Source organism: Bradyrhizobium sp. T-1, assembly GCF_053592855.1.
This window is the reverse complement of sequence record NZ_CM132115.1, coordinates 7,331,514-7,554,849: the sequence shown is the minus strand read 5'-3', so window position 1 is coordinate 7,554,849 and position 223,336 is coordinate 7,331,514. Positions and strand designations below refer to the sequence as shown.

Here is a 223,336-nt window from a genome sequence, read left to right as displayed (position 1 = left end):
GACGACCGCGCGCTGCTGATCTACACGTCCGGCACCACCGGCCTGCCGAAGGCCGCCAGCATCAGCCATCGCCGCATTCTCAACTGGGGGCTCTGGTTCGCGGGCCTCACCGGCGCGATGCCACAGGATCGGCTCTACGATTGCCTGCCGCTGTTTCACTCGGTCGGCGGCATTGTCGCGCCCTGCAGCATGCTCGCCGCCGGCGGTTCGGTGGTGATCGCCGAGAAGTTTTCGGCGTCGAACTTCTGGCCCGACATCGTGCGGCACGACTGCACGCTGTTCCAGTATATCGGCGAGCTCTGTCGCTATCTGCTCAAGGCGCCGCCGTCGGAATACGAAAATCGCCACCGGCTGCGGCTTGCCTGCGGCAACGGCCTGCGCGGCGACATCTGGGAGGATTTCCAGGGCCGCTTCGCTATTCCCCGCGTTCTCGAATTCTACGCCGCGACCGAAGGTAATTTCTCGCTGTTCAACGTCGAGGGACAGCCAGGCGCAATCGGGCGTATCCCGCCGCTGCTTGCACATCGCTTTCCTGCGGGGCTCGTCAGGCTCGATCCGGGTAGCGGCGCGCCGCTGCGTAACGACGAGGGCTTTTGCATCTCCTGCGCCCGCGGAGAAGCTGGAGAGGCCATCGGCCGCATCGGCAGGGCAGATGAGGGCGGTGGCCGCTTCGAGGGCTATACCGAAGCCGGCGAGACCGAAAAGAAGATCCTGCGCGACGTCTTTGCCAAGGGCGATGCCTGGTTCCGCACCGGCGATCTGATGCGGCTCGACGACAGGGGCTTCTTTCATTTCGTTGATCGCATCGGCGACACTTTCCGCTGGAAGGGAGAGAACGTCGCGACATCAGAGGTCAACGACGCCGTGCGCGATTTCACCGGTGTGGTCGATGCGACCACCTATGGTGTCAGCATTCCCGGCACTGATGGCCGCGCCGGCATGAGCGCGATCGTCGTGAACGAGGGATTTGATATCGCCGCACTGTCTGCGCACCTCGCGCAGCGGCTGCCGGTCTATGCCCGCCCCGTCTTCGTCCGGATCTCGCGCGAGCTCGATGCGACCGAGACTTTCAAGCAGAAGAAGGGCGAGCTCGCCCGCGAAGGTTTTGACCCGGGCGCGGTGGCGGATCCGATGTTCATGCGCGATCCGGACTCCGGCGCCTATGTCGCACTCGATCCCGGGACGTATGCGCAGATCTTGGACGGCACGATCAGGCTGTAGCCGTGGCAAAATCAAGAGATAGGTCCAATTTTATCTGAATTGTCGAAGAGGCCATTTACTTCTGTCGGGTAAACAAGCGGCCATGGGAGGCGGTCTTCATGAGCCGCCGCAAGAAAATACGATCGATTAACTAAGCAAGAGGCGAGCAAGCCATGTCGGTAAGGTCTAAGGTCATCGAAGCGATCCAGCAGATCGCCAAGGAGCAGAACGTCAAGCTTCCCGCACTCTCGGACGATCTGTCGCTGCACGAGACGGGCTTCGACTCGCTCGCCTTCGCGATCCTGGTCGCGCGTCTCGAGGACGAAACCGGCGTCGATCCCTTCACCATTTCCGAGGACGCTGCGTTCCCCGCCACCGTAGGCGATTTCGTGCGGGCCTACGAAAATGTCCCCGCGTGAGATTTTTGCGCTCCGTGACTATCTCGGCGCGGAGCTAAAGGGCCGTACGCTGTCGGACGCGCACCATGTGGTGTCGCTGACTGATATCCTGTCGCGGACCGTGCTGGGTGGCCGCTTGCGCGAGCTGTCCGGCCGCGCCGTCTTGCTGAGGCTGTCAGACCAGCTCAGGTCTGGCATTGCCATGATCGAGCTCGACGGCATCGCACGTCGCATGCTGTTGTGCCCGCCGGATCTCGATCCCGCGCATCTGGACGCGCTGATCGCGGATGCCGGGATCGATGCCGTCGTCACCGACGAGCCCGATCGCTGGGCCGCGACCGGCGTGTCGCTGGTGGTCACAGCACAATTGCCGCTTCAAGCCACGCGACCCCCGCAGACCGAGCGCGCGACCGAATGGCTGATGCTCACTTCGGGCACATCGGGCGTGCCGAAGATCGTCGGTCATACGCTGGAGGCGCTCACCGGCGCGATCGTTGCCGAAGGCCCCGCCAAGGGGCCCGTGCCGGTCTGGGCCACGTTCTATGACATCCGCCGCTATGGCGGCCTGCAGATTTTCCTCCGCGCGATCCTCTCGGGTGGCTCGATGGTATTGTCGGACCCGCACGAGGCGCTTGCCGACCACATCGCCCGGCTAAATGCACGCGGCGTCTCCCACATCTCAGGCACGCCCTCGCACTGGCGCAAGCTTTTGATGAGCGGTTCGGCGGCGCAATTCGCCCCACGCTATGTTCGCCTCTCCGGCGAGATCGCCGACCAAGCGGTGCTCGACGGCCTCAAGGCCGCATTCCCGAATTCTTCCGTCGGCCATGCCTATGCTTCGACTGAGGCCGGCGTCGGCTTCGCCGTCAATGACGGGCTCGAAGGCTTTCCGGCCAACTATCTCGGCAACCGCAACGGCGTCGAGATGAAGGTCGTCGACGGCTCGCTGCGCATCCGCTCGACGCGAACGGCGCATGCCTATATCGGCCGCAACGCGGCCGCACTCACCGACGGCGACGGGTTCGTCGACAGCGGCGATATCGTGGAATTGCGCGGTGACCGTTACTATTTCGTCGGCCGCCGTGGCGGCATCATCAATATCGGTGGGCTCAAGGTTCATCCCGAAGAGATCGAAGCGGCGATCAACCGGCATCCCGACGTGCGGATGTCGCGGGCAAAATCGCGGCGCAGCCCGATCACGGGCGGCATCGTCGTCGCCGACGTGGTCCTCGCCGATGGCACCGACCAGGCGCGAGCGAAGGAAATCCGCGACCAGATCCTGGATCAGTGCCGCGCGCAGCTCGCCTCGCATAAGGTGCCTGCGGTGATCCGCTTCGTCGAGGCGCTCGAGGTCACCCCGGCCGGCAAACTGGCGCGCACCGATGCATAATGTCCTGGTTACCGGCGGCAGCCGCGGCATCGGTCTTGCGATCGGCAAGCGCTTGGTTGACGCCGGCTACAACGTGATTGCAGCGGCGCGGAGCGAGAGCGACGAGCTCAAGGCCGCGATTGCCGCTTCCGGGGGACGCCTGCATTTCCGCGCCTGCGATCTCGCCGTGATCGACGCGATCCCGGCTTTCGCAAAGCTTGTGCGGAACGAGTTCGGCCCGACCTATGGCCTCGTCAACAATGCGGGCCTTGGTACCGAGGGCCTGCTCGCCACCATGCACAATTCCGAGATCGAGGCGCTGGTGCAGCTCAACGTGCTGTCGCCGATCATCCTCACCAAATATGTCGCCCGCCAGATGATGGCGGATGGCGCCGGCCGCATCATCAGCATCTCGTCGATCATCGCGACGACGGGCTATAACGGGCTCTCGGTCTATGGCGCGACCAAGGCCGCCGCCACCGGCTTTACCCGCTCGCTCGCGCGCGAGGTCGGCAAGCTCGGCATCACCGTGAACGCGATCGCGCCCGGCTTCATCGACACCGAGCTGACGCATAACCTCTCCGAGGATGGCCGCAAGCGCATCGCCGGCCGCAGCGCACTGCGCCGCCTGCCGGAGACCGACGACGTCGCGCGCATGGTGGAGTATCTGCTGGGCGATGGCGGCCGTAACGTGACCGGCACCGTGTTCACGATCGATGCAGGCAATACGGCTTAAGGCGGAACTCCGCCGTCGCAATCGGATTGATCCGGCACAATGACATCGAGCCGGATTTGGTCGTAAGATGTCTCGTAATCGATTGGGTTACGTCAATCGAACTGCCCTAAAAGCCAGGGAGCAGTCTATGGCCCCTCCTCATATGACCGTTGCGGGTCACGGCCGGACACCTGCGGAGCCATCGCCGGCGAAATCGGACGATGTCCGTTGCCCGCCGATGTCGCATCAAAACTCCGGCAGCCACGGCCACGAAATGTATCCGCAGCAATTCGTGCGGCTGATCGGCTGTCATGATGCGCCGGCACCCGGTTTGCGCAAGCGCCAGGATGAGAAGCTGCACTAGCGCGCAGGCGCCTACGTCTGGGGTTTCGGCAGATCAATCCGCTCGTGCGAGAATTCCGGCGGCCCCTCGGTCAAGCGGCGGATGCGGCGTTCGCGTTCGTCGGCGGGCAGGGCGGGATCGAGCAGTCCCTCGAGCTCGTGCACGGCGATTTCTTCGATCCTGGCGGCATCCGATGCGACCGCGACGTGTGGTGACGTCGGCGTCGCCGGGGCGATCTTGAGACCCAGCTCGACCAGCTTGCAGATCGCACCCGCACGCGACAAATGCTGCGCCTCGGCCCAGGCATCCACGGCCGCAGTCAGCCCTTCCGGCATCTTGACGGCACTGATGATGTCGAGGTCGGTACGTCGACGTACCGGAGGTGTGGAATCCTTGCTGCCGAAGTCAGACACCTCGATTGTCCCGTGCAAGCCTCTGAGAAGATTTAACCCTAAGCGCGATTGCCGGCCGGCTGTTTGATGCCGATCAAGAACGACGTGCGGCATTGCGGCGCGGCGGGACCTTGTTGTCCGGCATCATTTCGGCCAATGATCGGGCCTCGAAAAGGAGGCGCCCGGCGAACCCGGATCGATCCTGCCACGTATCTCGTTCGGTCGCGCTTCCCAACCATCCGGCATCAGGCGATGATCCCAGGCAAGTCCTTTTACAGCAGCATCCCTGTCTTCCGCGGCTTCACCAGCCTGATGGAGCCGAAGCTCTATTCCCCGCTGCCGGAGGACTGGAGCATCGGCGTCGCCGACATCGTCGATTCCACCAAGGCGATCGCGGCGCAGCGCTACAAGGCGGTCAACATGGCTGGCGCTGCCGTGATCGCGGCCGTGACCAACGCGCTGGGAGGGCGCGAATTTCCCTTCGTGTTCGGCGGCGACGGTGCAAGTTTTGCGATCGCGCCTGGCGATCTCGACGCTGCGCGCGAGGCGCTGGCCGCAACCGCGACCTGGGTGCGGGAGGATCTCGATCTGAAGATGCGTGTTGCGCTGGTGCCTGTGAGCGCCATCCGCGCGCAGGGCCTGGACGTGCGCGTCGCTCGCTTCGGTCCGTCGGCCAATCTGTCCTATGCGATGTTCTCCGGCGGAGGGCTCGCCTGGGCCGACGCCGCGATGAAGCGCGGTGAGTTCGCCGTCACCGAGGCGCCGCGGGGCACGCAGCCCGATCTCTCGGGCCTGTCCTGCCGCTTCGAGGTGATTCCGGCCTCGCGCGGACTGATCCTGTCGGTGCTGGTGATGCCGGCGGCGGGCGCCGATCCGCTGGCGTTCCGCAAGGTGATCGAGGACATCATCCATCTCGTCGAGCGCAGTCCGGAGTCCGGCCGTCCCGTGCCGCCGCAGGGGCCGCCGCTGAAATGGCCGCCGCAAGGCCTGGACTACGAGGCCCGGGCGATCCGTGGCGGGTCGCTATTCAAGCGCCGCGCCAGCCTGCTCGCCTTTACGTTTTTCGCTTATGTCCTGATGCGCTTCGACATCAAGGTCGGCGGCTTCCTGCCAAAGGTCTACAAGCGCCAGGTGGTCGAGAATTCCGACTTTCGCAAATATGACGACGGCCTGCGCATGATCCTCGACTGCACGCCGGAGCTCGAGCGTGCGCTGAGCGATCGTCTCGCGACGGCGGCCCGCGAGGGCATCGTGCGCTACGGCCTTTATCAGCAGGACGCGGCGATGATGACCTGCTTCACGCCCTCGGCGCTGCGCAGCGACCACGTGCACTTCATCGACGGCGCGCGCGGCGGTTACGCCTCGGCGGCGACGGCCTTGAAGGCGATGGCGGCGGCCGCGAGCTAATTAGCGTCCTGCCCGCGACCAGGTCTCGCCGCCGCAGAGCGCGCCGACGCAGCCTTCGACCCTCAAGGTCTCTGCGCCCGTGAGGGAGACGCTGCTCGCATAGGTGCTGCCGTCGTCGGCATTGTAGATCTGGCCCGACCATTTGTTCGGGCCCGAAGGCTGCATGCCGGAGAACAGCGGCAGTCCGATCATCGGACGCTTGGCGAGTGCGGGATTGGGATTTTTGCTGTCGGTCGCGGGCTGACCGGTCGCGGTGTCGTGCGGCTCGCGCAGCCAGACGATGACACCGCAAATACCGCCGCCGCATTTGCTGATCTTCACGCGCGCATCGCCCGCCTGGGTCAGCCAGGTCCCGCTCGCATCGGCACTTTGCGCATGCGCGACGGTCGCGCCGAGGAGAGCAACCAGGAGGACGGAGAGCATGGCGAATCGGTCGAACATGGAGAGAGCCCCGAAAATGGAGGCGCCTCCATAGCAGCCCAGCAGGATAGTGCAACGCTGGATGGAATCACATTGCTGCGTTCATTTGCCCCGGAGAACGTCTCACCAAGGCAGGCCGCAAAGGTCGATGGTGCCGAGCGTCGGCGCGCGCACGATGTCGAACACGTAGGGCGCCGTGCAATCGAAGCGGACGCGCCCCTCCGGCTGCTCGCAATAGACCTCGCCCTTGAAGGACTGCCATTTGCGGGCCTCGTAGAACGCGACATTGTGCGGCTCGCAGAACAGGAGCGCAAAGCGGACCGCCTCGTTGGCGCGCATGGTATGCACGGCTGCGTCGATCGCCATGGTGGCATAGCCGCGGCCGCGGCGATCCTCGCGCGTACAGACGCCGCCGATGCCGCCGACATGCGCCTTCTGTCCATTCCAGGTGATGGTGCGGAAATAGATGCCGGCATGGCAGACGAGGCCGTCCTCAGGCGTCTCGATGAGTACGCGGAGATCGGGATTCGCCCATTTGATATGGCCCCAGGGCAGCTTCTCTACCACATCGCTCGGATAGACTGCCTTGAAAAGCGGTTGTGCGATCGGCCATGAGGCGTCGCCGTTCAAAATGTCGATCTCGATGCTCATGGCTCTGCCTTGCGGTCCCCGGCTGCGTGGTGCATTCGTTCTGTCATAAGCGCTTCAAAGGCAATGATATTTTGCAGCACCCTTGGGTCAACATCCACTGGCCTGCGGCGAAGTTGTGCAATCAATCCACGCGATCGCATCGCGCCTTTTCGCAAATTGGCGGTATTTAACGGCGCAGGAACCTTCTATAAGGGGTGACCGTTAGAACGTTCCCCACCAGTTGCGGACAAGAACCCATGACATTCACGCTGCCCCCTCTCCCTTACGCCTATGACGCCCTCGGCCAGTTCATGTCGAAGGAAACGCTCGAATTCCACCACGACAAGCATCATCAGGCCTACGTCACCAACGGCAACAACGCGCTCAAGGGCACCGAATGGGAAGGCAAATCCCTTGAGGAGATCGTCAAGGGCTCGTTCGGCAAGAATCCCGCGGTGTTCAACAACGCCGGCCAGCACTACAACCACATCCACTTCTGGAGCTGGATGAAGCCCAATGGCGGCGGTACCAAGCTGCCGGGCAAGCTCGAGAAGAAGATCAACGAGGACCTCGGCGGCTTCGAGAAGTTCAAGACCGACTTCCAGGCGGCCGGCGTCGGCCAGTTCGGCTCCGGCTGGTGCTGGCTCCAGGTCAAGAACGGCAAGCTCGAGATCTCCAAGACCCCGAACGGCGAGAACCCGCTGGTGCACGGAGCCACGCCGATCCTCGGCTGCGACGTCTGGGAGCACTCCTACTACATCGATTATCGCAACCGCCGCCCCGACTATCTCAAGGCTTTCGTCGAGAACCTCGTGAACTGGGAATACGTCGAGTCCCTGTTCGACAAGGCGTAAGGCGCTGTCGTCATCCCGGGGCGATGCGCAGCATCGAACCCGGGATCTCGAGATTCTCAGGTGCGCAACGGCGCACCAGAGTTCGGCTTCGCCGCCCCGGAATGACGGAAGTAAAAAAGGCGGCCGCTCACGCGGCCGCCTTTTGCTGGTGCGAACCAGCCCTGCGTGGCGCGGGCACGGGTCTGTCATCACATCGTTTGCATCACCTCGGGCGCGCCCTTAATCAGGACGGGCATCCCCCTCGAGCCTCCACACCCATTGTCAGAACCTTCCCCGAACAGTCCGGCGCCTGCCGAGGACGCGGAGTCCGAGCCGCGGCCGGGGCGCGTTCGCAAGCCGATCGGCTGGTCGACGATCATCATCGCAGTGCTGGTGGCCGTGAGCGCAGGACTGGTCTGGCGGCGTGACGGCGCCGATGGCGTTCTCGACATCCTCACCCACGACCTCTCGCTGTTTGGAGGCATCCTGCCGCGTGTGCTGGCGGGATGCCTGCTCGGCGCCTTCATCTCGGAGATCCTGCCGCATGAAAAAGTCTCGCGCTCGCTCGGCCCGAAATCCGGCCTGATGGGCCTTCTGATCGGCACCGCCTTTGGTGCGATCCTGCCTGGTGGTCCCTTCACCGCCTATCCGGTGGCAAGCGCGCTGCTCGCGGTCGGCGCCGATTTCGGCGCCACCATCGCCATGGTCGTGAGCTGGACCCTGATCGGTTACGGCCGCGCAGTCGCCTGGGAAATCCCGATCATGGGCACCGACTTCACGCTGTGGCGGATTGTGATCTCGCTGCCGCTGCCGGTGCTTGCCGGCGCGCTCGGTCGCTTCTTCTATGTCCGGCTCTACCCGAAGCGCGACAGCGACGAGGATGCCGCATGAGCGCGGCGCTCCTGATCGACATCCTGTTGTGGGGCTCGGTGTTCGGCGTCGGCCTGATTGCCTTCCGCCGTGGTCCCCCGGTGTTCAAGGCCTCGCTGCGCGAAGGCTCGATGGACTTCATCAACATCGTGCCGCGGATCGCACTCGGCGTGATCGGCTCCGGCTATATCGCAGCCATCATTCCGCAGGAGGTGATCACCGGCTGGCTAGGGCCCGACAGCGGCTGGCTCGGGGTGGCGACAGCCGTGGTCGCCGGCGCGGCCACCCCCGGCGGTCCCGTGATCGGCTTTTCGATCGGCACGGTCGCCCTGAAATCCGGCGGCGGGGTACCCCAGGTGGTCGCCTATGTCGTCGCCTGGGCCCTGTTTGCCTTCCAGCGGGTGATTCTGTGGGAAATCCCGTTCATGCCGGCCCGCTTCGTCTGGTTCCGCTGCGCCGTCTCGGTGCCGTTCCCGTTCGTGGCCGCCGCCATCGCGATGCTGATCGGCAGGCCCTGACCGAGGCGTGGACGCTTGGGACGTCATTCCGGGGCGATGCAAGGCATCGACCTATGGTGCGCAATTGCGCACCGGAGAATCTCGAGATTCCGTGTTCGCTACTCTGTAGCGCCCCGGAATGACGCCGCTGGGTCGTGGACAGACGTAATGTTATAATATAACGTCTCTGGCATGGTTCCCGCCGCGTCCCACGCCCACCACCACGACCATGCTCATGGCCATTCCGAAGGTCACTCCCACGACCATGGGCATGCGCACGGGCACGACCACACCCACGCCCATGTCCACGACGCGGCCTCGCCGCATCCGGCCCAGGACGCGCCCTGGTCGATCCTGCGCATGACCATGGCCGGCCGTCTTGCGGCCGCCATGGCCGTCTGCGCCGTGCTCTGGGGCATCGTATGGTTGGCGATGAGATGACCATGGCACAGCTCGCATTCCGCAACGTCACACTCGGCTATGACCGTCATCCGGCCGTGCACCATCTCAACGGCGAGGTCGCGTCGGGCGCGCTGGTCGCCTTGATCGGCCCCAACGGCGCCGGCAAGTCGACGCTGCTGCGCGGCATTGTCGGCATCCTCAAGCCGCTCGACGGCAGCATCCATCTCGGCGGGTTAGACGCCCGCGACATCGCCTATCTGCCACAGAGCGCGGACATCGACCGCACCTTCCCGATCTCGGTATTCGATTTCGTCGGCACCGGGCTGTGGCGCGGGACTGGCCTGTTCGGCGGCATCGGCAGGGCCGCGCGCGAAAAGATACTGCGCGCGATCGCCTCCGTCGGGCTCAACGGCTTCGAGAACCGCCCGATCGGAACGCTCTCGGGCGGGCAGATGCAGCGCGTTCTCTTCGCCCGCGTGCTGCTCCAGGATGCGCGCCTGATCGTGCTCGACGAACCCTTCAACGCCATCGATAGCAAGACCACGGCCGATCTGCTCGCGCTGGTGAAGCACTGGCACGCCGAGGGCCGCACCGTGCTGGCCGCGCTGCACGACATGGAGATGGTGCGCGCGCACTTCAGCGAGACATTGATTTTGGCGCGGGGCCCCGTGGCGTGGGGACCGACGGTGGAGGTGCTGACGCCGGAGAACCTGATGGTCGCGATGCGGATGTGCGAGGCTTTTGACGACAGTGCCACGGCCTGCGCCGAGGATGGACGCCGGCGGGCGGCATGATATCCGATGATCTATGATGCGCTGATCGGCCCGTTCACCGAATTCGAGTTCATGCGGCGGGCGCTTGCCGCCGTGATCGCGCTGTCGCTGGCGGGCGCGCCAATAGGTGTGTTCCTGATGCTGCGGCGGATGAGTCTCGTCGGTGATGCCATGGCGCACGCGATCCTGCCCGGCGCGGCCATCGGCTTTCTGCTGTCCGGCCTCAATCTGTTCGCGATGACGGCCGGCGGACTGATTGCAGGCTTTGCGGTGGCGATTCTCGCCGGCGTGGTCGCGCGCTCGACCGGGCTGAAAGAGGACGCCTCGCTCGCGACCTTCTATCTGGCCTCGCTGGCGCTGGGCGTGACCATCGTCTCGATCAAGGGCACCAACATCGACCTGTTGCATGTGCTGTTCGGCAACATTCTCGCGATGGATGACCAGACGCTGCTGGTCGTCGCCTTCAACGCCACGGTGACGCTGCTGGTGCTCGCTGTGATCTATCGGCCTCTGGTGATCGAGAGCGTTGATCCCTTGTTCTTGCGCACCGTCAGCCGCGCCGGCGGGCCTGCGCATCTCGCCTTCCTCGCTCTCGTCGTCATCAACCTCGTCAACGGCTTTCAGGCACTCGGCACGCTCCTGGCCGTCGGCCTGATGATTCTGCCGGCGGGCATTGCGCGGTTCTGGTCGCGCGATCTCACGGTGATGATCTGCATCGCCGTGATCGCCGCGGCTGTCTCCGGTTATGCCGGCCTCGTGCTGTCGTTCCAGACCCGCGTGCCCTCGGGCCCTGCGATTATTCTTGTGGCGACGGTGTTCTACATCGTCTCCATCCTGTTCGGCCGCGTCGGCGGCATCGTCAGGCAGATGTTTCCCGGCCGGCATCTGGAAGCATGACGATGCGCTTCCTGCTGCTCCTCGCTTTGCTGCTGATCGCCTCGCCCCTGCAGGCCGCGGACCGGCTCAATGTCATCGCGAGCTTCTCGATCCTCGGCGACTTCGTTCGTACGGTCGGCGGCGACCGCATCAATCTGACAATACTGGTCGGTCCTGACAGCGACGTCCACGTCTACACGCCGGCGCCGGCCGATGCGAAGCGGGTCGCGGAGGCGAGGCTTGTCATCGTCAACGGGCTCGGGCTGGAGGGCTGGCTGCCGCGTCTCGTGCAGTCCGCAGGCAGCAAGGCGCAGGTGGTCACGGCGAGCGCCGGCATCGCGCCGCTAAAACTCGGCTCGGCGGCCGATCCCCACGCCTGGCAGTCCGTGCCCAATGCCAAGGTCTACGTGACCGACATCGTCAACGCGCTGGCCACCGCTGACCCGGATGATGCCGAGTTCTTTCACACCCAGGCCAAGGCCTATCTGGAAAAGCTCGAAGTCCTCGACCGCGAGGTCCGGGACGCCGTGGCCAAAATTCCGCCGGAACGGCGCAAGGTGATCTCGACCCATGACGCCTTCGGCTATTTCGCCGCCGAATACGGTGTCCAGTTCGTCGCCCCCCTGGGCGTCTCCACCGAAACCGAGCCCAGCGCGCGGGACATCGCCGCCATCATCGGCCAGATCAAGACCCAGAAAATCCCGGCGGTATTTCTGGAAAATATCAACGACGACCGCCTGATCCGCCGGATCGCGGCCGAGACCGGCGCCAAGGTCGGCGGGACCTTGATTTCGGACGGTTTGACCGGCGAAAAGGGGGCCGCACCCACTTACATTGACATGGTCAGGCACAATATAAAGGCCCTGACCAGCGCGCTTGACCATTAGGGCAGGGGGCCACCCCGCCGCCTCGCGTCGCGCGGAAAAGCCCGATCCGGAGTTGTTATGTCTGAAGCGACCGCCTCCAAAATCCCCGTGACCGTCCTGACCGGCTATCTCGGTGCCGGCAAGACCACGCTGCTCAACCGCATCCTGTCGGAGAACCACGGCAAGAAATACGCCGTCATCGTCAACGAGTTTGGCGAGATCGGCATCGACAACGACCTCATCATCGGCGCCGATGAGGAAGTGTTCGAAATGAACAACGGCTGCATTTGCTGCACCGTGCGCGGCGACCTCGTCCGCATCATGGACGGCTTGATGAAGCGCAAGGGCAAGTTCGACGCCATTATCGTCGAGACCACCGGCCTTGCCGATCCGGCGCCGGTCGCCCAGACCTTCTTCGTCGACGAGGACGTGCAGAAGAACGCCCGCCTCGATGCGGTGGTCACGGTGGCCGACGCCAAATGGCTGTCCGACCGGCTCAAGGACGCGCCCGAGGCCAAGAACCAGATCGCGTTCGCCGACGTCATCGTGCTGAACAAGACCGATCTCGTCACCAAGCCCGAGCTTGCCGAGGTTGAGGCCCGCATTCGTGGTATCAACCCCTACGCGAAACTCCACCGCACCGAGCGCTGCTCGGTGGCGCTGGCGGATGTGCTCGACCGCGGCGCGTTCGATCTCGATCGTATCCTCGACATCGAGCCCGACTTCCTGGAGGCCGACGATCATGACCACGACCATGATCATCACCATCATCACGACCACGACCATCATCACCATGATCACAGTCATGGCCTGAAGCACTATCACGACGAGGACATGCAGTCGCTGTCGCTCAAGACCGACAAGCCGCTCGATCCGAACGTGTTCATGCCCTGGCTGCAGAACCTGGTGCAGGTCGAGGGCGGCAAGATCCTGCGCTCCAAAGGCATCCTCGCCTTCCACGACGACGACGACCGCTACGTCTTCCAGGGCGTCCACATGATGCTGGAGGGCAACCATCAGCGGAAGTGGAAGGAGGGCGAGCCGCGCGAGAGCCGCCTCGTCTTCATCGGCCGTGAATTGCCGGAAAAGGCCATTCGCGAAGGTTTCGAGAGCTGCATCGTCTCGTGATGAAAGAGTTCACGCCGGCCCCCGATTCCGCCTCGATCGTCTCCGTCACCGACAAGGTCAAGCCGGTTACGCTCGGCATGGGCGTGACCTCGGTGCATTTCCTTGGCCCCCGCGCCGCCTTCGTCGGCGGCGAGGAGAATGTCGCGTTCGTCGACGCCAAGGGCGAGATCACCACGGTTGCCGTGCACAGCGGCGGCATTCTCTCGACGGCAAGTGACGGCAAGCGCCTTGTCATGGGCGGCGACGACGGCAAGGTCGTCTCGCTCGACGCCAAGGGCGAGGTGACGCTGCTCGCGACCGACCCGAAGCGGCGCTGGATCGACGCGGTGGCGCTGCACGCCGACGGCGCCTTCGCCTGGTCGGCCGGCAAGACGGCGACCGTCAAGAGCGGCAAGAACGACGAAAAGTCGCTCGAGGTGCCCTCGACTGTCGGTGGTCTTGCTTTCGCGCCGAAGGGACTTCGGCTTGCGATCGCGCATTACAACGGCGCGACGCTGTGGTTTCCGAACATGGAAGGATCGGCCGAATTCCTGCCCTGGGCCGGCTCACATCTCGGCGTCACCTTCAGCCCCGATAACAAGTTTCTGGTCACCTCGATGCACGAGGCGGCGCTGCACGGCTGGCGGCTCGCCGACAACAGGCACATGCGCATGACCGGCTATCCCGGCCGCGTCCGCTCGATGTCCTGGAGCGCGGGCGGCAAGGGGCTCGCGACCTCGGGCGCCGACACCGTCATCATCTGGCCGTTCGGCAGCAAGGACGGCCCGATGGGCAAGGAGCCCGCGATGCTCGCGCCGCTGCAGGCCCGCGTGTCTGTCGTCGCCTGCCATCCGAAGAACGACATCCTCGCCGCCGGCTACAGCGACGGCACCGTGCTGATGGTGAGGATGGAGGACGGCGCGGAGATTCTGGTCCGCCGCAATGGTACGCCCCCCGTCGCGGCGCTTGCCTGGAATGCCAAGGGCTCGCTGCTGGCGTTCGCTGACGAAAATGGGGACGGTGGACTTCTGGAGCTTTAATCCGTCATCATTCCGGCCGTATAGGGAATCATGCGATTCCTGACGACTTTCCAGCTTGCTGATTTTGCCGACACGCTGGTCAGCCTGACCACAGCCTTCGTGCTGGGCACGCTGATCGGCGCCGAGCGGCAGTATCGCCAGCGTACAGCCGGCCTGCGTACCAATGTGCTGGTCGCGGTTGGCGCCGCCGCCTTTGTCGATCTCGCCATGCATCTGGACGGCGCGGACGGTGCCGTGCGGGTGATCGCCTATGTCGTCTCCGGCATCGGCTTCCTCGGTGCCGGCGTCATCATGAAGCAAGGCATGGACGTGCGCGGGCTCAACACTGCGGCGACGCTGTGGGCCTCGGCCGCGGTCGGCTCCTGCGCCGGCGCCGACATGGTCGCGCAGGCCGCCGCGCTGACCGTGTTTGTCATCGCCGGCAACACCATGCTGCGTCCGCTGGTCAATGCCATCAACCGCATCCCTCTGAACGAGAAGGCGATCGAAGCGACCTACTACTTCAAGCTCGCGGTTGCGGCCGATGCGCTACCCGACATGCGCGACCGCCTGGTCGACAAGCTCGAGGTCGCGAAATATCCGGTGGCCGATGTCGATGTCGTCGAGATCGGTGACGACATTCTGGAGATCGTGGCAAAGCTGGTCGCAACCGCGGTCGATCCGAACGAGCTGAACGCGTTGGCGACCGATCTCCAGCACTTGCCCGGCGTGCGCCACGCCACCTGGGAAGTCAGCACGACGGAATAGACGCGGCCTTTTGGCGCGACTGAGCGGTTCCCGCTTCGCCGGGTGCGGAACCGCCGTCGCAGAAATTCGTTGATCCCGCGGACAAAGGCGGTGATCGACATGCCCGGCCCAAACGACAAGCGAAATCTGAAGCTCGACCTGACGATTGCCTGTTCGCTGTTCGCGGCAGGCGTTGTGGTGTCAGCGATGTCACTGGCGCAAATCCGCGCCCAGAACTGGGTGGAGCTGGCACAGGCAACACAGCCTTTGCAGGGCACGCCGTCCAACGATCGGGACAAGACGCCCGCCGAGGCCAAACCCGGCGGTGAGCGCCCGACCACGCCGGCGCCCGAACCCGCGCGCCCCGATCCGCAGACGCAGGGCGCGGCAGGTGCGGCCAAGCCGGCGCTGCCACCGGCCCCGGCCGAAAAGGTCGCGCCGCCAATCAAGGACAAGTAGCCGCGACGGCCAGCGTATTCTGACACGTATGTGACAACTGATGCCGACTTAACGATCTCGCCTCGGCGCGCGGCTCGCTCCATAATCCGTCGAACCAACGACAGATGGGGCTCCCATGAAGATCGAGGACGTTCGCCGTACCGCATATTCGATGCCGCTCACCAACCCGTCATTCCCGCCGGGGCCATACCGCTTCTTCGACCGCGAATATTTCATCATCACCTACCGGACCGATCCCGAAGCCCTCGCCGCCATCGTGCCCGAGCCACTCGAGGTAGCGGAGCCGGTGGTGAAATACGAATTCATCCGCATGCCCGACTCGACCGGCTTCGGCGACTACACCGAGACCGGGCAGGTGATCCCGGTCCGGTTCAAGGGCGAGCTGGGCGCCTACACCCACGCGATGTATCTCGACGACGAGGGGCCGATCGCCGGCGGCCGCGAGCTGTGGGGCTTTCCGAAGAAGCTGGCGCGGCCGAAGATCGAGGTCGAGAGCGATGTGTTGGTCGGCTCGCTGCATTATGGTTCGGTGCTCTGTGCCTCCGCGACCATGGGCTACAAGCACCGCAAGGTCGACCATGACGTGGTGCTGCAGTCGATGGCGGCGCCGAACTTTATCCTGAAGATCATCCCACACGTCGACGGCTCAACGCGGATTTGCGAGCTGGTGCGCTTCCATCTCGAGGACATCACGCTGAAGGAAGCCTGGACAGGCCCCGCCGCGCTCGGCCTGTTCCCTCACGCGCTCTGCGATGTCGCCCGGCTGCCGGTGCGCGAGGTGGTCTCGGCGCTGCACTTCAAAGCCGATTTGACGCTGGGACTCGGCAGCGTGGCGTTCGACTACATGGCGAAGTGACGTGAGTGGGCGGGGCGCGGCATGACGCGCCCCGGCCCGCTATTAATGCACCGCGTCGTTCGGCAAGAGCGCCGCAAACGCCTGATCGAGTGCGGTATCGGCCTTTGCGAGCTTGTCGCGCTGGGCGGCAAGCCAGAGCTTGTCGGCATCGAGGCGCTGCTGGGCCACCTTGAGCATACGTGCAGTCTCCTCCGGCTGCGGACCGCCGACGCCCTTGGTGTGCGCCACGATCCATTCCGGTGACATCACCTCCCTGAATTCGGCCTCGCTCATCGGGAAGGGTCTCGCCGGCATGTTGAATTTGGCAAGCGTCTTGGCGAAGAGGTCGGTCACTTCGCTGAAGGGTATGGTCTTGGGCGTGAGGTCTAGCGGCCGCGCATAGCTGACCATCTGTGATGCAAAGCCATGCCCGACGCGGAACGGGATCTGGTGCGCCTGCAACAGCAGCTCGGCGAGGTTCATTGTCGAAGTCCAGTCGCTCTCCAGCTCTTCCTTGGCGCGGACCTTGTTGACCACGATTGCATCGAACACCCGGTCGGTCGCGGCGACCATCTTGATGGCACGCGGGAACAGGCCGATATCCTCGGACTGGGCCTTGGAATCGACCATGCCCGACATGACGTTGTGGGCGCTGATCGACACTGCCCCCGACAGCCCCACCACATCTGAAGCTGCGATCCTCGCCTGCATGATCAGACCCGGATTGCGCTTCTGTGGCATCGAGCTGCTGGTGTAGGTCGAGCCCTCCTGCAGCAAAAGCCACGGTCGCACCTCGGCGTATTGCGTATGCAGATCCTGCATCATCACCCCGATGCGGATGGCGGCCGAATTGGCGATCGCGGTGGCCTCGAGCTGGTTGTCGAATGGGATCACCTGGTTGGCGTCCATCGAATTCTCGACGACGCCGTCAAAGCCGAGCAGCTGGGCGAGGCGCGTGCGGTTCAGCGGCCAGATCGAGCCGGACATGACGCCGACGCCCATCGGGCTGAGGTTGAGCCGGCGATAGGCCTCGCTGACGCGCTGCTGGTCGCGCTCGAACGATTCCTCATAGGCCAGCAGGTAATGACCATAGGTGATCGGCACCGCCTGCACACCGTTGGTGTAGCCGGGCATCAATGCATCGAGATTGTCAGCCGCCTTGGCGAGCAGCTTGGCACGCAAGCCGAGCAATGCTTCGGCAAAATCCAGCGTCTGGTTCCGCAGTTTGGCAGCGCGATAGGTCGCGTACATGTCCTGACGGCTGCGCCCGGCGTGGATGACGGAGGCCTCCTCGCCGACCTTGTCGGTCATGATCTTCTCGATCTGAAGGACGTCGCTCGGGCGCTTGCCATCGGGCTCACGCGCCTGGCGGATCGTGTAGTCCACGCCCCCGGCGATCAGCTGGCCGGTGTTTTTCGGGAAGATGCCTTCCTCCACCAGCATCACGGTGGAGGCCTTGTTGATCTTGTTGAGCCAGTAGAACTGGTCCTCGGCTGCGTCCGATTTGCTGGTCGAGGGTTGCGCGCCGCTGGGGGCGTTGGCGCCGATCTTGGCGGCGCTTTCGTTGCATTCCTGCGTGGTCTTGCAGGGCAACTGACCGGTATCCGCGGCCAATGCGTGGGACGCGATCAGGAGGCTGACGCCTCCCGCGATGCAGGCGATATTCTTCATGCGGACCTCCCGGTTGCCGTGCGACCGGGCGGTTGGTTAGCATCCGGGCTGGCGGAAGGCTATTAGCCTCCCGTTCATCGCGGCCCGGACAGGTGCGCCTGTCAGCGCACCAGGATGTTCTTGAACTGCCAGGGATCGCTGGTGTCGATGTCTTCCGGGAACAGTCCCGGACGATCCGTCAGCGGCGTCCAGTCGGTGTAGAACCCCTTCACCGGGCCCAGATACGGCAGCTGGATTTCCAGCAGGCGATCGAAATCCAGTTCGTCGGCTTCGACGATGCCTTCGTTCGGATTCTCCAGCGCCCACACCATGCCGCCGAGCACGGCGGAGGTTACCTGCAGGCCGGTGGCGTTCTGATAGGGCGCGAGCGCCCGGGTCTCTTCGATCGAGAGCTGCGAGCCGTACCAATAGGCATTGTTGTCGTGCCCGAACAGCAGCACGCCGAGCTCGTCGATGCCGTCGATGATCTCGTTCTCGTCCAGGATGTGGTGCTTCTCCTGCATCTTCGCGGCGCGGCCGAACATTTCGTGCAGCGACAGCACGGCGTCGTCGGCTGGGTGATAGGCGTAGTGGCAGGTCGGCCGGTAGATCGCCTTGCCTGACACGTCACGCACCGTGAAGTAATCGGAGATCGAGATCGACTCGTTGTGGGTGACGAGGAAGCCATATTGCGCGCCGCGGGTCGGGCACCAGGTGCGCACGCGCGTGTTGGCGCCGGGCTGCATCAGATAGATGGCCGCGCCGCAGCCGGCTTCGTGGGTCCGCGCATTCTCCGGCATCCACTTTTCGTGGGTGCCCCAGCCGAGCTCGGAGGGCTGCACGCCTTCCGACAGGAAACCTTCCACCGACCAGGTGTTGACGAAGACGTCCGGCTCCTTCGGCGTCTTGGAGCGCTGGGTGTCGCGTTCGGCGATGTGGATGCCCTTGATGCCGGCCTGCCGCATCAGATCCGCCCATTCGGCCTTGGTCTTCGGCTTGGGCGCATTGAGCTTCAGATCGGCGGCAACGTTGAGCAGCGCCTGCTTGACGAAGAAGGAGACCATGCCGGGATTGGCGCCGCAGCAGGAGACGGCCGTGGTCGAGCCCGCGGGACGCGCCTTCTTGGCGGCCAGCGTCACTTCGCGCAGCGCGTAATTGGAGCGGGCTTCCGGGCCCTTCGACGCATCGAAATAGAAGCCGAGCCAGGGCTCGTTGACGGTGTCGATATAGAGCGCGCCGAGCTCGTTGCAGAGCTCCATGATGTCGGTGGAGCCGGTGTCGACCGAGAGATTGACGCAAAAGCCCTGGCCGCCGCCTTCGGTGAGCAGCGGGGTCAGCAGTTCGCGATAATTGTCCTTGGTCACGGCCTTCTGGATGAAGCGCACATTGTGCTTCTCGCAATGCGCCTTGCGGCCCTCGTCCTTGGGATCGATCACGGTGACCCGTGACTTGTCGTAATCGAGATGCCGCTCGATCAGCGGCAGGGTGCCTTTGCCGATGGAGCCGAAGCCGACCATGACGATGGGGCCGGTGATCTTCGCGTAGACCTGCGAGGGGGGGCTCATGGGATGGTTTCTCCGGAACGTGCTGGCGGACAATTGGTGAGGGTTGGATCAGGCGCTGCGGCGCTTGGCGGTGGCTTCGATCTCGACCTTCATCTCGGGCTTGTAGAGCGCCGAGACGACGAGGAGCGTGGCGGCCGGGCGGATCTCGCCGAGGACTTCGCCGCAGATGGCGAAATGCGCGTCCGCGTCCTTGATGTCGGTGAGGTAGTAGGTCACGCGGACGATGTCGGCCATCTCGAAGCCGGCCTCCTTCAGGGCGGCTTCGATGGTCTTGAAGCAGTTGCGTGACTGGCTCGTGACATCCGATGGCATCGTCATCGTGGTGTAGTCGTAGCCGGTGGTTCCCGCGACGAAGGCGAACTCGCCGTCAATCACGGCGCGGCTGTAGCCGGCGGTCTTCTCGAAGGGGGAGCCGGTGGAAATCAGGCGACGGGACATGGGTTCGGCCTCGGCTGAATGGGGGGATTTCGTGGCGTTAAACGGCGTTTCCGGGGCTCACGCAACCCCAAAGGAACGGGCTTAGCGCAGCGCGGCCGGGCGTTGCCGCGTGGCGCGGCTTGGCCGCCGCCATCAAGGCTATCCCTTAGGCCGCGCGCGCCTCGGGGCCGCGAACTGCCCTCCGTTTGGACAGCGCAGCCCCGGTCGGGACGATCATTCCCTCGACGCCATCGAGCGCGCCGTTGGTGAACTCGATCGCCAGCAGGCGGTCGCGCTCGAACGGGCCGGGCAGGGCGAGCGCACCGGTCTTTTCGGCCGAGAAGCCGAAGCGGGCATAGTAGGGCGCATCGCCGAGCAGGATGACGGCGGCATGCCCGCGCGCCCGGGCGGCGGCCAACGCTTGATTCATCAGCGCGGCGCCGATCCCGAGTTCGCGGCAGGCAGGGTCGACCGCCAGCGGTCCGAGGACCAGGGCGGGCCTGCCTCCGGCGCTGACGTGCCACAACCGCACGGTTCCCACGAGCTTGCCCTCGCGCATCGCCGACAAGGCTAGGCCTGTGGCGGGCGCACGTCCGTCGCGCAGGCGCTGGCAGGTGCGGCCGTGGCGGGTCTCGCCAAAGCAGGCATCGAGCAGCGCTTCACGCATCGTGACGTCGGCAGCACGTTCCGCACGGATCGCGAACGGAGCGGCTTCCGAAGAGAGGGCAATTTGTGGCTTCCGAGGAGCAGTCATGGCGCGTCAGTCCCCGCGTGAGTCCGCGCACGAAGGCACGCGGGTTCAAGCGTCGTCAGAATGGCAATGTCGGGTGAGGAGCCGGCAAGCCGGCTCCCGGGTTCGTCAGGCCTCAGAACGAGAGGCGGATCAGATGTGGTAGGTACGCAGCGGCGGGATGCCGTTGAACGCCACCGCCGAGTAGGTCGACGTATAGGCCCCGGTGCCTTCGATCAGCAGCTTGTCGCCGATCTCGAGCGTGACGGGAAGCGGATACGGGGTCTTCTCGTACAGCACATCGGCGCTGTCGCAGGTCGGACCTGCGAGCACGCATGGGGTCATGTCCGCGCCGTCATGCGGGGTGCGGATGGCGTAGCGGATCGACTCGTCCATCGTCTCGGCGAGACCGCCGAACTTACCGATGTCCAGGTACACCCAGCGCACCTCGTCCTCGTCGCTCTTCTTCGAGATCAGCACGACCTCGGATTCGATGATGCCGGCGTTACCCACCATGCCGCGACCCGGCTCGATGATGGTCTCCGGAATCTGGTTGCCGAAGTGCTTGCGCAGCGCGCGGAAGATCGAACGGCCGTAGGTGACAACCGGCGGCACGTCCTTCAGGTACTTGGTCGGGAAGCCGCCGCCCATGTTGACCATGGTCAGGTTGATGCCGCGCTCGGCGCAGTCGCGGAACACCTGCGAGGCCATCGCCAGCGCGCGGTCCCACGCCTTCACCTTGCGCTGCTGCGAGCCGACATGGAAGGAGATGCCGCACGGCTCCAGGCCCAGGCGCTTGGCGGCGTCGAGCACCTCGACGGCCATTTCCGGGTCGCAGCCGAACTTGCGCGACAGCGGCCACTCGGCGCCGGCGCAGTCATAGAGGATGCGGCAGAACACCTTCGCGCCGGGAGCGGCACGGGCGATCTTCTCGACCTCGGGGACGCAGTCGACTGCGAACAGGCGAATGCCGAGCGCGAAGGCGCGCGCGATGTCGCGCTCCTTCTTGATCGTGTTGCCGAAGGAGATGCGATCGGGCGTCGCACCGGCGGCCAGCGCCATCTCGATCTCGGCGACGGTCGCGGTGTCGAAGCAGGAGCCCATGGAAGCCAGCAGTGCCAGCACTTCCGGTGCCGGGTTCGCCTTGACGGCGTAGAACACGCGGCTGTCGGGCAGCGCCTTGGCGAAGGTCTGGTAATTGTCGCGCACGACCTCGAGGTCGACGACGAGGCACGGCTCGGTGTCGAGACCTTCCTTGCGGCGGTTGCGCAGGAATTCCTGGATACGTTCGGTCATGGCACTCTCCAACGGTCCCAGCGACGGGATCCGCATCAACGTGACGTCGGATAAGAGCGCTTCGGCCACATCGCGCGATGGAGGCGCGTCGAGGCCAAGAGACTCAAACCAGACTGTGCTGCCGTGGATTGGTTGGGAGAGTTTCCCGCCCGCTCACCTGGCAATGAAGGACAAGCCTTTTCAGTAGCCCGCGCCGGCGGTGGAATGCCGGTAGAGACCAAAAAAGCCCGATCCGTCGTTGCTTTAAGTCGCGTCCCCCGTTGAGAGCGGGGTGCGCCGGTTCGCCTCCGGCTGCCAGTCACGGTTGCAAAGAGCGAAGTCACCTTCGACAAGGCATCTCTTTGAGAGAGATGCTGGACGCTCCGGGTTTGCTTTCAGTCGCTCGACCTTTGGGTCTTTGACTTCCGCACTTCCGAAGAGCCCCTCGGCTTCTTCACCCCTTGGCGGCTGTCCGGCCTCTTGTCCGGATACCTACCGACTGACACACGACCACAGGCACGTGCGAAATTGGGCAAGAGCGCACATAAGCGTTTTGACTCTGCTTCGCAAGAATTTTTTTAGGCTGCGAACAGAATTGCCTAACGTCTGCTTGCGCAGTGTTGCGCGAGCGACGCGGAAGATGAACAGGCGTTAAGTTTTTCAGCCAGGGTGCACGCGTCTCTGGCGCGCGAAGCGTCAGCCGCGCTTGAAGAACGGCTCGACGCGCTGAGCGGCGCGGATGAAGGCGGTCATCACCAGCACGCCGAGTGCGAACAGCACGGCCTGCAAGATGTGCGCGCCCTGATCGCCCAGCCCGAACAGAATTGCGAGCGCCCAGCCGCCGGCAAACGCCGCGCCGAACACTTCGGCGCCGATCAGGATGGCGGCGCTGACGACGGTGATGACGCTCGGCCAGACGATCTGACGGGAGGACGAGGAGGGCGCGTTCATGGGCATCTGGGTCCGGTGTTTCGAGGGTCGCAATCTCCCCGAAAAGGCGGGCGGGAGCAAGGCCAAATGGCCCAAAAAAGCCCCATCGCGTGCTATAGCTGACCCCAACAAATCGGCTCAAAAATCGGGACTTGTGATGTCAGAAACCCGCCAAACTACGGACTCCGAGATCAACCCGCTGCTGAAGGCCTGGGTGACGCCATTTGCGACCCCGCCCTTCAACGAGATCACGCCGGAGCACTTCCTGCCGGCCTTCGAACAGGCCTTCGCCGATCATTCCGCGGAGATCGCCGCGATCACCAACGATCCGGCCGCGCCCGACTTCGCCAACACGATCACGGCGCTGGAGCGGTCCGGCAAGCTTTTGAACAAGGTTGCTGCGGTCTTCTACGATCTGGTCTCGGCGCATTCCAACCCGGCGATCCTGGACATCGACAAGGAGGTCTCCTTGCGGATGGCGCGGCACTGGAATCCGATCATGATGAACGCCGTGCTGTTTGGTCGCATCGCCCAGCTGCACGAGAACCGTGCCAATCTCGGCCTGGACCCGGAGCAGCTCCGCCTCCTGGAGCGCACCTACACCCGCTTCCACCGCGCCGGCGCCGGCCTGTCCGACGAGGCCAAGACGCGCATGGCCGAGATCAACGAGAAGCTGGCCCAGCTCGCGACCGGGTTCAGCCACCATCTGCTCGGCGACGAGCAGGACTGGTTCATGGAGCTCGGCGAGGCTGACACCCAGGGTCTGCCGGAGAGTTTTGTGGCCGCCGCCAAGGCTGCAGCAGAAGACCGCGGCATGGCGGGCAAGGCGATCGTGACGCTGTCGCGCTCCTCGACCGAGCCGTTCCTGAAGAGCTCGGCTCGGCGCGACCTGCGCGAGAAGGTCTACAAGGCCTTCACGGCGCGCGGCGACAACGGCAATTCCAACGACAACAACACGACCATTGGCGAGATCCTGAAGCTGCGCGAGGAAAGCGCCAAGCTCCTGGGCTACCCGACTTTCGCCGCCTACCGGCTCGAAGACTCCATGGCCAAGACGCCGGATGCGGTGCGCGGCCTGCTCGAGCGGGTCTGGAAGCCGGCTCGCGCCCGAGCGCTTGCCGATCGCGACGAGATGCAGGCGCTGATCACGGAGGAGGGCGGCAATTTCAAGCTCGCGCCCTGGGACTGGCGCTACTATGCCGAAAAGCTCCGCCTCCAGCGCGCCAATTTCGACGACGCCGCGATCAAGCCCTATCTGACGCTCGACCACATGATCGCCGCCGCCTTCGACTGCGCCACGCGGCTGTTTGGCATCACCTTCGCCGAGCGCAAGGATGTGCCGGTCTGGCACCCCGACGTCCGGGTCTGGGAGGTGAAGGGCCCCGACGGCAAGCACAAGGCACTGTTCTACGGCGATTACTACGCCCGGCCGTCAAAACGTTCCGGCGCCTGGATGACCTCGCTGCGCGACCAGCAGAAGCTCGACGGCGAGATCGCGCCCCTCGTCATCAATGTCTGCAACTTTGCCAAGGGCACCGGAGCCGAGCCTTCGCTGCTTTCGCCGGACGATGCCCGCACCCTGTTCCACGAGTTTGGCCACGGCCTGCACGGCATGCTCTCCAATGTGACCTACCCGTCGCTGTCGGGCACCTCCGTGTTCACCGATTTCGTCGAGCTGCCCTCGCAGCTCTACGAGCATTGGCAGGAGCGGCCCGAGGTGCTCCAGCAGTTCGCCCGTCATTATCAGACCGGCGAGCCGCTGCCGGACGATCTGCTCAAGCGCTTCCTCGCCGCACGCAAGTTCAACCAGGGCTTTGCCACCGTCGAATTCGTCTCCTCGGCGCTGGTCGACCTCGAATTCCACTCGCAGCCGGCAGCCGCCGCGCAGGATGTTCGGGCTTTCGAGAAACGCGAGTTGGAGAAGATCGGCATGCCCGAGGAAATCTCGATGCGTCACCGGCCGACCCAGTTCGGTCACATCTTCTCCGGCGACCATTATGCGGCCGGCTATTACAGCTACATGTGGTCGGAGGTGATGGACGCCGACGCCTTCGGCGCCTTCGAGGAGGCCGGCAATATCTTCGATCCAGCGGTCGCCAAGCGCCTCCACGACGACATCTATTCAAGCGGCGGGTCAGTCGATCCGGAAGCCGCCTACGAGGCCTTCCGCGGCCGGCCGCCCGAGCCCGACGCGCTGCTCCGCCGCCGCGGCCTGCTCGGCGACGCCAAGGCGGCCTGACCGGCATGCGCGCGCTGCTGGGAATGCTGCTTGCCGCCGGCCTGCTGCTTGCAGCGGGTCCGGCGAGCGCGCATCCGCATGTCTGGATCACGGCGACCAGCGAATTGCTTTACGCCGAGGATGGCTCGATCACCGGCGTGCGCCACGCCTGGACCTTTGACGACATGTTCTCGGCCTATGCGGTGCAGGGGCTCGAGAGCAAGACCAAGGGCGCCTACACGCGCGAGGAGCTGGTGCCGCTGGCGCAAACCAATGTCGAGTCGCTGAAGGAATACGCCTACTTCACCTTCGCGAAGGCCGACGGCAAGAAGGAGCGCTTCAACGAGCCGGTCGACTACTTCCTCGACTACAAGGATACGGTGCTGACCCTGCACTTCACGCTGCCGCTGAAGAACCCGGTCAAGCCCAAGCAATTGGTGCTCGAAGTGTTCGACCGCTCCTTCTTCATCGACTTCCAGATGGCCAAGGACAATCCGGTCAAGCTGGTCGGCGCGCCCTCCGCCTGCCAGATGAAGCTCGATCGTCCCAGTGACGGCACCGCGACCGCGCAGAAGCTCAATGAGCAGACCTTCACGGATGGCCCGAACGCCAACTTCGGCATGATGTTCGCCAACAAGATCACGGTGGATTGCCCTTGATCTGTCGTCTTCAGTCACCGCTCGCCCGCGGGCTGCTCGCCTGCGCCGCAATCGTCGTCGTGCTGGGCGCGGCCGATGCCGCGCTCCACGATCTTCTCGCGCAAAACCCGTTCGGCGCACCACGCCCGGCGCAGGCAGCGGAGCCCGAAGCCAGCGGTCTCATCGGCTGGCTCTTGGCAAAACAGTCGGAATTCTATCGCCAGATGTCGTCGACCATCCGCGCCGCGAAGTCCGACGGCTCGGCGGTGTGGACGCTGCTCTTCATCTCGTTCGCCTACGGCATCTTCCACGCCGCCGGCCCCGGCCACGGCAAGGCGGTGATCGCCTCCTATCTCGTCGCCAACCGCGAGACCGCGCGGCGCGGCATCGCGCTGTCGTTCGCCTCCGCGCTGATGCAGTCGCTGGTGGCGATCCTGATCGTCGGCATCTCGGCCTGGATCCTGAACGCCACCGCCAAGACCATGTGCAAGGCGGAAGGTGCGATCGAGATCGCGAGCTATGCCCTGATCGCGCTGTTTGGCCTGCGGCTGGTCTGGGTCAAGGGCCGCACCTTCATCCGCGCGCTGCAGACGACGCAGCCGGTGCCGGCCATGGCGGGCGTGTCGCACGACCATCATGATCATCTCGATCATCACCACCATCATGATGCGCATGACCCTCATCACCACGATCACGCCCATCACCATCACGGGCATGACCATGTCCACGACGAGCATTGCGGCCATTCCCATGGTCCTGCCCCGAGCGAGCTCGCCGGCCCGGGCGGCTGGCGGCGAGGTTTCGCCGCGATCCTGACCGTCGGCATCCGTCCCTGCTCGGGCGCCATCCTGGTGCTGGTGTTCGCGCTCGCCCAGGGCCTGTTCTGGGCCGGCATTGCCGCGACCTTCCTGATGGGGCTTGGCACCGCGATCACCGTCGCGGCCATCGCCGTGATTGCGGTCTCGGCCAAGGACATCGCCGGCCGTCTGAGCGGCGCCCGCGACGGCGGCGGCGCGCTCTTTATGCGCGGCATCGAGTTCGGTGCCGCCGCTCTCGTGCTGCTGTTCGGGGCGGGCCTGTTGCTTGGCTACATCGCGGCCGAGCGGACGACGTGTTTTTGAGCCGCTACGGCATCTCTCGATAAGCGCCTCACACCGGCAGCAGCCGCTTCAACATCGGCAGGAAGAAGATCCCGAGATTGATCGCAAAACCGATGCTCCAGAGGATGGAGCGCAGCGTCGGGCGGTTGCCGAGATAGGTCAGTACATAGGCGATCCGTACGATCAGGAACAGCACCGCAAGCTCGTCGATCAGGCGCTGCGGCGAGTCACGGAATTCGGCGAGCAGGACGGCGAAAGCGAAGAACGGAAAGGTCTCGATCCCGTTCTGGTGCGCGCCGAGCGCGCGCTGGGCGATGGCGTCCTCATAGAAGGCGGGATCGCGCGGTCGCGAATTGTCGAAGCCGCGAAACCGGATCCATTTGATCGAGACGATCGTCAAGAGATAGAGCAGCAGCGCTCCGAGAACGCACCATTCCGCGAGCGTCATCATCCCTCCCCCGCTTGGGGGGACCCTAGCGAAACCGGGCTCATCTTGACAAGTTCGGAGCAACGCGCGACGCAACTGACCATGACGACCCCTGCTCCCCTCAAGACCGCAAAACCGGCCGTGCCGTCAGCCCAGCTGCGCGTCGGCGTGCTTCTGGTCAATCTCGGCACGCCCGACACGGCCGATGCTCCGGGCGTGCGGGTCTACCTCAAGGAATTCCTGTCGGACGCCCGCGTCATCGAGGACCAGGGCCTGATCTGGAAAGCCGTGCTGAACGGCATCATCCTGCGCAGCCGTCCCCGCACCAAGGCGCTGGACTACCAGAAGATCTGGAACAACGAGCGGAACGAGTCGCCGCTGAAGACGATCACGCGGTCGCAAGCCGAGAAGCTCGCCGCAGTGCTGTCCGACCGCGATCATGTCGTGGTGGACTGGGCGATGCGCTACGGCAATCCCTCGATCAAGGCCGGCATCGATGCGCTGATCGCGAAGGGCTGCGAGCGCATCCTCGCTGTGCCCCTCTATCCGCAATATTCCGCCTCGACCTCGGCCACCGTCTGCGACGAGGTGTTCCGCGTGCTGGCACGCCTGCGCAATCAGCCGACGCTGCGGGTGACGCCGCCATATTACGAGGACGAGGCCTATATCGAGGCACTCGCCGTCTCGATCGAGACGCATCTGGCGACGCTCTCCTTCAAGCCCGAGCTGATCGTCGCCTCCTTCCACGGCATGCCGAAATCCTATGTCGAGAAGGGCGATCCCTATCAAAGCCACTGCGTCGCTACGACCGAAGCGCTGCGCCGCCGGCTTGGCATGGACGACACCAAGCTGCTGCTGACCTTTCAGTCGCGCTTCGGCAATGACGAGTGGCTGCAGCCCTACACCGACAAGACGATGGAGCGCCTTGCCAGGGAAGGCGTGCGTCGCATCGCGGTGGTGACGCCGGGCTTCTCCGCCGACTGCCTGGAGACGCTGGAGGAGATCGCGCAGGAGAATGCCGAGATCTTCAAGCACAATGGCGGCGAGCAGTTTTCCGCGATCCCCTGCCTCAATGACAGCGATCCCGGCATGGATGTGATCCGCACCCTGGTGCTGCGCGAGCTCCAGGGCTGGATCTGATGGTGTCTCACATGAACCGCCGCGAATGCCTGGCGCTTCTTGGGACGATCGCCGCGGTGCCGGCCGAGGTGCTGGCGCAGCAGCCGAATGTGACGCGCCGGGTCGGCGTGCTCTCGGTCATCGCTTCCGACGAGGTGATCGGCCAGGCCCGCCTCGCCGAGGCGCTCGCCGCTCATGGCTGGAAGGAGCAGGACAATCTCAATATCGACTGGCGTAGCGGCGCCGGCGATCGGGCGCGCATCGCGCAGCTTGCCGATGCGCTGATCGCACGCAAACCCGACATCCTGCTTGCGCTCGGCACGCCCTCGGTGGAGGAGTTGCGCCGGCGCACCACGACAATCCCGATCGTGTTCGCCGTGGTCACCGATCCCGTCAGCCAGGGTTTTGTCCAAAACCTTGCCCATCCGGGCGGCAACATCACCGGCTTCACCGATTACGACGGTCCGCTGGCTGGCAAATGGCTGGAGATGCTGACGCAGGTCACGCCAAAAGTCTCCCGCGTCTTTGTCGTCTACAATCCTGCGACCGCGCCGTTTGCGCCGCTGATGCTGCGCACGCTCGAGGGTGCCGCGCAGACGCTGCTTGTGACGGTCGAGCCCGCGCCGGTGCACGATGTCGCTTCGATCGCCGCGCTGGCCTCGCGCAAGGAGGGCGGTTTCCTGGTGCTGCCCGACTTTTTCACCATGGCCAATCGCGCGGATCTGTTGGCGGCGATCGCGGAAACGCGCCTGCCGTCGGTATTCTGGAGCCGCGCCTTCGTCGATGAAGGCGGGCTGATGTCCTACAGCACGGACAGCGCCGAGCAGCTTCGGCGTGCCGCCGCCTATGTCGATCGCATCCTCAAGGGCGCGCAGGCGGCCGATCTGCCGGTCCAGAATCCCACCAAGTTCGAGTTGGCCATCAACCTGAAAACGGCCAAGGCGATTGGCGTCGCTCCATCCCCGGGCCTGCTCGCAATCGCGAACGACGTCATCGAGTAGCGTCGCAATATCTTAACCTTTGCCGCTAGGTCTGCGCCTTCACGCTTTCAAGGGCTTTTCGCAAATACATAATCGCGGCCGTTCCCGTTCGTCGCGTCTCGTGCAGAATGGCGTGGATGACGACGTGAAAAGCGACCGCTGAACCGGTAGGGTCCTGGTCCCGACCAATGGCAGCGCGGGAAGGGGCTTTTCCCGCCTTGGAGGAAATATGAGCGGTTTCGATATTTTCGCGATTGTGCTGGTGTTGCTCGTCATCGTCACACTGATCGCCGGCGTGAAGACGGTGCCGCAGGGCTATGACTGGACCATCGAGCGGTTCGGCAAGTACACCCAGACGCTGAGCCCCGGGCTCAATCTGATCGTGCCCTATTTCGATCGCGTCGGGCGCAAGATCAACATGATGGAGCAGGTGATCGACATCCCCGAGCAGGAGGTGATCACCAAGGACAACGCCACCGTGACGGTGGACGGCGTCGCCTTCTACCAGGTGTTCGACGCCGCGAAGGCGAGCTACGAGGTCTCGAACCTCACCCAGGCCATCACCGTCCTGACCATGACCAACATCCGCTCGGTGATGGGGGCGATGGATCTCGACCAGGTGCTGTCGCATCGCGACGAGATCAACGAGCGCCTCTTGCGCGTCGTCGACGCCGCGGTGTCGCCGTGGGGTCTCAAGGTCAATCGCATCGAGATCAAGGACATCGTGCCGCCCGCCGATCTCGTCGAAGCCATGGGCCGCCAGATGAAGGCCGAGCGCGTCAAGCGCGCCGACATTTTGGCCGCCGAAGGCCAGCGTCAGTCCGAGATCCTGCGCGCCGAGGGCGCCAAGCAGGGCCAGATCCTCCAGGCCGAGGGCCGCAAGGAAGCCGCATTTCGCGATGCCGAAGCGCGTGAGCGGTCGGCCGAGGCGGAGGCCAAGGCGACGCAAATGGTCAGTGAGGCCATAGCCAAGGGCGACGTCGCTGCACTGAATTACTTTATCGCCGACAAATATATCAAGGCGTTCGGCCAGTTCGCGGACGCGCCAAACCAGAAGATCATCATGCTGCCGATGGAGGCGACGAGCATGCTCGGTTCGCTCGCCGGCATCGGCGAGATCGCGAAGGCGACGTTCGGTGAAAGCGCGGCGTCCGCGTCCGCTGCTGCACGCCGCACCGGCTCGGTGCCGCCGGCCGGTGGCACAACACCGCCGGCAGTCCCGCCGCGGCAGGGGTAAGGAACGGCGCATGATCTTCCGCTAAGATCATGCGCAAATATTTGGAGGTCGTATCATGACCGACATGTTCGTCTCGCTCGGCACCTGGAACTGGCTGATCTTCGGCTTCATCCTGATGGCGCTGGAGGTGATCGCGCCGGGTGTATTTCTGTTCTGGCTCGGGCTGGCCGCGTTGCTGGTCGGTCTGATCTCGTTCGCCGTTGTTATCTCTTGGCAGATCCAGCTCGTGATGTTTGCAGTGTTCGCTGCCGCCGCCGTGCCTGTGTGGCGCCGCCTCGCCCGGCCGAAGCCGGATGCCAGCGCCAGCCCCTTCCTCAACAAGCGGAGCGAGGCGCTGCTGGGCCACGAGTTCACGCTGGAGAAGCCGATCATCGACGGCAACGGCACCATGCGCATCGGGGACACGGTATGGCGCGTGGCCGGCCCGGACACACCGGCCGGCACGCGGGTGAAGGTGGTCCAGGTGGACGGTGCGAATTTGACGGTGGCGGCGGCGTAAGGACTCTTCGCCTCTCCCCGCTTGCGGGGAGAGGCCGGATTGCATCGCAGATGCAATCCGGGTGAGGGGGGACTCTCCGCGAATCCGTCTTTTACCGTCTGCGCGGAGACTCCCCCTCACCCCGCAAGCGGAGAGAGGGGGAAGAGACGTTCCACCTCTCCGCAAACCGGTGCAGCGGCATGAATGTCTCGCACAGCTCCCGCCCCAGCGTCGTCAGCCCATAGCCGCCACCATCTCCGAGCTCCACGAACCGCGCCTCGCGCAGCTCGCTCAGCCGCGCCTGCAACACGGTTGGTGAAGCCTCGTCGCAGGCCGCGCGCAGCGCGCGCGAAGTGAGGGGCTCATCGCGCAGCTCCCATAATATTCGCAGGCTCCAGCGCCGGCCCAGGAGGTCGAGCAGCACCATGATCGGCCGGCCGGTGCGCGAGCCGCGCGCGCGGCGTTCTCCTGATGCTGCTCGTCTTGCCATCGCGACCCTCTTGCGTGTTGCTACGAATAATGTAGCATCGTGCTACAATAATTGTAGCAAGGACGACGCTCATGTCATCCCCGACGCCGCGTATTGCCCCGCTCGCGCCGCCTTATCCCCCGGAGATCCAGGCGCAGTTCGACCGCATCATGCGCGGAGCGCCGCCGCTGGTGCTGTTCCGGGTGATGGCGGGCCACGCCCGCGCCTGGGACAAGTTTCGCGCCGGCGGGCTTCTTGATCCGGGTCCGCTCTCCCTGCGCCAGCGCGAGATCGTCATCGATCGTACCTGTGCGCTGAATGGTTGCGAATATGAATGGGGCGTCCATGTCGCGGTTTTCGCCGGTCCTGCGAGGCTCACCGAGGACGAGGTCCACGCCACTGTCGCGGGCGATGCGACGTCACCCTGCTGGTCGCCGGCCGAGCAGGCCCTGATCGCGGCGGCGGACGGATTGCATCACCGCGCGACGTTAAGTGATGAAGAGTTTGCCGCGCTATCGGCGCATTACGACGTGGCGCAGATTCTGGAGGTCATGCTGCTGTGCGGCTTTTACCGCACGGTGTCGTACCTTGCGAACGGGCTGAGACTGCCGCTGGAGGAGAAGGCGGCGCGGTTTCCGGGGTAAGCGTGAACCCGGAATCTCGAAACTCTCAGGTGCGCAATTGCGCACCATAGTTCGATGCTTCGCATCGCCCCGGAACGACCGCACTCGAAACTAAGCCACGCCCGCCCGCAGCAGATCGTGCAGATGCACGATGCCGACCACCTTGCCCGCCTCGGTTACGACCAGCGTCGTGATCTTGCGCGTGTTCAACACCTCGATCATCTCGGTCGCGAGCATCGAGGGCGGCACCGTCTTGGGCTGCGTGGTCATGACGTCGTCGACCGAGGCCGTCAAAAGATCGGGCCGCATGTGGCGGCGCAAATCGCCGTCGGTGATGATGCCGACGGCCTCGTTCGCGGCGTTGACGATGCAGACGCAGCCGAGCCCCTTGGCCGACATCTCCATCACCGCGTCCGACATCTTGGTGCCTTCAGGCTTGACCGGGATCTCCGCGCCGGTGCGCATGTAGTCGCGGACGAATTTCAGCATTGCCCCCAGCTTGCCGCCGGGATGGAAATGCGCGAACTCCAGCGCGGTGAAGCCGCGGCCTTCGAGCAGCGCAATCGCAATGGCATCGCCGATCGCGACCTGCATCATCGTCGACGTCGTCGGTGCCAGATTGTGAGGGCAGGCCTCGCGGGCCTTCGGCAGCTCGATCACGACGTCGGCGGCCTGGCCGAGCGAGGACGCCGCGTTCGACGTCACCGCGATCATCGGGATCGCAAACCGCGCGGAATAGTTCACCAGCGTCTTCATCTCCGGCTGCTCACCGGACCAGGACAGCGCCATGATGACGTCGTCGGTGGTGATCATGCCGAGGTCGCCATGGGCGGCTTCCGCGGTGTGGACGAAGAAGGCGGGCGTGCCCGTCGAGGCCAGGGTCGCGGCGATCTTGCGCGCCATGTGGCCGGACTTGCCGAGCCCGGTGACGATGACGCGGCCCTTGGCGTTGCGGATCAGATCGATCGCCTTGGCGAACGCCTCGCCCAGTGGGCCGCGCAGGGCGGCCGCGAGCGCGTTGATGCCGCCGCTCTCGGTTTCCAGCGTGCGGAGCGCGGATTCGACGCTTGTGGATGTGGGGCCGGATGATTGGGTCATCAGCGGTTTCGAGCTCGGCATGTTTTGGTCCAGGGAGGAGGGGCATTGGCCCGTTGCCGGCCTGCTTAGCACGCCCCAGCCTCTGAGGCGACGCGAGCTCCAAAACCCTCAACGGGTCATTAACCATAATTGTTTTAACTCCATTAACGATGGTTCCCGCGAGCGAGCGGGAGGTCATCGCGAATGTGGTTGATTTCGTTGGAGTTATTCCATCGTGGGGTCGCCTCCAGGTAGGGGCCGGAGCAGTCGCGCGTACGCCTTCCGCGCCGCTTTGCCATGCCTGCTGCTGACCGCGCTGGAAACTGGCCCAGCGGCCGCCCAGAGCCTCACACCCGACCTGTTCAATCCCAGCCGCGGCGGCTTCGCCGCGCCCGACACGCTGCCGACGCGCCGCACGGCCGGCGTGCCGCAGGCCCCCTCGGATGCGGTCCCGCAGCCGCCGGACCCCAACGACGACCCGCGCAGGAAGAGCGATGCGCCCGCGACGACGCGCGTCGGCCAGGTGCCGACCTACGGCCTGCCCGCGGCCAACGGCGCGAGCGGCTCCGGCTACGATTCGCTCAACCGGAAGCGCCAGCAGCCAAAGCTCTATCCGGGCCAGCCCAAGCCGAAGCGCGCCGCCGGCCCGGGCTCTCCGGTGCCGCCTGCAGCGCCAGTGTCCACTCTCGGCCCGCCGCGCATTGCACCGCCGCCATCGGAGACCGCGCACAAGACGCCGGTATCGCCGGCGATGGCCGGCAACGTGCCCGGTCAGCCGCTGCGCCGCCGTCTTAAGGCCGACGACGATGCGTTCGGCGCGGTCGGCGATTACGCCGGCAGCTTTCTGATCAAGGGCGGGCTCGAGCTCTCCGCCGGCTACGACACCAACCCGGCGCGCCTGAACAAGCCGGTCGGCTCGCCGGTCTACGTGGTTGCGCCTGATCTGCTCGTGATGTCCGACTGGGAGCGCCACGCGCTGGTCGCTGACTTGCGCGGCTCGTTCTCGGGCTACACCAACAACATGCCCGCGACGATCGACGGCTTCCCCTCGCCGTCGCCGGTCGAGATCAACCGTCCCGATTTCACCGGTCATGTCGACGGCCGCTTCGACGTCGACCGCGACCTCAAGCTGACCTCGCAACTGCGCCTGCGGCTCGCCACCGACAATCCCGGCAGCCCGAATGTGCAGGCCGGTCTGCAGAAATATCCCGTCTACGCCACCTATGGCGGCACCTTCGGCTTCGACCAGACTTTCAACCGCTTCCAGGTCGCGGCGGGCGCGACGGTGGATCGCACTGCCTATACCGATTCCAAGCTGACTGACGGCTCGACCTTCAGCAACGACGACCGCGACTTCAACCAGTATGGCGGCGTCGGACGTTTCTCCTATGAGCTCAAGCCGGGCCTGAAGCCGTTCGTCGAGATCGAGGGCGACAACCGCGTCCACGACCAGGCCGCCGATCGCAACGGCTATCTGCGCGATTCATCCGGCGGTTACGCCAAGGTCGGCTCGTCCTTCGAGTTCTCGCGCATCCTCACCGGCGAAGTCTCGGTCGGCTATTCCGCGCGCAACTATGTCGATCCGCGGTTGAGCCAGCTTTCGGGCTTCCTGACCTCGGGCTCGCTGATCTGGAACGCGAGCGGGCTGACGACGGTGAAGTTCAACACCGACACGCAGATCGCGGAAACCACGATTCCCGGCTCTTCCGGCGTGCTGGTGCACACCTACGCCGCCGAAGTCGACCACGACTTCCGCCGCTGGCTCACCGCGATCGGTAAATTCACCTACGGCACCTACGACTACCAGGGCCAGAATCGCAACGACAAGACCTACTCGCTCGAAGGCAATCTGATCTACAAGCTCAACCGCAACGTCTGGATCAAGGGCACGCTGCGCCACGACATCCTGGATTCGAACGTCGCGGGAGCGAGCTCACAGGGGACGGTGGTGATGCTGGGGGTGAGGTTGCAGAATTAGCGGCGGCGCGTCGCTGGGTGGTACAGCGCTGCCAAGTCCTCAGGTGTCGTCCTGGCGAAAGCCAGGACCCATTATCACCGGCATTGATTTGGCGAAGACTAGCAGTTCTGTACCGCAACCGATCGCCATCGATAGATTCCGCGGTATGGGCCCTGGCTTTCGCCAGGACGACAGCGGAATGATTGTCTAGCTCTGCGCTATCGCAGAGCGAGCCGCAGCTTACCGCGGCAGATCCGTCTTCCCCATCAGGAACGTATCGATCGACCTTGCACACAGCCGGCCTTCGCGGATGGCCCACACCACCAGCGACTGGCCGCGGCGCATGTCACCGGCGGAGAACACGTTCGGGCGCGAGGTCTGGTAGTCGAGCGTGTTGGCCTTGACGTTGCCGCGCGGGTCGAGGTCGACCGCGAGCTGCTTGAGCAAGCCCTCGTGCACAGGATGGACGAAGCCCATGGCGAGCAGGATCAGCTCGGCGTCGAGCTCGAATTCGGTGCCGGGAAGCGGCTTGAACTTGTCGTCGACGCGCACGCAGTGCAGCTTCTTGACCTTGCCGTTCTCGCCCGAAAACTTCTGCGTCAGCACGGCGAATTCGCGGACCGCGCCTTCGGCCTGGCTCGAGGAGGTGCGCATCTTCAGCGGCCAGTTTGGCCAGGTCAGGCCCTTGTTCTCGCGCTCGGGCGGGGCGGGCATGATCTCGAGCTGGGTCACCGACAGCGCGCCCTGGCGCAGCGAGGTGCCGATGCAGTCGCTTCCGGTGTCGCCGCCGCCGATGACGACGACATGCTTGCCGCCGGCCAAAATCTCGGTGACGCCATTCAGCGGCTCGCTGGAGACGCGACGGTTCTGCTGCGGCAGGAAGTCCATGGCGTAGTGGATGCCGTCGAACTCGCGGCCGGGGATCGGCAAATCGCGCGGGGCTTCCGCGCCACCGGTCAGCGCGATCGCGTCGTACTGGTTGAGCATCTCGCGCGGATCGACATTGCCGTCGGCGCCGACATGGCTGTTGTAGTGGAAGGTGACGCCTTCGCCTTCCATCTGCTTGACGCGGCGGTCGATGACGCCCTTCTCCATCTTGAAGTCGGGAATGCCATAGCGAAGCAGTCCGCCGGCCTTGGCGTACTTCTCGAACAGATGCACGTCATGTCCGGCGCGCGCGAGCTGCTGCGCGCAGGCCATGCCGGCCGGGCCGGAGCCGATCACGGCGACCTTCTTGCCGGTCTTCACAGTGGCCACTTCAGGCTTCAGCCAGCCATTGTCCCAGGCCCGGTCGACGATTGCGCATTCGATGGTCTTGATGGTGACCGGGTTGTCGTCGATGTTGAGTGTGCAGGACGCTTCACATGGCGCAGGACAAATGCGGCCGGTGAACTCCGGGAAATTGTTGGTCGAGTGCAGGTTGCGCGAGGCTTCTTCCCAATTGCCCTGATAGACGAGGTCGTTGAAATCGGGGATCTGGTTGTTGACCGGGCAGCCGGGCGTACCCGGCGCGACCGAGCCGGTGCCGTGGCAATAAGGAATGCCGCAATTCATGCAGCGCGCGGCTTGGTCGCGCGTTTCCTTCTCGGTCAAGGGAACGACGAACTCGTTGTAATGCTTCACGCGCTCGGCGACCGGGGTGTACTTGCGGTCATGCCGTTCGATTTCGAGAAAACCCGTGATCTTGCCCATTAAACCCGAAGTCCCTGCCGCTTAGGTTTCTTTTCCGTCGTTCCGGGATGTGCGCGCCGCGCGCAGACCCGGAACCTGGAGGTTGTTTTGCGAGATTCCGGGTTCGCGCCTCGCGCGCCCCGGAATGACGCGTTGTGAGAATTACGCCCCGATCGCGATTTTCGGCTCGGCGTCCGCGTTGGCGGCCAGTTCGCGCAGCGCGCGCCGGTACTCGACCGGCATCACCTTGCGGAATTTGGGCAGCCATTCCTTCCAGTTGGCCAGGATGTCGGCGGCGCGCTTGGAGCCGGTCGCCTTCGCATGGCGCGTGATCAGGACGTGCAGCCGCTCGACGTCGGAATCGAGCAGGTCCTTGAACACGTCGACCCGGCCATGCGCCTCGAGGTCACCGGAGTGGTGATAGGTGCCGGCGTTGATCAGCTCTTCCGACAGCACCGGCTCGAGCTCGACCATCGCCATGTTGCACAGCTTGTCGAAGCCGCCGGTTTCGTCGAGCACGTAGGCGATGCCGCCGGACATGCCGGCAGCGAAGTTGCGCCCGGTCTTGCCGAGCACGACCACGATGCCGCCGGTCATGTATTCGCAGCAATGATCGCCCGCGCCTTCGACGACGGCGACCGCGCCCGAGTTACGCACGGCGAAACGCTCGCCGGCGACGCCGCGGAAGTAGCACTCACCCTGAATGGCGCCGTACATCACGGTGTTGCCGACGATGATGCTCTCTTCCGGCACGATGCCGCTGTTGGCCGGCGGCTTGACGATGATCTTGCCGCCCGAGAGACCCTTGCCGACATAGTCGTTGGCTTCACCCTCGAGCTCGAAGGTGACGCCGTTGGCGAGCCACGCGCCGAAGGCCTGGCCGGCAGTACCCCTGAGGCCGACATGGATGGTGTCGTGCGGCAGGCCGGCATGACCGTAGATCTTGGCGACCGCGCCCGACAGCATCGCACCCGCGGAGCGGTTGGTGCTGTTGATCTTGGCCTCGATCTTCACCGGCGCGCCGCGGTCGAGTGCAGGTTGCGCCTTCTCGATCAGCGAGCGGTCGAGCACGGCTTCCAGATGATGGTTCTGGCGCTCGGAGTGATAGATCTTCTGACCCTTCTCTTCCTTCTGCTTGACGAACAGCTTTGAGAAATCGAGGCCCTTGGCCTTCCAGTGCGCCACCAGCTTGGTCTGGTCGAGCAGCTGCACCTGGCCAACCATCTCGTTGAAGGTGCGGAAGCCGAGCGAGGCCATGATCTCGCGGACTTCCTCCGCGACGAAGAAGAAATAGTTGATCACGTGCTCGGGCTGGCCGGTGAAGCGCTTGCGCAGGACGGGATCCTGGGTGGCGACGCCGACCGGGCAGGTGTTGAGATGGCACTTGCGCATCATGATGCAGCCGGCCGCAATCAGCGGCGCGGTCGCAAAGCCGAACTCGTCGGCCCCTAACAGCGCGCCGATCACGACGTCACGGCCTGTGCGGAAGCCGCCGTCGACCTGGACCACGATGCGGCTGCGCAGCCGCTCGCGCACCAGCGTCTGGTGGGTTTCGGCGAGGCCGATCTCCCAGGGCGAGCCGGCATGCTTGATCGAGGTCAGCGGCGAAGCGCCGGTGCCGCCCTCGAAGCCTGCGATGGTGACGTGGTCGGCGCGCGCCTTGGCGACGCCCGCGGCGACCGTGCCGACGCCGATCTCGGACACCAGCTTGACCGAGACGTCGCCCGTTGGGTTGACGTTCTTGAGGTCGTAGATCAGCTGCGCCAGATCCTCGATCGAATAGATGTCGTGGTGCGGCGGCGGTGAGATCAGGCCGACGCCCGGCGTCGAATGCCGGACCTTGGCGATGGTCGCATCGACCTTGTGGCCGGGCAGCTGGCCGCCTTCGCCGGGCTTGGCACCTTGCGCCATCTTGATCTGCATCATGTCGGAGTTGACGAGATACTCCGTGGTGACGCCGAAACGGCCCGAGGCGACCTGCTTGATCGCCGAACGCATGGAATCGCCGTTCGGCATCGGCTTGAAGCGGTCGGCTTCCTCGCCGCCTTCGCCGGTATTCGACTTGCCGCCGATCCGGTTCATCGCGATCGCGAGCGTGGTGTGCGCCTCGCGCGAGATCGAGCCGAAGCTCATCGCGCCCGTGGCGAAACGCTTGACGATGTCCTTGGCCGACTCGACCTGGTCGAGCGGGATCGGCTTGCGCTTCTCTTCTTCCGCGTTCTTGATCCGGAACAGGCCGCGCAGCGTCAGAAGGCGCTCCGACTGCTCGTTGAGGATTTTTGCGAAGGCGCGATAGCGTTCCAGCGAATTGCCGCGTGCAGCATGCTGGAGAAGCCCGACCGATTCCGCGGTCCAGGCATGGTCCTCGCCGCGGCTGCGATAGGCATATTCGCCGCCGACGTCGAGCGCGGTCTTGTAGACCTGCGCCTCGCCGAATGCGTCGGCGTGACGGCGCACGGCTTCTTCCGCGATCTCGGCAAGTCCGACACCCTCGACGCGGGTGTGCGTCCCGGCAAAGAATTTTGCGACGAAGTCCGCCTTGAGGCCGACCGCGTCAAAGATCTGCGCGCCGCAATAGGACTGGTAGGTCGAGATGCCCATCTTGGACATCACCTTCAGCAGGCCCTTGCCGATCGACTTGATGTAGCGCTTGACGATCTCGTAGTCGTCGAGCGAGCCGGGCAGGCGGTCCTTCATCGCGATGATGGTTTCGAACGCGAGGTAAGGATTGATCGCCTCGGCGCCGTAGCCCGCGAGGCAGGCGAAGTGATGCACTTCGCGCGGCTCGCCGGATTCGACGACCAGGCCGACCGAGGTGCGCAAGCCGGTGCGGATCAGGTGATGATGCACGGACGCGCAGGCCAGCAGCGACGGAATCGGCACGCGGTCGGTGCCGACCATGCGGTCGGACAGGATGATGATGTTGACGCCTTCGCGCACCGCGCTCTCGGCGCGGGCGCAGAGCTCATCCAGCACCTGGTCCATGCCGGCCGCGCCGAGACCGGCGTGGAAGGTGGTGTCCAGCGTGCGCGACTTGAAGTGCGATTCAGCGACGTCCGAGATCGAGCGGATCTTTTCGAGATCCGCGTCGGTCAGGATCGGCTGGCGCGCTTCCAGGCGCTTGGTGGTGGCGAGGCCCTGAAGATCGAACAGGTTCGGCCGGGGTCCGATGATGGAGACGAGGCTCATCACCAGCTCCTCGCGGATCGGATCGATCGGCGGGTTGGTGACCTGCGCAAAGTTCTGCTTGAAGTAGGTGAACAGCGGCTTGGCCTTGTCCGACAGCGCCGAGATCGGCGTGTCGTTGCCCATCGAGCCCGCGGCTTCCTCGCCGGTGGCCGCCATCGGCGTCATCAGGATGGTGATGTCTTCCTGGCTGTAGCCGAACGCCTGCTGGCGATCTAAAAGAGACAGGTTCGAGCGCACGCCGGTGGTCGGCACCTTCGGCAGCTCTTCCAGCACGATCTGGGTCCGCTCCAGCCACTCCTTGTAGGGATGGCTCTTGGCGAGCTCGGCCTTGATCTCGTCGTCCGGGATCAGGCGGCCCTGCTCGAGGTCGACCAGCAGCATCTTGCCGGGCTGCAGGCGCCACTTGGTGATGATCTGGTCCTCGGGGATCGTCAGCACGCCCATTTCGGACGCCATCACGATGCGGTCGTCCTTGGTGACGAGATAGCGCGCCGGCCGCAATCCGTTGCGGTCGAGCGTGGCGCCGATCTGGCGGCCGTCGGTGAAGGCGATCGCGGCGGGGCCGTCCCACGGCTCCATCAGCGCGGCATGATATTCGTAGAAGGCGCGGCGCTTCTCATCCATCAAGGGATTGCCGGCCCACGCCTCCGGAATCATCATCATGACGGCGTGCGGCAGCGAGTAGCCGCCCTGCACCAGGAATTCGAGCGCGTTGTCGAAGCACGCGGTGTCCGACTGGCCTTCGTAGGAGATCGGCCACAGCCGGCTGATGTCCTTGCCGTAGAGCTCCGAGCTCACCGAAGCCTGGCGCGCAGCCATCCAGTTGGTGTTGCCGCGCAGCGTGTTGATCTCGCCGTTATGCGCGATCATGCGATAGGGATGCGCCAGCGACCACGCCGGGAAGGTGTTGGTCGAGAAGCGCTGGTGAACGAGCGCGAGCGCGCTCTCGAAGTCCTTCTCGTGCAGATCGGGATAGTACTTGCCGAGCTGGTCGGCGAGGAACATGCCCTTGTAGATCACGGTGCGGCAGGACATCGAGCAGGGGTAATAGCCCGCGAGCCCGCGGTCGCGGCGCTGGTAGATCGCCTGCGAGATCGACTTGCGCAGGATGTAGAGCCGGCGCTCGAATTCGTCCTCGGTCTTGGCGACGCCGTTGCGGCCGATGAACACCTGCATGCAGGCGGGTTCGGTCGGCTTCACGGTGACGCCGAGCGAGGAATTGTCGGTCGGCACGTCGCGCCAGCCGAGCAGGGTCAGGCCCTCGTCCTTGACCTGGTCGGCGATGATGCTCTTGATGACGTTGCGCCAAGCGGTGTCGCGCGGCATGAACAGCGCGCCGATGGCGTATTCGCCGGGCGCGGGCAGCTCGAACTTGTTCTCCTTGGCCTTGCGGCTGAAGAAGGCGTGCGGGATCTGCACCAGGATGCCGGCGCCGTCACCGGCGCGCGGGTCGGCGCCGACGGCGCCGCGATGTTCGAGGTTGCAGAGGATGCTCAGCGCGTCCGAGACGATCTCGTGCGACTTCTTGCCCTTGATATTAGCGATGAAGCCGACGCCGCAGGAATCCTTTTCCAGGCTCGGATCGTAGAGACCTTCGGCTTTGGGGCGGGAATTGTGTTCCTGAATCGGATCGGTCGTTTTCGAGGCGACCGTCGCCGACAGCTCTTCTGCCACGATGTTTCCGCGCTCGAATTGCGACCCGTTCATTGTTCCAATCCTCTCCATGCGGCGAGCTGCCTCACCGCCATCTTCGGCGCACCTTGGGCGTTCCGCGGCACCCGCCTCTGGGTCACCGCTCGTCCGCTGCGAGCCGCATTTTCTTAAATTCAGGCCAAGGCGCTCTTCGTCCCCGAGAACGGCTTTGCCTGTTGCCTTATGATGCTCGAAAGCACCGACTTTCGTTGCAATCCCTATGCCGGGACCGCAAGCAAAATTGAGACAGTCTTCCTGTCCTAACAATCACCTTGCCAAATTTTTGTCTATCACACAAGCGCGCGGAAGTCCCGATTCCCGATATGTCAATCAATCGCTTTCCGAAAGTTGCGCGGCCCCGGTTTTGAAGCAAACGCGCCGCGATCCGGCCCAAGCGGCGCCGAAATCCCGGATGAAGCTCCGGATCAGCCCTTCGAAAGGCGCGCCACGCCGCAAGAAGCGAAAGAGCGCGAGCATCGGAGGGCCTGACAGGAGCGTGTCGACCATGAAGTTTTTCACAGGATGTGTGGCTGCCACCACGCTGGTGCTGGCTGCAACTGCTGTCCAGGCGCAAGTTCCACCGAGCGGTATCGGGGGCGGGGCCATGATCTCGGTCTCGGATTTCGATGGGCCGTACGGGCCGGGCGAAGCTGGGCCGTCTCCGCCGCCGCGTTACGGTTACGGCTATGGTTATGAGGAGCGCGGCCCGGCGCCGGCGTTGCTGCCGCCCACCGAGGTCTACGCGGTGCTCCGCGAAAACGGCTTCTCGCCACTCGGCATCCCGCGCCTGCGCGGCGCTGTCTATACCATCGCGGTGATCGACCGCCGCGGCGATGATGGCCGGCTCGTGATCGACGCCCGCGACGGCCGGATCATCCGCTTCATGCCGGCCGCAGATGCCTATGGCATGGCGCCCGCCTATGAGGAGCCTGCGGTGGTGCCTTACCGGCCCCAAAGCGCGCTGCCGCCGCCGACCATGGTCCGTGGCGGCCCGCCGCGTCCGCCCGCGCCGATCCCGCATGTTGCCAGCCGCACCGTGCCGCTGCCCAAGGCCGCCCCGCCGCGCGCCGAGACCCCGGTGGCGGCCAAGCCCGCAGATCAGACGGCGCAGCAGGCCCAGCCCGCGCAGCAGACCGCCGCCGTGCAGGCCAAGCCCGTCGAAGCCGCGCCGCAAGCCGCCGCTCCGACCGTCGGCCAGGCCAAGCCGGCCGCAACGATCCTGCCGACGCAGGACATGCCGGCCGCGCAGGGGCTGGATTAGAGCAAGACAAAAGCGCCCGAAGACGCGGGCGCTTTTGCCTCACAGCATCTGTGCTTCAGCTCCGCGGATAGCCCGCAGCGTCCAGGATCAAATTTGCGACGTCCTTCGGATGCGACACCAGCGAGAGGTGGCCGGCGTCGAGCTCGATCGTGGTTGCGTTCATCCGCTTGGCGAGGAAACGTTCGAGATCGGGATTGATGGTGCCGTCGTTCTTCGACACCGCATACCAGCTCGGCTTGGAGTGCCAGGCAGCTTCAGTTGTGCGGCCGGCGAAGATCGAGGCGGCCGTCGGCCATTGCACGGCGTAGAGCTCCTTCGCCCGCTCCGGCGCGACGCCGTTGGCGAAATATTTCAGGAACGCGTCTTCCGAAAGCTTCGTATAGCCGTCGCGCTCGACGATGCCGGCGCGCGCGGGGCCCGCCGGAAACTGCTTCGACAGCGCGACGAAATCCTCGTTGGCATCGGGCGCGCGTGCGGCGATGTAGACAAGACCGGTGACCTTCGGATCGGTGCCGACCTGGCTGATCACGGTGCCGCCCCAGGAATGCGCGACCAGCACCGTCGGACCGTCCTGCTCGGCCAGCGCGCGTTTGGTCGCCTCGACGGAGTCCGCAAGCGACGAAAGCGGATTCTGCACGGCCGTCACGTGAAGGCCTGCGGCCTGGAGGATCGGGATCACCTCCGACCAGCTCGAGCCGTCGGCCCAGGCGCCGTGCACCAGCACGACGTTCTTGGCCTTCACGGACTGCGGGGTCTGTGCATGGGCCAGGCTGATGGGAGCCGCCAGCAGGCTCGCGGCGACGAAAAGGCTGCGCCAGAAAGTCATGATCGTTCTCCGTCTTGTTTTGGATGCGATGTCCAAAGGACGGAGCGGGACGCCGTGGCGTTACACGGCTCACCGTTCTGTGATGCGGTGCAAAAAGGGCAGCCAAACAAACGGTGCCGTCCAGGCGAAGGCCGGGACCCATAGCCACCGGGCGATGTTTGGCGAAGACTTGGAGTTTGGTACTCCCGCCGTGCATGCTCGATAGATCACGCGGTATGGCCTTCGCCGGGACGACGATGCGGAGAGAGCCGCGCAAAAACGAAAAAACGCCCCGGGGCACCGGGGCGTTTTCGCAACCTGAAAGCGGCGTGCGCGCTTAAGCGGCGACCGAGCTCTCGATCACCTGCGCCTTCGTTGGGCCAGCGTTGATCGCGATCTGGCGCGGCTTCTTGGCTTCGGGAATCTCGCGTACGAGGTCGACATGGAGCAGGCCGTTCTCGAGCGAGGCGTCCTTCACCTGCACGAAGTCGGCAAGCTGGAAGGCGCGTTCGAAGGCGCGGGCGGCGATGCCGCGATAGAGCACTTCGGACTTCGAGTTCTCGCCTGCGACTTTCTCGCCCTTGATCGTCAGCGTGTTTTCCTTCGCGACGATGGAGAGCTCATCCTTGGCGAAGCCGGAGACCGCGACGGTGATGCGGTAGGCGTTCTCGCCGGTGCGCTCGATGTTGTAGGGGGGATAACCGGGGCTGCCGTCAGAGCCTGCCTGGTCGAGCAAGTTGAAGAGGCGATCGAAGCCGACGGTGGAACGATAGAACGGGGTGAGATCGTAGGTACGCATGGTCAAGTCCTCCATTGAGCGACTGTTCAGGTAACCCGCCCGCCAATCGGGCCGGGCTTTCGTCTGTGTGCAGCCTGATGTTCCGGTTCCGAAACACTGGTAGCGGCCTGCACTCAGATGATATGGGTGGGTCCAGACGGCGTTCAAGAGGGCGGCAATGGCGCCTTTTCGGCGCTCCCGCCCCTTGATTTGCAGCACTTGCTTCACAGCACTTGGCGCCCAAGCACTTCCCATCATGACGCTGGTCTCGATTCCCTCCAACCCCGTACCCGAAGACGTCGTCAGCGGCTTCATCAAGACGCCAGACGGGGTCGAACTGCGCTTCGCGCGCTGGGCGCCGCCGGCCAACCGCAAGGGCACCGTCTGCGTCTTCACCGGACGCAGTGAGCAGATCGAGAAATATTTCGAGACCGTGCGCGATTTGCGCGATCGCGGCTTTGCGGTGGCGATGATCGACTGGCGCGGGCAGGGCCATTCCTCGCGCCGCCTGCGCGATCCGCGCAAGGGCTATGTGCGCAATTTCTCCGATTACGAGATCGACGTGGAGGCGTTCGTGCAGCAGGTGGTGCTGCCGGATTGTCCGCCGCCGTACTTCGCGCTGGCCCATTCCATGGGCGGAGCGGTGCTCCTGCGCCTCGCACATGCGCAGAAACGCTGGTTCGACCGCATGGTGCTGTCGGCGCCGATGATCGACCTGCCTGGTCGCGCCACCTCGTTTCCGGTGCGGGCGCTGTTGAAGGCGATGCGCCTGCTGGGGCGGGGCGGCGGTTACGTTCCCGGCGGCAGCGACCAACTCACCGGGCTGTCTCCCTTCATCAACAATCCCCTGACCAGCGATCCCGTGCGCTATGCGCGCAACGTTGCAATTCTGGAGGAGGACCCGACGCTTGGCCTGGCGTCGCCGACGGTGGCCTGGGCCGATACCGCATTCCGCGCGATGCGAACCTTCAAGGGCCTGAGCTATCCCTCCGAGATCCGTCAGCCGATCCTGATGCTGGCGGCCTCCAACGACACCGTGGTCTCGACCGCGGCGATCGAGGAATTCGCCTACCATCTGCGCGCCGGCTCCCATCTCGTGATCGCCGGCTCGAAGCACGAGATTCTGCAGGAGCAGGACCGCTACCGCTCCCAGTTCTGGGCGGCCTTCGACGCCTTCGTGCCGGGGACGCCGCTGTTCAAGTGAGGCGGCTCGGACGCGTTCCGCGCCACTGACCGTTCCACAAACTCCGGGCTTGTCCCGGGCATGACGATGACGAGGTGCTACAGCGTCTTCAGGTACTCGATCAAATCGTAGCGCTCTTGCTCCTTGAGCACGCGGCCGATGGTGCCGTCCTTGCCGGGGCCTGGCGTGCCGTCGAACGAGTGGCCCGCATTGCTGTTGCCGTACATCTCGGTGCCATCGGGTGCTCGCGTCGAAAAGCGCGACTGCCCGGTCTTGCAGCTCTCGCCGTCGGCGACCGCGAAGCCGACCTGCTTCGGATCGTAGTCGCGACCGCCGCCCATGCAGAACGATTTAGGCCGCTCGGCCGCAGGGCTCAGCATCCAATAAAGCGAAGGCACCGATCCATTGTGGAGATAAGGCGCGGTGGCCCAGACGCCGTTGAGCGGACGCGCGCGATACCAGGGGCCCTTCTCCTGCTTGTCGGGCGGCTGCGGACCCGGATCGGGGCAGTTCTTGCGCTTACCCCACCAGGCCTGCTGAACCTTCGGATCGATCTTGGCATCGTCCATCGCCTTGCGGCTGACGATGTCGACGAGCACCATCAGGCCAAGCGAGTACGGCATGTCGGTCGACGAAATATCCGGCAGATTGCAGTTCCACCAGGCATTGAGTTTCTGCGTGGGATCGAGCTTGAGAAAGCCCGGCACCTGAACCGTCCGCGTTGCCAGCACGCTGGCCTGGGCGGGGTCGGTCCCCATGCCCTTGGCGCTTTTCTGTACCTCGTTCAGGAATTTGTCGTCGCCGATGGTTTCCCACCGCGACGCCCAGACGCTCTGCTCCGGGAATTCCGCGTCGAAGACGGGATCGTTGACCGGACCGAGATGGCATTCGACGCAGATCTCCGCATAGAGCTTGCGGCCGCTTTTGACGCGGTCGCCATCGATCTTCCACGCATCATCGCCGAAGATGTCCGACGGCCATTTCGGCGAGGTCAGTCCGGAGAGCTGCTTCTTGGGATAGGGCGCCGACCCCTTCAGCAGATCCTCGATCCAGTTCAGATTCTTGATGTCCATCGACGATCGGAACAGCGTGTCCCTTGGCGTCGTGTCGGACAGATTGAGCAGCGCGGTCACGCCAAGCGCTTCGCCGGCGTTGCGGATCAGCGGTTGTTCGATCGACGCGTCATATTGCGCGAACTTGAGCCAGGGCACGGTCCAGATCGGCGGGAAGCTGACCGGTGCGTCCTTGGCGTGCAGATTCTTCTCGAAGCCGCTGAGGCCGCTCAGCGTCATGTCCTGGGAGAAGACCTGGTTGCCGATGCGGTTGAGCGCGTCGAGGCGGCCATAACCCTCCTCGGTGTCCTGCTGCTGCTCGTCCCGCTTCGTCTTCTCGTTGAACCTCGTCTTGCCCGCGATGGTCTTGTCGTAGGTCTTCTCCCAGTCGGCCAGGAATGTGCCGATCGCACTCAGTTTCTGCTTCAGCGCATCGCGGTCGGCGTCGCTGGCGGAAGGGCCGAGCACACGGTCGGCGAAGCGCGTGAAGCGGCCCGGCACGAGGAGCGTGTAGGCGATCGAGAGGCCGGTGGTGACCTCGAGCTTCCTGAGGTCGGTCATCGCCGGGCCGCCGTCAAAGCGAATGTCGATGCCCTTGTAGTGGATCTGCCCGGTGTGGCAGGCGGCGCAGGTCAGGCCGATCCGGTCCTCGCCGACCTTGCCGGTCGCGGGATCGGGCACGCCGGTCATGCGCGCAAAGCCGACGGGCAGGCCGTCGACGTTGTCGGCCTGCGCTCCCCAATTGACCGGCGGGTCCCAAAGCCGCGCCGGCACCGGCTTTGTCTTGTCGTAGACGTTGGCATAGCCGTAGCGGCGCAGCGTGGCGTCGTCGGTGTTGATCGTCTGCGGGCTCGGGATGAAGCCGAAGCGCTGCAGATGGTCGCTGTCATGCAGCATTCCGGGCCTTGCGAAGAAGTGAAGCCGCGGCTGCTCGAGCGCCATGAACCAGCTATAGGGCACCGGGAAAGTCGCGGTGCCCTGGCTGGCGTGATGAAACCAGTGCCGGTCCTCCAGCGCCCAGTTTTGCTCGAGCCAGTACGCAGCCCGTGGTTCGACGAGCTTCGGCAACGGCGGGGCGACGAACTGGCCGATGACGTGGGGCAGCATCGGCTGAAATTGATCGGGAAAGCGCAGCGCCACGATGCCAAAGACGAGCAGCGCGGCGACCAGTCCGCCGGCGGCGCGCAAGACAAGCGAGGGCGGGGTGACCGGCTGGCTGACGACCCGCTGGCTGATCCTGTCCGGGAATTTGCGCTCGTTGAACAATGTCCTCACCTCGGCCACGCTGAGATAACGGTCGTCGCCCTGGCCCTTGCCCATGATCCTGAGCAGGACCGGCCACTCGAACTTCATCAGGATCGGGTAGTACCAGCGCGCCTGATTGCAGGCGCGCTTGAGATTGTCGTTCATGAAGGTCTGGATCTGCGAGGCGTTGAGGCCGACCTCCGTGCCGCCGTTGGGATCTGCATAGGTGGCGCCGAAACCGGCGAGCCGCGTGATCTCGTCCTCGTCGACCTTGCCGTCGACGCCGAGGATGCGCGAGCCGGCGCCGAGCTTGTCGAGCGGGCCGCCGCGCAAGCGATTGAGCTGCGCGCCCCAGAAGATGCTTTGCAGGATGTGACAGGCGCCGTTGGCGATCAGCGCGACGCCGCGGACCTGGATGCGGGCCGAAGTCTTCTTCAGTCCGGTCTCGCCGCTTGCATTTGCGATGGTCTGCGACAGCGTTCGAAGCGGGACGGTGCCGCCATCCACAAGACCTTCGCCGACGAGGCCGCGCAGGAAGGGACAGGGATTGTTCGGCGAGACTTCGATTGAGGGATCGAGCGGCTTCTTGCGGGAGGCATCCATCGGCAAAATCCCAAAGCAAACGAATCGTGAAATGCGGCCGCGCCGATCAAGCGCGGAAAGTCCTAACGAACACACAGCGGACGCGGCGCAGCTATACTACTTCAGCGTGTGAACGAAATGTGGCTGAATCCACTCAGCTGTCAATAAAGCCGGGCGTGAGATCGCGGCGCGTGCCCGGGCCGGCCTTCAGGATTAGCCCTCAGGATTCGGCGGCGCGTCTGATGTCGCTCTGGACCAGAGTGAGCTTGCTGGCCGGCACGCCCGCCTTCAGGAGCCCGTCGCGGTAATGCGCGATGTCCTCGGGCCGTTTCCAGTGAAAATTCCGCAAATGGCGGTCGACATTCAGGGTCGGGTAATTGCTCATCAGCACGCCCGTCGCCTCGGCCGCCTCGCCGGTCCGGCCCAATTGCGCCAACGCCGCGGCGCGGATCGCCAGCGCCTGCATGTGGTTCGGGTTGATGTAGAGCTGCTCGCGAGCCCAGGACAGCGTCGCGTCATACTGGCGGACGAGGTAGTGGCTGAAGGCGTTCAGCGCGGCCCATTGATAGCGCGGGTCGCTGTTGTCGCGTTGGGCGGCCATCGAGAACAGCTCGATCGCCTGCTTGTGCTCGCCGATGACGAAATGGCAGATGCCGAGCACGCCGCGTGCGCCCATGTCGTAGGGATTGAGGGCGACCGCGCGCTTGGCGGCGTCCATCGCCGCCTCGTCATGGCCTTCCATCGCGTGCGCCCAGGACAGGATCGAGAACGCAAAGGACGAGCGTGGGTCGAGCCGGACGCTCGTTTCGGCAAGCGCCATCGCTTCGGCCCACATCTCGCGCGTGCCTTTGACCCAGCCGAACTGGATGCTCTGGATCTGGATCGTGGCGAGATAGGCGTGTGCTATCGACAGTTTGGGATCGAGCGCGATCGCCTCCCGGAACAGGTCGACGGCCGTGCTCAAATCCTCCTTGGTCTGCCGGTAATAATGCGACAGGCCTTTCAGGAAGCGGTCCCAGGCGGTGATGTCGTTGGTTGGGCGCGCGGGCGCGGAGGCCTCGGCCCGGACGATCTCGGTGGCGATCGCGGCGGACAAATTGGTCGTGATCTCGTCCTGCATCGCGAAGAGATCGCCGATGTCGCGGTCGTAGCGGCCGGTCCAGAGCTGCTCGCCGGTTTCCGGCGCGATCAGCTCGGCGGTGACGCGGATCTTGGCGCCAGAGCGCCGCACCGAACCCTGGATCAGGTAGGTGGCGTCGATCTCGCGTGCGATCACGCGGGTGCTGATCGTCTTGCCCTTGAAGGCGAAGGTCGAGTTGCGGCTCAGCACGCGGTAGAAGGATTGCAGCGACAGTGCGTGGATCAGATCCTCGGTCAGGCCGTCGGAGAAATATTCGTCCTGGGCGTCGCTGAGATTGGCAAAGGGCAGCACGCCGACAATCGCGGTGCGGTAGGCTTGCGACAGCGCCGATCCTTCTTTCAGCTCGGGCGCGAGCGCGGGCGCGCCCTCGGGCGTCCAGGTCCAGACCCCGATCGGATCCTTGATGTTCTTGAAGCGATGGTTGCCGCCGTCCACCAGCGGCACGGTGAGATGCTTGCTTGCTTCCTTATAAGCCTTGGCCGAGATCGCGAATCCGCCGGGGCTCGCCACCGATTCCAGGCGGACGGCAATGTTCACGTCGTCGCCGAACACTTCGTCCTCGTCGGCGATGACGTCACCCATGTGGATGCCGAGCCGGAACTGCATGGCGCGGTCGGCGGGCAGATGGTGGTTGCGCTCCGCCATCAGCACCTGCATCGCGATCGCGGCTTCGGCGGCGCCGACGATGGAGGGAAATTCCAGCAGGAAGCCGTCGCCGGTGTTTTTGACGACACGGCCGCCATGATTGAGGATGATGGGATGAATCGCGCTGCGATGGGCCTTGAAGACGGCATGGGTGCCGGCCTCGTCAGTGCCCATCATGCGCGAATAGCCGGCGACATCGGCGCAGACGATGGCGGCCAGACGTCTTTCCATATCCTCGGAGCTCCAAGGGAGAGGGGCCAGCGACCGCGTGGCAGCCGCTTCGAATCCCGCATCTCAAAAACCGTGCCTTTATAGAGCAGATGATGCCGAACGAAAGTATGATCCGCATTGCAAATTTGACGCAAATACTCGGCATTCCCGGCGGTGGACGGCCGGGTGCGAACCGACTAAGGCCAGTCCCCTGAAATCGCCCGGCCGGGCGGCGGGAGCCTTTCTCATGCTGGGCATTCACGAAATCTGGCTTTTTATCCTGTCGGGCGTGCTGCTCAACATCACGCCTGGGCCGGATACGGTCTATGTGATCGGGCGCAGCATGCAGATGGGCTGGCGCGGCGGGGCGGCAGCGGCGTTCGGGATCAGTTGCGGCTGTTTTTTCCACGTCGCGGGCGCAGCGATCGGCCTTTCGGCGCTTTTGATGGCCTCATCCACCGCATTCTCGATCCTGAAGCTGGTCGGCGCGGCCTATCTCGTCCTGACCGGCTTTCAAATGCTGTGGTCGCGGCCGGCGCTGGTGGCGGTCAGGGACGAGGCCGAGCGGAGCTCGCTGCGGCGGGTCTTCCTCCAGGGCGTCTTCACCAACGCGCTCAATCCCAAGGTCGCGCTGTTCTTCCTGGCTTTCCTGCCTCAATTCGTCGCAGCCGATTCCGCGCACAAGCCGCTGGCGTTCCTGACGCTCGGCCTGATCTTCATCTGCACGGGTACGCTATGGTGCCTGGTGCTGGCAGCGTTCGCGGCCAAGGCCGCTCACCGGCTACGGCAGTCCGAGGGTGTGATCGCCTGGGTCAACCGCGCGCTCGGCGGCCTCTTCATCTATCTCGGCATCCGCGTGGCCATGCTGGAGACGCGGTAACTCATTCGAACGAAGGATCTCACGTCAGGCGAGTTCCTTCAGCAGCGCGCTGCCGGCCAGATAGACGCCGAGCAAAATCATCGCGACCAGGAACCAGCGGCGGAACGCTTCCGCCGGCATCCGCGCCCGCACCGACTGCCCAATGAACATGCCGGCAAAGGCCATGGCCATGGCCACCGCGCCCGGCACGGCATTGGCCGGAGTCAGCAGGCCGCCCGCGGTGAGGTTGAAGGCGAGCGCCAGCGTTGCGGTGGTGAAGAACACGCCGAGCGCTTGCACCAATTCGTCCTTCTCCATGCCGATGGCCTGCATGAACGGCATCGACGGGATGACCTGCACACCGGTCGAGGCCGAGATCACGCCGGTGATCAAGCCGACCACGCCGCCGACCCATTTCTCGTTCTGCGGCGCGACGTGGAACTTGAATTTGCTGAGGCCGATGATGGCGTAGACCACCAGCAGGATGCCGAGCACCACGGTGCCGTAGCGCGCATAGGGGCCCGTCAGGGCGCCGGCATTGAGCCAGCATCCGATCACGGTGCCGATCATCAGCGGCCACAGCCGCCGAAGGATGTCGCGCAAATACGAGCCGACAAAGGTCTGCCAGATGTTGGTGACGATGGCGGGCACGATCACGATGGCGATCGCGCGGCTGGGCGCCATGTTCACCGCGAGCAGGCCCATGGACACGGTCGGCAGGCCGAGCCCGACGACGCCCTTGACGAAGCCGGCGGCCAAAAACACGGCGGCGATGAGAATGAGAAGCGGGTCGATCATGCCCTGCACATTGACCGAAGCCGTACGAAGGCACAATCTGGAGGTTACGGAGGCAGCCTTCGTTCATGGCGAAGGCTGAATTTGGAGAAGCAACAGTGCGTTTCGATCTTGTCGATCTCCAGCTTTTCATCGCGGTCGCCGACCAGCGCAGCATTACCCGCGGTGCGGAGCGGTCGCATCTGGCGCTGGCCTCCGCCAGCGCGCGCATCAAGGGGCTCGAGGACGCGCTCGGCGTCGCGCTGCTCAAGCGCGGACGCCGCGGCGTGGAATTGACTGCGGCCGGCGAGAGCCTGCTCGATCACGCGCGGATCGTGATCCACCAGATCGATGCCATGCGCGGCGATCTTGCCGGCTTTGCCAGCGGTGTACGCGCCAGCGTGCACTTCCTCGCCAACACGTCGGGCCTGTCGGAACATCTGCCGAAGGCGCTCGCCGGCTTCCTGCGCGAGCACCGCGACATCGCCATCGACATCGAGGAGCGCGAGAGCACCGACATCGCGGCCGCGATCACCGCGGGCGCCGCCGATCTCGGCTTCGCCGCCGAGCACGCTTTGCCTGACCACATCGAGCGTTTCGTGTTCAGCGAGGACCGCCTGACGCTGGTGACCTCCCGGCGCGGCCCGTTCGCCGGCCGCCGCCAGATCGACTTTCAGGAGGCGAATGCGTGCGAATTCGTCGGCCTGACCAGCGCCACCGCGCTTCAGATGCATATTTCAAAGCACGCCGCGCGGCTCGGCATGCGCCCGCATTTCCGCGCGCGCTTACGCGACTTCGACGCGATCTGCCAGATGGTCGCTGCGGATGTCGGCGTCGCCCTGGTGCCGGAATCCGCCGCCCGCCGCTGCGCCAAGCTGATGCCCCTCGCCATGGTCCGCCTGCGCGACGGCTGGGCGAACCGCAGGCTGGTGATCTGCGCGCGCAGCTTCAAGGCATTGCCGCGGCCGGCGAAGATGCTGGTGGAGCATTTGCGGGCGGCGGCGGTGTGAGGACCAAAGCGATGTGCTTCCACACGGGTGGTCGGCTCCCTCCCTCGCTTGCGGGGGGAGGGTTGGGGAGAGGGTATCGCCGCGAGAAAGACCCCCAAGAGGAGAGAACCCTCACCCGGCGCTTCGCGCCGACCTCTCCCGCGAGCGGGCGAGGTGTAGAGCCAGCTACTTCGCCGTCTCCACGCCCGCGTCCTTGATCACCTTCGCCCATTTCGCGGTTTCGTCCGCGATGAAGGCGCGAAAATGCTCGGGCTCATCGCCGATCAGCGTTGCGCCCTGCTGGGCGAGCTTTTCCTTCACCGCGGGATCCGCCATCGCCTTGGTTGCCAGGTCGTGCAGCGCCGTGACGATCTCCTTCGGCGTGCCCTTGGGCGCAACCATGCCGTACCAGTTCTCGATGCGCAGATCCGGAAAGCCCGCTTCCTTCGTGGTCGGCACGTCGGGCGCGGTCGGGGTGCGTTCCATTGATCCGACCGCGATCGGCCTCAAGACATTGGCCTTGACCAGCGGCAGCAGCACCGGAAGATCGAGGAATGTCATCTGCACCTGTTGGCCCAGCAGATCGTTCACCGCAGGCGCGGCGCCGCGATAGGGCACGTGCACGATGTCGATCTTGGCCGTCAGCTTGAACAATTCGCCGGCCAGATGCGGCAGGCTCCCGGGGCCGGACGAGGCGAAGTTGAGCTTTCCGGGCTGGGCCTTGGCGAGCGCGATCAATTCGCCGATGTCCTTTGCCGGCACGTCGGTGGCAACAACGAGCATTTCCGGGACGGTCGCGACCAGCGTCACCGGCGTGAGGTCGTTGAGCGTGTCGTAGGCAACCTTCTCCATGCTCGGGCTGATCGCGAGCGCACCGGCAGAGGAGATGGCGATGGTGTAGCCATCGGGCGCGCTCTTGGCGACCGCGTCGGTGCCGAGCACGCCGCCCTGGCCGCCGCGATTGTCGATCAGCACCGGCTGGCCTGCCAGTTCCGACATGCGCTGGCCGATCACGCGGGCGATGATGTCGTTGGGGCCGCCGGCCGGGAACGGCACGATCAGCTTGATCGGTTTTGCCGGAAAATTCTGTGCGGACGCCACTGACGGCAGCAGCAAAAACAATACAAGGAGAAGCCTGCGTGAGATGGTCATGCAAGCCTCCCGCTCGCGTTCGTTATTGGTTGAGAAGCTTCAGTGCCTCTTCGTGAACTCTGGCGTCGCCGGCTGCCACGATGCGGCCGCCACCCTGGGCCGGCTTGCCCTCCCAGGTGGTGACGACGCCGCCGGCGCCGGTCACGATCGGGATCAGGGCTGCGATGTCGTAAGGTTTCAGCTCGGTCTCGACCACGAGGTCGACGTGGCCGGCCGCCAGCATGCAATAGGAATAGCAATCGCCGCCATAGCGCGACAGGCGCGCACCCTGTTCGATCCGGCCGAAAATGGCGCGGTCACGCTCGTTCATCAGCAAGGGCGAGGTGGTGTAGGTGGTCGCCTCCGACAGCGAGGCGCAGCGGCGGACCTGGAGCCGGCGCTCGCCGGAGGGGCCCTTGTAGTTGGCCGAGCCGTTGTCGCCGGAGAAGCGCTCGCCGATGAAGGGCTGGTGCATCATGCCGTAGACCGGCGCGCCCTTGTGCAAAAGTGCAATCAGCGTGCCCCAGATCGGAAAGCCCCCGATGAACGACTTCGTGCCGTCGATGGGGTCGAGCACCCAGACATAATCGGCATCTTCCCGCTCATTGCCGAACTCCTCGCCGACGATGCCGTGCTGGGGGAAGCTGGCCTTGATCAGCCGCCGCATCACGGCTTCCGCCGCGCGGTCGGCTTCCGTGACGGGATCGAAATCCTTGGTCTTGCTCTTGTCGTCGATCGACAACGAGGTGCGGAAGAACGGCAGGATGGTTTCGCCGGAGGCGGTGGCAAGCCGTCCGATGAAGGCTGAGAAGTCGATCACCGTCACGGCGCATCCTCAAAACGAAAGTCGGGCTGAAGCTCTCATCTCTGCCTAGCTCAATTCGCCTCTCGCGTGCAGCGCTGTCTTGATTTGCACCCTGGTATTTTGGATGCGGACAGCGGCAGCCTCCGGCGAGCCATATGCTGATCAAATATCGATCACGGTGTTGAGAACTTAGTTCCGGAGATGCCTTGTTCGTATGCAAGCAGCTATCAACCCATTGAATTTCCTTATTAAAGAAACTGAATCTGGATTTCGCTGGAAGCAAATGAGCCATGTCTTTTTGCATGGGAAACGGCTCAAAAGCCCTTGCGCTTTGTGCGGCGCGGCCGCATATTGTTGCGGTGCGGTAGCGCTTGGCGTTACCGCTGCCCTCCTTGGGCGTTTCCTCCCTAGACTTGGGCCGCTTGCGTCATTCGCGAGCGGCCCTTTTTTCTTTGGGCTGTCTTGTTTCTTTGGGCTGTCTCTGGTTTCAGTTTCAGGCGCGTGTCGACGGGAAACGAAAACGCGCCCGCCAGCTGAACGCGGCCTGATCGTCTGAAGCAGACTTCGTCTATTCCGCCGCAGCCTGGAACGGGCCGAGATCGCCGAACGGGATCGTGGTCGCCAGTACGTCGGCGAGAATGCCGAAGTCACTCGCCACTTGCTCGAAGCGTGGGCCGCGCTCGCGCCGCCGTTCGTCCATGTAGATCGCTCGGTTGAGCTCGAGCTGCACGGCGTGCAGGCCGCTTGCGGGGTTGCCGTAATGCTCGGTGATGAAGCCGCCGGCATAGGGCTTGTTGCGGCCGATCGAATAGCCGAGCCCGGTCATGGTTTCCTCGACACGGTCGGGCAGCAGCGGCGTGCAGCTGGTGCCGTAGCGGTCACCGATCACGACGTCGGGACGGCGCGGCTCGTCTCTGCTGACGCCGACCGACGGCATCGAATGGCAGTCGACCAGCACCACGGTGCCGAACATCTGGTGCACCTTGTTGATCAGCCGGCGCAGCGCGCGATGATAGGGCTTGTACAGCGTCTCGATCCGCGCCAGCGCGTCGTCGACCAGGATGCGGTCGCGATAGATCTCCTGGCCGTCGCCGACCACGCGCGGAATGGTGCCTAATCCGCCCGCAACCCGCATCGAGCGGGTGTTGGCAAAGCTCGGCAGGCGTCCGGTGAACATCCGGGGGTCGAGCTCATAGGGCTCGCGATTGACGTCGACATAGGAGCGGGGAAAATTCACCCGCACCGTGGGAAAGCCACGCGCGCTGAGATGGCCGATCAGCTCGTCCATGAAGGAATCTTCTGACCGCCGCAGTTGCGGCAGGTCGATCCGCGATGCTGCAAGGAAGTCATCCGGATAGGTCGAGCCGGAATGGGGCGAGTTGAAGATAACAGGCGCGCGCCACTCGGCGGGCTCCACGATCTCGAAGGCTGGCGACGTGTCGCCGTCAAACCGGGTCATCTTCTCAGGCTTCGTCCCTTCACGCCGCTTTGGCGCCGCACGGTCCGGCATGGGTCCCGGATCGAATGATTCGGCCGGTCGAGCGGCTCTTATGTGTCGTCATTGTCCGGAATCGCAACCATTCTGCCAAGCGAAAAAGCGTGATCCGCGCTGGAACATGTCTTAACCGTGTGGGCAGGGAGACGGGGACGCGCGATCGCGGCTCGATTGATTCGCAGCCCGTTCCGGTTCACAACACCCCGGCAGCGCGAGCCCCAGGGGTTAAGATTTTCACCCCAAATTTACCCTCTGTCGGGCTTAGTGGTCGCTGCCTATCCTCTGGGGATTCGACGTTCCTGCCATGCCAAAGATTCTGCTCGCCGAAGACGACAACGACATGCGCCGTTTCCTGGTCAAGGCGCTGGAAAACGCCGGTTTTCAGGTCTCGTCTCATGACAACGGCATGGCCGCCTATCAGCGGTTGCGGGAAGAGCCGTTCGAGATGCTGCTGACCGACATCGTGATGCCGGAGATGGACGGTATCGAGCTCGCCCGCCGGGCCTCGGAACTCGATCCCGACATCAAGATCATGTTCATCACCGGCTTCGCCGCGGTCGCCCTGAACTCGGATTCGGACGCCCCCAAGAACGCCAAGGTGCTGTCCAAGCCCGTTCACCTGCGCGAATTGGTGAGCGAAGTGAACAAGATGCTCGCGGCCTAAATTGGCCCCGTTCCGTCCTTGCACCGGCTCCCACGAGCCGTTATAGGGACCCCACCCGACGTAAGTGGACTATTAGGGCACGTAGCTCAGCGGGAGAGCACTACCTTGACATGGTAGGGGTCACAGGTTCGATCCCTGTCGTGCCCACCATCCTTCGCTCGCGATAGCGAGAGAAGGATGCCGCGCCGAAGCCCAAAGCGCGTAGGCGGGCTGCCGCCGCGAGCTTCGGCCAGGCAAGCCACAAGACGTCCATATCGATACGTCAATATCGATACGAAGCGTGTCCGGCGTAGCTCGCAGAGCGGAGACGGACTGGAGCGTCTTGCTCCCGCCCTCGGAACACGCCCACACGCTCCGGCATTGTTCCGTCATGCCCAAGACTTCGCCCAAGACTTCCCTCAAGTCTTCGTCCAAGACCTCGCCAAAATCCCTTAAGCGCGGCGATCACGTCAGCTGGAATTCCGAGGCCGGCCGCGTGCGCGGTCATATCCTGCGCGTCCACACCAAAGACGTCGACTACAAGGGCTACGTTCACCACGCGACGGCGGACGATCCGCAATACGAGATCAGAAGCGACAAGACCGAGCACGTCGCCCTGCACAAGGGGCGCGCGCTTCGGCTGCTGCGCTCCTGAGGTCGCGCCGGCGCAAGCCCGCTCACGTCAACGGCAACAAATGCTCCGGAATCGGCACCGGCGCGGCCGGCACCAGCGAGGCGACGGAAACATGCGGCCAGGTCAGGCCGTTGAAATCCAGCATCACCTTCTGTGAATATTGAATCTGCGTGGTCGCCACCCGCACGCGGCCACCGGCAAAAGCCTTGCCCGGCACGAACGGAAGCGTGGCGACGAAGCTCGGCACCAGCGGAACCGTGCCCTTCTGCGCCGGCTGGAGGATGATCGGCGGTTCGCCCGCCGCAATGCGCGGCACGTCGATGTCGTAGATGACCGTCTCGATCCAGAACACGGCATCCATCTGGAATGCGTTGGCGTTGGCGCCATTGCCGCCCGGCTGTGGCACCGGCACGCCCTGGAGGAACGCGATGTTCGCGGTGCCGCCTGCGAAGTTCGGCGCCTGCGGATGCGGTCCGGCCGTCGGGACGGCGGGCAAGGGACCGCCAGACAGCGGTGAGCCGGGCCTGGTCGAGGTCTCGATGATGACGGTCTGGCTGATGGTCTGATGCGCGATCTGGTTGCGCAGCACGGTGTTCGGATCGGTGATCATGGCCTGGGTGAGCTTGCCCGAGGCGATCAGCGCGGTGAGGTCCTGCGGCAGCCGGCGTGTGGTCTTGTTGGCGGCGGTCTGATTCTGGAATGTGAACTTGTTGGCCGGATTGCCGCCGAAGAACGGCGTGATGTCGATCGCCGCGATGGTCGGCTTGCCGGCGACGGCCGGCAGCGCGGTGCCTTGCGCGGTGATCGTCGTGCCGTGCGGGATCGAGGCCATGCGCGCGACGGTGAACGGTTCGTGCGGATTGGTGGAGGCGGGCACCGCGAGCCAGATGCCGGGCTCGAAGTGAATGCCGACCGGCGTTCCCGTGGTCACGTCGTTGATGGTCTGGAGATAGGGCACGCCGTTCAGGAAGGCATCGGCTTGCGGCCCTGAGCCGCGATTGGGAATCGAGCCGAGACTGTTCGAGAACGACATCGTCTCGTCGGTCAGGTTCAGCTCCAGCACGTTGTCGGGCGGGTCGGTGGTGTTGATCGGCCCCGGCATCTGGGTCGGCGTCGTCGCGCTGTCCGGCCGGAAGATCGTGTTGAACCCCTGTCCGGTGAAAGTGCCGGCGAAGGCCGATAGCGGACCGAGCGTGGGCGGCAGGGAGACCGGCACGGCAGCGGGGACGGCCGCGGCGTGTGCGGCAGCCATGAACACGCGGTCGACCTGGTGGATGGAGAAATTTGCGGTCCTGTTGAAGGCGCTTGTGAGCGGCTTGGGTTCGTCCATGGGGCGCTCCTCTCGATGGCTGCAAGAACGACTGTCGATGCCGGCGCTCCCCCGGGCCGGCGCTCCGGGCTGATCGATTGTCCCTTGATGGCCGGGCCGTGCCGCACGTGCGCGACCCCGCTGCCGCATCGCCGGGCTCGGCGAGGCGTCGGAATTTTTCGAAACCGCTCGCGATCGCTGGGTTCTTCGCCCGTCACGGGGATCGTCCGTGTCACCAAGCGCGAAACGACGCTTCCAAGGGGTGTTCGAGAATGAAATGATCGAGAAAACCGATACGGGATCGTACGCCCCGTTCGTCTTGGTTACATCTAGAGAATGATACAACCTCAGGGATGTTTCAAGTGTGGTCCATTTCACAGGCGAAAGAGTTGCGGACCGGGTTCACCTTGAAGCACTGAAGACGGGAAGGCTGCCCATGAGCATATCGGTCATCGAGCAGGCAAAGATCCAGGCGCAGGTCCTGGTGCCACTGGTCAAGGCGCTGCAAGCCGAGCTCGGTGAGGCAGGCGCGAACGCGCTGGTGCGCAAGGCGCTCGGCGACCTCTATCGCCGCTTCGGCGAGGAATTCTGGACAGCGAAGAACGAAACCAATCTCGGTCAGGCCGTGGCATCCGCGTTCAAGACCTACGCGCGCGATGACGCGCTTGCCTATGACGTGATCGAACAGACCCAGGATGCATTCGCCTTCGACGTGAAGCGATGCGCCTATGCCGAGTTCTACAAGGCGCTGGGCGAGCCGGAGCTTGGCTTCCTCATGGTCTGCACCGCCGACTTTGCCACCGCGGAAGGGTTCGGTCCGGACATCAGGCTCACGCGCACGCAGACCATCATGCAAGGCGCCGATCATTGCGACTTCCGCTACCGGCGCGTGGCGGATCGATCAAATGGAAGGGAGCGTGAATGATGCGGACGACTTGTCTTGCCGCGACAGTCCTGGCGCTGACGGCATCAAGCGCGAATGCTGCCATCATCGACTGGCAGGCCGAGCTGCAACGCTGCCGCGCGCTGCGCGAGACCGTGGCGCCGCTGCTTCAGGCCGGCGAAGGAATATCCGCCGTCGGCCGCTCCAACAGGTCGGTCCGCCGCTGCATCTGGATCCAGCGCATGGCCGTGCGCAAGAAAATCCCCGGTGCGGAGACGTGGTAGCTGTCAGCCGCGCTTGAGCAGCAAGTCCTTCAGTCCGGTCGGATAGAGGCTCGGGCCACCAGGTAGGTCGAGTTCGGTCAGATCGAACCAGCGGGCGACGATTTCCTCTCCATTGTCCTCGCGGAAGTCGATGCGCTCCTCGTCGATGAAGGCGCCGTCCGGGAACGCGACGTCGGCGATGAACATCACCTCGTGCCCGGTCGCGCCTTCGTGGACAAAAATGTTCTCCATCATCAGGGTTGCACCAATGATGGTGATGTCGATGCCGAGCTCTTCGTCGAATTCGCGCACGAGCGCAGCCTGCCAGCTCTCGCCGAACTCGATCTCGCCGCCGAGCGGGCGCACGCCCTTGATCCGGCCCGCATCGTCACGCACCTCGGCCGCAAGCAGCCGCCCGCCCCGCCAGTGCAGGCCGATCGCGACGACGCGGATGTGGGGATGAGGGCGCCATGTGGTCATGGGGCATCGTTAGACGTCTTCGGGCGCCGTCGCAATCGCCGCCTGACGATCATATTTCGCCGCGCCATTGCCGCGCTGGTGCCGAGATGTCCGGCAGGCCCAGGAGATTGATCGCACGGCAGGCGATCTGGTCGACGATCTCGTCCGGCGATTGCGGCTTCAGATAGAAGGCCGGCAGCGGCGGCGCGATGATCGCGCCGATCTCGGTGGCCTGCACCATCGTGCGCAGATGTCCGAGATGCAGCGGGCTCTCGCGCACCAGCAGCACCAGGCGCCGCCGCTCCTTGAGCTGCACGTCGGCGGCGCGCACCAGCAGATTGTCGAGCTGTCCCCAGGCGATCGCCGACAGCGTGCGGATCGAGCACGGCGCGATGATCATGCCGCCGACCGGAAACGAGCCGCTGGCGATGCTGGCGCCGATATCCGATGGCGCGTGGTTGCGAAAGGCGAGGGCGCGCAAGTGCGGCAGCGCATCAGCGCCGACCTCCTCAGCTAGCGTACGCTCGGCGGCCGGCGAGATCACCAGATGCACCGCGCAGCGCGGAGTCTCCGCGAGCCGCTCGACGATCCGCATGCCGATCGCCGCGCCCGAGGCGCCGCTGATGCCGACGATCACGCCATGCCGCTCGCTCATGCGGGCTCTCGTATCCCGCTGAGCCCGAGTGCGGGCCACATCGCATCGACCCTGGCGATCACGACGGGATCCATCGCGAGTGGCTCGCCCCACGCTCGTTCGGTCTCAGGGGGAATCTTCGTCGTTGCGTCGATCCCGAGCTTGCCGCCGAGCCCGGATTTCGGCGAGGCGAAGTCGAGATAATCGATCGGCGTGTCGGAGAGCGTGACGAGATCGCGCGAGCTGTCGCTCCGCGTCGCGACAGCCCACATCACCTCGCGCCAGTCGCGGATGTCGATGTCGTCGTCGACCACGATCAGGAGCTTGGTGTAGCTGAACTGCGGCAGCATGGACCACAGGCCGAGCATCAGCCGCCGCGCCTGGCCGGGATAGCGCTTCTTGATCGAGGCGATCGCGATCCGGTATGAGCAGGTCTCCGGCGGCAGCCAGCAATCGGTCACTTCAGGGAATTGCTGCCGTATCAACGGCACAAACAGTTGATTCAAGGCCTCGCCGATCCGCGACGGCTCGTCGGGTGCGCGGCCGGTGAAGGTCGACAGGTAGATCGGCTGTTGCTGCGAGGTGATGGCGGTGACGCGCAGCACCGGAAATTGCTCGACCGAATTGTAGTAGCCGGTGTGATCGCCATAGGGTCCCTCGGCGGCGGTCTCGGTGGCCGAGACCAAGCCCTCGATGACGATCTCTGCCGTCGCGGGCACCTCGAGCGGGACCGTGAGGCATGGCGTCAGCTCGGGCCGCTCGCCGCGCAGAATGCCGGCGAAGCGCAACTCGGAGATGGCCTCGGGCAGCGGCAGCACGGCGGCGAGGATGGTCGCAGGGTCGGCACCGATGACGATCGCCACCGGCATGTCGCGCCCAAGCGCCCTCCATTGCTGATGATGCCGGGCGCCGCCACGATGCGCGAGCCAGCGGATGATGGCGCGGTCGCGGCCGAGGATTTGCATGCGGTAGACGCCGACATTCTCCTCTTGATCGGCCGTCGCCGAGTCCGGCGGCGCGGTGATGACCAGCGGCCAGGTGATCAGGGGGGCGGGCTCGCCTGGCCAGCAGATCTGGGCCGGCAGCCTATGAAGATCGATGTCGTCGCCCATCACGGCGCGATCCTGCACCGGCGCTGCGACGCGCGATCGCGGCCGCGTCGCGAGCGCGGCGCGCGCCAACGGCAGCTTGTGCCATGCATCGCGAATGCCGTGCGGCGGCCGCGGTGTGCGCAGCTCGGCCATCATCGTGCCGAGCTCGTCGAGCCGGTCAGGCGTGATGCCCATGCCCCACGCGGTTCGCTCCACCGTGCCGAACAGATTGGTCAGGAGCGGCATGCCGGATACAAGACCGTCGGTCCTGACCGGCCGTTCGAACAATAATGCAGGGCCGTTGTCCCCGATGACGCGCCGGTGGATCTCGGTGATCTCGTGGATCACGGAGACCGGCTCGCGAATGCGTCGCAGTTGGCCCTTGCCGTCGAGGAAGCGCACGAAGTCGGATAAGTCGCGAAAGCGCGGAACGTCACGTTGCAAGCCGGCCATCTCCCGAAAAAGCGGAAGCTAGCCGGCGCGATGTCGATCTTCCTTGTTCCCGCTCAAATACATCGGCGTGCAAATGGCTCAGATGATCCCATGAGTCATTCGTCCGCCGTCTCCGGCCCATTGCCGACAATCCCGCCGCTTCTCGCGCTCGCGATCCGTCCCTTGCCGCTGTTTCCGCTGCAACTCGTTCTCAGCGGCTTCCTGCAAAATATTCTCAGGCGCAATCCCGGCCTGCTCGACAGGCTCGGCGAGCACCGGCGCGCGCGCTTCGGAATCAAGCCGGCGGATTTGCCGTTTGCGTTCGTCGTCGAGGCTGCCCCGCTGCGGCTCCTGGTGGTGCGTGAGCTGCCGCAGAACCTTGATGCCCGCGTCTCCGCCTCGCTGGCGAATTTGCTTGCCCTGGTCGAAGGCAGGGTGGACGGCGATGCGTTGATGTTTTCGCGCCAGCTCGGCATCGAAGGCGACATGGAGGCCGTGCTCGCCCTGCGCAATGCGATCGACGATGCCGGGCTCGATCTCGCCGGGGAGTTGGTGTTGCTGTTCGGTCCGCTGGGTGGGCCGGCGAGGCGTTCGTTCGAATTTGCACGGGACAGGCTGACCGGCTCACCGGGGGAGCCGCGGTGATGGAGCTGATCTGTCCCGCCGGAACGCCGGCCGCGCTGCGGAGCGCCATCGACGCGGGCGCGGACGCCGTCTATTGCGGCTTCAACGACGAGACCAACGCGCGCAATTTTCCCGGATTGAACTTCAGCCGCGACGAGCTGCGCAAGGGGATCGCATTCGCGCACGGCCGCGGTGCGAAAATCCTCGTCGCCATCAATACCTTTCCGCGCGCCTCGGCCACCGCGCTGTGGCAGCGCGCCGTCGATGACGCGGTCGAGGCCGGCGCGGACGCGCTGATCGTCGCCGACATCGGGCTGATGGATTATGTCGCGCGGCGCCATCCGAACCAGCGCCTGCATGTCTCGGTGCAGGCCGCGGCCGCCAATCCCGACGCCATCGCTTTCTATGTCGAGACCTTCGGGGCGCGCCGGGTCGTGCTGCCGCGCGTGCTCAGCGTCGCGGAGATCGCCGAGATCATGCGCGAGACGCGCTGCGAGACCGAAGTCTTCGTGTTCGGCGGCCTCTGCGTGATGGCCGAGGGGCGCTGTTCGCTGTCGTCCTACGCCACCGGAAAATCGCCGAACATGCAGGGCGTCTGCTCTCCGGCGAGCCACGTCGCCTATGAGGAGACCGGGCGGGGAACGACGTCCCGGCTCGGCGGATTCACCATCAACCGCTTCGCACCGCAGGAAGCCGCGGGCTATCCGACCCTGTGCAAGGGCCGGTTCTCCACCGCGCTTGGCGATGGCTACATCTTCGAGGACCCCGTCAGTCTCGATGCCACGACGCTGCTCGCCGGATTGCGAAGCGCCGGCGTCGCCGCGCTGAAGATCGAGGGGCGCCAGCGCGGACGCGCCTATATCGAGAGTGTGGTCCGTCACTTCCGCCGTGCGCTCGATACGCTGGAGGATGGCAGCGAGGCCGATATCGTCAGCTTGACGCCGTTCGCCGAAGGCCAGGCTTCCACGCTCGGCGCCTATCGCAAGACATGGCGGTGACCGATGCAGGGAACCAATGAGAGGAAACCCGATGCAGCTTAGTCTCGGGCCCGTCCTCTACAATTGGGCGCCGGAACGCTGGCGCGACTTCTACTTCCGGATCGCCGAGGAGGCGCCGGTCGACGTCGTGTCGGTGGGCGAGATCGTGTGCTCGAAACGGGCGCCGTTCTTCACGGAATATCTGCCTGACGTGATCGAGCGCCTCGAGGGTGCCGGCAAGCAGGTTCTGCTGGGTTCGCTGATCCTGGTGTCGCTCCGGCGCGAGCGGCGCCAGACCGAGGAGCTTTGCGCGACGGACGGCCCGTTGGTCGAGGTCAACGACCTGACCTGCCTCAGATCGATCCGAGGCCGGCCGCACGCGATCGGCCCCTACGCGAACATCTACAACGAGACCAGCGCGACCTTTCACGTCCAGCAGGGTGCCACGCGAATCTGCCTGCCGCCCGAGCTGCCGATCTCGTCAGCAGCGGTGATCGCCGCGGCGGTCCCCGAGGCCTTGATCGAGATCTTTGCCTTCGGCCGCGTGCCGCTGGCGATCTCCGCACGCTGCTACCATGCGCGGCTGCACAAGCTGTCCAAGGACAATTGCCGCTTCGTCTGCGAAAAGGACCCGGACGGGCTCGCGCTGAAGACGCTGGACCAGCAGGAGTTCCTCACCGTCAACGGTGTCCAGACCCTGTCGCATGCCTGCACCAATCTCATTGGCGACATCGCGGCGCTGCGCGAGGCACGCATCGGCTCGCTGCGGCTGTCGCCGCAGGATTGCGACATGGTCGAGGTCGCCAGGACGTTTCGCGATGTGCTCGATGGGGGCAGATCGGCCGAAGACGCCGGCGGCCGCCTGTCGGAGCTCTATCCAGGTGTCGCCTTTGCCAACGGCTTCCTCCGCGGCCAGCCCGGCTTTTCCTTCGCGCAAGCGTAGCCGCACCTAGCTCACGAGATATTTCTTCACCGCCGCCTCGTCCCATTCGATGCCGTTGCCGGGCTCCTCGCCCGGCAGCGCAAAGCCGTCCCTGATCTTCAGCCGCGTCGCCAGCACCGCGTCGGCCCAGTCGACATATTCCAGCCATTGCCCGGTCGGTGTCACGCAGAGCAGCTGCGCGCTGACCTCCGAGAACAGATGCGTCGACATCTCGATGCCGGCGGCATGCGCGAGCGCGGCAGCGCGGAGCCAGCCGGTGACGCCGCCGATGCGCTGCACGTCGGGCATCACGTAGTCGCAGGCCTCCGCCGCCAGCGCAGCCTGCATCGAAAACGCGCTGTCGAAGTTTTCGCCGATCTGGACCGGCGTGCGCAGCGCATCCGCGATGCGGGCGCAGCCCGTATAGTCGTCGTGGCGGATCGGCTCCTCGATCCAGCTCAGGCCCTCGTCGTCGAGCATCTCGCCGCGAAGGATCGCCTCGGTCACCGTCAGCGCCTGATTGTAGTCGCACATCAGCGTCACCTCGTCGCCGACGGCCTTGCGCACTGCGCGCACGACGGCGAGATCTTCCCGCGCATCGGGGCGGCCGACGCGAATCTTGGCGGCCTGAAAACCTTCGGCCAGCAGCTTGTGCGCTTCCTCCACCGCCGCGCCGGCCGGCATGATACCGAGGCCTTTCGAATTGTACGCTTTCACCGGTTTTGGTGCCCCGCCGAGCAGGCGGGCCAGCGGCAGGCCTCTGCTGCGCGCCAGCGCGTCCCATGCCGCCATGTCGATGCCCGATTGTGCCAGCCGCTGCAGGCCGGCGAGGCCGAGCAGTGTGAAGCGCTGGGTCAGCTTGCGCTCGACCTCGAACGGCAGCAGCTCGTCGCCGGCGAGCAGCTCCGACATGTCCATGACCATGGCGGTCAGCGGCCTCAAGGCCGACGGCGTGATCGAGAACAGATAGGCATGACCCACCACGCCCTGGTCGGTCTCGCAGTCGATCAGCACCAGCGGCGCCTTTGCCACCGCCCCGGTCGAGGTCTTGAGCGGCAAATTCATCGGCACGATCACGGGGCGCGCGTTGAAGCGCCTGATGCGGATAGTTTCGGTCATGGGATCTCCCGGCGGGTTGATACCGATCTTAAACATTCGTCATGAAACGAAAAGATGTTTGCCACGCCCCCCATAAAATGGGGTTGCGCGGGAACGCGTTTGTTGGCTCTGTGCCGCGGCATGTTATGCCGCAAATCCCGAAAAGCTTGCGGCAAAAACGCCGACAACGGAGCCATCACGTGAAACGAGAGATCGCCGAAGAGCAGCGCAAGAGCGGCATCCTGACAGGGGCCGTGATCGCCTTCCTCCTGCTCGCTCTGCCGCTCGCGGTCTGGCTGGACCTGACCGAGCTCAGCAAGTCGGCGCTGCGCCGGCAGGCCGCCGATCTCAACTCCGTCATCACCAGCGTGCGCAGCTATTATGCCTCCAACGTGGTCGGGCGCATCCTTGCCAACCCTGACGGCACCACCAGGGTCGTGCACAATTACGAGTCGGTTGCCGGCGCGGTCCCGATCCCCGCGACGCTGTCGCTGGAGCTCGGACGGGTGATCGGCGCCCAGCAGGAGAACATCACCTACCGCTTCGTCTCGGACTTCCCGTTCCAGAACCGCGCCCCGCACCAGCTCGACAAGTTCGAGAAGGATGCGCTGGCCGCGCTGCGCGCCGATCCCGAGCAGAAGATCGTCGACACCGAAACCTCGCTGTTCTCCGACAAGGTCCGCCTGGTCGCGCCGGTCACGATGGGCCCGGCCTGCGTCAGCTGCCACAACAGCCACCCCGAAAGCCCGAAGAAGGACTGGAAGGTCGGTGACATCAGAGGCATCCAGGAAGTCATCATCGCCCAGCCGATCGCCGCCAACATCTTCTCGTTCAAGTTCCTGCTGGCCTATTTCCTGGTCGCTGCCGGCTGCGGCCTGTCGTTCCTCTCGCTGCAGCGCCGCCAGGCCAGGCGCATCAAGGGCATGAACAAGGAACTCGAATCCGCCAACGATTTCCTGGCGTCGCTCTCCATGAAGATCTCGCGCTACATTCCGCCGCAGGTCTACAAGAGCATCTTCTCCGGCCAGAAGGACGTCACCATCCACACCGAGCGCAAGAAGCTCACGATCTTCTTCTCCGACATCCAGAATTTTACCGCGACCACCGAGCGGCTTCAGCCTGAATTGCTGACCCAGCTTCTCAACGAATATTTTACCGAGATGTCGGCGATCGCGCACGAGCATGGCGGCACCGTCGACAAGTTCATCGGCGACGCCATGTTGATCTTCTTCGGCGATCCCGAGACCAAGGGCGATCGCGCCGACGCGCAGGCCTGCCTGCAGATGGCCTGGCGCATGCAGCAGCGTCTCACCGAGCTCAATGCGAAATGGCGGGCCTCCGGCATCGAGCAGCCGTTCCGCTCGCGCATGGGCATCAATTCCGGCTATTGCAATGTCGGCAATTTCGGCAGCAGCGACCGCATGGACTACACCATCATCGGTGCGGAAGCGAACCTCGCCGCACGCCTGCAATCGATCGCCGAGCCCGGCGGCATCGTGCTGAGCTACGAGAGCTTCGCGCTCGTCAGCGACATCGTCCGCGCCCATGCGCTGCCCGCCATCACCATGAAGGGCATCAGCCGCGAGGTGATCCCGTACTCGGTGGATGCGCTGAACGACGCGGCGGCGGAGCGGAGCGGCGTCATCACGGAGCGCGCGCCGGGCCTCGAGCTCTATCTCGATCCCGCGGTGGTGAAGTCCGGCGACGCCGCGCGGGTGCGTTTGTTGCTGGAGAGTGCGTTGGCCTCGCTGAAGCCGGCGTGAGCTTTGGGTCGCAGAAGCCTCCACGGCGTCATGGCCGGGCCAAGCCCGGCATGACGACCGATTGAGTCAGCTCACCGCGCCATGCCTTCCGTGAACGCCGTCTCGATCACCGCCCCGAACGGCTGCCACGAGCGCCCGTCAAATTGCACCAGCCGCATCTGCCTGATCGGCAGATAGCTGTCCGGGGAGGTGTTCATCCTGATATCGGGCAGTGCAACGGAGGGATGATAATCCCGCAGCGATGCTGCCTGACGCATGATGTTCTCGCGCGAGAAGTCGTCGCCACACTGCCTCAGCACCTTGGTCAGTGCCTCCGCCGCGGCATAGCCATAGAGCGCCGCGCTGTTGTTGGTGCTTTCGACCTTGTGGTACCTGTCCATGAAAGCGAACCAGTCCTTCATGGCGGGATCGTCCTTCCATGCCGGATCGCTCGGATCCTTCAGAAAGGCCGCCGAGATCACGCCAGCCGAATTCTCCAGGCCCGCAGGCGCCATCGCATTGGCGATCGAGGCCGAGGCATCGTTGACGATGAAGACCGGGTGCCAGTTCAGCGAGGCCGCCAGCTGGATCACCTTGGACGCCGTCGACGGCACGCCCAGGAAGACGAAGATGTCGGCTCCCGCGCGCTTGAGGATCGAGACGTGACTTTCGAGATGCTCGTCCGAGATGTCGAAAGCGACGTCGACGAGGACGTGACGGTTCAACTCGCCGAGACCTTCCTGGATGCCCTTGTAGAGCATGCGGCCGAACTGGTCGTTCTGCCAGAGCACCACGATCTTCTTCCGGGGATAATAGGCCTGGATGTAGTTGGCGTAGATGCGCCCCTCCGAGCGGAATGACGGCTGCCAGCCCATGGTCCATGGAAACGCCCTGGCCTGGCTCAACTCCTCATCGCCGGAGGCGAGGAACAGCTGCGGGATTTGCTTCTCGTTCAGGTACCAGCGCGTGGCGAGATTGCCGGGCGTGCCGAACGAGCCGAACATCAGCTGCACGCCGTCCTTCTCGACGAGATCACGCGTCAGCTCCAGCGCAGTTGCGGGATCGGAATTGTCGTCGCGGGTGATGAAGCGGATCTTGCGGCCGTTGATGCCGCCGCGATCGTTGATCATGTCGAAATAGGCGGCTTCCGCCTTGCCGATCGCGCCGAATTCCGAAAGCGGCCCCGAATAGGGCACGATGTTGCCGATGCGGATGTTTTTGTCGTCAGCCGCTTGCTCCGCACGTTGCTGTGACATCGCCCCGAGTGAGGCGAGAGCGGCGATGAAAACGAACAGCAGTCTGCCGGTGACGCGCATGCTCGACACCTTGTCGTTGGCCCCCGACGAGGTCGGCTCAATCCGCACCCAGGCTGCTTGATCTACGTCAAGCGTTTGGCAATCCTGTGGCACCCCGAACGAAGCGGCAGGTGTGTTGACGCGCTGCTGAGAGAGCCCCCGTGTGGTACCCCTCTCCCTAACCCTCCGGAGAGGGCTGGCCCAGCAAATGGTGACGGTGGATTCCCGCGAGGCCCTACGGTAGCCCGCGCGCCTCCAGCTGATGCACCAGCAGCAGCGTCGGTTCAGCCAGACTATCGCCGGAGCCATCCAGCCCAAACGCAGCCGCGATGCCGTCGCGGCTCCGCAACAGCGTGGTGCGCGGGCAGTGGCCGGCGCCGCACAGCGTCTTCTTCAGGGTCTCGCCTTGCGCGACCAGGTTTGCGGGATCGTTCGCGGCCCAGGCCAGCACGATTGGCGCGTCGACATTGAGGATGCCGGGAAACACCGAGCGCTTGTCATATTGAGCGGCGTCAGTGCCGAAATAGGCCTTCTCGTTGTCACTGGCGTCCTTGCCGGCGCGGTAGATGCCGGACACCAGCACGATCGCGGCGACATCGGCGCGGTCGGCCTGGAGCTCGGGATGGGCCAAGAGGCTTGCGACATGGAAGGCGCCGGCGCCGTAGCCGACTGCGACGATCTCGCGCGCATCGCCGTTGAACAAATCGATATTGCCGTGGATCCAGGACAGCGCCGCCGCGACGTCGGTCGCGCCCATCGGCCAGGCCGCCGCCGGCGCCAGGCGGTAGTTCACGTGCACCCCGATCATGCCGTTGCGCGCGGCAAAGCACATCGCCTCGTCCTGGATGTCGCGGGACAGGTCCGGTGCGCCGTGGTCGCCGGTAAAAGTGTCGCCGGCCACGAACAGCAGCACCGGCCGCGGCGTGTCCGCCTTGGTGGTCTCGCTGGTCGCGACGTCGAGCACGTTGGCCTCGCTGTCGCCATAGCGCAGGCCGCGCGAGAAGGTGACCTGCTCGCACAGCCGCGCGACGCCGCCGGCGGTGGTGTCGTTATCGGTGAGGCCGACCGGGACGAGATCGGACGGCGCGGTTGGTCGCACCGGCGTCACGCCCTGCGCCGAAGCTGCTGTCATGGTCAGAAAGAGAAAAAATGCCAGGGAACTCTTCATGTCGGTGCCGGCCTTGCGTTCCCGATCATGGCTCGTGCGTCGGGCCTGTCTTTTCAATTCGCCTTATTAGTTAGTCCCCTTTGGGCAATTTCACGGCATGTCGGTTCTGCCGCTATGTCCGGCTCCGTCTCTGGAGTGAACGCGTGGCGCCCGTGCCGGTAACAGTCGACCAGAGCAATGTCTCGATGTTCGCTCGATTGCCGATTTTCGACAGGCTTATTAGCCTCGTCTTTATGAGAGCGATCCCGTTACCATCAAACGTCATGGTCGGCTTAACGCGCGTGTCAGAATCCGGCCAGAGTGTCGTAGATCGGTCAAATACCCTGATAACTCGATTCGTATACTAGCGATCCCGCGGGCCGGATCTTCCGCGCGGGAGAATAGCATGTCGAACATCATACAGTTTCGCGCGCAGCGGCAGGACGTCGATGCGTCGATCGAACGTTGCGATCGTTCGTCGGGGATCGAGCCCGGCGCGCTGCGCGTCAGCGCCCGGAATGCGCTCAGTCGGCTGGCCGGCCAGTTCGAGCTCGCGATCGAGCATGCCCATGAAGTCGAACCGCGGATTCGCGATCCGGAGAAGCGCCGGGAATTCTCGGACCAAATCAAGCGGACGCGACGTCTGCTCGAAATCGTCCATCTCAAGATCCTGCAGATCTAGCCGCGCCGACCCGCTCAATTTGTACCCAAAGGCCAATGTTGCCGGAAAGATAACCGATGCGTACCAATTTGCCTGTCACCGCCACCGAGTATCCGCTGATGGACGAGACGCTGATCGTCTCCAAGACCGACCTCAAGGGCAAGCTGATCTATTTCAACGATCAGTTTGTCGAGGCGTCCGGCTTCACCGAGCAGGAGCTGGCCGGCCAGCCCCATAACATCGTCCGGCATCCCGATATGCCGCCGGAAGCCTTCGCCAATCTCTGGGACACCTTGAAGGCCGGAAGGCCCTGGGCAGGTGCGGTCAAGAATCGCCGCAAGAACGGCGACTTCTATTGGGTGCTGGCGAGCGCGACGCCGATCTGGGAAGAAGGTCAGCTGGTCGGTTACATGTCGATCCGGACCAAGCTGCCTGCGGATCAGCGCGAGCAGGCCGAGCGCGTCTATGCTGCGATCCGCGACAAGAAGGCGGGTGCCTTCAAGATCGAGGCCGGCATGATCCGCAAGCGCTCGTTGCTCGATGTCTTCTCGCCGTTCACGAAGACCCTGAAGGCGCGACTGGTCTCGTTGGTCGGCATCCTGTCGCTGTCCATGGGGATCATCGGTGCCGCCGGATTGATCGGGATGAGCCAGGTCAATCGGCATGCCCAGTCGATCTATGAGGACCGCTCGGTACCGCTGGCCCAATTGTTCGAGATCAACGACCGCATGAAGGAGAATTCGCTCGCCATCCTTCGATCGGCGATCGAAGCCCGCAGCGGCCGCGTCGTCTCGAACGCTCAAGGCGTGATCGACGCCAACGCCGGACGGATCGACAAGCTGTGGTCGGACTACATGGCGACCTATCTTACGCCGGAGGAGAAGTCGGTTGCGGACTCGTTCGCACCGAACCGGATCGCGTATGTCGAGCGAGGCCTCAAGCCGGCTCTCGCCATGCTGGCCGACGGCAAGCTCGATGAGTTGAATGCGCACATGACGGGCCGGGCCGCCGAGCTCTTCGGCGCCGCCAAGGCCGACATGGATCGGCTGGTCGCGATCCAGGTCAAGGAAGCGAAGGCGGAATTCGACGCGGCCGAAGCCTCGTTCATCGTCTCGAATGTGATCGCGATTGCCGCCCTGTGCCTGGGCCTGCTCGTCGCCGCCCTGCTGTCACTGGCGACAATTCGCGCCATTTCGCGGCCCCTGGCGCATCTGAACGATATCATGTCGAAAATTGGCCAGGGCGTTTTCAACAGTCGCGTCAACGTCGAGCGTGACGACGAGGCTGGGCTGGCGTTGCGCGCGGTCCAGGCGCTTCAGGCCAAGCTCGGCTTCGACCGGGAGGCGCAGCGGGACCTGGAGAAGCGGGCCGCCGACCAGCGCCGGATCGACATGCACAGGATGGCGGGAGAGTTCGAGGCTGCCGTGGGCAACATCATCGAGACCGTTGCCTTGGCCTCCACCGAGCTCGAGGCCGCCGCCGGTACGCTCACCGGCACGGCGGAATCGACGCAGCAGCTTTCGATTGCCGTCGCCGCGGCGTCCGAAGAGGCGTCCACCAACGTACAGTCGGTGGCGTCGGCGACCGAGCAGATGTCTTCCTCGGTGACCGAGATCGGCCATCGCGTGCAGGATTCCGCCAGGATGGCGGCAGAAGCGGTCAATCAGGCCCGGCAGACCAACGACCGTGTCAGCGAATTGTCGCGCGCGGCCGGCAGGATCGGCGATGTGGTCGAGCTGATCAGCAATATCGCGGGGCAGACCAACCTTCTGGCGCTGAACGCGACGATCGAAGCGGCGCGCGCCGGCGACGCCGGCCGGGGCTTTGCCGTCGTGGCCTCCGAGGTCAAGGCGCTGGCGGAGCAGACCGCCAAGGCCACCGGAGAGATCAGCCAGCAGGTCACCGGTATTCAGGTGGCGACCCAGGAGTCCGTTGCGGCGATCGAGACGATCGGGGCAACGATCGGAAGCCTCTCCGAGATATCGGCGGCGGTCGCCGCTGCGGTGGAAGAGCAGGGCGCTGCGACCCAGGAAATCTCCCGCAACGTGCAGCAGGCCGCGAGGGGCACCCAGGACGTATCGTCGAACATCACCAACGTCCAGCGCGGCGCATCGGACACGGGATCGGCGTCGTCCCAGGTGTTGTCCTCGGCGCAATCGCTGGCGATCGAGAGCAACCGGCTCAAGACTGAGGTCGACAAATTCCTGGCGACCATTCGCGCGGCCTGAACGGCATCTGGGCAGAACAGCCGGCCGCGGTGAACGATCGCCGCGGCTGCTATTGCGACGACGAGGCGCGCTTCAGGGTTTCGGACGGCAATTCGCCGTGGAGCCGCAGATAATCGGCGGCAAAGCGGCCGACATTCTGGAAGCCGCAACGGAAGGCGACGCCGGTGACACTGGTGGTTTCCACCGGAGAGCGCAGAAATTCCGCGGCCCGTTGCAATCGTACGCGCTTGGCGAATTGAGCCGGAGATCCCTTGCCGGCCCGCGCGAATTCGCGAAACACGGTACGAACGCCGACATTGGCGACTTCAGCGATTTCGTCGAGATCGATCGGCCGGCTCCAATTGGCCTCGATGAAGGCCTCGATCTTGTCGACGACGCTGCGTCCTGCGCTGCGCGGTTCACGCCTGAGCAGGTCCGAGAAGTTGTGCTCATGGCCGAGAAGAAATCTGACGACGAGGTCGCGCTCGAGCTCGGCTCGGGCAAGCGGCGAGTATTGATCCGCAAACGTCTCCAGCTCCTCGGCGAGATGGAATACCTGTCGCCGGAAGAGCGACATGCTGGAGGGATTCGGATCGGATTCGGACAGTTCGAGCCGTCGGTCGCTTGCGTCGCCGGCGAGGGCCTTCATGGTGTGTTCGAGCGCCAGTGTGTCGATGCGCAGAACCAATTGCCGATAGTCTTCGCCAAATTGAAGTCGCAGCCTTGAGTTTCCGGAGACGATGGGTGTCCAGGCACCGATCGCGCCGCCTCCGCGCGACGTCGTGAAGTTGGCGCGGCCCTGGATGGAGAAGAATTGCCTGACGAAGCTCGCCTCGGGAAAACTCACCGTGACTGGAGCATCATAAGAGCAGAAGCCGAGACCCACGGCCGTCAGCCTGGCGTAGTTGGCGCGGATGCCGAAGTCTCCACTTCCCTTGTCGAAGCCGTCCGCGCCGTAGACGCTGAACAGGCGGTCGCGCGCAAGCTCGCTGTCGTGCGAATGCACGGCCGCATACTTGTCCAGATAAGTGACGTCCCTTGAACCCGGCAAACGAAGCACCCGAAGCTACGCGCGCAAATCTACGGATTCGCTCAGGCAGTGCCACCAATCTCGAATTGCATTCGCCAAGTCATGCGTCGCATCGCTCGATGCCAGCAGCAAATGTTGACGGTGCTCCGATCGTATGAGGTGCACCGCGCGCTTTTGGCGCATATCGAAAATCGGCAAATCGCTGCAGGCGCGGCGCCATTCCTGGCCGTTCGGCCGTTATGGAATCAATTGCCCGGCTGGAACGTGCAATCCGCGCCGCTGCCGTCCTTCTGCCTGATCGCATTGGGGTCGATGGTGCAGCTCAGCTTGCTCAGGCTCTCGAAATTCGATCCGGCCGCACCGTCGGCAGGAATTCCCGCCAGGGCCTCGGTCGCGAAAATCTCGTTGGCCGTAGACCCGTTCACAGTCTTGACCTTCTTGCCGAAGGTGACCTCGCAATTGCGCAAGGTGATGTCGACATTGCTGGTTCGGCAAACGATCCTGTCCGCGGTTACCACGATCGGCTTCCTGTAGGGGATGTCGGCGTTGGCCGCGAACAGCATCGCCACCGCCTTCTTCTCGGCGCCCGACAGGATCGGCGACAGCGGCGCGATCACACCTGCGAGCGCGAGCGCCGTGGAGCCCGAGATTTTCGTCGGCGCAGTGCCGGATGCCGCCGCGACGGGAGAGGCGCCGGCCACGAGCATGGCACCGGCGAGGCAGGACGACATCGCGCGTCTCATGAGCGTCTCTCCTCGAAGGTCACGGCTTCGTCGCCGCGATGGCACGCCGAGCCTATGACGGATGTCCTATCCAGGGGAAGGCCGCATCGTGGCGGATTTGCCGATGCTGCGAACGACCGCGGTGGCCGCGGCTCCGCTGGATGCCGGTGCGAACAACACGATGCCGGCCGCGTTGGATGGACGCGGCCGGTTATCGATCTGTTGCGCAGGCGAACGATCGCCCGCCTGCGCCAGAGAAAGATCGGCTAGCTGCTCGGCCCTCCCTGAAGTGCCGCGAGAAGCTTCTTGCCATCCGGCACGCCCCAGCCGGTGCAGGCGTCCCATCCCGGGCCCGCCTTGTATTGCCCGCCGAGCAGGCCGTCGGTGTCATTGTTGCCCACCGTGATGTCGCGCAGCACGCCGGCTGGCCCGAACTTCGAATACAGCAGGGCATTGAAATTGCCGGACCGTGCGCCGAGCGAGGCGTTGATCCGGGCGACCAGGCTGGCCCAGAGCGGCGCGGACGCGCTGGTGCCGCCGACAATGCCGAGCTTGCCGCCCGACATCGTCAGATAACCCGTTGCCGGATCGGCATTGGCCGCGACATCAGGGATCGCGCGTCCGGCGAAGTGCCTGGGATTGACCGACTTCGGCACGATGCCCCTCTGCCAGGCCGGGACCGGTGTGATGTCGCTGACGCCGCCGCCGGTGCCGCTTCCCGGTCCGTCGTTCCAGACGGTCTCGGTGATCTGCACCTGCTTCTTGGCGTTGGCGCGCGCATGGAGCGTCGTTCCGCCCACGGCCAGCACGTAGGGACTGGTTGCGGGGAAATTCACATGCGCACGGCCGTCCTGCATCTGCGCTTCCGAGCCGTCGTCGCCGGTCGATACACAGAACGTGATGCCGAGATGGGCGGCCGCAAGGAAGCTGTGGTTGCAATGGTCGATCGCCGCCGGCGACCAGATCACGCCGCTGTTGTTGAAGGCCTGGTTCTCGTCCCAGCCCCAGCTGATCGAGACGACGGAAGGATCGTTGACGGAATCGCTGACGACCTTGGCGAGGCAATCGACCAGACCCTTCTCGTCGAAGGTCGAGAAATAGGTAGCGATCTTGGCGCCGCCACCGAGCGCGCCGGCGACGTCGACGTCCAGCATCACCTCACCGGTCGAATCCGGATCACCGGCCGGATCGGTCGAGACACCGTCGACCGCGATGACGGCCACCTCCGGCGCGGGCACGCCGATCTTGGTGAAATAGGCCGCGACGTCAGGCGTCTCGACGCCTCCGCCGAACTCCAGCAGGCCGATGCATTGCTTGCTCGCATCGATCTGGGGGAAGTCGTAGATGGTGCCGAGCTCGGTCGGAACGAACCAGTGCCGTACCGAGCTGGCGAAATCCGGCGCCGCGGCGCGTGCCGAATGGCGCGAGCGGCGCATCACGCGGTGGTTGTTCAGCCCGAACACGCCGGTGATGGCATCGCCGACCTCGGCCGGGACGTGCACCGGGCCGGTGCGGGCGTGGAAATCGCCGAGATGCGGATGGGAATAGTCGAACAGCGTGACGCCGAAGGCGTCGCTGACGTCGTCGACCGTCCCGGCGATCCCGAGCCGCGCGGCGGCGGGCTCGTTGCGGGTGACGACGAGCTTGTGCGCCTTGGCAAAATCCTCGATCGACTTGATGGCCTTGGGATCGGAGCCGTATTTGCTCGCGAGCAGATCGCGCGTCATGTATTTGCGCGCCTTGGGAAGCTTGTTGTCGAGATCGGACAGATCGGGCAGATCGGCTGAGCGCTTGACGCCGAGCGTCAGCTCGATCCAGCGCTGGCCGTTGGTTCGGCGCATCGCCTTCGAGCCTGTCGGCAGTTGATGGACGGAGTTGGGAAGCTCGACCATGTGGGGTGTTGCACTAGGGGACATAGTATTTCCTCCTTGCACGGGTGGTTGACGAACCGGGAATTGGCAATTGCGAACGCGAGTGCTGTGCGTTCGTGGGTTCTGTCTGTTCGAAAGTGTTCAGGTGTTCGAAAATGAATCGTGGTGTGCCGGCAGAAACTACCAGCACGTCAGTATGCCAAACCTAAAATAGTAAGTTTAAGGAATGCATCCTAACAGCGGGATGCTGGCGCGGCAAAGCCGATCGCGCAGTGCGCGTCTCACAATTGCGTCAGATTATCGCAGGCGCGCAGCGTCGATGAGCCAATCGATCTGACGTAGTTGGCGATCCGACTTGCTAGAATCGTCACAATCGTCACAATCGCAGCGCGTGCGCGAGCCGGCGTTGCACGCCGGCTGATGTGTCAGGCTGGAGCGTATGGTCCGGCGATTCAGGCGGCCTTCTTTCGCGAGGCGGATGTCTTCTTCTTTGCAGTCTTCTTCGCTGCCTTCTTGGCCGCCTTCCTCTTCGCCGCCTTCTGCGCGATCAGATACGCCTCGACCTTCTTGGAAGAATGGCCGGCGGCAGCGACGGCGGCCTTCAGCCTGGCCGGCGTGATCTTGAACTTCTTCGACCAGTAGCGGACTTCATAGGCCTCGCCGAGCGCGATCCGGCTCTTGTCGGCAGCGCGGTGCTTCTGGAGCTTGATGTAGTCTTCGACCTTCGTTGCGGAATGGCCGACCTTCTTGACCGCATATTTCAGCTTGGCCGGCGTCACCTTGAATTTCTTCGACCAGTAGGCGACTTCGTATCTCTCGGTGAGCGCAATCAGCTTGCGGTCCACTCCGCCCCGCTTGGTCTTGTCGTCGGCCATATGCCTCTCTCCTGCCCTGGGATCTGCGTGCGTCCAGTCTAGCATGCAATCCGATTTTGCAGCGCAAGATGACGCGCGCGCGGCGATTGACGCGGGGCGGCGGTTTTACCGCGTCGGCTCAAATGGTTGTGGCGCGTGAGCCGGGCCGGCGGCGGCGAGGTCATTCTACTTTGCATGGGGTTGTTTTCGACTTTTTTGCCACTCGCGCGTCCGTGACGGAACCTAATCGCGGCTGGTGCGACTTATCCATGACACGGGAAAACACGTGCGAGGCAGTCATGGCAGAGAAGCATACCGCCGATCCGGCAGAGATCATGCGGGCGACCGGTCATCCTGAGCTGGAATATGCCGCCGGCTGGACCATCGCTGGTCTCGTCACCATCGGCACCATCGTCGCCGCCTGGGTGTTCGCGATCTAGGCGACCGGAAACTGCAGCTCGAAGGCGACGCCCTCCTCGGAGGACTTGAGCCTGATCGAGCCGCCATGGCTTGCCATCACCGCGCGCGCGATCGCGAGCCCCATGCCGGTGCCGCCCTCGTCGCGCCGGGTCGTGAAGAACGCGTCAAAGATCCTGTCGCGATTCGGCGCCGAGATCGGCTCACCGTCATTGCTCACCGTCAGCCGCAGGGTCGTCCGTTCGTCCACCGCCTCCAGCCTGATTGTCCGGGCCTTGTGCCGCATCGCGTTGTCGGCGAGGTGCGACAGCACCATCAGCGCCTTCTCGCCGGACATGCCGATTGCCCGGTCGAGGCTGCCGCTGGCCTCGATGGCGCTCGCCGGAAACCGGCCCCTGAGGTCGGCGATGACGGGCGCAAGCTCGGTGCGCTCGTTCTGCGGCAGGCTTTCGGCGCGGGCGAGCTCCCGCAGCCGCTGCGCCATCGCCTCCAGCCGCTTTGTGTCCGACAGGATGTTGGCGATGAAGGACCGCTGCTCCGATGGCGTCAGGCCTTCGGGCTTGCCCTGAAACGAATCCTGCAACAGCTCGGCCGCGCCCTTGATCGAGGTCAGCGGTGACTTCAGCTCATGGGTGAGGTGGGCCGAGAACGTCGCGATATAGTCCGATCGCCGCGCCAGCTGCTCGGCCATGCCGAGAAAGCTGTGCGAGAGCTGCGCGAACTCGCGTGTGCCGTAATGCCGGAGCGGCTGAAATGCCTCGCGGTCGCCGCGGCTGATTCTGGCGGCACGATTGATCAGCTCGCGCATCGGCAGCGTGATGGTGCGTGAGAATACCAGGCCAATCGCAATCGTGCCGAGGACCACCGCAAGCCCCGCCAGCACGAACTTGGCCCGCTCCTGGTAGAGATGGTCAAAGATGTTGCTCGGGGTCCGCGTGGTGTAGATCACGCCTGCGACGCGGTTGTCGACGATGACTGGCATCGCCGAGAACACGTGCACGCCAAGCCCGCGGCTGAAGGAATAGATCGGTGGCGGCGGCTTGTCCGGCACGCGGTTGCGCAAGGTCGCGCGGTACTGCCCGTGCAGCGCGTCCGCGACTTCCTCGATATGGGCGAGCGATTGCCCGACCTCCTGCCGTCCGGCGATCACCACGCCCTGCGGATCGAGGATGCGAAAGCCGGCCAGCGTCACCTTCTGCGTTTCGCGGATGATCGGCGTCAGCTTTGCCCCGATCTCGACATAGGCCGCCTGCGCCGGCTGGGACGCAGGCAGCGCATCCGCGCGGCGGCGCAAGAGATCGTTGGCGGTGAGATCGAGTGCTGGGCGGATCGGCGTCACGGGGTCGCCGGGGTCAGGCAGCACGTTCGGCGGCACCTCGGCGCCGAGCGTCAGGCCGCTGTCGAGCCTTGCCGTGACCTCCTGCGCGTAGATCGTCGCCAGCACGCGGCTCTGGGCGATCAGCTCGGCCTGGGTCTGGCGGATCAGCTGGTTGTCGTAAAGGCGGAAGAAGAACAGGCCGACCAGCGGCAGCACCGCAACGGTGGCGAGCACCGCGAAGATTACAAGCCCCAGCGACGGCCGCCATTTGTCGGGCGCCGCGCTCATGCCTCTTTCTCGCAGCGGCCGAGCTTGAAGCCGACGCCGTGGATGGTCTCGATCACGTTGTCGCAAGCGAGCGCCGCGAGCTTGGCGCGGATGTTGCGGATGTGGCTGTCGATGGTGCGGTCGGAGACCTGGATATTGAGCTGATAGGCCGCCCGCATCAGCTGCTCTCGGTTGAACATCGAGGTTGGCCGGGCCAGAAACGCGAGCAGGATGCCGAACTCGATCGCGGTCAGCTTCAGCGGCGTGCCGGCAAAGGTTGCGACGTGCTGCTCGGGATCGATCAGCAGGGCGCCTTGCGATAGTGCGGCCGGTCCGGCCTTGGCCTCGCCGTTGCGCGGGCTGAGGCGGCGCAGGATCACATTGACCCGCGCCACCAGCTCGCGCGGGCTGAACGGTTTGGTGACGTAGTCGTCGCCGCCGATCTCGAGGCCGAGGATGCGGTCGATCTCCTCATCGCGCGCCGACAGGAACAGGATCGGGACATCGGAGCCCTTGCGGATCTCGCGGCAGACGTCGAGGCCGTCGAACTCGGGCATGCCGATGTCGAGCACGATCAGGTCGGGCTTGTCGGCGGCAAAGCGGGTCAGCGCCTCCTTGCCGTCGCGCGCCTCGATCACATCCATGCCGGCCTTCTTCAGGGCGACGCGGATGACTTCGCGGATGTGGCCCTCGTCGTCGACGATGAGAATGCGGTGCGCCAAGGAAACTCTCCGCTCACCCGGCCGGCTTGCGGCCGGACTGGCCTCTCGCCTCGGCCTCCAGCCTGCGCTGCAGCCGCCAGCTCCGAAAGCCCCAGGTTCGCCAAGCCATGTCCATGCGCTGAGTTTCTACAAGGCGATCGTGGCATCCAACAAGGGTGCTGTCGGCGCGAATCTGCATCATCCTCTCGATCGCAGGCAGGGCCTGCGGTCCGATCTGCGCGAGATAGCGAGTATCGATCGGCATGCCTCTGCCCGAAACCTCCCGGCTGTGGACGACATTATAGTCGGCGATAAATGCGTCGAAGTTCACCAGCGAGCAGCCATACAGCACGATCGTTAACGCGATTAGATTGGCGCTGACCAGCCACCGGTTGGACCGGTTGAGCACGATCCGGGCGACGATCAGGACCAGCCCCAGCGCGACCAGCCCCATCCAGATGAAGGCAGCGATGCGCCAATAGGTCAGCATATAGATATCGACATAGAGATCGAGCCGGAGGATGGAGGACGCGACCAGCAGGACGTTCTGGCCCACCCAGATGTAGACCAGCGGACGGATTATCGTCGATTTCTCAGCCGGCCCGCCCGGACGCATCGCAACCAGCACGAAAGCGGCGGCGAGCAGGGCGGTTGCGATCAGCGGATAGGCGCCGCGATGGGCGTAGGCAGCATAGGTCATGTCGGCAGGTAGCGTCAGATGGCCCCAGAGATAGAGGCCGTCGAGAATGGACTGTGTCGCGAACAGGAGGTTGAACAGGATCAGCGAACGCAAAATCGTCGATGGTCCCAGAAACTCGGCCGAGACGAGCGGCGGAAGCGGCGGCGGCGCGGGGACATCGTCGACGGCCGCCGTTACGATCGTCCTGCGCCGCCAGCGCACGTGGATGAACGGCCAGACCAGTGCCAGCATCACAGTCCAGAACAGCACGCGCGGGATGCTGATATAGTCGATGATGACCATCGGATTGAGCAGGGACATCCAATGCTCGATCACGGGGTTGGCCACGGCGAACAGGGCAACAAAGACTGTGCCCAGCGCCGCCGGCAGCAGCCAGAGTGCGACGCCGCGGGTGAACGCCGACATGTTGAAGATCTGGAGTGCGTCGGGGAAGAATCTGAAGGGACCCAACAGGACGAAGTTGCGCAACGCCCGGAGGCGGTCCACGAGGCCGGTCGTCTCAGGATTGGTCGCGAGCAGCAGGGCCATCAGCAGCGCGGTGATCAGGATCAGAAACGACAGCGGATTGAGCTCTTCGATAGCTGGCGCCAGGCCTGCGACGAGAATGGCTGCGCCGATCACGGCGCGGCGCCGGTTTAAGGTCGTATGATTGAAGAGCACGGACACGCAAGACGTCACGATCGCGAAGAGTGAAAGCGACAGCCCGATCCGCTCACCATAAAACAACCAGTCGGCGAGCGCGGCCAGCACCAGCGCGAGGCCGACCTTGGCCGGAATCGAGGAGTACCTGGTCGGCCGGATGTCCGCTGCGATCGTCGTAGCAAGGCTCGTCATGTGCAGGTGACCTTTCGTGATGGGTAGCGTCACGAACTTTGGACGGCTCTTGCGCAGAAGCCGGGGCCTTCGTCTGCACGGTTTCAGGAGTCTTTTGCAGTTTTCGTGCAGGCGCGATTTTGCCTCTCGCCCAGCGCAAATCGCCTTGATAGGTGCGAGGCATTCGCCACTCCTCGCACGTGATGCATCATGCAATTCCTCCGTCGTATCGGCCTTCTCCTGCTCTGGCCTGCCGCACCTCTCGTTGCATTCGCCGCTGCAAACAAGAACGATCCCTATCTGGTCCCGTTGCGCGGCGCCGGAAACCTCGCGCTTGTCGCCGCAAGCCTCCTGCTCGTCGCCGTCCTGCTGCGTCGCGGGCGTTGGCGCAGCATCGCCGGCAAGCTGCTCGTGATGCTCTGGTGCCTCCCGCCGGTGTTGATGGCGGTGGCGCATCTCAGCTTCGAGCTGCGCAAGCACGATGTGCTTAGCGCCAGCGTGACTGAGGCGCGTCAGCTTGGCCCACATTTCATAGTGGGCTATTCGTCGTTCTCGGAGGTCGCGCGTCTGGCCGAACAAGGATTGATCGGCGGCGTCTACGTCACTCGGCACAATATCCGCGGCCGGACGATCGATGTGTTGCGCGCCGAGATTGCGGCGCTTCAGGACAAGCGACGCGCCGCCGGCCTGCCGCCGCTCATCGTCGCCGCGGATCAGGAGGGGGGAATCGTCGGGCACCTCGCGCCGCCGCTGACAAAAGTGCCGGCGCTGGCGACGCTCGCCGGGCTTCCTCCGGATGAGCAGCAATCCAAGGCGGCGGAGTTCGGCCGCATCCATGGCCGCGAGCTCGCCGGCCTGGGCGTCAATCTCAATCTCGCGCCGGTGCTCGATCTCAAACCGCCGCAGCGACGCAACCGCCTCGACTTCCACACGCTGATCGGCCAACGCGCGATTGCCACCGATCCCGCTGTCGTCAGTACCATCGCCTCGGCTTACGTGCAGGGGCTGGAGGAGTCAGGCGTTGGCGCGACGCTCAAGCATTTTCCAGGCATCGGCCGCGTGCGCACCGACACGCATCATTTCAGCGCCAGCCTCAATACGCCGGTCAGGGAGCTGGAAACCACCGACTGGCTGCCGTTCCGCGAAATTCTGTCGCACTCGCACAGCGCTCTCATGGTCGGCCATATCACGCTGACCGCGGTCGATCCCGACCGCGCCGCTTCGCATTCGAAGCGCGTCGTCGGTGGTATCATCCGCGACAAATGGGGTTATCAGGGCCTGGTGATGACCGACGATCTGGTGATGGGCGCGATCTATCAGCACGATGTCTGCAAGGCCGTGGTGGAAGCCATCAATGCCGGCGTCGATCTGCTGCTCGTTGCTTATGACGGTGCGCAATTCTACCGGATCTTTGGATGCGCGCTCGATGGAGCACGGCAGGGCAAGCTCGACGCAGCCATGCTGCGTGCGAGCGCGATGCGGCGGGGCAAGCCTGTGTCAATGGAGCAGGCGCGGGCCGCCTCGCACGCCATCAGCCTGGCCGACCAGCCTTTTGCGAACTGACGCTCGGTGCGAACTAGCGTTTCTGATTGAGACGCGTTGCGATGCTAAGGCGTGATCGCTCCGCGGCTGACGGCGCGCGGGGCGGTCAGCTCCTTCCAGGTGGAATTGGCGACGTGCACCGGTGAGAAGGCCGGCCGCTCGACATAATGTCCGTCGCCCGCCTCGGCGCGCAGATCGCCTTCCTTCCAGACGATACGGCCGCGCGAGAGCGTTGCCGCGGGCCCGCCGGTGCAGGCAAAACCCTCGAACACATTGTAGTCGATCCGGCTCATTTGCCGCTTCGCGCTGATGGTCTTGGTTGCCTTCGGATCCCAGACCACGAGATCGGCATCCGAGCCGACGGCGACCGCGCCCTTGCGCGGATAGATGTTGAGGATGCGGGCGATGTTTGCCGAAGTCACCGCGACGAACTCTTCCTTGGTCAGCCTCCCCGTGGCGACGCCTGCGGTCCATAGCAGCGCCAGGCGATCCTCCAGCCCGCCGGTGCCGTTCGGGATCTTTCTGAAGTCACCGAGCCCGAACCGCTTCTGCTCGGTGGTGAAGGCGCAATGGTCGGTCGCGACCACTTGCAGCGAGCCGGCTTGCAGGCCCGCCCACAGGCTGTCCTGATGCGTCTTGTCGCGGAATGGCGGCGACATCACGCGTTGCGCGGAATGATTCCAGTCCTTGTTCTGATATTCGCCGGCGTCGAGCAGCAGATGCTGGATCAGCGGCTCGCCATAAACGCGTTTTCCCGCGGCGCGTGCGCGAGCGATCGCCTCGTGCGCCTCGCGGCAGCTGGTGTGTACGATGTAGACCGGCGTACCCGTCATGTCGGCGATCATGATGGCGCGATTGGTGGCTTCGCCCTCGACTTCCGGCGGTCGTGAATAAGCGTGGCCTTCGGGCCCGGTGACGCCGCGCGCGATCAGCGCCTCCTGCATCAATGCGACGACGTCGCCATTTTCGGCATGCACCACCGGCATCGCGCCGAGATGGGCGCAGCGCGCAAAGGAGTTGTAGAGCTCGTCGTCGTTCACCATCAGCGCGCCCTTGTAGGCCATGAAGTGCTTGAAGGTGTTGATGCCGTAGGTTTTGACCACGGTCTCCATCTCGTCATAGATCTGCTTCGACCACGACGTCACCGCCATGTGGAAGCCGTAGTCGGTCGCCGCCTTCTCGGATCTGTGCCGCCATTCCTGATAGGCCGCGAGCATCGACTGGCCGGGATCGGGCAGGCAGAAATCCACCACCATGGTGGTGCCGCCGCTCAGCGCCGCCTTGGTGCCGGATTCAAAATCGTCGGCAGTGACGGTGCCCATGAACGGCATTTCGAGATGGGTGTGCGGATCGATGCCGCCTGGAATGACATAGGCGCCGCCAGCGTCGATAATCTCCGCTCCCGTGGGCGCAGCGATCGCTGCGCCGACCGCGACGATGGTTTCGCCCTCGATCAACACGTCTGCACGGCGCGAATGATCATGATTGACGATGGTGCCGCCGCGGATGAGGAGGGACATGGGAGCTCCGAGGGAGAGGGGAGAGGATCGTGCGCGGCGAAAGCTAAGCGCCCTAGTCGCGATGCGACAGGCGAAATTTTAGTCAGCCGCCGTTCGTGGCGCGCTCTCGGCCGCTAGGGCCGCCCGCGCGATCAATCCGTCGATCATCGCACGTACGAGGCCCGCGATCTCCTTGCGCAGCGCCGGCAGCGGCACGGCGACAAGTTTCTGCTCCAGGCCCAGCACCACCATGCCGTGCACCGCCGAGAACAGGCTGCGCGCGGTGATGCCGAGCTCCTCCGCACCTCGTTCTGGAAACAGTGCGGCAAGCGGCACGTAGATGTGCCTGAACAGTTGCATCTGGTCGTCGATCGACCAGTCGGGAACGATCTTGTCGGCCTCCATGCGATGCTCGAACAACGCGCGCCAGAGCTCGAGATTTTCGGCGGCGAAATCGCAATAGGCAATCGCAATGCGGACCAGGGTCTCCTGCGGCGAGTGGGGGCCGCTGCTTTCCGCCGCACTCAGCGCTGCATCGAGCCGGAGCAGCGTGCGCGAGCCGACACGCAGGATCAGCTCGTCCACGTCGGCGACGAGATTATAGACAGCGCCATTCGCGCAACCGATCTCGCGGGCGAGATCGCGGGTCTTCAGGCCCGTCAATCCGCGGTTGGCGATCATCCGCTCGGCGGCCAGGATCAGGTCGCTGCGAAGTTTCTCTCGACGTTCCAAGGCTTTAGTCATTTGTTAACCAAAATCGTGAGCGTCGCTCAAATTGTTCTTGAGCGACGCTCAAGATGTGCTACAAAGCATCTGTGAGCAATGCTCATAACAGGGAGCCGCCAATGTTCAAGACCGTAATCACACTTTTCCGCGGTAGCGTGGCCGCCGCCGGCGAGGAGCTGGAGGACCGGACGGCCCTGCTGATCCTCGATCAGCAGATGCGCGATGCGGCCGCAGCCGTCGAGCGCAGCAAGCGGACGCTGGCCCTGGCGATCGCGCAGGACCAGCAGGAGGGCCGCAAGCTCGAGGCGACGGTGGCCCGCATCGCCGATCTTGAGACCCGCGCGGTCGCAGCGCTCGACGGTGGCCGCGAGGATCTCGCCAAGGACGCGGCCGAAGCCATCGCCGGCCTGGAGGCAGATCGCGATGCGGCGCTGACGGCGCGCGCGCTGTTCGCCACCGAGATCGCCCGGCTGAAGCGCCATGTCGCGAGCGCGCAGGCCCGCATCACCGAGCTCGATCGCGGCCGCCGTGTCGCCCGCGCCTCGGAAGCGGTGCGTTCGCTTCGCCGCAGCGGCATCGAGGCAGCGCGTCCTTACGAATCCACGTTGCCGGAGGCGGAGAGCACTTTGAGGCGGCTGCGCGAGCGGCAGATGGAAGCCCAGGCCGCCGATGACGCACTGGTCGAGCTCGATGCGGCCACCGGTCCGCTCGCCACCGCCGAAAGACTCGCCGAGCAGGGCTTTGGCCCCCGGCTCAAGACGACCGCGGACGACGTGCTGGCGCGGTTGAAGTCCAAGCGCATGCCGACTGCCTGATCCCGAACCCGATCTCTCAAACCCCATCATTATTCGAGCCAACAGGAGACCATCATGAACCAGAACGGCCAACCTCATAGCGGCGCCTGGGTGACCTTCACTTACGCGTCCTTCGCAGCCTCCGCCTTCCTCGTCGCCATCGGCATCTTCTTCCTGCCGATCGATCTCTGGATGAAGGGTTATCTCACCATGGGCATCGTGATGCTGATCCAGACCTGCGTCACCCTGACCAAGACCGTGCGCGACAACCACGAGAGCGGTCGCCTGGTGAACCGCATCGAGGATGCCAAGGCCGAGCGGCTGCTGATGGAAGTCTCCAAGGCGGCTTGAGAGGACGGCTTGAGGCGAGAACGCAGGGTAACGAGCTGCACCCGGCTCGGGGCGGCGGATGCGGAAGCATCCGCCGCTTCAGGCCATTTGCAGCGATCGCGGCAACATAATCTTTACCCTGCAAGCGTCCCAAAAATGGTGCTCATCGCTCCTTAAACGCTTTGCGCGAAGAACCGTCCCGATCACAGGCGGGCGAGCATGGCAGATCTCGGAACCGAACGAAGCTGGCACCACTTGCGCGAGGCCGCCAGGCGGATGCGCGGCCATGCGGCGTTCTGGTTCAAGGCATTCGCTCAGCCGACCATCGATCTTGCCTTGCGCACCCACCCCGGGCACGTGACCCGCATCGTCGAGAGTCCCGGCCTGTCGTTGTCGCAGGGTGAACTGGACCGCCTGGTTGCGCAGCTCCGCACCGTCGCAGCCAAGACGCTGCCGGCCGATGAATTGACCTACGGCATCTTCTCCGGCGAACGCGAGCGCCTGTCCCGCGCCATCGTCACGTTGATCTCGGAGGAGGAAAGCGGGCGCCCGATCGCGTTCAACGCGCTGTCGGTGATGCGGGTCGAGCTCGACGGCGCGCCCGCCGACGTCACCCATCTCGGGCTCGTGATGGTCGATCCCGATGAGCGCGGGCAGGGGCTGTCCTGGGTGCTCTACGGCCTGACCACGCTGGTGCTGTTCCTGCGCGACGGCCTGCGCCCGCGCTGGATCTCCAACGTCACCCAGGTGCCCAGCGTGGTCGGCATGGTCAGCGAGACTTTTTCCGACGTCTATCCATCGCCGCGCGCGGAAGCGCGTCAGAGTTTTGCCCATCTTCAACTCGCCCGCGGTATCATGCGGCTGCACCGTAGCGTGTTTGGCGTCGGCGATGAGGCGGGATTCGACGAGGACCGCTCCGTCATCACGGATGCCTATACCGGCGGCTCCGATGCGCTGAAGAAGACCTTTGACGAGGCGCCGAAGCATCGCGATCCGCAATATGGCGAGTTCTGTGCCCGCGAGCTCAACTACGATCGCGGCGACGATGTCCTCCAGATCGGCCGCGTCGATCTTGCGGCCGCACGCGCCTATTTGTTCGAGCAAGTGCCGCACGGCTCGCTGCCCGGCCTGTTGGTTGCCTCGCTGTTCCTGGGACTGCAACGGCTGGTGCTCCCGGTCATGCACTGGCTCGACGATGACAGGATGTTTGGCACGCTGCGGCCACGGCGGGGGCGCGGCCGATGACATCTGTCGTGATTGCCAATGCAATCGTCAATGTCTGCGGCGTCATCGGGCTCATCGTCGCGATGCTCGCGCTCCACCGGCGCGATGCACGGAGCCCCTTGACCAGGCGCTTCCTGATCGCGCTCGGCATCGTCGCGCTGCTGTTCCTGGTGCGAAGCGTGGCGTGGTTGACCGGAAGCAGCCTGCTCGACGACCTTTCGGTGATCCCCGCCGCCGCCATTCCCTTCGGCGCGCTGATCGTGACCGAGGGGATGCTGCGGCGGCACGCGCCCCGCGCCGTCAAGCTTGCCGTGATGATTGGCGCGGCCGTGCTTGGCGTCGGCGGTGCCCTGGGGCTCGAACGCTTCGACACGCCCTATGCCGTCGCGCTCGCGCTGTTTCAGCTCGGCGGCTTCGCGGCTTGCGCGTTCCTGCTCGCGACCCGCGACCGCCAGTCGCTGATGGCCTCGGAGAACCGGGGCATCGATCGCGTGACTATCGGCGCCGTCATCGTGTTGCCCTTCATCGTCACCGATTTCGGAGCGTTGATGCCGGACATGCCGGTCAAGCTGGGCGCGCTTGGCGCACTGCTCGTGGTCACCGCCATGTTGATTGCCGGCAGCAGCGGGGAAGCACGCTGGCACGCGGTGCTGCTCACGGTGCTCCGGCTGGTGAGCTCGGCGCTGCTCGGGCTCGCTGCGGCCTTCGTGGCTCCTGACGTTGATGCGGCGCAAATTGCGCGCTTCTGCGCCATCGCCGTGTCGGGCGTTCTGGCGATCGGCCTTATGACCGACACCTTGAGGTCTTACCTCGAATCCCGCGCGCCGGGCGTGCTGAGCTCGGTCGCGATCTCGCCGGCGACGACACGCGACCAACTCATCGCGGAGCTGTTGCGTCACCCGCTGTTCGAGAGCGCGAGGCGGTATCGCGAGGACGATCTTGCGGCTTACGATCCGCTCCTGCTGCGTCACCGTCTCATGAGCCATCGCGTGCTGCGGCGCGCCGATGCGCCGTGGGGGCATCCGTCGATCGATCCGGCGGTGGAGCGGCTGGTGTCGCTGCTGGCCGCGGGCAATGCGACACATCTCGTCGTGCTCTCATCCGACCCGGTCGATCTTCTGGCACTCGCGGTTCCCGTGACGTCGGCCGATCCCGCCACCGAGACGGCGATCGCCCTGGTGCAGCGCATCCTGATCATGACGGATGATGTCCCGCCTCGGGCGATGATGGCCTGATGTATTGTCGAGGTCGAGGTCTGGTCCTTCGGACCATCCCGGAATGACGGATCACACATTGAGATTCGAACGCAAGTGCGATATGGCTCTCGCGCTTTCAAAGGCGGAGACGAGCTTTGTCGAAACAATCCCTGCGTGAAGAGGCTGAGCGCCTGATCCGCGAATCGATGGAAAAGAAGACCATTGTCGTGAAGCAGGGCTCGACCCGCATTGAGGCCGTTTGCGGCAAATGCGGCGCGCCAAACCGGGTCCAGGCGGAAAAAGGCCAGACCCGCGTCAAGTTCGCCTGCAAGAATTGCGGGCACAAGCAAGAGACGCTGTAGGGCTGACTTCACCTCTCCCCGCCCTTCTGCGGGAGAGGTCGGATCGCCCTCGGCGATGTGAAGCATCGTCCGACGCGATCCGGGTGAGGGGCATGGCACTGGGGCGCCGCGATAAAAGTCTCGCCAGCTCCACCGCCGCGCTCTGCGAGATCCCTTGAATAATTTCAAACCGCAATTGCGGAGGCAGCCCCTCACCCCACCCTCTCCCCGTAAGAACGGGGCGAGGGAGTGAGAGAGCGGTGCTTGCCTACTCCCCCTCCACAAATTTCCTAAACGCATCCGCATAATCCGGGTGCCAGCGCGACAGCGGTGGGCGGTTCTCGACGATGTCGCCGGCGGCCCAGAGCATGCGCTTCTCGTCGAGCGCGCGCGGCACGTCGTTGTCGGGGCAGAGAATGTAGAAATCGCCGGCCTCGAGCCGCGTCAGCATGAACTCCACCGTCTGCTCTGGCGTCCATGCGCCGGCCGGCTTTTCAGTGCGGCCCTTCGCGGTGAGTCTCGTGAACACGAAGCCGGGAATCAGCAGATGTGCCGTGACGTGGCAATCCCCGGTGTTGCGTAGCTCGTGCTGCAGCGCTTCCGTAAAGGCCTTCACGCCGGCCTTGGAGACGTTATAGGCGGGATCGCCGGGCGGGGTGGTGATGCCCTGCTTCGAGCCGGTGTTGATGATGAGGCCGCACCTGCCGCGCGCGATCATGTTGGGGGCGAAGATGCGCGAGCCGTTGATGATGCCCCACATGTTGACGGCGATGATGCGCTGCCAGTTGTCGGGTTCGCCGAACAGCGTGCTGCCGGGCTGTATGCCGGCGTTGTTCATGAGCAGGTCTGTGCCGCCGAAATGCGCGCCTACCGCGCGTTCCAGTTCCCTGACGCTCTCTGCCTTGCCGACGTCGACGGCGAAGGTCATGACATGTGTGGCGGGCGCGACAGATAACAGCTTTGTTGCGGCTTCAGTCAGTCGCGCCTCGTCGACATCGGCGATGCATACCTTCATCCCGGCGCGTGCGAAGGCTTCGGCGGCAGCAAATCCGATGCCCGATGCGCCACCGGTGATCACGGCAACATTGTCTTTGACGATTGCAGGATGCGGCATCGCTGTTCTCCGGGATTGGCTTTTGGTCGAGCTATAACATGGCACTCTCGCGAGCCTGCACAAGTCGGCATGGGAGATCTTCGTCCCGCGCCGCCTTTACGCTCATCCGGCAGCGCTGTATTCTGTTCGACCTAACGATCCCGCCCAGATCGAACCTAATCAATGACCTAACCTAGGGAGTGCAGCCATGGCTGTGTCGCAGGCTATTCCGATCACGCGCCATCCGTTCGCCAACGGCTCCTACAAGCAAATGCTGATCGACGGGAAGTGGGTCGACGCGGCTTCAGGCAAGCGCTTCGAGACCCACAACCCCGCCACCGGCGAACTGCTCGCAACCGTCGCCGAAGGCGACAAGGAAGACATCGACCGCGCAGTCGCCGCCGCCCGCCGTGCCTTCGAGGGGCCCTGGAGCAAGGTGAAGCCGTTCGAGCGGCAGAACCTGCTGCTCAAGCTCGCCGACCTCGTCGAGAAGAATTTCGACGAATTGTCGCAGCTCGACACGCTCGATATGGGTGCGCCGCTGAGCCGCACCCGCGCCTATCGCCTGCGCGCCGTCGGCATGCTGCGCTATTACGCCGGCCAGACCACCGCGATGCACGGCGAGACCATCGAGAACTCGCTGCCCGGCGAAATCTTCTCCTACACGCTGAAGGAACCGATCGGTGTCGTCGGTGCCATCATTCCCTGGAACGGCCCACTCACCGCGACGATCTGGAAGATCGGTCCCGCCATCGCGACCGGCTGCACCGTGGTGCTCAAGCCGGCGGAAGAAGCGCCGCTGACCTCGCTGCGCATTGCCGAGCTCGCCATGGAAGCCGGCATTCCGCCCGGCGTCGTCAACGTCGTGCCCGGCTATGGCGAAACCGCGGGCGCCGCGCTCGCCTCGCACCGTGATGTCGACAAGGTCGCTTTCACCGGCTCGCACGTCACGGGTCAGTCGATCATCCGGGCGTCGGCCGGAAACCTCAAGCGCGTCTCGCTCGAGCTCGGCGGCAAGTCGCCGGACATCGTGTTCGCCGATGCCGATCTCGATGCTGCCGTTCCCGGTGCCGCGATGGCGGTGTTTGCCAATTCGGGGCAGATCTGCAGCGCCGGTACGCGCCTGTTCGTCGAGCAGGCGATCTACGAGGAATTCGTCGGCCGCGTCGCCGAGTTCGGCAAGAAGCTGCAGGTCGGCAACGGCCTCGATCCCAACGTTCAGATCGGGCCGCTGGTCTCCGAGCAGCAGCTCGAGCGTGTCACGGGATATCTCGACATCGGCCAGAAGGAAGGTGCGAAAGCGCTCGCCGGCGGCGGCCGCGTTACTGAAGGCGCGCTGTCGAAGGGGTTCTTCGTCTCGCCGACCGTGTTCGCGGGCGTTCAGGACAACATGCGCATCGCGCAGGAGGAGATCTTTGGTCCTGTCATCTCCGCGATCGCGTTCAAGGAGATGGACGAGCTGGTCAAGCGCGCCAACAACACCACCTTCGGTCTCGGCTCCGGATTGTGGACGCGCGACGTCACCAAGGCGCATGCGGTTGCGAAGCGCTTGCGTGCCGGCTCGGTGTGGGTGAATTGCTATCAGGCGATGGATCCGGCCGTGCCCTTCGGCGGCTACAAGATGAGCGGCTATGGCCGCGAGTCCGGTAAGCAGCACGTCGAGGAATATCTCAACGTGAAGGCCGTCTGGATCAAGACGGCCTAAGGCCTGTGCTCTCCCGCGTTCCGCGCGAGGGAATATCAGCTTTTAGTGGGGCGGCGCCTTTTCTGGTGGCCGCCCTCGCTATATGCTGCGCATCCTTTCGTACACATCCGGGGTCCCCATGAAATTCGAGGCGTTGTTCAGGCCGTTGCAGGTCGGTCCGTACAAGCTCGCGCATCGCGTCGCGATGGCGCCGCTGACGCGCATGCGCGCCGAGCGCGACAGCTTTTCGCCGCGCCCGCTCAACGCCGAGTATTACGGCCAGCGCGCGACGAAAGGCGGCCTGATCATCGCCGAAGCCTCGCCGGTGCTGTCGCAGGGGCGTGGCAACCCGGCAACGCCGGGCATCTATTCGGACGCGCAAGTCTCCGGCTGGCGCAAGGTGGTCGATGCCGTGCACGCCAAGGGCGGCATCATCTTCCTCCAGCTCTGGCATGTCGGCCGGGTCTCGCACTCATCGTATCATGGCGGCGCAATGCCGGTCTCGGCGTCAGCGATCCCGATCAGGGCCGAAGGCATGAAGGCGATGACGGCGGACGGAAAGCTCGCCGACTACGAGACGCCGCGCGCGCTGGAGACGGACGAGGTCAAGGGTATCGTCGAAGCGTTCCGGCAGGGCGCGAAGAACGCGCTCGCGGCCGGCTTCGATGGCGTGGAGATCCACGGCGCCAACGGCTACCTGCTCGAGCAGTTCTTGCAGTCGCGCAGCAACCAGCGCACCGATCAGTATGGCGGTTCGATCGAGAACCGTACGCGCCTGCTGCTGGAGGTCACGCAGGCCGCGATCGATGTCTGGGGCGCGAACCGCGTTGGCTTACGGTTATCGCCGCATGGCATTGCCAACGATTCCGCTGAGCCCGATCCGATGCCGCTTTACACCCACGTGGTGAAAGCGCTCGACAAGCTCGGCCTCGCTTATCTGCATCTCATCGAGCCGCGCTCCAGCGGCGCGGGCCGTGCCGACGTTCACTGGGAGAACGTGCCGTCGGCGATGGTGCTGTTCCGCCCGCATTATAGCGGCGTGCTGATGACCGCCGGCGGCTTCACCGGCGAGACGGCGAATGCCGCAATTGCCGAGGGCCACGCCGACATCATCGCTTTCGGCCGGATCTTCATCTCCAACCCCGACCTGCCGCGGCGGCTCGAGCGTGATTATCCGATCACGCCGTATAACCGCGCGACGTTCTATGGCGGCGAGGAGAAGGGATATACGGATTATCCCGTTTATGACGAGCTGACGCCGGCCTGACCTCTCCCTTCATTCCGGGGCGATGCGCAGCATCGACCCGGAATCCATTTCACGTCCTGGATTGTCGCCTGATGGATTCTCAGATGCGCAATTGCGTATCATAGCTCGCGACTTCGTCGCGCCCCGCAATGACGACGGAGGGACTTTCATGGCCAAAGCCGCAGTCGCCGCAGGAACTGCCACCGGCCAGTGCCTCTGCGGCAAGGTCACCTTCGAGATCGACGTCCCGGCACGCTGGGCCTGGCACGATCATTCCGCCGCCAGCCGCCGCGCCCATGGCGCGGCCTACGCCACCTATGTCGGCAGCTGGAGGAAGCGCTTTCGCATCACCTCGGGCAAGACCGCGCTGACCCGCTACGAGGACAAGGCAACCAAGACCACGCGCAGCTTCTGCTCGCATTGCGGCACGCCGATCGCCTATGAGCGGCCGCGTGGCCCGTACATGGTCAACATCCCTCGTGCGCTATTCAGGGAGCGTACCGGCCGCCAGCCGCTCTATCACATCGCGATCGAGGAGTTGCAGGAGTGGGCCTATACTGGCGAGCCACTGGTGCCGCTGAAGGGTTTTCCCGGCGTGGTCTGGCAGCGCTCGAAAAAGAAGAAGCGAGCTAGCGGCGAGGACCCGTTTGACCTCGGCCGCGAGGAGGCGCTTTAGCCTTTGCGGCGCGCTTGGATGGAGCTGACGCGGCCTTCCGCGGCGCCGCTTTGCGTCCCGCGGTCTTCGCCGGCATCGTTCCGACAAAGTCGAGCCCGCGCTTGACCCATGTCTTCAGCGCAGCATCGCCCTGGTAGCCTTCCGGTGCGACGCGCACGAAGCCGGTCATGATGCGCCCGCGCATTTCCATCGGGCTCGTGTGCGGCTCCTGCAGCATGCGCGCGTGTGCCGCTGGGCCGACGCGGATCAGCATTCCGCCGCGACCGCTGACGGTGCAGCACATGGTGTTGTTCACCATGAAGCAGAGACCGCCCATCATCTTCTTTTCCACGACAAATCGCTGGCCGGCCAGTAATTTACGCACCCGTGCGGCGGTGTTCTCGTCATACGCCATCGTGTCCCCCTCAAGGCTCACGCTGAAGCACATGTTCCCAGCTTGTGTGCGCCGGCGCAAGCCTGCCATGACTGCGCTTCCTTGCGTGCCTGCTCCGACTTCGGCCATCATGTCTCCGTCCTTGCGGCAACGTCCGCTCCTGGAGGAAACATGAAGAACAAGATCACCGGTCGTTCCGCCTTTCTCGCGCTGCTCAAGGACGAGGGCATCACCCATCTGTTCGGCAATCCCGGCACCACCGAGCTGCCGATCATGCATGCGCTGAAGGACCATCCTGACCTCACCTATGTGATGGCGATGCAGGAGAGCCTGGTGGTCGCGATCGCCGACGGCTACAGCCGCGCCTCCGGCAAGCTCGTTGCCTGCAACGTCCACGTCGCACCGGGGCTCGGGAATGCCATGGGCTCGCTCTACAACGCCCAGTTCACGGGCACGCCGATGATTCTGACCGCAGGCCAGCAGGAGCAGGGCCACGGTCTGATGGAGCCGGTGCTCTATGGCCCCTTGGTGCGCATGGCCGAGCCGCTGGTGAAATGGGCGGTCGAGGTCACGCGCCTGGAGGACCTGCCGCGCATCGTCCGCCGTGCCGCCAAGGTCGCGATGACTCCGCCAACCGGACCGGTGTTCATCTCGCTGCCTGGCGACATCCTCAACAGCGAAGCCGGCATCGATCTTGGCCGTTCCACCCGCATCGATGCGCGCGCGAAGCCGTCGGACGAAGCGTTGAAGGCACTTGCCGCACGCCTGCTGAAAGCCGAGCGTCCTGTGGTCGTCACCATGGACGAGGTGGTCAAGAGTGATGCGCTCAAAGAGGCCGCCGAGCTCGCCGAGGTGCTGGGAGCGGCCGCTTACCAATCCTCGACGCCCTATGGCTCGCACTTCCTCTCGGAGAGCCCGAGTTTCGTCGGCTCGCTGGCCCGCGTGCAGAAGGTCGCGCGCGATACGCTGGCGCCTTACGATTTGCTGATAGCGCTCGGCGGCGATCCTCTGCGCATGTCGGTCTACAGCGAAATCGATGCGCTGCCGGATGGGCTGGGCATCGTGCAGATCGGCCTCGTTGATTGGGAGATCGCCAAGAACTACGGCGCTGAGATCGCGCTCAAGGCAGAATTGAAGGAAACGCTGCGCGCGCTGATCCCGGTGCTGAAGGAGATGGGTGGTGCGACGCTCGCGAGCCGTGCGAAGCAGCGTCTCGCCGAGCTTGCGCCGAAGAATTGGACTGCGCGGCGCACCGCTCTGATCGAGCAGATCGGCGAGAGCGCCGGTCGCACGCCGATCGATCCCGACTATCTCGTGCTGCAAATGGCCGAGGCCATGCCCGACCATGCCATTCTCGTCGACGAAGGTCTGACCTCCAGCCGCCAGATCACGGCGCTGCGTCCGCATCGCGATCGCTACGGCTATCACGGCCTCGCCTCCGGCGGCATCGGCTGGGGCCTGCCGGCATCCGTCGGCGCCAGCATCGCCAACCCGGATCGTCCCGTCGTCTGCTTCTCCGGCGACGGTAGCGCGATGTATTCGATTCAATCGCTGTGGACGGCGGCGCATCACAAGCTGCCGCTCAGCGTCGTCATCGCCAACAACGGCGGCTACCGCATCATTAAGCAGCGCCTGCTCGCCTTCCATGGCGACGACAATTACGTCGGCATGGATTTTGCCGATCCGCCGGTGGATTTCGCGGGTGTTGCGAAGGCACTCGGCTGCGAAGCGGTCAGGGTCAGCGACCCCCGCGAGCTGAAGGCGACGCTGGCGTCGGCGTTCAACCGGCCTGGGACGAAGCTGATCGAGGTGATGGTGGACGGGAAGGTGTAGCCACATCGTCGTCCTGGCGAAAGCCAGGACCCATACCGCGTGATCTTTCGATTGCGGGGTGGTGCAAATCCCGAACGACCAGTTTTCGCCAAACCACCGCCTGGGGTAATGGGTTCTGGCTTTCGCCAGGACGACACCGGGGCCTACCTTTTCTTCCCCACCCGGTACCCCGCCGCAGGATGCGGCGCATCGAGTCTTGCGCGGCCGTCGCCGAACAGTTTTTCGCGCAGCGTGCCCTTCGCATAGTCCGACTTGTACCGTCCACGCCGGGTCAGCTCCGGCACCAGCATGTCGGCGATGTCCTCGAAATCGCCCGGCGAGATCGCAAACGCGACATTGAGGCCATCGACATCGGTCTTCTCGAACCAGTCCTCGATCTTGTCGGCGACGCTCTCGGGCGTGCCGACCACGACGGGGCCGGCGCCGCCGATGCCGACATGTTCGATGACGTCGCGCACGGTCCAGACGCGATCGGGATCGCCGCGGGTGACGTTGTCCAGTGCGCTGCGACCGGCGTCGTTCTGGACGTGACGGACCTGCTGGTCGAGCTCATAGCCGGAGAAGTCGATACCGGTCCATCCCGACATCAAAGCGAGCGCCCCTTCCGGATTGATATGCGACCGGTAGTCGGCATATTTCGCCGCCGCTTCAGCTTCGGTGTTGCCGAGGATGATCGTCATCATGTTGAACATGAGGATCTCGGCTGGGTTGCGACCGAGTGCGGCGGCTTCCTGGCGGATCGCGGAGACGCGCGGCGCAATGATCTTGGCTGAAGGTCCCGACATGAACACGCATTCGGCGTGTTTTGCGGCGAACTGCCGGCCGCGCGGTGATGTGCCGGCTTGATAAAGCACCGGCGTGCGTTGCGGCGAGGGCTCGCTCAGATGAATGGTATTGTTGATGCGGTAGTTCGCGCTCTCATGATTGATGCGATGAACTTTTGAGGGATCGGTGAAGATGCCGCGCTTGCGGTCGCGCAGCACCGCGTCGTCCTCCCAGCTGCCTTCCCAGAGCTTGTAGACCACCTCCATATATTCGTCGGCGATGTCGTAGCGATCGTCGTGCCCGGTCTGCTTGTCCTTGCCGGCTCCGCGCGCGGCGCTGTCGAGATAGCCGGTGACGACGTTCCAGCCGATCCGCCCCTCGGTGAGATGGTCGAGCGTCGACATCCGGCGTGCGAACGGATAGGGCGGCTCGAAGGAGAGATTGCTGGTGACGCCGAAGCCGAGATTTTTCGTTACGGCAGCCATCGCCGACAGCAGCAGTAACGGTTCGTTCGACGGCGTCTGTGCTGCATTGCGCAAGGCTGCGTCAGGGCTGTTGCCATAAACGTCGTAGACGCCGAGCACGTCGGCCAGGAACAGTCCGTCGAAACGGCCGCGTTCCAGCGTCTTGGCAAGGTCGATCCAATAAGGCAGGCGGTTATATTCGGCGGTGCGGTCGCGCGGATGGGTCCACAGCCCCGGTGATTGATGTGCGACGCAATTCATCGCAAATGCGTTGAGCCTGATCTGCTTCGCCATGCTGGTCCCCCGGCGCCCTGTACCGCGCGCTCTTCGAATGATAGATGTGCCCCCCAACTTGGCGACGTTCTTGCATATGGTCTGCACTTGGCAAGCCCCAAACTTGGCAAGACCAAAACTTGGCAAGACCCAAACTTGGCAAGGCCAAAATCAGCGAGCTCCAACCCTTGGCAAGCCAATCTCAAGAGAGCAAGAACGGAATCCCAAGAGAAACTCGAACAGAATTCCAAGAACTATCCAGTCCCCGCCACTTTCGAAGCCTTGCCCGGGTCGGGTAAGGTCCTTCGTTCCAAAGCTTTGAAAACCGAGCCATGACCAGAGCCGACGCCATCGCCCGCGCCCGGGATGATTTCAAATCCGGTGCGTTCCTCGCTGAACTCGACCGCCGCGTTGCTTATCAGACCGAAAGCCAGAATCCGTCGCGCGGCCCCGAGCTGCGCGCTTATCTGGAACAGGAGATGATGCCGTCCTTTGCCGCGCTCGATTTCACCAGCCGCATCATCGAATCCCCGAGCGGCAAAGCGCCGTTCCTCTTCGCCGAGCATCACGAAAACGCCTCGTCTCCGACCGTCTTGATCTACGGTCATGGCGACGTCGTGGACGGCATGGAAGGCGAGTGGCGTGAGGGCCGTGACCCCTGGCGCACGACTGCGGCGGGCATTCGCCTCTATGGCCGTGGCACTGCCGACAACAAGGGCCAGCACAGCATCAACATGGCAGCGCTCCGCGCGGTGCGCGAGGCCCGCGACGGCAAGCTTGGCTTCAATGCGAAATTCATCGTCGAGATGGGCGAGGAGATCGGCTCGCCTGATCTCGGCAAGGTCTGCGACCTCAACCGCGACGCGCTCAAGGCTGATCTGTTCATGGCATCCGACGGGCCGCGGCTGTCGGCGGATCGGCCCACGCTGTTCCTGGGTTGCCGTGGCGGCATCCGCATCCATCTCGACGTCAATTTGCGCGACGGCGGCCATCATTCCGGCAATTGGGGCGGCGTGCTCGCCAACCCCGCGACCATCCTGGTCAACGCGATCTCGACGCTGGTCGATGGTCACGGCCGGCTCCAACTCGAGGCGCTGAAGCCGCCGCGGCTCACCAACCAGATCCGCAGCTATCTCGCCGATGTGCAGGTGGTGCCGACCGAGGACGAGCCCGCGCTTGCGGAGAACTGGGGCGAGGACGGTCTGTCCGCGGCCGAACGGCTGTATGCCTGGAACACGTTGGAAGTCCTGGCGATGTCGTCGGGCAATATCGGGAAGCCGGCGAACGCCATTCCCGGCCAAGCCAATGCCGTGCTGCAACTGCGTTTCGTGGTCGGGACCAAGGTCGATGGCCTGATTGACGCCGTCCGCGCGCATCTGGTCGAACGCGGCTTTCCGATGGTTGCGGTGCGGGCAGCCCAGAGCTTTGCCGCCTCGCGCACCGATTTCGACAGCCCCTGGATCAAATGGGCGGCTGATTCCGTCCAAAACACCACCGGCAAGGCGCCGGCGGTGCTGCCGAACTTCGGCGGATCGCTGCCGAACGACGTGTTTTCGGAAGTTCTGGGCCTGCCGACGATCTGGGTCCCGCACTCCTATCCCGGCTGCTCCCAGCATGCGCCCAATGAGCACATCCTGCTGCCGTTGACCGAAGAGGCCTTGACGGTGATGGCGGGCCTGTTCTGGGATCTCGGGGAATTACCAAAGCCGCTGACCTGAGCCCATTAACCTGAGCTGCGATCCAGCCGAAAGTCACATTCTAATCCGGGCCGATTTGTGCTTGCATCCGGCCGCATCATCCTGAAAGGGGACAAAAAAGTGAAACATTTCCGTAGCATCGGCCTCGCGCTCGCCGCGACCTTCGCCGTCAGCCAGGCCGGGGCCCAGGAGCTGACCGGCACGCTGAAGAACATCAAGGACACCGGCGCCATCACGCTGGGCTTCCGCGACTCCTCGATCCCGTTCTCCTATCTCGACGACAACCAGAAGCCCGTCGGGTTTGCGATGGACATCTGCTACAAGGTCGTCGACGCCGTGAAGAAGGAGCTCAAGCTCGACAAGCTCGAGGTCAAGCTCAATCCGGTCACCTCGGCGACTCGTATCCCGCTGATGGCGAACGGCACCATCGACCTCGAATGCGGCTCGACCACCAACAATGCCGAGCGCCAGAAGCAGGTCGCCTTCACCAACACCCACTTCCTGACCGCCAGCCGCTATGTCTTCAAGAAGTCGAGCGGGCTGAAGTCGATCGACGACCTCAAGGGCAAGACGGTGGTCTCCACCGCCGGCACCACCAACATCAAGCAGCTCACCGAAGCCAACGTCGAAAAGAAGCTCGGCGCCAACATCATCCCGGCCAAGGACCACGCCGAAGCCTTCCTGATGGTCGAGACCGATCGCGCCGTCGCCTTCGTGATGGACGACATCCTGCTCGCCAGCCTCGTCGCCGGCTCGAAGTCGCCGGGCGACTACGTCATCTCCAAGGACGCGTTCTCCAAGCCTGAGCCCTATGGCATCATGCTGCGCAAGGACGATGCGCCGTTCAAGAAGGTGGTCGATGCGGCGACCGCTGCGCTCTACACCTCGGGCGAAGGCCAGAAGATCTACGACAAGTGGTTCACCGCGAAGATCCCGCCGAAGGGCCTGAACCTCAACACCCCGATCTCCACCGAGTTGAAGAACGAGTTCGCAAAACCTTCGGACTCGCCGAACCCGGACGACTATAAGTAAGACATAACCTCGATCTTTCGATCGGGATCATGTCCGGCCACTCTTGACACCAGAGTGGCCGGACATTTGCATAAGCGCCAGGACATCTCTGATTGGCGCGTTCGCGCGGGGGACACGTGAACTATAATTGGAACTGGGGAATCTTTTTCCAGCCGAACCCGATGGGGACCGGCACCTATCTCGACATGCTGCTGTCGGGACTGGTGCTGACCCTCGAGACCGCGGCGCTGGCCTGGGTCATCGCGCTGATCTCCGGCTCGATCGTCGGCGTGATGCGCACGCTGCCGTCGAAAGGCGCGAACTGGTTCGGCTTCGCTTACGTCGAATTCTTCCGCAACATGCCGCTCTTGGTGCAGCTGTTCCTGTGGTTCTTCGTGCTGCCGGAGTTGCTGCCGAAATCTGCCGGCCTGTGGCTGAAGCAATTGCCGAATGCCCCGTTCTGGACGGCGGCGATCGGCATCGGCTTCTTCATGTCGGCGCGCGTCGCGGTGCAATTGCAGGCCGGCATTTCCTCGCTGCCGCGCGGGCAGAAGATGGCCGCGACTGCGCTGGGGCTGACCACGGTGCAGGGCTATCGCTACGTGCTGCTGCCGATGGCGTTCCGGATCATCCTGCCGCCGCTGACCTCGGAGTTCCTCAACACCATCAAGAACACCGCGGTCGCGATCACCATCGGCCTGCTGGAGCTGACCGGCCAGGCGCGCTCGATGCAGGAATTCTCGTTCCAGGTGTTCGAGGCCTTCACCGCCGCAACACTGCTCTATCTCCTCGTCAACGCCGTTGTCGTGACCGCGATGCGCTTCCTCGAGCGCTACGTCGCGATCCCCGGCTACATCACGGGGAAATAGCGCCATGTTCAGCAATTTCGATTTCGACGTCATCATCCGCGCGCTGCCCTATCTGTTCTACGAGGGCATGAGCTTCACGGTGATGCTGACGGCGCTAGCTGCATTCGGCGGTCTGGTGTTCGGCACGGCGCTCGCGCTGATGCGGCTCTCCGGCCTCAAGACCCTCGGGCGCATCGCCGGCCTCTATGTCGACTTCATGCGCTCGCTGCCGCTGGTGCTGGTGATCTTCTGGTTCTACTTCCTGGTGCCCTATATCGGGCAGTGGCTGACCGGAGCCTCGCGGCCGATCAGCGTCGGTGCGTTCGCCTCCTCGCTCATTACCTTCATCATGTTCGAGGCGGCCTACTTCTCCGAGATCATGCGCGCCGGCATCCAGTCGATCTCGCGAGGACAGCCGGCCGCCGCCAGCGCGCTCGGCCTGACCTACGCGCAGAGCATGCGATACGTCGTGCTGCCGCAGGCGTTCCGTAACATGCTGCCGGTGCTGATTACGCAAACCATCGTGCTGTTCCAGGACACCTCGCTGGTCTACGTGCTGTCGATTACGGACTTCCTCGGTGCCGCCAGCAAGGTCGCGCAGCGCGACGGCCGTCTGGTCGAAATGTACCTGTTTGCCGCCATCGTCTACTTCACCATTTCCTGTATCGCGTCCTTCGGCGTTCGCCGCCTCCAGGCGCGCATCGCCATCATCCGCTAGAGCAAGTCGGTCATGATCGAAATCAGCCACGTCAACAAATGGTACACCCCGACCTTCCAGGTGCTGACCGACTGCACCACCAGCGTCACCAAGGGTGAGGTGGTGGTGGTCTGCGGGCCTTCCGGCTCGGGCAAGTCGACCCTGATCAAATGCGTCAACGCACTCGAGCCGTTCCAGAGCGGCGACATCTCGGTCGATGGCACCAAGGTCAACGACCCCAAGACCAATCTGCCGAAGCTGCGCTCGCGCGTCGGCATGGTGTTCCAGCACTTCGAGCTGTTCCCGCATCTGAAGATCATCGACAATCTCTGCCTCGCGCAGGAGAAGGTGCTCGGCCGTTCCCACGACAAGGCGTTGACGAAGGGCATGCAGCTTCTGGAGCGCGTCGGCCTGAAGGAGCATGCGCAGAAATTTCCGGCGCAGCTTTCCGGCGGCCAGCAGCAGCGCGTCGCCATCGCCCGTGCGCTTGCGATGGACCCGATCGTGATGCTGTTCGACGAGCCGACCTCGGCGCTCGATCCCGAGATGGTGAGCGAGGTGCTCGACGTCATGGTCGATCTCGCCCGCGAAGGCATGACCATGATGGTCGTCACGCACGAAATGGGCTTTGCCCGCAAGGTCGCCAACCGCGTGATCTTCATGGATCGCGGCGAGATCGTCGAGGACGCCCCGAAGGACGATTTCTTCGGCAAGCCCCGCAGCGACCGCGCGCAGAAGTTCTTGTCGAAGATTTTGTCGCATTAGTCTCCGCCGTCATTCCGGGATGGCCCGAAGGGCCAGGCCCGGAATCCATAACCACCAGCCGGGGTTATGGATTCCGGGCTCGTCGCTACGCGCCGCCCCGGAATGACGGATCGAGGGTTTATCGGACGGGGCAAATCCCGTATAGGGACGGATAAATCCCATTCCCGCCAGGAGACCAGCCTTGGATTCGATCGCCTACGTCAACGGCTCGTTCGTCCCGCTCTCGGACGCGAAAATCTCGGTGCTGGACCGCGGCTTCCTGTTTGCCGACGGCATCTACGAAGTCTCGGCCGTGCTCGACGGCAAGCTCATCGACAATGCCTCGCATCTGGCGCGGCTGGAGCGCTCGGTCGGCGAGATCAAGTTGAAGTTGCCGGAGACGGTCGGGCGCATCACCGAGATCCAGAAGGAGCTCATCGCCCGCAACAAGCTCGCGAACGGCCTCGTCTATCTCCAGGTCACCCGCGGCGCCGACAAGGGCCGCGACTTCGCTTTTCCCAAGGACGACGTCAGGCCGAGCCTAGTGATGTTCACCTCCGAAAAGGACATCATCAACGCGGCCTCGGCCAAGACCGGCATCAACGTCATCACGGTGCCCGACATCCGCTGGGAACGGCGTGACATCAAGAGCGTGGCGCTGCTGGCGCAGGTGCTGGCGAAGCAGGCTGCGGCGGAAGCCGGTGCCGGCGAGGCCTGGATGCTGCAGGACGGCTACGTCACCGAAGGCGGCTCGTCGACGGCCTTCATCCTCACCAAGGACGATGTGATCGTCACCCGCCAGAACTCCAACGCGATCCTGCCGGGTTGTACCCGCAAGGCCGTGGTCGCACTCGCCGAAGAGCGCCAGCTCCGCGTCGAGGAGCGTTCCTTCACCGTGGAAGAGGCGCTCGCGGCGAAGGAAGCCTTCGCCACCTCGGCCTCGCTGTTCGTGCAGCCGGTGATCGCCATCGACGGCAAGAAGATCGGTGACGGCAAGCCCGGTCCGATGGCTGCGCGGCTGCGCGAGATCTACGTGGAGTTCGCCAAGGCGACGGCGGTTTAGGCGGCACACTCCGCTATCCTAGGGGGCAAAGCGAAGCGCGCCCACGTCCTCCCTCGCTGTCATCGCCCGGCTCAAGTCGTGCGATCCAGTATCCCAGAGACGTTTGTTATTGAACCGAGAGGCCGCGGCGTATGCCCCGGTCAAGCCGGGGCATGACAGCTGCGAATGTGGAGGCGATGTTGTGCGCATCACGCCGCTGCCGCGCTCCTCACGCCACCGACGCCTTGACCTTCACCGGATGCACCGCGCGGAACGCGATCGCGATCCTGTTCCAGGCGTTGATGGCGCCGATCAGCATGGTCAGGTTCACCGTCTCTGCATCGGAGAACTGCGCACGGACCTGCTCGTAGACATCGTCGGGCGCGTGGGTCTCGGAAATCAGCGTCACCGATTCCGTCCAGGCCAGCGCGGCGCGCTCGCGGTCGGTGTAGAGCGGCGACTCGCGCCAGGCATTGAGGAGGTAGATGCGCTGCTCGGTCTCGCCACGCTTGCGCGCGTCTTCGGTGTGCATGTTGATGCAGAAGGCGCAGCCGTTGATCTGCGAGGCCCGGATCTTGACGAGCTCGATCAGCGATTTCTCCAATCCCGTCGACTGGATCTGCTCCTCCAGCGCCATCAGCGCCTTCATCGTGTCGGGGGCGGCCTGGTAGAAATTCATGCGGGGCTTCATGGTCGTTCTCCTTGCTTGCGGGGTTGATCTCAATGGGCTCCGCCGGCCGACGTTTGGCCGGGCTTCTTCAGGAAGAATACGGCAATCAGGGCTACGATCAGCGCCATGCCGAGCAGATAGAAGGTGTCGCTGAAGGCGAGGATGTAAGCCTGCTTCTGCACGGTATGACCGATCGCGACATAGGCACGATGCGCGGCGTCCGCACGGTCGAGCACGCCGTGATTGATGAAATACTGCGTGAGTTGTTCCAGTCGCGTGCGGGTAGCCTGCTCGAACACCGAGACCGACTGCATCAGCACGTTGGAGTGATACTGCTCGCGCTTGGTCAGCACGGTCTGGAGCAACGCGATGCCGACGGCGCCGCCGAGATTGCGCATCATGTTGAACAGGCCGGAGGCCGAGCCCGCATTCTCCGGCTCGATGCCTGATGTCGCGACCGCCGATAGCGGCGCCATCACCAGCGCCTGGCCGATGGCGCGAACGACATTGGGCCACAACAGCTGGTCGGCGGCGTAGTCGTTGGTCATGAAGATGTTCATGAAGTTCGAGCCGGCGAACAGCACGAAGCCGATACCGATGATGATCCGCGCGTCGAATCTCTGCATCAGGCGCGGCACCAGCGGGATCAGCATCAGCTGCGGCAGGCCGGTCCAGGCCAGCACGGTGCCGATCTGCTCGGCGTTGTAACCCTGGATGCGCGACAGATATTGCGGCAGGATGAATACCGAACCGTACAACGCGATGCCGAGCAGGAAGTTCGCGAGCATGCCGAAGCCGAAATTGCGGCGGACCAGCAGGCGCAGATTCAAGAGCGGCTTCTTCACGGTGAGCTCGATGATCAGGAACGCGGTCAGCGCCACCGCTGCGATCACGCTGAGCTTGACGATGAAGGGCGAGCCGAACCAGTCGTCCTTGTTGCCTTCCTCCAGCACGGTCTGCAGTGCGGAGAGGCCGATCGCCATGGTGATGATGCCGGCCCAGTCGCCGTCGCGCAGCAGCGACAGCTTCATCGGCCTGGCGTCGAGCGCATACCAGAGCATGCCGACCATGACCGCGCCCGGTACGAGGTTGACGTAGAAGATGTACTGCCAGCCGAGATTCTCGGTGAGATAGCCGCCGATGGTCGGGCCGATTGCCGGCGCGAACGTCGCCGACAGCGCGAACAGCGCAAGGCCGACGGGCTGCTTGGCACGCGGTAGCAGCGTGATGATCAGCGTGAAGGCCATCGGGATCAGCACGCCGCCGGTGAAGCCTTGCACCGCACGCAGCACGATCATCTGCGGCAGGTCCTGCGCCAGCGCGCAGGCCGCCGACAGCAACAGGAACAGGATCGCGTTGGTCAGCAGATAGATCCGGATCGAGAACACCTGCGCGAGCCAGCCGGAGAGCGGGATCACGACGATCTCGGCGATCAGATAGGAGGTCGAGATCCAGCCGCCGTCGTCGATGCCGGCGCCGATCGCGCCCTGGATGTCGGCCAGCGAAGCGTTGACGATCTGGATGTTCAGCACCGCCATGAACGCACCGAGCGTGGCGCCGATCACGGCGATCCAGGTCTTGGCGGAGACCGCCGAGGTCGCCGGCGCAGCGGCCGGGGCGGGGAGATCGGCGGTGGACGCGGCGTTGAGGGTCGTTTGGAGCGTGCTCATGGAAGCCTCGTCTCGTTGACGGAGACAGGATGCGTTAGGCGGATCGTTTCGATAATCGCGGAAGTCTGGGAAGGATCGTCCGGCAGGACTTGATAATTCTGCCGGCTTTCCGGGTCAGCCGCCATTCGCGCGCGGCGCGTTGTCGGCGACGCGCTTGGTGCTCTCACGTTCGGCCAGCACAGTTGCCTTGGTGTCGACGGTCGGAACTGCCGACATGCCGGGCCGCAGCAGCCCAGTGAGGCTGTGATCATCGAGCACGATCTTCACCGGCACGCGCTGCACGATCTTGGTGAAGTTGCCGGTGGCATTGTCCGGCGGCAGCAGCGCGAATTCAAGTCCGCTCGCCGGCGAAAGGCTGTCGACATGACCATGCAGCGTGCGATTGCGAAAACTGTCGACATGCAGCTCGACCGGCTGACCCGCGCGCACATGCGTGAGCTGGGTCTCCTTGAAGTTCGCGACCACATAGACCGCATCGAGCGGCACCACAGCCATCAATTGCGTGCCGGCCTGCACGAACTGGCCAACGCGCAAGCTGCGGGCGCCGACCGTGCCGTCGACAGGCGCGGTGATCTCGGTATAGGACAGGTTCAGCTCAGCCTGGTCCGCGACGGCGCGAGCGCGATCGAGCTGCGCCGTCGCCTGCGCCCGCTGCGTCGTCAGCACGTCGACCTTGCGCTGCGCCGCCACGAGGCCCGACTTGGCATGCTGCAATTGCGCGTTGCTGGCGCGGAGCGTCGCGTCGGTCTGCTGCGCCCGCTGGATCGTGCCGGAGCCTGACTTCATGAGATCGTCGTAGCGGGCGCGCTCTTCCTGCGCGAATTTCAGATTGGCGTCGGCCGCCGTGACGTCGGCGGTGCTCTGCTCGATGATCGGCTGTTGCAGTTCGAGCTGGGCATCGAGATTGCGAACCGAGGCTTCGGCTGCGGCGACGTCGGCGCGGGCCTGGCCGAGCGCGGCCTTGAAATCGCGGTCGTCGATCCTGGCCAGCACTTGGCCGGCTCTCACCTTCTCGTTGTCACCGACCAGCACCTTTGCGATGTAGCCCGACACTTTTGGGGCGATGATGGTGGAGTCGGCCTTAACATAGGCGTCATCGGTCGATTCCAGATAACGGCCGGTCGTCAGGTAATCGTAGCCAAAGTCGCCCGCGACCGCGACGCCGAGAGCCAGCGCCAGCCCGAGGGCCGCTCGCTTGATCGCCCGACGGGACGGCTTCAGCCTGATTTTATTAGTGGTTTCAGCGGTATAAGTCGCGTTCGACATGGCGCCCTCGGAACTTTCATGCGCCTGCTTCGGACAGTGCGCTCTTGATGCGTGCAAGATGCGTTGTCCCGGCGGTTGTGATAATCCCGGAATTGATGGAAGCATTATCCAGCAATGGCGGATAATCGGAGCCCCAAGCCATGGACCGCTTCACCAGCCTCACGGCCTTCGTCCGCGTGGTCGAAAACGGTGGTTTCTCCGCCGCCGCCCGCCGTCTGAACATGTCGACGACCATGGTGAGCAACCACGTCCAGGCGCTGGAGGACAGGCTCGGCGTCCGGCTGCTCAACCGCACCACGCGAAAGGTGAGCCTCACCGAAATCGGCAAGGCCTATTACGACCGCTCGACCCAGATCCTCGCCGATCTCGAACAGGCCGACGACATCGCCGGCGCGCTGCAATCGGCGCCGCGCGGCACGCTGCGCATCCACACCGCCACCCATATGGTTCCGTTCGTCGCGCCTGTGATGATCGAATTCCTCGCGACCTATCCGGAGGTCAAGGTCGACCTGCGCATGGGCGAGACCAATGTCGACCTGATCGAAGAAGGTTTTGATCTCGCCTTGCGCATGGTCGCACCGCCCGACTCCAGCCTGATCGTGCGGAGCCTTGCGACCTGGCGGCACGTGCTGTGCTGCTCGCATTCCTATATCGAGGCGCATGGACGCGTGCAGACGCTTGAAGAACTTGCCGGACACAATTGCGTGCGCCACATCAACTACCCCTTCGACGAATGGCGCTTCTTCGATCGCAAGGGCACGCCCGCCTTGGTGCGTGTCTCGGGCAATCTCATCACCAATAGCGGCGAAGCCCTGCGGGAGGCGGCATTGCAAGGAGCAGGCGTCAGTCTGGCGGCCGGATTTTTGGTCGGCGACGATCTCGATGCCGGCCGGCTGGTGCGCCTCTTGCCGGAATATCGGCCGGTCGAGATGTCGATGAACGCGGTCTATCCGCATCGTCATCATCTGTCGGCGAAGGTCAGGACTTTCATCGACATGCTCGTGCATCACAGCGCCGAGCAGCAGAAGCTGATCAATCCGTATTCGTGAGATCAGCCGACGGTGTCGCAGCAACCATCAGGGAGCCACCCGAACACCTCGGTGACGTCACGTCAACCGGTGGCGCGCATCTTTGCCGGCGCAGATGCCGTCAGACCGGCGAGCAGCCGCTCGACTTGGGATCTCACCTTCGCGATCGCGGCGTCTTTTACCGGGCCGTAGCCGCGGATCTCCATCGGGGCTTTGGCGATGGTGACGAGATCGGAAAGATCAGCCGTGTCGAGCCGATCGAGTATTTGTGCGATCACTCCCTCGTACCAGCCGATCAGCTCGCGCTCAGTGCGCCGTTCGGCGGTATAGCCGAACGGATCGAACGGCGTTCCGCGCAGCCGCTTCAACCTCGCGAGCATGGCCAGTGGCGTCTGGATCCACTGGCCGAAGGCGCGCTTGCGCGGCCGGCCGCGCGCGTCGTGGCTGGACGGCAGGAATGGTGGCGCCAGATGATATTTGATGCTGAAGCCGTCTTCGAATTCCCGCTTCAGTTCGTCGAGGAAACCACTCTGCATGTGCAGGCGCGCAACCTCGTATTCGTCCTTGTAGGCCATCAGCTTGAACAGTGTGCGCGCGACGGTTTCGGTCAGCGCCTCGCTGTCGAGGACGGCTTCGGCATCGCGGACTGTTGCGACGAGCGCCCGATAGCGCGCCGCGTAGGCTTCGTCTTGGTAGGCCGTGAGGAAATCCGCACGCCGGGCGATGAGCTGGTCGAATGTCTCGGCGTTTGGCGCCGCCTCCGTCTTTGGTAAGAAGTCAGGATCGGCAGCGGAGATCCGGCCCCAGGCAAAAGCCTGCTTGTTGCGCTCGACCGCGACGCCGTTCAGCTCGATCGCGCGCAGCAGCGCTTGCAGCGAGATCGGCACCAGCCCGCGCTGCCAGGCAAAGCCTAGCATGATGATGTTGGCATAGACGGCGTCGCCGAGCAGGCGTTCGGCCAGCACATTCGCGTTCATCGTGTCGATATTGCCGTCGCCGATGACCTGCCGGATTGCGCGCAGGCGGGCAGGCGAAGCGAGGTCGGCGTCGCGGAAGCGGACGACGTCGCCCGTCGGCATCTCCGCGGTATTGATTGCGGCGCGCGTGCCGCGGCGATAGGTACCCGACGCCTTTGGTGAGGAACTGACGACGAGGTCGCAGCCGATCAGCGCGTCGGCCGCCCCCTGGTCGATGCGGACCTGATGCAGCGCCTCAGGGCTCTCGGCCAGGCGGATGTAGCTCAGCACGGGGCCGAACTTCTGTGCAAAGCCGGTAAAGTCCAGCACCGAGACGCCGCGGCGTTCCAGATGCGCGGCCATGCCGATCAGCGCGCCGACCGTGATTACGCCGGTGCCGCCGACGCCGGTCACGAGCAGGTCGTAGGGCCGATCGAGCGTTGCAGGGGCGGGGAGCGGAAGCGTGGCGGCACGGCCGATCGCGTCGATTTCGCTTGCGCTCTTCCTTCGGCGCGTCGCGCCTTCGACGGTGACGAAGCTCGGGCAGAACCCGTTGAGGCAGGAAAAGTCCTTGTTGCAGGCCGAGAGATTGATCTGGCGCTTGCGGCCGAACGGCGTCTCCTTCGGTTCGACGCTAAGGCAATTGGACTCGACCGAGCAGTCGCCGCAGCCTTCGCAGACGAGGTCGTTGATGTAGGCAAAGCGTTTGGGATCGGTCATCTGTCCGCGCTTGCGCCGACGCCGTTTCTCCGTCGCACAAGTCTGCTGATAGATGAGCACCGAGACGCCGGAGACGTCGCGCAGCTCGCGCTGCACGGCGTCCATTTCCTCGCGCGGATGGATGGTGACGCCGCCGGGCAGGTCGGCAGGTGAGAATTGTTCGGGATCATCAGACACCAGCGCGATGCGGGTCACGCCCTCGGCGCGGACACTGTGCGCAATGGCCTGCACGCTCACGGGACCGTCGACCGGCTGGCCGCCGGTCATGGCGACGGCGTCGTTGAACAGGATCTTGTAGGTGATGTTGGCTTTGGCCGCGATCGCCTGCCGGATCGCCATCGAGCCGGAATGGTAGTAGGTGCCTTCGCCCAGATTCTGGAACACGTGCTTGTGGCCGGTAAAGCGTGACGACGCCGCCCAATTGACGCCTTCGCCGCCCATCTGGATCAGCGAGGACGTCTCGCGGTCCATCCAACTCGCCATGAAATGGCAGCCGATCCCGGCCAGCGCCTTCGATCCCTCCGGGACCTTTGTCGAGGTGTTGTGCGGGCAGCCGGAGCAGAAATAAGGCGTGCGCGTCGCGCCTGACACGTTGATCGTGCGCGCGGCTTCGGGCAGCAGCGCGGCCGCGCGTGCGGCAAGATTGAGCCCCGGAAACAGCGGATCGAGCCGCCGTGCCAACACGGACGCCAACCCTCGCGGCGACAATTCACCGGTCCAGGAGATCAGCCGCGCCCCTCGTTCGTCGTGCTTGCCGACCATGCGTTCGGGCTTGGTGCCGGGATAGTCGTAGAAATACTCCTTGAACTGGCTCTCGATGATGCCGCGCTTCTCCTCGACCACGAGGATCTCACGCTTGCCCTTCACGAAATCCATGGCGTCGTGCAGCGCCAACGGCCAGACCATGCCGACCTTGTAGATGTCGATGCCGATGTTGCGGCAGGCGGCTTCATCGAGGCCCATCAGCCGCAATGCTTCTATCAGGTCAAGATGCGCCTTGCCGGTGGTGACGATGCCGTAGGTCGCGTTGGCAATGTCGTAGATGTGGCGATCGATCGGATTGGCCTTTGCAAAGGCGTAGACCGCGTGCTTCTTCGCCTCCAGCCGCTCCTCGATCTGCGGACCCGGCAGATCGGGCCAGCGGTAGTGCAGGCCCCCCGGCGGCGGCGTGAAGTCGGGCATGCGGAAGCTGCGTGATGGGCGCAGCGCGACGGAGGCGCCGGACTCGACGATCTCCGAGATCGCCTTGAAGCCGACCCACATGCCGGAGAAGCGGCTCAGCGCGTAGCCATACTCGCCGAATTCGAGATATTCGCCGACGCTTGCGGGATGCAGCGTCGGCATGAACCAGCTCATGAAGGCGACGTCGGACTGGTGCGGCATCGATGACGACACGCAGCCATGGTCGTCGCCGGCGACCACGAGCACGCCGCCATGCGGCGAGGCGCCATAGGCATTGCCATGCTTGAGCGCATCGCCGGAGCGGTCGATGCCGGGCCCTTTGCCGTACCAGAGGCCAAACACGCCTTCGACCTCGCGATCGGCTTGCGTCTCGACCTGCTGCGAGCCGAGCACGGCGGTGGCCGCGAGGTCTTCGTTCACTGCCGGAAGGAATTCGATGTGGTCCCGCGCGAGACGTTCCTGAATACGCCACAGCTCGAGATCGATGCCGCCGAGTGGCGAGCCGCGATAGCCGGAGATGAAGCCCGCGGTGTTGAGGCCGCTCGCACGATCGCGCCGCGCCTGGTCGAGCGCGATGCGGACAATCGCCTGCGTTCCCGTGAGGAAGACGCGGCCCTCTTCGCGCTCGTAGCGGTCGGAGAGCTCGTAGGCGTCGAGTGACGGAATGGCGTCCATGGCGGACCTCGCGCGGCATCCTGCCGAATAGGCGAAGGGTAGGCCCGGAGGGCTGGTAGGTCTTACCTATTTATCCCGGTAGGAGGGGCAATTCGGTAGGATTTTGCAGAGAGAGGTAAAATTTGGTAGAATCTATCGTATTGGAGGCTTTCAATGATTGAAGATCAGGACACACGGATTCTCAGCCATTTGCAGAAGGACGGCCGCGCCACCAACCAGCAGCTGGCCGACGAGGTCGGCATGTCGACCTCCGCCTGCTGGCGCCGGGTGCGTGCGCTCGAGGACAGTGGCGTCATCCGCGGCTACGCGGCGCTGGTCGCGCGCGAGCAGGCGGGCTTTGCGATGTCCGCCATCCTCCATGTCTCGCTGGAGCGGCACGACGCCAAATTCGTCGACGAGTTCGTCTCGCGCGTCACCACGCGCCGCGAGGTGCTGGAGTGTTTTGCGACCACGGGCGATGCCGATTATCACCTGCGCGTCGTCGTGCAGGACATGGCCGCCTATAACCGCTTCCTCGACGAGTTCATGTTCCGCATTCCCGGTATCCGCTACGTTCGCAGCAATGTGGTGCTGAAGGAAATCAAGACCGGCGTGGCACTGCCGTTTTGAGATACGGGAAGTGCTGTAGGATGGGCAAAGGCGCGTAGCGCCGTGCCCACGATCCATCAATGATGGCGACAGATCGTGGGCACGCTTCCGCCTTCGCCCTGCGAGCTACGGCGGACAAGTCGCTTTGCCACCCGAGGACACCGAGCCGGCGGGATGCAGCGCAGGCCCGCTTGTCGCGTCACGATCTCTGTGCTTCCGATCCGGGCCTCAGCAGAAGCATGAAGACAAGGACGTGGCTGACCAGCAGCAGCGGCACGTAAAGGGCCGGGATATAAATGCCGGCGCCGAACAGGCCGGGATTCTGAATCTTTGTCGCGCCGACGTAATACGCATTCAGGAGATCGAGCGTACCCCAGACGTTGAAGATCCAGACCGTCGGAACGGCGATCGACCATCGCCGGGAGAGCGCCGCCATTGAGATGAGCGCGAGAGTGGCGGCGATGACGTCTCCCCATCCGACCGCGCTGGCGAAATCCGGGCTCAACTCCGGGGAGACGAACCCCGCGACCATGAAGTTCATACCCAGGAAACGGAACGCATGGAAGGCTGCGAGAAGTCTCAGCGCATCATGGCGCGGCATCGCACGGACAAAGGGCCAAACGTAGATGGAGGCCACCACCGCGCTTGTCAGCAAGGCGCCGGCAACACTGAGGACGAATGGAAGGTTGAAGCCCGGTGGCACGTTCGGATCTCCGTGTAATTGTGCGTCAGGTCGGGGGGCGAGGCAGCGGCCGGTCATGGTTTCGCCATGAGCAGACGAAGTGGCATGAGCGGACCGACCGCGATGTATTCGTGGTCGATCAGATCCTGCCTGGCGAGCGGCAGTGCATCCATGATCGCGTGCGCTTCGGCATCATCCCTCGCATCGAGCAGAAAGACAGCGCCGCGTCCGTCTGATCGCGAATACCATTCACGGATTTTTCCAGCGAGATAGAGCTGGACGGTCTGCCTGATTTCATCAGGCATGACAGCCATGATCTGCTCGCGTGTAATGCCCGCCTTGACGGTGAGGATGACCATCACTCCGGTGGTCGTGGGCGACAGCGCTTGTGCTTGTGCTTGGGCAGCGAATGGTTCGGTCATGGCGGTAACACCTGTCAATGTGAGGGCGAGTGTCAGAACGGCGTTGCGGATTGCCTTCATCGGTTTCGCTTCTCCGGTGCGGCTCGTGTGCAGTTCGGATGTAGGTCGTCTTTCCACGAGCGACTATTCGCGATAATGTTGACAGGCTATGAAGCAGAACTTCACAGTCAGGCAGGGAGCGCTCGACGGTGTCGAGGCGTTTCTCAGCGTCGCTCAGCACCGCAGCTTCCGGCGGGCGGCCGCTGAACTTGGAGTCACGCCCTCGGCGATCAGTCAGGCGGTCCGCGCACTCGAAGCGCGTGTCGGGGCTGCGCTCTTCATCCGCACCACCCGTAGCGTTGGTCTGACGGAAGCTGGCGAGAGATTTTTTGCGCGCGCAAGACCGGCCTTTGAGGAGCTCGTCGCAGCAAGCGGCGCTGCGCGCGAGCTCGGTCAGCGGCCGGCCGGGCTGCTGCGCCTGACCGTCCCGCGCTCCGTCGTTCCGATCCTGCTCGAGCCGCTGATCGCCTCGTTCTGCCGGGCCTATCCGGAGATCGAGGTCGAGCTTGCCGCAACGGAGGAACTTGTCGATCTCGCGGCCGGCGGCTTTGATGCCGGCATCAGAATGGGCCAGTTCATCACCCCCGACATGATTGCGGTGCGGTTGACCAAGCCGCTACCGCTCATCGTCGTCGGCAGTCCCGCTTACCTTGACCGGGCCGGCCGGCCCGAGCATCCGGACGATCTGCGCGCCCACGCCTGCTTGCGATTGCGGCGCTCGAACGGCGCGCTTGCATCATGGATGCTTACGGATAACGGCCGTTCGATCGAGATTGCGGTGTCGGGCCCGTTCATTGCCTACGATTTTCCGACGATGCTGGGAGCCGCGATCGAAGGTGTCGGTCTTGCGCAAGTGCCCGCACCATTGGCTACCGGCGCCATCGCGGCGGGAAAGCTCGTCCGTGTGCTGGAGCAATTTTCGCAGATGACCCCGGGTGTGTTTCTCTACTATCCCAGCCATCGGCAGATCATGCCGAAGCTGCGCGCCTTCATCGACCATGTGAAGAGCCGGTCGGCCGGCTCGAGCTGACCGACTGCCCCTCCCGCACAAACCTGTTCCGCAATGTTCCGACGCCGGTAATCTCAATCTCCACGACGTCGCCGTGCCTGATGTCGGGTGACGCCCCGTCCGTGCCCATCCAGATCACGTCGCCCGGCCACAGCGTAAAGTACTTGGTCAGCTCGACCAGGAACGGCACCACGCCAAAGATCATGTCGCCGGTAGCGAAGCGGTTGGTCTCCCTGCCGTTCACCCGCACGATGGTTTCCATCCTGGTGAGATCGGCCTCGGTCTCGATCCACGGGCCCATCGGCTTGAATGTGTCCGCGTTCTTCGAGCGCCACAGGCTGCGATCGACCTTCTGCCAGGAGCGCTCGCTGACGTCGTTGCCGATGGTGTAGCCGAACACGCAGTCCATCGCGTTCGCTGCGGTGAGGTGCTTCACCTTCTTGCCGATGACGACGACGAACTCGCCCTCGTAGTGGATTTTCTCGGTTGCGAAGGACGGCATCACGACATCCTCGTCATGCGCGATCAGCGCATTCTGGGCGCGGTAGCCGATCTCGGGCCTGTCAGGCACGGCCGGCACCTCGCCGCGCTTGTCGGCGGCTTCCTTCAGGTGCTTCAGGTAGTTCAGGCCGACGCAATAGAAGGTGCGCGGGATCAACGGCAGCTCGATCTTGACCTGGGCCAGCGGATGCATGCGCGGGGTTCGCCGCCATTCGCTGAAGGGGGCGCCGTCGACCGCGATCACCTGGTCGCCTTCGACGAGGCCCCAGGAGGTTTTGCCGGAGGCGGTGAATTTCAGCCAGCGCATGGTCTGTCCTCGTTGCTATTCCGCGGCGTCGCGCGGCTGCACCTTCCATGCACCGGCGGCAGGTCGGCTCAAGCCGAGATTGTCCCGCAGCGTCTTGCCGCGATAGTCTCTCTGGAACAGCCCACGCCGCTGCAGTTCCGGCACGACATGCTGCACGAAATCGGCGTAGGAGCCCGGCACGTAAGTCGCGGCGATGACAAAGCCGTCGCAGCCGCGCTCGACGAACATTTCCTCCAGCTTGTCCGCAATTTCCTTGGGCCCGCCGACCATGGCGTCGTGCACCTGGCCGCGGCCGGAGAAGGTGACGAAGTCGCGCGCGCTCGGATTGCTGTTGCCTGAAGTCTTCAGCACGCCGTCGCGGATGCCGAGAATGCCCTGCATGCTCTTCAGTTCGTCCGTCGTCAGCGGTTCGTCGAGATCCTTGGACGCGAAGTCGTAATTGAGTGCCTCGGCGAGCAATGACAGCGCGTCGATTTCGAGCGGAAGCTTGTTGATCAGGGCCATCTTGTCCTCGGCTTCCGCCTTCGTCGCGGCGCAGACCGGCGTCGTCAGATTGCACAGAAACATCTGTTCGGGATCGCGGCCGGCCTTTGCGGCCTCGTTGCGCACGGCCGCATAGCCCTCTTTGGCCGCGGCGAGGTTGCGCGCGGCGGTGAAGATGACCTCGCCCCATCGGCCCGCAAAGCGCTGGCCGCGGCCGGATGCGCCGGCCTGGATGATGACGGGGTGGCCCTGCTCCGAGCGCGGCACGGTGAACGGGCCGCGCGACTTGAAGGACGGCCCGTTGTGATCGAGCCGCTTCACCTTGGCCGGATCGGCAAAGCGCCCGCTCTTTTTGTCCATGATGAGCGCGCCGTCTTCCCAGGTGTCCCAATGGCCGAGCACGACCTCCATGAACTCGTCGGCCTTGTCGTAGCGGGAATCATGTTCGGGGTGGGAGTCGCGCCCCATGTTGAGCGCCTCGCCGTCGTTGAGCGATGTCACGACGTTCCAGCCCGCACGCCCGCCCGACATCAGGTCGAGCGTCGCGAAGCGGCGGGCGACATCGAAGGGCTCGTAATAGGTGGTCGAGCAGGTTGCGCCGAGGCCAAGCTTGTCGGTGACCATGCCCATCGTGGTCAGCACGATCAGCGGATCCATCTTCACGCAGCGGATGCCGTATTCGACGGTGTGGGCATGGTCGTTGCCGTAGCGGTCCGGCATCGCGAGGCGATCGTCGAAGAAGGCCATGTGGAATTTGCCGGCTTCGAGGATTTTCGCGATCTCCTGGTAATAGTCCGCCGACATCGAATCGCTGCGCGAGTCCGGATGCCGCCAGGAGCTAGGCAAGTTCGTGCAGTTCTGCGCCTGAAGGAAGCCGACCAGGACCATCTGCCGATTCATGCTGCTGTTCTCCGGATTGCCTCAGCTCAGATCGAGGACGGTGTCGAGCCTGTATTCGCGCGCCAGTGCGCGCAGCTTCTCCCAGGTCGCATCCTCGACCTCGATGCCGTCGCGCAGGCGCTGTCGCTCGCGCACGCCCTCGATCTCGCCGGGATAGTAGACGCCTTTGCTGCCCTCCGAGGGCGGCGTCGATTTCAGGTACTGCGCGAACTCCGCGACCTCGCGCTTGAACTCCTTCAGCGGACGGAATGCGGCGACGTTGAACACCGCCATGAAGCATCCGTCATTGTGCCGCCCTGTCGGCTCGACGCCGAAGCCGAGACCGGTGAGCAGGCCGCAGAGCACCTCGACCATGGCGGCGAGACCGCTGCCCTTGTAGCCCTCGGTGCCGCCGAGCGGCAGCAGCGCGCCGCCCTTGCGATATTGAGTGGGATCGGTGGTGTGCCGCCCGCCGGCGTCGATGATCCACCCCGTCGGAATCTCCTCGCCGCGAGCGACCGCGAGCTGGATCTTGCCGGCCGCGACCGCCGAGGTCGCCATGTCCAGGTAGAACGGCGCCTCGAGATCCGACGGCACCGCGATCGAGATCGGGTTGGTGCCGAGCCGCGCCTCCTTGCCGCCGAACGGCGCGACGTGCTTCGGCGACCGGCCGGAATCCGCGGTGGCAATCCCGATCATGCCTTCGCGCATCGCCATCAGCGGATAGGCGGCGAGGCGGCCGACATGGCTCTGCCGGAACACGGTGCAGGCGGCGACGTTTGCCGTCCTGGCCTTTTCGATCGTCAGCGCCATCGCCTTGGCGTTGACGTGGAAGCCAAAACCCCAATGGCCGTCGATCACGGTCGTGGTCGGCGATTCCTGGACGATGGTCCATTTGGCGCCGGGGACGATGTGCCCGGCCTTGATACGGTCGATATAGGTCGGAACCGCGATGACGCCGTGGGAGTCATGGCCGGCGAGATTGGCGTTGACGCAGCCGACCGCGACGGCGTCGGCTTCTTCCTCGGAGGCGCCGGCCGCGCGGAGCAGCGCAGCGCTGACGAGCGTAAGGCGATCGGCCTTGACGATGGGCATGGCGTTCCCTCGGCTGGTGCCCTTAGCGGGCCGCTTGTTGCAAGCCATCTTGCAAGCCATCGTCTCAAAGCGGAGCTGCGATATCAATCTCCCGTAAACCAGTACAGGGCTGCAAATTCGTAAAGAGAGCACGCCTTTCGTCGCAGAGTCCTCCCGCGCGGCGGTATTCCCGGAAGTTTTGCACCCGGCGTTCGCAGCTCGTTCACTTTGATCGAGGGTTTGCAGCGCGCAATAACGACCACTTAGGCGATCCCCGTTCATAAACTGGCCTGGGAGAAAATGGCAGAGATGCCTGGGAGCTGAGATCGTGCCGACGACACTCGCGCGCACCTTTGCGGCGTTGAGCGCCATCAATGAAGCGATCCTCTACGCGAAATCGCCTGACGAGCTGTACCAGATGGTCTGCGACGCCGGGTTTTCGAGTGGGGACTTCATGGCCGTCGCCGTGTTCCTGGTGGAGCCGGATGGCCGTCACTTGCGCTTTGCCGCGGGACGCGGTGATGACGTGGCGCGCCTGCGCGCGCTCAAGATCACGACCGAAGCTGACGCGCCCGAGGGCTCGGGCGTCGGCGGCGAAGCATTTCGCAGCCAGAAGCTCTGCATCAGCAATGACTATCTGAACGATCCGCGCTCGCTGGCATGGCGAGAGGGCGCAGCCAGGGCGAACATCGGCGCCGCGGCGGCGCTGCCGCTTCTCTGCAACGGCAAGAGCGTCGGTGTGCTGTTCGTGACCCGCAGCGAGGCCGGCTCGCTGAGCGATCAGATGGTATCGCTGTTCGAGCGCATGTCGGCCAACATTTCCTATGCGCTGGAGAACTTCTCGCGCGAGACTGCGCGGCAGGCCAGCGAGCGGGCAACGCGGCGGCTCAACCGCATGTTCGGCGCGCTCAGCGCGACCAATGAAGCCATCCTGCGTGCCAAAACCGAGCGGGAGCTGTACCAGCTCGTGTGCGACGCTTCGGTGCATGGCGGCAAGTCGATCGCGACCTTCGTTCTGCTCAAGGAGCAGGACTCGCATTGGCTGAAGCCTGTTGCTGGCACCGGCGAGAACGTGGAGATCGTCGCCCAGACCCGCTACTCCACCGATCCCGAAAATCCCTACGGTCGCGGAATTTCCGGCGAAGTATTTCGCACGCAGAGGCCCCAGGTCGAACGCGATCTCGCGCGCCGAACCAAGGGAACACCCTGGGAGCAGACCAACATCAATACGGGCGTTGCTGCAGTTATCGCCTCGCCCCTGATCAAGCGCGGCCAAAGCATCGGCGTGATTCTGTCCTTTCTCAGCCAATCCTGGGCCAGGGACGAGGAAATCGTCGCGTTGATGCTGCGCATCGCCGAGAACGTCTGCTTTGCGATCGACAATTTCGGCCGTGAAGCCGAGAAGGCCCGGATCGCCGAGGAAGAGGACCGCCTCTCGCGCATGTATGCGGCGCTCAGCGCCACCAACGAGGCGATCCTGCGCGCGCATTCGCGGGCCGAGCTGTTCGACCTCGTCTGCGCAGCGACGGCGAAGGGCGCCAAGTTCACCTCGGCCACCATTGCGCTGGTCGATCACCAGGCCGAGCTGCTCCGCGTCGTCGCTTGCTACGGACCGAACGCGGACACCGTCCGCGGCTTCAAATTGTCCACCTCCGACGAGGTGCCCGAGGGGCGCGGGTTGACGGGGACGGCCTTCCGCACGCGCCAGCCTTGCATCAGCAACGACGTGATGTCCGACGAGCGAACCAAGCCCTGGCAAGACAATGCCCGCCGCAACGGCATCGGATCCTCGGCGGCACTGCCGCTGTTCAACGGCGACCGTGTCGAGGGTGTATTTCTGTTCAACTCGCCGCAGCGCGGCACGTTCACGCCGGAATTCGTCGAGTTGCTTCAACGGCTCCAGGCCAACGTCGCTTTCGCGCTCGAGAATTTCGACCGCGCGGACGAGAAGGCGAAAGCCGAGATGCAGCGCAATCGTCTGCGCGGCATGCTGGAGGCGCTCAGCGCGACCAACGAAGCCATCATGCGCGTGAAGACCCGCACCGAACTGTTCGAAGCCGTGTGCGACGCGGCCGTTCTCGGCGGCACCTTCTCGTCGGCCACGATCGCAATGGTCGATCCGACGGGACGCCATCTCGACATCGCCGTCACCAAGGGCGAATGCCGCCATCATGCCGAGCAATGGCGTTTTGCGACGTCCGCCGATGAGGTTGAAGGGCGCGGACTGGCCGGCACCGCCTTCCGTACCAAGGCGCCTTGCGTCGCGAACGAGCTTCTCACGGACGTTCGGGCGGCGCACTGGCGCCGAATCGCGCGTGACCAGGGCACGAAATCCGGCGGCGGCTTTCCGCTGACGAAGAACGGCACCGATGCCATCGGCGTCCTGCTGTTCCTCTCGCCGGACGAAGGCACGTTCACGCCCGATCTCATCCAGCTGCTGGGGCGCCTAGCGGAGAACGTCTCCTTTGCGCTCGACAATTTCGACCGGGCCGAGGAGCGGGCGCGGGCCGAGGCGCAGAAGGAGCGCCTGGCGCGGATGTTCGCGGCCCTGAGTGCTACCAACGAAGCGATCGTGCGTGCCAAGTCGCGCACCGAGCTGTTCGAGCTGGTGTGTCAGGCCGCGTCCACCGGCGGCAAGTTCACCTCGACGACCATTGCCCTGGCCAGGGCCGACAGCGATCAGCTCGAGATCGTCGCGAGCGCGGGACCATCAGCCGAGACCACGCGAAACGTCCGTCTCTCCATCGACGCCGACCGGCCCGAAGGCCGCGGCATGAGCGGCACGGCATTCCGCACCCGGCAGCCCTGTGTCAGCAACGACTATGTCAACGACAGCCGCGTGACCGCATTCCAGGCCGTCGTCCGCAGCGACGGCGCGCGTTCCGGCGCGGCATTCCCGCTGATCACGCACGATCAGTCCGTCGGCGTCATGATCTACATGTCCACCGAGCTCGACACCTTCACCGGGGAGTTCGTCGAGCTGTTGCGGCGCCTTGCGGACAACGTCTCGTTTGCGATGGAGAATTTCGATCGCGCCGACGAGAAGAACAAGGCCGACGAGCGGATCGAGTATCTCGCGTCGCACGACAGCCTGACCAACCTGCCGAACCGCGAGACCTTCAACAGCCTGCTGCGCCAGGCGATCGGCACCGCACAGCGCGGCGATCACAGCTTTGCCGTCCTGTTCATCGATCTCGACCGCTTCAAGGTCATCAACGATTCGCTGGGCCACGAGGCGGGCGATCTGCTGCTGCTCGAGGTCGCCGCGCGCCTGCGCAATGCGCTGCGCGCAAGCGACGTGGTGGCGCGTCTCGGCGGCGACGAGTTCGTCGTGATCCTCGACCAGTGCGGCGAGATCGACGACGTCCAGCGCATCGCCACCGGACTGCTGACGGCGCTCGCCGAGCCCATGGAGCTCGCCGGCCACGAGTGCCATACCACGGCCTCGATCGGCATTGCGATGTATCCGGCCAACGGCGCCGACGCCCAGACGCTCACCAAGAATGCCGACATGGCGATGTATCTCGCCAAGGAAGACGGCAAGAACGGCTATCGCTTCTTCTCCAAGGAAGTGAAGACGCAGTCGATCGAGCGTTTGTCGTTGGAAAGCGCGCTGCGTCGGGCGCTCGAACGCGAGCAGTTCTCGCTGAACTACCAGCCCAAGGTCGACATGGAGACCGGCCAGATCACCGGTGTGGAGGCGCTGCTGCGCTGGAGCCATCCCGATCTCGGCAACGTCTCGCCGGCGCAATTCATTCCACTGGCGGAAGAGACCGGCCTGATCGTGCCGATCGGCCGCTGGGTGTTGAACGAGGCCTGCGCGCAGGCCATGGCCTGGCAGCGTCGTGGCCTGCTGCCGTTGTCGATGGCGGTGAACCTGTCACCGCGGCAATTTGCCGACGAGCATCTGCTGCAGGACGTCGACGAGGCCTTGGCGGCCTCCGGCATGTCGCCGGTGCTGCTCCAGCTCGAAGTCACCGAGAGCATGATGATGCGCAATGTCGGTCGCGCGCTGAAGGTGCTCGACGCGATTCAGAGCCGCGGCATTCGGCTCGCCATCGACGATTTCGGCACCGGCTATTCGTCGATGTCGCTGATGAAGCATTTCCCGATCGACACCATCAAGATCGACCGCTCCTTCGTGCGTGACCTGCCGCAGGATTCGGAGGACCAGGCGATCGCGCAGGCGATCATCAGCATGGGCAAGGCGCTCGGCATGACTGTGGTCGCCGAGGGCGTCGAGAACGCCGAGCAGGAGACGTTCCTGCGCACCCATGGCTGTGACGAAATGCAGGGCTTCCTGATCGCGAAGCCGCTGCCGGCAAACCAGATGGCCGAACTGCTACGGCCGATGGTCCTGCCCGTCGCGCCGCCGCTGCAGCCGGAGACGGGGCCGGTGGTGGAGGAAACCGCCGCGCCAAAGCGAAAACGCGCTGTCGTCTGACGGCTGCGGTTGCTTAACGCGACCGCAGCGGATGCGCCTTCTGATGCCAGGCCCAGGCAGTGCGGATCACGGTTGGCAGGTCGGAATGGCGCGGCACGAAGTCCAGCACCTTTCGCGCGGCCGAGGGGTCGGCAACGAGATAGGTCGGATCGCCGGCCCGGCGTGGCTTGATGGTGTGCGGCACCTCGCGCCCGGTCTCCTGCCGGATGGCGGTCAGGATCTCGCGCACCGAGAAGCCTGAACCGGTGCCGAGATTGAAGCTGCCGCCGGCATGTCCCGTTTCCAGGAGCTTCAACGCCGCGACGTGTGCCGCGGCAAGGTCGGTGACGTGGACGTAGTCGCGGATCGCGGTACCGTCGGGCGTGTCGTAATCGTCGCCGAACACGGCAAATTCGGCATGGCCCTGCATTGCCATCATCGCGCGCGGAATGAGATGGGTCTCATTGTCACGCAATTCGCCAATGCCGCCGGCCGGATCGGCGCCGCTGGCATTGAAATAGCGCAGGCAGAACGCGCCGAAGCCGTAAGCCGCGCGGTAGTCGGCGAGCATCCGCTCGATCATCCACTTCGAGGCACCGTAGGGATTGATCGGTGCGCAGGGGAAATCCTCGTGCAGCGCCTTGGAATCGGCATTGCCATAGACGGCCCCGGTCGAAGAGAACACGATGCGGTGACAACCCGCGTTGCGCATGGCCTGAAGCAACGACAACGTGCCCTGGACGTTGTTGACGTAATATTTTTGCGGGTCGGTCATGGACTCGCCGACGAGGCTCGCGGCCGCGAAGTGCATCACCGCCACGATCTTGTGGTCGGCAAAGGTGCGCGCCAGCGCTGCGCCATCGAGCAGGTCGCCCGTCACCAGCTCACCGGCAACGAAGTTGCGATGACCTGTCGAGAGATTGTCGTAAACGACCGGCCGATACCCGGCGGCGGCGAGGGCGCGGCAGGCATGTGAGCCAATGTAGCCCGCGCCTCCCGTGACGAGGACAGTCGGCCGGTCGGTCATGTCGTTTGTCTACCCTTGTTCAGCGATTGAAGGGCCGGTTGCGGCTGAAGAGAAGATAGATCGCGCGGGGGTTGGTGGTCAAATAGCGCCAGAACAGGCGGCGCGGCTCGAGCCAGGTGCGCCAGGCCCATTCGAGCCCGATCCTCTGCATCCATTGCGGCGCGCGAGAGCGGCTGCCCGACAGGAAGTTGAACAGGCCGCCCGAGGTCTTGATGACGCCGACATTGGTCAGCAGCGGCGTGAACTCTTCGACGAAGGCCTGCTCCGAGGGCACGCCGAGCGCCACCCACAGGCAATCCGGCGCGAGCGCGTTTATCTCCTCGACCTTGGCGCGGAGTGCGTCGCCACGGAGATAACCATGGCTGTATCCGACGATCCTGAGCTTCGGATACATGTTCTGGACCCGTCTGACCGCTGCGGCGTTCTCTTCCTCGCTGGCGCCGAGCATATAGAAGCTGCGGCCGGCAATCTCCGCCTTGCGTGCGACGACATGAAACAGGTCCGTGGTGGCGACGCGCTCCGGCAGGGGAAACCAGGACTGCAGCCTCGAGGCGGCCACCAGCGGCTGGCCATCGGCATTGATCAGATCGGCGGCACGGAACAGGCGCTCGGTCTGCGGCTCTGTCGAGCAGCGCGCCAGCACTTCACCATTGGCCGAGGTCAGAAACAGCGGGCGGCCGATGCGGTGACGCGGATCGGTTGCCTCGATCATGAAATCGGCGGTTGCTTCCAGGTCGAGCGCGGCCATGCGAAGGCCGCCGACGGTAATCCGTGGCACCTCGGCGGTTGCGGCCCGACCTTCCAGATTGACGCGGCGCTCAAGCATATTGTTTGCCTCGCTGGCGCGTTTGGGTTGCGGGGGTGAGTTCGTCGAGCACGACGCCGACGAGCTTGCGTTCGGCGCCGCCGAGCGCGGTCAGGATCTCTTCCATGCTCTCGTTGATGTCGAGGCTGGTCGGCAGCACCGCCACCAGCGCGTCGGCGCTATCCAGCAGCTTGCGGCCGGTCGCGGAGAGCGGCATTGCGGGGCCGTCGAGAATGACGAGGTCATAGCCACCGGCCGAGCGCGCCTGGGCGATCGCCCTGCGGATGGCGTTAGCGGCCTTGCCGGCGTCGCTCTCGGTAGCGGGTAACACCGAGATGCCGCTGACGGTCTTGATTTCGCGCGCGGCCTTGTTGCCGATCGACAGCCAGCCAAGCTTGCCCGGCTCGTTCTTGCCGGGGCGATTGACCTTGTTCGAAAGCATGAGCGTCTCATGGTCGGCGTCGATCATCAGGACACGACCGCCGTCGCGCGCGGCTGCGAGGGCGAAGTTCAGCGCAGTCACGCTGCGTTCGGTGTCGCCGGCGCCGACCAGCGCCATCACCGGCGTCGTCTTGCCGCCGGCGCGGCGGACCATCGCCGCGCGCATGTCGCGAAAGGCGTTGAGCAGCGTCGTCAGCGGAAACCCGGGCCGCAGCGTCGGCCAGCCGAGACGTGTCAGATCGACGCCGCCGCCGGTGGCGAGAATGGCGCCGAGCGTGCGGATCACGTCGGCCTCCTGGAGACGCGCGATCAAGGGCTTCTCGACCAGCGCAAGCGCCGGTGCAGGTGCAGGTGCTGCGGCTTCGCCCTGAGGCTTGGAAACGTCAGGTTCGGGCGCGCGTTCGCGACGGTTCGGTTCGGGGGCCGTCGCCCCGTTGAACAGATGCTCGGCCGCGACGAACCAGCAGGCGGCCGCGAGTGCGCCGAAGATGAAGCCGATCATCGCAAACAGGCTCATGCCCGGCGGGAACGAGCGCCGCTGCGGCACCGTGGCCTCGCCGATGACGCGGGCCGCCGACGTGTTGAGCGTCTCCTGCTCCTCGGTCTCGCGCGAGCGCTTGAGGAAGGATTGATAGACGTCGCGGCTGGCATCGGCCTCGCGCTCGAGCTCGCGCAGGCGCACGGCGGCCTGGCTGAGCTGCACGCTCTGCCGCTTCTGCACTTCCAGCGCCCGGTTGAGCGAAGCCTCGTAGTCGCGGGCGCGCGTCAAATCGTTCTTGGCGGACAGCGCAAAGCGCTCGATCTCTTCGTTGATGGTGCGCTTGAGATCCTCGACCTGCTTTTCGGTCTGGCGCAGGGCGGGGTGGCGCGGTCCGAGCTCGGCGGTCTGCTCCGCATACTTCTTGCGCGCGTCGGCATATTGGGCGCGCAGGTTCGCGATCGTCGGCGATTGCAGCGCTTCCGGAATCGCGCCTGCATCCGCGGCGGTCCGCTTGTTCGCCTCGATCTGGTCCAGCCGCGCCTGCGCGTCCATCGTCGCCGCGCGGGCTGCGGACAGCCGCTGGTTGCTGGAGGAGAGTTGCTGATCGCTGATCAGCGAGTCCTGCGTGCCGACGAAATTGTTCTGGGCCTTGTAGGTGGCAAGTGCTGTTTCGGCGTTGCGCAGCCGTTCGCGCAGCTCCTTCAGCCGGCCCGACAATTCACTGGTCGCGCGTCGCGCCGCTAGGGCCTGGGAGTTGCGGGATTCCGTCAGGTAGGTGTTGGTCAGGGTGTTGGCGAGCATCGCCGCCTTCGCCGGATCAATCGACCAGACCTCGATGTCGACGATGAAGCTCTTCTCGGTCTTGCGGATCGTGATGTGCTTGTTCAACGCGTCGAGCGCGGCAAGCTGCACTTCTTTGGCTTCCGCGGCCGAAGGCGCGCGGGGCTGGAGGCCGATCAGGCTGAGCAGGGAGGACGTCAGCGTCTTGCTGTCGCCGCCGCCGAATTCCGGGTCCTTGTCGAGACCGGCCTGTTGGATCACCTGCAGCAGCACGCTGTTGGAGGTGATCAGGCGTGCCTGGCTCTCCACCACCATGGACATGCCGGAGACGTCCTGTGCGCGCGGCGTGAGCTCGCGATCGACGAGCTGAAGCTCGCGCGGGTCGACGTAAAGCTGGGCGGTGGCGGTGTAGCGGGGCGTCAGGCTCTTGCCGACGGTGACGGCGAGGCACGCGCCGATCAGCGCCGCGGAAGCAATCGCGATCTTGCGCCGCCACAGCAGGTTGACGAGCTCCAGCACGTTGAAGCTGGCCTCGGACTTCCGCTGCGAGGCCTCCGAACCGGTCGGTTGTCTCGCGCGATCAATCGGCTGGTTATAGTCGAGCATAGTCCCCAGCTTTCATTCCAACGGCCGCGGGCTGAGGGGTTACTCTTCGCTTTACGCCTCGCACCGGGGATATAGGCGCGCAATCAACGCAACAGGGAAAATTAACCATACTCATTGAGGGACTATTCACCGAAATGGCAAACAAAGCGTTTAAGCGCAGGCCGCCATTTGCCGCGTCGTTGTGCCGCTTCGGCGCCGACAGCCGCCCAGTGATTAACGGTTCGTTACCGTGCGCGCCCAGCGGCGCGCGCGCGTCTGGCATCGCAGCTTGATGGCCAGGCTGCGCACGCATGGGCTCAGGCCTTTCGCAGGACGACGTGATCGTCGCCGCGGCGCGGAAGCATGGCATTCATCAGTGCGTCGTCGAGCGCGGCAAGCAGCGGCGAGCGCTGGCGCGTCTCGTGAACGCCGAGCAGACTGTCGCGGGCCTCGACGGCGGCGAGGTCGAGCAGCGCCTGGGGGGCGGGACCTTTGAGATCCCAGGCTTCGGCCGTCGTCGCGAACTCGATCGTGACTGACTTATTCATCTTTTTTCTAACCGCGCTTGTTCGACTCAAATTTACAGGAAAAATCTCGCGACTCTCGAAGAGCAAATCTGATGCCGCGACACATCACCAATCACGGTGCTTAGGGTCGGGTTAATCGGACCCCACGTTAACTACGGCATCGTCCATGTTGCGCTGCTGGCGCGTGATGGACTGCGAATTGCAGTATCACGCGCAAAGGAATCCGCAGGGAAAACACGCGAAAGCGGTTAAGCGCATGGTAGAACGCCTGATATCCGCGACATTGTCGTCGCGGTGCAGTTTGAGCGCGCGAGCAGGCCGCCCATTTTGGGACGCATCTGTCCGGCGCGGCCGTGCCGTCGCGGGACACTGCGCGCAGGGCTTTTTCAACATATCTCAGGCATTGAGAACGCAATGACGCTGATTCCGACAGATTTGTCCGCCAGCCGGATCTCGGATGCCGTGCGCGATCCCAACCGGGAGATCGCGGCGAGCTCGCGCGTCATCGATCTTTCGGTCGGCATCGTCGTCTGCATTCCCTGTTTCCGCCGCCCCGACCACCTGCGGCTGACGCTGGACTCGCTCGTCGACCAGCGCACGCCGCGTTCTTTCGCGGTGGTGATGGTGGAGAACGATGCGGCAGGCCGCGCGAGCGCGCCGGTGGCCGCGGAGTACCTCGCTTCCGGCAAGCTTCAAGGCGTTTGCCTGATCGAGAAACGGCAAGGCAATTGCCAGGCGATCAACGCCGCGTTCGAGACGGCGCAGGCGCTGTTTCCCGCCGCGACCCGCTTCCTGATGATCGACGACGACGAGATCGCTTCGCCCGACTGGCTCGAATTGATGGTCCGCACCGCGGAGGCGACCGGTGCCGACGTGGTCGGCGGACCCGTGCTCCCGGTGTTCGACGACGACAGCCAGCCTTGGCTCGCGCGTCATCCCGCGTTCTGTCCCACCTACGACTACACTGGAGCCGTGCCGCTGATCTATGGCTGCGGCAATTGCCTGATCACGCGCGCGGCATTCGAGCGGCTCGGCAGTCCCGCCTTCGATCTGCGCTTCAATTTTCTCGGCGGCGGTGATTGCGATTTCTTCTATCGCGGCCGCAATGCCGGCATGCTTTTCCATTGGACGGCGGAGGCCGTCATCACCGAGACCGTGCCGCAGAGCCGCACCAGCTTCGGCTGGATCGTCAGGCGCGGTCTTCGCATCGGGGTGATCAACTACCGTGTGCGGGTCAAGGCTGCGCAGGGTGTGGCGGAGCGGGTGCGCGTGTTTGCGCAAACGCTGGCCCGGTTGCCGCTGTCGCTGGTGCGCTCGGCTCGCCTGCTGACGTCATCGAAAGCGGTCGTCGCGATGCACCCCGTGCTGGTGGCTGTCGGTTCTGCGCTCGCGGCGTTGGGCTACGATCCGAAGCCCTATGAGGCCTCGAAGATCGTTTCCTGACGCGTCAGCCGCTAGATTCCAAAGTACGAAAGAGCGATCTTGACTGCTGATCGCGGCATCGCCTTGAGCGAGCGCCGCCCGACCATGCCGAGATAGCCAAGCGCCTCGCGATATCGCCCGAAGCGGACCGCCTGTGTTGCCGCATAGGTCACGAGATGGATTTCGGCCGATTGCCGCAACCGGGGCGCCGCACCTGACGGCAGCTTGCGGAGGATCAATTCATCGTCGAACACGCGCGCCACCGCCGGGAAGAAATCCTGCGGCGTCCGCACCGCAGCGTTCATGGTGTTGGCCGTGTGAAGCCGATAGTCGAGGAGAAGCTTTGGCACATAGACGAACTCGCCTGTTGCGGCGAGGCGGCACCAGCAATGCCAGTCCTCGCAATAGCGGAGCGAGATGTCGAAGCCGCCGGTGGCACGGAAGGCCTCGCTGCGGATCAGCATGATCCCGCCGTTGACGATGAAATTTCCGCCGGCGAGGCGCTCCAGCACGTTGCCCGAGGGCTTTTGGCGTCCTTTCAGCAAATCGCGGCGGCCGATCCTCCGTCCGGCGCTGTCGATCGTGTTGTAATCGCCATAGACCAGCACCGCATGCGGCGCGGCCTTTGCTGCCGCCAGCAGCGTCGTCACCGCATTGGGCCGCAGGCGATCATCGGCATCGAGGAAGACCAGCCAATTTCCGCGCGCGGTTCGTGCGCCGAGATTTCGTGCGGCCGACACGCCCGTGGCGTCGTTCGTCATCAGGCGCAGCCGGGGATCGCGGATAGATCTCACAATTGCCACGGTGTCATCGGTCGACCCGTCGTCGACAACGATCACCTCGGTGACGTCGGCTTGCGCCAGCGCGCTTGCGATGGTCTCGCCGAGATAGGCCGCGGCATTTTTCGCGGGGATGACGACGGAAACCGCGGGCGACATGGCGCACGCATCCGTCACCGCGGGCGCGGCGGCCGGTGTATCGAGCATGGCGTCGGCGAGGGTCAAGCGATGGCTCGTCGTCTTTAAGGATCCGTTAACCAGCCGCCTCGTGCGGCCGTCGCGGATGATACCCGCATAACGATCAAATCGTTGTTGCAACGCCGCCGACGTCGCCAGTTTCGTAGATTAGCGTTAAACCCTCTGGCGTTAAGTCTGTCGCAGCTTTCGAGAAGTGCGACGGCCGGTCTCATGCGAGAATGCGGGCCTGATTGCCGCGGATGGATGCAAGTGCCCGCAAAGACATTCGATTACGATCCCGACGCCATGATCCTCAACCTCTTCTTCGAGGACAAGGACGATCGCTGGTTCCCCGGCGATCGCCATCTGCGGCGCATGGCGCGCAAGATGCTGTTCGGCGAGCCGCGCATGAGCGGGCAGCTGCGCGTGTTCCTCAATCTCTGTGCCGGGCTCGACCGGCTCGGCATTCGTTATCGCGTCAACGACTACGGCTACGTCGCACAGCACCCGGAAGAGGTCGCGTGCATCATCGGCCGCGCCTTCCTGCTGAACAAATTCGCGTGGAAGAACCCGATCCTGCTCGGAGTTGCCGCCTATAACCATCCGTTCGACGATCCCGAGCTGTTCAAGCGGCTTCCGGTCAAGAAATTCCTGGTGCCCGGCGACTGGTATGCCGACATGTACCGGCCCCATTGGCCGGAGACCGAAGCCTGGCCCGTCGGCATCGATACCGAACTCTGGGCGCCGTCGCGCCCGCGCGACAAGACCGTCGACGTTCTGCTCTACGACAAGGTCAGCTTGAACCGTGAGCGCTGCGTGCCGGAGCTGGTCGAGCCGGTCCGCGCCCGGCTCGTGAGGGAAGGCCGAACGTTCACCGAGCTGCGCTACGGCAGCTACAAGGAGGAAGATTACCAGGCCGCGCTGGCGCGCTCGCGGACAATGATCTTCCTGTGCCAGAGCGAGAGCCAGGGCATCGCCTATCAGCAGGCGCTGTCCTCCGGGGTGCCCGTGTTTGCCTGGGATCCCGGCGGCCCGTGGCGGGATCCCGACTATTATCCGCATCGGGTGCAGTTCGGGCCGGTGTCGTCGGTGCCCTATTGGGACGATCGCTGCGGGCTCAAATTCGCCGACCGCGCCGGCTTCGAGGAGCGCTGGACCGATTTCTGGGCCGGCTGCACCGCGGGCAGATTCGATCCGCGCGGCTACATCCTGGACAACCTGACGCTGGAGCAGCGCGCGCTGCAATATTACGAGATCGCGCGCAGCGTCGCACGGCAGAGCCAGGTTCCCGCCGAGCCCGGTGTGCTGCTTGACGGATGGTTAACGGGGATGGGCTAGACCTCGGAGGTCCCCATCGTCCCGTCAGGCCTCGAGGCATGGATCGCAGCGCCGCAGACATGACTGACGTCGAGGCCCGCTCGCTCGGCCACGCGCTGCGCGACGTGCTGGCGAGGCTCAACGTCGTCAACGCTTCGCGCTGTCTGGTTGCCGTCATCGCTTTGCTTCTGGTGCTGATCACGCTCGATCCGTTTCCAGACTTGAGCAATCCCGACGTCGCCACCATCGTCAGCGGACGATTGGCAACGACCTATATTTCGTTCGGACTGCTGGCCGCCGTCGCGGTTCTGTTCACCCTTACCACCGATGCGCCCTCGCTCAGAAGCCTGGTCACGCCGCTGCATCTCTGCCTCGTCGGCTGGATGCTGGTCAATCTCGCATTCTCCGAGAGCCGCGAGGTCTCGATCCAGCGCTTTGCGCTCACGGCCAGCGCAACTACGCTCGCCGTCCTGCTGCCGCTGCTGCCGCCGACGCCGCGGAGCTTCAACCTGTGCCTTGGCGGCGCCGCGCTGGTGCTGCTGGCGGTGTGCTATCTCGGCGTCTTCCTTGCCCCGCAATATTCGATCCACAGCGCGCTCGACATCACCGAGCCGCAGCTTGCCGGCGACTGGCGTGGCAGCTTTGGCCACAAGAACATCGCTTCGCCGGTGATGACCATCCTGGTCTATGTCGGCATTTACCTGTCCGCCGTGGGCTCCTTCGTGATGGGGCCTGCGATCGCGCTGTTGGCCGGCATCTTCCTGATCTTCACCGGCGGCAAGACATCGTCGGTGCTGTGCCTTGCGATCTATGCCTTGGCATCGCTGGCCTATGTCACACCGAGCCTGTGGCTGAAGCGGATCATCTGCTTCGCGCCGCTGATCGCGATGAATCTGCTGACGGTTGGCAGCGTCATGACCCCGGTGCTCGGCAGCATCACCCGGGCGCTTCCGGTCGATCCCACCTTCACCGGCCGTGCCGAGGTCTGGGAGTTTGCGCTCTCGGCGGTCGCGGACAAGCCGATCACCGGTCATGGCTATGCGGCGTTCTGGGACGGCGCGGCGGAAGGGAAGACCACCCAGGGCTCGGAATGGGCAGTGTCCGCAGCGCACAGCCACAACAGCTATCTCGACCTCGCCGTCACCATTGGCCTGCCGGGCCTGCTGCTCGTCATTCTCATCTTCGTGCTCGCGCCGCTGCGCAATTTCCACGAAGCCCAGGCCCACAACCGCAGCAGTGCTTTGGGCAAGCTATTCCTGACCATCTGGCTGTTCGGCCTGTATTTCGGGACGACCGAAACCTTCCTGCTCGAGCGGCAGAATCCGGTCTGGTTCATGTTCGCGCTTGCGGTCGCCGGGCTGCATTTTCTGGCCAGGTTCCAGTGCGTCGAGCAAATACAACCCCGTCACTGACAATCTGTCGCAGCCGTCCGTTTCATATCGGTACACGAGAGACTGCGACGGTATTGGCTTAACGATAAGCAGCGACGTAACTTGTAGTCTGCGACAAAACATAATCTATCTGGACACGTTCAGTAACTGTATGCCCCGCAAATGACGTTTCTCAGCGTCGAGCCACTAGACGGTCGGGTGTCCAGCACGTCGGGAATCTCAGTCGATTTCTTGCGTGACTGGCGACAGGCCGCTCTGCGCCTGAACGCCGGGTATCGCACCGCGTTCCAGCATGGTTACTGGCTAGGTGCCTGGTATCAGGCCTTTCACGACGTCGCGCCGCTGATTGCCGTCATCACGGATTCGGCGACCGGCAAGGACATCGCGATGGTGCCGATGTTCAGCCACATCAGGCGCGGCATCCGTGTCGTCGAGTTTGCCGATCTCGGCGTCTCCGACAACAACGCGCCGATCCTGGCTTGCGACGCGAGTTTCGATGCAGCCGGCGCCCAGGCGATCAGCGCGGCGCTGGTCGATGGCTTGCGCGCCTCGCCTGATCGCTTCGACCTGCTGCGCCTGAAGAAACTGCCGGCCTATGTCGGTGCCAAGCAGAATCCGCTGGTGTCGCTCGGCCGGCTCGGCTCGTGCTCGCTCAACGGCAATCTCGTTCTGACCGGCGACGACTATTCGGACTATCAGGCCTCGATCAAGCGCATGCAGATGCCGCGTTGCTGGCGCGTGTTCAGCCGCCATGCTGGTGCGCGGTTCGAGATCGCGACCGGCATTGCGCGTGCGCACGAGCTGCTCGGCGTCATGGACATGCAGCAGCACGAGCGCATGCGGCAGCTTGGCTCGCGGTTCGTCCTCAACGACGAAGCCCATGCCCGCTTCTATCGTGATGTCGCCCGGCAGGGCGTTGCGGAAGGCTATGCGGTGATCTCGGCGCTCGTCTGCGACGAGGGCATCGTCGGCACCACCTTCGGCATCAGATATGGCGCGACTTACTATTTGCTGCGGATCGGTCATGCCGGCAGGCAATGGGCGAATTGCTCGCCGGGCCTGCTCGTCACCGAGCGCACCATGGCGGCGCTGCATGCGCAGGGCGTCCGGCGCTTCGATCTGAGCATCGGCAATCACGATTACAAGCGCCGCTTCGGCGCCGAGCCGGTGCCGCTGACCGATGTCAGCGTCGCTCTGTCCTGGCGCGGGCTGCCTTTCGTGTTGCGCGATCATGCCGCGCAAGGCTTGCGCCGTCATCCGAAGCTCGCCGCGCTCGCGGCGCGGGCGATGGGCAAGGGCGCACGCTAGAATCCGCGACATCTGCAGTTGCAGGGTCACTCGAATATCGCAATGATTGTGCTATCGTCGTCTCGATCAGGAGGCGACATGGACGATCGTTCGGACAAATTTCGCGCATTCTACGCGCAGCTGATCTGCGCTGCGGCCAAGGCCACGGACCCACGTCTCGAGCAGGCCTTTCGCAACGTGAGGCGCGAGCCCTTCGCGGGGCCGGGGCCGTGGTCGATCTCGTTCGGCGGCCATCCCTATGTCGTGACGCCCGATGACGATCCCGCCTTTCTCTACCAGAACGCGCTGCTGGCGCTGGATCCGGCGCGCGGCGTCAATATCGGCATGCCCGGCGCGCACGCCTATTGGCTCAGCGGCTGCGGCGTCAAGGAAGGCGAGACCGTTCTCCAGATCGGCGCGGGCACCGGCTATTACACCGCCATTCTGGCCGAGCTCACCGGTCCCAATGGCCGCGTCTACGCCTATGAGATCGACGAACGCCTGGCGGCACTCGCGCGCGAGAATTTGAAGGACATCGCCACGGTCGAGCTGCGAGACCGCTCGGGCATTGCGTCCGATCTGCCGAGCGTCGACGTGATCTATGTCTGTGCGGGCGCGGCGCAGCCGGCGACGGAATGGCTCGCGGCATTGCGGCCTGGCGGCCGGCTGGTGTTTCCGCTGGCACCCGAGGGCGTGCTCGGCGGCATGCTGATGATCACGCGCCCGGAGCAGGGCGCGGCCTGGCCGGCCAAATTCCTCAGCCGGGCGCAGTTCATCGGCTGCGCGGGACTTCAGGATGCGGAGGTCGGCCGGCGACTGGCCGAGGCGTTCGCAAGGGGATGGGAGGGCGTGCAATCGCTGCGGCGAGGAGACGCGCCCGACGACACCTGCTGGTTTGCCGGCGACGGCTGGTGGCTTTCAACGGCGCCTGCTTCGGCGCCGGCGGTCAGCGTCCCGCGACACGCGGACATCACGCAGGCCTGACAATTACGATCCCGCGCACCCGGCGCAGCGAAACCGGCCGCGCGAGGCGCGAAACAGGCTGCGGCAATACCAGCGCCGCGTCAGCGCCTGGACCGGCTTGCGGATCATTTGCGCGATCAGGAGAAGTTCAAAAGCCATTCGTCGCGTGAGTCCTGTCGTTATTACCCAGATAGATAGGGCGGCATTCCCTCGTGAGAATGCCGCCCGTATCGCATCAGCCATGCGGCTTGTCGCTGTGCCCAGGCTTAGCTGCGCAGCTTCTTGGCCGTCTCCGCGATCTGGCGTCCCTGATAACGCGCGCCCGCGAGCTCATTGGCGCTGGGCTGGCGGCTGCCGTCGCCGCCGGTGATCGTGGTGGCGCCGTATGGCGCGCCGCCGGTGACCTCATCGAGCTTCATCTGGCCGGCAAAGCCGTAATTCATGCCGACGATCACCATGCCGAAATGCAGGAGGTTGGTGATGATCGAGAACAGCGTCGTCTCCTGGCCGCCATGCTGGGTGGCGGATGCCGTGAAGGCGCCGCCGACCTTGCCGTGCAGCGCGCCCTTGGCCCAGAGCCCGCCAGCCTGGTCCAAAAAGTTCGCCATCTGCGAGGCCATGCGGCCGAAACGAGTGCCGGTGCCGACGATGATCGCGTCGTAATTGGCGAGGTCTTCGACCTTGGCGATCGGGGCGGCCTGATCGACCTTGTAATAGGAGGCCTTCGCGACCTCGGCCGGCACCAGCTCGGGCACGCGCCTGATGTCGACGGTCGCGCCGGCCTCGCGCGCGCCTTCGGCAACAGCATTCGCCATCGCTTCGATGTGGCCGTAGGCGGAATAATAGAGGACGAGAACTTTGGTCATGATGGTCTCCAGTGGGGGTGTTCGTGGTCTTTTCGTCGTCCCGGGGCGATGCAAAGCATCGAACTCAGGTGCGCAGCTGCGCACCTGAGAACCTCGAGATTCCGGGTCTGGCGCTTCGCGCCATCCCGGAATGACTGCTGATGATCTGGTTACGCGGCGTCGACGAGCACGAGCTCGGAATCTTCAAGCGCGGTGATTCTCAGCCTGGCCTCGTCGCGGATCGCGACGCCGTCGCGGGCATTGACGCGCACGCCGTTGATCTCGACTGCGCCTGCTGCCGGCACGAGATAGAGGTGCCGTGCCTTCTGCGGCTCGTACTCGGCGCTCTCGCCGGCCTTCAGCGTGGTGGCGAGCACCCGTGCATCGGCGCGGATCGGTAGCGCGTCGGTGTCTTCAGCGATGCCGCTCGCAATCGTGACGAGCTTGCCGGAGCGGTCCGCCTTCGGAAACGGCTTCGAGCCCCAGGTCGGCTGGCCGCCGCGAGCGGTCGGCTCGATCCAGATCTGGAAGATCCGCGTCTTGGTCGGCTCGAGATTGTACTCGGAGTGGCGGATGCCGCTGCCGGCGCTCATCACCTGCACGTCGCCCGCTTCAGTCCGTCCCTCGTTGCCGAGGCTGTCCTGATGGGTGATCGCGCCCTCGCGCACATAGGTGATGATTTCCATGTTGGCGTGGGGATGGGCGGGGAAGCCGGTGTTCGGCGCGATCTCGTCGTCATTCCACACCCGCAAGGCGCCATGGCCCATGTTGTTGGGGTCATAATGGCTCGCGAAGGAGAAATGATGCTTGGCCTTGAGCCAGCCGTGATCGGCGCCGCCGAGTCTTGCGAAAGGTCTGAGTTCGATCATCTGCGTAATTCCTTTAAATGGACGGAGGTGGCCCTTGTTCAGGCGCCGAACCCGCCGTCGACGTTGAGCACGGTGCCGGTGACGAAGGAGGCTTCCGGGCTTGCGAGGAAGACAACGCCGGCGGCGACTTCCTCAGGGCGGCCGAAGCGCTGCAGCGCGTGCTGCTTGCGTTGGGTCTCGGCGAACTCGCCGCCATCCTTCGGATTCATGTCGGTGTCGATCGAGCCGGGCTGCACCACGTTCACGGTGATGCCGCGCGGGCCGAGGTCGCGCGCCGCGCCCTTGGTGTAACCGACCACGGCGGCCTTGGTGGCAACGTAGTCGGCAAGGCCCGGGAACGAGGCCCGGTCGGCGAGCATCGAGCCGACGGTGACGATGCGGCCGCCGTCACCCATCAACTGCGAGGCGGCGCGGATCGCCGCAATCACGCCATGCACGTTGATGGCATCCTGGCGGGCGAGCGCTTCGATGTCGGCGTCGGCGGAGTCGATCGCGCCGCCATTGGCGACACCGGCGTTGTTGATGAGGATGTCGAGATGGCCAAATTCCTTGGCGACGTCGTTGACGAGTTTCGTCACATCCTTGGCGGAAGCCTGGTCGGCCTTGAAGGCGCGGGCCTTGATGCCCCGGGCCTTCAACTCGGTGACGACGGCCTCGGCCTTTTCGGGCGAAGCGACGTAGCTGATGGCGACGTCCGCGCCTTCATCGGCGAGAGCGCGGGCCGAAGCCGCGCCGATGCCGCGCGAACCGCCTGTGACGAGGGCAACCTTGCCTGAGAGCTTCTTGGTCATTGGATTTCTCCAGTCCTGAATGTCTGATGACCCTTGGATAAGCCTCCGCCTGTGGTATAGAAATAGAAACTGTCGAAACGCATTGTTTCCCCAAATAACCCTGTGGGACCAAACTCCATGGCAAGACTCCCCGATTTCGAGGCGCTCGCGATTTTCGCAAAAGTCGTGGAGTTACGGTCGTTTGCGGGCGCTGCCAGCGAGCTCACGATGTCCAAGGCCACGGTGTCGAAGGCGGTGACCCGGCTGGAGGAGCGGTTAGGGGCCCGCCTGTTCAACCGCACCTCGCGGCGGCTGGCGCTGACCGATGCCGGCCACAAGCTCGCCGACCGCGCGACGCGCCTGCTCGCCGATGGCGAAGCGGCCGAGAACGAGGCCTTGGCGCAATCGGTCGCGCCGCGCGGCCTGGTGCGGCTGGCGGTGCCCATGACATTCGGCATCAAGGCGGTGGCGCCGCTGCTGCCGGAATTTTTCGAAGCCTATCCGGAGGTCTCGGTCGATCTTCACCTGAGCGATGCGTCCGTCGATCTCATCGGTGAAGGCTTTGACATGGCGGTGCGCATCGCACGGCTGCCGGACTCCTCGCTGATCGCGCGGCGGCTCTTCACCATGCCGCGCTTCACGGTGGCCGCGCCGTCCTATCTGAAGAAGCATGGCCGGCCGACGCATCCGATGCATCTCGCCGAGCACAAATGCTTCAGCTATGCCTATCTCTCGACGCCGAATGTCTGGCACTACACCAATTCCGCTGGTGAGCAGGCGAGCGTGCGCCCGGGCGGCCAGCTTCGCGTCAACAATGGCGAAGCCGTGATGCCGTCGCTGATCGCCGGCCTCGGCATCGCCGAGCTGCCGGAGTTCATCGTCGGCGAGGCCATCTCCTCCGGCGCCGTCGAAGTGATCCTGAAGGATTGGAAGCAGGCCGAAGGCGCCGTGCACCTCGTCACCCCGCCCGGCGGCCCGCGCCCCGCGCGCGTCGAAGCGCTCGGTGATTTTCTCGCCGCGAAGCTGCCGGGGACGTGCAAGCGGAGGCCTCGCGGGAAAGCAAAGGCGTAGGGCAAACCGCTCAGCGCCCTTCGTCATTGCGAGCCACCGGGTCCGCGCGAAGCGCGGCCCGATGACAGGCTCCGCGAAGCAATCCAGAGTGTCTCCGTGGAGGGATTCTGGATTGCTTCGTCGCAAGCGCTCCTCGCAATGACGACGCTCGACTACGACACTTTCACGCCGTCGATCGCGACGATGCGCAGGCTCGGCTTCAGCGTCTTCTCCAGCTGCGACTTCAATTCATGAACACGCGGGTCGGTCGAGCGTGCGGCGCATACCGCGTATTGATGCACCGATTGCGTCAGGGCGCGCCGTGCTTCCGGCGTGCGCGTCACTTCGGGTTTTGACAGCCGCAGGACGATCGCCGCTAAGTTCACCAGCATCTCGTCCAGGGCCACGTCGATGGTCGCAAGTTTTCCCATGGCACACTCCTTGGCGGGGCAACGGAGGGTGGAGGGATGCGTTCCGGAGCGGGGCGAACATGGCTAACCCTTCGTAAACGGCTTGTTCTTGCCGGGCGTCAGGCTAGGCTGGGAGCGTAACAAGAAAATATCAGGAGGGGCTGCCATGGATCGACGTGATGTCTTGCGCGCCGTTGCCGCATTGCCGTTGTTGCGGGCCGCGTTACCGGAGCAGGCCTTCGCGCAAACCTATCCCGTGCGCAACATCACCATGATCGTGCCGTTCCCGGCCGGCGGCCAGGCCGACCTCGCGGCACGTCCAGTGGCGCAGGCGCTGGAGCGCATTCTCGGCAAGCCCGTCATCGTCGACAACCGCGCCGGCGGCGGCGGTGGATCGGTCGGCAATTCCGCGGCGGCGCGCGCCGAGCCCGACGGCTACACGCTGTTGATGACGCTCTCCTCGCTCGCGGTGCTGCCCGAGGCCGACCGGCTGTTCGACCGTCCCGTCGCCTATGAAGTGTCGCAATTCATGCCGATCGCGCGCGTGCTGGCTGATCCCACGCTGCTCGCGGTCCCGGCCTCCGCGCCATGGAAGACGGCGCAGGAGTTCGTCGAGGACGCAAAGAAGCGCCCCGGCCAGATCACCTATGGCTCGTCCGGGCCCTACGGTACGCTGCACGTCGCGATGGAGATGTTTGCGAACAGCGCCGGCATCAAATTGCTGCACGTTCCGTTTCGTGGCGCCGGCCCGGCGCTGACCGCGCTGCTGAGCGGCACCGTGCAGGCGATCGCAGCGGCGCCGGGCACGTTGAAGCCGCAGGTCGACGACGGCAAGCTGCGCGTGCTCGGCAATTGCGGTGCGCGGCGCGTTGCCAGCTTTCCCGACGTGCCGACCTTCCAGGAGCTCGGCTACAAGGATGTCGAGATGTACATCTGGGCCGGGCTGTTTGCACAAAGCTCTCTTCCCGCGCCGATCGCAAGCCGCCTGCGTGAGGCCATGGCGCAGGTGATGACCAGCCCGGACGTGCTCAGGACCTTCGATGCCTCGGGCAGTCTCGTCGCCTATCAGGACGCGCCCGAGTTCTCCGACTTCGTGGCGACCGACAGCGCGCGGCTGATCGCGGCGGTGAAGAAGATCGGCCGGGTGGAATAGTTCCCACCGAATTTTCACATTTTTTTGTTGGGCCAGAACCTGACCGCGTCTCATTGATTGAAGACAAGTCGAGGGACTCGAGAAGGATTGGGACCATGCGAACAGAGCGGATTGCGCTGGGTGTGGCGCTTGCGATCGGCGGCATCGTCGCGCAGAGCGCCGCGTTCGCTGAGGAGTATCGCGGAACCATGGAGCAGCAGATGGCGTGCACGCCGGATGTCTGGCGCCTGTGCAGTGATCAGATCCCGGATGTGAGCCGCATCACCGCGTGCCTGCGGCAGAATACGCCGCAGCTCTCCAGCGGCTGTCGCGCAGTGTTCCAGTCCAACAATCAGATGCCGCCGCAGCAGCAGGTTCCGCGTAATCGCGCTGTACCATCCCCGCGGTATAACAACGCACCGCCGCCTCAGCAGGTGCAGCCGCGGCCCTATGAGGATGACGACGATTAGCGCTGCCAAGGACGCGGCCTCATAGACGCGCAGCGCTGTCAGCGTTCGCGTTCCCAGGTGAGGGTCCCTACCACCTTTTTGCCGGGGTAGACCGCGCTGACCTGTTCTGCTGTTCGAATCGAGAGCTTGTCGCCCTCCAGTTTGAAGAAGCGGATTTGGGCCGTGCCGGTAAAAATCTCGTTCCACGATAGATCGACGTTTGTCGTGAGCTTGTCCCCATCGATTGTGAATTTGCCGGTGTAGACCATCAATGATTTGAGCAGCGCAGCCGAGTCCGAATCATTCGTCGCCGGCTTCCGATCCGGCCTGGCGATCATGAATGCCGAGAACCCATCCGAAGTGAAAACCGCTCTGCCTTTGGGATTAGGACCAAATGGTTCCGTAGGCTCTCCACCCACGATCTGGATAACCCATGACGTCAACCGCCAGCTTCCAACCAGTTGTTTGGCCGCTTCGTCGGCCATGGCAAATCCGGACTGGAGATAGCAATAGGTGGCAAGTGTGAATGCGATGAGACGCAGCATGTTGGTTCTCGCTGAATGGGAACTCATACGGTCTGAAGGCAATCCTTGTATGATCAGTCGCTATTTCGCTGGCAGGCGAAGGCTCGCGAGATCGGTGCCAACGATGATGTTTCCAGTGAAGCCGCCATCTTGGGCCGCCTTTCTGTAGTCCCCCTCCGTCAGCAAGCCGCCAGGAAGTTTGAAAGGATATTGCTCGCCTCCAATCGGCGGAATCATGTGCGTGAGCATGAGGTGCTTTACGCCAGCTCGCTTGGCCATGGCGGCAAGATCAGGGACCGAAGTTTGACGCAGATAGGCGTATGGGAACATCCCGCTCCCCTTGCCGGGGGCCATAACGGGATGAATGACCGAATGGACGATGATGTCGGCCCCCTGAGCTAGCTTCTCCACCTGCTCCGAGGCCGAAGAACTGCGCGGGGGAGCCGGCGCGTCATTTCCGGCGTCACCGCCGATCACAACGCTGCCTGCGGGCGTATCGACGCGGTAGGATGCGTGTCCTGCGATGTGGGCTGAACGAATTGCGCTGACCTTCACATCGCCTTTGGACCAGACCACTTGCGGCTCGTCCGTTGGCTGGAACGTGATCGTATTGATCAATTCGGCGGGGCCACCCGCCGTCCGTTCCTTAAGCTCGGAATGACGCTGTGCGATCTCGCCTGATTGAATAAACGCATCGGCGATATGCGCGGTGAACTTGCTGCAGCTTATCGTGACGCCCGTCGGTGAGACGCTATCCGCGCTGCAGACGACGTCGATCTTCGGTCCGGTCCCATTAAATGACCATCGAAGCTGCACCAGATCGGCAAAACCTTCCGTATGGTCGTTGTGCATGTGCGTGAAGAACACTGCATCCAGCTGCTCGGGTCCGACTTTTAGCTGCGATAGCCGCATGGTGGTTCCGCGGCCGGCATCAAATTGCAACTTCACCGCCCCACATTCATCGGTGTCATCGCCAAAGCGCACCAGCGTTCCGGCGCCTGCGAGACCGTTGAAAGATTGTGGTCCCCCCTGTGTGCCGGTGAGCGTTACGATGAGGCACGGTGCGGCGTAGCTATTGGATGCACCGCTGACCAGCCAAGAGACCGCCAGCAGTGCGACCGCGATGAAGCATCGAGCCATGTCCCCTCCGCATTTATCAGTGTCGGGAATACGGCCATGCTAATCGACCGACGCCGAAGCCGCTAGGGCCGGAACGATCATCCGGCCGGATTCGATTACGACGCGGGTCGGCGTGAAGATGCGGTCATGCCGCCTCGTTCAGCGCTCTCCCTTGCTTTCCGATTCAGGCCGATGTCCGAGCACCGTCCGCAAGACCACACCGAAGAGAATGGCAGCGACTGGCCAGTGGAACCAAATCTTATGGCCAGTGAAAAGATTGATCAGAATGAGAAACGCCGACACCGTGAGGGCTGCTGCGACTGGGCGGGGCAGCTTTGCCAGCCAATTCAAGGCGACATTCGTTGATGATGATGGCTCGTGCCTGTCGCCGATCCGCGGAGCGCGAGCTGTCTCTCGGGGGCTTGGGCCTTCCTCGACCGCGAAACTGCCGTGCCCGGCGGCTTGGCCGCCCAGGGTCAACCGATAGCTGGTCAAGGGAGCAATGTTCTTCAGTGGCCGCTGACCGAGACAGTCGAAGCCAACCGACAGTTTGTTGTGCACCTGATCGTAGACGGAGCTCGAGATCACGACGCCGCCGGGTTCTGCGAGCTCTTGCAGCCGCGAGGCGATATTGACCCCGTCGCCGTAGATGTTGGTGCCGTCCACCATCACGTCGCCGAGGTTGATGCCGATGCGAAACCGCATCGCGTTCGCCTGAGGCACGTCCGAAGCCTGATTGGAGATTTCCTGCTGAATCTCGACCGCACATTGCACGGCCTCGACCACGCTGGCGAACTCGGCGATCACGGCGTCGCCCCAGGTGTTCACGATTCGGCCGTCATGACGCTCGACCAATCGCGCGATGGCCGTGCGGGAGCGGCGGAGCGTCTCCAGCGTTCCGGTCTCGTCTGCCTCCATGAGGCGGGAATAGCCGTGCACATCGGCGCACAGCACGGTGGTCAGTCGTCGTTTCACCTTGTCGTCGGTCATCGTCGCTATGCTAGCCTCCCTGACCGGCAAATGCATCAGGCTTACGGCCTGACCTCGCAGACATCGACCCATTCGGCCGCGGTCAGCTCTGCCATGCGATCGGGGGTGATACGCACGGCGCTGTGGGTCGAGCCTGCGGCCGGCACCACGACGTCGAATGCCTTCAGCGAAATGTCGCAGTAAATCGGCAGCGGCGACTTCAGCCCGAACGGGCAGACGCCGCCGACTTCATGGCCGGTGATGTCGGCGACCTCTTCCAGCCCCAGCATCTTCGGCTTGCCGCCGAACGCAGCCTTGACCTTCTTGTTGTCCATCCGCGAGGTGCCGGCGGCGACGATCAGGATGACGCGCTCGCCGACGCGCAAGGACAGCGTCTTGGCGATCATTCCGGGCTCGACGCCATAGGCTTCGGCGGCCAGCGGCACGGTCGCCGAGCTGATCGGGGATTCGATGACGGAGATGTCGGGGGCTTTCTCGGCGAAGAAGGCGCGAACGGATTGAAGGCTCATTCCAGTCAGCTCATTTCCAGACTTGCGGGCGGGCAATCATTTCTCAGGCAATCCCCGGCAGCTCGGAGAGCGCTCGGACGCGGTGGTCCGGCGCAAAGCCGAGCTCGTCCATCTGGGTGCGGATCGCCTTGAACATGGTCAGCGGTGCCACGAGTTCGGTCTCGACGCAAGCCAGCGCCATCGCCTCCGGCGTCACCCGCTCGATCCAGGCGACGTTCAGCCCGAACGCTTTCGCGCCCGCGACGTCCCAGGGGTTGGAGGAGACGAACAGCACCTCGTCCGGCGCGGTGCCCAGCACCTCGCCGATCAGCTCATAGGCCTGCGGGCTCGGCTTGAAGATCTTCTTGGCATCGACGCTGATGGTGGCATCGAGCAGGCGGTCGAGCGTGGTGTTGCGCACCAGCGCATTCAGCATGTCCGGGCTGCCATTGGAGAGGATGGCAAGCTTTCTCGGCTTCAACGCGGTGAGCGCGTCGGCTGCATCCGGATAGAGATCGAGATGCAGATACTTCTCGATGATGCGCTCGAAGGCGTCCTTCTCATAATCGAGCCCGAGCACGCGCAGCGTATAGGCCAGCGAGTCGCGGGTGACATCAGAAAAATCCCGGTAGCGCCGCATCAGCGAGCGCAGCCAGGTATATTCGAGCTGCTTGATCCGCCAGACCTGCGTGATGATCTCACCATAGCCCGGAAACGCATCCTCGGTGATCTCAGCGACCGACTGGATGTCGTAGAGTGTCCCGTAGGCGTCGAACACGACGGCTTTGATCGTCATTTGATTTGAGCCTCTCCGCCGATTGTTGCATCAAGGAACGTAGGTCCTGGGCTGCTTGATCCGTCGCCGCCGGGTTGAACTCGAAATGATGTTGCGGTCCCGATGCGGACTTCTCGATGTCGGGTGCATCGAAGGCGTGCGAAGCGTCGGGATAGACAACGAGCCGGACTGGAATTCCCTGATTTGCCTGTCGTGATATCCCCCAGCTGTCTCGGCCAGATACTAGCTTGCGACATTCATCCGCTGAATTCACATCGTCGCGTGCACCGATCAAGATCAGTGTCGGAACAGTCATATCTCCCTTCAGGCTTGCGCAGGGCGGGTAGAACGCGGCTGCGGCAGCGCGCTCGCCAGCGGCGTCTCGATCTCGACAATCGCGCTGTTCGATTGAGCTCGAGCCTGGGGACAGGCGAGGGTCTGTCCCATCAGGAGAATGCCCGCAACGACAGCGATCTTGGCGAGGGTCAACATGGATCAACATCTCGCCGGGCTGCCGCTGATGATGGATCGCGCTTCAGATCCCCAGAATCTTGCGCGCGTTGGCCTTCAATACCTTCGGCCGGATCTCGTCGCGGATCTCGATCTTGGAGAAATCGGAGAGCCAGCGGTCCGGTGTGATCACCGGCCAGTCCGAGCCGAACAGCATCTTATCCTGCAGGATCGAGTTGATGTAGCGGACCAGGATCGGCGGGAAATATTTCGGCGACCAGCCGGAGAGGTCGATATAGACGTTCGGCTTGTGGGTCGCGACCGACAGCGCTTCTTCCTGCCAGGGGAAGGAGGGGTGCGCGAGGATGATCTTGAGGTCGGGGAAGTCGGCCGCGACGTCGTCCATGTACATCGGGTTGGAGTATTTCAGCCGCATGCCCATGCCGCCGGGCATGCCCGAGCCGACACCGGTCTGGCCGGTGTGGAACAGCGCAATCGCGCCGCCATTGTTGATCTCTTCATAGAGCGGATAGGCCATGCGGTCGTTGGCGTAAAAACCCTGCATGGTCGGATGGAATTTGAAGCCACGCACGCCGTATTCCTCGATCAGCTTGCGGGCCTCGCGGGCCCCCAACTTGCCCTTGTGCGGGTCGATCGAGGCAAAGGGGATGAGGACGTCGAGATGATCGGAGGCGGCCTCGATCATCTCGTAATTGTTGTAGCGACGAAAGCCGGTCTCGCGCTCGGCATCGACCGGGAAGATCACCGCGGCGATGTTCTTGGAGCGGTAGTAGGCAGCGGTCTCAGGCACGGTCGGCGGATGCTTGTTGGGTGATTTGAAATACTCGGCCATCTGCGCCTGGAAGTCGTCGTAGCCGTCGTCGGGATGGCAGCCGCAGGGCTCCTCGGCATGGGTGTGGATGTCGATGGCGACGACCTTGTCGATGTCAGGCAGCTTCAGCTTGGGCATTGGTTTCCTCCCGAGGGTTGCCAAATTGATTATATGATATAACGAATTTGGCAAGGCGTTGCTGGCGGCGAAACGGCAGTCCGCGAAAGTCTTTGCCGGGCGTGGCTGCCATGGGCGGAATCGGTCCGATCCGGCCGCTTCTACTGTGCATGGGGTTGTTTTCGCGATTTTGCTCGTTGGGAACCGGGCAGTTAACATTGACATGACCTCCCGCCATGCCTTAAGAACCGCCCCGTCCCGGGCGGTCGGTCCGCCAGCGGGAAAGATCTCATTTTGCCACATTCGCGCGTGCCGAAACGGTAGTGCCGAACACGGCCTTTCGAACGTTCAGGATTCTGCCATGAAGGTCCGTAACTCGTTGAAGTCGCTGCGCGGTCGCCATCGCGCCAACCGCCTGGTCCGCCGCAAGGGCCGGGTCTATGTGATCAACAAGGTGCAGCGCCGCTTCAAGGCTCGTCAGGGCTGATTTCGCCCTGCCGGACGCCAGGCGCGCCCCGCAAGACCACGGTCTCACACGAGTTTGACGCCGCCTTTGCTTTGCAAGGGCGGCTTTGCGCGTTTACACTTTCACCATGGCAGTGAGATTCCCCTTCGCACGCACGCTGTGCCTGGCTCTGGTTCTCGGCACCGCCGGCCTTGCGCCGGCGCTGGCGCAGGATGATCCGGCCCCGCCGGCGAAGCAGCCGAAGAAGGTGCCGGAAGCGCCGGCCAAGCTGCCCAAGCCTGACCGCACCAAGAATCTCGATTTCCTGTTCGGCGCGCTGAAGGCCGCCCCCGACGATGCCAGCGCCAAGCATGTCGAGGCGCGGATCTGGGCGATCTGGCTGCAGACCCCGAGCGACACCGCGGCCCTCCTGATGGCGCGGGCCAAGGCGGCCGTCGATGCGCAGAAGATCGACGTCGCGGTCAAGCTGCTGGACTCCGTCATCAAGCTCCGCCCCGACTACATCGAAGCCTGGAATCGGCGCGCCACGCTCTACTACGTGCAGAACGACTATGCCCGCGCGCTCGCCGACTTTCGTGAGGTGCTGATCCGGGAGCCCCGTCATTTCGGCGCGCTCGCGGGGCTCGGCATGATCATGCAGGAGGTCGGCGACGAGAAGCGTGCGCTCGAGGCCTACCGCAAGGCGCTCGCCGTCAATCCGCACCTCGAGAAGGTTCCCGATCAGGTGAAGGCGCTGACCGAGAAGGTCGAAGGCCGCGACATCTAGCCGATAACTCGATCATCTTTAGAGCAGTTGCGGCGCCTCGTGATTAACCACGATCGGAAGCGCAGCGTCGTCAGGACTATTGTCGCCGCCGCCGCAGGTCTACCTGCATGGCAGGAGCGAAAGCCATGAAGCGCTTGATCTTTGCCTGTAGCTTGCTGTTGGCGTCGGGAACGATGAGCCTCGCCGACGGGCTGTTCTGGGTGGTCGGCAACCGCGCCACCGGCAAATGCAACATCGTGACCAGCAATCCGGTCATCAACGGCGACATCTGGTTCGGCGACGGCCCCTACAAGTCCAAGGCCGATGCCCAGCTTGCCCGCTCGACCATCCGCGCCTGTCCCGCGCCCACGCCCGACGAGGAAAAGGCCGAGGACGATGCGGGCTAGTGCAGGACGCTGGTGCCGCGCTCGGCGAGACCGCGATCGGCGGCTGCGGCATAGGCTTTTGCGAGCTCGCTCTCGAGGTGCTCGTTGATCAGGAGCAGCGCCCGCACGGCACCGCGCAGGTCGCCGTTGCAGCTTGCGACGATCTCGTCGATTGCGGTGTCATTCGATCTGATGCTCATCGAAAATCCTCCGGTTCAAACCAGGACAATCCTGCCGGTCTTTCCCGCGCCCCTGGGGTTGCGAGGAGGGATCGGCGCCCATCCGCGCCTAGATGGCGGAACCGACCGTGGCGATTATAAGGACGCTGCGATGACGGCCGCATGAAGCTGGTCCGGGGCTTGTGGGTGATCGAGTTGCTTCATTGATTCTGTTTGATTTTTCAGTTTTCTGATTGTGTACATATCCACAGGGGGGGGCGTTTCCTGTGGAAACGCCGAGTTTCCTTGCGCGAAACTGCCGCCTGTATGACCCGTAACTGCGATGTGCCCTGGATCGCCCGGACTTTCTTCATGATCGTGATATCAGCCGTGACGGCGCTGGTGCTGCTGGCGCTGGTCACGCAGGCCGGCATTGTTGCCTTGCAACGCGCCTATCCGCCGCAGGGCCGGATGATTGAGGTCGATGGCGCGACCCTCCACGTCGTCGAGATCGGCCCCCGCGATGCCGGTCTGCCGATCGTGATGCTGCACGGCGCGAGCTCCAACCTTGAAGTGATGCGGCGTCCGCTCGGCGATCTCCTGGCCAAGCAGCATCGCGTCATCCTGATCGACCGCCCGGGCCACGGCTGGAGCACGCGCGCAAGGCGGCAGGATTCGACGCCGGACATCCAGGCGCGGATGATCGACGCGGCGCTCGGCGAGCTCGGGATCGATCGCGCGATCTTCGTCGTGCATTCCTGGAGCGGGGCCCTCGGCGCGCGGCTGGCGCTCGATCATGCGAGCCGCGTGGCCGGCCTCGTGATGCTGGCGCCGGTGACCCATCCCTGGCGCGGCGGTGTCGGCCGCTACAACGAGATCATCGCAATGCCGGTGATCGGCCCGCTGCTTGCCTACACCATCACATTGCCGCTGGGCTATTTCGTCACCGAGTCCGGCGCGCGCAACGTGTTCCTGCCGCAGATGATGCCCGATGGTTTCGTGAAGGACTCCGCGACGCCGCTATTGCTGCGCCCGCGCGAATTTATCGCCAATGCCTATGATCTGGTGACGCTGAAGGCGTCGGTGGCCGCGCAGGCTGCGCGCTACGGCGAGATCGGGGTGCCTGTCACGATCATCGCCGGCGAGCCCGACAAGACCGTGAAGACCGAGGTCCACGCGCGTCCGTTTGCCGCGATGGTGCCGAATGCAAAGCTAATCGTGCGGCCCGATCTCGGCCACATGGTGCAGAACGCGGTGCCGGATCTCGTGAAGACGGAGATCGAGACGATGATTGATCGAGTCGTCCCGGCGCAGGCGGCCGCCGATTAGCGGCCGCCCTTCACGGCTTACTGCTTGGTCTTCCCGTCCTTGTCGAACTGGGAGACATAGGTCCAGAGATTGTTGATTTCGGTCTCGTTCTTGATGCCGGCGAACGCCATCTTGGTGCCGGGGATCTTGGCCTTCGGATCCTTGATGTATTCCTTGAACTGGGCCTCGTTCCAGGTGATGCCGGAGTTCTTGTTCGCATCGGAATAGCTGTAGTCCGGCGCGGTGCCGGATTTGCGGCCGTCGAGACCGTTGAGCTCGGGGCCGACCTTGTTCTTGGCGCCTTCGCCGATCGCATGGCAGGCTAGGCATTTGTTGAACGACGTCTTGCCGGCTGCGGCGTCCTGCGCCATCGCGGTGGACGTAGCGGCAGTCATGGCCAGGGCAATCAGCGCGCCGAAAGTCAGTTTTGTCATAGGGTGCTCTTCGTCTCTTCCCGGGGGTCAGATTGAGGGTCGTCGTTTTGGCAGGTCCAGTGCAAGTGGACAAGCCGCGAAACCGTGACAGATTTTCTGGTAGCAGGCTTGCCCCAGAGAGAACTTGCGCTGCAACAAAGCAATGCGACCTTCGGAGGACCCTACCCAAACACGGGCAGACATGATTGATTTGGCGGGACAAATTCCAATGCCGGACAAAGGTTTCGTAACATGGCCATCATGATGCCTGCGAGCGATCAGGCGGTGCTTGCGCGCCGCGCGGAGATCGTTGCTGCATTGCGCGCAATCGTGCCCGGCGAGGGCGTGATCGACAGCGCCGCCGAGATGCGGGCCTATGAATCCGACGGGCTGACCGCTTACCGGCAGCCGCCGATGGTCGTGGTGCTGCCCGATACGACCGAGCAAGTCTCGCTCGTCCTGAAATATTGTGCCGCGCAGGGCATCAAGGTGGTGCCGCGCGGCTCCGGCACCTCGCTCTCCGGCGGCGCGTTGCCGCTGGAGGACGGCGTGCTGCTCGGGCTCGGCAAGTTCAAGCGCATCCGAGAGATTGATTTCGACAACCGCGTCGTCGTCACCGAGCCCGGCGTCACGAACCTCGCCATCAGCCAGGCGGTTGCACATGCCGGCTTCTACTATGCGCCCGATCCGTCCTCGCAGATCGCCTGTTCGATCGGGGGCAACGTCGCCGAAAATTCCGGCGGCGTGCACTGCCTGAAATACGGCATGACCACCAACAACGTGCTCGGTTGCGAAATCGTCCTGATGAGCGGCGAGATCCTGCGCATCGGTGGCAAGGGGTGCGAGAATTCCGGCTACGATCTCATGGGGGTCATCACCGGCTCGGAAGGCCTGCTCGGCGTCATCACCGAGATCACGGTGCGCATCCTGCAAAAGCCGGAGACGGCGCGCGCGCTGATGGTCGGTTTCGCCGAGGTCGAGGCCGCCGGCGAATGCGTGGCGCGGATCATCGGCGCCGGCATCATTCCCGGCGGCATGGAGATGATGGACAAGCCCGCGATCCACGCCGCCGAAGCCTTCGTCCATGCCGGCTATCCCCTCGATGTCGAGGCGCTGCTGATCATCGAGCTGGACGGCCCCGGCATAGAGGTCGACGAGCTGATCACCCGCGTCGAGACCATCGCGAAAGAGTGCGGCTCGGTGACGCTGCAGATCTCGACCTCGGAAGCCGAACGCAATCTGTTCTGGGCGGGCCGGAAAGCTGCATTCCCCGCGGTGGGCCGTATCTCGCCCGACTATCTCTGCATGGACGGCACCATTCCGCGCGGTGCGCTGCCGAAGGCGCTGGCGCGCATCCGCGAGCTCTCGGAGAAATATCAGCTCGGCTGCGCCAACGTGTTCCACGCCGGCGACGGCAATCTGCATCCGCTGATCCTCTATGATGCCAACAAGCCGGGCGAGATCGAGCGCGCCGAAGCCTTCGGCGCCGACATCCTGCGCGCCTGCGTTGAGTTCGGCGGCGTGCTCACCGGCGAGCACGGCGTCGGCATCGAGAAGCGCGATTTGATGCCCGACATGTTCAGCGAGATCGACCTCAACCAGCAGCAGCGGCTGAAATGCGCGTTCGACTCGCAGGGCCTGCTCAATCCCGGAAAAGTGTTTCCGACGCTGCACCGCTGCGCCGAGCTCGGCCGCATGCATGTGCATGCGGGCAAGCTGGCGTTTCCGGATATTCCGCGGTTCTAGATTGGGGAGGGAAAGGCTCGCGACGCGAACGCTTCCCTCCCGCTGCCTTTACAACATCCCGTATTGCGCCCGCTCGCGCTTGGCCAGCAGCGGCAGTGCTTGGCCGGCGATGTAGGTCTTGAAGTGCGCGCTGTCCTGATGCGCCCTGAACGCGGCCTCGTCGCGGAACAGTTCGTAGAACAGGAACTGGGCCGGATTGTCCGTAGCCCGCGAGATCAGGAACAGCTTGACGCCCTCCTCGCGCTCCGCCTCCGGCAGGAAGCGGTCGAGGATCCCGGCAATATTGTCGGCCTCACCCGGTTTGGCCTCCCATTGCGCGACCACGAGCAGGCCACCGCCGTCGACGGCGTCGCTCAGAGATTTCTGTGTTGCATAGTGGTTCATGGTTCTTCCTCCTTGCTGTTCGCCTTCAGTCTCGATCGCGATCGGTGCGAGCTTGTAACGATGGGTCGGACCGGCTTGGTTCGCCCGTCATCGAAGTGTCGATGTCGTGAACGCTTCGCATGATCGAAGTGTTGCTGTGGTCCGGTGCAGGAGCTCGAGCCCGCCGGCAATGGTCGCTGGCGTCACGTCACATTTGATTTTGGCAGCGAATTTCGCTACCGCCTTTTCCCGTGGATACGCTCAGGGTCAGAGACGCCAAAGACGTCGAAGAGGTGGTGCGCGCGGCGATCGCCAACGAGCAGCCGCTCGAGATCGTCGGCCATGGCAGCAAGCGCAGCATCGGGCACGCGATGGCGACCAATGCCGTGCTTGACGTCTCCGCGCTGAATGCCGTCACCTCCTACGAGCCGAACGAATTGATCGTCACGCTCCAGGCCGGCGCGCCGCTGGCCGACGTGCTGTCGCTGATCGATGCCAAGAACCAGCAGTTCGCCTTCGAGCCGATGAACACCGCGCCGCTGCTCGGCACGCCGGCGCTCGGTACCATCGGCGGCATGATCGCGTCTGGCCTGGCCGGTCCGCGCCGCATCAGGGCGGGAGGGGCGCGCGATCACCTTCTGGGGGCGCATGCCGTTTCCGGCTTCGGCGACAGCTTCAAGACTGGTGGCAGGGTGGTGAAGAACGTCACCGGCTACGATCTCTGCAAGCTGCTGGCGGGGTCGTGGGGCACGCTCTCCGTGATGACTGAAGTGACGCTCAAGGTGATGCCGAAGCCGGAAGCCGAGCGGACGCTGCTGCTGCGCGGGCTCGACGATGCGGCCGCGAACAAGGCGATGACCGCGGCGCTTGGCTCGCCCTTCGACGTCTCCGCCGCCGCCCATCTGCCGAAATCGGCTTTCCGCGCCAAGACCGACGGGCTCGGCGATATCGCAGGCGAAAGCGAGGCGCTGACGGTGCTGCGGCTTGAGGGCATCACCGCCTCTGCCAGCCACCGCGCGGGCTCCTTGCGTGAATTGCTGGTGCCGTTCGGAACCGCGACTCTCATCGAGGACGCCGCCTCGTCTGCGCTGTGGGCCACGATCCGGGACGCGCTGCCGTTCGCGGCCGGCGGCGCGCTCGGCGCCTGGCCGGTGTGGCGGATCGTCTGCCCGCCGGCCTCGGGCGCGGCGCTCGGGACGCAGTTGGCGCGCGAGACCGGTGGCGATGTCATCTACGATTGGGGCGGCGGCTTGATCTGGGCGGCACTGCCGCCGAGGGGCGATGCGCACGCGCCGGCCGTTCGCCAGCGGACCAACGCGTTTGGCGGGCATGCCACGCTGATCCGGGCGGCCGAGGACGTCAGGCGCGAGGTCGACGTGTTCCATCCGCAAGCCCCAGGTGTTGCTGCCCTGAGCGAGCGGGTCCGCACCAGTTTCGATCCGAAGTCGATTTTGAACCGGGGGCGGTTGACGCGGGGCGCTGCTCAATGAAGACCGAATTCTCACTCGCGCAACTCGCCGACCCCGACATCGCGGAAGCCGACAAGATCCTGCGCGCCTGCGTCCATTGCGGCTTTTGCACCGCGACCTGCCCGACCTATGTCCTGCTCGGCGACGAGCTCGATAGCCCGCGCGGCCGCATCTATCTGATCAAGGAGATGCTGGAGAAGGACCAGGCACCGAGCGCCGAGGTGGTCAAGCATGTCGACCGCTGCCTGTCGTGCCTGTCCTGCATGACGACCTGCCCTTCCGGCGTGAACTACATGCACCTCGTCGACCAGGCCCGGGTCAGGATCGAGCAGCGCTATGAGCGGCCGCTCGCCGAGCGGCTGCTGCGCCGGGTGCTCGCCTTCGTGCTGCCTGACCCGCAATGGTTTCGCGTGAGCATGCGGTTGGCGCAACTGGCCCGCCCCCTGGCTGTCTTCCTGCCGACCCCGCGGCCTTCGGCCACCCCCGGCCTGATCCAGCGCCTCAAGGCGATGCTGGCGCTGGCACCTGGCCGGCTTCCGGCGCCCGGTGCCCTTCCAGGCAGCGTGTTCGCAGCGCTCGGCAAAAAGCGGGGCCGGGTCGCGCTGCTCCAGGGCTGTGCTCAGCAGGTGCTGGCGCCACGCATCAACCAGGCGGCCATCAGTCTTCTCACCCGCCATGGCATCGAGGTCGTCCTGGTCAAGGACGAGCAATGCTGCGGCGCGCTCACTCATCATCTCGGTCACGATGATGATGCGCTGGCGCGGGCTCGCGCCAACGTCACGGCGTGGCGGAAAGAGGCCGCCGGCGAGGGGCTCGATGCCATCCTGGTGACCGCGTCCGGCTGCGGCACGGTGATCAAGGACTATGGCTATCTGCTGCGCGAGGACGCCGCGTTCGCAGCCGATGCGGCGAAGGTGTCCGCGCTGGCGAAGGACATCACCGAATACGTCGCTGGCCTCGGCCTCGCGCCGAGCACGCAACAGGACAACATCGTCGTTGCCTATCACTCTGCGTGTTCGTTGCAGCACGGGCAGAAAATCACGGGCCTTCCGAAAGAATTGCTTTCCAAGAATGGATTCGTGGTGAAAGATGTCCCGGAGAGCCATTTGTGTTGCGGTTCGGCGGGGACCTACAACATTCTCCAGCCCGAGCTTGCGGGCCGGTTGCGTGATCGCAAGGTCGCCAACATCGCGAGCGTCAAGCCGGACATGATTGCCGCGGGCAATATCGGCTGCATGGTGCAGATTGCCAGTGGCACGTCAGTTCCGGTCGTACACACGATTGAGCTTCTCGATTGGGCTACGGGCGGGTCGCGGCCGGCACTGAATGCGTCGCGCTAAGCTTTCGTCCGGAGATGACGGTTGAAGGGCGCCCGATCGACCATTGTTCGGCGGCAACAGGAGGACCACGATGGCGAAAGCGAGCAAGAAGAAAAGCAAGAAGGCCAAAAAGGCCAAGAAGGTCGTAAGCGCGAAGAAGGCGACGAAGAAGAAGGCGGCCAAGAAGTCCGCAAAGAAGTCAGCAAAGAAATCTGCCAAGAAGGCTGCGCCGAAGAAGGCCGCCAAGAAGTCGGCCAAGAAGGCTGCGGCCAAGAAGGCTGTGAAGAAGGCGGCGCCGAAAAAGGCCGCCAAGAAAGCAGCACCGAAGAAGGCGAAGGCAGCTCCCGCGCCGAAGCCGGCAGCTCCTGCGGCGGCGCCGGCACCCGAGCCGGCCGCTGAGACGAGCTGGGCGATGCCTTCGTCTTCTGCGGAACCGACGCCGGCCGAAGGGCAAGGATAGGCCGACAAGGATAGGCTCACGCTTGGGCCAGGGGCCGGATCTATCCGCCGATCACGATCGACTACAGGAAGGCCGCGGCGTGATGCTGCGGCCTTTTTGCATCGGCGCCACGATGGCCGGGGGGTTGCCCGTTTTTGAGTCAGCTGATTCGTGGCGCGCGCGCCACGGCGCCGCGGGTCCACGTAGTATCCCGGATCCCTCTGTGCACTTTGGCGTGAAAATTATGTGATCGAGAAGCAACACTGGCCGACAACCTTTCGTGGAATTGTCAGAACGCCCAAAAAGTCGGCAGATGCTCGTGTTTTTTGCTTCTCGCTTTGCCTCCCTCCATCCAGATTGCCGCAGTTACGAAATTTGCAATCAGGTCGGGTGTCCCGGGGGGCTTCCGGAGCTCGACCGGGGTCCAGAACTGGTGATGGGGATCGAAATGAAAAAAGTGACTTTGTTGGCAACGGCGCTGGCAATGGTGACGGGTTCGGCTTTCGCGGCGGACATGCCCTTGAAGGCTATGAAGGCTCCTCCGGCGCCCGCGTTCGACCCCTGGGATATCGCCTTCGGCGGTGCGGTCATGAACGACTACATCTTCCGCGGCGTGACCCAGTCGAACCACAAGCCGTCGGTCGCGGCCTATTTCGAGCCGCGCTACAACGTCACCAAGGACCTCCAGCTGTACGCCGGCGTGTCCGCTGAGAGCATCTCCTTCGCCAACCGCGCTGCGGCCGAAGTCGACGTCTACGGCGGTATCCGCCCGACCTTCGGAGCCTTCGCTTTCGATATCGGCGTCTGGGGCTACCTGTATCCGGGCGGAAGCTGCGCCGACAACGTGCTCACCGGCGGCGTTCCCGGCGGCGGTGTCTGCCCGGTCAGCACCACGACCATCTTCCTTGCCGACGGCAACGTCATGAAGAAGGACGTCAGCTTCTTCGAAGTCTACGGCAAGGTGAACTACACCATCAACGACAACTGGTCGGTCGGCGTGAACGAGTACTACTCGCCGAACTTCCTGAACTCGGGTGCCTGGGGTGACTACGCGTCGGTGACCGCGAAGTGGATCGCGCCGAGCACGACCTTCGGCGCTTCGGGCCTCGGCATGTACGTGTCGGGTGAGTTCGGCCGCCAGTGGCTCGGCACTTCCGATGCCTTCTACGGCATCCCCGGAACGATCTATGCCAACGGCATTCCCTACAAGAGCTACAACACCTGGAACGTCGGCGTCGGCTTCACCTACAAGGTGTTCACGCTGGATCTGCGTTACTCCGACACCAACCTGAACAAGGGTGATTGCAACGCCTTCACCAGCGCCTTCAACGCCACCGGCACCACCAGCGTGACCGCGATCAACCCGGGCGGCGCCGGATCCAACTGGTGCGGCGCGGCCGGTATCGCCAAGCTGTCCTTCGACCTGACGGCGATGACCAATCTGAAGTAAGTTTTGTCCCGAGACGACTAACAAGGGCGGCAGAGCAATCTGCCGCCCTTTTGTTTTGGTGAGGTGCCGCGTGGCCTCCCCTGCGGGGCGTGGAGCGAGAGCGTCGGTGCCTCACACTCCGTCACTGCGAGTCACCGGGGCCGCGCGACGCGCGGCGCGATGACAGGCTCCGCGAAGCAATCCAGAATCTTTCCGCCGGAGCAGTCTGGATCGCTTCGTCGCAAGAGCTCCTCGCTATGACGAGGCCCGAATTGGGGCCCCGATCGTGCCTCAGCGGGCCGCGCTCGGCTTCGGCTCGGCCGGTGCGTCGTCACCGCCCAGCACGTGGATCCTGCCGCTCTCCATCATCGCCACCTTCCTCGTGTGGAAGGCATCGAGCGTCGAGCGGTGGCCGATCGAGACGATGGTGGCCTGCGGCAGCTTGTCCGTCAGCAGCCGGTAGAGCCTGGCCTCGGACGGTTCGTCGAGCGATGCGGTGGCCTCGTCGAGAAACAGATAGTCCGGCGCATGCAGCAGCGCGCGCGCGAGTCCCAGCCGCTGCTGCTCGCCAAGCGACAGCATCCGGTTCCAATGGCCGTCCTCGCCGAGGCGTTCGGCGAGGTCAGGCAGGCCGACGGCGATCACCGCGTCGCGGATTTGGGTTCGCTGGAATGCGCCGGGGGCTGCGGGATAAATCACGGCGTCACCCAGCGCACCGACCGGGAAATAGGGGCGCTGGGGCAGCATCATCAGCTTCGCCTGCGCGGGGACGACGATGGTGCCGGTGCCGAACGGCCAGATGCCGGCGATGGCGCGAAACAGTGTCGACTTGCCGGAGCCGGACGGACCGGTCACGAGCACGCGTTCCGGCGCCTGGATGGCGAAGCCGTCGGCTGCGACCAGCGGCGTGCCGTTGGGGAGATACACGCAGAGCTTCTCGAGGCCGATATTGCGGCTACCGCCCGACGCCTTGAGCTCGATCGTCGCCTCATGCGCCGACAGGTTTGCCGCCGTCGCGACCGACATCTCGAAGCCGTCGAGACGGGCGACGATGGCACGCCATTCCGCGATCGATCGATAGGCCGTGACGAAGAAGGACAGCGCATCCTGCACCTGGCCAAAGGCCGAGCCGGTCTGCATCATGTCGCCGAGCTGGATGCTTTTGGCAAAATAGGCGGGCGCGACCACGACATAGGGAAAGATCGTTGCAGCCTGACCGTAACTCGCGGTGAAGGCGGTGAGCCGCTTGGTCCGGCTCATGATCGCATACCAGTTGCCGATGACGAAGCCGAAGCGCTGCAGGAGATGACCTCGCTCCGCGCTCTCCCCTCTCAACAGAGCAATTTGCTCGGAATTTTCGCGGACTCGGATCAGGTTGAAGCGGAAGTCGGCCTCGTAGCGCTGCTTCTCGAAATAGAGATTGATGAGCGGCGCGCCGATCCAGTGCGTCAGGGCTGTGCCCAGCAGCGCGTAGGCCAGCGCACACCAGACCAGAAAACCGGGAACGACGATGTCAGTGCCGTAAATGTGCAGGGGCGCCTTGTTCGATAGACCCCAGAGGATGACGATGAACGACGCCAGCGTCACGATCGACGACAGCAGACCGAGGCCGAGCACAAGGGTCTGCTCGACGAAATTCGTGACGTCCTCGGTCAGACGCTGGTCCGGGTTATCGGCGGCGTCGCCCTTCAACTGCATGCGGTAATGCGTGGCGCCGTCGAGCCATTCGCCGAGATAGTGTTGCGTCAACCATCGCCGCCAGCGGATCTGCAGCCATTGGTTCAGGTAAAGCTTGTAGACGGCCACCGCCACGTAGGTGAAAGCAAGGCCGAGGAAGATCCAGACCTGCATGACGAACTCATTCAGATCGTAGGCCTGGAGCGCACTGTAGAACCGGTTCTGCCACTGATTGAGCAGCACATTGATTGCGACGAGCGCCAGCTCCAGTGCAACGACGATGCCGAGCAGGCCGCGGCCGGCCCATTTGTCCTCCGATCGGAAATAGGGGGCGGCGATTCGCCAGACGGTCGCGAGCGTGGCGCGGATGTTCTTCACAGAGCGGGATCTCCTGCAGGGGCTGTGCGCAAATGCCTCGAGCCAAACCGTTGAGGCAAGGACGGAAATGAGCGCGCTTAGACTAAAGTCGCAAGGGGTGCAATTTGCGTTGGCTTGTCGCAGCTTGCAACCCTAGCATGGCCTCAGCGGCGCGGGGTGGGGGCCCTCGGGATTTCGCGAGCTTGTGAGCGGACGGGAACCGCTGCATTCGCGAGGAATTCGCGTCCAGCTCGGGGGTTATGCTTCAGCGTCAAGCAGGATCGGCTGTCCACGCGGGCCGCCTGCCACACACATGCGTGGGGGAGGAAGACCATGTGGAATCAAATCTACGATCCGCTGCACAGCCCTGTGCTGTCGACGATTGCGGCGGCGGTACCCGTCGTCACGCTGCTCGTGCTGATCGCGAGCGGCCGCGTGAAGGCGCACATCGCGGCGATCATCGCGGTGATCCTGACCAACCTGATCGCGATCTTCATCTTCACCATGCCGGCAAACATGTCGATTCGCGCCTCTGCGCTCGGCGTCGTCGCCGGCTTCTTCCCGATCGGCTGGATCGTGTTGAACGTTATCTTCCTTTATCAGATCACGGTCGCAACCGGTCAATTCGAGTTATTGAAGCGTGCGGTCGGCGGCGTGACGGAGGATCGGCGCCTGCAGCTGTTGCTGATTGCGTTCTCCTTTGGTGCGTTCTTTGAAGGCGCCTCCGGCTTCGGCACGCCGGTTGCCATCACGGGCTCCGTCCTGATCGGGCTTGGCTTCTCGCCGCTCGCGGCTTCCGGTCTGTCGCTGATCGCCAACACGGCGCCGGTTGCTTATGGTGCGCTCGGCACGCCAATCCAGGGCCTTGCTTCCGTCACCGGGCTCGATCCCTACATCCTCGGCGCGATGGTCGGACGGCAATTGCCGTTCTTCTCGCTGATTGTGCCGTTCTGGGTTGTGTGGGCATTCGCGGGCTGGAAGGGCATGAAGGACGTCTGGCCGGCGATCCTCGTCACCGGCGTGTCGTTCGCGGTCCCGCAATACGTGATCTCGAACCACATCAACCCCTGGATCGTCGATATCGGCGCATCGCTGATCTCGATGGGGGCGCTGATCTTGTTCCTGAAGGTCTGGCAACCGAAGCAGCTCTGGCTGTCGCCGGCGCTGCGAGGCAGGGACGAATCGGCCGCGACCATGGCCAAGCCGGCGTCGATGGACAGAACCCCGCTCACGCAACGCGAGCTCTGGACCGCCTTGCTGCCGTGGATCATCGTCTGCGTCGTCATGTTGATCTGGGGCAACGGTGCGTTCAAGACCTGGGCGAACTCGATCTTCACCGTGAACTATCCGGTTCCGGAGCTGCACAACATGATCAACAAGGTCCCGCCGGTGGCGGCGAAGCCGACGCCCGAGGGCGCCGTGTTCGCATTCACCTATCTGTCGTTCACCGGCACGGGCATGCTGATCGCGGCAATCATTTCCGCGGCTTTGGCCGGTTTTTCGCCGGCGAGGATGCTTGTGGAATATGGCCGCACCATCCGGCTGTGCGCGATCTCGCTGATCACGATCTCGGCGATGCTCGCAATCGGCACGTTGACGCGGCTCTCCGGCGTCGACGCGACGCTCGGTCTCGCGTTCGCTGCAACCGGCGTGCTCTATCCCTTCTTCGGCACGTTGCTCGGCTGGTTGGGGGTGGCGTTGACGGGGTCGGATACCGCCTCGAACATTCTGTTCGGCAATCTCCAGAAGATCACCTCCGAGCAGATCGGCCTGTCGCCGGTCCTGATGGCGGCGGCGAACTCCTCGGGCGGCGTGATGGGCAAGATGATCGATGCGCAATCGATCGTGGTCGCCTCCACGGCCACCAATTGGTACGGCCACGAAGGCACGATCCTGCGCTTCGTGTTCTGGCATTCGATCGTGCTGGCCTGCCTCGTCGGTGTGCTAGTGACGTTGCAAGCCTATGTCTATCCGTTCACGGCCCTCGTGCTGAAGTAGCAGGCGCCGCCCGGCCTCGACGCAAATCCCCGCGGGATCGTCCCGCGGGGATTTTTGTGTCTTGAACCGACGAACCTTCTCAAAGGCCTCGTCGTCTTATAGAAGACCCGGCAAATCGGGTCGGTCGAGAGGTCTCATGGTGTCGTTGAAGCAGATGGTGTGTGCCGCGGCCGCGTTGCTTGTGATGTCCGCCGTCGCGCGTGCGGAAGAGGGCTTTCCCTTCGGCACCGAGATGACGCTGGAGGCAGTGCCGCAGCCGGGCTCGAAGCGCATCCCGAACCTCGAGATCGGTGGCAATGGCGAGGTCGTGCTCGAGCTCTGGTGCAAGGGCGGCAAGGGCCAGTTCTCGGTCGCCGGCAACACCGTGATCTTCGTCCCGGGCCAGATTCAGGATCGTTCCTGTCCGCCGGCAAAGGCCCAGGCTGATGATGATCTCGTCGCAGCGCTTGCCGCCGTCGAGACCTGGAAGCGGCAGGGCGATGTGCTCACGCTGGTCGGCCCGAAGACGCTGCGCTTCCGCGAGAATGGGAATTGACGCGTCAGCGTCATTCCGGGGCGCGCGAAGCGCGAACCCGGAATTTGGGGATTGCTGCGCGAAATTCTCTGGTGCGCGATTGCGCACCAGAGTTCGACGCTGGCGCGTCGTCCCGGAATGACCTCGTCACTTCCAAATCGACTTGTCGGCGTCCCAGCGCTGGCCCTTCAGCTCCTTGGCGAGCGCCTCGATCGAGCCATTGTCGTCGGGCTGGTCGCCTTCCTCGTCGGCAGTCGCCTCATCCGACACGTTGAGCTTTGCACCGCTGCTCTCGTCGGCCGTTGAGGTCGAGGGGCTGCCGATCCAGACCATCAATTTGTCTGATGTCCCCGGCTTGTCGGCGGAGACGAGGCCCGAAACCTCGATCGTATCGGTGAGCTCGAGCGCCGGGAAATCCTGGTTCGGCCGCTTGAACACGAGCTTGAGCTTGCCGGTGGCGGGGTTGAAGCTCTGCGAGACCGGCTTCGCCGCAAGCGTCTTGCTCAGCACGCCGGCGATTGCGCTGGCGAGCTTGTCGCGGTTGATCTTGTCGCCGTCGCGCCAATCGGCGGCGGGGAGGCGGATGGTGCGGTCCATCTCGGCGAGCCCCGCGGTCCAGCCTGCGGCCGTGACGCCCGGCATCGCCTTGAATTTCGCCAGCAACGCGGCCGCGCGCTCCGGATCGACCGACATGTTGATGGTCTGCTCGCCGGCGCGCAGCGCATCGCAGCCCACGGAGAGACTTGCCAGCGTCACCTCGACATCCTGGCCCTTGAGGCTCTTCAGGAAGTCGGTCGCGGCATCGAGCTTGACCTTGACCGCGATTGCCTCCGGCGAGACTTCGGTGAAATCCTTCGGTTGCGGCGTGATGCCGTCGTCGGTGGTCTGGTTGTCCAGGAATTCCTTCTCGCTGAGATCGGCATTGTCAGGCGAGGTCACTTCGGTCACGGCCTGGCCGATGCCGATCTGGCCGCGGAACTCGAAGGTGTCGCCGGTGGGCTTGCGCGTGAGCTTGACGGTGACAGGCGCCTTCGCGCCGAGGCTCGAGGTCGTGCCGGTCAGCGTCTGACCGGAGACCTGGAGATTGACCACGAAGCGGTCCTTGCGGTCGGAGTTCTTGGCGACGGGGTAGCAGACGTCGAGCACGGCCGTGGTGACCGTCTTGCCCTGCCGCGTCTCCTTGAGAATCACGTCGGCATTGCCGTCCATCAGCCCGTCGATCGAGGTGAAATAGCGCGTCTCGGTGCCGCCGGGCGCCGTGGCCTTCGGCGACAGCTTCATTTGGGCTGAGGCGACCTCGGGCGAAGCTGCAAGCAGAGCGGCCAAAAGAGCTGTCGAGCAAACCAGAAGCGGGCGCATTGACGAAATCCTCGAACGAATGGAATCGGGCGCCACCGTAGTGGGTTTTGGCCGCCGGTTGAATCGGAAAGCGCCAGCCATGATCGGCAAAAAAGAAGGCCGCCCGGAGGCGGCCTTCGCAACACTGTCAGGTGAGGACGGGCTTAGAAGCCGCCCATGCCGCCGCCGGCCGGCATGGCAGGCGAAGCTTCCTTCTTCGGCATCTCGGCGACCATCGCCTCGGTGGTCACCAGCAGGCCGGCCACGGAGGAAGCGTCCTGCAGCGCGGTGCGCACCACCTTGGCGGGGTCGATGATGCCCTTCTCGATCATGTCGACATAGTCCTCGGTCTGGGCGTCGAAGCCGAAGGTCTCGGACTTGTTCTCGAGGATCTTGCCGACCACGATCGAGCCCTCGACGCCGGCATTCTCCGAAATCTGGCGGATCGGAGCTTCCAGCGCCTTCAGCACAATGTTGATGCCAGCCTGGACGTCGGCATTGGCGTTGGTGAGACGGCCGACTGCCTTCTTGGCACGCAGCAGCGTGACGCCGCCGCCGGGGACGATGCCTTCCTGCACCGCGGCGCGGGTGGCGTTGAGCGCGTCCTCGACGCGGTCCTTCTTCTCCTTGACCTCGATCTCGGTCGCGCCGCCGACGCGGATCACCGCGACGCCGCCGGCGAGCTTGGCCAGACGCTCCTGGAGCTTCTCACGGTCGTAGTCCGAGGTGGTCTCCTCGATCTGGGCCTTGATCTGGCCGACGCGGGCCTCGATCTCGGGCTTCTTGCCGGCGCCCTTGACGATCGTGGTGTTCTCCTTGTCGATCACCACTTTGCCGGCGCGTCCCAGCATCTTCACCGTGACGTTCTCGAGCTTCATGCCGAGGTCTTCGGAGATCAGCTGGCCTCCGGTGAGGATCGCGAGGTCTTCCAGCATCGCCTTGCGGCGATCACCGAAGCCCGGCGCCTTGACGGCGGCAACCTTGAGGCCGCCACGCAGGCGGTTGACGACCAGGGTCGCCAGCGCCTCGCCCTCGACGTCCTCGGCGATGATGACAAGCGGCTTGCCCGACTGCACCACGGCTTCGAGCACCGGCAGCATGGCCTGCAGGCCGGACAGCTTCTTCTCGTGCAGGAGGATGTAGGCATCCTCGAGCTCGGCGGTCATCTTCTCCGGGTTGGTGACGAAGTAGGGGCTGAGATAGCCGCGGTCGAACTTCATGCCCTCGACGATGTCCACCTCGGTGTCGAGCGACTTGTTCTCCTCGACGGTGATGACGCCCTCGTTGCCGACCTTCTGCATCGCCTGGGCGATCATCTTGCCGATGGCGGCGTCGCCGTTGGCCGAGATGGTGCCGACCTGGGCGACCTCGGAGGAGGCGGCGACCGGCTTGGCGCGCTTCTCGATGTCCTTGACGACGGCGATAACCGCGGTGTCGATGCCGCGCTTGAGGTCCATCGGGTTCATGCCGGCGGCAACCGCCTTGGCGCCTTCGCGCACGATGGCCTGGGCCAGCACGGTCGCGGTGGTGGTGCCGTCGCCGGCGAGGTCGTTGGTCTTGGAGGCGACCTCACGCACCATCTGGGCGCCCATGTTCTCGAACTTGTCCTCGAGCTCGATCTCCTTGGCGACGGTGACGCCGTCCTTGGTGATGCGGGGCGCGCCGAACGACTTCTCGATGACGACGTTACGGCCCTTCGGACCGAGCGTCACCTTGACGGCGTTGGCGAGAATGTCGACGCCGCGCAGCATGCGATCGCGCGCGTCTCCGGAAAACTTGACGTCCTTGGCAGCCATGGTCTGCAATCCCTCGTGTTTCGTGATGTGTCGTGTCTTGTGCTGTGCGGCGGAATGATGGATGCCCGGACCTCATGATCCGGGCATGGCATTCAGCGGCCGTTCAGGCGTCCGGCCTTAGGCCATCACGCCCATGATGTCCGACTCCTTCATGATCAGGAGCTCTTCGTTGTCGATCTTGACCTCGGTGCCCGACCACTTGCCGAACAGCACGCGGTCGCCGACCTTGAGGTCGATCGGGATCAGCTTGCCAGCCTCGTCGCGGCCGCCCGGGCCGACGGCGACGACTTCGCCCTGGGACGGCTTTTCCTTGGCGGTGTCGGGGATGATGATGCCGCCCTTGGTCTTTTCCTCGGCGTCGATACGTTTGACCACGACACGGTCATGCAGCGGACGAAATTTGGACTTAGCCATGACGTTTCCCTTTGGAAGCTCGCTTTTCCGAAAGCAGCGGAAGTGGGTGAGGGCAGCGCTGCCGTCCACCCTCTTTCCGAGGATCGAACGGCGCACTTAGCAATCGGTCTTTCCGAGTGCTAATAGTGCGCAGGGGATATGGCTTGGCTGCGATCCTGTCAAGCAAAGGTGGTTAAGCGATTGGTGAGGCGGATATAGGATGGTGGCACTGGAAACTCGTTCGGGGCGAAGGCGTATATCAAGACGTCATTGCTCTGGCTGCGGTTTTGCGCTTGGCTGCGGGAGGGATGCGGCCATGGTCTTGTTCGGGGGAATGCCATGATCAGTTCAGCTCACGCACGCACGCTTGCCAATCTGGCGGCGGCCTCTTGCCTTGCGCTGCTGCTCGGCGCTTGCGGCGGCGGCATGAGCCTGCCGTCCTTCTCCTCGTCCCAGCCGGCGCCCGAGGCCGAGCCCGGCGTCGCGCCGGAAATGCCGGCCTCGATCCGCGCCGACGAGATCGTCGGCCGCTGGGGCCTCGCCTCGTTCCAGAACCCGGCCGACCGCGCCCGCACCGAAGCGGCTGCACGAGCCCAGTGCAAGAACCCCTACGTGATCGGCGCCGGTTCCTCCGGCGGTGTGATCATGCATCTCGCCGACCAGGCCACGCCGCAGGAACTGCGGCTGAAGGGCTCGCCAGGCGGCAAGAACTATATCGGTCCCTCCGGCCCGACGCCGGGTGAGCAGGACCGCGAGATCGTCTCCTTCGACGGCCGCGTCATGATCACCCGCTTCGTCGACAAGGACGCCGCCACCCGCTACGGCAACATGGTCTACGTCCGCTGCGCACCGAGGGCGTGATTTCTCACTCCCGTCATTCCGGGGCGATGCGAAGCATCGGACCCCGGAATCTCGAGATTCCGGGTTCGGTCCTGCGGACCGCCCCGGAATGACGAATAGGCGCAAAAAAACGAAAAACGCCGGCTTGCGCCGGCGTTTTGCTTGTCTCTCTGCCGCGTCCGCTCAGTCGAACAGCGCGTCGATGTCGTCCTGCGAGGCATGGCCGACGTCGCCGGCGAGCTTCGGTCCGTTTAAAAGCTTGTCGTCCTCGCTGCGGGTGTCGACCTGCGCCGGTGCGTGGGACTTGATCGCGTCGACGCCGCCCCAAATCTCCATCATCGAATTGATGTGCTGCTCGATGAACTTCATCGTGGTCATGACCTTGCTGATGCGCTGGCCGGTCAGGTCCTGGAAGTTGCAGGCTTCGAAGATCGAGATGACGCGTTCCTGGATGTCGTCGGCGAGCCGCTTCTGCTGGTCTGCCGATTGCACCTTGGACATCGCGCTGGCCGCCTGGTCGATCGATTCGGCCGCTTCGAGAATTTGCTGGGTCGCCTGCTCGGTGCCGCCGACCACCGCGCCGAGCTCGCCATTGACCTTGGCCATCTCGCCGCCGTCGAAGCTCTTGCCGTGCAGGGTCGCGATCTCGCGCTTGGTGCGGTCGATGGCATCGTGGATGAGGTCGAGCTCGACCTTCAGCTTCTCGCACTGCTCGATCTGGGCCCGATAGGTATCGAGCATCGTGCGCGCTTCGGAAAGCTCGTGGGCTGTGGAGGCGTCGATCGCGGCCATGGCTGCGCTACCGGACAAGGGCACGCTGCCTTTCGCCATCTGCGCGCGGATCGCACGCAGCTCTGCCATGATCTCGCTGTGCATCGGGCCTGCCTCTTCAGTTACGTCAAGAATTGGCATCTCGCCGCCGGCGATATCCTCGACACGAAAACGTTTGCGGTGAACAGCCATCAGGATACTCCCCCCACCTCATTCACGCGTCTTTGTAGGCAGAAGCAATTTAACACGAGGTTCACAGCCGGAACTGAGAAACGGCCGCGCGCGACGGCATGCAAACGGGCGATTAACCATGAGGCTCGCGCCTTCACCGAAAATAAACGCTGATCGCCGAATTGGCCCGCTGCTCGCGACGTGGTGAATCGAAACGCCCGATCCGTTTACCAAACGAAACGGAGTTTGCTCTTTATTGACCACGTCGAGGACGCGGGAATCCCCCAGCGCGTTCGGCGGCGAATGCAACTAGACGAAACAGTACAGAGTACGTCGATGTTCAAGAAAATGTCTGTCGCGCTGCTCGGCAGCGCTTGCGCCTTCATTGTCGGCGCCGATCGCGCCGCAGCTTTCGACAATACGGTGCCGAACGATCCGCCCGCGGTGCTCTACCAGCCGCGGGGCGTCCCGGCCCCCGTGCGCGTTGCTTCCAATGCCAACATGGGCGGCGGCTTCATCGAGTTCCTGTTCGGCGACGGACCTGGCCGCGGCCCGGCCTATGCGCCGCAGCAGCCGATCTATCAGCAGCAGCCGGCTTATGCCGATCCGCGCCGCCTGCCGCCGATGGGCGAGCCGCAGATGCAGGGCGGATATCAGCAAGGCGCAAGCTACCAGCAGGAGGCGGTCGATCCGCGGCAGCGCCCGTTCGATCCGAAATTCGAGAAGCAACTTGTTGACTATAGCGGCAAGGAAAGTGCCGGCACGATCGTGGTCGATTCCAGCAACAAGTTCCTCTATCTCGTCGAGGGCAACGGCCGGGCGATGCGTTACGGCATCGGCGTCGGACGCGAGGGCTTCACCTGGGCCGGCGTGAAGTCGATCACGGCCAAGCGCGAATGGCCGGATTGGACGCCGCCGGCGGAAATGCTCGCCCGCCGTCCCGATCTGCCGCGGCACATGGAGGGCGGTCCGGAAAATCCGCTCGGCGCGCGCGCGATGTATCTGGGCTCCACGCTCTACCGCATCCACGGCTCCAACGAGCCCTGGACCATCGGCACCAACGTCTCCTCCGGTTGCATCCGCATGCGCAACGAGGACGTCATCGACCTCTACGGCCGCGTCAATGTCGGCACCAAGGTCGTGGTGATGTGATCCTCGGATCCTCCAAATGACAACGGCCGCCTTCCGGGCGGCCGTTTTTGCTTGGCGCTGAGAATGGCCTTACGCGTTGTCGCTGCCGCCGTCGTCTCCGCCGCCGAAGTCGCTGTCGTCGGCCATGTCCATATTGTCGTTGTCGTTGTTGTCATAGTTCTGATCGTCATTGTCCCGATCGTTCGACGCCTGGTCGAAGAAGCCCTGACGGGAATCCCGGTTCGATCCGATGTCGTTGAGGCCGGCATCGCGGGCGAGCGAGCTGCCGGACTGGTCGCCAGCCCACGGGCTGCGGTCGCCCAGGGCATTGGTGTCGCCGAAAGCCTGATGCGATCCGCCGCCCATCATGCCGCGGATGCTGGAGAGCAGCAGCGAGCCGCCGACCACACCGGCGGCGGCTGCCGCCGCGGTGCCCAGGAACGACCCGCCGCCACCGCCGATCGGTGGGGCGCCGTAGCCCTGACCATAACCTTGGCCTTGCCCGTAAGCCTGACCATAAGGCGGCTGGCCGTAACCCGGCTGGGCCTGCTGCATTGCCTGGCCGCTGTTCCAGACCGGCCGGGAGTCACGCGGAGGCACGTTCGGAACCGAGCCTCGTGATTGGCTCGAGCCGAACAGCGTGTCGCGCATGGTGTCGAGGAAGCCGCCGGATTGCTGCTGCTCGGGCGCATGGGCCGCTTCAAGCTCCTGGATGCGATTATGTGCGCGCTTCAGCGCTTCGTCCTGCAACAGCGTGGTCTGCACCAGCGCATAGACGGCGCCGGGTGCCTTGCGTAAGCCGTCCGAAATCGCGGCGATCGCGTCGGGATCGCGCGGTGCATTTTCCAGTTTCGAAAGCCGGTCGAAAAGCTCGTCGACGAGCTGGCGTTCCTGCGGCGTCATGGTCTGTCTCCCTCGCGCAAAACAAGCGCAAGCGGGATGTAGGGTTCCAATGTGGCCCCAACAGTGGCGGCTGGATTAAATTTCGGTATGCGACAGACTGCCTCGCGCCCTGACTTTCGCCGGTTTCATCCCAATGTCACATGGCTGGCCGCGAGCAGCTGGGCGAAGGCGTCGCTTGCGAGATAGGCATGCTCGCGTTCCCTGACATCGGTCATCGGGTCGAGGCCGGTGAGGACCTCGTCGACGAAGCCGGGATGGCACATCACGAGGCCGCCCTCGGGGAGGCCCTGCAGGAACTGTCGCATCAGCTCGCCGAAATCGGCCGCGTGGGTGAAATCATAGGCGCCGGCAAAGGCGGGATTGAACACAAGACCGGCGCGCCTCGCTCGGCGGCGGAATTGCGCGCTGAGAACATCGAGCACCATCGCTTTTGGCGAAGCCAGCCGCTGCGCCAGCGGCAGGTCGCGGCCGCCCTGCCGCACCCAGGCTTTTGGCGCGACGTCGCTGACGGCCTCGACGAAGCCGTCGCGCACCTGCGGAAACAGCTGCACGTGCTGATGCCCGTCGACGAAATCGGGCGGACGGCCGAAGGCTTCCGAAAAGGCCACGAGCTGCGCTCTCACCTCATTGCGGAAGAATTCGCTGTCGAGCCGCCGCATCAATCCGGCGCGCAGCAGGTTTGGAAAGGCCATGAACATGTCGCCGTCGAGCGGGCGGAAATGCATGGTGAGCGGCCGGAACGGCGCCGACAGCGTCACATGCAGTCCGATCGCGCAGCGCGGGCTTGCCTTCGCCGCAGCCTGAAGCGCCTCGACCTCGCCGCGCGCGATCGCGGGGCCGACCATCATCACCGAGGTGGCGTTGAGGCGGCCGCGCTCGATCAGGTCGCGGATGGCACGATTGACGCCGGGGCTGATGCCGTAATCGTCGGCGCAGAGCCAGATCCGCCGCAGGCTCGCGGCCGCGCTCATTCAGCCGCCGTCCGCTTCGAGGCGTCGTCGGCCTTGTCGGTCTCGAAACGCTTTTCGCTGTGTTCGGCGACGAAGTAGATCGGACGCGCCTTCAGCTCGGAGAGGATCTTGCCGATATATTCGCCGACGATGCCGATCATGATGAGCTGCACGCCGCCGATCGTCATCAGGCCGACCACGAGCGAGGGATAGCCGGGCACCTGCTTGCCGGTCGTGAAGACCTCCCAGAGGATCGAGAGGCCGAACAGGAAGGCGATGCCGGCGAGGATGACGCCGAGCAGGCTCGCGAAGCGCAGCGGCGCCACCGAGAACGAGGTCAGGCCCTCGATCGACAGGCCGAGCAGGCTTGCGGCGTTGAAGGTGGTGACGCCGTGGACGCGCGCCGCGGGCTCATAATCGACGCGGATCTGGCGGAAGCCGATCCAGCTTGCCAGCCCCTTGAAGAACCGGTTGCGCTCCGGCAGCTGCCTGAGCGCCGTGACCGCGCGCGGCGAGAGCAGGCGGAAGTCGCCGGCGTCTTCCGGAATCTTCTGGCGGGCGCCCCAGTTGATCAGCGCGTAAAAGCCGTGCACGGCGAACCGGCGCAGGAAGGTCTCGTTGTCGCGATGCGCCTTGGCGGTATAGACGACGTCATAGCCGTCGTCGATCCAGTGCCGCACCAGCTGCTCGATCAGGGCCGGCGGATGCTGACCGTCGCCGTCCATGAACATGACCGCGCCGAGCCGGGCATGGTCGAGGCCGGCCATCAGTGCGGCCTCCTTGCCGAAATTGCGCGATAGCGAGACCACCTGGATGTCGATCGCGTCGGCCGGCAGCGAGCGGGCGATCGACAGCGTTGCATCCTTGCTGCCGTCGTCGACATAGACGACCTCGCAAGACAGGCGATAGCGCTCCCGCAGAGTCTTGGCGAGATCGCAGATCCGCTGGTGCAGGGAGGCCAAGCCTGTGGCCTCGTTGTAGACGGGGACGACAATCGACAACCCCTTCGCAGCGGCATTCGCTGCGGTGGTCGTCAGGGCGGAAACGTCAGAGCCCAGCGTCATCGATCAAGGTTCCAGAGGCGTTCAAGGTCATCCCGACAGCATATGGTAGCTGTCGCTTGCTGTCGCTACGCTGAACGGAGCGGCGCGAGAACTTTGGGCTCACCGCCGCAGGAAGGTCTCGAGCTTGGCGAACAGCGGGTTCTCCCGGTCGAACACGTAGTCGAGCGAGACCACCGAGACGGTCTCGGCGCCATGCTCGCGCAGGAAGCTCGCCAGAGCATAGAGCTGTCCCGGCGGGCAGTGCAGCGTCAGCATGCCCGACGAGGTCGGTCCGCCGAACGGGGCTTCGACGCCGAACCGGCTATGGGCTTCGCCGAGCAGGGCGGCGTCGCACTGCCGGAATCGGGTCCGCACTTCGCGGTATTTGTTGGCGCGCGCGCGTGCCGCGATGTGATCGAGGATGACACGCGCGGTTTCCATCGCCTGCGGCGACCAGTCGGCGTGCCGCGAGGCGACCAGATTGGCCTGGCTGCGCAGCATCACGCCGTCGTCGAGCACCCGCAAGCCGTTGGCGGCGAGCGTCGCGCCCGTCGTGGTGATGTCGACGATCAGCTCGGCGCTGCCGGCCGCCGGCGCGCCTTCGGTGGCACCGGCGCTCTCGACGATGCGGTAATCGGTGATACCGTGGTTCTGGAAGAAGGTGCGGGTGAGGTTGACGAACTTGGTCGCGACCCGCATCCGCATGTGATGCTGCTCGCGGAAGCCGGTGGTCACGTCGTCGAGATCCGCCATGGTGCGGACGTCGATCCAGGCCTGCGGCACCGCGACCACGACATCGGCATAGCCGAAGCCGAGCCCGTCGATCAGGGACACGTGCTTGTCGGCATCAGCGATGTTCTCGCGCACCAGATCTTCGCCGGTGACGCCGAGATGCGCGAAGCCGCGGGACAGCTGCGAGGCGATCTCGCTCGCCGAGAGATAGGCCACCTCGACATTGTCGAGGCCCGCGATCGTGCCGCGATAGTCGCGCGCGCCGCCGGCCTTCGACAGCTTGAGCCCTGCGCGGGCGAAGAAGCCTTCCGCGTTTTCCTGAAGGCGGCCCTTGGAGGGAACGGCCAGAACGAATGGCGCGCTCATGACTTAAGCTCCCACCTTGCGCCCGATCCGGGTCAGCGCGTCGACCCAAACCGAGAATCCGACCGCCGGAATCGGGGCTGCTGATCCGAGCTGGGTCATCAGCCCATCATAGCGGCCACCGGCGACCAGCGGTTCGGCGCCGTTGCCCCTGTAATGCAGCTCGAATTCGAAGCCGGTGTAATAGTCGAGCCCGCGGCCGAACGCGGTCGAGAAGCGCGTGTTCTTCACGTCGATGCCGCGCGCCGCCATGAAGCCGACCCGGCTCTCGAACTGGTCGATTGCAGCGGCGAGATCCAGCTTCGCGTCCGCGGTGAGCGCGCGCAGCTCGGCGACAGCCTCGTCGGGATTGCCAGCGATCGACAGGAAGCGCTTGAGCACGGCGATCGCCTCGCGCGGCAGCGCGCCGCCCTTCAGCGTCGACTGCTCGAGGAAGCGGTCGGCGATCTCGGCCGTGGTGCGGCCGCCGACATTGGTGGTCCCGGCGATCGACATCAGATCGGTGACGAAGGCCAGCGCCGCCTTGCGATCGGAGCCGGCGAGCGCGGCCAGCACGCCCTCATATTCGCTGCGGGTCGCGGTCGCCGCAGCTGCCAGCCGCTCTAGATCCTGCTCCAGGCTGATCTTGCGGTTGAAGTCCTTGACCAGGCGGCGACGCCAGACCGGATAAAGGTCGAGTGCATCGAGCAGCGCGTTGAACAATGCCACGTCGCCGGTCCGGATCTCGACGTCGCGCACGCCGAAAGCGGCGGTCGCCTCCAGTGCCAGCGCCAGGGTCTCGGCATCCGCGGCGGCGCGGTCCTGACGGCCGAATGACTCGATTCCGGCCTGGAGGAATTCGCTGGCCTGACCGCTGCGGTAGCGGAAGACGGGGCCGAGATAGCTGAATCCGGCCGGCTGGCCGGCGCGGCCGGAGGCGAGATAGTCGCGCGCCACCGGGATCGTCAGGTCAGGGCGCAGGCAGAGCTCTTCGCCGGACAGGTCCGTCGTCAAATAGAGGCTCTTGCGGATGTCCTCGCCGGACAGGTCGAGGAACGGCTCGGCCGGTTGCAGGATGGCGGGTTCGGCCCTGACGTAGCCGGCCTGCGCAAACGACAACAGCAGCGTATCCGCCCAGGCGGCAGAGCCGGCAGCATTTGAGGTGGCAGTCGCGGTCATAACAGGGGTCCATCGTCCCGGTGGAACCGGGCAGGGCAAGGGAGGCAGGCGAATTGGCGCAGGCCTTAGCATGGCCGGAAAACGGTTTCGACCTCCAAAGGATCAATCGCTTAACGACTTTGGAGCCGTCCGGACGATCTCGCCCGGGTCCGCCTTAGGACGGCCGAGATTGGCCTAAACGGCGGCGCGGTCTAGATACCATCATTGGCGTCAAGGTAATTAAATACCCTAATCCTTTGTGGGGGAGCCGTCGTGCGGCGGCACCTCCCGCTCATTCGATATGGTCCGGGACGTCGCTGCACTCTTCCACAGTTGGTGCTTCGGCTGCGGCAAGTCCCGCGGCGTTTGATGCGGCGTCCTCGGCGAGCCGCTCCGCCAGGTCTAGAATTCTCTGCCGCTTGCGCGCGTCGGTGATGCTGAGAAATGCCTTGATGAGTCGCACGTCCTGGCGGATGTCCGATCCAACGTCGTCGTCCATGGCCATTCGTTTCCACTCTGGAACCGCCGGCTGAATGGAGCCGGCATCATCGACATCGCTGAATGCTGTCGTGGATCGCCGTCGATCCACAGTCCGCCGCAAGGCCGATCGCGAAATTGGTCCGGCGGAGCGCCCCGCGCAGCTGGAACATCACAATGAGAGATTGAGGGCGCCTGGCAAGTTGTCACATACTCAATTTGGGTATGCCGGATGATACGCTCGCCGCGGCCTTCGTTTACAAGATGAATGTTGGTTTTTCGATTCATGCGCAATGCTTCAGATATCATCCGAACGGTCTCGCGACACACGCTGGCCTATATGCTGTTTTCGATCAGCGAGATGTTCCGGAACTACGACGAATTCGATCCGATGGACCTTCTGATCGTTCATGCGATTCTCAATGCGAACGTCATCAACGTGATGAACGATCCGTCGTTGGACGAGAAGTTTTCCAGTATTCACACGGTCGAGCCGGATACGATCAAGCAGGGCGTGTCCCGCGCGGCACTCTCCCGCTTCCTCAGTCTGCCGCTCGAGACGGTTCGCCGTCGCGTGGCGGGATTGAAGCGACGGAAGATTCTCGCCGAAACCAAGGCCGGGCTGATCGTGACCGAGCAGAACGCATTCAGGTTCGGCAACAATCACGAACTGCAGAAGACCAACATGCTGCTGCTCACGAAGCTGCTTCGCGATCTCAAGCGCGCGGGCATCAACGGGCCGGATGATCTACGAGCTCCCGAGAGCGCTGCATCGATCAGGAAGGCGACGTAAGCGGCAGGACCATGGATCAAATCCCTCTCACCATTGCTCGCGATGGAGTTCAAAAAGGCGCTGCGGAGGGCTTGGTGTCGTTCCAGGGCCTCAAGCCATCCCCGGCGCTCGAGCTCCGGTCGTACGACATCGATCATTTCGGCGACAGCGAGAGATATGCCGGTGCGTCCAGCATGCCATTGTCTCCCGGCTCGACGGCGATCATGCGGGCGCGGCTCAGCCTGCCGAACCTGAGCCTGTCTCTGGTGAAGACCTTCCCGCGGATCATTCGCGGTTACCAGCTGGCGCACGCCGTCGCCGTGGTGGTGCCGATGGACCAGGTGACCTCGACCTGCATCAATGGGCAATCCATCGGCAGCTCCATCGTCATTCTGAAGGGCTCTTCCGATTGCCTGGTCTATGAGCCGGTCGGTCGTCTGATCGGCGTCGCCTACTTCACGCCGCCCGCGTGCGAGCCCTGGTCCCGGCTGGATGACGGCTATCATTTGCTGAGCGTGCCTTCGGACCTGCTCGCCTCCCTCCGCGCCCTGTTTTCGGCAACGCTTGAGACGGCTGCCAATGATCCTGGCTTCCTGAGCGAGCCGACTTCGCAAACGAACGTCGAACAGTCCCTGCTCAGTGCGATGGATAGCGCCATTCGTTCCAGCGTGAACAGCAAATCGGTGCAAGCCACGACGGAGAGCTACCTCCGGATCGTCGCCGACATGGAAGGATTGATCCGGCAAGATCTGACGGTCTGGCACAAGACGACCGAACTGGCCGAGCGGGTGGGCGTGTCGGTCCGAACTCTCCAGAGTGCGACGAAGGCCATCTGCGGCATGAGCCCGCATCGCTATAGCCGCGTCCTGCGTCTCTGGTCGGTGCGCAAGCAGCTACGCGTCGGTCCGGGACGGCGCAGCGTGAAGGCCTGCGCCATTGCGCATGGCTTCTGGCATTTGAGCGAGTTCGCGGCCAGCTACCGGTCGGCCTTCGGCGAACTCCCATCCGAGACCCTCTATCGATCGGTGCGGGAGCACAGCTAGAAGCCGCGACCTATTCGCGCGTGCCGCCCCAGTCGCCCAATACCGCTTGGACCAGCGCCAGCGCTGCGACCGCGGCCGTGTCGGCGCGCATGATCCGGGGGCCGAGGGCGAGTCGCAGGATTTTCGGCTGCCGCAGCAGAAGGGCGCGCTCTTCCTCCGCGAAGCCGCCCTCGGGGCCGATCAGCACGTCGATACCGCGGCCGGCCTCGTGAGCATCTTGCAGGCCTTGAATCGGGCTTTGCACCTCGGCGGCCTCATCGCAGAAGATCAGCAGGCGGCCGGCCGGGCGTTGACTGAGGTAGCGCTCGAGCGGCACCGGTTCGGCCACGGCGGCGATGCTCAAGATGCCGCATTGCTCGGCGGCCTCGACCACATTGGCACGCATCCGCTCGGTGTTGACCCGGGAGGCCTGGGTGAACCGGGTCAGGACCGGCTGAAGCGTGGCCGCGCCCATCTCGATGGCCTTCTGGACCATATAATCGAGCCGGGCATGCTTGAGTGGGGCGAAGACGTAGGCGAGGTCGGGCAGTCGATCCTGCGGGCGGACCTGCTGAAGGATGACGAGGTTGTCGGGCCGCTTTCGGCCTTCGATCGCGGCCTGCCACTCGCCGTCACGGCCGTTGAAGGCCAAAACCTCGGCCCCGGCGGCCAGGCGCAGCACATTGCCGAGATAGTTGCTCTGGTCGCGGTCGAGCGGAACCCGGGCGTCCTGGGCCAGGGGGGTGTCGACGAACAGGCGGGGAGCGCGAAAATCGTGGGAGGGCATTGGTCAAAAGTCCGATTTGCGGCCGTTCTTAACCGAAAGCAGCCATTTCGGGGGTAAATATTGCCAAATTGGTGTGTCGGCGCGCCGCGCTCTTGCCCCATTCGGCGGGTTGTTAAGGGCCGGCGGGAATCGTAAAATCGCGACACGCTGGTTGCGCTTCAATTGGGAAGGCGCCGAGCCCCCGTAAGCTCCTGCCGGAGAGACTATCTTGATGATCCGTCGTTTGATGGTTCCGATCACTGCCGCTATGGTCACCATGGGCGCCGCGGGAGCTCATGCGCAGGGGTTCCCGGCGCCACTGCCGAACCAGGCCGCAACCGATTCCGCATTTCCGCCCGTGAACGGCCGAGCGCCGGTCGCCTCCGTCGGCGCCGCGCCGCAGGCCTCGTTCCCGGTCAACGGCGCGGCCCCTATCGGTGGTGCCGGCGCGTTCAGCGCAGCCCCGCCGACGCAAGCGCCCGGCGAAGATTGCATGAAGGCGTTCGTCCCGCTCCGCGAGGAAGCCGAGAAGCGCGGCAAGCTGATCAAGGCCGCGAGCGATCGCCATGCCCCTCCAGACGAGGCCTGCAAGCTGATCGGCAATTTCAGCCAGGCTGAGCTGAAGATGATCAAATACGTCGAGGTCCATGCGGCGAAGTGCGGGATCCCGCCGCAGATCGGCGAGCAGATGAAGACCGGGCACAAGAACACCGAGGCGATGCAGAAGAAGGTCTGCAACGTCGCGCAACAGATGGCAAGCCAGCCGCGCGGTCCGGCCGGACCGTCGCTGAGTGAAGTGGTGGGTTCGGGCTCTGCGCCGGAAGCCAATGCCGGCAAGAAGGGCGGCAGCACCTTCGACACGCTCAACGGCAACGTCCTCACCCGATGAGCGACACATCAGCCCGTGTTGCCGACTCTACCGGCAACTGGGTCGATACGCTCGCGCCGCAATGGGCGCGGCCGTATCTGCGCCTGTCCCGCTTCGACCGTCCGATCGGCTCCTGGCTTCTCTTGATGCCGTGCTGGTGGTCGGCCGCGCTCGCGAGCGGCATGGCGCATGACGTCCGCGGTCTTTTGCTGGTCGTCGTGCTGTTCTTCGTCGGCGCTTTTGTCATGCGCGGCGCCGGCTGCACCTGGAACGACATCACCGACCGCGACCTCGACGACAAGGTCGAGCGCACCCGCTCGCGGCCGCTGCCCTCGGGGCAGGTGACCACCAAGCAGGCGCTGGCCTTCATGGTCGCGCAGGCGCTGATCGGGCTCGTTGTGCTGCTGCAGTTCAACCGCTTCGCGGTCCTGACCGGCATCGCCTCGCTTCTGATCGTTGCGATCTATCCCTTCATGAAGCGCATCACCTGGTGGCCGCAGATCGTGCTCGGGCTCGCCTTCTCCTGGGGCGCGCTGATGGGATTCGCCGTCACCTTCGGACGCATCGACGTTACCGCGCTGGTGCTCTACGCCGGCGCTATTTCGTGGGTGATCGGCTATGACACCATCTACGCGCATCAGGACGCCGAGGACGACGCGCTGATCGGCATCAAGTCCACCGCGCGTCTGTTCGGTGCGCACACGCACCAGGCGCTGATCCTGTTCTATGGTCTTGCGGTCATGCTGATCGGCGTCGCGCTGGCGTCAGGCGACGCGCGCTGGCCGGCGTGGATCGGGCTTGCGGCCTTCGCCGCGCATCTGGCCTCGCAGATCATGCGCTTGAGGATCGACGATCCAGACTTGTGCAAGCGTCTGTTCTACTCGAACAAATATGCGGGCTTGTTGCTGTTTGCGGGATTGCTGACCGACGCGGTGTTGCGGGCCGCGTAGCGCCCGCTCAATTCCTTGCGATGATCTCGCGTTCTTCGCGATGAATCGGCAACTCGCGCGCCATGGCGGTGCGGCGGCGCATCAGGAATTTCGGACGGCGGGCGCGGATCGCATTGGCGCGGCGACGGCGGGCTGCGGGCTTGCGGGCACCTTCGTCGAGCTGCGGCAGCGCAAAGATCTCGCTCCAGATCGCCCACGCCTCGGCGAGATCGTCGCCATCGGCGCTGACCAGCAGCGGAACGGACAGCGAGGGATCGCGATGGACCAGCACGAGGGTCTGCGCTTCGTCATTGCCGCGCAGCGCGACGCCGGTGAAGTCACTGACGCGCACGTTGATGGCCATCTGCATGCCGCGAACGGCACGGCGCAGCACGACACGCTCGCGATGAAGCTCGATCTGTCTTGTGTAGCCGTCGGCGCGCGGATCATGCGCATCGAAGCGGACCGGAAGGGAAAGAGGGTCGAGCCGCAAGCTGCGGCTCGACCCGGCGGGGTTGACCCCGCATGTTGCTGTTTGACGCCTCACGGCTTTAGTTCTCCCCGCCAGGATTATGTTCCCGGTCGATGCGAGGACCTTAGCGCGGGGCTTTCCGAAACCGCTTAAAAAGGCTGGTTAATCCAACGTCACCGGGCCGCATGATTGACAAGACCTTGGCGCGCATGATTGACGAGACGTTGCGCGAGAGCCGCGAATCTGAGCCTTCTGCGGGCTGAAAATGCTTGAAGTCCGCACCATTTGGGCACATCTGGTGTTCAGGGCCGTATCGCCCCGAAACCTCCCGCGCCCCCAACAGGATTTCGTTCGTGAACCCTTCACCAAGCTCGACGCTTTCGCCCCAGGGCTCTTCAAAGTCCAATCGCGACCTGTTCGATCAGTCCGCGCTGTCGGATCTCGCTCAGCGTCTGGTCGAGGCGGCGAAGCGCGCCGGCGCGGATGCGGCCGATGCCGTGGCGGTGCGCGGCGTCTCGCAAGGCGTCGAGGTGCGTGACGGCCGCGTCGAGGAATCCGAGCGATCCGAGGGCGATGATGTCGGCTTGCGCGTTCTGGTCGGCCAGCGCCAGGCGGTGGTCTCGACCAATGACGTGAGCGGCGATGCCGTGACCAAGCTTGCGGAGCGCGCGGTCGCGATGGCCAAGGTCGCGCCGACGGACAAATATGTCGGCCTTGCCGATCCCGCGCTGCTCGCGCGCGATTTTCCCGATCTCGATCTGCTCGATCCCGACGTGCCCGCGACGTCGGAGCTCGAGCGCCGCGCGCTCGCGGCCGAGGCCGCCGCACTTGCCGTGAAGGGCGTCTCGAAATCCGGCGGCGCGTCGGCTTCCGCCGGCATGGGCGGCATGGTGCTCGTCACCTCGACCGGCTTCCACGGGTCTTACCTGCGCTCCAGCCAGGGCATCTCGGCAACGGCGATCGTCGGCGAAGGCACCAGCATGGAGCGCGATTACGACTTCACCTCGGCGCCGCACGGGGCCGATCTGTTGTCGCCGGAAGTTGTCGGCCGCTCCGCCGGCGAGCGCACTGTGGCGCGCTACAATCCGCGCAAGGTCGAGACCTGCAAGGTGCCGGTCGTATTCGATCCGCGTGTCGCGGGCTCCCTGGTCGGCCATGTCGTCGGCGCCATCAATGGCGCCTCGATCGCGCGCAAGACCAGCTTCCTCAAGGACAAGCTCGGCCAGCAGCTGTTTGCCAAGAACATCCGCATCATCGATGATCCCCTGCGCAAGCGCGGCCTGCGCTCGCAGACCTTCGACGCCGAGGGCGTTGCGGTGAAGAAGATCGCGCTGATCGACGAGGGCGTGCTGACGACCTGGCTGCTCGACTGCGCCACCGCGCGCGAGCTCGGCCTCACCACCACCGGCCACGCCCATCGTGGCGTTTCGTCCTCGCCCTCGCCGGGTCCGTACAATCTGCATCTCGAGCCTGGCATCCCGACGCCGGCCGAGCTGATCGCCGATATCAAGCAGGGGTTCTACGTCACCGATCTGATCGGATCGGGCGTCAATGGCGTCACCGGCGATTACAGCCGCGGCGCCTCCGGCTTCTGGATCGAGAACGGCGAGCTCACCTATCCCGTCAGCGAGGTCACGATCGCGGGCCATCTGTTCGAGATCTTCAAGTCGATGCAGCCGGCGAACAATCTCGAGTTCCGCTACGGCATCAATGCGCCGACGGTGCGCATCGAGGGTTTGACGCTTGGCGGACGCTGACAGTCTCGACGCAAACGTTCTGACGCGCGACGCAGCGCTGCTGCAAGACACGGTGCGGGAGGCGGGCGCGCTGGCGCAGTCGATGTTCCGCACCGAGCTGAGGAAGTGGACCAAGGGCGCGTCCTCGCCGGTCTCGGAAGCCGACATCGCCGTCAACGATTTGCTGGAAGCACGCCTGCGCGGCGCCACGCCGGACTATGGCTGGCTGTCGGAGGAGAGCGCCGACGATGCCACGCGGCTGTCGCGGCGGCTCGTCTGGGTGGTCGATCCGATCGACGGCACCCGCAATTATCTCAACGGCCATGATGAATGGTGCGTCAGCGTCGCGCTGGTCGAGGATGCCGCGCCTGTGCTCGCCGCCGTATTCGCGCCGGCCACCAATGAGTTCTTCTTCGCTGCCCGCGGCCGGGGCACGATGCTCAACGACAGGCCCGCGCGGGCAACGCAAGGCGCCGCGCTCGACTTCTCCCGCATGGCCGGCCCGAAGCCGATGGTCGAGCGGCTCAATGCCTCGAGCGGCGAGGTCAAGCTGCATCCGCGAATCGGCTCGCTGGCGCTACGGCTGTGCCGGGTCGCCAATGGCACCCTGGATGCGGCTTTTGCGGGCGGCAATAGTCATGATTGGGACCTTGCGGCGGCCGATTTGATCGTGCAGGAAGCGGATGGTAGGATGAGCGATCTCTCCGGAGATCCCATCCTTTATAATCGTCGGGAAGTGACGCACGGGGTGCTGGTGGCAGCGGGACGCGATCGTCATGCGAGCATTGTCGCGCATTTTCGAAACCGTCCCCTGGCCTGAAGCTCTTGTCGTCGTGCTCGTCGAACACTGCTTTGCCGGGCAGCCTCTTAGGAACAGAACTCATGCCAGATAGTGCCCCGCAACAGCTGCTTCATCTCGTCATCGGCGGCGAGCTGCTCGATCTCCAGCACAACACCTTCAAGAACCTCGACGACGTCGAGATCGTCGGCCTCTATCCGAACTATGCCGCCGCCCATGCCGCCTGGCGCGCCAAGGCGCAGAGCACGGTCGACAATGCGCAGATGCGCTATTTCATCGTCCACCTCCATCGGCTGCTCGACCCGAATCAAGAACCGGCGCGTTGAAAAAACTGCTTCGCAATACGCTGCGAAGCAGCTGGTTTCAGCGTGCCGTCGGGTTCCTGGCGGCCGAATATCTGCGTCTGGTCTGGCGGACCAACAGGTTCACGTTCGATCCGCCCGACGTCTATGACATCGTCGAGCCGCAGATCCCGGCGATCTTCGCGTTCTGGCACGGCCAGCATTTCCTCACCCCGTTCATCAAGAACAAGGACTCCTACCGCGCCAAGGTCCTGATCTCGCGTCACCGCGACGGCGAGTTCAATGCCATCGCGGTGGAGCGCCTCGGCATCGGCCTCATCCGCGGTTCCGGCGATCATGGCGGCGCTTTCCACCGCAAAGGTGGTGTCGGTGCCTTCAAGGAGATGGTGCGAACGCTCCAGGACGGTTGTAATGTGGCGCTCACCGCCGATGTCCCCAAGCGCGCGCGCGTGGCCGGGCTCGGCATCATCATGCTGGCACGGGAATCGGGGCGGCCGATCATGCCTTTTGCGATGGCGACCAGCCGCTTCATCCGGCTCAAGAACTGGGACCGCACCACCATCAACCTGCCGTTCGGGCGCGGTGCGCTGGTCGGCATCAAGGAAATTCACGTTCCCGCAGATGCCGATGCCGCCATGATGGAAACGCTGCGGCTGGAGCTGGAAGAGACGTTGAACGAAGCCACCCGCCGCGCCTATGCGCAGCTCGGCCGACCGGGGCCTGCCGATGGCTAATTCGCTGCCCAAGTCCCTGCCGATGACGCTGCGGATGTACCGGCGCCTGGCCACCGGCCTGGCGCCGCTCGCGCCTGCGCTGATCAAGCGGCGGCTGAAGCAGGGCAAGGAAGATCCCGCGCGCGTCGGCGAGCGGCGCGGCCTGTCCCGGGACGTCCGGCCGCATGGTCCGCTGGTGTGGATCCACGGCGCCAGCGTCGGCGAGGTGCTGGCGGCGGCGGCGCTGATCGGGCGGCTGCGCGATCTCAATCTGCGCATCCTGCTCACCTCGGGCACGGTCACCTCGGCCGCCGTCGTCGCCAAGCGTTTTCCGCCCGACGTCATTCATCAATACGTGCCGTATGATTCCCCGCGCTATGTCGCGCGCTTCCTCGATCACTGGAAGCCGTCGCTGGCGCTGTTCATCGAGTCCGATCTCTGGCCGAACCTGATCCTGGCGGGCGCGGCGCGCCGGGTGCCGATGGTGCTGATCAACGGGCGGATGTCGCCGCGCTCCTTCCCGCGCTGGCGGCGGATGCACGGCACCATCTCGGCGCTGCTGTCGCGCTTCGACATCTGTCTGGCGCAATCGAAGACCGATGCCGAACGCTTCTCCACGCTCGGCAGCCGCGACGTCGTCACCACGGGCAATCTCAAGCTCGACGTGCCGGCGCCGCCGGCCGATCCCGCCAAGCTCGAGCGGCTGATGACGATGACGCGCGGGCGTCCGGTCATCGTCGCGGCTTCGACCCATCCGGGCGAGGACGAGATGCTGGTGGCGGCGCATCGCAGCCTCGTCGGCATCTTCCCGCAGCTCCTGACCGTGATCGTGCCGCGGCATCCGGATCGCGGCTCGTCGATCGCGGGGATGATCACGGCGTCCGGCCTGAAGCCGGCCTTGCGCTCGCGCGATGAGCCGCCGACGGCCACCACCGATATTTATGTCGCCGACACCATGGGCGAGCTCGGCCTGTTCTATCGCCTCTCCCCGGTCGTGTTCATGGGCGGATCGCTGATCCGCCATGGCGGCCAGAATCCGATCGAGGCGATCAAGCTCGGCGCGGCCATCGTGCATGGTCCGCATGTCTTCAACTTCGCCGATGTCTATGAGGCGCTCGACAGCCGCGGCGGGGCTCGCCAGGCCGATACGCAGGATGCGCTGGTCAAGCAGCTCGGGCTGCTGCTGGTCGAGCCCGCGGTGCGCGACAAGATACAGCGCGCGGGCGCCGGCGTGGTCGAGGAGCTCGGCGGCGCGCTCGATCGCACCATGACGGCGCTCGAGCCGTATCTGATGCAGCTGCGGATCGAGATGGGAGCCGCCAATGCGTGAGCCGGCCTTCTGGTACCGGCCGCGTTCCCCGAAGTCGCATCTGCTCAGCCCGCTGGGCGCGCTCTATGGCGCCATCACCGCACGCCGCATGGCGCGCAAGGGATTTGACGCCGGCATCCCCGTGCTCTGCGTCGGCAACTACCATGTCGGGGGCGCCGGCAAGACGCCGACCGTGCTGGCGCTGACGAAGCTGCTGCGCGAGCTCGGCGAGACCCCGGTGGTGCTCAGCCGCGGCTATGGCGGGCGCTTGCACGGCCCGGTGATGGTCGATCGCGAGCGTCACGATGCGTCCGATGTCGGCGACGAACCATGGATGATGGTGCGCGACGTGCCCGTCGCCGTCGCGCGCGACCGTCTCGACGGCGTCGCGCTGGCGAAGTCGCAAGGCGCCACCGTGATCCTGATGGACGACGGCTTTCAGAATCCGCACCTGTTGAAGGACGCCTCGCTGATCGTGATCGACAGCGAGCGTGGCCTCGGCAACGGCAAGGTGTTTCCGGCAGGTCCCTTGCGCGCGCCGCTGAAAGCGCAGCTCGCGCGTACCGATGCGCTGGTGCTGATCGGCGACGGCCATGCCGCTGACGATGTCGCGGCGAAGATTTCCGCGCGCGGCAAGCCGGTGCTGCGGGCGCGGCTGAAACCGGATGCGGTGTCAGTCGCGCAGCTCTTCGGCAAGCAGGTCTTCGCCTTCGCCGGCATCGGCGATCCCGATCGCTTCTTCAGGACCTTGCGGGCGAGCGGGATCGAGATCGCTGGGAGCCGCACCTTTGCTGACCACCACCCGTATTCTGAGCGCGACATCCAGGAAATGTGGGATGATGCCAGGCGCAACGGGCAAACGCTGGTGACCACGGAGAAAGACCTTGCCCGCATCCATGGCGGCGAAGGGATGTTGCCCCACGTGGAAGGTGTGGTGCCGTTCAAAGTAACGCTGGAGTTCGATGATCCGGATGCGCTGCGGCAACTGATCAGCGATCATCTCTACAAGGCCCGCGAGCGGCGCTTCAGCAAGCGCTGATCGCGCCGCAGGCTCTACGGCACTGGTTGGAATAGCAGGGCCAACGCCGCTTCTATTGCTTATTTCTCCGCTCGATGAAATCGCCCCACTCCTGTCTGACGATCAAGCGAAACAGTCCGGGTGGCACAGCTTCTCCCTCCGGGATGCTGCTGGGTAGCGGCAATGTATTGACTGATCCCATGAACACTCCGAACAAGGGCATGCACCTCTTGAGGGCGTAGTCCACGGCTTGGTCCTCGGTCCGAACTCCGGCCGCTCGCGCGCCGGTGGTGTTTAATCGGACACAAGCCCTGAAGTCGGAGACGTAGGGTTTCTCATCCTGTGGTGTCTGAGCGGCGGCCGAAAACGGCAGCATTAGAAGAGACGCCAAAACAGCTGCTCTCAACGGACGCTCCCAAATGTTCGTGCCTAGCCTGTCTTGGACAAAGCCATTGCGACGGAAATAAGGGGCAGTGCGCCATTCAGCCGACATTCATCGCAAAACGCCTATCGATGCCAGACGATCCTGGAGTCTGTGATGAAACTGCCCTCTACGGCCATTGCCGCCAGCCTTGTGTGTCTGAGCGTTGCGCCGGTGTTGGCACAGACGACGCCGGCTGCTGCTCCGACCGCCACGGTGCCGGTCCCCGCGACCAAGCGCATGGCGTGCCTCAGCTCGACACAAAGTCTGAAGGGGCAGGACAAACGCGACCAGATGCAGCTCTGCATGGCGCAGGCGCGGCTCGATTGCCTGAAGCAGGCGATCGATCAGAAGCTGGTCGGCGAAGCGCGGAACAGCGCGATCAAGACTTGCGTGGGCACGGATGGTCCGGCGCAGCGATAGCCACGCAGGTGAGGCCTCACGATTGCGGCTTCGGCGCGTTCGGGAAATGCCGCTGCAGCACGGCCGCGGGCGTGGCGTAGGCTTCCTGCAAATCCACGCTCCAGTACTTCAATTCGTCGAGCGGGATCCGCGTGTCGGTGATGGCGCAGCGCACGAACGTTCCCGGCGAGATCACGCGGAAATCGCCGTCGAGATATTGCACTTGCGCTTCGCCATGGCCGGAAGGGCCGAACTTGTTCAGCACGGTCGAAAGTCTCCGTGGAAGGCACCTGCTTGGAAAACCTTGCAGGGCACGATGTGTTGGACCGGATGTAGCATAGATAGGGTGGCTTGTCCGCCCGTTAAACCCACCGGTTTGTGATGTTTTGCCGCCGTTTGCGCATGATAGTGCTTGAGGCCGTGCGGCACCTCCTGCGACTGAGTCCGATGCGCCTTCGACTGACCGCCCTGTTCCTGACGCTCTCGATGTCGGCCGCGCAAGCCGCGCCGGTGCCCGCACCTGCGCAGGTCGAAATCCCGCTCGCCTCCGGCGTCCTGCATGCGCAGCTGTTCAAGCCGGAGGGGGCAGGGCCATTCCCGACCGTGATCGCGCTGCATGGTTGCGGCGGTCTCGGCAGCCATTCCGATTCCGTCCAGCCGCGCTATCGTGATTGGGCCGAGCGCCTGCTCAAGGCGGGCAATGCCGTGCTGCTGCCCGACAGCTACGGCTCGCGTGAGCTCGGCCCGCAATGCCGCGTCAAGGAGATGCACGTCAAGGCGCGGCGCGAGCGTGTCGCCGACATCGCGGCCTCGCGCGCCTGGCTGATGAAGCAGAGCTGGGTGGCGCGCGACCGCGTCAGCCTGATCGGCTGGGCCAACGGCGCCAGCGCGCTGCTCTGGGCGGTGCGTCCGCAGGCCGTGGCGCGTGATGCCGGACCGGACTTCCGCGCCGCGATCGCGTTCTATCCGGATTGCCGCATCTCCGCGGGTCTCGGCTGGAGCACGCGGGTGCCGACGCTGGTGCTGATCGGCGCCAACGACGACGTCTCCTCGCCGCCAGCCTGCCGCCAGATGGTGGACGGCGCCCATGGCCGCAGCGCGCTCGCGCGCATCGTGGTCTATCCCGGCGCCTATCACGATTTCGACCGCGCCAATACGCCGCTGCACGCCGCGAGCGCCAGCGCCGACGCCGCCGCACCCGAGCACGGTCATCTCGGCACCGATTCCGAAGCGCGCGCCGAGTCGCAGAAGGAAGTCGCCGAATGGCTGGCGCGGTAGCTGATAAGAGCGGGCCTGCCCCGCCGTAGCTCGGTAGAGCGAAGGCGGGACAGCCCCGCATCGACCACCGCCCTGCACGGATCGAAATGGTCGACCGTGAATCTACGGGTCGCGCCGCGCACCGGTTTCAGCGGATCTCGGCGCCTTAGTTCGACCATGATGTCGGCTAAACGCATCTTTCATGCGCAGCCGCATCGTCATCTTCTCATCCGCACTGGCCATCTTCACCGTCGCAGTGTTCCTGTTCGAAGCCCACGCCGGCTCGCCCCTGCGCGCGCCGGACCATTGCGGCTTCTGGACCACGATCGACGCAGGCTTGTCCTGCCGGTAGGCGGCGCGAACCGGCGCGGGGCGCGCTCTCTCCCCCGTCGTCCCGGCGAAGGCCGGGAGCCATACCGCGCGATCTATCAATTGCGGTCGGTCTGAGTACCGAACGAAAAGTCTTCGCCAAACTTCTCCCTGGGGTTTTGGGTCCCGGCCTTCGCCGGGACGACATCGGAGAGAGTGCGCACCGCGCTCTAGAACAAACTGCCCTGATCCACCGGCTTGCCCACGCGCTTCGGCGCGGGCTTGGCCTCTTGCGCGGCTGGCTTGGGCTGCGGCGACGGACGCTTGGCTGTCGGCGCCGGGCGATCCGCATCTGCTGTGGCGCCCACGCGCCCATCGGCAAACTCGATCGCGATCCGTGCATTCGGTCCGACGCTGTCCGCCGAATGCAAGGGGTGCCCGGCTTCATCCCGCACCAGCGCGAAGCCGCGGGCGAGCACGCCGCGATAGGACAGCGCGGAGAGCAGCTTGCCGCTGTTCTCGACGCGGGCATCCAACCGTTGCAGCAGCGTGAGAAGCGCGCGGTTGGCGCGCTCGGCGAGGCGATGCGTGCGCTCGCGCTGGCGGAGAATCGCATTGCGCTGGGCCTGCGCGTTGGAGAGCTTTGAGGCGCGCAGGCGCACTTCAAGTCCAGCGAAGCGGTCGCGGCGTTGCCGCAGCAACGCGCGCGCCGACAGGCCAAGCCTCTCGCCGGATACGGTGAGCCGGTGCCCGGCCTGCGCGATCTGGCCGTGCAGCACCCGCAGCGTCAGCTTCGAGCTCGCCGCGGTAAACCTGCGGAAATGCGCATGCGTGTTGGCCTTGAGCCCGCGGGGCAGGGCGCTGCCGGCCGAATCCAGCCGCTGCCGCGGGATCGCGAGCAGATCGGATGCGGCGGGAAGCGCGCGCGCGGCGGCGCGCAATTCGCTGCGGCGGCTCTCGTGTGCCCGCTGCCAATAGGCGCGCGTGCGCCGCGCCAGATCGGCGACCTCGACGAACAATTCGCTGCGCACCGGCACGGCCATTTCGGCCGCGGCCGTCGGTGTCGGCGCGCGCTTGTCGGCGACGAAGTCGATCAGCGTGATGTCGGTCTCGTGTCCGACCGCCGAGATCAGCGGGATCATGCTTTCGGCGGCCGCGCGGACCACGATCTCCTCGTTGAACGACCAGAGATCCTCCAGCGAGCCGCCGCCGCGTGCGACGATCAGCACGTCGGGCCGTGGAATCTTGCCGCCTTCAGGCAGCGCGTTGAAGCCGCGGATCGCAGCCGCGACCTGCTCGGCCGAGCCCTCGCCCTGAACCTTCACCGGCCACACCAGCACGTGGCGGGGAAAGCGATCCTCCAGCCGGTGCAGGATGTCGCGGATCACGGCGCCGGTCGGCGAGGTCACGACGCCGATCACCTCCGGCAGCCACGGCAACAGCTGCTTGCGCGCTTCGTCGAACAGGCCTTCGGCGGCGAGCTTCTTCTTGCGCTCCTCCATCAGCGCCATCAGCGCGCCGATGCCGGCCGGCTCCAGCGCCTCGATCACGATCTGATACTTGGAGGAGCCCGGATAGGTCGTGAGCTTGCCGGTGGCGATGACCTCGAGCCCCTCCTGGGGCTTGAAGCGCATGCGGCCGTGCACGCCCTTCCAGATCACCGCCTCGATCTTGGCGCTCTCGTCCTTGAGCGCGAAATAGCAATGGCCGGAGGAATGGGCGCCGCGGAAGCCCGAGATCTCACCGCGGACCCGGACATGGCCATAGGTGTCCTCCACCGTCCGTTTCAGGGACTGCGAGAGCTCGGAGACGGTGAATTCGGGCGCGTTGTGAAGTTGTTCCGCAGGCGGCATCGGCAATCGATTCGGCATTTTGGGGTCAGACCCGACGTTAAGGATTTTCGCAACGCGGCGCCAATCCAGGGATTGATTGCAAGAGTACTCTGTACTATAGAGTTCTCTATTGATGCTGAGTTTGATGGAGTTGGCCATGGCGATGCGGTTGCTGCGAAGTTCTCTGGGCGTGCTGAAATGGGGGTTGTGCGGGGTCGGCGCTGTGGCGCTGCTGCTCACCGCCCTGGTCGCGACGCCGCTCGAGCGGCCCGCCGAGATGCGCTCGGTCTCGGAGTCCGCCAAGGGCATCGACTGGTCCACGCTGCCGCCGCTCGAACGCTTCCAGGCCCGCGACGGCACCTGGCTCGGCTTCCGGCACTACGCGCCGAAGGGGACGGCCACCGACCGCGGCGCCATCTTCATCCACGGATCGTCGGGCTCCTCCGCGACCGTCAACCACGCCTTGACCGCGGCGCTCGCCGCACATGGCGTCGAGACCTGGGCGCTCGACATGCGCGGCCACGGCGCTTCCGGCACCCGCGGCGATATCGGTTATGTCGGCGAGCTCGAGGACGATCTCGTCGACTTCGTCGCCCATGTCCGCAAGTCCGCGCCCGATCTGCTGCTGACCCTGGTCGGCCATTCCGCCGGCGCCGGCTTCTCGCTGCGCGTCGCCGCAACCCCGATCGTGCAGGACCTGTTCGCCCGCACCGTGCTGGTCGCGCCCTATCTCGGCTATGGTGCGCCGACCAACAAGCCGCATTCCGGCGGCTGGGCCAATGCCGACAAGCCGCGCTTCCTCGCGCTCGCCGCGCTGCGCAAGCTCGGCATCGATTGCTGCTCGCAGCTTCCGGTGCTCGCCTTCGCCGTGCCGGCGAATTCGGAGCGGATTCTGACGGCGACCTATTCCGATCGCCTGATGCGCAACTTCGCGACGCATGGCTATCGCCTCGACCTCGCCTCGGTAACGCATCCGATGACCATCTTCGGCGGTGGCGAGGACGAGATGATGATATCAGCCAAATATGCCGAGACCGTGCAGGCCATCAAACCGTCCGTCGACGTCAAGCTGATCGAGGGCGTCAACCATATGGGCATGGTCACCAACCCGAAGGCGGTCAACGCGATCGCCGAGGACGTCGCAACGCGCGGGAGCGGGCAATCGTGATCGACAGCAAGGAGGCGTCTGCGGCGCTGGCCGACATCGACGACATCGTCCAGCGCGTGAAGCAGTCGCAGCTCTACGAGCTGGCCAGCCTTGCGGCGCTGTGGTGGGGCGTTCTGGTCTTCGCCGGCAACGTCGTCACCTGGCTCTGGCCGTTCTACGCCGTCTACGCCTGGCCCGCCGTCGACATTCTCGGGGTCGGCGGCCTGGTTGCGATCCGCCTGCTGAGCCCACCGCACGTCCCAGGCGCTGCCTTCGACATCAGGCTTGTGCTGGTCTTCGTGCTGTTCTTCGCGTTCGGTTATATCTGCACCAACGTGCTCGGCCATTTCGGTCCGCGCGAGCTCGGCGCATTCTGGCCGATCTATTTCATGCTGTTCTACACGCTCGGCGGTCTCTGGTTCGGCACTGCCTTCGTCGCGATCGGCATCGGTATCATCGCGCTGACGCTGATCGGCTTCTTCACTATCGGCGCGGCATTCCCGCTCTGGATGGCCTTCGTCAACGGCGGCGGCCTGATCCTGGGCGGCCTCTGGATGCGGCGGATCTGATGGCCGAGCTCGACGACATCATTCATCAGCCGTTGCGGCTGAAGATCATGGCGGCTCTGAACGCGCTGCCGGTCGCGACCGGCCTGGAATTCGCACGGCTCAAGAAGCTCACCGGCGCCACCGACGGCAATCTCGGCGCCCATATCGAGACGCTCGCCAAGGCCGGCTACGTCTCGGTCGACAAGGCCTTCGTCGGCAAGAAGCCGCAGACCACGGTCACCGCCACCGCCGCCGGCCGCGGCGCCTTCGCGCGGCATGTGGCGACGTTGCAGGAGATTATCGCGGGGAAGCAGGTGTAGACTCCGCCCGTCATTCGGGGGCTCTCTCCTTCGTCATTCCGGGGCGCGCCCTCTTGGGCGCGAGCCCGGAATCCATACTCACGATGGTGCTATGGATTCTCGGGCGCGCAATTGCGCGCCCCGGAAATGACGGGGAGTGTGGGGATCACAGTGACAATGCACTAAACGTATCAATTGATGCTTTGGCTTTCGAGATTAGTGCACTGTCACCGTCGTTTGGATGCTTGGGTTTTGGATTAGCGCTGCGCCGGCGAGCCAGAAAGTCCTTGACGCAACGGAACACCATGGATTTCTTTCGGTCGGAAGACCTTGATTGGTCGATGGACGGAGCCGACCCGTGAGATTTTTGCCGAGAATTTTGCTCGTAACCGCTCTCGTGAACCTCGCTCCAGCCGCAGCTGGGGCGCCGAAGAAAGCCGTCGCTTCTCCTGCCTTGCAGAAGGAATTCGATGGCTTCATCGAGAAATTTCGCGCGGCGCTGAAGGCAAACGATTCCGCCGCCGTCGCCAGCATGACGCGATTGCCGTTCATGAACGACAGCGCAGTTCGCGACGCCGCGCAATTTCGCGCCAAGACCTATCCGACCTCCTTCACGGCGAAAAATCGCGCGTGTATCCAGCGCGGCAAGGCCGTCTACGATCGCGATCAAGAGAACAATGACAATTACTTCGTCTTCTGCGGCGACCTCATCTTCGTCTTCACCAGGACGCCGGCGGGGTTCCTTTTTACGGAGCTCGGTGCGAATGACTGATCCGAGACTCCGGGATTACGGGATTACGGGATTACGGTGACAGTGCACTAAACCATGTCAACTGATGTGTTGGCCTTGGAATTTAGTGCACTGGACTGCACCCCTGAAGTGAGACACGATAATTGTAGTGACAGGCATTTCAAGGATGACCTGTGGCAGTACAAGGAAAGAACCGTCAGTTTCCGACGGCCTACAAAATAAAGGCGATCAAGCGGGTTGAAAGAGGCGACGGCGTTCTGCCCGTTGCTCGTGAACTCGGGATTTCTCGCAAGATTCTCCACGAGTGGATCAAGGCGTGGAAGGCCGATGGGCCAGACGGGTTGAACCGCAAGCGCGGACCCAAGCCTGGCCCCCGCAAGCTGAAACCGCTAGCGACGTACAACGACAAGCGTTCCGCCCTCGCGCTCGCCAAAGCGCGCATCGCCGAACTCGAGCGGTTGGTCGGCCGTCAGCAGATGGACCTCGATTTTTTTCGGCAAGCCTTGCGCGCACTGGAGCGGCCGGCAGCGCAAGGCAAACCCGTACCCGCATCATCGAGGTCATCAAAACGATGACATCGGAGGCAACCGATTCCCATGCCGACGTGCAGCGTTTGTGCTGCCTCGCGGGCCTGCCGCGTGCAACTTACTATCGGCGCCTAGCCAGACAGGACCGCAAAGCGGCCGACTGCGAGCTGCGCGACCAGATCCAGCGTATTTGCCTCAAGCACGTCTTCTACGGCTATCGACGGGTGACCGCTGCCCTCCGGCGCCAAGGTATGGTGGTGAATGCCAAGAAAGTTCAGCGGCTTATGCGCCAGGATAATCTGCTCGCGCAGCGCAAGGCGCCGTTCCTGAAACCGCCTGCGGAACGGCCATCGGGCGTTCTCGTCGTCCCTAATCTGGTCCGCGGCCTGGTGCCATCCGCCCCCGATCAGATCTGGGTCGCCGACATCACCTATGTCCATCTCGCCAAGACCTTCGCCTATCTCGCTGTCATTCTGGATGCCTTCTCGCGCAAGGCTGTCGGTTGGGCTTTTGAGGACACGCTCGATGCCTCACTCGCCATCGCTGCACTGGAGAAAGCAATCGCCGCCCGAAAACCGGCACCTGGCAGTCTGATCCATCACTCCGACCGCGGCGTGCAATACGCCTCCATCGCCTATCGCCAGCGGCTGGCCGATCGCGACATCACCATCAGCATGAGCAGGCCGGGCAATCCCTTCGACAACGCCAAGGCCGAAAGCTTCATGAAGACGCTCAAGGCCGAGCAGGTCAACGGCCGGGCCTTTACCGACCTGGGTGACGCTCGCCGCCACATCAACAGCTTTATCGCAGAGGTCTACAACAAAGAGCGCCTGCACTCGGCGCTCGGATACCAGTCGCCTCTTGAGTTCGAAACCGCGTTCGCGCAAAACAAGGCGCGGTGACGCATCGTGACACCCCCACTGTCACTACAATTATCGTGTCTCACTTCAGGGGTGCAGTCCAGCACTGTCACCGTAATTCCGTAATTCGCTAGCCAAAGTCATTGCCCGCCTTCGTTGCCGTCGTCCTTGACGTCTTCACCAACATATTTCTGTACCCGAAGCGCGTTCAATCGTGAGGTCTTCGCTATGGCTCGCAACGCGGTCTCGGCGTTGCGAACGATTGTGGTCATGTCAGCCGTTGCGTTCATGATGCGGCGGTAATCGAGCGCTGACAGAACTACGCGCCTCAACTGCTCGCCTTCGCATGCTTCGAAAAGCGCTTGATATTGTTCTACCGGGGCCGCGGCCAATTGCGCGTGCTTTTTATGATCCAGATTTTGCGCGGCGAGCACAAGATCGCTCTCAAAATCGAAGACTGGTGCCGCGGCGATGGCTCGCTGCTTCGCGATATCTACGATCCTTGGCTCGTTAACCGCGCGATCGAATGGATCGTCGTGCACCCAGAAACTATCCCCCGCTTGCATGGCCGTAAAATCGATTAGATCGTCGGCCTCCTTATCTCGCTCAAGTGCGCGCAAGACTGACACGACTTCATCCAAATTCCTGCGCGACAGAACGCCCACATTGATCTTGAAACCCGATATCAGTGCATCACAAACGCTGTCTTCGTTGTCCACAAAACTGTCGTGAAAGAGTCGCCAAGATTGCTCAAAAGACCCAGCCTTGGACGTGCGATCTCGCTTCGCCTGAGTTTCAGTTGCTGCCGTTTCGATTTCTTCAACATTGAGTACGCTGCTCTCAACGAAATGAAGCAAGGCGACGTCCAAGTCATCCAAATTGCCCCATTCGTACTCGCCTAAGATCGTATCCCATCGAAGCTCGTCCGGGCTTGGTGAGACTTTCTCATCTCGCCGCGTCATGTATCGCCCGAGGCTGCTTTGCTTGACGTAGTTCATCGGTGGCGGGGCCGCGCCGGTGTCAAACTTGCACCAGCCAAACATGGTCAGCGAGTGCACTGCCTGCCTCATTAAACCCGGGCCATGTACCTCAAGATGTGGCGCCACCATCCGAATAAGCCGCTCGATCTTCTTGATGACCCTGATATTGGCAATCCGCAGTTTGATGCAATGCTCAGAAATCAGGGTCGAGAGACTATCCTTGTCAGCAATCGCGATCGCCACCGCCTCAGCGGCATTGGGCGCGAATACCATCTTCGTGTCGATGACTTTTTCAAAGTAGCCGTCGAACTCTTTCGCCGCGCCATCGTCTTGCTTTAGCTGGGTCTCGTTGAGCAGCAGTACGACCTTGCAGGCCCGCTGCTCGCGCAGGTAAGAGATTAATCCGAATACGTCTTTCACGCTGATCGCGCCGCGACGTTCTAAATCGTCGATACAGATGATTTGGTTGCGTATCGCAGTGAACAGAAGAGGCTGGGCTTTCGCGATTGCTCCACCGACCACGGGCAATGCACCAGCAACTCCGATCCATTGCTTGCCTTGCTTTAAGATCGAATTTCCGCCCGAGAGTAGCGCGTCAAATCCACTGTTGCCCTGCGGCACAAGAAACTCGAGGTTCTCGAAAATAGACACCTTGAATGCGTCTAATGAGGCGATGCCGAACAGAGAGACATAGCTATAGCGCGACAGGCCGATTTCACGTCTAGTTCGGAGTCGATCCAGAATAGTCTGCCACGTGTACGTCTTGCCGACGCCCCATTCGCCCGAGATGCAGAGAACATCCGGCTCAGAGGATTTCAGAAACCTCTCGATCTCGCCTTTAACTGCTGCGGTAGCCGTCATTTCGAACCTGCTGCAGGGACGCGGTCGGACACGCGATCCATCCGGTCTTCCTTTTTCGATCCAAGCAAAGTGTCAGCCGCATGGTGCGCATTGTATGCCATTCAATCTATCGTGTCGGCAGGATATCTATCGGAGCCCGAGAGCTTGCCAAAACCGGTGATCTTGCGTCTGATGGACCGTTGTGGCCAATTTGGAAACGGCCGGGTGTGCTGGGTCTAAGTTACTCCTGACACTCGGCGGGTAGTGTTTCGCAGAGCCATTGATCTCTCGACGCCTTTCGCGTCGGAAGGTCTCCTACAAGGCACCGGGTACGCCTGCCCCGGAATGACGGGGAATTGGCGGCCGTTCCCCCTTGAGCCCCACCCCGATTCGTGCGACCTCCGCCCCAGCAAAACCCCTCATTTCGAGCCTTCGATGCACATTCTCCTGCTTGGTTCCGGCGGCCGCGAACATGCCCTGGCGTGGAAGATCGCAGCCTCCCCCCTGGTGACCAAATTCTGGTGCGCGCCCGGCAATGCCGGCATCGCGCGCGAGGCGGAATGCGTGGCGCTCGATGTCGCCGACCATGCCGCCGTGATCGCCTTCTGCAAGAAGAACGCGGTCGAGCTGGTCGTGGTCGGCCCGGAGACGCCGCTGGCGGCCGGCATCGTCGATGATCTCACCGCCGCCGGCATCAAGGCGTTCGGCCCGAACAGGATCCCGGCCCAGCTCGAAAGCTCCAAGGGCTTTACCAAGGCGCTCTGCACCGAGTTCGGCATTCCGACCGGCGCCTATGAGCGATTCACCAACGCCGATGACGCGCGCGCCTATGTGCAGAGCCAGGGCGCGCCGATCGTGGTGAAGGCCGATGGCCTTGCCGCCGGCAAGGGCGTCGTCGTCGCCAAGACCGTGCGCGAGGCGGAGGACGCCATCGCCATGATGTTCGAGGGCGCGTTTGGCGAGGCCGGCACTGAGGTCGTGATCGAGGAGTTTCTGCCGGGCCGCGAGATCAGCTTCTTTGCGCTCTGCGACGGCGAGACCGCCATTCCGCTGGCCTCCGCGCAGGACCACAAGCGCGTGTTCGACCACGACGTCGGCCCGAACACCGGCGGCATGGGCGCCTATTCGCCGACGCCGCTGGTGACGCCGGTGATCCACGACGCGATCATGGCAAAAATCATTCTGCCGACGGTGGCCGGCATGAAGCAGCGCGGCACGCCGTTCCGCGGCGTGCTTTATGCGGGGATCATGCTGACGACGCAGGGCCCAAAGCTGTTCGAGTTCAACGTCCGCTTCGGCGATCCCGAGTGCCAGGTGCTGATGCTGCGCATGATGTCGGACATCGTGCCGGCGTTCCTGGCGTCCTGCGATGGCCAGCTCAGGAATTTTGACCTTCGCTGGTATCCAGAGTCTGCACTGACGGTGGTGATGGCCGCGAAGGGTTATCCCGGCGACTATCAGAAGGGCACCCGCATCGAGGGGCTCGATGACGCCGCCAAGGTCGACACCGTCGAGATATTCCACGCCGGCACGGTTGCGAAGGATGGCGCCATCCTCGCCAATGGCGGCCGCGTGCTCAATGTCTGCGCGCTCGGGGCGACCGTGACCGAGGCGCAGGCGCGCGCCTACCAGGCCGTCGACCGCATCCACTGGCCGGAAGGCTTCTGCCGCCGCGACATCGGCTGGCAGGCGGTGGACGCCGAGAAGGCCCGGAATTAGGTCGTCGTTCCGGACGGCGCGTAAAACGCGCCGATCCGGAACCTCGAGGTTTTGGCCCGCCACCGCGGGCCACATCGACATCAGAAATGCGCAATCAGCTGTTGGGGTTAGCGACCCCGCTGATAATACCGCTACTGTGCATGGGGTTGTTTTCGACTTTTTGGTCGGCCCCCCACGCCGACTGACCCAACAAGGATGCAACAAGATGTCCGATCTCGCCGACCTCTATCCCGGCTTCGCCTCCGAATGGATCAACACCTCGTTCGGCCGCATCTTCGCCCGCGTCGGCGGCAACGGGCCGCCGCTGCTCTTGCTGCACGGCTTCTCCGAGACCCATGTGATGTGGCACCGCGTCGCGCCTGAGCTCGCCGACCGGTTCACGCTGATCATCGCCGACCTGCCGGGCTATGGCTGGTCCGACATGCCCGAGAGCGACGCGCTGCACATGCCCTACAGCAAGCGCGCGATGGCCAAGGCCATGGTGGAGGTGATGGAGCGCCTCGGCCACGTCCACTTCGCGCTCGCCGGCCACGATCGCGGCGGCCGCGTGTCGTATCGGCTGGCGCTCGATCATCCCGGCCGGCTGTCGAAGCTCGCCGTGCTCGATATCCTGCCGACCTATAATTACTGGGAGCGGATGAACCGCGCCTATGCGCTGAAGATCTATCACTGGACGTTCCTCGCCCAGCCCGCGCCGCTGCCGGAGACGCTGATCGCAGGCCAGGGCGAATTCTTCCTGCGCTTCAAGATGGCGAGCCAGACCAAGTCGAGGACGCTGGACGCGATCGACAAGCGCGCGCTCGAGCACTACATCGCGCCGTTCCGCGATCCCGCCCGCGTGCATGCGATGTGCGAGGATTACCGCGCCGGCGCCTATATCGACTACGACCTCGACAAGGCCGATTTCGACGCCGGCAAGAAGATCACGGTGCCGATGCTGGCGTTGTGGGGCGGCGCCGGCATCGCCCAGGCCGCCGCGACCCCGCTCGACATCTGGAAGCAATGGGCGACCAACGTCGAGGGACAGCCGGTGGACTCCGGCCACTTCCTCACCGAGGAGAACCCTGATGTCACCGCGCAGGCGCTGCGCGCGTTCTTCGCGAGCAGTTAACGCCGCTCGCGAAAGAATTCCTTGAGCAGCCGCGCCGCCTCGCTCTCGCCGACCCCGGAATAGACGTCAGGGGCGTGGTGGCAGGTTGGCGAGGCAAAGAACCGGACGCCGGACTCGACCGCGCCGCCCTTGGGGTCGGCGGCGCCGTAATAGAGCCGGCGGACCCTTGCAAAGGAGATCGCGCCCGCACACATGGTGCAGGGCTCCAGCGTCACGTAGAGGTCGCAGTCGACCAGGCGCTCGCTGCCGATCTTTTTCGCCGCCTCGCGCAGCGCCACGATCTCGGCGTGGCCGGTGGGGTCGTAATCGGTCAGCGTCCGGTTGGCGGCGGTGGCGATGACCTCGTAATTGCGGACCACCACGCATCCGATCGGAACTTCGCCCGCCTTTCCGGCATTTTCGGCCGTTTTGAGCGCCAAATCCATGAAAGAGGGGGCTTTCAAGCCTCGTATCATCCGAAGAAACCTGCTAGTAGCTGCGCCTTCAGCAGAAGTGCTTACCGGTTTTTGCCTGAGCATGCGGCTCGGAATGAGCGCACATAATGCTCATCGCGCCACCCCCTGAGTGAGATTATTCATGCCTCGCGACAGCGACAAAGACAACGATTCCCGCGGCCGGCGAGGCCCGCCCAAAGGCGGCCGTAGCGGCAAGCCCCGCGGCCCCGACAAGAAATTCGCCAAGCGCGGTTTTGAGGGCAAGGGCGACGGCGACAAGCGTCCCCCCCGTGGCGATCGCGACAGCCGTCCGCCTCGTGGCGACCGTGACAGCCGTCCGTCGTTCCGCCGCCGCGAGGAGGGCGATGCGCCGCGCCGCGATTTCTCCGACCGTCCTCGCTTCAAGCGCGACGATCGCGGTGGCGAAGGCCGCGGCGAGCGCAGCTTCAAGCCGCGTAGCGACCGCCCCTTCTCCGATCGCGGATCGCGCGACGGCGAGAAGCGCTCCTTCAAGCCGCGTGGTGATCGCCCGTCCTATGGCCGCGACGATCGTCCGCCGCGCAGCCGGGATCGCGACGACGCCCGTCCCGCCGGTCGCTTCGGTGACAAGAAGTTCGGCGACAAGCGGCCCTATGCGCCGCGCGGCGATCGCGAGGACCGTGGCGAGCGCAGCTTCAAGCCGAGAGGCGACCGTCCGAATTTCGCCCGCGGTGATCGCGCGCCGCGTGGCGAGCGCCCCGAACGCAAATTCGAGGACCGGAAGTTTTCGCGGGCTGGAGGAGATCGCGGGCCGCGCAAGGATTTCGGCGGCCGCGATCGTAGCGATGACAAGCCCTGGCAAAAGCGTGACGACCGTCGCGAAGGCGGTCGCGGTGATGACCGTCCGCGTTTTTCGCGCTCGCGCGACGATCGTGCGTCGGGCGACCGTCCGTTCCGCGAGCGCCCGAAATTCGATCGTCCGCGCGAGCGGCCCGAAGGCCGCATGGACTGGCAGGAGCATCCGCGCAGCGAAGGTGGCTTCCGCGATCGTCCGCGCCGCGACAACGAGGACGACAGCAGGATTTTTGAGAAACGCCCCGCCTTCGGTGGCCGCGGTGCTTATCGCGCGCGCGAGCGTGATTTCGAGGGACGACCGCGCCGCGAAGAGGCGCCGAAGCCGAAGAAGGCGGGCGAACGTATCGCCAAGGCGCTGGCGCGTGCGGGCCTTGCCTCGCGCCGCGATGCGGAGGAGATGGTCACGCAGGGCCGCGTCACCGTCAACGGTCGCGTCATCAACTCGCCGGCGCTCGACATCACGAAGAATGACGTCGTTCTGGTCGACGGCAAGCCTTTGCCGGAGCGCGAGCGCACGCGGCTGTTCCTCTACCACAAGCCGCGCGGGCTGATGACGACGCACGATGACCCCGAGGGGCGTCCGACCGTGTTCGACAATCTGCCCGAAGGCCTGCCGCGCCTGATCTCGGTCGGCCGGCTCGACTTCAACACCGAAGGCTTGCTGTTGCTCACCAATGACGGTGGCCTCGCGCGCACGCTGGAGCTGCCGGACACCGGCTGGCTGCGCCGCTATCGCGTTCGTGCTCATGGCGATGTCACCCAAGCGCAGCTCGATCAATTGAAGGAAGGCATCGAGGTCGAGGGGGTGAAATACGGTCCGATCGAAGCGACGCTGGAGCGCGACCAGGGCGCCAATGTCTGGTTGGTGTTTGCGATCCGCGAAGGCAAGAACCGCGAGGTGCGCAACGTCTGCGCCCATCTCGGGCTCGAGGTGAACCGGCTGATCCGCGTCTCCTACGGTCCGTTCCAACTCGGCGAGGTTCCCGAGGGGCAGGTCGAGGAGATTCGCGCGCGCGTGCTGCGCGAGCAACTCGGCGACAAGGTGATCGAGAAATCGGGCGCGCAGTTCGACGTGCCTAAGAAGTCCGCTGAGGGCGAGAACAAGACGTCGAAGCGCGCCGTGATTGCCGACCGCAAGGGCCGCCGCGTGCTGGTGCAGCGCACCGGCAGCGACGAAGCGCGCGAGCGCAACGAGGAAGAGGCCAACGGTTACGGCCCACCGCGTCGTCCCAAGCGCGGTTATCACGGCAAACGCGACCTGACGCCGAAGGAGGACTAGGTTGCGCGTCGTCGGCGGTCGTTTGAAGGGGCGCAATTTAGCCTCACCGTCTTCGCGTGACATCCGTCCCACGGCGGATCGGCTGCGCGAGTCCGTGTTCAACATCCTCGTGCACGCCTATGACGATCCGATCGAGGACGCGCGCGTGCTCGATCTCTTCGCCGGCACCGGCGCGCTCGGGATCGAGGCGTCGTCACGCGGCGCGAAATTCGTGCTGTTCGTCGACAATGGCGCCGAGGCGCGGGCACTGCTGCGTAACAATGTCGAATCGCTCGGCCTCGGCGGCGTCACAAAAGTCTATCGTCGCGATGCGACCGATCTCGGGCCCGCGCATCCGGTCGAGCCGTTCTCGCTGGTGTTCCTCGATCCGCCCTATGGCAAGGGTTTTGGGGAGAAGGCGCTGGCTTCTTTGCGCGATGGTGGCTGGCTGACGCCGGGCGCGCTGCTCGTGGTGGAAGAGGCGAAGGCCGCGCAGTTCGCTACGCCGGAAGGGTATGAGGAGTTGGAGCGGCGCGCGTATGACGACACGGAATTCGTGTTTTTGAGGAAGCCGTAGCCTAACACTTCTGCTTCATATACCCTCATGCTCAGGAGCGTGAAGCACTCAGGCTCCTTCAGTTGCCAGCGTTAATCTTGCAGCGGAAATTAGCTCGAAGCGGTCATGCATCGAGGCGCCGTCGGGTGGCTCGCCCGCGCGGCGGTTCACGAGGGCGACGATCATGTCGTCCAGCTCAAGCCGCTTGATTGGCTGAAGGTCAGTCGCGCATTTTATTCTGGCATCGCCGGGCTTGGGATTGCCGCGCTGCGCAGGAAAGGCAAACGGCGGCGTCGGTATCCCGAGGATCACGTTGCGATGATCGAAGTCGGGCCTTGGGTTTCCAATTTCCACGCAATTCGCAAAAATGCTGTAGGCCTCTTCGCCGAGGGTGAGGATCAGTATAAAGCCGGTGTAGTCGATCGCCCCGCGCATGTAGGTATCTTCCACCAGCGCTTCGTTGATCTCCAGCCGTCCCAGATGGCCGCCGCAATCGGCTGTCGTTACCCAGAAGAAGCGGTCGCGCATGAACTCCTGGTAAAACGCCATGTTGCGCGGCAGCTGGGACAATGGGGCAGCCCAGCCTGTAGCGAAGCCTACCTCATTGACGAATCCGTGTGTTCCGACGGCCATCTCCTTGAACAGATGGCTGTGTTCACTCGACATCCGCATCGCGGCAAACAGCGAAGGCTGACCACTTCGCATGAGATCGGCGTGTGCGAGCGGAGTGGCAACCACGCGTGCCGAACTGCTGTGCATCGTCAGTAACATTCCAGCGTGATCGTTGCCTGCGAGAAATTCATCTCCTTCAGCGCGTCCATGCCGATGAAGACATAGTAGGCGCCGGCGTCGCCCCAGCACCAGTGCATGGCATCGTCGGTTGCGATCTGAAGCAGCAGGAGGTCGTGGGTCGGGCCGATCTGCGCATCTGACTGCAGGCCGTCGTGGTACCCGCCGATGCGATGGGGACGGTTGTGATAGAGGCTGCGCCAATGCGGCTCGAATTCGGAAAGCACGGCGGGCGGGATCAGTGGCCGCTTCGCTTCATCGACGTAATAGTCAGCCACCAGCTCGCGAATGTGGCCGCGCTGGAAGGACCAGGCGGAAATTTCGTGTTCGTGAAAGGCAACGTGGCCTCGCTCGCCGTCCCGATCGGCGGAGGAGTATCTCCAGAACCGGAATGCGTCCTGCTGCAGGCGCGCCTTGAGCGCTTGCCAGGCATCGTCCGGAATCGAGCTGTCGAGGTCGTGCGTCAGAACGGCTGATCGCTCGACGGCCACGCGTGCGCGCATCGCGGTGCCCCACTCGCCGAGCTCGCGCTCAGACCGGTGCAGATAGTCCACGATGGACTCCAGCGTGGGATGGCTGGCCAGGAAAGCCGCCAGCGCTTCGCGTCGTGCTCTGCGGTTCTCTGCCGCACGCCGCGTTTGCGCCCGGCGCAGGCGCGTCGCCTCGTCTTCCGGCTCGGGGCCTTCGAGATCAGCACGGGACATCGCGGTCCAGCTGGCGTCGTCGGCCTCGATCACGGCGAGGATGGAGCCGACATAACCCGGCTGGCTCAGCCTCTCGACCAGCCAATCGGGTATCTTAAGCTTGTCCGGCGGGGTGACTGACGGCGCACGAGTGCGCGCGACGCTGTCGAGCACCTGAAGCGCGCCGCGCCAGGTGAAGGGTTCGGGCTCGTCCGGCCGCTGGCGGTCCGACGCGACGGGCTGCGCCGGATACAGGATGCTCGCAAAATTTTCTGGCGCCACGCGCGTGCGCTGGCCTTCGATCCGCGCCTCATTGGGCACGACGACGAGATCGACCGGCCAGCGCCGCCAGCGCCGCGGCACTTCGTCGGCGGTGCGGCAATAGTCATAGTCGAATCCGGAATAGACGCCGTCATGCACGGGCCCGAGATCGGCCGGGGGCTCCCGCTCGGAGCCGAGCGCATCGACATGGAGAATGCGAAATGCATCAGGTCCCTCGGGCACGCCTTGATTGGGATCGATGAACAGCAGCAGCCAGCCCTGGCGGGGCCCGAGCCCGCCCCACAATTCGGCCGGCAGGTCGGCGCAGGCAATCTGCGCCACGAAGTGCAGCGGCCGCTCGCCTCTATCAGGGTATTCCGACGAAATCGACCGCGGCCATTCGATGTGATCGGGCATCATAGGCAGCCCGCCCAGCCATGATCGGGGTGCTTCGACCCGCGGCGGAATCTGCCGCCGCAAGACGACCGAAACGCTCTCGCTGATCCCAGGCGGCGGCGGAATCGGCGCATCGCGCCCCACCGGGGCGAAAGCCGCCCGACCCAGGCATGGTGGCGAGGTCGCGGCCCTCGCCCGCTGAAAGCGGCGAAAATCCCAAGCGACAAACGCCACGGCGCATACGAGCAGGACTTGCCACCAGGACATGCTGGGACCCTAGGCATTACAGGACAGCTTCAGGTAGCAACTAAGAGTTAATGGCTTGCGGACGAAATTGATCGAAGCTGCGCAGGGCGGGTTAGCCAGGCCAACTTACAAATCCTCGCGTCACCGTCTCCCGAATAGCTTCTCCACATCGGCGAGCTTCAGCTCGACATAGGTCGGCCGGCCGTGATTGCACTGGCCGGAGTTCGGCGTCTCCTCCATCTCGCGGAGCAGGGCGTTCATCTCTTCCGGCCGCAGCCTGCGGCCGGCGCGCACCGAGCCGTGGCAGGCCATGGTGGCAGCGACATGCATCAGGCGGCGCTCCAGCGGCAGCGCTTCGTCCCATTCCGCCATGTGCTCGGAGAGATCGCGCAGCAGCCCGCCGGCATTGGTCTTGCCGAGCAGCGACGGTGTCTCCCGCACCGCGACCGCGCCGGGGCCAAAGGATTCGATCGCAAGGCCGAACGATGAAAGCTCCTCGCTGCGCTCCAGCAGGCGCTCCACCGTGGCTTCGTCCATCTCGACGATCTCGGGGATCAAGAGGATTTGACGCTGCACGCCGTTTGCGGCCAGCGAGGCTTTCAGCCGCTCATAGACGATGCGCTCATGCGCAGCATGCTGATCGACGATGATCAGCCCGTCGCGGGTCTGCGAGACGATATAAGTTTCGTGCAGCTGCGTGCGCGCAGCACCAAGCGGACGATCGACGAGATCGCCGACCGGCTGCGTCTCGAACCGCACATCTGCGCTCGGGGCGCCGACGTCGAAGGTGGCCTGCGCGCGCTCGGCGAAGGCGGCCGAGCTTTCGAACGACGACATCGGCACGACCGGGGCCGATGGCGAGGCGCGCCAGTCCCAGCTTGCCGGACGCGGCGGCGTGAAGGCGGGCCGGAACGAGGACAATGCGCTTTCGCCGCTATTGGCGGCGGTGCGGCGGCCCTCTCGGGCGAGCCCTTCCTTCAATCCGTGCACGATCAGCGCACGGACGAGGCCGGCGTTGCGGAAGCGGACCTCGGTCTTGGCCGGATGCACGTTGGCGTCGACCTCGCGCGGATCGAGCGTGACGAACAACGCCAGCACCGGATGACGGTCGCGCGGCAGATAGTCGGCATAGGCCCCGCGCACCGCGCCCAGGATCAGCTTGTCACGCACCGGACGGCCGTTGACGAAGAGATATTGCCCGAGCGCATTGGCTTTGGTCAGCGCTGGGGCCGCGGCGTAGCCAGCCACGACAACGCCCTCGCGTTCGGCATGGACTTCGAAGGCATGGGTGCGGAACTCCGAGCCGAGAATGTCGCCAAGCCGCGTCAGGCGTCCGGCTGCGCCGGGCAGGGCGGCGGCCCAGGTCACCGGTGCACGTTCCTCGCCCGCAAGCGTGAAGGCGACATCGGGCCGCGCCATGGCGAGGCGCCGCACCACTTCGCGGATCGCTTCCGCCTCGGTGCGATCGGTCTTCAAAAACTTCAGCCGCGCCGGCGTTGCATAGAAGAGATCGTTGACTTCGACGCGCGTTCCGTGCGCGAGCGCCGCCGGCATGATCTCGGACTTCTCACCGCCCTCGACAGTGAGCGCCCAGGCATGCGGCTCGCTCGCATGCCGCGTGGTGATCGAGAGCCGCGCGACCGAGCCGATCGAAGGTAGTGCCTCGCCACGGAATCCGAGCGTGCGGATCTGGAGCAAATCCTCGTCGTCGAGCTTGGAGGTGGCGTGGCGTTCGACCGCGAGCGCGAGGTCTTTTGCGGTCATGCCGCTGCCGTCGTCGGTGATGCCGATCCGCCGCCGGCCGCCGCCATCGGTGAAGACGTCGATTCGGCTCGCGCCGGCATCGATGGCGTTCTCCACGAGCTCCTTGACCACGCTCGCAGGACGTTCGACCACCTCGCCGGCGGCGATGCGATTGACGACCTGCTCTGGAAGCTGACGGACGGGCATGGGGCTTTCGATGTGGATTCGCTGACAACGCTATTCTAGGCCGTGTTGCGTCAAAAGCATGTGTTGGGCAACAGTAACGTGGCGGCCTGGGGAAGAAGGCCACCTATCGCATTGAAGATATTGCATGTTCAAGAAAATCGCGTAATCGATGCGGCCGAACAGCCGTACCCGGCCCGGTCCAACCTGTTCTGAAAAGGAAAACGGCCCATCCACGTCAAATTCAGCGTGCGCAGATTCTAGCGGCGCTAAAGACGCGGTGGTCGTCGCCGGCTATTTTACAAGAAGAGAAGGTGCTCGGTGTGTGCGGTGTGTTCCGCGCTGCCTTATATGCGGAGCACAATTCCGCGAAACCGCCGTCAAATCCCTAAACGATGACCACACCATCCGGATTGCATGACGAACACGTCGCTTGATTTCTTGACGCGATGCAATGGCCCGGTGCAGACGAGCGGCGTAGGGAACGGCCGTGCCATTCATCGCGAAAAATCCAGGAGAAATGGATGAAGCTGGTGAAGACCTCGATGATCGCATGCGCTCTGTCGGCTCTCGTTGCCGCGCCCGTATTTGCGCAAGGCGCGCCGCCCGCCAAGACAGGCGGCACCGTGCAAAGCAAACCCATGCAGGGCAGTACGATGGGCAGCGGCGACGAGGAGATGAGTGCTCAACCTGGCGCCGCGGGTGAGAAGACCGGAATGAAGTCGACCAAGAGTACCAGAGGTACGGTCGGCACGACAGGCAGCGCTGTGCACAAGGGGACCGCCGACGATGCCGCGACCGGCGGCGCAGCCACGGGCAAGCGTTACTAGGATGGTAGAACTCCGGTCGCCCTGCGACCGGAGTTTCCTTTGGCTGCGTCCGTCCTGCTAATCGTTCTTGCTAATCGTTGAAGCGGCCGCCGCGTCCGGCCTTGACGTCGCTGCGGCGCTTCTTGCCGTCGAGCCGCCGTTGCTTGGAGGCGAAGGTCGGTCGCGTCGCGCGTCGCGGCGTCGGCCGGATCATCGCTTCAGTCAGGATTTCGACGAGCCGGTCGATGGCGTCCTGCCGGTTACGTTCCTGGGTGCGGAAGCGCTGGGCATGGATCACGATGACGCCTTCCTTGGTCATGCGCTGGCCGGCGATGCGGGCGAGCCGGATCGTCGCGTCCTCCGGGATGGTCAGCTTACGGGTGTCGAAGCGCAATTGCGCGGAGGTCGAGACCTTGTTGACGTTCTGGCCGCCCGGGCCGGAGGCGCGGACAAAGCCGATCTCGATGTCGTCCTCGTCGATGACGAGATCGCGGGATATCCGCAGCATGATGGCACCATTCGTGATGTCTCGACATATCGCGGAACGTCCATGTTCGGCAATGGTGCATGATGGAGACGCAAATGGCCGGGCGAGCCCGGCCATTTCAGGAAACGTCAGGAGACGTCAGTTCGACTTGGTCGCCGGAGCCGCGGCCGGCTGTGCGGCGGCCTGCGGCGCACGGCCGACGACGACGGTCAGGAGCCCCTGGCCCCACAGGCGCTTGGCGGCCGCCTTGGCGTCGTCCAGCGTCACCGCGTCGACGATGGCGTTGCGCTTCTCGATATAGTCGATCGGCAGCTTGTCCTGCTGATACTGTAGCAGCGCCTGCGCGAGCTTGGAGGAGGTGTCGAGCGCGAGCATCTGCGAACCCTTGAGGTAGGACTTGGCCTCGTCGAGCTCCTTCTGGGTCGGGCCCTCGTCGGCGATGCGGCGCACTTCCTTCTCGATGGCATCCATGGTGTCGCCGGCGCGGTCGGCGCGGGTGCCGGTGTTGCCGATGAAGATCGCCGAATGCTCCATCCAGAGCAGCGATTCGAACACCGAATAGGCGAGGCCACGCTTCTCGCGGACTTCGCGATAAAGCCGCGAGGACAATCCGCCGCCGCCAAGGATGTGATTGACGACATAGGCCGCCATGAAGTTCGGATCGCTGCGCATCACGCCGGGGCCGCCGAAGGTGATCACGGTCTGCGGCACATCGAGCGGCACGAAAGCGCGCTGAGGTGGCTTTGCGGCCTCGACGTCGGGCACCGGCGCCAGATTGGCCTTGGCAGGTAGGCTACCAAACGTGTGATCGAGCAGCTTGCCAAGGGTGGCCGGATCGACGTCGCCGACGACGGCGATCTTCAGCGTGTCCTTGGCGAGCACACGGCCGACGTAATCCTTCATGTCGGCGACCGTGATGGTCGGCACGCTCTCCAGCGTGCCGTTGGTCTGCCGTCCATAGGGATGATCGCCGAACGTCATCTCCAGGAATTTGCGGCTTGCGAGCGAGGTCGGGTTGGTGGTGTCGCGGCGCAGGCTCGAGATGACTTGCGAGCGGATGCGCTCGACATCGGCCGTTTCGAAATGCGGCGAGGTCAGTGCCGAGCGCAACAGGTCGAAGGCCTCGTCCTTGTTGTCGCGCAGCATCCGCAGGCTACCGCGGAAGGTGTCGCGGGTGGCGCTGAAGGAGAGCTCGATGGCACGGCGGTCGAGCCGCTCATGGAACGTCTTGGAATCGAGATCGCCGGAGCCCTCGTCGAGGAGGTCGCCAACGAGATTGGCGACGCCGGGCTTGTCCTTGGGATCCTGGGCCGAGCCGCCGGCAAAGGAATATTCCATGGCGATCAGAGGTACGGTCGCGTCCTGGACGAACCAGGCCTCGATGCCGCCCGGCGAAACCAGGTGCTGGATTTTTGCTGCGGCCTGCGAGGGTACTGCCGACGCCAGCGCGAGTGCCGCGCCGGTGACGATGGACAATGCGAAATGTCTTGTGCGCAGGAAGTGTCTTGCGTGAAGAAAGGAATGGGTCACGAACGCTTCTCCTCGCGCTTGGCGGCAGCGGTGTCCTTGATCAGATAGCCGGTCACCGAGCGCTTCTTCTCGAGCCATTTCTGTGCGACGGCGCGGACCTGCTCGGCGGTAACGGCGCGAATGCGATCGGGCCAGCTTCGGATGTCCTCGATCGACAGGCCCGTGGTCAGTGCGCCGCCATACCAGCGCGCCAGCACCGCCTGATTGTCCTGGGCGTAGATCGCTTCGGCGATCAGCTGGGTCTTGACCCGCTCGAGATCCTCGGCGCGGATCGGATTCTGCGCGACGTCGGCGATCACGCCGTCGATGACCTGTTCTATGTCTGCGAAGCTGACACCGGGTTTCGGCGAGGCCGAGATCGCAAACTGGGTCGGGTCGAGCGAGATGCTGGAATAGCTGGCGCTGGCGGAGACCGCGAGCGGCTTGTCGACCACGAGCGCGCGGTAGAGGTAGGAGTTGCTGCCGCTGCCCATCAACTGCGCCAGCACGTCGAGCGCGGCGCTCTCACCGGCCGCAGCTGTCGTCGCCGAGGGGACCAGATAATAGCGGCGCAGGCCCGGCTGCTCGACGCGCGGGTCGGACAGCGTGACGGTGCGCGGCGCCGCCGGCTCGGGCTCCTGCGGCCGGACGCGACGCGCAGGGATCGCGGGCTGGGCCGGGATCGGGCCGAAGTTACGTTCGACCAGCGGGCGCACGTCGGCGGCCTCGACGTCGCCGGCGATCACCAGGATCGCGTTGTTGGGCGCATAGAAGCGGCGGTAGAAGGCGAGCGCATCCTCGCGATCGAGCTTCTCGATCTCCTGATGCCAGCCGATCACCGGCCGGCCATAGGGATGATTGAGATAGAGCGCGGCCATGATCTGCTCGTTGAGCCGCGCGTCCGGATTGTTGGCGACGCGCATGTTGTACTCTTCGAGCACGACATCGCGCTCGGGCAGCACGTTCTCGTCCTTGAGGATCAGGCCGGTCATGCGGTCGGCCTCGAATTCCATCATGGTCGGTAGCTGCTCTTTCGGCACGCGCTGGTAGTAATTGGTGTAGTCGACCGAGGTCGAGGCGTTCTCGTTGCCGCCGACACGGAGCACGGTCTGGGAGAATTCGCCGACGGGATGCTTCTCAGTGCCCTTGAACATCAGATGTTCGAGGAAATGGGCGAGGCCGGATTTGCCCGGCGTCTCGTCGGCCGAGCCGACCTTGTACCAGATCATCTCGGTGACCACGGGCGTGCGGTGGTCCGGAATGACTACGACCTGGAGGCCGTTGCTAAGCGTGAAGCTCGCAGGCGGGGCGGACGTGACCGTCGTCTGGGCGAATGCGCTGCCGACGTCGAGGGCAGATGTCGAGAGCAGCGCGGCGAAGAGGTAGGCAATCGATCGGTGTGAGGACATCACGATCCTTGTGAAGGCCCGGACCCTGATGTCCGGACGTGAAAGCACGGCATGCTACACCGCGCGGCCTTGAGCTTCGGGTCACGAAGCAGAGAACGCCGCTGAGTTGTACTTAAAAATAGGTCATTTGCCGCATCCGGCCTACACCGGACGATTGCGGCGGGTCCGCCCTGCGTGCGACGGACAAGGAGCCTATTGCTCCCTATCCTTGCCGGACCGAACGTCGAAATAGGTCCGGCGCGTCTTATCTTCGCCGGCGCCATAGGCGTAGTTCGGCGAAGGCGTCTGATATCCCGGCGGCGGCTCGACCAGCGACTGGCGCGGCGGCTCGCTCGTGAATTGCTTGGACTCGCCTTTGTTGTTCGAAAACATGTTCCACAGACCGCCGGTGTAACCGAGCTGGGCCGGGCTAAGTGTCGGGTTGTTGGTGTTGCTACCCGGCTGGACCGAATCATTGCTGGTCTTTTCGGCGGCCGCCGTCTTGTGGGCGTTCAACTCGGCCGGCGACAGCGGCAGGCCATTCTTCCAGAACTCCGACGCCTTGTTGCCACCCGCCTTCTTCCGCGCGGCAATGGCCTCCTTGCGGCGCTTCTCGTCGGGATCCTTCGGCCAGTTCGGTGCGTTCTGGGCTTCAGAGCTGGGCGGCGGCAGGTCGAGCTTGGGCGGCACCACCAGCGGCGACCGCTCGCGGTACTCGATGCCCTTCTTCTCCATGCTCTTGCCGCCGATGCCGGACATCAGATTGTCGATGATCTTCTCTTCGAAGGTCATGTCGTCATCATCATCGCCATCGTCACCGGCGCGGACCGGGCCTGCCGACATGACGAGGCCGATGCCGAGGGCGACAGCCGACAATTTCAGCGTCAGCCAAAGTCCCCGCCGGGGGGCTCCACCCATCGAACCGCTGGTCTCCGAGCTGCGCATACCTATACCTGTTCCATATTGTGGCAGTCTTGATTGTGCCGGTCTTGATGTACCAGTCTTGCCGCGTCTCGCGCGACCGCCCCTCGCCCAAGCAAGGTTCCGCCTCCGGTCCGTATCGGCCGGGATCAGGGCGCTTTTGCGGCGGGTGCCCCCAGGAAGGAATCATACAATAGGGCCGCCACCCCAGCAACGATGGCCACGTCCGCCAGGTTGAAGACGTACCAATTGTAGGTTTTTCCGCCGATTTCGATGTGGAACAGGGCGAAATCGACCACCGCGCCATAGGCCAGGCGGTCGATACCGTTGCCGATGGCGCCACCGATGATCAACCCCAGCGCGACAGTGGCGAGCCGTGTCTGCGACCGCGCCATCCAGATCGCGAGTGCAATCACCGCGACGACCTTCACCGCCATCAGCGCGAGCTGCGCGGCCTGACCGTCGTTCTGGAGCCAGCCGAAGCTGATCCCGATGTTCCAGGCCAGCACCAGATCGAAGAACGGCGTCACCTTGACCACGCCGCGGCGAGCGAGGTCGAAGCCGTTCAGCAGCCAGAGCTTTGAGGCCTGATCGGCCACGAGCGTGACCACGGCCGCGAGGATGCCGGCGCGGAGCGGGGTCATGACAGGCCGATCAGATGCTCACGCCCAACGCCTTCCATTCGCGCAGCGCCTTGGCATCGCGCGGGGTGACGTCGGGATATTCGGCGTCCTCGCCGACCGTCGGCAGGATCTTCCAGGAGCGGGCGCATTTGGTGCCGACCGCCTTCTCGACGAGCACCGCGACGCCCGGCACGGCATCGAGATGGAACGCGGACGCCGGCGCCTCGCCCTCGCGCACTTCGTAATTCGAGGTGATGCAGATCTCGGCGAGATCGGTGTCGAACAACGTCGCCAGCATGTTGCGGTCGGCGACATAGATCACCGGCGACGCCTCCAGCGACGAGCCGATGTTCTTGGCGGCGCGCTCGAGCTCCAGCGCGCCCGTGACGACGCGGCGAACGTTGCGGATGGTCTCCCATTTCGCAGCGAGCTTTTCGTCGCGGAATTGCTCGAGGCCTTCCAGGAACAGCGTCAAATGGACCGACGGTTCAGCATCCGGCCTGTACATCCGCCAAGCCTCTTCCGCAGTGAAGCTCAGCACCGGCGCCAGCCATTTCAGGATCGAATTGCACAGCAGGTCGATCGTCGTCAGCGCCGATTTCCGCACCGCCGAGGACGGCGGATCGCAATAGAGGGTGTCCTTGCGGATATCGAAGTAGAATGCCGAGAGCTCGCTGTTCAGGAAGGCGGACAGCGTTGCGACCACGCTCTTGAAGTCGAAGGTCTCATAGGCCTTGCGGACCAGTTCGGCGCGGATCGCGAGCTCGTGCAGCATCAGCCGCTCGAGCTCGGGCATCTCGGCGGGCGCGACCGCCTCAGTCGGCTTATAGTGATGCAGCGTGCCGAGCATCCAGCGCACGGTGTTGCGCAGCTTGCGATAGGTCTCGACGGTGTTTTTCAGGATCTCGGGGCCGATGCGCTGGTCGTCGGTGTAGTCGCAGGACGCAACCCAAAGCCTGAGGATGTCGGCACCGGATTCCTTGATAACGGCCTGCGGCTCGATCGTGTTGCCGAGCGACTTCGACATTTTGCGGCCGTCCTCGGCCTGGGTGAAGCCGTGGGTCAGCACGATGTCGTAGGGCGCGCGGCCGCGCGTGCCGCAGCTCTCCAGCAGCGAGGAGTGGAACCAGCCGCGGTGCTGGTCCGAGCCTTCGAGGTACATCACGGTATCGGTGCCGCCGTCGACCTTGCGTTTGATGCCGGCAAGACCGGGAAATTGCACGGAGTCTTCCAGCACGAAGGCGTGGGTCGATCCGGAATCGAACCAGACGTCGAGAATGTCGTCGACCTTCTGCCAGTCCTCAACGGCACGCGGTCCGAGGAAGCGCTCGCGCGCGCCTGTTGCGTACCAGGCGTCGGCGCCTTCCTTCGCGAAGGCGTCGCCGATGCGGGTGTTGACGGCCTCGTCCTGCAGGATCTCGGCCGAGCCGTCGCCTTTCTCGCGGACGAACACGGCGATCGGCACGCCCCAGGCGCGCTGGCGCGAGATCACCCAGTCGGGACGGGCCTCGATCATGCCGTTGATGCGGTTCTCACCCGACGGCGGCACCCATTGCGTGACGGAGATAGCATGCAGCGCGCGAGCGCGCAGCGTGTCGCCGGACTTGGTCTTGCCGTCGCTCGCAATGTTCTTGTCCATTGCGATGAACCATTGCGGCGTGTTGCGGAAGATCACGGGCTTCTTCGAGCGCCAGGAATGCGGGTATTGGTGCTTGAGCCGGCCGCGCGCGAGCAGCTTGCCGCCCTCGATCAGCGCCTTGATCACGGCCTCGTTGGCGTCGCCCTTCTCACCCTTGTCGTTGATGACGCGCTTGCCGGTGAAGCCCGGCGCCTGGTCGGTATAGGCGCCGTTCTCGTCGACGGTGTAGGGGATCGCGCTGTTGATGCCGCGGGAATCCAGCTCCCGCGTATTCGCCGTCCAGACGTCGAAGTCCTCGCGGCCGTGGCTGGGCGCAGTGTGCACGAATCCGGTGCCGGTGTCGTCGGTGACGTGGTCGCCGGACAGCAATGGCACGACGAACTCGTAGCCGCCGGCGAGACCCCTGAGCGGATGGGCGCATTCGATCGCGTCCATGGTGTCGCCGGGGATGTCGCGGACCTTCTCGAAAGCGGTCACGCGCGCCTGCTTGAAGACCTCTGCAGCGAGCGCGTCGGCCAGGATCAGGAGATCGCCGGTCTTGGCCCAATTGTCCGCGGGCGCGTCGGTCACCTTGTAGAGGCCATAGGCGATCTTCGGCGAGAACGAGATGGCGCGGTTGCCGGGCAGCGTCCACGGCGTGGTGGTCCAGATCACGACACTGGCCGATGCCAGCGCGCCGTGCGCAGGCGAGGTGACCGGGAATTTCACCCAGACCATGTCGGAGGTGTAGTCCTCGTACTCGACTTCGGCTTCGGCGAGCGCGGTCTTCTCGACCACGCTCCACATCACCGGCTTGGAGCCGCGATAGAGCGTGCCGTTGGCGGCGAACTTCATCAGTTCGCGCGCGATCTGGGCTTCGGCCGGATAGTTCATGGTGGCGTAGGGATGAGCCCAGTCGCCGATCACCCCGAGCCGCTTGAACTCTTCGCGCTGGACGTTGAGCCAGTGCGTGGCGTAGGCGCGGCACTCTTTCCGGAAATCGATCATCGCGGCGCTGTCGCGGAAGTCGGGCTTCTGCTTGCCCTTCTTGCGATAGTGCTCTTCCTCGACCTTCCACTCGATCGGCAGGCCGTGGCAGTCCCAGCCCGGCACGTAGTTGGAATCGAAGCCGAGCATCTGCTGGCTCTTGGTGACGAGATCCTTGAGGATCTTGTTCAGCGCCGTGCCGATGTGAATGTTGCCGTTGGCGTAGGGCGGGCCGTCATGCAGCACGAACTTGTCGCGGCCCTTCGCGGTCTCGCGCAGCTTCTCGTAGAGGCCGATCTCGTACCAGCGCTTGAGGATCTCCGGCTCGCGCTGCGGCAGGCCGGCGCGCATGGGGAATTCGGTCTGCGGCAGGAACAGGGTCTTCGAATAGTCTTTGGTTTCAGACTTTTGGGACTTTTGCGGCTTTTCGGACATGAGGCTGACTGGCTCGGAATGGCGCGGGAACGGATGGCGATGCGGAATCGCGGGGTGAAACGACGAAATCCCGGTCTTGCGCCGAGCCTTGAGGCTCAGGCGGAAGCCGGGCCGCTAATCCCTATGATGCGCCGCGCAAACATGGGGCTCTCCATAGCAGGGGGCCAAGGGAAGCGCAAAAGGTAGAAGCGCAAAGGTCCGCCGGGCCGGCTCCGGGCCCTCAATCGACGGTCCCAAGCCGTGGAAACGCGTCCGGGGCGGCGGCCAGCATGGCGCGGGCGCGGGCGGAATCGTCGTCCATCTGGCGGATCAGGGCGTCGATACCATCAAATTTCAGCTCCTCGCGGATGAAGCCGACAAAGGCGCAGTCCAGCGTCTGCCCGTAAAGGTCGCCCTTGAAGTCGAACAGGAAGATTTCGAGGAGCGGTGCGCCATTATCAAAGGTCGGGCGGCGGCCGAAGCTCGCCACCCCGTTCAGCCGCTCAGACCCGAGGCCGACCCGCACCGCATAGATGCCGTGCTTCAGCCCGCAATTGGCGTCGAGCCGGATGTTGGCGGTGGGGTAGCCGAGGTCGCGGCCGCGCTTCTCGCCATGGATGACCTCGCCGCTGATGAACCAGGGCGCGCCCAGCATGGTGCTGGCCTCGTCGAGTTGTCCCTCGGCCAGTGCGATCCGGATGGCGCTGGAGGAGACCGGCCGCTCGTCGATGTCGACATGCGGCTGCACGTCGACCTCGATGCCGAGCCGCGGCGCCTCGTTGACCAGCAGGCTTGGCGAGCCAACCCGGCCCTTGCCGAAATGGAAGTCGTAGCCGACCGCAATCCCGCTGACGCCGAGGCGCTCGATCAGGTCATGGTGAATGAAATCTTGCGCGCTGGTGCCGGCGCGCGCCTTGTCGAAGGTCATGACCACGGCACCGGCAAGCCCGGTCCCGGCCAGAAGCCGCAGCTTGGCGCGCTCGTCCGTCAGGCGAAATTGCGGGGTGTTGGGGCTGAAGAACCGGCGCGGATGCGGCTCGAAGGTCAGCGCCAGTGCGGGGCGGCCATGCGTCCGGCCCATTTCCAGCGCTGCGGCTATGACGGCGCGGTGGCCGAGATGGACCCCGTCGAAATTGCCCATGGCGACCACCGCGCCCTTCAGGATGGCAGAATCCGGCGTGGTATCGCGGATAACGGTAAATTGCGGGGCCATCAGGGGAATTCTCGAGCCGGCGGGATCGGCCGGGACCGTGGCTTGACCCGGCCGATGAAGTCAAGCGGGCGGATATGGCCTCAGGGACCATGATTTCGATCAGTCGCGGGCCGCCCCAGTTAACGCGCTGTTTAACGCCTTGGTGCTAGTGCTTGAGAGGTGGAACTGAGGGCTCCGGCCTGTCAGGTCCGTTTTTGAATATTCCTGGGTATGCGTTGGGGGAGTCGAGATGGCGGTTGATTTGTCGATGTCGGTTCTGGTGGTGGACGACTACAGCACCATGATCCGTATCATCAGGAATCTGCTGAAGCAGCTTGGCTTCGAGAATATCGACGATGCCAGCGACGGTTCGGCAGCGCTGAACAAGATGCGCGGCAAGAAGTACGGGCTCGTGATTTCCGACTGGAACATGGAGCCGATGACGGGTTACGACCTGCTTCGCGAAGTGCGGGCGGATCCCAACCTCGCCACCACGCCCTTCATCATGATCACGGCCGAATCGAAGACCGAGAACGTGATCGCGGCCAAGAAGGCCGGCGTGAACAACTACATCGTCAAGCCGTTCAACGCGGCGACGTTGAAGACCAAGATCGAGGCGGTCTTCCCGGACATGGCGAGCGCGTAAACCGCGCTCCGAAACCATCAGCTGAATTTGGAAAGCCCGGGCGCTCGTCCCGGGCTTTCTGCGTTGGTGCATGGTTTCTTCGGAACGACGCAGCTCACCACTTCAGTTCGCGCATCAGCGCCTTCGGCGGGTGGCCGAACAATTCCAGCACCGACTTGGGATCGAGCTGGTCGAGGCCCTCGAATTCCTCGGCATGGATGCCGCGGGTGACGAACAGGCAATCGATGCCGAATTCGCGTGCGCCGGTGAGGTCGGTGCGGACGGAATCGCCGATCGCGAGCACCTTTTTCCGGTCGATCGGGTGGCCCTGGCGCTCGCCGGCGAGCGCCATCGCGCGCTCGTAAATCGGCCGGTGCGGCTTGCCGTAGAAGATCACCTCGCCGCCAAGCTCGCGGTAGAGCTCGGCAATTGCGCCGGCGCAATAGATCAGCCGGTCGCCGCGCTCGACCACGATGTCGGGGTTGGCGCAAACCAGCGTCAGCTTGCGCTCGCGCGCCTGCAGCATCATGCCGCGATAATCTTCCGCGGTCTCGGTCTCGTCGTCATAGAGGCCGGTGCAGACGATATAGTCCGCCTCTTCCAGCGGCGCGGTCGTCGCATCGAGGCCGCGATAGATCGAGTTGTCGCGCTCGGGACCAAGCCAGAACATCTTGCGGCCGGGATGCTCGGCGACATAGAGCCGCGTCAAATCGCCGGAGGAGACGATCGCATCGTAGGTTTCGTCGGCGACACCGAGCTTGCGCAATTGCCGCTGCACGGAGTCGGCCGGGCGCGGCGCGTTGGTGATCAGGATCACCGTACCGCCGCGGCTGCGATAGGTGTGCAGCGCCTCGCAGGCCTCGGGAAACGATTCCAGCCCGTTGTGGACCACGCCCCAGATGTCGCTGAGCACGACATCGACCCCGTCGACCAGCTCGTGCAGGCTTTCTGCGAAATGCAACGTGGTCATGGCGCGCGCGGCCGATCAGATGCGGCGCGCGAGCGCTGCGTTGCCGGTGAGGCGTGATGACGGGGTGGCAGGCGTCGTGCCTGATGTTGCGCTTGGGCTGGGTATACCGGAACCATTGGATCCCTGAATGTCCTGCGCCTGATGCGGCGAGGCCCCGCCGGTAGCAGATGCCCCTTCGGGCCGCAATGGCCGGGGCGGCGCAAACAGAAAGCCCTGGCCGAACCGTACGTCATAGTCGAGCAGGTCAACCACCGCGCGCTCACCCTCGATCCGCTCGGCGATCAGGTCGATGCCGAAGCGACCGAGCAGGTCGGACAGGTCGGAGGGGTGAATGTCGGAGGTCGACGCCTGCTTCGGGTCGAGCAGAAGTGATGCGGGGACCTTGATGAAACGCACGCCACGGTCGGCGAGCTCGCGCGGCTCGATCCGCAAGTCCGTGACATGGTCGATCGAGAAGCGGAAGCCGCGCTGCGCAAGCGCTGCGAGATTTTCGGTCTCGGCCAGGCCCAGAGCGCGGAAGGTCGACTGCTTGAACTCGAGCACCAGCGAGGGCGCCAATGCCCGGTTGGCCTCGAGGAAATCGAGACATTGCGCGAAAGTGGTGGAATTGCCGAGCGTCGAGGCCGCGATGTTGCAGAACACGCCGACATCCTTGTTGCGCACCATCAGCCGGCGCAGCACCTGGACACAACGCAGCAACACCATGTTGTCGATGCGGCCGATCAGCCCCGAGGCTTCGGCGATGCTGATAAACTCCTCGGCGGCAATCAACTGGTCGCGCTCGTCACGGACCCGCGTCACGGCCTCGTAGAAGCGGACCTTGCGTTGCGGCAGCGTCACCATCGGCTGAAGGAAGATGTCGATACGGTTTTCGTCGATGGCGCTCCGCAGCGTCGCCAGCATCTGGGTCTGGTTGCGGCCGTTGCCGGTCGGAACGGCGCTGGCAGTCTGGGTCTGCACTGCGGGCGGCATCGGCCGCGGCGGCGGTGCGGGAAGTGGGGGAGGAGAAGCCGGTCGCTCCTCGAAGGGCGCAGTTAGGTCGATTGGCGCTTCCACCTCCAGCCGGGCGACCGGCGCGGGAGACGGCGCCGGCGCGCTGCCCGCCAGCAGATCCTCATGGGTCGACACCGTGGCGGCAAGCTGCCTGACTAGTCCGCCGAGCTCGTTGATCTCGCCGATCACCGACTGGACACGATCGGAATTGGCCGAATTGGACGAGGCGATGCGGCCTTCCATCGCAGCGAGCCGACGTCCGAACTCGGCTACCTGGCGGGCGAGGTCGGCGGTGCCGCGCGAGAGGTCGGCGATCTGGCCGCCGACGTCGCTGCGATCGCGCAGCCGCATCGAGACCGCGTTGTAGAGGATCAGGAAGGTCAGCGCGGTCAGCGCCACGATCGCGGATTCGGTTCCGCTGATGCCGGCGACCGCGTAGAGCACGAGCCCGAGCGAGGCCGCGACCAGAACCATGCAGATGGCGATGAAGATCGTCGAAATGCGAATCATGCCGCGCGTTATGCCTCAAGAGCTGACTGCCTCACCCGGGAAAACACGGGCCGCACTTCGCACCCGTCACGCCTCATGCCCCCCAAAGCAACATGACCTTAACATCATTGTTGATTCGGGGGGATAGCGGCTGCGGACTGCCGAGCAGGCGGTCAGTTCGGCGCGGCGGCGCCGACCGTGTCGGCCGAGACGGCCTCGCGGCTGCCGAGCGGCTTGGGTGGACCGGTCGTAGTGTCGCGCAGCGTCTGCCGTTCGATCTCCGAGTTCAGCTCGGCGCCGAACATGATCACAATCGCCGACATCCACATCCACATCATCAGGCCGATCGCAGCGCCAAGCGATCCGTAGGTGGCGTTGTAGTTGGCGAAGGACGAGAGATACCAGGATAGCAGCGACGAGCCGGCAATCCAGAGAATGGCGGCGGTCAGCGCGCCAAGGCTCAGCCATTGCCAGCGCGGCGCATCGCGGCTGGGTGCGAAGCGGTAGAGGACGGCGAGCGCCAGCAGCAGGATGAGAAACAGCAGCGGCCACCTCGCCAGCGCGACGATCAGCTTGCTCTCGGGAGCAATGCCGAGATGATCAAGCGCGAGCGGAAAGGCGACTACGGTGCCGACCATGACCAGAAGGGCCAGGATGCCGCCGACCGTGAAGGCCAGGGACACCATGTTCAGCTTGATGAAGCTGCGTTTCTCGCGCTCCTCATAAGCGACGTTGAGCGCGTCGAAGATGGATTTGACCCCGGCATTGGCGCTCCAGACCGCGAGCACGAGGCCGAACAGAAAGGTGGCGCCGAGTGCCGTGTTGCCCTTCGACACCACGCGGCCGACTTGCTCCTGGACAATCTGGAACGTGCCTTCGGGCAGCATCATCGCCAGCTTCTGCAGATTGTCGCTGATGGTCGCGGGATCGGCGAACAGTCCATAGGACGAGACCAGTGCCGTCACGGCGGGAAAAATCGCCAGCAGCCCGAAGAATACGACGCCGCCGGCGGTCGCCAGCAGGCGATCGTCGTCGATGCGCTGATAGGTGCGCCAGAAGACGTCCTTCCAGCCGGCCCAGGGAATCGCGAACGGGCTCTTGGAGCGGCGGCCGTGGCCGGGCTGCATGGCCGCGCCTGCCGGGCTCGTCTCCGGCGAATGTCCTTCGCTGTTGCGGTGCTCTCGAGGAGGCCCCGGCCGTGTGAAGCCGGAGTCCTGAAAGTAGCGTTCCGCGGTCAGCACGAAGACGGCCGTGGCGGCGACCAGCAGCCAGCTGTCGAACTGCGCGGTTTGCCGCATGCGCATGTCAGGCGTCCAATCCGTGCCGCCGCCGGCGCGCCGCGGTGAAGCCCAGCAATCCGATCGCGGCGAGCATCAGGCCAAGCTGCACGGGGCGGCTGGCCCGGGCCGAGAGAGCGTCGCCCCGATGCCCCTGTTCGCCTGGCGCGAGTGGGACCAGCGGGATCGTCGTCGCGACCTCTTTCACCGCCTGCTTGACCGTTCCGCGCGGGATCCGCGGCGTGGCGATCGCAACGCGCATGCGGCTGGCGAGCGGCACGACCGGCTTGGTCCGGCTTTTCATTTGCGCTATCGCCACCCCGGCGCAGGCTGCGGCCAGGACAAGCAGCACGGCTGCGACGGCACCAAAGCCCCAGAATTGTCCGTAGGTGATTGCGACCCAGCGGTAGAGGGCGATCAAACCGACGAAGAAGGCCGCGATCAGGAACAGCCCGGCCACCGCGAACAGTCCCGCCGCGACCGCGTAGGACGTTGCGCGCCCTGTGGCCTGGTTGGTGCGATCGCGCAGATAGGATTGTGCAGCGCGCTTGAGATGGTTGAGTTTCAGCGCCATGCCGGCGCGCAGTAATTCGCCCGATGGCGCGAGCATGCGGACATCCTCCGAGAGCGAGAGATTCGTCGGAGAATGAACGTGGCGGAATTTGACTTGTTCCGCCGAGGGGCGCTCGATCAGCCGAGATCGGCGGCCGCGATCCAGAACACCTCGCCCTCGGACTCCTCGGTGTCGAGCCAAAGCAGGGGCAGTTCCGGAAAGGCTTCGTCGACCAGGTCTCGGCCACGACCGATCTCGCAGAGCAGGCCACCATCCGGCGTGAGATGGTTGGGCGCATCGCGCAGGATGCGGCGGACCACGTCGAGACCGTCGGCGCCGCCGTCGAAAGCAAGCTTCGGCTCGGCCCGGCACTCCGGCGGCAGTGCGGCCATGCCTTCGGCGTCGACGTAAGGCGGGTTGGTGATGATCAGATCGTATTTCTTGTTGCCGAGCGGGGTGAACAAATCGCCGCGATGCAGCGTGATCCGCTCATCGAGCCCATGTTCCCCGACGTTGCGCGCAGCGACTTCGAGTGCGCCCTTGGAGATGTCGACAGCATCGACCGTGGCATTCGGGAAGTGATACGCGGCGAGGATCGCAAGACATCCGGATCCCGTACACAGGTCGAGCACGCGCTCGACGGCCGTGGGATCGTCGATCAGCGAGCCCACCTCGCCGTCGCCACCGAAATGCGAATCCAGGAGCTCGCCGATGAAGGAGCGTGGAACGATGACGCGCTCGTCGACATAGAAGGGCAGGCCGCGCATGTAGACCTTGTTGACGAGATAGGCCGTCGGTTTGCGCGTCGTCACGCGCTGATGGACGAGATCGAGCAGGGTCTTGCCCTCCGCCGCGGTGAGGCGAGCGTGAGCAAAGCTCTCGAACTGGTCGGGATGCAGATGCAGGGCCTCGCAGACCAGGAAGACGGCTTCGGCGACCGGATCGGTCGTGCCGTGCGCGAACGCAAGCTTGGCTTCGACGAAACGGCTGACCGCATAGCGGACGAAATCGATCAGCGTGAGGAGCTCGCCGCGGCCGACCTTCGCGAGTTTTGGCGCGGCGCGGCCGCGCGTGGTCTTTTTCGAAACTCTTGCCATCAGGATTTGGTCCAGCGTGCAGCGGCCTCGTCGTCGCGGGCATGGGCTTCGACCCAGCCGGCGCCGGTGGCGCTCTCTTCCTTCTTCCAGAACGGCGCGCTGGTCTTGAGATAGTCCATCAGGAACTCGGCCGCCTCGAACGCCGCCCGGCGGTGCTGCGAGGCGGTGAGCACCAGCACGATGTTCTGGCCTGGCATGAACCGCCCGACACGATGGATGACCGTCACACCATTGAGCGGCCAGCGCGACATGGCTTCGTCGACATGCCGCTTGATCTCTTCCTCGGCCATGCCGGGATAATGTTCGAGCGTAAGCGCCGCGATCTTCGAACTGTCGTCATCGGCGCGGCAGATGCCGGAGAAGCTGACGACCGCGCCGACATCGGTGCGGCTCCTGGTCAGAACCGCGATTTCGCGCGCAATGTCGAAATCGTCTTCCTGGATACGGATGATGACGGGGCAGGTCATGGCCTAGCCGCTCCCACACCTCTCCCATAGGGAGAGGTCGCGCCGAAGGCGCGGGTGAGGGGATTCGCTCTCTCGCGAGACCTGTGCCCCCTCACCCGATTTGCTGCGCAAATCGACCTCTCCCCGTTGGGGAGAGGTGAGGCGACACCGTATGCTGGTCTGCATGTTAACATTGAGGTACTAGCCGCCGGTCATCGGCGGGAAAAATGCGATCTCGCGGGCGCCCGCGATCGCGGCATCCGCCTTGACATGGGCGTGGTCGATCGCGGTGCGGATCACCTTCGGCTTCTCGAAGGCATAGGCATAGGCCTCGCCCTGGCCGGACAGCCAGGCGATCAGCTCCTCGACGGTGCGCACGCTCGCGGGCGGCTCGATGATTTCCTCGGCCTTGCCGACGCGCTCGCGCACCCAGGCGAAATACTTCACCTTCATCCCTCGTCCTCCTTGATGAGGTGATGGATGCCGGCGCGGAAATAGTCGTAGCCGGTGTACATGGTCAGGATTGCCGAGGCCCACAACAGGACGAGGCCGATCAGCGAAACCATAGGAACGACCTCGTCGCCGGCGGGACCTGCAAGCAGGAAGCCGATGGCGACGAGCTGCACCGTGGTCTTCCATTTGGCGAGCTTGGTGACGGGCACGCTGACGCGGAGCGCCGCGAGGTATTCGCGCAGGCCTGAGACCAGGATCTCGCGGCACAGGATCACGATGGCGGCCCAAAGCGACCAGCCGTGGATGATGCCGTCGGCGGCCAGCATCAGCAGGCACGAGGCGACCAGCAGCTTGTCGGCGATCGGGTCGAGCATCCGGCCGAATGCCGATTGCTGATTCCAGATCCGCGCGTAATAGCCGTCGAGATAGTCCGTTACCGCCGCGCCGATGAAGATCGCGACCGCGACCCAGCGCAGCCACAGCGGATAGTCCATGATCGACTGCGCATAGATGCATCCGACCACGACCGGGATCGCGGCGATCCGGCCATAGGTCAGGATATTCGGGAGGGACATCGCGCGGCTGGTCGTCCCTCGTGTCGTGGCGATGTTCATCCGTCCTACCAATACCGCTCGAGCCTGAAGGTCAACCGTCCGGTCCCAAATGGCGTACGGGATACGACGACCATATGACTACAGCCCCTTTAGTTCACCCCGGCTGGGGATGGAAATAGTCGAATATCCTGCGAGCGCTTTCGGCGCTCACCCCAGGAACCTTGCCGAGATCGGCGATCGAGGCCCGCTCGATCTCCTTCAGGGTTCCGAAATGATGCAGCAAGGCACGTTTGCGTGACGGGCCGATGCCCGGAATCTCCTGCAAACCGGCCTCGCGGATGTCTTTCTTGCGCAGCTTGCGGTGCGAGCCGATGACGAAGCGGTGGGCCTCGTCGCGCAGGCGCTGGATGAAATAGAGCACGGGGTCGCGCGGCTCCAGCTTGATCGCCTCGCGCTCCGGCATGAACAGGGTCTCGCGGCCGGCATCCCGGTCCGGCCCTTTGGCGACCGACATCAGCGACACCTGGGTCAAGCCGAGATTGGCAAAGATCTCCCGGACGGCATTGAGCTGACCGCGGCCGCCGTCGATGATGACAAGGTCGGGCCATTGCGGGAAATCGTCGTCCTTGGCTTTGTTGTTTTCCTTGGCCGTACTCTCTTCAGGCGGATTGATCAGGCGCTTGAAGCGGCGCTCGAGCACCTCGCGCATCATGGCGAAGTCGTCGCCCGGTGTGATCCCTTCCGATTTGATGTTGAACTTGCGGTACTGGTTTTTGACGAAACCATCGGGGCCGGCGACGATCATGGCGCCGACCGCATTGGTGCCCTGGATGTGGCTGTTGTCGTAGACCTCGATGCGCTTCGGTGCATGCGGCAGGCTCAGCGTCGTAGCCATGGCGTCGAGCAGCCGGCTCTGGGTTGCTGTATCCGCGAGCTTGCGTCCGAGCGCCTCGCGCGCATTGGTCAGCGCGTGGGTGACGAGCTCCTTCTTCTCGCCGCGCTTGGGCGCGATGACCTCGACCTTGTGGCCGGCCTTGATCGACAGGGCATTGGCGAGCAGCTCGCTCTCCTCGATCTCGTGCGAGAGTAGGATGGTCTTTGGCGGCGGCTTGTCGTCGTAGAACTGGGCGAGGAAGGACCCCAGCACTTCCTCCGGCGTAAAGGTCTTCTCCGCGCGCGGGAAATAGGCGCGGTTGCCCCAGTTCTGCCCGGTGCGGAAGAAGAACACTTCGACACAGGAAAACCCGCCCTCCTGGTGGATGGCGAACACATCGGCTTCTTCCACGGTGCGCGGATTGATGCCCTGCTGCGACTGGATGGCCGACAGCGCTGCGAGGCGGTCGCGGTAGAGCGCGGCGCGCTCGAATTCGAGCTCGCCGGAGGCCTTCTCCATCTCGCCGGCGAGCTCCTGCTTCACCGCCTGGCTTTTGCCCGACAGGAAGTCGCCCGCCTCGCGCACCAGGGTTGCATAGCCGCCGAAGTCGATCTCGCGGGTGCAGGGGCCGGCGCAGCGGCGGATCTGGTAGAGCAGGCAGGGCCGGGTGCGGCTCTCGAAGAAGGAGTCCGTGCAGGAGCGGATCAGGAACGCGCGCTGCAGCGCCGTGATGGTGCGGTTGACGGCGCCGGCGGAGGCGAACGGGCCGAAATAGCGTCCGGGCCTGGTCTGTGCGCCGCGATGCTTCAGGATCTGCGGTGCCCAATGGTCGCCGGTGATCAGGATGTAGGGAAACGATTTGTCGTCGCGCAGCTGCACATTGAAGCGCGGCCGCAGCTGCTTGATCAGGTTGGCTTCCAGCAGCAGCGCCTCGGTCTCGGTCGTGGTCGAGACGATCTCCACGGTGACGGTGGCCGCGATCATGCGCAGGATGCGCGCCGGCAGCGGCGCGCTCTGGCGGGCGTAGTTGGACAGGCGTTTTTTGACGTTCTTGGCCTTGCCGACATAGAGCACGTCGGCATTCGCGCTGAGCATGCGATAGACGCCGGGTGAGGTGGGCGCGAGCCGGACCGCGCGCTCGATCGCCTCATGGCCGCTCGCCAGCGGCTCCTCGCCGATCGCGCCGCTCTCTTCCAGAATATCCGGCAGCCGCGCATCGTCCTCGTCATCGCCGCCGGCGGCCGCGGGATCGAGGTCCGGCGGTGTCGGCCCCTCGGACGAGGCCGTGGCGGTCGCGGCCGGCGGCGATTTGCGCGCGTGTGCGTCGTCCGGATTGTCGGGGGAATCGTGAACCATGGAGCGAATTTAGGCGCTGGGGGGACCGATTTGA

At 64.4% G+C, this 223,336-nt stretch carries 216 protein-coding genes and 1 tRNA gene (1 of these 217 running past the window's edge); 109 read left to right on the top strand and 108 right to left on the bottom strand.

Translation table 11 applies throughout. The features are described from left to right. From ACWAT4_RS36150 to ACWAT4_RS36130, 5 genes are all read left to right on the top strand, one after another. Positions 1–1,221, top strand: the 3' portion of a protein-coding gene (locus ACWAT4_RS36150) for a long-chain-acyl-CoA synthetase (RefSeq protein WP_449729303.1). 594 nt of this gene lie to the left of the window's left edge; 1,221 of the gene's 1,815 nt are visible here — the last part of the coding sequence; its start codon lies beyond the left edge, outside the window; the stop codon is at positions 1,219–1,221. A 152-nt stretch (positions 1,222–1,373) separates the two neighbouring features. After that, a complete protein-coding gene (locus tag ACWAT4_RS36145) occupies positions 1,374–1,619 on the top strand; it encodes an acyl carrier protein (protein WP_212297276.1) in 246 nt (81 codons plus the stop codon). Further along, on the top strand, positions 1,606–2,988 hold the full coding sequence (locus ACWAT4_RS36140) for a class I adenylate-forming enzyme family protein (protein ID WP_449729302.1): 1,383 nt from the start codon (positions 1,606–1,608) through the stop codon (positions 2,986–2,988). The genes ACWAT4_RS36145 and ACWAT4_RS36140 overlap by 14 nt, the downstream gene beginning before the upstream one ends. Beyond that, positions 2,981–3,703 (top strand): SDR family NAD(P)-dependent oxidoreductase, encoded by a 723-nt coding sequence (locus ACWAT4_RS36135; RefSeq protein WP_212426162.1) that lies wholly within the window; start codon positions 2,981–2,983, stop codon positions 3,701–3,703. Before ACWAT4_RS36140 ends, ACWAT4_RS36135 begins: the two co-directional genes overlap by 8 nt. A gap of 127 nt (positions 3,704–3,830) precedes the next feature. Then, entirely contained in the window at positions 3,831–4,046 is a 216-nt protein-coding gene (locus ACWAT4_RS36130; RefSeq protein ID WP_212426163.1) for a hypothetical protein, read from the top strand. An 11-nt stretch (positions 4,047–4,057) separates the two neighbouring features. On the opposite strand, the gene ACWAT4_RS36125 is transcribed toward ACWAT4_RS36130, so the two are convergent. Then, positions 4,058–4,438, bottom strand: a complete 381-nt coding sequence (locus ACWAT4_RS36125) for a hypothetical protein (protein ID WP_212426164.1) — start codon at positions 4,436–4,438, stop codon at positions 4,058–4,060. 231 nt (positions 4,439–4,669) lie between these two features. Between ACWAT4_RS36125 and ACWAT4_RS36120 the strand changes: the two genes are divergently transcribed. Continuing rightward, on the top strand, positions 4,670–5,824 hold the full coding sequence (locus tag ACWAT4_RS36120) for a DUF3095 domain-containing protein (RefSeq protein ID WP_449729301.1): 1,155 nt from the start codon (positions 4,670–4,672) through the stop codon (positions 5,822–5,824). Here ACWAT4_RS36120 and ACWAT4_RS36115 read toward each other — a convergent pair whose 3' ends face one another. Continuing rightward, entirely contained in the window at positions 5,825–6,265 is a 441-nt protein-coding gene (locus ACWAT4_RS36115) for a DUF2147 domain-containing protein (protein WP_212426166.1), read from the bottom strand. It abuts the gene before it with no gap. 102 nt (positions 6,266–6,367) lie between these two features. Continuing rightward, positions 6,368–6,895, bottom strand: coding sequence for a GNAT family N-acetyltransferase (locus tag ACWAT4_RS36110; RefSeq protein WP_212297269.1), 528 nt, complete (start codon positions 6,893–6,895; stop codon positions 6,368–6,370). A 236-nt stretch (positions 6,896–7,131) separates the two neighbouring features. On the opposite strand from ACWAT4_RS36110, the gene ACWAT4_RS36105 reads away from it, so the two are divergent. The 12 genes from ACWAT4_RS36105 to ACWAT4_RS36050 all read left to right on the top strand — a co-directional run bounded on the left by ACWAT4_RS36105 (position 7,132) and on the right by ACWAT4_RS36050 (position 16,179). Next, positions 7,132–7,728, top strand: coding sequence for a superoxide dismutase (locus ACWAT4_RS36105; protein ID WP_014491764.1), 597 nt, complete (start codon positions 7,132–7,134; stop codon positions 7,726–7,728). Between the two features lie 258 nt (positions 7,729–7,986). Then, on the top strand, positions 7,987–8,598 hold the full coding sequence (locus tag ACWAT4_RS36100) for a permease (protein ID WP_449729300.1): 612 nt from the start codon (positions 7,987–7,989) through the stop codon (positions 8,596–8,598). Further along, positions 8,595–9,095 carry a hypothetical protein gene (locus ACWAT4_RS36095; protein WP_212297267.1) on the top strand — a complete coding sequence of 167 codons (501 nt, stop codon included), beginning with the start codon at positions 8,595–8,597 and terminating at the stop codon, positions 9,093–9,095. Before ACWAT4_RS36100 ends, ACWAT4_RS36095 begins: the two co-directional genes overlap by 4 nt. A 171-nt stretch (positions 9,096–9,266) precedes the next feature. Next, the gene (locus ACWAT4_RS36090; protein ID WP_449729299.1) at positions 9,267–9,515 is read left to right on the top strand and encodes a hypothetical protein; all 249 of its coding nucleotides are present in this window, start codon (positions 9,267–9,269) and stop codon (positions 9,513–9,515) included. Between the two features lie 2 nt (positions 9,516–9,517). After that, positions 9,518–10,270, top strand: a complete 753-nt coding sequence (locus ACWAT4_RS36085) for a metal ABC transporter ATP-binding protein (RefSeq protein ID WP_212426168.1) — start codon at positions 9,518–9,520, stop codon at positions 10,268–10,270. Between the two features lie 6 nt (positions 10,271–10,276). After that, positions 10,277–11,146 carry a metal ABC transporter permease gene (locus tag ACWAT4_RS36080; RefSeq protein WP_212426169.1) on the top strand — a complete coding sequence of 290 codons (870 nt, stop codon included), beginning with the start codon at positions 10,277–10,279 and terminating at the stop codon, positions 11,144–11,146. 2 nt (positions 11,147–11,148) lie between these two features. Beyond that, entirely contained in the window at positions 11,149–12,012 is an 864-nt protein-coding gene (locus tag ACWAT4_RS36075; RefSeq protein WP_449731309.1) for a metal ABC transporter solute-binding protein, Zn/Mn family, read from the top strand. Positions 12,013–12,069: 57 nt separating this feature from the next. Then, the gene (locus ACWAT4_RS36070) at positions 12,070–13,119 is read left to right on the top strand and encodes a CobW family GTP-binding protein (protein WP_212297262.1); all 1,050 of its coding nucleotides are present in this window, start codon (positions 12,070–12,072) and stop codon (positions 13,117–13,119) included. Next, positions 13,119–14,138 carry a WD40 repeat domain-containing protein gene (locus ACWAT4_RS36065; RefSeq protein ID WP_449729298.1) on the top strand — a complete coding sequence of 340 codons (1,020 nt, stop codon included), beginning with the start codon at positions 13,119–13,121 and terminating at the stop codon, positions 14,136–14,138. Before ACWAT4_RS36070 ends, ACWAT4_RS36065 begins: the two co-directional genes overlap by 1 nt. 30 nt (positions 14,139–14,168) lie before the next feature. Continuing rightward, positions 14,169–14,885, top strand: coding sequence for an MgtC/SapB family protein (locus ACWAT4_RS36060; RefSeq protein WP_212297260.1), 717 nt, complete (start codon positions 14,169–14,171; stop codon positions 14,883–14,885). 99 nt (positions 14,886–14,984) lie between these two features. Next, positions 14,985–15,323 carry a hypothetical protein gene (locus ACWAT4_RS36055; protein WP_212297433.1) on the top strand — a complete coding sequence of 113 codons (339 nt, stop codon included), beginning with the start codon at positions 14,985–14,987 and terminating at the stop codon, positions 15,321–15,323. A gap of 115 nt (positions 15,324–15,438) precedes the next feature. Then, the gene (locus ACWAT4_RS36050) at positions 15,439–16,179 is read left to right on the top strand and encodes an acetoacetate decarboxylase (RefSeq protein WP_212297259.1); all 741 of its coding nucleotides are present in this window, start codon (positions 15,439–15,441) and stop codon (positions 16,177–16,179) included. A 42-nt stretch (positions 16,180–16,221) separates the two neighbouring features. On the opposite strand, the gene ACWAT4_RS36045 is transcribed toward ACWAT4_RS36050, so the two are convergent. The 6 genes from ACWAT4_RS36045 to ACWAT4_RS36020 form a co-directional block, all read right to left on the bottom strand. Further along, positions 16,222–17,829 (bottom strand): lyase family protein, encoded by a 1,608-nt coding sequence (locus tag ACWAT4_RS36045; RefSeq protein WP_212297258.1) that lies wholly within the window; start codon positions 17,827–17,829, stop codon positions 16,222–16,224. Positions 17,830–17,930: 101 nt separating this feature from the next. After that, positions 17,931–19,373, bottom strand: coding sequence for a homospermidine synthase (locus ACWAT4_RS36040; protein ID WP_449729297.1), 1,443 nt, complete (start codon positions 19,371–19,373; stop codon positions 17,931–17,933). 48 nt (positions 19,374–19,421) lie between these two features. Beyond that, complete coding sequence (locus ACWAT4_RS36035) at positions 19,422–19,811, bottom strand: RidA family protein (RefSeq protein WP_212297256.1); 390 nt, start codon at positions 19,809–19,811, stop codon at positions 19,422–19,424. Between the two features lie 145 nt (positions 19,812–19,956). Beyond that, positions 19,957–20,544 (bottom strand): GNAT family N-acetyltransferase, encoded by a 588-nt coding sequence (locus tag ACWAT4_RS36030; RefSeq protein ID WP_449729296.1) that lies wholly within the window; start codon positions 20,542–20,544, stop codon positions 19,957–19,959. A gap of 129 nt (positions 20,545–20,673) precedes the next feature. After that, the gene (locus tag ACWAT4_RS36025) at positions 20,674–21,816 is read right to left on the bottom strand and encodes a type III PLP-dependent enzyme (RefSeq protein WP_212297254.1); all 1,143 of its coding nucleotides are present in this window, start codon (positions 21,814–21,816) and stop codon (positions 20,674–20,676) included. Between the two features lie 675 nt (positions 21,817–22,491). Beyond that, the gene (locus ACWAT4_RS36020; RefSeq protein ID WP_194477991.1) at positions 22,492–22,746 is read right to left on the bottom strand and encodes a hypothetical protein; all 255 of its coding nucleotides are present in this window, start codon (positions 22,744–22,746) and stop codon (positions 22,492–22,494) included. A gap of 136 nt (positions 22,747–22,882) precedes the next feature. Between ACWAT4_RS36020 and ACWAT4_RS36015 the strand changes: the two genes are divergently transcribed. Genes ACWAT4_RS36015 through ACWAT4_RS36005 form a run of 3 tightly spaced genes read left to right on the top strand, consistent with a single transcriptional unit; the run spans position 22,883 to position 26,702 of the window. Then, positions 22,883–24,964, top strand: coding sequence for a M3 family metallopeptidase (locus tag ACWAT4_RS36015; protein ID WP_212297253.1), 2,082 nt, complete (start codon positions 22,883–22,885; stop codon positions 24,962–24,964). A gap of 5 nt (positions 24,965–24,969) precedes the next feature. Further along, positions 24,970–25,602 (top strand): DUF1007 family protein, encoded by a 633-nt coding sequence (locus ACWAT4_RS36010; protein WP_212297252.1) that lies wholly within the window; start codon positions 24,970–24,972, stop codon positions 25,600–25,602. Beyond that, positions 25,593–26,702: a nickel/cobalt transporter gene (locus ACWAT4_RS36005; protein WP_212297251.1), complete on the top strand. Its 1,110-nt coding sequence runs from the start codon at positions 25,593–25,595 to the stop codon at positions 26,700–26,702. Before ACWAT4_RS36010 ends, ACWAT4_RS36005 begins: the two co-directional genes overlap by 10 nt. A gap of 28 nt (positions 26,703–26,730) precedes the next feature. On the opposite strand, the gene ACWAT4_RS36000 is transcribed toward ACWAT4_RS36005, so the two are convergent. Next, the gene (locus ACWAT4_RS36000; protein WP_212297432.1) at positions 26,731–27,129 is read right to left on the bottom strand and encodes an MAPEG family protein; all 399 of its coding nucleotides are present in this window, start codon (positions 27,127–27,129) and stop codon (positions 26,731–26,733) included. Positions 27,130–27,210: 81 nt separating this feature from the next. Here ACWAT4_RS36000 and hemH point away from each other — a divergent pair, with 81 nt between their 5' ends. From hemH to ACWAT4_RS35980, 4 genes are all read left to right on the top strand, one after another. Further along, positions 27,211–28,248, top strand: coding sequence for a ferrochelatase (gene hemH, locus ACWAT4_RS35995; protein WP_212297250.1), 1,038 nt, complete (start codon positions 27,211–27,213; stop codon positions 28,246–28,248). Positions 28,249–28,259: 11 nt separating this feature from the next. Beyond that, on the top strand, positions 28,260–29,228 hold the full coding sequence (locus tag ACWAT4_RS35990; protein ID WP_212297249.1) for an ABC transporter substrate-binding protein: 969 nt from the start codon (positions 28,260–28,262) through the stop codon (positions 29,226–29,228). A 208-nt stretch (positions 29,229–29,436) separates the two neighbouring features. After that, entirely contained in the window at positions 29,437–30,444 is a 1,008-nt protein-coding gene (locus ACWAT4_RS35985; protein ID WP_212297248.1) for an SPFH domain-containing protein, read from the top strand. A gap of 55 nt (positions 30,445–30,499) precedes the next feature. Further along, positions 30,500–30,943, top strand: a complete 444-nt coding sequence (locus ACWAT4_RS35980) for an NfeD family protein (protein WP_212426181.1) — start codon at positions 30,500–30,502, stop codon at positions 30,941–30,943. Positions 30,944–31,034: 91 nt separating this feature from the next. On the opposite strand, the gene ACWAT4_RS35975 is transcribed toward ACWAT4_RS35980, so the two are convergent. Then, positions 31,035–31,412: a winged helix-turn-helix transcriptional regulator gene (locus tag ACWAT4_RS35975; RefSeq protein WP_212427616.1), complete on the bottom strand. Its 378-nt coding sequence runs from the start codon at positions 31,410–31,412 to the stop codon at positions 31,035–31,037. Positions 31,413–31,483: 71 nt separating this feature from the next. On the opposite strand from ACWAT4_RS35975, the gene ACWAT4_RS35970 reads away from it, so the two are divergent. Next, a complete protein-coding gene (locus ACWAT4_RS35970; RefSeq protein WP_212427617.1) occupies positions 31,484–32,035 on the top strand; it encodes a carboxymuconolactone decarboxylase family protein in 552 nt (183 codons plus the stop codon). Between the two features lie 90 nt (positions 32,036–32,125). On the opposite strand, the gene ACWAT4_RS35965 is transcribed toward ACWAT4_RS35970, so the two are convergent. Continuing rightward, complete coding sequence (locus tag ACWAT4_RS35965; protein WP_212427618.1) at positions 32,126–33,133, bottom strand: KpsF/GutQ family sugar-phosphate isomerase; 1,008 nt, start codon at positions 33,131–33,133, stop codon at positions 32,126–32,128. A gap of 193 nt (positions 33,134–33,326) precedes the next feature. Between ACWAT4_RS35965 and ACWAT4_RS35960 the strand changes: the two genes are divergently transcribed. Beyond that, positions 33,327–35,069 carry an outer membrane beta-barrel protein gene (locus ACWAT4_RS35960; protein ID WP_212427619.1) on the top strand — a complete coding sequence of 581 codons (1,743 nt, stop codon included), beginning with the start codon at positions 33,327–33,329 and terminating at the stop codon, positions 35,067–35,069. A gap of 219 nt (positions 35,070–35,288) precedes the next feature. Here the strand turns inward: ACWAT4_RS35960 and ACWAT4_RS35955 are convergent, their stop codons facing one another. The 3 genes from ACWAT4_RS35955 to ACWAT4_RS35945 all read right to left on the bottom strand — a co-directional run bounded on the left by ACWAT4_RS35955 (position 35,289) and on the right by ACWAT4_RS35945 (position 42,107). Next, on the bottom strand, positions 35,289–36,740 hold the full coding sequence (locus tag ACWAT4_RS35955; RefSeq protein ID WP_212297242.1) for a glutamate synthase subunit beta: 1,452 nt from the start codon (positions 36,738–36,740) through the stop codon (positions 35,289–35,291). 141 nt (positions 36,741–36,881) lie between these two features. Next, positions 36,882–41,615 (bottom strand): glutamate synthase large subunit, encoded by a 4,734-nt coding sequence (gene gltB / locus ACWAT4_RS35950; protein WP_212427620.1) that lies wholly within the window; start codon positions 41,613–41,615, stop codon positions 36,882–36,884. 315 nt (positions 41,616–41,930) lie between these two features. Beyond that, positions 41,931–42,107 (bottom strand): hypothetical protein, encoded by a 177-nt coding sequence (locus tag ACWAT4_RS35945; RefSeq protein WP_212297240.1) that lies wholly within the window; start codon positions 42,105–42,107, stop codon positions 41,931–41,933. Here ACWAT4_RS35945 and ACWAT4_RS35940 point away from each other — a divergent pair. Beyond that, on the top strand, positions 42,106–42,861 hold the full coding sequence (locus ACWAT4_RS35940) for a hypothetical protein (RefSeq protein WP_449729295.1): 756 nt from the start codon (positions 42,106–42,108) through the stop codon (positions 42,859–42,861). The genes ACWAT4_RS35945 and ACWAT4_RS35940 overlap by 2 nt on opposite strands. A 55-nt stretch (positions 42,862–42,916) precedes the next feature. Here ACWAT4_RS35940 and ACWAT4_RS35935 read toward each other — a convergent pair whose 3' ends face one another. Both ACWAT4_RS35935 and ACWAT4_RS35930 read right to left on the bottom strand, forming a co-directional pair. After that, positions 42,917–43,687, bottom strand: a complete 771-nt coding sequence (locus ACWAT4_RS35935) for an alpha/beta fold hydrolase (RefSeq protein WP_212297238.1) — start codon at positions 43,685–43,687, stop codon at positions 42,917–42,919. Positions 43,688–44,003: 316 nt separating this feature from the next. Next, entirely contained in the window at positions 44,004–44,465 is a 462-nt protein-coding gene (locus ACWAT4_RS35930; protein WP_212297237.1) for an Hsp20 family protein, read from the bottom strand. Between the two features lie 235 nt (positions 44,466–44,700). Between ACWAT4_RS35930 and ACWAT4_RS35925 the strand changes: the two genes are divergently transcribed. Next, the gene (locus ACWAT4_RS35925; RefSeq protein ID WP_212297236.1) at positions 44,701–45,648 is read left to right on the top strand and encodes an alpha/beta fold hydrolase; all 948 of its coding nucleotides are present in this window, start codon (positions 44,701–44,703) and stop codon (positions 45,646–45,648) included. Between the two features lie 77 nt (positions 45,649–45,725). Here ACWAT4_RS35925 and ACWAT4_RS35920 read toward each other — a convergent pair whose 3' ends face one another. Together ACWAT4_RS35920 and ACWAT4_RS35915 are read right to left on the bottom strand one after the other, a co-directional pair. Next, positions 45,726–48,527, bottom strand: coding sequence for a di-heme-cytochrome C peroxidase (locus ACWAT4_RS35920; protein ID WP_449729294.1), 2,802 nt, complete (start codon positions 48,525–48,527; stop codon positions 45,726–45,728). A gap of 199 nt (positions 48,528–48,726) precedes the next feature. Then, a complete protein-coding gene (locus ACWAT4_RS35915; RefSeq protein WP_212297234.1) occupies positions 48,727–50,523 on the bottom strand; it encodes an adenylate/guanylate cyclase domain-containing protein in 1,797 nt (598 codons plus the stop codon). A 226-nt stretch (positions 50,524–50,749) separates the two neighbouring features. Between ACWAT4_RS35915 and ACWAT4_RS35910 the strand changes: the two genes are divergently transcribed. Beyond that, positions 50,750–51,382: a LysE family translocator gene (locus tag ACWAT4_RS35910; RefSeq protein ID WP_212297233.1), complete on the top strand. Its 633-nt coding sequence runs from the start codon at positions 50,750–50,752 to the stop codon at positions 51,380–51,382. 24 nt (positions 51,383–51,406) lie between these two features. Here ACWAT4_RS35910 and ACWAT4_RS35905 read toward each other — a convergent pair whose 3' ends face one another. Next, a complete protein-coding gene (locus ACWAT4_RS35905; protein WP_212297232.1) occupies positions 51,407–52,159 on the bottom strand; it encodes a sulfite exporter TauE/SafE family protein in 753 nt (250 codons plus the stop codon). Positions 52,160–52,254: 95 nt separating this feature from the next. Between ACWAT4_RS35905 and ACWAT4_RS35900 the strand changes: the two genes are divergently transcribed. Beyond that, the gene (locus ACWAT4_RS35900) at positions 52,255–53,145 is read left to right on the top strand and encodes a LysR substrate-binding domain-containing protein (protein WP_212297231.1); all 891 of its coding nucleotides are present in this window, start codon (positions 52,255–52,257) and stop codon (positions 53,143–53,145) included. 165 nt (positions 53,146–53,310) lie between these two features. On the opposite strand, the gene ACWAT4_RS35895 is transcribed toward ACWAT4_RS35900, so the two are convergent. From ACWAT4_RS35895 to ACWAT4_RS35885, 3 genes are all read right to left on the bottom strand, one after another. Continuing rightward, positions 53,311–54,276, bottom strand: coding sequence for a Bug family tripartite tricarboxylate transporter substrate binding protein (locus tag ACWAT4_RS35895; RefSeq protein WP_212297230.1), 966 nt, complete (start codon positions 54,274–54,276; stop codon positions 53,311–53,313). A 22-nt stretch (positions 54,277–54,298) separates the two neighbouring features. Continuing rightward, the gene (hisN, locus tag ACWAT4_RS35890) at positions 54,299–55,081 is read right to left on the bottom strand and encodes a histidinol-phosphatase (protein WP_212297229.1); all 783 of its coding nucleotides are present in this window, start codon (positions 55,079–55,081) and stop codon (positions 54,299–54,301) included. A gap of 547 nt (positions 55,082–55,628) precedes the next feature. Continuing rightward, positions 55,629–56,519, bottom strand: coding sequence for an N-formylglutamate amidohydrolase (locus ACWAT4_RS35885; RefSeq protein ID WP_212297228.1), 891 nt, complete (start codon positions 56,517–56,519; stop codon positions 55,629–55,631). A gap of 340 nt (positions 56,520–56,859) precedes the next feature. Between ACWAT4_RS35885 and cpdR the strand changes: the two genes are divergently transcribed. The 3 genes from cpdR to ACWAT4_RS35870 all read left to right on the top strand — a co-directional run bounded on the left by cpdR (position 56,860) and on the right by ACWAT4_RS35870 (position 57,853). Beyond that, on the top strand, positions 56,860–57,219 hold the full coding sequence (cpdR, locus tag ACWAT4_RS35880; protein WP_007597092.1) for a cell cycle two-component system response regulator CpdR: 360 nt from the start codon (positions 56,860–56,862) through the stop codon (positions 57,217–57,219). Between the two features lie 75 nt (positions 57,220–57,294). After that, positions 57,295–57,369, top strand: a tRNA-Val gene (locus tag ACWAT4_RS35875). 220 nt (positions 57,370–57,589) lie between these two features. Next, on the top strand, positions 57,590–57,853 hold the full coding sequence (locus ACWAT4_RS35870; RefSeq protein WP_249209554.1) for a hypervirulence associated TUDOR domain-containing protein: 264 nt from the start codon (positions 57,590–57,592) through the stop codon (positions 57,851–57,853). Positions 57,854–57,875: 22 nt separating this feature from the next. On the opposite strand, the gene ACWAT4_RS35865 is transcribed toward ACWAT4_RS35870, so the two are convergent. Continuing rightward, the gene (locus ACWAT4_RS35865; protein ID WP_449729293.1) at positions 57,876–59,162 is read right to left on the bottom strand and encodes a heme-binding protein; all 1,287 of its coding nucleotides are present in this window, start codon (positions 59,160–59,162) and stop codon (positions 57,876–57,878) included. Positions 59,163–59,577: 415 nt separating this feature from the next. On the opposite strand from ACWAT4_RS35865, the gene ACWAT4_RS35860 reads away from it, so the two are divergent. Continuing rightward, entirely contained in the window at positions 59,578–60,066 is a 489-nt protein-coding gene (locus ACWAT4_RS35860) for an L-2-amino-thiazoline-4-carboxylic acid hydrolase (RefSeq protein WP_212297226.1), read from the top strand. Then, a complete protein-coding gene (locus tag ACWAT4_RS35855; RefSeq protein ID WP_212297225.1) occupies positions 60,063–60,308 on the top strand; it encodes a hypothetical protein in 246 nt (81 codons plus the stop codon). Before ACWAT4_RS35860 ends, ACWAT4_RS35855 begins: the two co-directional genes overlap by 4 nt. 3 nt (positions 60,309–60,311) lie before the next feature. Here the strand turns inward: ACWAT4_RS35855 and ACWAT4_RS35850 are convergent, their stop codons facing one another. From ACWAT4_RS35850 to ACWAT4_RS35840, 3 genes are read right to left on the bottom strand one after another with little or no spacing between them, the layout of a single operon-like run. Further along, a complete protein-coding gene (locus ACWAT4_RS35850; protein WP_449729292.1) occupies positions 60,312–60,767 on the bottom strand; it encodes an NUDIX hydrolase in 456 nt (151 codons plus the stop codon). Between the two features lie 49 nt (positions 60,768–60,816). Continuing rightward, positions 60,817–61,401 carry a UbiX family flavin prenyltransferase gene (locus tag ACWAT4_RS35845; RefSeq protein ID WP_212297223.1) on the bottom strand — a complete coding sequence of 195 codons (585 nt, stop codon included), beginning with the start codon at positions 61,399–61,401 and terminating at the stop codon, positions 60,817–60,819. Continuing rightward, entirely contained in the window at positions 61,398–62,924 is a 1,527-nt protein-coding gene (locus tag ACWAT4_RS35840; protein WP_449729291.1) for a UbiD family decarboxylase, read from the bottom strand. Before ACWAT4_RS35840 ends, ACWAT4_RS35845 begins: the two co-directional genes overlap by 4 nt. A gap of 90 nt (positions 62,925–63,014) precedes the next feature. Here ACWAT4_RS35840 and ubiT point away from each other — a divergent pair, with 90 nt between their 5' ends. The 3 genes from ubiT to ubiV are packed head-to-tail and all read left to right on the top strand — an operon-like array spanning position 63,015 to position 65,447. Next, a complete protein-coding gene (gene ubiT, locus ACWAT4_RS35835; protein WP_449729290.1) occupies positions 63,015–63,548 on the top strand; it encodes a ubiquinone anaerobic biosynthesis accessory factor UbiT in 534 nt (177 codons plus the stop codon). Further along, on the top strand, positions 63,548–64,525 hold the full coding sequence (gene ubiU, locus ACWAT4_RS35830; RefSeq protein WP_449729289.1) for a ubiquinone anaerobic biosynthesis protein UbiU: 978 nt from the start codon (positions 63,548–63,550) through the stop codon (positions 64,523–64,525). The genes ubiT and ubiU overlap by 1 nt, the downstream gene beginning before the upstream one ends. 31 nt (positions 64,526–64,556) lie before the next feature. Continuing rightward, positions 64,557–65,447 carry a ubiquinone anaerobic biosynthesis protein UbiV gene (ubiV, locus tag ACWAT4_RS35825; protein WP_449729288.1) on the top strand — a complete coding sequence of 297 codons (891 nt, stop codon included), beginning with the start codon at positions 64,557–64,559 and terminating at the stop codon, positions 65,445–65,447. 6 nt (positions 65,448–65,453) lie between these two features. Here ubiV and ACWAT4_RS35820 read toward each other — a convergent pair whose 3' ends face one another. After that, the gene (locus ACWAT4_RS35820) at positions 65,454–66,545 is read right to left on the bottom strand and encodes an enolase C-terminal domain-like protein (RefSeq protein ID WP_449729287.1); all 1,092 of its coding nucleotides are present in this window, start codon (positions 66,543–66,545) and stop codon (positions 65,454–65,456) included. A gap of 179 nt (positions 66,546–66,724) precedes the next feature. Here ACWAT4_RS35820 and ACWAT4_RS35815 point away from each other — a divergent pair, with 179 nt between their 5' ends. Then, complete coding sequence (locus ACWAT4_RS35815; RefSeq protein WP_212427633.1) at positions 66,725–68,287, top strand: adenylate/guanylate cyclase domain-containing protein; 1,563 nt, start codon at positions 66,725–66,727, stop codon at positions 68,285–68,287. A gap of 71 nt (positions 68,288–68,358) precedes the next feature. Here the strand turns inward: ACWAT4_RS35815 and ACWAT4_RS35810 are convergent, their stop codons facing one another. Both ACWAT4_RS35810 and ACWAT4_RS35805 read right to left on the bottom strand, forming a co-directional pair. Next, on the bottom strand, positions 68,359–69,582 hold the full coding sequence (locus tag ACWAT4_RS35810) for an ABC transporter substrate-binding protein (RefSeq protein WP_449731308.1): 1,224 nt from the start codon (positions 69,580–69,582) through the stop codon (positions 68,359–68,361). Positions 69,583–69,796: 214 nt separating this feature from the next. After that, positions 69,797–70,729, bottom strand: coding sequence for an alpha/beta hydrolase (locus ACWAT4_RS35805; protein WP_449729286.1), 933 nt, complete (start codon positions 70,727–70,729; stop codon positions 69,797–69,799). A 385-nt stretch (positions 70,730–71,114) separates the two neighbouring features. Between ACWAT4_RS35805 and ACWAT4_RS35800 the strand changes: the two genes are divergently transcribed. Continuing rightward, entirely contained in the window at positions 71,115–71,390 is a 276-nt protein-coding gene (locus ACWAT4_RS35800; protein ID WP_212297215.1) for a hypothetical protein, read from the top strand. A 56-nt stretch (positions 71,391–71,446) separates the two neighbouring features. Beyond that, complete coding sequence (locus ACWAT4_RS35795; RefSeq protein WP_449729285.1) at positions 71,447–73,597, top strand: methyl-accepting chemotaxis protein; 2,151 nt, start codon at positions 71,447–71,449, stop codon at positions 73,595–73,597. 49 nt (positions 73,598–73,646) lie between these two features. Here the strand turns inward: ACWAT4_RS35795 and ACWAT4_RS35790 are convergent, their stop codons facing one another. The 4 genes from ACWAT4_RS35790 to ACWAT4_RS35775 form a co-directional block, all read right to left on the bottom strand. After that, positions 73,647–74,627 carry a helix-turn-helix domain-containing protein gene (locus ACWAT4_RS35790; RefSeq protein ID WP_449729284.1) on the bottom strand — a complete coding sequence of 327 codons (981 nt, stop codon included), beginning with the start codon at positions 74,625–74,627 and terminating at the stop codon, positions 73,647–73,649. Positions 74,628–74,851: 224 nt separating this feature from the next. Next, positions 74,852–75,349 (bottom strand): hypothetical protein, encoded by a 498-nt coding sequence (locus ACWAT4_RS35785; RefSeq protein ID WP_249154579.1) that lies wholly within the window; start codon positions 75,347–75,349, stop codon positions 74,852–74,854. Between the two features lie 245 nt (positions 75,350–75,594). Next, a complete protein-coding gene (locus ACWAT4_RS35780; protein ID WP_212427637.1) occupies positions 75,595–77,244 on the bottom strand; it encodes a S53 family peptidase in 1,650 nt (549 codons plus the stop codon). 407 nt (positions 77,245–77,651) lie between these two features. Further along, positions 77,652–78,074, bottom strand: a complete 423-nt coding sequence (locus ACWAT4_RS35775; protein WP_449729283.1) for a DUF3606 domain-containing protein — start codon at positions 78,072–78,074, stop codon at positions 77,652–77,654. Positions 78,075–78,352: 278 nt separating this feature from the next. Here ACWAT4_RS35775 and ACWAT4_RS35770 point away from each other — a divergent pair, with 278 nt between their 5' ends. Then, a complete protein-coding gene (locus ACWAT4_RS35770; protein WP_007597071.1) occupies positions 78,353–78,493 on the top strand; it encodes a hypothetical protein in 141 nt (46 codons plus the stop codon). Here ACWAT4_RS35770 and ACWAT4_RS35765 read toward each other — a convergent pair. The 3 genes from ACWAT4_RS35765 to ACWAT4_RS35755 are packed head-to-tail and all read right to left on the bottom strand — an operon-like array spanning position 78,490 to position 82,290. After that, positions 78,490–80,076, bottom strand: coding sequence for an ATP-binding protein (locus tag ACWAT4_RS35765; RefSeq protein WP_449729282.1), 1,587 nt, complete (start codon positions 80,074–80,076; stop codon positions 78,490–78,492). The two genes, ACWAT4_RS35770 and ACWAT4_RS35765, sit on opposite strands and share 4 nt — an antisense overlap. After that, on the bottom strand, positions 80,073–80,777 hold the full coding sequence (locus ACWAT4_RS35760) for a response regulator transcription factor (RefSeq protein WP_212427640.1): 705 nt from the start codon (positions 80,775–80,777) through the stop codon (positions 80,073–80,075). Before ACWAT4_RS35760 ends, ACWAT4_RS35765 begins: the two co-directional genes overlap by 4 nt. 13 nt (positions 80,778–80,790) lie before the next feature. Beyond that, positions 80,791–82,290, bottom strand: a complete 1,500-nt coding sequence (locus ACWAT4_RS35755; RefSeq protein WP_212427641.1) for a DUF4153 domain-containing protein — start codon at positions 82,288–82,290, stop codon at positions 80,791–80,793. A 189-nt stretch (positions 82,291–82,479) separates the two neighbouring features. Between ACWAT4_RS35755 and ACWAT4_RS35750 the strand changes: the two genes are divergently transcribed. Then, positions 82,480–83,832 carry a glycoside hydrolase family 3 N-terminal domain-containing protein gene (locus tag ACWAT4_RS35750; protein ID WP_449729281.1) on the top strand — a complete coding sequence of 451 codons (1,353 nt, stop codon included), beginning with the start codon at positions 82,480–82,482 and terminating at the stop codon, positions 83,830–83,832. Between the two features lie 44 nt (positions 83,833–83,876). On the opposite strand, the gene hydA is transcribed toward ACWAT4_RS35750, so the two are convergent. Together hydA and ACWAT4_RS35740 are read right to left on the bottom strand one after the other, a co-directional pair. Further along, positions 83,877–85,331 carry a dihydropyrimidinase gene (gene hydA, locus ACWAT4_RS35745; protein ID WP_449729280.1) on the bottom strand — a complete coding sequence of 485 codons (1,455 nt, stop codon included), beginning with the start codon at positions 85,329–85,331 and terminating at the stop codon, positions 83,877–83,879. Between the two features lie 78 nt (positions 85,332–85,409). After that, complete coding sequence (locus ACWAT4_RS35740; protein ID WP_449729279.1) at positions 85,410–86,054, bottom strand: TetR/AcrR family transcriptional regulator; 645 nt, start codon at positions 86,052–86,054, stop codon at positions 85,410–85,412. Positions 86,055–86,155: 101 nt separating this feature from the next. On the opposite strand from ACWAT4_RS35740, the gene ACWAT4_RS35735 reads away from it, so the two are divergent. The 5 genes from ACWAT4_RS35735 (at position 86,156) to ACWAT4_RS35715 (ending at position 89,942) form a co-directional block, all read left to right on the top strand. Then, entirely contained in the window at positions 86,156–86,851 is a 696-nt protein-coding gene (locus tag ACWAT4_RS35735) for a PspA/IM30 family protein (protein WP_212297204.1), read from the top strand. 54 nt (positions 86,852–86,905) lie between these two features. Further along, positions 86,906–87,181, top strand: a complete 276-nt coding sequence (locus ACWAT4_RS35730; RefSeq protein WP_195800661.1) for a YiaA/YiaB family inner membrane protein — start codon at positions 86,906–86,908, stop codon at positions 87,179–87,181. 198 nt (positions 87,182–87,379) lie between these two features. Then, positions 87,380–88,405: a hypothetical protein gene (locus ACWAT4_RS35725; RefSeq protein ID WP_449729278.1), complete on the top strand. Its 1,026-nt coding sequence runs from the start codon at positions 87,380–87,382 to the stop codon at positions 88,403–88,405. Then, positions 88,402–89,619 carry a hypothetical protein gene (locus ACWAT4_RS35720; protein WP_449729277.1) on the top strand — a complete coding sequence of 406 codons (1,218 nt, stop codon included), beginning with the start codon at positions 88,402–88,404 and terminating at the stop codon, positions 89,617–89,619. The genes ACWAT4_RS35725 and ACWAT4_RS35720 overlap by 4 nt, the downstream gene beginning before the upstream one ends. Positions 89,620–89,735: 116 nt before the next feature. Beyond that, complete coding sequence (locus ACWAT4_RS35715; RefSeq protein WP_018648496.1) at positions 89,736–89,942, top strand: hypothetical protein; 207 nt, start codon at positions 89,736–89,738, stop codon at positions 89,940–89,942. A 247-nt stretch (positions 89,943–90,189) separates the two neighbouring features. Here the strand turns inward: ACWAT4_RS35715 and ACWAT4_RS35710 are convergent, their stop codons facing one another. Beyond that, positions 90,190–91,035 carry an SDR family NAD(P)-dependent oxidoreductase gene (locus ACWAT4_RS35710; protein WP_449729276.1) on the bottom strand — a complete coding sequence of 282 codons (846 nt, stop codon included), beginning with the start codon at positions 91,033–91,035 and terminating at the stop codon, positions 90,190–90,192. Positions 91,036–91,222: 187 nt separating this feature from the next. Here ACWAT4_RS35710 and ACWAT4_RS35705 point away from each other — a divergent pair, with 187 nt between their 5' ends. From ACWAT4_RS35705 to ACWAT4_RS35695, 3 genes are all read left to right on the top strand, one after another. After that, the gene (locus ACWAT4_RS35705; RefSeq protein WP_212297200.1) at positions 91,223–92,719 is read left to right on the top strand and encodes an aldehyde dehydrogenase family protein; all 1,497 of its coding nucleotides are present in this window, start codon (positions 91,223–91,225) and stop codon (positions 92,717–92,719) included. A 118-nt stretch (positions 92,720–92,837) separates the two neighbouring features. Continuing rightward, positions 92,838–93,965, top strand: coding sequence for an alkene reductase (locus ACWAT4_RS35700; protein WP_212297199.1), 1,128 nt, complete (start codon positions 92,838–92,840; stop codon positions 93,963–93,965). Between the two features lie 148 nt (positions 93,966–94,113). Then, positions 94,114–94,620 carry a GFA family protein gene (locus ACWAT4_RS35695; protein WP_449729275.1) on the top strand — a complete coding sequence of 169 codons (507 nt, stop codon included), beginning with the start codon at positions 94,114–94,116 and terminating at the stop codon, positions 94,618–94,620. On the opposite strand, the gene ACWAT4_RS35690 is transcribed toward ACWAT4_RS35695, so the two are convergent. Then, entirely contained in the window at positions 94,574–95,125 is a 552-nt protein-coding gene (locus ACWAT4_RS35690) for a TfoX/Sxy family protein (protein ID WP_249209548.1), read from the bottom strand. The two genes, ACWAT4_RS35695 and ACWAT4_RS35690, sit on opposite strands and share 47 nt — an antisense overlap. A 39-nt stretch (positions 95,126–95,164) precedes the next feature. On the opposite strand from ACWAT4_RS35690, the gene ACWAT4_RS35685 reads away from it, so the two are divergent. Then, the gene (locus tag ACWAT4_RS35685) at positions 95,165–96,826 is read left to right on the top strand and encodes a thiamine pyrophosphate-binding protein (protein WP_449729274.1); all 1,662 of its coding nucleotides are present in this window, start codon (positions 95,165–95,167) and stop codon (positions 96,824–96,826) included. Positions 96,827–96,969: 143 nt separating this feature from the next. On the opposite strand, the gene ACWAT4_RS35680 is transcribed toward ACWAT4_RS35685, so the two are convergent. Continuing rightward, on the bottom strand, positions 96,970–98,349 hold the full coding sequence (locus tag ACWAT4_RS35680) for an LLM class flavin-dependent oxidoreductase (RefSeq protein WP_449729273.1): 1,380 nt from the start codon (positions 98,347–98,349) through the stop codon (positions 96,970–96,972). A gap of 311 nt (positions 98,350–98,660) precedes the next feature. On the opposite strand from ACWAT4_RS35680, the gene ACWAT4_RS35675 reads away from it, so the two are divergent. From ACWAT4_RS35675 to ACWAT4_RS35650, 6 genes are all read left to right on the top strand, one after another. Beyond that, complete coding sequence (locus ACWAT4_RS35675) at positions 98,661–100,046, top strand: M20 family metallopeptidase (RefSeq protein ID WP_212297195.1); 1,386 nt, start codon at positions 98,661–98,663, stop codon at positions 100,044–100,046. Positions 100,047–100,145: 99 nt separating this feature from the next. After that, on the top strand, positions 100,146–101,057 hold the full coding sequence (locus ACWAT4_RS35670) for an amino acid ABC transporter substrate-binding protein (RefSeq protein ID WP_212297194.1): 912 nt from the start codon (positions 100,146–100,148) through the stop codon (positions 101,055–101,057). A 116-nt stretch (positions 101,058–101,173) separates the two neighbouring features. Further along, positions 101,174–101,905: an amino acid ABC transporter permease gene (locus tag ACWAT4_RS35665; protein WP_212297193.1), complete on the top strand. Its 732-nt coding sequence runs from the start codon at positions 101,174–101,176 to the stop codon at positions 101,903–101,905. Positions 101,906–101,909: 4 nt separating this feature from the next. Then, positions 101,910–102,602, top strand: a complete 693-nt coding sequence (locus ACWAT4_RS35660) for an amino acid ABC transporter permease (RefSeq protein ID WP_212297192.1) — start codon at positions 101,910–101,912, stop codon at positions 102,600–102,602. A gap of 12 nt (positions 102,603–102,614) precedes the next feature. Further along, a complete protein-coding gene (locus ACWAT4_RS35655) occupies positions 102,615–103,346 on the top strand; it encodes an amino acid ABC transporter ATP-binding protein (protein WP_212297191.1) in 732 nt (243 codons plus the stop codon). Between the two features lie 181 nt (positions 103,347–103,527). Next, the gene (locus tag ACWAT4_RS35650) at positions 103,528–104,388 is read left to right on the top strand and encodes a D-amino-acid transaminase (RefSeq protein WP_449729272.1); all 861 of its coding nucleotides are present in this window, start codon (positions 103,528–103,530) and stop codon (positions 104,386–104,388) included. Between the two features lie 208 nt (positions 104,389–104,596). On the opposite strand, the gene ACWAT4_RS35645 is transcribed toward ACWAT4_RS35650, so the two are convergent. From ACWAT4_RS35645 to ACWAT4_RS35635, 3 genes are all read right to left on the bottom strand, one after another. Beyond that, positions 104,597–105,058 carry a carboxymuconolactone decarboxylase family protein gene (locus ACWAT4_RS35645; RefSeq protein WP_007615070.1) on the bottom strand — a complete coding sequence of 154 codons (462 nt, stop codon included), beginning with the start codon at positions 105,056–105,058 and terminating at the stop codon, positions 104,597–104,599. A 29-nt stretch (positions 105,059–105,087) separates the two neighbouring features. Next, positions 105,088–106,707 (bottom strand): MDR family MFS transporter, encoded by a 1,620-nt coding sequence (locus ACWAT4_RS35640; RefSeq protein ID WP_449729271.1) that lies wholly within the window; start codon positions 106,705–106,707, stop codon positions 105,088–105,090. 114 nt (positions 106,708–106,821) lie between these two features. After that, entirely contained in the window at positions 106,822–107,973 is a 1,152-nt protein-coding gene (locus ACWAT4_RS35635; protein WP_449729270.1) for an HlyD family secretion protein, read from the bottom strand. A gap of 140 nt (positions 107,974–108,113) precedes the next feature. Between ACWAT4_RS35635 and ACWAT4_RS35630 the strand changes: the two genes are divergently transcribed. Next, positions 108,114–109,022 (top strand): LysR family transcriptional regulator, encoded by a 909-nt coding sequence (locus tag ACWAT4_RS35630; protein WP_449729269.1) that lies wholly within the window; start codon positions 108,114–108,116, stop codon positions 109,020–109,022. Positions 109,023–109,084: 62 nt separating this feature from the next. On the opposite strand, the gene ACWAT4_RS35625 is transcribed toward ACWAT4_RS35630, so the two are convergent. Then, positions 109,085–112,534: an indolepyruvate ferredoxin oxidoreductase family protein gene (locus tag ACWAT4_RS35625; RefSeq protein ID WP_449729268.1), complete on the bottom strand. Its 3,450-nt coding sequence runs from the start codon at positions 112,532–112,534 to the stop codon at positions 109,085–109,087. A 153-nt stretch (positions 112,535–112,687) separates the two neighbouring features. On the opposite strand from ACWAT4_RS35625, the gene ACWAT4_RS35620 reads away from it, so the two are divergent. After that, on the top strand, positions 112,688–113,143 hold the full coding sequence (locus tag ACWAT4_RS35620; RefSeq protein ID WP_212445357.1) for an Lrp/AsnC family transcriptional regulator: 456 nt from the start codon (positions 112,688–112,690) through the stop codon (positions 113,141–113,143). A 178-nt stretch (positions 113,144–113,321) separates the two neighbouring features. Here the strand turns inward: ACWAT4_RS35620 and ACWAT4_RS35615 are convergent, their stop codons facing one another. Then, on the bottom strand, positions 113,322–113,882 hold the full coding sequence (locus tag ACWAT4_RS35615) for a hypothetical protein (RefSeq protein WP_449729267.1): 561 nt from the start codon (positions 113,880–113,882) through the stop codon (positions 113,322–113,324). Beyond that, positions 113,879–114,286, bottom strand: a complete 408-nt coding sequence (locus tag ACWAT4_RS35610) for a hypothetical protein (RefSeq protein ID WP_449729266.1) — start codon at positions 114,284–114,286, stop codon at positions 113,879–113,881. Before ACWAT4_RS35610 ends, ACWAT4_RS35615 begins: the two co-directional genes overlap by 4 nt. A gap of 88 nt (positions 114,287–114,374) precedes the next feature. Between ACWAT4_RS35610 and ACWAT4_RS35605 the strand changes: the two genes are divergently transcribed. Beyond that, entirely contained in the window at positions 114,375–115,295 is a 921-nt protein-coding gene (locus ACWAT4_RS35605) for a LysR family transcriptional regulator (protein ID WP_449729265.1), read from the top strand. Here the strand turns inward: ACWAT4_RS35605 and ACWAT4_RS35600 are convergent. The 3 genes from ACWAT4_RS35600 to ACWAT4_RS35590 are packed head-to-tail and all read right to left on the bottom strand — an operon-like array spanning position 115,255 to position 118,539. Further along, positions 115,255–116,082 carry a fumarylacetoacetate hydrolase family protein gene (locus ACWAT4_RS35600; RefSeq protein WP_449729264.1) on the bottom strand — a complete coding sequence of 276 codons (828 nt, stop codon included), beginning with the start codon at positions 116,080–116,082 and terminating at the stop codon, positions 115,255–115,257. The genes ACWAT4_RS35605 and ACWAT4_RS35600 overlap by 41 nt on opposite strands. 15 nt (positions 116,083–116,097) lie before the next feature. Then, complete coding sequence (locus ACWAT4_RS35595; protein ID WP_449729263.1) at positions 116,098–117,465, bottom strand: LLM class flavin-dependent oxidoreductase; 1,368 nt, start codon at positions 117,463–117,465, stop codon at positions 116,098–116,100. A 21-nt stretch (positions 117,466–117,486) separates the two neighbouring features. Further along, complete coding sequence (locus tag ACWAT4_RS35590; RefSeq protein WP_212297179.1) at positions 117,487–118,539, bottom strand: Ldh family oxidoreductase; 1,053 nt, start codon at positions 118,537–118,539, stop codon at positions 117,487–117,489. A 307-nt stretch (positions 118,540–118,846) separates the two neighbouring features. Here ACWAT4_RS35590 and ACWAT4_RS35585 point away from each other — a divergent pair, with 307 nt between their 5' ends. After that, a complete protein-coding gene (locus ACWAT4_RS35585) occupies positions 118,847–122,962 on the top strand; it encodes a bifunctional diguanylate cyclase/phosphodiesterase (protein ID WP_449729262.1) in 4,116 nt (1,371 codons plus the stop codon). 13 nt (positions 122,963–122,975) lie between these two features. Here ACWAT4_RS35585 and galE read toward each other — a convergent pair whose 3' ends face one another. The 4 genes from galE to ACWAT4_RS35565 all read right to left on the bottom strand — a co-directional run bounded on the left by galE (position 122,976) and on the right by ACWAT4_RS35565 (position 127,608). Then, the gene (gene galE / locus ACWAT4_RS35580) at positions 122,976–123,968 is read right to left on the bottom strand and encodes a UDP-glucose 4-epimerase GalE (RefSeq protein ID WP_212297177.1); all 993 of its coding nucleotides are present in this window, start codon (positions 123,966–123,968) and stop codon (positions 122,976–122,978) included. A gap of 19 nt (positions 123,969–123,987) precedes the next feature. Then, positions 123,988–124,794: a WecB/TagA/CpsF family glycosyltransferase gene (locus ACWAT4_RS35575; protein ID WP_212297176.1), complete on the bottom strand. Its 807-nt coding sequence runs from the start codon at positions 124,792–124,794 to the stop codon at positions 123,988–123,990. Then, positions 124,787–127,081 carry an exopolysaccharide transport family protein gene (locus tag ACWAT4_RS35570; RefSeq protein ID WP_449729261.1) on the bottom strand — a complete coding sequence of 765 codons (2,295 nt, stop codon included), beginning with the start codon at positions 127,079–127,081 and terminating at the stop codon, positions 124,787–124,789. The genes ACWAT4_RS35575 and ACWAT4_RS35570 overlap by 8 nt, the downstream gene beginning before the upstream one ends. Before the next feature lie 296 nt (positions 127,082–127,377). Next, complete coding sequence (locus ACWAT4_RS35565) at positions 127,378–127,608, bottom strand: hypothetical protein (protein ID WP_212427664.1); 231 nt, start codon at positions 127,606–127,608, stop codon at positions 127,378–127,380. A 393-nt stretch (positions 127,609–128,001) separates the two neighbouring features. On the opposite strand from ACWAT4_RS35565, the gene ACWAT4_RS35560 reads away from it, so the two are divergent. Continuing rightward, on the top strand, positions 128,002–129,030 hold the full coding sequence (locus ACWAT4_RS35560) for a glycosyltransferase family 2 protein (protein ID WP_212297173.1): 1,029 nt from the start codon (positions 128,002–128,004) through the stop codon (positions 129,028–129,030). 11 nt (positions 129,031–129,041) lie between these two features. Here ACWAT4_RS35560 and ACWAT4_RS35555 read toward each other — a convergent pair whose 3' ends face one another. After that, positions 129,042–129,995: a glycosyltransferase gene (locus tag ACWAT4_RS35555; RefSeq protein ID WP_449731307.1), complete on the bottom strand. Its 954-nt coding sequence runs from the start codon at positions 129,993–129,995 to the stop codon at positions 129,042–129,044. 240 nt (positions 129,996–130,235) lie between these two features. Between ACWAT4_RS35555 and ACWAT4_RS35550 the strand changes: the two genes are divergently transcribed. From ACWAT4_RS35550 to ACWAT4_RS35535, 4 genes are all read left to right on the top strand, one after another. Beyond that, positions 130,236–131,303 carry a glycosyltransferase gene (locus ACWAT4_RS35550; protein ID WP_212427665.1) on the top strand — a complete coding sequence of 356 codons (1,068 nt, stop codon included), beginning with the start codon at positions 130,236–130,238 and terminating at the stop codon, positions 131,301–131,303. A 38-nt stretch (positions 131,304–131,341) separates the two neighbouring features. After that, the gene (locus tag ACWAT4_RS35545; RefSeq protein ID WP_449729260.1) at positions 131,342–132,694 is read left to right on the top strand and encodes an O-antigen ligase family protein; all 1,353 of its coding nucleotides are present in this window, start codon (positions 131,342–131,344) and stop codon (positions 132,692–132,694) included. A gap of 141 nt (positions 132,695–132,835) precedes the next feature. Next, positions 132,836–133,981 carry a GNAT family N-acetyltransferase gene (locus tag ACWAT4_RS35540; RefSeq protein ID WP_449729259.1) on the top strand — a complete coding sequence of 382 codons (1,146 nt, stop codon included), beginning with the start codon at positions 132,836–132,838 and terminating at the stop codon, positions 133,979–133,981. Positions 133,982–134,059: 78 nt separating this feature from the next. Next, complete coding sequence (locus ACWAT4_RS35535; RefSeq protein ID WP_212297169.1) at positions 134,060–134,944, top strand: protein-L-isoaspartate O-methyltransferase family protein; 885 nt, start codon at positions 134,060–134,062, stop codon at positions 134,942–134,944. A 3-nt stretch (positions 134,945–134,947) separates the two neighbouring features. On the opposite strand, the gene ACWAT4_RS35530 is transcribed toward ACWAT4_RS35535, so the two are convergent. The 4 genes from ACWAT4_RS35530 to ACWAT4_RS35515 form a co-directional block, all read right to left on the bottom strand. After that, positions 134,948–135,082 (bottom strand): hypothetical protein, encoded by a 135-nt coding sequence (locus tag ACWAT4_RS35530; RefSeq protein ID WP_283815701.1) that lies wholly within the window; start codon positions 135,080–135,082, stop codon positions 134,948–134,950. Between the two features lie 107 nt (positions 135,083–135,189). Further along, complete coding sequence (wrbA, locus tag ACWAT4_RS35525; RefSeq protein WP_449729258.1) at positions 135,190–135,789, bottom strand: NAD(P)H:quinone oxidoreductase; 600 nt, start codon at positions 135,787–135,789, stop codon at positions 135,190–135,192. A 149-nt stretch (positions 135,790–135,938) separates the two neighbouring features. Continuing rightward, positions 135,939–136,637, bottom strand: a complete 699-nt coding sequence (locus tag ACWAT4_RS35520) for a pirin family protein (RefSeq protein ID WP_212427669.1) — start codon at positions 136,635–136,637, stop codon at positions 135,939–135,941. 38 nt (positions 136,638–136,675) lie between these two features. Beyond that, positions 136,676–137,428: an SDR family NAD(P)-dependent oxidoreductase gene (locus ACWAT4_RS35515; RefSeq protein ID WP_449729257.1), complete on the bottom strand. Its 753-nt coding sequence runs from the start codon at positions 137,426–137,428 to the stop codon at positions 136,676–136,678. A 117-nt stretch (positions 137,429–137,545) separates the two neighbouring features. Here ACWAT4_RS35515 and ACWAT4_RS35510 point away from each other — a divergent pair, with 117 nt between their 5' ends. Continuing rightward, entirely contained in the window at positions 137,546–138,478 is a 933-nt protein-coding gene (locus ACWAT4_RS35510; protein ID WP_212297165.1) for a LysR family transcriptional regulator, read from the top strand. A 152-nt stretch (positions 138,479–138,630) separates the two neighbouring features. On the opposite strand, the gene ACWAT4_RS35505 is transcribed toward ACWAT4_RS35510, so the two are convergent. Next, positions 138,631–138,888, bottom strand: a complete 258-nt coding sequence (locus tag ACWAT4_RS35505; protein WP_212297164.1) for a hypothetical protein — start codon at positions 138,886–138,888, stop codon at positions 138,631–138,633. A gap of 145 nt (positions 138,889–139,033) precedes the next feature. On the opposite strand from ACWAT4_RS35505, the gene ACWAT4_RS35500 reads away from it, so the two are divergent. Both ACWAT4_RS35500 and ACWAT4_RS35495 read left to right on the top strand, forming a co-directional pair. Further along, positions 139,034–140,020, top strand: coding sequence for a tripartite tricarboxylate transporter substrate binding protein (locus ACWAT4_RS35500; RefSeq protein WP_449729256.1), 987 nt, complete (start codon positions 139,034–139,036; stop codon positions 140,018–140,020). Positions 140,021–140,115: 95 nt separating this feature from the next. Next, a complete protein-coding gene (locus ACWAT4_RS35495) occupies positions 140,116–140,469 on the top strand; it encodes a hypothetical protein (RefSeq protein ID WP_212297162.1) in 354 nt (117 codons plus the stop codon). Positions 140,470–140,507: 38 nt separating this feature from the next. On the opposite strand, the gene ACWAT4_RS35490 is transcribed toward ACWAT4_RS35495, so the two are convergent. The 8 genes from ACWAT4_RS35490 to ACWAT4_RS35455 all read right to left on the bottom strand — a co-directional run bounded on the left by ACWAT4_RS35490 (position 140,508) and on the right by ACWAT4_RS35455 (position 145,764). Continuing rightward, positions 140,508–140,993: a lipocalin-like domain-containing protein gene (locus ACWAT4_RS35490; protein WP_212297161.1), complete on the bottom strand. Its 486-nt coding sequence runs from the start codon at positions 140,991–140,993 to the stop codon at positions 140,508–140,510. 60 nt (positions 140,994–141,053) lie between these two features. Further along, positions 141,054–142,112 carry an MBL fold metallo-hydrolase gene (locus ACWAT4_RS35485; RefSeq protein ID WP_449729255.1) on the bottom strand — a complete coding sequence of 353 codons (1,059 nt, stop codon included), beginning with the start codon at positions 142,110–142,112 and terminating at the stop codon, positions 141,054–141,056. A 138-nt stretch (positions 142,113–142,250) separates the two neighbouring features. Further along, on the bottom strand, positions 142,251–143,081 hold the full coding sequence (locus ACWAT4_RS35480; protein WP_449729254.1) for an adenylate/guanylate cyclase domain-containing protein: 831 nt from the start codon (positions 143,079–143,081) through the stop codon (positions 142,251–142,253). A gap of 41 nt (positions 143,082–143,122) precedes the next feature. After that, entirely contained in the window at positions 143,123–143,590 is a 468-nt protein-coding gene (locus tag ACWAT4_RS35475) for a YbaK/EbsC family protein (protein WP_449729253.1), read from the bottom strand. Positions 143,591–143,633: 43 nt separating this feature from the next. After that, a complete protein-coding gene (locus ACWAT4_RS35470) occupies positions 143,634–144,365 on the bottom strand; it encodes a haloacid dehalogenase type II (RefSeq protein ID WP_449729252.1) in 732 nt (243 codons plus the stop codon). Further along, the gene (locus ACWAT4_RS35465) at positions 144,301–144,660 is read right to left on the bottom strand and encodes a dienelactone hydrolase family protein (protein WP_249209545.1); all 360 of its coding nucleotides are present in this window, start codon (positions 144,658–144,660) and stop codon (positions 144,301–144,303) included. The genes ACWAT4_RS35470 and ACWAT4_RS35465 overlap by 65 nt, the downstream gene beginning before the upstream one ends. An 8-nt stretch (positions 144,661–144,668) precedes the next feature. After that, positions 144,669–144,836, bottom strand: a complete 168-nt coding sequence (locus ACWAT4_RS35460; RefSeq protein ID WP_249209544.1) for a hypothetical protein — start codon at positions 144,834–144,836, stop codon at positions 144,669–144,671. A 43-nt stretch (positions 144,837–144,879) separates the two neighbouring features. Next, positions 144,880–145,764, bottom strand: a complete 885-nt coding sequence (locus ACWAT4_RS35455; protein ID WP_212297155.1) for an amidohydrolase family protein — start codon at positions 145,762–145,764, stop codon at positions 144,880–144,882. A 340-nt stretch (positions 145,765–146,104) separates the two neighbouring features. Between ACWAT4_RS35455 and ykgO the strand changes: the two genes are divergently transcribed. From ykgO to ACWAT4_RS35440, 3 genes are all read left to right on the top strand, one after another. After that, a complete protein-coding gene (gene ykgO, locus ACWAT4_RS35450; RefSeq protein WP_006611362.1) occupies positions 146,105–146,230 on the top strand; it encodes a type B 50S ribosomal protein L36 in 126 nt (41 codons plus the stop codon). A gap of 106 nt (positions 146,231–146,336) precedes the next feature. Further along, complete coding sequence (locus tag ACWAT4_RS35445) at positions 146,337–146,975, top strand: tetratricopeptide repeat protein (RefSeq protein ID WP_212297154.1); 639 nt, start codon at positions 146,337–146,339, stop codon at positions 146,973–146,975. Positions 146,976–147,100: 125 nt separating this feature from the next. After that, entirely contained in the window at positions 147,101–147,361 is a 261-nt protein-coding gene (locus tag ACWAT4_RS35440) for a hypothetical protein (RefSeq protein ID WP_212427679.1), read from the top strand. Here the strand turns inward: ACWAT4_RS35440 and ACWAT4_RS35435 are convergent. Further along, positions 147,358–147,540, bottom strand: coding sequence for a hypothetical protein (locus ACWAT4_RS35435; protein ID WP_212297152.1), 183 nt, complete (start codon positions 147,538–147,540; stop codon positions 147,358–147,360). The two genes, ACWAT4_RS35440 and ACWAT4_RS35435, sit on opposite strands and share 4 nt — an antisense overlap. A gap of 330 nt (positions 147,541–147,870) precedes the next feature. Here ACWAT4_RS35435 and ACWAT4_RS35430 point away from each other — a divergent pair, with 330 nt between their 5' ends. Further along, entirely contained in the window at positions 147,871–148,827 is a 957-nt protein-coding gene (locus tag ACWAT4_RS35430) for an alpha/beta fold hydrolase (RefSeq protein WP_449729251.1), read from the top strand. A 17-nt stretch (positions 148,828–148,844) separates the two neighbouring features. Here the strand turns inward: ACWAT4_RS35430 and cycA are convergent, their stop codons facing one another. Then, positions 148,845–149,240: a cytochrome c-550 CycA gene (gene cycA / locus ACWAT4_RS35425; RefSeq protein ID WP_212297150.1), complete on the bottom strand. Its 396-nt coding sequence runs from the start codon at positions 149,238–149,240 to the stop codon at positions 148,845–148,847. A 231-nt stretch (positions 149,241–149,471) separates the two neighbouring features. On the opposite strand from cycA, the gene ACWAT4_RS35420 reads away from it, so the two are divergent. Then, positions 149,472–150,965 (top strand): FAD-linked oxidase C-terminal domain-containing protein, encoded by a 1,494-nt coding sequence (locus ACWAT4_RS35420; RefSeq protein WP_212427681.1) that lies wholly within the window; start codon positions 149,472–149,474, stop codon positions 150,963–150,965. A 48-nt stretch (positions 150,966–151,013) separates the two neighbouring features. Here ACWAT4_RS35420 and ACWAT4_RS35415 read toward each other — a convergent pair whose 3' ends face one another. Then, entirely contained in the window at positions 151,014–151,349 is a 336-nt protein-coding gene (locus tag ACWAT4_RS35415; RefSeq protein ID WP_449729250.1) for a putative quinol monooxygenase, read from the bottom strand. Between the two features lie 230 nt (positions 151,350–151,579). Here ACWAT4_RS35415 and ACWAT4_RS35410 point away from each other — a divergent pair, with 230 nt between their 5' ends. The 4 genes from ACWAT4_RS35410 (at position 151,580) to ACWAT4_RS35395 (ending at position 156,005) form a co-directional block, all read left to right on the top strand. After that, positions 151,580–152,818, top strand: a complete 1,239-nt coding sequence (locus ACWAT4_RS35410) for an FAD-binding protein (RefSeq protein ID WP_449729249.1) — start codon at positions 151,580–151,582, stop codon at positions 152,816–152,818. Continuing rightward, positions 152,815–154,137, top strand: coding sequence for a glycolate oxidase subunit GlcF (gene glcF / locus ACWAT4_RS35405; RefSeq protein WP_449729248.1), 1,323 nt, complete (start codon positions 152,815–152,817; stop codon positions 154,135–154,137). The genes ACWAT4_RS35410 and glcF overlap by 4 nt, the downstream gene beginning before the upstream one ends. Before the next feature lie 70 nt (positions 154,138–154,207). Further along, positions 154,208–154,576, top strand: coding sequence for a histone (locus tag ACWAT4_RS35400; RefSeq protein WP_249209543.1), 369 nt, complete (start codon positions 154,208–154,210; stop codon positions 154,574–154,576). Between the two features lie 427 nt (positions 154,577–155,003). Then, positions 155,004–156,005, top strand: a complete 1,002-nt coding sequence (locus ACWAT4_RS35395; RefSeq protein WP_212297144.1) for a TorF family putative porin — start codon at positions 155,004–155,006, stop codon at positions 156,003–156,005. A gap of 270 nt (positions 156,006–156,275) precedes the next feature. Here ACWAT4_RS35395 and ACWAT4_RS35390 read toward each other — a convergent pair whose 3' ends face one another. Then, positions 156,276–158,039, bottom strand: a complete 1,764-nt coding sequence (locus ACWAT4_RS35390) for an ABC transporter ATP-binding protein/permease (RefSeq protein ID WP_449729247.1) — start codon at positions 158,037–158,039, stop codon at positions 156,276–156,278. A 312-nt stretch (positions 158,040–158,351) separates the two neighbouring features. Here ACWAT4_RS35390 and ACWAT4_RS35385 point away from each other — a divergent pair, with 312 nt between their 5' ends. Together ACWAT4_RS35385 and ACWAT4_RS35380 are read left to right on the top strand one after the other, a co-directional pair. Next, positions 158,352–160,016 carry an L-lactate permease gene (locus tag ACWAT4_RS35385; RefSeq protein ID WP_212297142.1) on the top strand — a complete coding sequence of 555 codons (1,665 nt, stop codon included), beginning with the start codon at positions 158,352–158,354 and terminating at the stop codon, positions 160,014–160,016. A 136-nt stretch (positions 160,017–160,152) separates the two neighbouring features. Then, positions 160,153–160,551: an META domain-containing protein gene (locus ACWAT4_RS35380; protein ID WP_212297141.1), complete on the top strand. Its 399-nt coding sequence runs from the start codon at positions 160,153–160,155 to the stop codon at positions 160,549–160,551. Positions 160,552–160,677: 126 nt separating this feature from the next. Here ACWAT4_RS35380 and ACWAT4_RS35375 read toward each other — a convergent pair whose 3' ends face one another. The 3 genes from ACWAT4_RS35375 to ACWAT4_RS35365 all read right to left on the bottom strand — a co-directional run bounded on the left by ACWAT4_RS35375 (position 160,678) and on the right by ACWAT4_RS35365 (position 164,078). Continuing rightward, a complete protein-coding gene (locus ACWAT4_RS35375; RefSeq protein ID WP_212427686.1) occupies positions 160,678–161,889 on the bottom strand; it encodes a hypothetical protein in 1,212 nt (403 codons plus the stop codon). A gap of 143 nt (positions 161,890–162,032) precedes the next feature. Continuing rightward, on the bottom strand, positions 162,033–163,664 hold the full coding sequence (gene groL, locus ACWAT4_RS35370; protein WP_212297139.1) for a chaperonin GroEL: 1,632 nt from the start codon (positions 163,662–163,664) through the stop codon (positions 162,033–162,035). 117 nt (positions 163,665–163,781) lie between these two features. Next, positions 163,782–164,078: a co-chaperone GroES gene (locus ACWAT4_RS35365; RefSeq protein ID WP_014491914.1), complete on the bottom strand. Its 297-nt coding sequence runs from the start codon at positions 164,076–164,078 to the stop codon at positions 163,782–163,784. Between the two features lie 318 nt (positions 164,079–164,396). Here ACWAT4_RS35365 and ACWAT4_RS35360 point away from each other — a divergent pair, with 318 nt between their 5' ends. After that, the gene (locus ACWAT4_RS35360) at positions 164,397–164,918 is read left to right on the top strand and encodes a hypothetical protein (protein WP_212297138.1); all 522 of its coding nucleotides are present in this window, start codon (positions 164,397–164,399) and stop codon (positions 164,916–164,918) included. Between the two features lie 162 nt (positions 164,919–165,080). On the opposite strand, the gene ACWAT4_RS35355 is transcribed toward ACWAT4_RS35360, so the two are convergent. Beyond that, on the bottom strand, positions 165,081–165,860 hold the full coding sequence (locus ACWAT4_RS35355) for a protein phosphatase CheZ (protein ID WP_212297137.1): 780 nt from the start codon (positions 165,858–165,860) through the stop codon (positions 165,081–165,083). A gap of 315 nt (positions 165,861–166,175) precedes the next feature. Here ACWAT4_RS35355 and ACWAT4_RS35350 point away from each other — a divergent pair, with 315 nt between their 5' ends. Then, positions 166,176–166,991 carry a L,D-transpeptidase gene (locus ACWAT4_RS35350; RefSeq protein ID WP_212297136.1) on the top strand — a complete coding sequence of 272 codons (816 nt, stop codon included), beginning with the start codon at positions 166,176–166,178 and terminating at the stop codon, positions 166,989–166,991. A gap of 69 nt (positions 166,992–167,060) precedes the next feature. Here the strand turns inward: ACWAT4_RS35350 and ACWAT4_RS35345 are convergent, their stop codons facing one another. The 6 genes from ACWAT4_RS35345 to ACWAT4_RS35320 form a co-directional block, all read right to left on the bottom strand. After that, complete coding sequence (locus ACWAT4_RS35345) at positions 167,061–167,873, bottom strand: DUF2076 domain-containing protein (RefSeq protein WP_212445389.1); 813 nt, start codon at positions 167,871–167,873, stop codon at positions 167,061–167,063. 125 nt (positions 167,874–167,998) lie between these two features. Next, positions 167,999–168,844: a ChbG/HpnK family deacetylase gene (locus ACWAT4_RS35340; protein WP_449729246.1), complete on the bottom strand. Its 846-nt coding sequence runs from the start codon at positions 168,842–168,844 to the stop codon at positions 167,999–168,001. Further along, positions 168,841–169,887 carry a glycosyltransferase family 2 protein gene (locus ACWAT4_RS35335; protein ID WP_212297133.1) on the bottom strand — a complete coding sequence of 349 codons (1,047 nt, stop codon included), beginning with the start codon at positions 169,885–169,887 and terminating at the stop codon, positions 168,841–168,843. Before ACWAT4_RS35335 ends, ACWAT4_RS35340 begins: the two co-directional genes overlap by 4 nt. 99 nt (positions 169,888–169,986) lie before the next feature. Further along, positions 169,987–170,964, bottom strand: a complete 978-nt coding sequence (hisG, locus tag ACWAT4_RS35330; RefSeq protein WP_212297132.1) for an ATP phosphoribosyltransferase — start codon at positions 170,962–170,964, stop codon at positions 169,987–169,989. Positions 170,965–170,967: 3 nt separating this feature from the next. Beyond that, positions 170,968–172,119, bottom strand: coding sequence for an ATP phosphoribosyltransferase regulatory subunit (locus ACWAT4_RS35325; RefSeq protein WP_212297131.1), 1,152 nt, complete (start codon positions 172,117–172,119; stop codon positions 170,968–170,970). 271 nt (positions 172,120–172,390) lie between these two features. Next, complete coding sequence (locus tag ACWAT4_RS35320; RefSeq protein ID WP_249209542.1) at positions 172,391–172,597, bottom strand: hypothetical protein; 207 nt, start codon at positions 172,595–172,597, stop codon at positions 172,391–172,393. Positions 172,598–172,861: 264 nt separating this feature from the next. Between ACWAT4_RS35320 and ACWAT4_RS35315 the strand changes: the two genes are divergently transcribed. Beyond that, positions 172,862–173,368, top strand: coding sequence for a hypothetical protein (locus ACWAT4_RS35315; RefSeq protein ID WP_212427690.1), 507 nt, complete (start codon positions 172,862–172,864; stop codon positions 173,366–173,368). 203 nt (positions 173,369–173,571) lie between these two features. Continuing rightward, positions 173,572–174,390, top strand: coding sequence for a helix-turn-helix domain-containing protein (locus ACWAT4_RS35310; RefSeq protein WP_249209540.1), 819 nt, complete (start codon positions 173,572–173,574; stop codon positions 174,388–174,390). Positions 174,391–174,400: 10 nt separating this feature from the next. Here ACWAT4_RS35310 and ACWAT4_RS35305 read toward each other — a convergent pair whose 3' ends face one another. Further along, positions 174,401–175,156 carry a 16S rRNA (uracil(1498)-N(3))-methyltransferase gene (locus ACWAT4_RS35305; protein WP_449729245.1) on the bottom strand — a complete coding sequence of 252 codons (756 nt, stop codon included), beginning with the start codon at positions 175,154–175,156 and terminating at the stop codon, positions 174,401–174,403. A gap of 211 nt (positions 175,157–175,367) precedes the next feature. Between ACWAT4_RS35305 and ACWAT4_RS35300 the strand changes: the two genes are divergently transcribed. Together ACWAT4_RS35300 and ubiA are read left to right on the top strand one after the other, a co-directional pair. Next, positions 175,368–176,024: a hypothetical protein gene (locus tag ACWAT4_RS35300; RefSeq protein ID WP_212297127.1), complete on the top strand. Its 657-nt coding sequence runs from the start codon at positions 175,368–175,370 to the stop codon at positions 176,022–176,024. Further along, positions 176,021–176,953 (top strand): 4-hydroxybenzoate octaprenyltransferase, encoded by a 933-nt coding sequence (gene ubiA, locus ACWAT4_RS35295; RefSeq protein ID WP_449729244.1) that lies wholly within the window; start codon positions 176,021–176,023, stop codon positions 176,951–176,953. Before ACWAT4_RS35300 ends, ubiA begins: the two co-directional genes overlap by 4 nt. A gap of 7 nt (positions 176,954–176,960) precedes the next feature. On the opposite strand, the gene ACWAT4_RS35290 is transcribed toward ubiA, so the two are convergent. Then, a complete protein-coding gene (locus ACWAT4_RS35290) occupies positions 176,961–177,479 on the bottom strand; it encodes a DUF6101 family protein (protein ID WP_449729243.1) in 519 nt (172 codons plus the stop codon). Between the two features lie 278 nt (positions 177,480–177,757). Between ACWAT4_RS35290 and ACWAT4_RS35285 the strand changes: the two genes are divergently transcribed. The 7 genes from ACWAT4_RS35285 (at position 177,758) to ACWAT4_RS35255 (ending at position 184,125) form a co-directional block, all read left to right on the top strand. Beyond that, complete coding sequence (locus ACWAT4_RS35285) at positions 177,758–179,161, top strand: TldD/PmbA family protein (RefSeq protein WP_212297124.1); 1,404 nt, start codon at positions 177,758–177,760, stop codon at positions 179,159–179,161. Continuing rightward, positions 179,148–179,960, top strand: a complete 813-nt coding sequence (locus ACWAT4_RS35280; protein WP_212297123.1) for a 3'(2'),5'-bisphosphate nucleotidase CysQ — start codon at positions 179,148–179,150, stop codon at positions 179,958–179,960. Before ACWAT4_RS35285 ends, ACWAT4_RS35280 begins: the two co-directional genes overlap by 14 nt. A 62-nt stretch (positions 179,961–180,022) precedes the next feature. Beyond that, positions 180,023–180,265, top strand: coding sequence for a DUF4170 domain-containing protein (locus ACWAT4_RS35275; RefSeq protein WP_212297122.1), 243 nt, complete (start codon positions 180,023–180,025; stop codon positions 180,263–180,265). Continuing rightward, positions 180,262–180,975, top strand: a complete 714-nt coding sequence (locus ACWAT4_RS35270; protein WP_212297121.1) for a lysophospholipid acyltransferase family protein — start codon at positions 180,262–180,264, stop codon at positions 180,973–180,975. Before ACWAT4_RS35275 ends, ACWAT4_RS35270 begins: the two co-directional genes overlap by 4 nt. Continuing rightward, complete coding sequence (locus ACWAT4_RS35265) at positions 180,938–182,284, top strand: 3-deoxy-D-manno-octulosonic acid transferase (RefSeq protein ID WP_449729242.1); 1,347 nt, start codon at positions 180,938–180,940, stop codon at positions 182,282–182,284. Before ACWAT4_RS35270 ends, ACWAT4_RS35265 begins: the two co-directional genes overlap by 38 nt. Next, the gene (gene lpxK / locus ACWAT4_RS35260; RefSeq protein WP_449729241.1) at positions 182,277–183,302 is read left to right on the top strand and encodes a tetraacyldisaccharide 4'-kinase; all 1,026 of its coding nucleotides are present in this window, start codon (positions 182,277–182,279) and stop codon (positions 183,300–183,302) included. The genes ACWAT4_RS35265 and lpxK overlap by 8 nt, the downstream gene beginning before the upstream one ends. A 517-nt stretch (positions 183,303–183,819) precedes the next feature. Next, the gene (locus ACWAT4_RS35255) at positions 183,820–184,125 is read left to right on the top strand and encodes a hypothetical protein (RefSeq protein WP_449729240.1); all 306 of its coding nucleotides are present in this window, start codon (positions 183,820–183,822) and stop codon (positions 184,123–184,125) included. 16 nt (positions 184,126–184,141) lie between these two features. On the opposite strand, the gene ACWAT4_RS35250 is transcribed toward ACWAT4_RS35255, so the two are convergent. Next, positions 184,142–184,369 (bottom strand): DUF2093 domain-containing protein, encoded by a 228-nt coding sequence (locus tag ACWAT4_RS35250; protein WP_128968398.1) that lies wholly within the window; start codon positions 184,367–184,369, stop codon positions 184,142–184,144. Positions 184,370–184,551: 182 nt separating this feature from the next. On the opposite strand from ACWAT4_RS35250, the gene ACWAT4_RS35245 reads away from it, so the two are divergent. Together ACWAT4_RS35245 and ACWAT4_RS35240 are read left to right on the top strand one after the other, a co-directional pair. Continuing rightward, positions 184,552–185,382: a dienelactone hydrolase family protein gene (locus ACWAT4_RS35245; RefSeq protein ID WP_449729239.1), complete on the top strand. Its 831-nt coding sequence runs from the start codon at positions 184,552–184,554 to the stop codon at positions 185,380–185,382. A gap of 181 nt (positions 185,383–185,563) precedes the next feature. After that, entirely contained in the window at positions 185,564–185,713 is a 150-nt protein-coding gene (locus ACWAT4_RS35240) for a hypothetical protein (protein WP_212297116.1), read from the top strand. Positions 185,714–185,900: 187 nt separating this feature from the next. On the opposite strand, the gene xseA is transcribed toward ACWAT4_RS35240, so the two are convergent. After that, positions 185,901–187,541, bottom strand: coding sequence for an exodeoxyribonuclease VII large subunit (gene xseA / locus ACWAT4_RS35235; protein WP_449729238.1), 1,641 nt, complete (start codon positions 187,539–187,541; stop codon positions 185,901–185,903). Between the two features lie 118 nt (positions 187,542–187,659). Between xseA and ACWAT4_RS35230 the strand changes: the two genes are divergently transcribed. The 6 genes from ACWAT4_RS35230 to ACWAT4_RS35205 all read left to right on the top strand — a co-directional run bounded on the left by ACWAT4_RS35230 (position 187,660) and on the right by ACWAT4_RS35205 (position 191,676). After that, positions 187,660–188,670: an alpha/beta hydrolase gene (locus ACWAT4_RS35230; RefSeq protein WP_449729237.1), complete on the top strand. Its 1,011-nt coding sequence runs from the start codon at positions 187,660–187,662 to the stop codon at positions 188,668–188,670. Continuing rightward, positions 188,667–189,218 carry a hypothetical protein gene (locus tag ACWAT4_RS35225; protein WP_449729236.1) on the top strand — a complete coding sequence of 184 codons (552 nt, stop codon included), beginning with the start codon at positions 188,667–188,669 and terminating at the stop codon, positions 189,216–189,218. The genes ACWAT4_RS35230 and ACWAT4_RS35225 overlap by 4 nt, the downstream gene beginning before the upstream one ends. Next, positions 189,218–189,517, top strand: a complete 300-nt coding sequence (locus ACWAT4_RS35220; RefSeq protein WP_212428597.1) for a winged helix-turn-helix domain-containing protein — start codon at positions 189,218–189,220, stop codon at positions 189,515–189,517. The genes ACWAT4_RS35225 and ACWAT4_RS35220 overlap by 1 nt, the downstream gene beginning before the upstream one ends. Before the next feature lie 433 nt (positions 189,518–189,950). Further along, complete coding sequence (locus ACWAT4_RS35215) at positions 189,951–190,268, top strand: hypothetical protein (protein WP_449729235.1); 318 nt, start codon at positions 189,951–189,953, stop codon at positions 190,266–190,268. A gap of 152 nt (positions 190,269–190,420) precedes the next feature. Continuing rightward, complete coding sequence (locus ACWAT4_RS35210) at positions 190,421–190,822, top strand: helix-turn-helix domain-containing protein (protein WP_212445588.1); 402 nt, start codon at positions 190,421–190,423, stop codon at positions 190,820–190,822. Then, complete coding sequence (locus ACWAT4_RS35205; RefSeq protein ID WP_449729234.1) at positions 190,819–191,676, top strand: IS3 family transposase; 858 nt, start codon at positions 190,819–190,821, stop codon at positions 191,674–191,676. The genes ACWAT4_RS35210 and ACWAT4_RS35205 overlap by 4 nt, the downstream gene beginning before the upstream one ends. Before the next feature lie 98 nt (positions 191,677–191,774). Here ACWAT4_RS35205 and ACWAT4_RS35200 read toward each other — a convergent pair whose 3' ends face one another. After that, on the bottom strand, positions 191,775–193,475 hold the full coding sequence (locus tag ACWAT4_RS35200; RefSeq protein ID WP_449729233.1) for a P-loop NTPase fold protein: 1,701 nt from the start codon (positions 193,473–193,475) through the stop codon (positions 191,775–191,777). Between the two features lie 414 nt (positions 193,476–193,889). Between ACWAT4_RS35200 and purD the strand changes: the two genes are divergently transcribed. Continuing rightward, positions 193,890–195,173 carry a phosphoribosylamine--glycine ligase gene (purD, locus tag ACWAT4_RS35195; protein ID WP_449729232.1) on the top strand — a complete coding sequence of 428 codons (1,284 nt, stop codon included), beginning with the start codon at positions 193,890–193,892 and terminating at the stop codon, positions 195,171–195,173. 205 nt (positions 195,174–195,378) lie between these two features. Continuing rightward, positions 195,379–196,284, top strand: coding sequence for an alpha/beta fold hydrolase (locus ACWAT4_RS35190; protein ID WP_449729231.1), 906 nt, complete (start codon positions 195,379–195,381; stop codon positions 196,282–196,284). Here ACWAT4_RS35190 and ACWAT4_RS35185 read toward each other — a convergent pair. Next, complete coding sequence (locus tag ACWAT4_RS35185; protein WP_212297101.1) at positions 196,281–196,739, bottom strand: nucleoside deaminase; 459 nt, start codon at positions 196,737–196,739, stop codon at positions 196,281–196,283. The two genes, ACWAT4_RS35190 and ACWAT4_RS35185, sit on opposite strands and share 4 nt — an antisense overlap. Positions 196,740–196,860: 121 nt before the next feature. On the opposite strand from ACWAT4_RS35185, the gene ACWAT4_RS35180 reads away from it, so the two are divergent. Beyond that, a complete protein-coding gene (locus tag ACWAT4_RS35180; protein ID WP_449729230.1) occupies positions 196,861–198,831 on the top strand; it encodes a pseudouridine synthase in 1,971 nt (656 codons plus the stop codon). Between the two features lies 1 nt (position 198,832). After that, entirely contained in the window at positions 198,833–199,387 is a 555-nt protein-coding gene (gene rsmD, locus ACWAT4_RS35175) for a 16S rRNA (guanine(966)-N(2))-methyltransferase RsmD (RefSeq protein WP_212297099.1), read from the top strand. 48 nt (positions 199,388–199,435) lie between these two features. Here the strand turns inward: rsmD and ACWAT4_RS35170 are convergent, their stop codons facing one another. The 3 genes from ACWAT4_RS35170 to mutL all read right to left on the bottom strand — a co-directional run bounded on the left by ACWAT4_RS35170 (position 199,436) and on the right by mutL (position 203,691). Continuing rightward, entirely contained in the window at positions 199,436–200,137 is a 702-nt protein-coding gene (locus ACWAT4_RS35170) for a hypothetical protein (RefSeq protein ID WP_449729229.1), read from the bottom strand. Beyond that, on the bottom strand, positions 200,128–201,519 hold the full coding sequence (locus ACWAT4_RS35165; RefSeq protein WP_449729228.1) for a DUF1963 domain-containing protein: 1,392 nt from the start codon (positions 201,517–201,519) through the stop codon (positions 200,128–200,130). Before ACWAT4_RS35165 ends, ACWAT4_RS35170 begins: the two co-directional genes overlap by 10 nt. A gap of 363 nt (positions 201,520–201,882) precedes the next feature. Beyond that, a complete protein-coding gene (gene mutL / locus ACWAT4_RS35160; protein WP_212297096.1) occupies positions 201,883–203,691 on the bottom strand; it encodes a DNA mismatch repair endonuclease MutL in 1,809 nt (602 codons plus the stop codon). Positions 203,692–204,191: 500 nt separating this feature from the next. Between mutL and ACWAT4_RS35155 the strand changes: the two genes are divergently transcribed. Further along, positions 204,192–204,497, top strand: a complete 306-nt coding sequence (locus tag ACWAT4_RS35155; protein ID WP_212297095.1) for a hypothetical protein — start codon at positions 204,192–204,194, stop codon at positions 204,495–204,497. A gap of 70 nt (positions 204,498–204,567) precedes the next feature. On the opposite strand, the gene arfB is transcribed toward ACWAT4_RS35155, so the two are convergent. The 7 genes from arfB to ACWAT4_RS35120 form a co-directional block, all read right to left on the bottom strand. After that, a complete protein-coding gene (gene arfB, locus ACWAT4_RS35150; protein WP_212297094.1) occupies positions 204,568–204,984 on the bottom strand; it encodes an alternative ribosome rescue aminoacyl-tRNA hydrolase ArfB in 417 nt (138 codons plus the stop codon). Between the two features lie 117 nt (positions 204,985–205,101). Beyond that, the gene (locus ACWAT4_RS35145; RefSeq protein ID WP_433995234.1) at positions 205,102–206,493 is read right to left on the bottom strand and encodes a M16 family metallopeptidase; all 1,392 of its coding nucleotides are present in this window, start codon (positions 206,491–206,493) and stop codon (positions 205,102–205,104) included. Next, positions 206,490–207,881: a M16 family metallopeptidase gene (locus ACWAT4_RS35140; RefSeq protein ID WP_212447469.1), complete on the bottom strand. Its 1,392-nt coding sequence runs from the start codon at positions 207,879–207,881 to the stop codon at positions 206,490–206,492. Before ACWAT4_RS35140 ends, ACWAT4_RS35145 begins: the two co-directional genes overlap by 4 nt. Before the next feature lie 192 nt (positions 207,882–208,073). After that, positions 208,074–208,805, bottom strand: a complete 732-nt coding sequence (locus ACWAT4_RS35135) for a hypothetical protein (protein ID WP_212297092.1) — start codon at positions 208,803–208,805, stop codon at positions 208,074–208,076. Positions 208,806–208,930: 125 nt separating this feature from the next. Further along, positions 208,931–209,425 (bottom strand): signal peptidase II, encoded by a 495-nt coding sequence (gene lspA / locus ACWAT4_RS35130; RefSeq protein ID WP_212297091.1) that lies wholly within the window; start codon positions 209,423–209,425, stop codon positions 208,931–208,933. A gap of 10 nt (positions 209,426–209,435) precedes the next feature. After that, positions 209,436–212,444, bottom strand: coding sequence for an isoleucine--tRNA ligase (gene ileS / locus ACWAT4_RS35125; protein WP_449729227.1), 3,009 nt, complete (start codon positions 212,442–212,444; stop codon positions 209,436–209,438). Between the two features lie 220 nt (positions 212,445–212,664). Next, on the bottom strand, positions 212,665–213,636 hold the full coding sequence (locus ACWAT4_RS35120; RefSeq protein WP_212297089.1) for a bifunctional riboflavin kinase/FAD synthetase: 972 nt from the start codon (positions 213,634–213,636) through the stop codon (positions 212,665–212,667). Positions 213,637–213,865: 229 nt separating this feature from the next. On the opposite strand from ACWAT4_RS35120, the gene ACWAT4_RS35115 reads away from it, so the two are divergent. Continuing rightward, on the top strand, positions 213,866–214,261 hold the full coding sequence (locus ACWAT4_RS35115; protein WP_007596883.1) for a response regulator: 396 nt from the start codon (positions 213,866–213,868) through the stop codon (positions 214,259–214,261). A 94-nt stretch (positions 214,262–214,355) separates the two neighbouring features. On the opposite strand, the gene ACWAT4_RS35110 is transcribed toward ACWAT4_RS35115, so the two are convergent. From ACWAT4_RS35110 to uvrC, 9 genes are all read right to left on the bottom strand, one after another. After that, positions 214,356–215,210: a TIGR01459 family HAD-type hydrolase gene (locus tag ACWAT4_RS35110; RefSeq protein WP_212297088.1), complete on the bottom strand. Its 855-nt coding sequence runs from the start codon at positions 215,208–215,210 to the stop codon at positions 214,356–214,358. A 15-nt stretch (positions 215,211–215,225) separates the two neighbouring features. Continuing rightward, positions 215,226–216,713 carry an EAL domain-containing protein gene (locus ACWAT4_RS35105; protein WP_212427284.1) on the bottom strand — a complete coding sequence of 496 codons (1,488 nt, stop codon included), beginning with the start codon at positions 216,711–216,713 and terminating at the stop codon, positions 215,226–215,228. A 152-nt stretch (positions 216,714–216,865) separates the two neighbouring features. After that, positions 216,866–217,996: a YihY/virulence factor BrkB family protein gene (locus ACWAT4_RS35100; RefSeq protein ID WP_212297086.1), complete on the bottom strand. Its 1,131-nt coding sequence runs from the start codon at positions 217,994–217,996 to the stop codon at positions 216,866–216,868. Position 217,997: 1 nt separating this feature from the next. Then, positions 217,998–218,579, bottom strand: a complete 582-nt coding sequence (locus tag ACWAT4_RS35095; RefSeq protein ID WP_449729226.1) for a phage holin family protein — start codon at positions 218,577–218,579, stop codon at positions 217,998–218,000. Positions 218,580–218,659: 80 nt separating this feature from the next. Then, on the bottom strand, positions 218,660–219,619 hold the full coding sequence (prmB, locus tag ACWAT4_RS35090) for a 50S ribosomal protein L3 N(5)-glutamine methyltransferase (RefSeq protein WP_449729224.1): 960 nt from the start codon (positions 219,617–219,619) through the stop codon (positions 218,660–218,662). Next, positions 219,619–220,086 (bottom strand): molybdenum cofactor biosynthesis protein MoaE, encoded by a 468-nt coding sequence (locus ACWAT4_RS35085; protein ID WP_449729223.1) that lies wholly within the window; start codon positions 220,084–220,086, stop codon positions 219,619–219,621. The genes prmB and ACWAT4_RS35085 overlap by 1 nt, the downstream gene beginning before the upstream one ends. Before the next feature lie 180 nt (positions 220,087–220,266). After that, entirely contained in the window at positions 220,267–220,518 is a 252-nt protein-coding gene (moaD, locus tag ACWAT4_RS35080) for a molybdopterin converting factor subunit 1 (RefSeq protein WP_212427289.1), read from the bottom strand. Next, entirely contained in the window at positions 220,515–221,132 is a 618-nt protein-coding gene (gene pgsA, locus ACWAT4_RS35075; protein ID WP_148751106.1) for a CDP-diacylglycerol--glycerol-3-phosphate 3-phosphatidyltransferase, read from the bottom strand. Before pgsA ends, moaD begins: the two co-directional genes overlap by 4 nt. 94 nt (positions 221,133–221,226) lie before the next feature. Continuing rightward, positions 221,227–223,302, bottom strand: coding sequence for an excinuclease ABC subunit UvrC (gene uvrC, locus ACWAT4_RS35070; protein ID WP_449729222.1), 2,076 nt, complete (start codon positions 223,300–223,302; stop codon positions 221,227–221,229). Positions 223,303–223,336 lie beyond the last annotated feature (34 nt).

Excerpts from the sequence above, each read along its gene's own strand:
- ACWAT4_RS35245 (WP_449729239.1), top strand. The coding sequence starts at position 184,552 with ATGCGCCTTCGACTGACCGCCCTGTTCCTGACGCTCTCGATGTCGGCC.
- ACWAT4_RS35610 (WP_449729266.1), bottom strand. The coding sequence starts at position 114,286 with ATGAAGGCAATCCGCAACGCCGTTCTGACACTCGCCCTCACATTGACA.
- ACWAT4_RS35095 (WP_449729226.1), bottom strand. The coding sequence starts at position 218,579 with ATGCTCGCGCCATCGGGCGAATTACTGCGCGCCGGCATGGCGCTGAAA.
- ACWAT4_RS35940 (WP_449729295.1), top strand. The coding sequence starts at position 42,106 with ATGAAGTTTTTCACAGGATGTGTGGCTGCCACCACGCTGGTGCTGGCT.
- ACWAT4_RS35930 (WP_212297237.1), bottom strand. The coding sequence starts at position 44,465 with ATGCGTACCTACGATCTCACCCCGTTCTATCGTTCCACCGTCGGCTTC.
- ACWAT4_RS35170 (WP_449729229.1), bottom strand. The coding sequence starts at position 200,137 with ATGTTACTGACGATGCACAGCAGTTCGGCACGCGTGGTTGCCACTCCG.
- ACWAT4_RS35640 (WP_449729271.1), bottom strand. The coding sequence starts at position 106,707 with ATGAGCACGCTCCAAACGACCCTCAACGCCGCGTCCACCGCCGATCTC.
- ACWAT4_RS35440 (WP_212427679.1), top strand. The coding sequence starts at position 147,101 with ATGAAGCGCTTGATCTTTGCCTGTAGCTTGCTGTTGGCGTCGGGAACG.
- ACWAT4_RS35980 (WP_212426181.1), top strand. The coding sequence starts at position 30,500 with ATGACCGACATGTTCGTCTCGCTCGGCACCTGGAACTGGCTGATCTTC.
- ubiU (WP_449729289.1), top strand. The coding sequence starts at position 63,548 with ATGGAGCTGATCTGTCCCGCCGGAACGCCGGCCGCGCTGCGGAGCGCC.
- ACWAT4_RS35785 (WP_249154579.1), bottom strand. The coding sequence starts at position 75,349 with ATGAGACGCGCGATGTCGTCCTGCCTCGCCGGTGCCATGCTCGTGGCC.
- purD (WP_449729232.1), top strand. The coding sequence starts at position 193,890 with ATGCACATTCTCCTGCTTGGTTCCGGCGGCCGCGAACATGCCCTGGCG.
- ACWAT4_RS35605 (WP_449729265.1), top strand. The coding sequence starts at position 114,375 with ATGAAGCAGAACTTCACAGTCAGGCAGGGAGCGCTCGACGGTGTCGAG.
- ACWAT4_RS35920 (WP_449729294.1), bottom strand. The coding sequence starts at position 48,527 with ATGGATGCCTCCCGCAAGAAGCCGCTCGATCCCTCAATCGAAGTCTCG.
- ACWAT4_RS35700 (WP_212297199.1), top strand. The coding sequence starts at position 92,838 with ATGAAATTCGAGGCGTTGTTCAGGCCGTTGCAGGTCGGTCCGTACAAG.
- ACWAT4_RS36075 (WP_449731309.1), top strand. The coding sequence starts at position 11,149 with ATGCGCTTCCTGCTGCTCCTCGCTTTGCTGCTGATCGCCTCGCCCCTG.
- ACWAT4_RS35115 (WP_007596883.1), top strand. The coding sequence starts at position 213,866 with ATGGCGGTTGATTTGTCGATGTCGGTTCTGGTGGTGGACGACTACAGC.
- ACWAT4_RS35795 (WP_449729285.1), top strand. The coding sequence starts at position 71,447 with ATGCGTACCAATTTGCCTGTCACCGCCACCGAGTATCCGCTGATGGAC.
- ACWAT4_RS36055 (WP_212297433.1), top strand. The coding sequence starts at position 14,985 with ATGCCCGGCCCAAACGACAAGCGAAATCTGAAGCTCGACCTGACGATT.
- ACWAT4_RS35925 (WP_212297236.1), top strand. The coding sequence starts at position 44,701 with ATGACGCTGGTCTCGATTCCCTCCAACCCCGTACCCGAAGACGTCGTC.
- ACWAT4_RS35140 (WP_212447469.1), bottom strand. The coding sequence starts at position 207,881 with ATGTCCTCACACCGATCGATTGCCTACCTCTTCGCCGCGCTGCTCTCG.
- ACWAT4_RS35100 (WP_212297086.1), bottom strand. The coding sequence starts at position 217,996 with ATGCGCATGCGGCAAACCGCGCAGTTCGACAGCTGGCTGCTGGTCGCC.
- ACWAT4_RS36070 (WP_212297262.1), top strand. The coding sequence starts at position 12,070 with ATGTCTGAAGCGACCGCCTCCAAAATCCCCGTGACCGTCCTGACCGGC.
- ubiV (WP_449729288.1), top strand. The coding sequence starts at position 64,557 with ATGCAGCTTAGTCTCGGGCCCGTCCTCTACAATTGGGCGCCGGAACGC.
- ACWAT4_RS35540 (WP_449729259.1), top strand. The coding sequence starts at position 132,836 with ATGACGTTTCTCAGCGTCGAGCCACTAGACGGTCGGGTGTCCAGCACG.
- ACWAT4_RS35220 (WP_212428597.1), top strand. The coding sequence starts at position 189,218 with ATGGCCGAGCTCGACGACATCATTCATCAGCCGTTGCGGCTGAAGATC.
- ACWAT4_RS35345 (WP_212445389.1), bottom strand. The coding sequence starts at position 167,873 with ATGACGCCGCAGGAACGCCAGCTCGTCGACGAGCTTTTCGACCGGCTT.
- groL (WP_212297139.1), bottom strand. The coding sequence starts at position 163,664 with ATGGCTGCCAAGGACGTCAAGTTTTCCGGAGACGCGCGCGATCGCATG.
- ACWAT4_RS35820 (WP_449729287.1), bottom strand. The coding sequence starts at position 66,545 with ATGACCGAAACTATCCGCATCAGGCGCTTCAACGCGCGCCCCGTGATC.
- ACWAT4_RS35695 (WP_449729275.1), top strand. The coding sequence starts at position 94,114 with ATGGCCAAAGCCGCAGTCGCCGCAGGAACTGCCACCGGCCAGTGCCTC.
- ACWAT4_RS35385 (WP_212297142.1), top strand. The coding sequence starts at position 158,352 with ATGTGGAATCAAATCTACGATCCGCTGCACAGCCCTGTGCTGTCGACG.
- ACWAT4_RS35805 (WP_449729286.1), bottom strand. The coding sequence starts at position 70,729 with ATGAAGAGTTCCCTGGCATTTTTTCTCTTTCTGACCATGACAGCAGCT.
- ACWAT4_RS35810 (WP_449731308.1), bottom strand. The coding sequence starts at position 69,582 with ATGCGCGTCACCGGCAGACTGCTGTTCGTTTTCATCGCCGCTCTCGCC.
- ACWAT4_RS35575 (WP_212297176.1), bottom strand. The coding sequence starts at position 124,794 with ATGCTTGAGCGCCGCGTCAATCTGGAAGGTCGGGCCGCAACCGCCGAG.
- ACWAT4_RS36065 (WP_449729298.1), top strand. The coding sequence starts at position 13,119 with ATGAAAGAGTTCACGCCGGCCCCCGATTCCGCCTCGATCGTCTCCGTC.
- ACWAT4_RS35530 (WP_283815701.1), bottom strand. The coding sequence starts at position 135,082 with ATGGCTTTTGAACTTCTCCTGATCGCGCAAATGATCCGCAAGCCGGTC.
- ACWAT4_RS35755 (WP_212427641.1), bottom strand. The coding sequence starts at position 82,290 with ATGACGAGCCTTGCTACGACGATCGCAGCGGACATCCGGCCGACCAGG.
- hisG (WP_212297132.1), bottom strand. The coding sequence starts at position 170,964 with ATGAGCGCGCCATTCGTTCTGGCCGTTCCCTCCAAGGGCCGCCTTCAG.
- ACWAT4_RS35205 (WP_449729234.1), top strand. The coding sequence starts at position 190,819 with ATGACATCGGAGGCAACCGATTCCCATGCCGACGTGCAGCGTTTGTGC.
- pgsA (WP_148751106.1), bottom strand. The coding sequence starts at position 221,132 with ATGAACATCGCCACGACACGAGGGACGACCAGCCGCGCGATGTCCCTC.
- ACWAT4_RS35885 (WP_212297228.1), bottom strand. The coding sequence starts at position 56,519 with ATGACCCGGTTTGACGGCGACACGTCGCCAGCCTTCGAGATCGTGGAG.
- ACWAT4_RS35520 (WP_212427669.1), bottom strand. The coding sequence starts at position 136,637 with ATGATCGAACTCAGACCTTTCGCAAGACTCGGCGGCGCCGATCACGGC.
- ACWAT4_RS36085 (WP_212426168.1), top strand. The coding sequence starts at position 9,518 with ATGGCACAGCTCGCATTCCGCAACGTCACACTCGGCTATGACCGTCAT.
- ACWAT4_RS36045 (WP_212297258.1), bottom strand. The coding sequence starts at position 17,829 with ATGAAGAATATCGCCTGCATCGCGGGAGGCGTCAGCCTCCTGATCGCG.
- ACWAT4_RS36095 (WP_212297267.1), top strand. The coding sequence starts at position 8,595 with ATGAGCGCGGCGCTCCTGATCGACATCCTGTTGTGGGGCTCGGTGTTC.
- ACWAT4_RS35535 (WP_212297169.1), top strand. The coding sequence starts at position 134,060 with ATGGACGATCGTTCGGACAAATTTCGCGCATTCTACGCGCAGCTGATC.
- ACWAT4_RS35185 (WP_212297101.1), bottom strand. The coding sequence starts at position 196,739 with ATGATACGAGGCTTGAAAGCCCCCTCTTTCATGGATTTGGCGCTCAAA.
- wrbA (WP_449729258.1), bottom strand. The coding sequence starts at position 135,789 with ATGACCAAAGTTCTCGTCCTCTATTATTCCGCCTACGGCCACATCGAA.
- ACWAT4_RS35375 (WP_212427686.1), bottom strand. The coding sequence starts at position 161,889 with ATGCGCCCGCTTCTGGTTTGCTCGACAGCTCTTTTGGCCGCTCTGCTT.
- ACWAT4_RS35325 (WP_212297131.1), bottom strand. The coding sequence starts at position 172,119 with ATGACCGCGACTGCCACCTCAAATGCTGCCGGCTCTGCCGCCTGGGCG.
- ubiT (WP_449729290.1), top strand. The coding sequence starts at position 63,015 with ATGAGTCATTCGTCCGCCGTCTCCGGCCCATTGCCGACAATCCCGCCG.
- ACWAT4_RS35365 (WP_014491914.1), bottom strand. The coding sequence starts at position 164,078 with ATGGCTAAGTCCAAATTTCGTCCGCTGCATGACCGTGTCGTGGTCAAA.
- ACWAT4_RS35770 (WP_007597071.1), top strand. The coding sequence starts at position 78,353 with ATGGCAGAGAAGCATACCGCCGATCCGGCAGAGATCATGCGGGCGACC.
- ACWAT4_RS35415 (WP_449729250.1), bottom strand. The coding sequence starts at position 151,349 with ATGAACCACTATGCAACACAGAAATCTCTGAGCGACGCCGTCGACGGC.
- ACWAT4_RS35255 (WP_449729240.1), top strand. The coding sequence starts at position 183,820 with ATGAAACTGCCCTCTACGGCCATTGCCGCCAGCCTTGTGTGTCTGAGC.
- ACWAT4_RS35595 (WP_449729263.1), bottom strand. The coding sequence starts at position 117,465 with ATGAATCGGCAGATGGTCCTGGTCGGCTTCCTTCAGGCGCAGAACTGC.
- ACWAT4_RS35265 (WP_449729242.1), top strand. The coding sequence starts at position 180,938 with ATGCGCAGCTCGGCCGACCGGGGCCTGCCGATGGCTAATTCGCTGCCC.
- ACWAT4_RS35955 (WP_212297242.1), bottom strand. The coding sequence starts at position 36,740 with ATGGGCAAGATCACGGGTTTTCTCGAAATCGAACGGCATGACCGCAAG.
- ACWAT4_RS35685 (WP_449729274.1), top strand. The coding sequence starts at position 95,165 with ATGAAGAACAAGATCACCGGTCGTTCCGCCTTTCTCGCGCTGCTCAAG.
- ACWAT4_RS35635 (WP_449729270.1), bottom strand. The coding sequence starts at position 107,973 with ATGTCGAACGCGACTTATACCGCTGAAACCACTAATAAAATCAGGCTG.
- lpxK (WP_449729241.1), top strand. The coding sequence starts at position 182,277 with ATGCGTGAGCCGGCCTTCTGGTACCGGCCGCGTTCCCCGAAGTCGCAT.
- ACWAT4_RS35730 (WP_195800661.1), top strand. The coding sequence starts at position 86,906 with ATGAACCAGAACGGCCAACCTCATAGCGGCGCCTGGGTGACCTTCACT.
- ACWAT4_RS35305 (WP_449729245.1), bottom strand. The coding sequence starts at position 175,156 with ATGCCCTCCCACGATTTTCGCGCTCCCCGCCTGTTCGTCGACACCCCC.
- ACWAT4_RS35435 (WP_212297152.1), bottom strand. The coding sequence starts at position 147,540 with ATGAGCATCAGATCGAATGACACCGCAATCGACGAGATCGTCGCAAGC.
- ACWAT4_RS35945 (WP_212297240.1), bottom strand. The coding sequence starts at position 42,107 with ATGGTCGACACGCTCCTGTCAGGCCCTCCGATGCTCGCGCTCTTTCGC.
- ACWAT4_RS35560 (WP_212297173.1), top strand. The coding sequence starts at position 128,002 with ATGACGCTGATTCCGACAGATTTGTCCGCCAGCCGGATCTCGGATGCC.
- cpdR (WP_007597092.1), top strand. The coding sequence starts at position 56,860 with ATGCCAAAGATTCTGCTCGCCGAAGACGACAACGACATGCGCCGTTTC.
- ACWAT4_RS35775 (WP_449729283.1), bottom strand. The coding sequence starts at position 78,074 with ATGGCCGACGACAAGACCAAGCGGGGCGGAGTGGACCGCAAGCTGATT.
- ACWAT4_RS35320 (WP_249209542.1), bottom strand. The coding sequence starts at position 172,597 with ATGGACGACGACGTTGGATCGGACATCCGCCAGGACGTGCGACTCATC.
- ACWAT4_RS35845 (WP_212297223.1), bottom strand. The coding sequence starts at position 61,401 with ATGAGCGAGCGGCATGGCGTGATCGTCGGCATCAGCGGCGCCTCGGGC.
- moaD (WP_212427289.1), bottom strand. The coding sequence starts at position 220,518 with ATGAAGGTGAAGTATTTCGCCTGGGTGCGCGAGCGCGTCGGCAAGGCC.
- ACWAT4_RS35380 (WP_212297141.1), top strand. The coding sequence starts at position 160,153 with ATGGTGTCGTTGAAGCAGATGGTGTGTGCCGCGGCCGCGTTGCTTGTG.
- ACWAT4_RS35590 (WP_212297179.1), bottom strand. The coding sequence starts at position 118,539 with ATGCCCATCGTCAAGGCCGATCGCCTTACGCTCGTCAGCGCTGCGCTG.
- ubiA (WP_449729244.1), top strand. The coding sequence starts at position 176,021 with ATGAGCGACACATCAGCCCGTGTTGCCGACTCTACCGGCAACTGGGTC.
- ACWAT4_RS35975 (WP_212427616.1), bottom strand. The coding sequence starts at position 31,412 with ATGGCAAGACGAGCAGCATCAGGAGAACGCCGCGCGCGCGGCTCGCGC.
- ACWAT4_RS35495 (WP_212297162.1), top strand. The coding sequence starts at position 140,116 with ATGCGAACAGAGCGGATTGCGCTGGGTGTGGCGCTTGCGATCGGCGGC.
- ACWAT4_RS35190 (WP_449729231.1), top strand. The coding sequence starts at position 195,379 with ATGTCCGATCTCGCCGACCTCTATCCCGGCTTCGCCTCCGAATGGATC.
- ACWAT4_RS36110 (WP_212297269.1), bottom strand. The coding sequence starts at position 6,895 with ATGAGCATCGAGATCGACATTTTGAACGGCGACGCCTCATGGCCGATC.
- ACWAT4_RS35865 (WP_449729293.1), bottom strand. The coding sequence starts at position 59,162 with ATGGACGAACCCAAGCCGCTCACAAGCGCCTTCAACAGGACCGCAAAT.
- ACWAT4_RS35165 (WP_449729228.1), bottom strand. The coding sequence starts at position 201,519 with ATGATGCCCGATCACATCGAATGGCCGCGGTCGATTTCGTCGGAATAC.
- ACWAT4_RS35135 (WP_212297092.1), bottom strand. The coding sequence starts at position 208,805 with ATGCGCAGCTCGGAGACCAGCGGTTCGATGGGTGGAGCCCCCCGGCGG.
- ACWAT4_RS35720 (WP_449729277.1), top strand. The coding sequence starts at position 88,402 with ATGACATCTGTCGTGATTGCCAATGCAATCGTCAATGTCTGCGGCGTC.
- ACWAT4_RS35180 (WP_449729230.1), top strand. The coding sequence starts at position 196,861 with ATGCCTCGCGACAGCGACAAAGACAACGATTCCCGCGGCCGGCGAGGC.
- ACWAT4_RS35740 (WP_449729279.1), bottom strand. The coding sequence starts at position 86,054 with ATGACTAAAGCCTTGGAACGTCGAGAGAAACTTCGCAGCGACCTGATC.
- ACWAT4_RS35110 (WP_212297088.1), bottom strand. The coding sequence starts at position 215,210 with ATGACCACGTTGCATTTCGCAGAAAGCCTGCACGAGCTGGTCGACGGG.
- ACWAT4_RS35350 (WP_212297136.1), top strand. The coding sequence starts at position 166,176 with ATGTTCAAGAAAATGTCTGTCGCGCTGCTCGGCAGCGCTTGCGCCTTC.
- ACWAT4_RS35680 (WP_449729273.1), bottom strand. The coding sequence starts at position 98,349 with ATGGCGAAGCAGATCAGGCTCAACGCATTTGCGATGAATTGCGTCGCA.
- ACWAT4_RS35710 (WP_449729276.1), bottom strand. The coding sequence starts at position 91,035 with ATGCCGCATCCTGCAATCGTCAAAGACAATGTTGCCGTGATCACCGGT.
- ACWAT4_RS35340 (WP_449729246.1), bottom strand. The coding sequence starts at position 168,844 with ATGAGCGCGGCCGCGAGCCTGCGGCGGATCTGGCTCTGCGCCGACGAT.
- cycA (WP_212297150.1), bottom strand. The coding sequence starts at position 149,240 with ATGACAAAACTGACTTTCGGCGCGCTGATTGCCCTGGCCATGACTGCC.
- ykgO (WP_006611362.1), top strand. The coding sequence starts at position 146,105 with ATGAAGGTCCGTAACTCGTTGAAGTCGCTGCGCGGTCGCCATCGCGCC.
- ACWAT4_RS35660 (WP_212297192.1), top strand. The coding sequence starts at position 101,910 with ATGTTCAGCAATTTCGATTTCGACGTCATCATCCGCGCGCTGCCCTAT.
- ACWAT4_RS35420 (WP_212427681.1), top strand. The coding sequence starts at position 149,472 with ATGGCCATCATGATGCCTGCGAGCGATCAGGCGGTGCTTGCGCGCCGC.
- ACWAT4_RS35355 (WP_212297137.1), bottom strand. The coding sequence starts at position 165,860 with ATGGCTGTTCACCGCAAACGTTTTCGTGTCGAGGATATCGCCGGCGGC.
- ACWAT4_RS35840 (WP_449729291.1), bottom strand. The coding sequence starts at position 62,924 with ATGGCCGGCTTGCAACGTGACGTTCCGCGCTTTCGCGACTTATCCGAC.
- ACWAT4_RS35570 (WP_449729261.1), bottom strand. The coding sequence starts at position 127,081 with ATGCTCGACTATAACCAGCCGATTGATCGCGCGAGACAACCGACCGGT.
- ACWAT4_RS35505 (WP_212297164.1), bottom strand. The coding sequence starts at position 138,888 with ATGGGAAAACTTGCGACCATCGACGTGGCCCTGGACGAGATGCTGGTG.
- ACWAT4_RS35360 (WP_212297138.1), top strand. The coding sequence starts at position 164,397 with ATGATCAGTTCAGCTCACGCACGCACGCTTGCCAATCTGGCGGCGGCC.
- ACWAT4_RS36120 (WP_449729301.1), top strand. The coding sequence starts at position 4,670 with ATGATCCCAGGCAAGTCCTTTTACAGCAGCATCCCTGTCTTCCGCGGC.
- ACWAT4_RS36015 (WP_212297253.1), top strand. The coding sequence starts at position 22,883 with ATGTCAGAAACCCGCCAAACTACGGACTCCGAGATCAACCCGCTGCTG.
- ACWAT4_RS35500 (WP_449729256.1), top strand. The coding sequence starts at position 139,034 with ATGGATCGACGTGATGTCTTGCGCGCCGTTGCCGCATTGCCGTTGTTG.
- ACWAT4_RS35475 (WP_449729253.1), bottom strand. The coding sequence starts at position 143,590 with ATGAGCCTTCAATCCGTTCGCGCCTTCTTCGCCGAGAAAGCCCCCGAC.
- ACWAT4_RS35990 (WP_212297249.1), top strand. The coding sequence starts at position 28,260 with ATGAACCGCCGCGAATGCCTGGCGCTTCTTGGGACGATCGCCGCGGTG.
- galE (WP_212297177.1), bottom strand. The coding sequence starts at position 123,968 with ATGACCGACCGGCCGACTGTCCTCGTCACGGGAGGCGCGGGCTACATT.
- ACWAT4_RS35765 (WP_449729282.1), bottom strand. The coding sequence starts at position 80,076 with ATGAGCGCGGCGCCCGACAAATGGCGGCCGTCGCTGGGGCTTGTAATC.
- ACWAT4_RS36105 (WP_014491764.1), top strand. The coding sequence starts at position 7,132 with ATGACATTCACGCTGCCCCCTCTCCCTTACGCCTATGACGCCCTCGGC.
- arfB (WP_212297094.1), bottom strand. The coding sequence starts at position 204,984 with ATGCTGCGGATATCCCGCGATCTCGTCATCGACGAGGACGACATCGAG.
- ACWAT4_RS35910 (WP_212297233.1), top strand. The coding sequence starts at position 50,750 with ATGCTGGGCATTCACGAAATCTGGCTTTTTATCCTGTCGGGCGTGCTG.
- ACWAT4_RS35155 (WP_212297095.1), top strand. The coding sequence starts at position 204,192 with ATGAAGCTGGTGAAGACCTCGATGATCGCATGCGCTCTGTCGGCTCTC.
- ACWAT4_RS36145 (WP_212297276.1), top strand. The coding sequence starts at position 1,374 with ATGTCGGTAAGGTCTAAGGTCATCGAAGCGATCCAGCAGATCGCCAAG.
- ACWAT4_RS36090 (WP_449729299.1), top strand. The coding sequence starts at position 9,267 with ATGGTTCCCGCCGCGTCCCACGCCCACCACCACGACCATGCTCATGGC.
- ACWAT4_RS35430 (WP_449729251.1), top strand. The coding sequence starts at position 147,871 with ATGATCGTGATATCAGCCGTGACGGCGCTGGTGCTGCTGGCGCTGGTC.
- ACWAT4_RS35750 (WP_449729281.1), top strand. The coding sequence starts at position 82,480 with ATGCAATTCCTCCGTCGTATCGGCCTTCTCCTGCTCTGGCCTGCCGCA.
- ACWAT4_RS35455 (WP_212297155.1), bottom strand. The coding sequence starts at position 145,764 with ATGCCCAAGCTGAAGCTGCCTGACATCGACAAGGTCGTCGCCATCGAC.
- ACWAT4_RS36050 (WP_212297259.1), top strand. The coding sequence starts at position 15,439 with ATGAAGATCGAGGACGTTCGCCGTACCGCATATTCGATGCCGCTCACC.
- ACWAT4_RS35275 (WP_212297122.1), top strand. The coding sequence starts at position 180,023 with ATGCCAGATAGTGCCCCGCAACAGCTGCTTCATCTCGTCATCGGCGGC.
- gltB (WP_212427620.1), bottom strand. The coding sequence starts at position 41,615 with ATGAACGGGTCGCAATTCGAGCGCGGAAACATCGTGGCAGAAGAGCTG.
- ACWAT4_RS36010 (WP_212297252.1), top strand. The coding sequence starts at position 24,970 with ATGCGCGCGCTGCTGGGAATGCTGCTTGCCGCCGGCCTGCTGCTTGCA.
- uvrC (WP_449729222.1), bottom strand. The coding sequence starts at position 223,302 with ATGGTTCACGATTCCCCCGACAATCCGGACGACGCACACGCGCGCAAA.
- ACWAT4_RS35465 (WP_249209545.1), bottom strand. The coding sequence starts at position 144,660 with ATGACTGTTCCGACACTGATCTTGATCGGTGCACGCGACGATGTGAAT.
- ACWAT4_RS36080 (WP_212426169.1), top strand. The coding sequence starts at position 10,277 with ATGATCTATGATGCGCTGATCGGCCCGTTCACCGAATTCGAGTTCATG.
- ACWAT4_RS35615 (WP_449729267.1), bottom strand. The coding sequence starts at position 113,882 with ATGACCGGCCGCTGCCTCGCCCCCCGACCTGACGCACAATTACACGGA.
- ACWAT4_RS36135 (WP_212426162.1), top strand. The coding sequence starts at position 2,981 with ATGCATAATGTCCTGGTTACCGGCGGCAGCCGCGGCATCGGTCTTGCG.
- ACWAT4_RS35935 (WP_212297238.1), bottom strand. The coding sequence starts at position 43,687 with ATGACTTTCTGGCGCAGCCTTTTCGTCGCCGCGAGCCTGCTGGCGGCT.
- prmB (WP_449729224.1), bottom strand. The coding sequence starts at position 219,619 with ATGGCAAGAGTTTCGAAAAAGACCACGCGCGGCCGCGCCGCGCCAAAA.
- ACWAT4_RS35310 (WP_249209540.1), top strand. The coding sequence starts at position 173,572 with ATGCGGGCGCGGCTCAGCCTGCCGAACCTGAGCCTGTCTCTGGTGAAG.
- ACWAT4_RS36040 (WP_449729297.1), bottom strand. The coding sequence starts at position 19,373 with ATGAGCCCCCCCTCGCAGGTCTACGCGAAGATCACCGGCCCCATCGTC.
- ACWAT4_RS35705 (WP_212297200.1), top strand. The coding sequence starts at position 91,223 with ATGGCTGTGTCGCAGGCTATTCCGATCACGCGCCATCCGTTCGCCAAC.
- ACWAT4_RS35895 (WP_212297230.1), bottom strand. The coding sequence starts at position 54,276 with ATGACCATCTCACGCAGGCTTCTCCTTGTATTGTTTTTGCTGCTGCCG.
- ACWAT4_RS35625 (WP_449729268.1), bottom strand. The coding sequence starts at position 112,534 with ATGGACGCCATTCCGTCACTCGACGCCTACGAGCTCTCCGACCGCTAC.
- ACWAT4_RS35240 (WP_212297116.1), top strand. The coding sequence starts at position 185,564 with ATGCGCAGCCGCATCGTCATCTTCTCATCCGCACTGGCCATCTTCACC.
- ACWAT4_RS35915 (WP_212297234.1), bottom strand. The coding sequence starts at position 50,523 with ATGGAAAGACGTCTGGCCGCCATCGTCTGCGCCGATGTCGCCGGCTAT.
- ACWAT4_RS36000 (WP_212297432.1), bottom strand. The coding sequence starts at position 27,129 with ATGACGCTCGCGGAATGGTGCGTTCTCGGAGCGCTGCTGCTCTATCTC.
- ACWAT4_RS35565 (WP_212427664.1), bottom strand. The coding sequence starts at position 127,608 with ATGAATAAGTCAGTCACGATCGAGTTCGCGACGACGGCCGAAGCCTGG.
- ACWAT4_RS35780 (WP_212427637.1), bottom strand. The coding sequence starts at position 77,244 with ATGTCCCCTAGTGCAACACCCCACATGGTCGAGCTTCCCAACTCCGTC.
- hemH (WP_212297250.1), top strand. The coding sequence starts at position 27,211 with ATGACGACCCCTGCTCCCCTCAAGACCGCAAAACCGGCCGTGCCGTCA.
- ACWAT4_RS35300 (WP_212297127.1), top strand. The coding sequence starts at position 175,368 with ATGATCCGTCGTTTGATGGTTCCGATCACTGCCGCTATGGTCACCATG.
- ACWAT4_RS36030 (WP_449729296.1), bottom strand. The coding sequence starts at position 20,544 with ATGACTGCTCCTCGGAAGCCACAAATTGCCCTCTCTTCGGAAGCCGCT.
- ACWAT4_RS35515 (WP_449729257.1), bottom strand. The coding sequence starts at position 137,428 with ATGACCAAGAAGCTCTCAGGCAAGGTTGCCCTCGTCACAGGCGGTTCG.
- ACWAT4_RS35870 (WP_249209554.1), top strand. The coding sequence starts at position 57,590 with ATGCCCAAGACTTCGCCCAAGACTTCCCTCAAGTCTTCGTCCAAGACC.
- ACWAT4_RS35905 (WP_212297232.1), bottom strand. The coding sequence starts at position 52,159 with ATGATCGACCCGCTTCTCATTCTCATCGCCGCCGTGTTTTTGGCCGCC.
- ACWAT4_RS36130 (WP_212426163.1), top strand. The coding sequence starts at position 3,831 with ATGGCCCCTCCTCATATGACCGTTGCGGGTCACGGCCGGACACCTGCG.
- ACWAT4_RS35105 (WP_212427284.1), bottom strand. The coding sequence starts at position 216,713 with ATGATTCGCATTTCGACGATCTTCATCGCCATCTGCATGGTTCTGGTC.
- ACWAT4_RS36020 (WP_194477991.1), bottom strand. The coding sequence starts at position 22,746 with ATGAACGCGCCCTCCTCGTCCTCCCGTCAGATCGTCTGGCCGAGCGTC.
- ACWAT4_RS35510 (WP_212297165.1), top strand. The coding sequence starts at position 137,546 with ATGGCAAGACTCCCCGATTTCGAGGCGCTCGCGATTTTCGCAAAAGTC.
- ACWAT4_RS35800 (WP_212297215.1), top strand. The coding sequence starts at position 71,115 with ATGTCGAACATCATACAGTTTCGCGCGCAGCGGCAGGACGTCGATGCG.
- ACWAT4_RS35855 (WP_212297225.1), top strand. The coding sequence starts at position 60,063 with ATGATGCGGACGACTTGTCTTGCCGCGACAGTCCTGGCGCTGACGGCA.
- ACWAT4_RS35445 (WP_212297154.1), top strand. The coding sequence starts at position 146,337 with ATGGCAGTGAGATTCCCCTTCGCACGCACGCTGTGCCTGGCTCTGGTT.
- ACWAT4_RS35600 (WP_449729264.1), bottom strand. The coding sequence starts at position 116,082 with ATGCGCTGGCTGAAATTCACCGCCTCCGGCAAAACCTCCTGGGGCCTC.
- ACWAT4_RS35485 (WP_449729255.1), bottom strand. The coding sequence starts at position 142,112 with ATGGCTCGATGCTTCATCGCGGTCGCACTGCTGGCGGTCTCTTGGCTG.
- ACWAT4_RS35230 (WP_449729237.1), top strand. The coding sequence starts at position 187,660 with ATGGCGATGCGGTTGCTGCGAAGTTCTCTGGGCGTGCTGAAATGGGGG.
- ACWAT4_RS35120 (WP_212297089.1), bottom strand. The coding sequence starts at position 213,636 with ATGGCCCCGCAATTTACCGTTATCCGCGATACCACGCCGGATTCTGCC.
- ACWAT4_RS35690 (WP_249209548.1), bottom strand. The coding sequence starts at position 95,125 with ATGATGGCCGAAGTCGGAGCAGGCACGCAAGGAAGCGCAGTCATGGCA.
- ACWAT4_RS35645 (WP_007615070.1), bottom strand. The coding sequence starts at position 105,058 with ATGAAGCCCCGCATGAATTTCTACCAGGCCGCCCCCGACACGATGAAG.
- ACWAT4_RS35480 (WP_449729254.1), bottom strand. The coding sequence starts at position 143,081 with ATGACCGACGACAAGGTGAAACGACGACTGACCACCGTGCTGTGCGCC.
- ACWAT4_RS35620 (WP_212445357.1), top strand. The coding sequence starts at position 112,688 with ATGATTGAAGATCAGGACACACGGATTCTCAGCCATTTGCAGAAGGAC.
- ACWAT4_RS35085 (WP_449729223.1), bottom strand. The coding sequence starts at position 220,086 with ATGACCTGCCCCGTCATCATCCGTATCCAGGAAGACGATTTCGACATT.
- lspA (WP_212297091.1), bottom strand. The coding sequence starts at position 209,425 with ATGACCCCGCTCCGCGCCGGCATCCTCGCGGCCGTGGTCACGCTCGTG.
- ACWAT4_RS35315 (WP_212427690.1), top strand. The coding sequence starts at position 172,862 with ATGCGCAATGCTTCAGATATCATCCGAACGGTCTCGCGACACACGCTG.
- ACWAT4_RS36115 (WP_212426166.1), bottom strand. The coding sequence starts at position 6,265 with ATGTTCGACCGATTCGCCATGCTCTCCGTCCTCCTGGTTGCTCTCCTC.
- ACWAT4_RS35630 (WP_449729269.1), top strand. The coding sequence starts at position 108,114 with ATGGACCGCTTCACCAGCCTCACGGCCTTCGTCCGCGTGGTCGAAAAC.
- ACWAT4_RS35335 (WP_212297133.1), bottom strand. The coding sequence starts at position 169,887 with ATGACGCTGGGCTCTGACGTTTCCGCCCTGACGACCACCGCAGCGAAT.
- ileS (WP_449729227.1), bottom strand. The coding sequence starts at position 212,444 with ATGTCCGAAAAGCCGCAAAAGTCCCAAAAGTCTGAAACCAAAGACTAT.
- ACWAT4_RS35545 (WP_449729260.1), top strand. The coding sequence starts at position 131,342 with ATGGATCGCAGCGCCGCAGACATGACTGACGTCGAGGCCCGCTCGCTC.
- ACWAT4_RS36025 (WP_212297254.1), bottom strand. The coding sequence starts at position 21,816 with ATGACCGAACGTATCCAGGAATTCCTGCGCAACCGCCGCAAGGAAGGT.
- ACWAT4_RS35970 (WP_212427617.1), top strand. The coding sequence starts at position 31,484 with ATGTCATCCCCGACGCCGCGTATTGCCCCGCTCGCGCCGCCTTATCCC.
- ACWAT4_RS35400 (WP_249209543.1), top strand. The coding sequence starts at position 154,208 with ATGGCGAAAGCGAGCAAGAAGAAAAGCAAGAAGGCCAAAAAGGCCAAG.
- ACWAT4_RS35725 (WP_449729278.1), top strand. The coding sequence starts at position 87,380 with ATGGCAGATCTCGGAACCGAACGAAGCTGGCACCACTTGCGCGAGGCC.
- ACWAT4_RS35675 (WP_212297195.1), top strand. The coding sequence starts at position 98,661 with ATGACCAGAGCCGACGCCATCGCCCGCGCCCGGGATGATTTCAAATCC.
- ACWAT4_RS35555 (WP_449731307.1), bottom strand. The coding sequence starts at position 129,995 with ATGCTCGATACACCGGCCGCCGCGCCCGCGGTGACGGATGCGTGCGCC.
- ACWAT4_RS35470 (WP_449729252.1), bottom strand. The coding sequence starts at position 144,365 with ATGACGATCAAAGCCGTCGTGTTCGACGCCTACGGGACACTCTACGAC.
- glcF (WP_449729248.1), top strand. The coding sequence starts at position 152,815 with ATGAAGACCGAATTCTCACTCGCGCAACTCGCCGACCCCGACATCGCG.
- ACWAT4_RS35460 (WP_249209544.1), bottom strand. The coding sequence starts at position 144,836 with ATGTTGACCCTCGCCAAGATCGCTGTCGTTGCGGGCATTCTCCTGATG.
- ACWAT4_RS35965 (WP_212427618.1), bottom strand. The coding sequence starts at position 33,133 with ATGCCGAGCTCGAAACCGCTGATGACCCAATCATCCGGCCCCACATCC.
- ACWAT4_RS36035 (WP_212297256.1), bottom strand. The coding sequence starts at position 19,811 with ATGTCCCGTCGCCTGATTTCCACCGGCTCCCCCTTCGAGAAGACCGCC.
- ACWAT4_RS35395 (WP_212297144.1), top strand. The coding sequence starts at position 155,004 with ATGAAAAAAGTGACTTTGTTGGCAACGGCGCTGGCAATGGTGACGGGT.
- ACWAT4_RS35735 (WP_212297204.1), top strand. The coding sequence starts at position 86,156 with ATGTTCAAGACCGTAATCACACTTTTCCGCGGTAGCGTGGCCGCCGCC.
- ACWAT4_RS35850 (WP_449729292.1), bottom strand. The coding sequence starts at position 60,767 with ATGACCACATGGCGCCCTCATCCCCACATCCGCGTCGTCGCGATCGGC.
- ACWAT4_RS35490 (WP_212297161.1), bottom strand. The coding sequence starts at position 140,993 with ATGCTGCGTCTCATCGCATTCACACTTGCCACCTATTGCTATCTCCAG.
- ACWAT4_RS36060 (WP_212297260.1), top strand. The coding sequence starts at position 14,169 with ATGCGATTCCTGACGACTTTCCAGCTTGCTGATTTTGCCGACACGCTG.
- ACWAT4_RS35860 (WP_212297226.1), top strand. The coding sequence starts at position 59,578 with ATGAGCATATCGGTCATCGAGCAGGCAAAGATCCAGGCGCAGGTCCTG.
- ACWAT4_RS35655 (WP_212297191.1), top strand. The coding sequence starts at position 102,615 with ATGATCGAAATCAGCCACGTCAACAAATGGTACACCCCGACCTTCCAG.
- mutL (WP_212297096.1), bottom strand. The coding sequence starts at position 203,691 with ATGCCCGTCCGTCAGCTTCCAGAGCAGGTCGTCAATCGCATCGCCGCC.
- xseA (WP_449729238.1), bottom strand. The coding sequence starts at position 187,541 with ATGCCGAATCGATTGCCGATGCCGCCTGCGGAACAACTTCACAACGCG.
- ACWAT4_RS35985 (WP_212297248.1), top strand. The coding sequence starts at position 29,437 with ATGAGCGGTTTCGATATTTTCGCGATTGTGCTGGTGTTGCTCGTCATC.
- hydA (WP_449729280.1), bottom strand. The coding sequence starts at position 85,331 with ATGTCCCTCCTCATCCGCGGCGGCACCATCGTCAATCATGATCATTCG.
- ACWAT4_RS36140 (WP_449729302.1), top strand. The coding sequence starts at position 1,606 with ATGTCCCCGCGTGAGATTTTTGCGCTCCGTGACTATCTCGGCGCGGAG.
- ACWAT4_RS35200 (WP_449729233.1), bottom strand. The coding sequence starts at position 193,475 with ATGACGGCTACCGCAGCAGTTAAAGGCGAGATCGAGAGGTTTCTGAAA.